We start from the raw sequence: 226,589 nt of genomic DNA on the forward strand, positions 1-226,589 counted from the left end.
AAGGCGGCATTCGAAGACCCGGACGCCGACATTCCCTGGCAGCAGAAGAAGCGCTTCGATGATTTCGACTATGGCTATGCGCTGACCGTGCACAAGGCGCAGGGATCGCAGTGGAACGAGATCGTGCTTTTCGACGAAAGCTGGGCGTTCAAGGAAACCCGGCAGCGTTGGCTCTACACCGCCATCACGCGCGCGGCCGAACGGCTGACGATCGTCCGATAGGGCGGCCGTCTCAGCGCTGGGCGGTCGGTCTGGCGCCGAGCCATTCCCAGGCGGCGGCTTCGTCCTTGGTCTCGAAATGACAGAGTTCGATAGGCAAAGAGGCGGGCAAGAAGGCTCTTGCCTCCGCTATCCAGTTCGGCTCACCGACCGCTGCGCAGCGGCTGATATGCTCCACCGCGTGAGCTATGCCCTGTTCGATCGTCTCGTCCGATACGTCGGTCCAGTCGACACCCTCATGATCGATCAGGCGCACCAGCACGTCGATTTTCGGGTGCAGCGCGTAGGCTGCCTCCAGCAATCCGAACAGGTTTTCGGCGTCAGCCGCGGTGACGTGGCCGACGACATCGATGGCGAAGAGATCTTCGCGATCGGTGTCGATGCGGCGCACCGCCGGCACGTCGTCGAGAAAATTCAACAGGGAACTCCTTGCGCTCGATTTCTTCGTTCCCCTTGGAACACCTGAAACCCTCTGTCTGTTCCCCCTAAAGACGGTATAGATGCGCGCCGAGATCAAGCTGGAACCGTGCAAATGCCTGCAAAGCTTTCCGTCAACCTCAATGCAATCGCCATGCTGCGCAACCGGCGCGACCTGCCGTGGCCAAGCGTGACAGGGCTCGGACGCATCGCCCTTGCCGCCGGCGCGCACGGGCTGACGGTGCACCCGCGACCGGACGAGCGGCACACCAGGCATTCCGACCTGCCTGAGATCAGGGCGCTGATCGATGACGAGTTCCCGAATGCGGAATTCAACATCGAGGGCTATCCGACCGAGGATTTTCTGGCGCTTGTGGAAAAGCATCAGCCCGAGCAGGTGACGCTGGTGCCCGACGACCCGGCGCAGGCGACTTCCGACCATGGCTGGAACTTCGCCGCCGAGGCTGCGTTCCTGACACCGGTCGTCAAGCGCCTGAAGAAGGGAGGCTTTCGCGTGTCGCTGTTTTCCGATCCGGATCCCGCTGGCGTGAAAGCCGCTCGCGACACCGGCGCCGATCGGATCGAACTCTATACGGGTCCATATGGCAGCTATCATTCCGATTCGGCAAAAGCGGCGAAGGAATTGGAGAAATTGGGAAAGACGGCGGATGCCGCACTGGCTGCAGGGCTCGAGGTCAATGCCGGGCACGACCTTGTGGTGAGCAATTTGCCGGCACTGGCCAGGCGCATCCCGGCATTGGCCGAAGTGTCGATCGGACACGGGTTGACAGCCGATGCGTTGGAGTATGGCATGGCCGCAACGGTCAGGCGGTTTCTGAAGGCTTGTGGCTGGTAGAGAGAGGCGAGCCGATAGGCCGTGCGTTTCCCGGCATGGCAGCGCGTCCTTTCCATTCCCCGCAACATAGAGCACCGCACGTCTATGGGAGTGTCGTCCATGGCCCTTGCCAACGCTGGTAGCGAGGCAGAACCCATCGAGCAATCCAGCCACTCCAAGGCCGAGCAGCACAGCACCAGAGTTTTGATGCTGGGCGCGTTGGGCGTGGTTTACGGCGATATCGGCACGAGCCCAATCTACGCGTTTCGGGAAGCGCTGCACGCATCGTCGGGACCGGTAGCGCGCAACGACGTCCTTGGCGTGCTGTCGCTTATCGTTTGGGCGCTGACGATCATCGTCACGATAAAGTACGTCGCTTTCGTGCTCAGAGCAGACAACAAGGGTGAGGGCGGCACGCTGTCGCTGATGGCGCTTGCACGCAACGCTTATCCAAAGGGAGCCCGGTTCATTCTGGGGATCGGACTTTGCGGTGCGGCGCTTTTTTTCGGCGACGCCATCATAACGCCGGCCATCTCCGTGCTTTCGGCGGTTGAAGGGCTGGAAGTGGTGACCCCGACGCTGGAGACCTTTGTGGTTCCGATCACGCTGATCATCCTTGCAATGCTTTTTGCCGTGCAACGCTTTGGCACCAGCAGGGTGGCGGCCGTGTTCGGGCCGGTGACGGCAACGTGGTTCCTGGCCATCGGCGCTGCCGGGGTCTATCATCTGCTGGACGACCCGTCGGTCCTGCTGGCGATCAATCCCTATTACGCCGTCGCTTATCTGGCCAATACGCCCACCGGCGCCTTCGTCACGGTCGGGGCGGTGTTCCTGGCGGTCACCGGGGCCGAGGCCCTCTATGTCGATCTCGGTCATTTCGGGCGCAGGCCGATCGTGCTGGCATGGTTCTCCGTCGTGTTCCCTTGTTTGCTCCTCAACTATTTCGGACAAGGCGCGTTCGTTCTGGCCAACGGCGGCAAACCCACCAATCCATTCTTTCAGATGCTGCCCGATTGGGCCCTGATGCCCATGGTTGGCCTTGCGACGGCAGCGACGGTGATCGCCAGCCAGGCGGTGATCTCCGGAGCTTTCTCGCTGACCCGTCAGGCGGTGCAGCTCAATCTGCTGCCGCGCATCGAGGTGCAGCATACTTCCGAGATGCAATCCGGCCAGATCTACATGCCGCGGGTCAATCTGGTGGTCGCGCTCGGCGTGATGCTGCTGGTGGTCGGCTTTGGCAGTTCGAGTTCGCTGGCTTCCGCTTATGGCATTTCGGTGACTGGCGAAATGCTGATGACAACCATCCTGCTGTTTGTGGTGATGCGGTTCCGGTGGAAATGGCAGCTTGCACTGGCAGCCGCGCTCGCACTGCTGTTTGGCACGATCGATACCGGATTTTTCCTCGCAAACGTCGTCAAGATACTCGAAGGCGGGTGGGTGTCGATCACGGTCGCTTGCGGCATGGGGTTGATCATGTCCACATGGATCCGCGGCACCCGCTATTTGTTCGACAAGACGCGCCGGAACGAGATCCCGCTGGATTTCCTTGCCGGCAATCTGCTGAAGAAGAAGCCGTATCTGGTGTCGGGCACCGCGGTGTTCCTGACCAGCGATCCGCTGAGCGCGCCGACCGCGCTGATGCACAGCCTGAAGCACTACAAGGTGCTGCACGAGCAGAACGTCATCCTTTCGGTGGTGACGGCACCGCAGCCGGTTGTGCCCGACAGCGAGCGCGTCAAGATGGAGACGGTCAACGAGCTGTTCATGCGGGTGACGCTGACCTTCGGCTACATGGAGCAGCCCAACATCCCGCGTGCGCTGGCGATCTGCCGCAAGCAGGGCTGGAAGTTCGACATCATGACAACGTCCTTCTTCCTGTCGCGGCGTTCGCTCAAGGCCTCGCCCAATTCCGGCATGCCGGTCTGGCAAGACAAGCTGTTCATCGGGCTGGCGCGCACGGCGGCCGACGCAACGGAATATTTCCAGATCCCGACCGGACGCGTCGTCGAGATCGGGACGCAGGTGGCTATTTAAAACGTGTCCGTTGCGACATTCCAGGTGGTCTGCCGATGGGACTGAGTCTGCCAAGTCGTGGAGGACTCGCAATATCGGGACGGAGCCATTACGTGACGGCACTTGATATTGCAGCGCAGCAAGCGTAGAGCACCGCCCGCTTATCGGAGTGTCGTCCATGGCCCTTACCAATGCTGGTAACGAGGCAGAACCTGTCGAACAATCGAGCCATTCTGAGGTCGAGCAGCACAGTACCAAGGTGCTGATGCTAGGTGCGCTCGGCGTGGTTTACGGCGATATCGGCACCAGCCCGATCTATGCATTCCGAGAGGCGTTGCACGCATCGGCCGGTGGCAACGTCGCCAACCGTGGCGACATCCTCGGCGTACTCTCGCTGATCATCTGGTCCCTGACGATCACCGTCACCATCAAATACATCATGTTCGTGCTCCGTGCCGACAATCGAGGCGAGGGCGGGGTCCTGTCGCTGATGGCGCTGGCGCGCAACAGTTTCCCGACGCGCTCGGCGGTGATCCTCGGCATCGGCATCGTCGGCGCGGCGCTTTTTTTCGGCGATGCAGTCATTACGCCGGCGATCTCGGTGCTGTCGGCGGTCGAAGGTATGAATGTCGTCACGCCGACATTCCAGCCCTATGTGGTGCCGCTGACACTGGCCATCCTGGCGATCGTGTTTGCGGTACAGCGGTTTGGCACCGGCGGCGTAGGATTGGTGTTCGGACCAGTCACGGCGCTATGGTTCCTGGCCATCGGCGTTTCCGGCATTAACCACATCATCGCCGATCCGGAAATCCTGCTGGCGATCAGCCCGCATTACATCGTGTCGTTCCTAGTCAATTCGCCCGATGTCGCCTTCGTCACGGTTGGTGCGGTCTTCCTCGCCGTCACCGGCGCCGAGGCGCTCTATGCCGATCTCGGCCATTTCGGCCGCAAGCCGATCGTGCTCGCCTGGCTCGCAATCGTGTTCCCTTGTCTGTTGCTCAATTATGTCGGGCAAGGCGCCTTCGTGCTGGCAAATGGCGGCGTTGTCGGTCATCCCTTCTTCGAGATGAACCAGGGCTGGACGCTTATTCCGATGGTCGTGCTGGCGACGGCGGCGACCGTCATCGCCAGCCAGGCAGTGATCTCCGGCGCTTTCTCGCTGACCAGGCAGGCGGTGCAGCTCAATATGCTGCCGCGTTTCGTCATCCAGCACACGTCGGAAAAACAGTCGGGCCAGATCTATCTGCCGCGCATCAACCTGATGCTGGCGCTGGTCGTGATGCTGCTGGTGGTCGGCTTCGGCGAATCCAGCCGCCTGGCCTCGGCCTACGGTATTTCGGTGACCGGCAACATGCTGGTGACGAACATACTGCTTTTTGTTGTAATGACGCGCATCTGGAAATGGCCGCTCGGCGTCGCGGTCGCCTTGATGGCGGTGTTCGCATTCGTCGATACCGGCTTCTTTGCCGCCAACATAGTCAAGGTGTTTGAAGGGGGCTGGTCCTCGCTTGCCATTGCCGCAGTTATTGTGCTGACCATGTGGACTTGGATCCGCGGCACCCGCTATTTGTTCGAAAAGACCCGCCGGAACGAGATCCCGCTCGATTTCCTTGCCGGCAATCTGCTGAAGAAGAAGCCGCATTTGGTGTCGGGCACCGCAGTGTTCCTGACCAGCGATCCGCTGAGCGCGCCGACGGCGCTGATGCACAGCCTGAAGCACTACAAGGTGCTGCACGAGCAGAACGTCATCCTTTCGGTGGTGACGGCACCGCAGCCGGTTGTGCCCGACAGCGAGCGCGTCAAGATGGAGACGGTCAACGAGCTGTTCATGCGGGTGACGCTGACCTTCGGCTACATGGAGCAGCCCAACATCCCGCGTGCGCTGGCGATCTGCCGCAAGCAGGGCTGGAAGTTCGACATCATGACAACGTCCTTCTTCCTGTCGCGGCGTTCGCTCAAGGCCTCGCCCAATTCCGGCATGCCAGTCTGGCAAGACAAGCTGTTCATCGGGCTGGCGCGCACGGCGGCCGACGCAACGGAATATTTCCAGATCCCGACCGGACGCGTCGTCGAGATCGGGACGCAGGTGGCTATCTGAACAAATGGCCGCGCCCTTTGAGGGCACGGCCATAGTGAGGCTCAGCTCACCAGAGCCGCCTTGTTTGCTTCAAGAAATTGCTTCAGCGGCTGCGGCTTCCTGCCGGACAGCGTCTCGACCGCGTCGGTTACCATGCTGATGCGACCGGAGCGGGTGTTGGTGTCGAAGGAAACGATAACGGGGGCGAAAGCCTCGGGAACGCCGGCTGCCTTCAATCCCTCGGTCAGCGCTTCATCCGTAAGCTGGACAACTTCGATCGGCTTGCCGGTGACCTCGGTGACGAGGGCTGCAATCTCGGCCATCGTGTGGGCCTTGGGGCCGGTCAGCGTGTATGTCGTGCTTTCGGTTGCGCTCGAAGCGAGACCGGCGGCGATCGCGGCTGCCATATCGTCGCGCGCGCCATGGGCAATGCGGCCGTCTCCAGCGGACGTGTACCACTGCCCCGAGGCGATGGCGTGCGGCAGCGCCATGAACAGGTTCTCCTGATACCAGCCGTTGCGGAAGATGGTGTAGGGGATACCGCTTGCCTTGATCGCCTGCTCGGTGCCGTGGTGATCGGGCGCAAACAGTACCGGCGATCCTGGCTCCGGATTGGGCATCGATGTGTAGAGCAGATGCGAAACGCCGGCGCTTTTTGCGGCGGCGACCGCGGCCTCATGTTGGTTCAGGCGCTTGCCCGGAAGGGCAAGCTCGTTCGTCGAAATGATCAGAACCCTGTCGGCGCCGGTAAACGCACTGGCCAGCGATGCTGTGTCGTCGAAGTCGGCCGTCCTGATGGTGACGCCTCGGGCTGCCAGATCGGCCAGATTTTCCGGATTGCGGGTAGCGGCGATGATGCGCTGAGGGGAGACCTTGAGCGTTTCAAGCAGATGATTGATGACGCCGCGGCCAAGCTGGCCGGAGGCGCCGGTGACAAGAAGGGTGTCGGTCATGAAAGGTCCTGACGTTGCGCCGGAGCGGCGGGTTCATATGTTAGTCTCAAAAAGAGACCAGCACTAAAATAGGAATTGACCCATCCTCGTAAAGAAGGCAGTTTTGCGGGAGGTAGGCACACCCGGGGAACCAGCCATGGACGGCAAGATCGTCAATCTGAGATCGAAGCTCGAGATATATAAAGCAGGCAGCGGTGGCGGAAACCTTGCGGATTGCCCGGTTCGCGACGTGATCCAGGGCATAAGCAATAAATGGAGTTCGCTGCTGATGGAGGCCTTGGCCGAGAAGCCGTACCGCTTTGGCGAGTTGCGGCGCCTCGTGCCCGATATTTCACAGCGCATGCTCACCCAGACGCTGCACGATCTGCAGCGCGACGGCTATGTGCATCGCCAGGTGTTTCCGACCAAACCGCCGAGCGTCGAATACAGCCTCACCGATCTCGGGCGCTCGATGTTTGGACCCTTGCATCAGCTGATCCAATGGGCCGAGCTCAATCACGGCGCTGTGCGCGAGGCGCGGAAGGTTTTTGATGCTGCCGAGGGCTGAGCCTCAAGGCCGAGACGGCGGCTTGATTTAGCGACAGCGCTGAAGGATTGTCCGGCCTGGGTTGGGTCGGGCAGATGGGCAATTCTCTGGATATCGCGATTGCCGGCGCGGCGATCAGTTACGCGCTCATAGGAACGGACCGTATCGATACTGCGCTGGAGACCTGCGTTCGCGACAGGCTGGTGGCGACAGTGGCAAGAATTCCGCCGGAAACGAATATCCTTGCCTCGATGATGGCAGGAACGGTGATCAATCCATTCAAGCCGATCGGGCTTGCGGAAGCGCGGTGGCTGAATCGTTTTGGCGGATGATTTCCGAAAGATGCGAACCCTTCGCCCGCAAGAACGCATGGAGGCGCTGCGCATAGTCGGGAGCGACCGCGTCCTTTACGGATGAGCGTTCGTGCAATGCCTCGCGCCAGGCCTCGACATGCGGCTTTCCGTCCAGCATGCCGAAATCGCCGATCCGGTCGAAGACGTCGAAGACGTCGAAATAGCGGAAAATCGGCCCGTAGACCGCATCGACCAGTGAAAAACGCTCGCCGGCGAACCATGGCCCGGCCGCGCCATTCGCCAGTTCCACTTCCAGGCGATCGAACATTGCCGATAGCGTCTCGCTTTCAGCGAGCAACGCGGCTTCCGCAGGCGCCGAATAGAAGCGGCCGATGGCGTTGAGGATGGCCGAGCCGAACTCGATCCAGGCGCGATGCAGGGCACGGGCATAGGGATCGGTGGGATGCAGCGGATTGGGTTGGGTTTCCTCGAGGAATTCGAGGATGACGAGCGATTCGAAGATCACCGTTTCCTGGCCGTCATGCTCAACGCGGAGCAGCGGCACCTTGGCGAGCGGCGATATCGCCTTGAACCAGGCAGGCTTGTTGGCGAGATCGACGGCGATGCGCTCGAACGGCACGTCCTTTTCGCGAAGTGAAATCGCCGCGCGCTGCACATAGGGACAAAGATGGTGGCTGACGAGGATGAGCTTGTCGGTCATCTCACTCTCCCCAGACATAGTTCAATGCGCCGTCCTCGACGCGGGTGGAGAGGAACATCAGGCGGGAGCCCTTCGGCGCCGGGCCTTCGAGGCGATCACCGTTCGCCATGTCGAACGAGGCGCCGTGCCACTGGCAGACGAGCTTGCCGTTCTTGCAGTCGAGCGGGCCACCGAAATGCAGGCAGACGTTGGCGGCGGCGCGGATACGCTCGCCGCTGCGGTAGACATGGACCTCGCGGCCGAAGAACGGAGCGATCAGGCTACCTGTTTCCGGAATGTCGGCGATCCTGCAGATTTCATGCTTCATCGGAATTGCCTCTCATGATTGATGCGATTGCATCTATATAGATGCATTTGCATCGATCGTCAAGCTTGATGCAATTGCATCTATCGCCTACGATGCAATCATGACAGGGATTCCTTCACCTCCAGCCATCAAGGCCTGGGCCCGCCTGATGCGGGTTTCGCGCCAGTTGTTGGAACGAGCCGAGGACGCGCTGAAGGACAGTGGCCTGCCGCCGCTTGCCTGGTACGACGTCCTGCATGAGCTTGCCGAGGCGGGCGAGGGCGGATTGCGGCCGTTCCAGCTCACCGAGCGCACCCTGTTTGCGCAGTACAACATCTCCCGGCTGCTGGCGCGGCTCGAAGCCGACGGGCAGGTCGAGAAGCTTCCAGTTGCCGATGACGGCCGCGGGCAAACAGTCCGCGTCACAGACAAGGGACGCGAGACGCGCCGCCGCATGTGGGCTGTCTACGGCCGGTCGATCGCGGAGTTGGTCGGCTCCCGGCTTTCCAATGATGAGCTCGATGCGCTGTCAGCTCTACTTGGGCGCCTGCGAGATCCGCCCGCCCTGGAGTGACACGCCTTCATGACGAAGATGGCGCCGGTTGGCGAGGTCAGGCACTGCCCAAGAGGAATGCCAATGTCGCCAGAACGCCAAGCCCGATGCGGACCATATGCAGATTGCCCCATTTGACGATCAATTTCCGAGCTTCAGGATTGATGGTGTTAGCGTCCATCGCCTCCAGCGACCTATTTGCCGGCATCATCACCAGCAGCGTCCATGGCCAAGGCAGGATGATCAGCAAGGCGCCGACCAGATAAGCGAGATTGCCGGTCAGCCACCACGCGACGAGGCCCAGAATACAGGCGATGACGGCGATCGAGGCCTGCATGGCGGCGCCGCGTTTGTAGGAAGGCTGCCATTCCTGCAGCAATGCCTTGTCATCGAGGCGAAGCCGCGCCGGCTGCTCGGCGACGCTGACGTAGATAGCCGCGCCCGCGAACACTGCGGCAACGGTCAAGGCAAGCAATCCGGTGAGCATAATCCGTGTCTCCCGTGATGCCCCGCATGGAGCAAACAGAAATAGAGGCTTGCGCCGGGTCGGGCAATACGCCATAAAGCCGAACCGTAACGTACGGTACGCCGTCGAGCTCGTATCTGAACTGCGGGTGAGTTTGCCTCCTGAGGAAAGACTGTGTTGCACGCCGTGACCGACATCGACACCAGCGAGGCGCTGACCGAGCGGCAGAAGGACGTGCTCGACGCCGCCCTTCGCCTGCTGGTCGAAGAGGGCGATCAGTTGACCATGACCGCCGTGGCACGGCGGGCGAGCTGCTCGAAGGAGACGCTCTACAAATGGTTCGGTGATCGCGACGGGCTGTTGACGGCAACGGTGCAATGGCAGGCGTCCAAGGTGCGGGTAGTGCCGCTCGACCGCAAGGGGCTCGACGTTGCTTCGCTGACGGCGAGCCTCGAACGCTTCGCTTCGGACTGGCTCACGGTAATTTCGAGCGACACCTCGATCGCGCTGAACCGGGTGGCGGTCGGCCATGCTAGTTCGGGGAAGGACGATCTCGGCGCCATCGTGCTGGAGAATGGCCGCTTCGCGCTGGCCAGGCGCCTGAAGCCGGTGCTGGAGGCCGGGAGACAGGCCGGGTTCCTTGAATTTTCGGACGCGGAGACGGCGTTCCGCACCTTTTTCGGGCTGGTCGCCCGTGACGTGCAGATCCGCTTGCTGCTTGGCGACCGGCTGGAATTGACTGATGCGGCGATCGGCGGCGATGCCGTCCGGGCGACGCAGCAGTTTCTCGCTCTTTACGGGGCAAAAACCGGGCCGCAAGCCCTCTGAATTTAAACGGGAAGGAAGAAAAAATGCGTGTCTATTATGATCGCGATGCCGATCTCAACCTGATCAAGGGCAAGAAGGTCGCCATCATCGGCTATGGCAGCCAGGGCAGGGCGCATGCGCTCAACCTCAAGGATTCCGGCGTCAAGGACATCGCCATCGGCCTCAAGGCCGGCTCGGCGACCGCCAAGAAGGTTGAGGCCGACGGGCTCAAGGTGATGAGCGTCGCCGATGCCGCCAAGTGGGCCGACCTGATGATGATGGCGACGCCCGACGAGCTGCAGGCCGACATCTACAAATCCGAGATCGCGCCAAACATCCGCGATGGCGCGGCAATCGCCTTCGCCCACGGTCTCAACGTGCACTTCGGCCTGATCGAGCCTAAAGCCTCGGTCGACGTCGTCATGATCGCGCCGAAGGGGCCTGGCCATACGGTGCGCGGCGAATACCAGAAGGGCGGCGGCGTGCCGTGCCTGGTCGCGGTCAACCAGGACGCTTCGGGCAATGCGCTCGACCTGGCGCTCTCCTACGCCTGCGGCGTAGGCGGCGGCCGCTCGGGCATTATCGAGACAAATTTCCGCGAGGAGTGCGAAACCGACCTGTTCGGCGAGCAGGTTGTGCTGTGCGGCGGCCTGGTGGAATTGATCCGAGCCGGCTTCGAGACACTGGTGGAAGCCGGCTACGCGCCGGAAATGGCCTATTTCGAGTGCCTGCACGAGGTCAAATTGATCGTCGACCTGATCTACGAAGGCGGCATCGCCAACATGAACTATTCGATCTCGAACACCGCCGAATGGGGCGAATACGTCTCGGGCCCGCGCATCATCACCGCCGAGACCAAGGCCGAGATGAAGCGGGTGCTGAAGGATATCCAGACCGGCAAGTTCACCTCGGAATGGATGCAGGAATACCGCGCCGGCATGTCGCGCTTCAAGGGCATCCGCCGCAACAACGACAGCCACCAGATCGAGGAAGTCGGCGCCAAGCTGCGCGCGATGATGCCGTGGATTTCCAAGAACAAGCTGGTCGACAAGGCCAAGAACTGAAGGAAATCCACGTTCGTTTCGTTACGCGTCCTCGGGCTTCGCCCTGCGGGCGTGTGGGAATTTCCAAGAACAAGCTGGTCGACAAGGCCAAGAACTGATCGCAATTTCATTGCCGATCAAGAAGGCCGGCGGAGCGATCCGCCGGCCTTTTCGCATCAAGATTGTGTGGTTTCCAGGCTGCTGGACAGGCGCACTCTCCGCATCACCGTGATATGCCTGTGCGGGGCATGGCACCAAAGTGCCAAGGGGGTGAGAGTTGGAACTCAAATTTCTGTTGGTCGGGTTTGCCTGCGCGGTTGCCGGCATGCTCTCCCTCGTCACGTTGCTGAAGTGGTGGGAGGTGAGGGCGGCCAGCCGCTGGTCTCCGACGCCGGGAAAGATCATCTCGTCGCGGGTCGAGGCTCGCGAGGTGACCAGTTCGGGATCCGGTTCGGATAGCAGAGGGTCGACCGAGATGCGCAACTTCCCGGCAATCACCTTCGAATACAAGGTGAACGGCAAGACATTTCGCAGTTCGCACTACAGCGTGCAGGAGAACCTTGGAAACTTTGCGGTGGCGGAAACCCTTGCGAAATTTCCAAACGGGGCCGGCGTAACCGTCTTCTACAATCCAGCCGATCCAGCCAAGGCCGTGATCGAACGCACCATGCCCGACGGCTCCTTCAAGTTCATGGTCCAGCTTTCGGCCGGGCTGGTGGTCGGCGCGCTCGTATTGGTCTTCTCCGTCGGCGGCATCCTCGAAGCGATCCGGCCGTATTTGCCCAGGCCGCAGAACCTCGGCGCCGCAGCCCTTCTGCTTTTCATGGGATTGTTTGTCCTGCGCATGGGCTTTGCCCAGAAGTCGCTTGCGGAGCAGGCCGCGAAATGGCCCATCACGGCAGGACGCATCGACGCCTCGGGCCTGCAGAAATTTGAAACCCGCGACAGGTCCGGAGGCGGTTATCGACCCTGGCGCGCAGTCTTCAAATCTCGCATCGTCTACAGCTATAGCGTCGCCGGCCAGCGCTACGCCGCCGATCGCATCGCTTTCGGCGCAAACGTGACGGCTTCGCTGCCGAGCCTCGTCAGTGGCCAATCACAACGCTATCTCCAGGGAGATAAGGTCGAGGTCCACTACGATCCCGACAACCCGGTTGCAGCGGTTCTCGAATGCAGGGTGAGCGGGCTTTGGCTCCTGTGGGTCTGCGCCGCTGGCTTCCTTGGTGGAGCCGCGCTGCTTGTCGGGGTGATCTAGTGCTGAAGCTGCCGTCCGAGACGCTGTAGATCCAGAGGAAGGGCACTTGTCTTCAGCATCTGACAAGAACTCCGCTGTCGAAGCCAGGCCAAGTCAATCTCACCGTCGCACCGTCGACAACAATATGGATGACACGGGAGAACGGCTCTTCGGCCGACGGGTTGGATCCGTAGCATTGGCTGGCCCGCGCCACCCAGCCCGTTGGCGTCTTGAGGAACGTTGCGTGTTCGCAGCCGAGAGCAGGGACCGACAGCGCGTCGCGGTACAATGTGTAGACAGTCTGGCGTTGAACATCCGCAACGGCGGTACAGTTCGATCTGTTCCCGGACCACGTGCCCACATACTGTTCCGCGGCGAAGGCGTGGCCGCACGAAAATGCTAGGATCGAAATGAGCATCAGGGGATTTCGCATCATCGATTCTTTCTTTTCGGCGTGGCCCTGGGCCATGCTAAAGCATCGATGCTCAAACTTCACAATGATGCTGCTCCAAGGGACTTAAATGATCATCCGCAAAGCAGCAGCTATTTTTCTGAGCATGCTGAGCCTGTTGCAAGCAGCGAACGCAACAGAATGTTCGCTCAGCCATGCGACCTATCGCGAGCCGCGTTCGGGAGCGACGATACAGTTCCGGCCAACCAACAACGAGCCGGCTGCGCTGACGACAGAGGTCTTTTCGCTGATCGTGCCCAACACCGACATCCATCTGCCGTCGGACATCACCTGGACCAATGGCAAGTACTCGTTTCCTGTGGGCACGATCCGGCACACCTGCACTGACGACGATCGCGAGGCGGGTCTCGAGGACGGCACCGGGCTGTGCAGAGTGTGGGATGGGCAGGTCTATGCGTTCAACGCAGGTGGTGCCGAGCAGTTGAGCTCCCGCGAAGCCTCGCCGGCACCGGCAGGGTTGCTGTTGCCTGACTTTGGCGCGATTTTTACCGAATGGCCCGATTTCGCCAAAGCCAATCCCGACGGTTCAGCCTGGGACGCCTTTAGCTTGACGGGTTGCAGCGATGAATAGCAAGAGACTGCCGGCCTGCATCTTCACCCTGCCGGTCCTTGTGGCCATAGCCACCGGGGCTCGTGCCGACCAAAGCAAGCCGTCGCGTCCGCCTGTCGACAAATGCGCTTGGGAACGGCTGGCGGACAAGGATGTCGGGCTGGCTGCCTGGGTGCAGCGCTGCGATTTCGGTTTTCGCCGGATTCATTTCGAGCTTGGCGGCAATGCGCTTGCCATCAAATATAGCGACGGCGGGCCGGCCGATCCCGTCGTCGAAGTCTTCGATATGCTGCCGGGCGAAGCGGCCGTCGCTGCGTTGCAGCGCATTTTTACGCAGAAGACCGAGAAAGCCATCAGCACACGTTGCGTGCTCATGCCTTTAACCGAAGGGGTCACGCCCACGGGCACCCTGCGGTATGTCTTCAGTCCCGATGCCGTTTATCTCAGCGAATTGAAGGCCGCCGCCAACCCTGACGAGGTCGGCGAACCGCCTTGCGGCGAATGGGGCGAAGCCCCGGACGGCATTCAGTATTTCGAGGTGCAATCACCCGAACTGCGAAAGCTTCTATTCGTTCGCGTCGGCCAGGATGAGCCTTTGTTTGACGAGCAGACACTGCAAGTCCTGCCGCCCGGATAGCGCCGCGAGATATCAGCCGTAATGCCAACTTGGCTTTGGCTGAGTGCCGGTGAACATCACGCCGATGCGATCCTCGCGGCGCCAGCGGACCACGGCCTCGTAGGCAATGCCGTCGGTCGGAACATAGAGCAGGAACTCATCGGGCACGCGCGCGTCGATCGAGACCTTCAATTCGGCGCCGCCGGCATGCATGTTGCGCAGCGTGCATGTGACCTCGGAATTGGTCATGCCGGTCAGGATCGTCGCGCCCTTCAAGACGCGCTGCCGGCGTTTGTCCCTCTGTTCGTCCTCGGCCATTGCACGCAATCCAGCCATCTTCGCGTCTCGGGCGTTCTGATCGGGAGGATTATTAGACCTGCCTGATAAAAATAGCGTTATCACCAGTGAGACTGGGCGATTTTCGCGATTCCTGGCTGGAAGAAAAAGGCGCCGCGAAGCACGGCGCCGAATGATGCTTGTTGTCGGCCTGCTTACCTATAGGGCGAGTAGCATTGCTGGCGCGGCCCGTAATAGGGCTGGAAGGTGTTGTCCCAGGCGCGGTACGACCGGTAGCGATTGTAACACCATTGGACATGTGCACTGGAAAGCCGCCCTGCGCGATAATAGCGGCGCGGTGGCGGCGCGTCGTAGTAGTTATAGCTGTTGTACAGGCTGCCAAGGCCGAACCCCAGGCCCAAGCCAAGAATCGCGGCGCCCGCACTATCATCATAGTAGCCGCCGCGGTAATGGCGGCGATGGTGGCGCCAGCGCCAGCTGTCGTCCCAGCCGCCATTGTCCCAGTGTCTCGAAAAATGACGGCCGCGGAAATTGTGGGACCGCCATCTCCAATCATTGTCTCCGTTCCATTGCCGAAAGCCGCGATTGCGCCAACGCCAGATCTGCCTGTCGTTGCCGCCTGCCCAATCTTCACGAATTTGCACGATGTCGGCGGCATTGCCCGCCACCGGCAGCAGGGGTTTGGGCATCGGCCCGGCAAGCGAGGGGGCCGAGAGGCCGGCTATCAGACCGAGGGACATCAGCCCGGATCTGACGGAAGATAAAAAGAGCGGTTTCATCGCACTCTCCGAAGGTTCAGGCCCCACGCCCAGAATACCCCGGGGAAGGGCCTATTGATGGAACTTTCCATCTGAACGGAAGATGAACAAAAAGGTTCCGTCAACCATGGCGAGCGCGCGATCAATCAGAGCCGCTTAGTTTCTGCGCCCTTGTTTTCGGGCGCGCTTGCGGGCAAAGGTCAAAGCCATGTCGCTGCGCCTTGCCACCTTCAACGTCGAAAACCTGATGAACAGGTTTGATTATTCTGGATACCGCAATCAGCTCAACGAAGATCGCACGCTGGCGCTTTTCGACATCCAGAGCGAGGCCGAATACAAGATGCTCGAGCAGGCGCGGGCCATCGCGCAGTCTGACGACACGCGCCAGTTGACGGCGCTGGCGATCGCGGCCACCCGCGCCGACATTATCTGCATGCAGGAGGTCGACAACATCGAGGCGCTGAGGGCCTTCGAATATGGCTATCTATTCAAGATGGTGGGGCAAGGCTACCGGCAGAAATACACCACCGCCGGCAATGATTCGCGCGGCATCGACGTCGCCCTGATGATGCGCAACGAGACCGCGCAGGGCCAGCCGATCGAATTCGTGCGCATGACCAGCTACGCCTATGTCACGTTCGAGCAATTCGGACTGCACACGGCGGAATTGGCAGCGCTTGGTCACCAGGCCAATGAACGCATCTTCCGGCGCGACTGCCTGGAAGTCGATCTGACCGTCGCAGGCGCGCCATTGACGCTCTATCTCGTGCATTTCAAGTCGATGGGCTCGCCCCGTAACGGCCTCGACGGCCGCGAGGCGACAATGCCGCTGCGCATCGCCGAGGCGCAAGCGGTGCGCCGGATCATCGAGGAGCGTTTCGGCAAGGACCATGCCGCCGACAAGCGCTGGGCAATCTGCGGCGACATGAACGACTACCGGCAGCGCGTGAAGATTACCGGCGATGTCGTCGACGGCTATCGCTTCGAGGTCATCGACGAGACCCGATCCTGCATCGACGTGCTCACTGCCGGCGGTTTTTGCGAAAACGCGGTCGAGCGGCGGCCGGAAATGGACCGCTGGACTTTCTATCACACACGCGGACCGGAAGAGCGGCATCTCTGCCAGCTCGACTACATCCTTCTGTCGAGGGCGCTAGCCAGGCAGAACGCCACCGCCGTTCCCGATATAATCCGCAACGGCCAGCCCTGGCGGACTATTTTTCCGGCAGGTCAGGAGGTCGAGCGCTTTCCACGCGCCGGATGGGACCGGCCGAAGGCATCCGACCATTGCCCGGTAGCAATTGCCCTCGACATGGCGTGAGACAGGCGTGAGTTTCGACCTGCCGCGCAACGTCATCCTGCCGGTCGATGCCATCGACGTCAGGCTCGATCCCGGCCCGCATCCGTTCGAGCGCGATAATGCCGAGGCGATCGCGGTGAACTGGCGGCGTGAGACCGCAGCCAGGCCGTCGCTTTTCGACGGCACTGTGGTGCTGCTTTCCGCACTCAGCTATCGCGACAATCGCCTCGTTGGCCGCTGCCATGCGGTGCGTTATTCGACCTTCATGCTTTGGCGCGGCAATCGACAGGTGGCCGGCGCCGAGCACGCCTATGCCCATGCCATGCTGGTCGCCGGCGACAATGCGCTGGTGGCGATCCGCATGGCGCCGCATACCGTCAATGCCGGGCGCATCTACTTCGCCGCCGGTTCCTTCGAGCCAACCGATTTCCGCGACGGCCTTGTCGACGTCGACTTCAACATGATCCGCGAGGTACGGGAGGAGACCGGCCTCGACCTATCAGGCGCGACACGCGGCAAGCGCCATTACGCCCTGTCGACGCCAAGCGGCACGGTGATCTTTCGCCGCTACCGCGAGACGGCCTCCGCCGACGACCTGGCACAGCGGATCAGCGCTTTCGTCGCGGCCGAGTTAGAGCCTGAAATCGAAGGCCCCGTGATCATCCGCAATGCAGCCGACCTGCCGGACGGGTTAATGCCGCATATGAGACCGCTGATCGAATGGCACTTTGCGGGCAAGGATTCCGACTCTAACGTCGCAACCTGCCTTCAATAGCCTTGCGGTCGCTACGGGCAGCGACAAAATACAACAGCACGCCGAGACCCAGGAGCGCCCCCATCGCCGTTCCCATCGTCTGCCCAATTACCTGCTGGAAGTCGGCGGTGACGCGATCGGGATTATCCATTCCATAACGGATCAAATTCCACCAAAGCCCTGCCAAGGCGGCTTCGACGATCACCATCGCCAGAGCCAGTCGCCCTTTCTTGCTCATCCATTGTTCCCCCTTAGTCCCCAACAGCATTGTTATCATTGCAGATTGTGCTGCGACAAGGGCAGATTGCATAAAAAATTGGCAGCGTCTGGAGCGATACTTGCTGCAACGCCTACTCATGTCTCAGCGCGTCGATGGGGTTGAGCCGCGCGCCGCGCAGCGCCGGGAAGAAGCCGAACACCATGCCGATCAGCGCGGAGAAGCCGACCGCAAGCAGGATGACCGCCGGGCTTGGCGCAAACGGGATCGTCAGCGTCACCGAGGCGAGGCCGGCCAGCGCCAGGCCGATCAGGATGCCGATGAGGCCGCCAAGCAGCGACAGCACGGTTGCCTCGACCAGGAACTGGATGAGGATATGCTTTTCATGGGCGCCGATAGCGAGCCTGATGCCGATCTCGCGCGTGCGTTCGGTTACCGACACCAGCATGATGTTCATAATGCCGATGCCGCCGACGAGCAGGCTGACGCCGGCGACGGCACCGAGCATGCCAGTCATGGTGGTGGTCGCGCTGGCCATAGCATCGGCGATTTGGGTCATGTCGCGGATCGAGAAATCATCGTCACGGTCGGGCGTGATGCGGCGCGTGTCGCGCAAGATGTCCTCGACGCGCGTCTGCAGCACCGTGGTTGGCGTGCGGTCGTCGGCGGCGACATAGATCGAGTCGATGTCGCGATTGCCGGCAATGCGACGCTGATAGGCGGCGAGCGGCATCAGCACGACATTGTCCTGGTCCTGGCCGAAACCGGTATAGCCCTTCGGTTCGAGCAAGCCGATGATCTTGCAGGAAGTGCGATTGACGCGGATGATCTCGCCTTCGGGATCGCCGGCACCGAAGAACTGCTGGCGCACCGTCTCGCCGATGAGGCAGACGCCGGTGCCCGAGCGGGTTTCCGAATCGCTGAACGGGCGGCCGGAAACCAGCTTCCAGTCGCGGGCGTCGAGATAGGCGCTGTCGGTGCCGGTGACGCCCGAAGTCAGGCTTTCGGTGCCGAAAATGACGCGCACCTGCTTTTGCGACGCCGGTGAGATGGCGCGCGAGCCGTCCAGATGCGCGGCAAGCGCTGCGAGGTCCTTGTCGCCCAGCGGTCGGACGACCTGATCGAGCCCTCCAGGTCCGCCAGGCCCGGCAGGGCGGCCGGAACGGATGACGAGCAGATTGCTGCCGAGCTTGGAAATATCGGACTTGACCTTTTCGGTGGTGCCCGAGCCGATGGTCAGCATGGCGATGACGGCGGCAGCGCCGATGACGATGCCGAGCAACGTCAGGAACGAGCGCAGCACGTTGCGGCGGATGGAGCGGAGCGAGAGGCGGACGGTTTCCCAGATCATGGCTAGGCCATCTCGAGGCTGGCTGTGTCCGAGGCGACATGGCCATCGAGGAAACGGATCGTGCGCTGCGCATAGCCGGCAACATCGGCTTCGTGCGTGACCATGGCGATGGTCAGGCCGAGTTCGGTATTCAACTGCGTCAGGAGTTCCATGATCTCGTGCGTGCGGGCGGTGTCGAGATTGCCGGTCGGTTCGTCGGCGACGAGAAGCGTCGGCCTGGTGACGATGGCGCGGGCGATCGCCACGCGCTGCTGCTGGCCGCCGGACAGCTCGGCCGGCGTATGATGCTCGCGGCCGACAAGGCCGATCTCGGCAAGTGCCTGCATGGCAAGGCCGCGACGCTCGCGGGCACCAACGCCGCGATAGATCAGCGGCAGTTCGACATTCTCGGCCGCCGTGGTGCGCGGCAAGAGATTATAGCCCTGGAAGACGAAGCCGACATAGAGGTTGCGCAGCAGAGCGCGGCGGTTGCGGTCGAGACGGCCGGCGTCGATGCCTTCGAAGCTGTAGGTCCCGGCCGTCGGCGTGTCGAGGCAGCCAATGATGTTCATGGCCGTCGATTTGCCCGAACCGGACGGGCCCATGATGGCGACGAATTCGCCGCGTCTGATGGCAAGGTCGACGCCGGCCAGCGCATGCACCCGGGCTTCGCCCTGGCCATAGCTTTTCCAGACCTTGTCGAAGCCGATGAGGGGCGCGCCCGATGCCACGATCAGCTCCGCTGCTGCGAGGCGGTAATGACTTGCGCGCCTTCCTCCAGGCCGGAGACGATCTCGGTCAGTTCGCCGTCTGTCGAGCCGACGCTGACGTTGACCGGATGCGGCCGTCCATTCTCCAGCACGTAGAGCGTGCGCGAGCCGTCGGTGGGCTTCGTCGCCGCCTGGCGCTGGCGGTTGCCTCCGGGGCGTCCCATGCGGCCGGTGAACACGTCGGTGAGGCTCCAGCCGCGCTCCGCCGTCTGCGCCGGCCGGTAGCGGAAGGCGATCGACGGCACGGTGAGCACATTCCTGGCCTGCTTGGTGACGACCGAGACGGTGGCAGTCATGCCGGGCCGTAACAGAAGCTCGCTGTTGTCGACATCCAGCCTTGCATCGTAAGTGACGACGCCGTCGGTAGTGACCGAGGCATAGGAAATGTCGCGGATTTCGGCGTCGAATGGCCGTTCCGGGAAGGCATCGACGGTGAAGCGCGCATGCTGGCCGGGTTTGACGGCGCCGATATCGGCCTCGTCGACCGCAGCTTTCAGTTCCATGTTCTTCAGATCGGCGGCGATGACGAACAGCACCGGCGCCTGCAGCGACGAGGCGACCGTCTGGCCGGGATCGACCGAGCGCGTCAGTATGATGCCGTCGATCGGAGCGTAGATGGTGCTCTTGGCAAGATCCGTCTGCTGCGCCTTGAGATCGGCATTGGCCATGGCGAGGTTGGCTTTCGCGATATCGAGCGCTGCCTTCGAGCGCTCGCGCGTGGCGGTTGCCGCTTCGAGCGACTGGTCCGTCGCCATGCCGCGCTTGGTCAGTTGTGCCGCGCGCACCAGCACCTTTTCGTTTTCGGCCAGGGTCACGGTGGCGTCCTCGACACTCGCCGCCGCTGCCTTGGCGGAGGCCTGGGCACGCTCGATCTGCACCTCCAGCTTGGCGGTGTCGAGCGCGGCCAGCACATCGCCCTTCTTCACCAGCTGGTTCTCGTTGACCGCGACCGAGCGGACGACGCCGGAGAGTTCGCTGGAAATATCGACCTGGGTGAGGGGTTGCAGCGTGCCGGTGGCCGACACCGCGACGGTAAGATCGGCCATGGCGGCCAGTGTCGTGGTATACTCGATCTTGGCGGGCGAGCCCGCATACCACTGGTAGCCGACGACACTCGCGGCGACTGCGAGTAGCGCAAGCAGCGCGTAAAACCAACCGCGACGGCGTTTTGTCTTCAGGCCCTGATGGTCGAGCCCGAGCGCCGTCTCGATGGCGGAAGCGGATTCCGTCTTTGGCAGATTGACAACCTGGTCCACGCCGGACCCCTATGTTCAGCGATATCCCAACAGTGCACAAATCAGGCCTTATGGTTCAAAATTCAAATTAAATTTCGCTCATGTTGGGAATGAGGCAGAGGACTTACTGAGATGCAGCCGCGGAATTACTTGCTTTACGACGTATTCACCACCAACCGGCTGGCCGGCAATCCGCTGGCCGTGGTGCTCGACTGCGACGGGCTGGACGTCGCGGCGATGCAGGCGGTGGCGCGCGAGTTCAACCTGTCCGAAACCGTCTTCGTGCTGCCGCCGGACAACCCGAAGCACCGCGCCCGCATCCGTATCTTCACGCCCGACTATGAAATGCCGTTCGCCGGCCACCCAACCGTCGGCTCGGCGATAGCGCTCGCCGAATTGGCGGGAGAGGCCGCCGGCATCTTCGTGCTGGAGGAGAATATCGGCCCGGTGCGCTGCGCTGTCAGCAAGCACGATGGTTCGACCTTCGCCGAGTTCGACCTGGCGAAACTGCCGGAGCAACTGGAATTGTCGGCCGATCCCGAGGCGATCGGCGCCGCACTTGGCCTCGGACCGCATGAGATCGGGTTCGAGAACCACCGCGTTTCGTTCTGGTCCGCGGGCGTGCCCTACGTGGCCATCCCCGTCGCCAATCTGGAGGCGGCCGCCCGGATCAGGCTGGACAACCAGGCGTGGTCGGAGCTCGCACCACGCAAGAGCGATTGGGCCTTCGCCAGCCCCTATGTCTATTGCCGCGAGACGGTGCATCACGACAGCGCCTTCCATGTCCGCATGATGGTGCCCGGCAATCCGTCCTACGAAGACCCGGCGACCGGTTCGGCGGCGGCCGCCTTCGCCGGCGCGATCATGCATTTCGACGGCCCGACCGACGGCGTTTCACAATTGTGGATCGAGCAGGGGCTGGAGATGGGCCGGCCTTCGCGCATTCGCCTCGAACTGAATGTCGAAGGTGGCAAACTGACAGCCGCCCGCATCGGCGGCCATGCGGTCAAGGTGGCTGAAGGTAAGTTGTTAATCTGACCACTTGGAGCCTGTTCCATCCCGATGGAATCGGGATGGGCTCTAAGTTTTTGCATGATCATGATCTTTTCCGAAAACCGGATTCCGCTTTTCGGGATCATGCTCCGAGCGATTTGTCGGGAAATGAATCCGGCAGGGCTGGACATGGCGGATATCGGCGGCTATATGCCCGCCAACGCCGGTTTTGCCGGCCGAGTGGGTGCGTAGCTCAGTTGGTAGAGCAGCTGACTCTTAATCAGCGGGTCCACAGTTCAATCCTGTGCGCACCCACCAAAAATCTCCAGGATTTGGTGGAAAGACCTTAGCGAGCCGCGGCGCGAGACAGCGTTTTGCCCGTTGCACATGTCGGCAAGCGGCTAGTCGACTCGCCCGACTACTGGATAGTGGGCCTCAGATAGGTCAGGATTGCTCGCGTTATGGCCAAGACGCCGTCAACGGCATCGAAGCTTGTCTTGCTTTTGCCGGCGATCCATTCGAGTTCCGGATGCCTGGGCAGTCGAAGTGCATGGAATAGCGCCTCGCCCGAGAGACCGCCCAGTCCAAAGGATGTAGGCTCATCGTCTGCGTAGTAAGGAAAGAATCCAGCCGGATCGGCCCACCATATCCAAGCTTTAGTTTCATCACGACTAGAACCTCGTGGCCAAAAGCATCTTCTATCGTGCCCCTAAAGCTGAGGTCACGAAGAAAATAATCGTGTGACGATCTATCCAGCCCCATGGAACTCCACAGTCTCCACGTGTGTGCTTTTAACTCCTTGTAATTCGTAAATTTTCTCATCTCGGGGGTGAGGCGCGTGGGCAGATCAGCGTAGCCGGTCTCTTCTCTCCACTCCTCAGCCGCGTTGCGAAAATCCTCAAAAATCCGGACGGTTTCTGGATCCGCGGGTTCCTTGGAAAAGTAGGAAATCCGCTTTTGAGAAATCATCTCGCATAGGTCCTCGACCGAATGGCCTGATCGTTCAGCCCAATCCTCCGTGGCCAACATCCATGGTGGACTGTATGTGAGCCCGGCAAAGGCCCCAGCCTTCCGATCGAAATCGCGGACAATTCGCGCATAGACTTCGCGAATGCCCTGCTTCGGGTCACGAAAAGGATATGGCGGTTCATTCATCGCAGCCGTCTGGTCCTTACTTCTCCGAAACCCCAGCCTCGGCAAAACTTGCCATGCGGGCATGGCACTCCAATGCCGAGCGGACCATGTTGACCGCCAGGCAGGCGCCGGAGCCTTCGCCGAGACGCATGCCGAGATCGAGCAGGGGCGGCAGGCCGAGCGCCTCCAACAGGCGGCGATGGCCCGATTCGGCCGAGACATGGGCTGCCAGTGTGTGCGCGAGGCCGGCCGGATGCAATCTCGCCAATGGTGCCGCGGCGGCGGTGCAGACGAAGCCGTCGAGCAGCACCGGCACGCCGAGATGGCGCGCCGCCAGTGTTGCGCCCAAGATCGCCGCAAGCTCGCGCCCGCCGAGGGCTGCCGCTATCTTCAGGGGGTCGGCCAGCGCCGGGGCGTGGCGCTTCAGGCCGGCCTCGATGGCGACGATCTTGCGCACGAGGCCGGCATCGTCGACGCCGGTGCCGCGCCCTGTCCATGGTTCCGCGCCGCCGCCGAACAGCGCGGTCGAGATGGCTGCCGCCGGCGTGGTGTTGCCGATACCCATTTCGCCGAAGCAGACAAGGTCGAGATCCCTGCTGATCGCGTCGTAGCCGGCCGAGACGGCGGCGAGGAAGGCCTCGTCGTCCATCGACACTTCTTGCGTGAAATCGCCGGTCGGACGGTCGAGGTCGAGCGGGATGACGTCGAGTTCGGCGCCGGCGATGCGGGCAAGCTGGTTGATGGCGGCGCCGCCGCCGGCGAAATTCGCGACCATCTGCACGGTGACCTCCGAGGGGAAGGCCGACACGCCTTGCGCGGTGACGCCGTGGTTGCCGGCAAAGACGAAGACCTTGACGCGGTCGAGCTTTGGCATGTCGCGGCCCTGCCAGCGCGCCAGCCAGGCGGCTATTGTCTCCAGCCGGCCGAGACTGCCTTGCGGCTTGGTCAGCGTGTCCTGGCGGCGGGCGACGGCATTGGCGGCGGCATCGCTGCCACTGGGCAGGTCGAGGCAGGCGGCGCGCAGTTCATCGAACGATTTGAAAGGCATGGGGACGAAATCTCCGAAACAGAGTCAGGAAAGGGAAACAGAAGCGACAAGCAGGATTGCGATCTCGCCCAGCTGCTGCAGGGCGCCGACGGTGTCGCCGGTCTGGCCGCCGATCTGGTTGAGGCACAGCGCGCGGAATGCGGTAAATAAAAGCGCAAGCAGGATGAGGGCGAAAACGGCGGCGCCGAACCCAAGCGCTAGCAGCGCGGCCGCACCGAGCACAGCACCGGCTATAGCGGTTTCGGCCGTGACTGTGCCTGCATCAACCGAGAGGCCGTCGGCGCGGGCCGGTGGCAGCAGGTGCATGAAGGCGCCGAGCAGGCCGCGCGAAGCCGCTTGCGCGGCAATGAGGGCCCAAAGGACATGAGCCGGGCCGGCGAATCCAGAGAGCACGCTCCAGCGGATCAGCAGCGAGATGCCGAGCGCGCAGGCGCCGTAGGGACCGATGCGGCTGTCGCGCATGATCTCCAATTTCCTGTCGCGCGTCTTGCCGCCGCCAAAGCCGTCCGTGAGGTCCGAAAGCCCGTCTTCATGCAGGCAGCCGGTGGCAAGCAAGATTGCGGCAAGGGTCAATGCCGCAGCAGGACCCTCGGCAAGGCCGAGCCTCGTCCCGACGGCGTACACCAGCGCACCGGCCAGAGCGACGGCGAGACCGGCGACCGGTGCCGCCCAGATCGCAGCGGCAAAGCTGCGGCCACGGAAGTCGGCCCTCGGCAGCGGCAGCCGGGTGAAGAAGACGAGGCAAAGCGCGATGTCTTCGAGAATTTGCTGTTGCGACGCCTTCATGCGCCCCTCGCAATGGCATGGAAGAAGGTGCCGCTGACATTTTCGCGCCAGTAGCCAGAGGCGCCGAGCGGATTGCCTTGTCCGTCGGCGAGGTCGGCCAGCGGCTCGTCATTGCCGGTCGCAATCATCTGCGCGTAGTGGAATTCGTGGCCGCGGATCAGCGTGCCTTGGCTGCCGAGCGGACACCCGGAACGCAGCCGCGCCTCGCGGTAGCCGAGATTCATCTTGCGCTTGGCGAAGCTGGTCGAATGACCGAGCAGGCCGAGCATCCGGTGGGTCTCGCCCGACGCGTCCTCGAGCGCCTCGCCGAGGACCATGAAGCCGCCGCACTCGCCATGCACCGGACGCGTGGCGGCGAACCTCGCCATGCCGGCCCTGAAATTCGCCGCGGCCGCGAGGCGGCCGGCATGAAGCTCGGGATAGCCGCCGGGCAGCCAACAGACATCGCTATCGTCGCCAGGCGCCTCATCGGCGAGCGGCGAGAACGGAACGATCTCGGCGCCGGCCTTGCGCCAATGCATGGCCACATGCGGATAGAGGAAGGTGAAGGCGGCGTCCTCGGCCAATGCTATGCGCTGGCCGGGCGGCGGCAGCGCGTCGTCGAAATTGCCCGGCGCGGGCGTGAATGGCGCCGCCAGCGCCATGATGGCGTCGAGGTCGAGCGAGCGCTCGACCATGTCGGCCAGCCGGTCGAGATGCGCCATCAGATTCTCATATTCGCCGGCCTGGACGAGGCCGAGATGGCGCTCGGGCAGGTTGAGCGAGGGATCGCGCAGGATGGCGCCGACGACAGGCAGGCCGAGTGCCTCGATGGCATCGCCACAAAGCCGGCGGTGGCGCTCGCTGCCCAGCCGGTTGAGCACGATCCCCGCCATGCGTACATCCGAATCGTAGGTGGCAAAACCTTTGGCGACGGCCGCTGCCGTGGTCGACTGGCCGGAAACGTCGAGCACCAACAGCACCGGCAGGCCGTAGAGCCGGGCAAGGTCGGCAGCCGAGCCGGAACGGCCTGGAGCAGCCGGAATGCCGTCGAACAGGCCCATGGCGCTTTCGAGGAAGATAAAATCGGCATCTTCGGTCGCTTCGCCGGCCAGCGCGTTGAGCAGGGCGGGCGGCATTGCCCAGCTGTCGAGATTGATGCCGGACAAACCGGTGGCGGCGGTGTGAAAGCCGGGATCGATATAGTCCGGGCCGGATTTGGCACCGCGCACTTTCAGCCCGCGCCGGGCGAGCGCGCGCAAAATGCCGATGATGACGCTGGTCTTGCCCGAGCCCGAGCGTGGCGCGCCGATGATGATGGCGCGCGTCATGGCTCACCCGCCAGTGCCGCGCGCATCCCGACGATGCCGCCGACGACGATCAGCGCCGGCGAGGTCAGACCGGCTGCCGCCGTTTCTTCGGCAATCGTAGCGAGCGTGGCGACGACGATGCGCTCCTGCGGCGTCGTTGCGGCAACGATAACCGCGGCGGGCGTCGAAGGCGCCAGCCCGCCCTCAAGCAGCGAGGCGGCGATCAGCGGCAGATTGGCCATGCCCATGTAGATGACCACCGGCTGGCCGGTGCGGGCGATTGCCGCCCAGTCGAGATCGTCATCGGTGCCGGCGGCATGACCGGTTGCCAGGATCAGCGCCTTGTTGATGCCGCGCATGGTGCCGGGAATACCGGTCGCGGCCAGCGCGCTGAGGCCGGACGTCAGGCCGGGCAGGATGCGGAACGGGATAGTTTCCCCGGCCAGCGCCAGCGCCTCTTCGCCGCCACGCCCGAATATATAGGGGTCGCCGCCCTTCAGCCTGACGACGCGCCGGCCCTCGCGCGCCAGCCGGACCAGCAAAGCGGTGATGTCGTCCTGCTTCATCGAGGGCTTGCCGCCGCGCTTGCCGGCATAGAACAGTTGCGCGCCCTCGGCGACGGCGACGACTTCCGGCGAGACCAGCGCGTCATAAACCAGCGCGTCGCACTGTCCGAGGGCGGCCAGCACTTCCAGCGTCAGGCAGCCAGGATCGCCGGGGCCTGCACCGGCCAGCCAGACATGCCCGGGCTCCAGCTGGCGCGGCTTGAAGTTGAGCCGGGTGAGCGCCTGCTCGACCGTAGTGTTTCTGTTGCTGCCGCTCACAATCCGTCCCGTCCGCGAAAGCGCCGCTGGTAGTGCGCGTCGTACAGTGAACTTTCGCCAAAGCCCTCCGCTGCCAGCGAGCGGCCGACGAAGATGATTGCCGTGCGCTCCATCGGATCGGCGGCCAGTTGCGCTTCAATTGTCGCCAGCGTGCCGGTCAGCACGCGTTCGTCCGGCCAGGAGGCGCGGAAGACGACCGCAACCGGGCAGTCGGCGCCGTAATGCGGCGTCAGCTCGGCGACGACGCGATCGACGGCATGGATGGCGAGGTGGATGGCGAGCGTGGCGCCGGTGCGGCCGAAGCCGGCCAGCGTTTCGCCGGGCGGCATTTTCGAGGCGCGGCCGGAGATGCGTGTCAGCACCAGGCTTTGCGCGACTTCCGGAATGGTCAGCTCGCGGCGCAGGGCGGCGGCCGCGGCGGCGAAAGACGGCACGCCCGGCGTCAGCGTGTAAGGGATGCCGTGCTTTTCCAACCGGCGGATCTGCTCGGCAACGGCGCTCCAGACCGAAAGATCGCCGGAATGCAGGCGGGCGACATCGTGGCCGGCCGCGTGGGCGGCCAGATATTCGGCCTCGATCTCGTCGAGCGACATCGGCGCCGTATCGATCAACCGCGTTCCGGGCGCGCAGTGCTGCAACAGCTCCGGCGCGACGATCGATCCGGCATAGAGGCAGACAGGACAACTGCTGAGCAGGCGGCTGCCGCGCAAGGTGATCAGGTCGGCAGCACCTGGACCGGCGCCGATGAAATGGACGGTCATGCCGCATCTCCGCTGATGGCGATGGCGCAGGTGACTGCACCGAGCACGGTGCGCGGCCCGAGCAGTTTTGCGCCTTTGCCGGCGGCGGCAAGCGCCGAGGCTTCGGAAACCGACGGCGTGCCGGCATGCTCCTGCGATAGGTCGGAGTGGCTAGTCGTAGACGCAGCTTTGAGTTCGGCCTGCTCGACAACGATTACCGGAAGGCGGAGTTCGCGTCCGGCGGCGAAGATTGCCGCTTCATCCTGCTTGAGAGACGCGGTCGCGAGGGCCGAAAGCGCGGGCAGGGCAAGCCCGTGCGCTTCCAGGGCGGTTTCTACCGCAGCAAGCACGTCGCGCGCGCTGACGCCTTTGCGGCTGCCGATACCCGCGACCATCATGGCCTGACCCAGCTCCATTGGGTGACCGGCATAGCTGGCCGCCACGCCTGCATCGAACCGACCGGCGAAGCACGGGATACCGCGATGCGGGTGAGCTCGCCGCCGAACGCAGTCTGACGGGAAAGCAGCAGCGCCTCCATCTCCAGCGTCACCGCGTTGGCGACGAGGCGGCCGCCGACAGGCAAGGCATCGAGGGCTCTTTCCAGCACTCCGGCATCGCTGCCGCCCCCGCCGATGAAGATCGCGGCCGGCGTTTCCAGTCCGGCAAGAGCTTGCGGCGCCGAACCTTCGACGACGGCGAGACCGGGAACGCCGCAGGCCGCGGCGTTGCGTTGGATGCGCGCGGCGCGGGCCGGATCGGCCTCAACGGCGATCGCGCGCATGGAACGATGGGCCAGCATCCATTCGATACCGATGGAGCCCGATCCGGCACCGATGTCCCACAGCAGTTCGCCGCGTCTTGGCGCGAGAGCGGACAGGGTGACCGCGCGCACTTCGCGCTTGGTGATCTGGCCGTCATGCTCGAACAAATGATCGGCAAGTCCCGCTGTCAGCGGCAGGATGCGTGCTTGCGAAGTCGATTCAACTTCGATCGCGAGCACGTTGAGGGGATTGATCTTTGCGAGGTCGAAGGTGCCGGCGCTCGCCGAGCGCAGCCGTTCGTTCGGGCCGCCGAGCGCCTCCAGAACGGTCAGCCGCGAAGCGCCGAAGCCGAGCTCGGTCATAAGACGGGCAATCGCTGTTGGCGCATCGCTGTCCGAGGTCAGCGCGAGAATGCGGGTGCAAGGATGCAGCAACGGCCGGATCAGGTCGAGCGAGCGACCATGCAGCGAAATGGTCTCGACGTCCTGCAGCGCCCAGCCCAGGCGTGAGGCGGCCAGTGAGAAGGCCGAGGGTGCGGGGATCACCCGCATATCCTCCGCCGCGACCTTGCGGGCGAGGGTGACGCCGACACCGTGGTAGAAGGGATCGCCAGAGGGCAGCACGCAGACGCGCCTGCCGGAGAGCGCCAGCACGTCGCGCATCTCGGCATCGAAAGGGGTCGGCCAGACGCGGGCTTCGCCTTTGGCGAGCGACGCGACGAGGGCAAGGTGGCGCTTGCCGCCGAAAACGAATTCGGCCTCCGCGATCAACCGCTTGGCCTCGTCGCCGAGACCCGCTACACCGTCCTCGCCGATGCCGATGATCGTGAGCCACTTGAAGGTGAGCTTGACGCCGCGCGGAGCTTCAGCAGGCATGATGACCCACCGCATTCTGATCCTCGGCGGAACCACCGAAGCCCGGCAACTGGCCGGAAAGCTGGCCGCGCGCGCGGATATTTCGGTCATGCTGTCGCTGGCCGGCCGCACCCAAAATCCGGTCGCGCAGGGGGTACCGGTGCGGGTCGGCGGCTTCGGCGGTGCCGGCGGGCTGGCGGCGTATCTCCGCCAGGACCCGATCGACCTGCTGATCGACGCCACGCATCCCTATGCGGCACAAATCTCCGCCAATGCCGCGGAAGCGGCGCGCATGACCGGCGTGCCTATCGTTGCGCTCAGGCGTCCGGGCTGGGATCCAGCCGAAGGTGACCACTGGATGTTGGTCGATAGTGTTGCCAGCGCGGTGACGGCTCTGGGATCGGTGCCGCGCCGCGTGTTCCTGGCGCTCGGGCGGCAGGAGGTCGCTGCCTTCGAGGCCGCTCCCCAGCATCATTATCTCATCCGCAGTGTCGACCCGGTCGAGCCCAGGCTCGCTGTGCCCGACGCGACCTATCTCTTGGCGCGCGGGCCGTTTCATGAGGTCGATGAGCGCGCGCTGCTCGAAAGCCGTGGCATCGATGTCGTTGTTTCCAAAAACAGCGGCGGCGAGGCGACCTACGGCAAGGTCGCGGCGGCGCGAGCGCTGGGAATCAAGGTGGTCATGATCCGCAGGCCGGCGTTGCCGGACGTTATGTCGGCCGAGACCATCGAATCTCTTGCCGCGATGGTCGATCATTTTCTGGTCGGTCATGTTGTTGGGCCCGCTGCCGAACGCGGCGTGTAAACCAGGGCAGCCTTGTCACCCCGCTTGATGATCCTGGTTTCCGGCGAGCCGATGATGATGCAGGTTGCCATGTCGGCCTTCGCGGCATCGGCGTCGGCCAATAGAAAAACCTCGATGCGCTCGTCGGGACGGCCGGCGGCGCGGCCGAAGATCACCGGTGTGGTGCCGGGCAGGATCGCAGCAAGGCATTCGAAGGCGCGGCCTAGCTGCCATGGGCGCGCCTTGCTGATCGGGTTATAGAGCGCGATGACGAAGCCGGCGCCGGCTGCCGCCAGCAGGCGCAGCTCGATCAAATCCCACGGCTTCAGATTGTCGGACAGCGAGATGGCGCAGAAATCATGGCCGAGCGGCGCGCCAATGCGGGCGGCGACGGCGAGCATGGCGGTGATGCCAGGCACGATGGCGATGTCGACCGCGCGCCATTCGGGCGGGCCCGCCTCTATCGCCTCGCAGACGGCTGCCGCCATGGCGAAGACGCCGGGATCGCCGCCCGATACGACGGCGACATCGTGGCCCTCCGCAGCCTTCATCAGCGCGTCCCTGGAGCGCGCGAGTTCCTCGCGATTGTCGGAAGCGACGCGAATCTGGTCCGCGCGCAGGTCGAGCCGGTCAAGATAAGGCTTATAGCCGTAGAAGAATTTCGCCTCGGCAACGGCGCGGCTTGCTTCCGGCGTCACCTGGTCGGCGTTGCCTGGCCCCAGGCCGATGACGGTCAGGCGGCCGCTCACGCTTCGGCTCTCAATGCATTTGGCCGCCCCGACCAGCCGGCCACCAGCACGATGGCGAAATAGGGCGCCTGGTCGTCCTTTTTGTCGGCAAGCCGCATCGAGACACCGCCCGGCATGGTGCCGCGCTCGACATAGATTGCCCGCGCCAGCTTGTCGGTTGCCTCCAGCGCGCGCCTGATCTTGGGCAGGTTGCGGCCGACCTTCATGATCACCGCGGCATCGGTGTCGGCGAGGCGGCGCGTCAGCTCGAATTCGCTCATCGTGCCGGGCAGCACCGTCAGCACGTCGTCGCCCTGGACGATCGGCAGGCCGGTCGCCGACCAGCAGCCGGACATGGCGGTGACGCCGGGAATGACTTCGGTCGGAAAGCGGTGCGCCAGCCTGACATGCAGATGCATATAGGAGCCGTAGAAAAGCGGGTCGCCCTCCGAGAGCACCGCAACCATCCTGCCGGCGCTGAGGTGCTCGGCAACCTTTTCGGCCGACTGCTCGTAGAAATCCGTTATCTGCGACCGGTAATCGCTGTGGTCCTTGTCGATCTCGGTCGTCACTGGATAGAGCAGCGGCAGTTCGATCAGATCAGGGCGAAAATGCGCGCCGACAATGGCGCGCGCATTGCTGTTGTTGCCGCGCTTGGCGAAATGCGCAACGACTTCGGCCTGGGCCAGCGCGCGCACCGCCTTCAGGGTCAAAAGTTCCGGGTCGCCGGGACCGGTGCCGACGCCGACCAGCCGACCTTTTGCGATCGCATTCATAGGCCTGGCCTCGCCAACGCATTGAGGGCGGCGGCGGTCATGGCGCTGCCGCCCAGCCGGCCGCGCACGATGGCGTAAGGTACGCCATAGGAATTTTCGGCCAGCGCATCCTTCGATTCGGCGGCGCCGACAAACCCGACCGGCATGCCGATAATCGCCGCCGGCTTCGGCGCGCCATCGCGCAGCTTTTCCAGCAGATAGAAAAGGGCTGTCGGCGCATTGCCGATGGCGACGACCGAACCGGCCATACGCTCGCCCCACAGGTCGATCGCCGCGGCCGAGCGGGTGTTGCCGATCTTTTTCGCGATGTCGGCAGTCCGCGGATCGCGCAGCGTACAGATTACCTCGTTGCCGGCCGGAAGCCGGGCGCGCGTGACGCCATGCGAGACCATCTGCGCGTCGCAGAAGATCGGCGCGCCGGCCCCCAACGCCGTGCGCGCGGCGGCGACGAAATCGCTCGAGAAAACGAAGTGCCGCGCAGCCTCGACCTGGCCGCAGGCGTGGATCATGCGGATAGCGACGTCGGCCTCGGCATCGGAAAAGCGGGTCAGGTCGGCCTCGGCGCGGATAATGGCGAAGGAGCGCACGTAGATCGCCGTGCCATCATGGATGTAGTCGTAGGCGTTCTGGGCGGGCATGCTCATTCCTGTCGGTAGATTTCGGTGATGCCGGCCGCGCCGAGCCTTGCCAGGCAAGCGGCAGCAGTTTCGCCGGGATGTCGTGCGCTGCGGATCGCCGCTGCAATGCGGCCAATGCCGTGCGCAGCGTCGTAGCCCGGCCTGTATCCGGCGGGCAATGCCTTTGCCGTCCCGTCCACGACAAGTCCGGCTCCGTTTTCGCCGCCGACCAGGGTCAGCGCCGCCGGGCCGGGACGGGCGCAGCCCTTGGCGCAGCCGGAGATGTGCAGCGTCAGCGAGGAATCGAGGATGTCGCGGTTTTCTGTAGCGATGATCTCGGCGATGTCGCGGGTGGCGATCCAGCCGGAGGCGCAGGCGGGTGCGCCGGGGCAGGCGGCGATCCTGGTGCGCGGATCGGCTGCGTCGGTGACGAAGCCGACGGTTGCGGCGGTTTTCTGGAATGAAAGACATGCGGCTTGGGAGAGGCCGAGAAAAAGCAGCGCGCGACCCGGCGCCAGGCGGATTTCGGCGGCGCCGAGGGTGAGGGCCTCTTGCGTCAGGTCGATGAGCTTTTGCGCTGGCGTGCTGCCGAAGGGGAGGCCGATGCCGAGGGCGGTTCCGGTGGTGGCTAGGTTAAAAACTCCGATTGGCTGGCGATCCGTCGCGCGCCCCTCTGTCCTGCCGGACATCTCCCCCTCAAGGGGGGAGATTGCGCTCTGATCTCTATTTTCGGCAATCTCCGACGCTGCGGAGGAAGAGCCAACGACGAAACCGCCGATCTCCCCCCTTGAGGGGGAGATGTCCGGCAGGACAGAGGGGGGTAAAACGCGCCAGCTGGCCAGAGATCTCAGCTGTCTCTCCGTCAAATCCCGTGCATGAGCATCGCGGCCCTTTTCGGCAATCATCCTGAGAATGGCGACGGCGATGTCACGGGCCGCATCTTCCTCGGCCATAGCGAGTAGCATCGCAGTCTGACCGTCGCCGGCGACAGCCACCTGCCACTGCGTTCGCGCACCGGTCCGCATCGCAGCCAGCCTGACATCGGCCGTAACCGCATCCATGGGCAGCCGTCCGCCACCATCAATAATCACCGAAACCTTCGGGCCAAGGCGCGGCGGAAGGCCTGCTTCCTCGATCGCCGCCCGAATCCGCTCCGCCATCGGGCGCGGGTCGGCTATCTCCTCCGGGTCGAGCCCGGCCAGTGGCCCGGTCTCTACCGGCACGCCGGTGCGCACCGCAATACCCAGCGCATCGACCTCCATCGCCAGCAGCCGGGCGCTTTCGGGCGTCAGGCCGCGTATCTGCAAGCTGCCGCGAGCGGTCACTTCCATGATGCCGTTGCCATGGCGCAAGGCGGATTCGCAGAGTCCGATCAACGACTTCGGCAACAGTCCTCCAGCGACCGGATTGAGCCGCACCAGCAGCCCGTCGCCGGTTTGCATCGGTGCCGATAAAGCGGGGCAGGCGCCGCGTCGGGAGAAAGCGTTCATGCCGCCACTCCCAGAGCTTGCGCTTCGGCAATCAGTGCGGCGAGATCGTCATCGATCGAATTGCGCAGCGGATGCCAGAGACCGCGCCGCCGGGCCGAGAGAAAACGCTCGGCGATGACTTTTGCGGCTGAAGGGTTTTCGCGCAGAATGAAGGCGCGGACCACGGGGTCGCCGAGATAGGCGTCGTGCACGGCCTCGATCAGCGTGCCAGATATGGCATGGGTAGTCTCGGCGAAGCCGACAAGCCGATCAACTGTCTCGGCGAATTCCGAAGCACCGCGCGGCCCGTGGCGCATCTGGCCGGCAATGAAGCGGGGATTGACGGCGCGCGCCCGCACGACCCGGGATACGGCCTCGCCAACCGAGCGCGGCTTCGGCTTTTGCGGGTCCGTGGTGTCGAGCACGATCACGTCGGCGTTTTTGCCGAGCGCGGCAAGCGCTGCCGAAAAGCCGCCGATAAAGGCGACGTCGGCCGAGCCTTCGAGGATGTCGCGGCCGGGGTCGTCGCCGGTATGAACCAGAAGGTCGGCCTCAGCGATGCGGCCCTCAAAAGCGCCGGGCGCCGAAATGCCTTCGCCCTCGGAGCCGCCATAGGCGTGCGAGGTGGCGGCGAGATAGGCGCGGCCGATCTCTTCGCGCACGGCCCAGTCGCCGCTCGACAACAAATCCTCGACACCGGCGCCGTAGGTCCCGGGTGAGGTGCCGAAAATGCGCGGACTGATCTTCCCGTCTGCACGCGTCCTGGCCGCAAGCGGGTTTTCCGAATCGTCCTCGTCGCGGGCGGCGACCGCGTTGGCCGCGGCATCGATCAGCGCGATCTGGGTCGGGAACATGTCGCGGAACAGGCCTGATACGCGCCAGGTGACGTCGACGCGCGGGCGGCCGAGCGTTGCCGGCGGCAGCACCTCGATGCCGGTGATGCGGCTGGTGGCGGAATCCCATTGCGGCCGGCAGCCCATCAGCGCCAGGCCTTGCGCGATCTCCTCGCCGCCGGTGCGCAGCGAGGCCGAGCCCCAGAGGTCGATGACCAGCGAGCGCGGCCAGTCGCCATGCGATTGCATGTAGCTGCGGACGACTTCTTCCGCTGCCACCTTGCCCAGATCATAGGATGTCGGCGTCGGCATGGTGCGTGGGTCGGCGGTGAACAGATTGCGGCCGGTTGGCAGCACATCGCGCCGACCCCGTGCCGGCGCACCGGCTGGACCGGCAGCGACATGCCGGCCGTCGAGGGCGGCAAGCAGTGCGGTTTTTTCAGCTGCCGCGCTTTGCCGCCGTAGCGGATCAGCCTCGCCCTCAGGCGAGCGGCCATAAATATGCAGGCCGTCCTTGATGGCGAAATCCTTGAGATCGCAGAGCCAGGCGTCGATGCGGCGCAAGGCCTCGTCGGCTGCGTCGGTCCTGGCGACGCCGGCCTCTGAGGCGAGGCCGGTCTTTTCCGCCGTCTCGACGATCAGCTTTGCCAGGCGGTCGCGGCGGCGGCGGTCGAGCCCGTCGGCCTGGGCATATTCGTCGACCAGTCGTTCAAGCCTGTGCTGGTTTTCGTCAAGCCCGGCGCCGGTCAGCGGCGGCGGCAGATGGCCAAGCGTGACGGCGGCAATGCGCCGCTTGGCCTGCGCTGCCTCGCCGGGGTTGGAGACGATGAACGGATAAATGACGGGCAGGGCGCCGGTGACAATTTCGGGAAAGCAGTTTTCGCTGAGCGCGACGGTCTTGCCGGGCAGCCATTCCAGCGTGCCGTGGGCGCCGACATGGACAATTGCATGGATGCCGAGCGACTTGCGCAGCCAGAGGCCAAAGGCGACCAGCGCATGGCGCGGCGGCAGCATCGGGTCATGGTAGTCGGCGCGGCGGTTGACTGCGCGCCCGCGATCGGGGGCGAGTGCCACGGTGATGTTGCCGAAGGTGGCTGCGCGGAAGGGGAATTTTGCGGCGGCAGGCGCTTGAACACCCCCCTCTGTCCTGCCGGACATCTCCCCCTCAAGGGGGGAGATTGCGCTGTTGTCTCTGCTTTCGCCAATTACCGAGGGCGTTAAGGGAGAGCCGGCGGCGAAACCGCCGATCTCCCCCCTTGAGGGGTAGATGTCCGGCAGGACAGAGGGGGGTGCCTCGCACAAACTTGTCTCATCTGCCGCATTCCCCCATGCGGCCGTCACGGCAGCTATCGCTTCAGCAGGCAATTCCGCCGAGTACTCGAGATGGTCCTCAAACCCCAACCCTTCACCTCCACGCTCCAGCACCTCCAGCAACTTACGCGGCGTTTGCGGAATCCCTTCAACGGCGTAGCCTTGTTCGCTGAGGTCATGCAGCATCGCCAGCACACTGGACGGCACGTCGAGGCCAACGGCATAGCCGGTGCGGCCCGGAGCGCTCGGATAGTCGGGGATCAGGATGGCGAGCTTGCGCTCCGCACGCGGCGTCCGCTGCAGGCGCACGAAGGCCTCGACACGGTTCGCGACCTGCGCGACGCGGTCGGGCTCAGGCCGGTTGGCGAAGGCGCGGAAGGCCAATGCGGGATCGGTTTCGCTTTCGCCCTTGAAGGAAATGGCGCCGGCCAGGATGCGGCCGTCGAGCTCGGGCAGGACGATATGCATGGCAAGGTCGGCGGGCGCCAGGCCGCGCTGATTGGTTTGCCAGATGTCGCGGCGGGTGGTCGCAACGATGACCTGGAACACCGGCACGCCGGCGCGGTCGAACAGGGTTTCGACGCCGGGCTCGGCACCCGAGGCGAAAGCTGTGGCAGTGATGATGGCGGCAGGCTTCAGGGTTGCAAGCGCGGTTTCGACAAAGGCGAGCGACGCCGGGTCCTTGAGGCTGGAGACGAAGATAGGGACCGGCGCTATGCCGCGCGCGCTCAGCGCTTCGAAAAGCGCATCGATGGGCGCCACGTCGGCGGCGAGCAGCATCGAGCGGTAGAACAGGATTGGCACGACGTCTCCCTCCCCCTCGAGGGGAGGGTGGCCCGAAGGGCCGGGTGGGGTCGTCGCGGCAGTGCTCGACGTTTTTTTCTGTCGGCGCGCTTCAGAGAGGACCCCACCCCCGGCCTGCGGCCGGACCCTCCCCTCAAGGGGGAGGGGGACGACACCGCGTCCCGGCTCGTAAAATCCCGCCTTTGGCACGCTGACCGGTTCCGCGACCGCCACACCCGATCCGGCGAGACTTGCCAGCCTCTGCATCAGCGCCGTCATATTTGCCGGCCCGCCCTCGCGGAAATAGCCAAGCAGGCCGTCCAACTCCTCGCGCGGCAGCGTTGAGCCTTCGATCAGTCGCAAATCCTCGTCGTGGCTCTCGCCGGGCAGCAGCGCCAGTTTTATGCCGCGTGCCCGGGCAGTCGAGGCAAGCTGGTCGCAGCCATAGCGCCACCAGTCGTAGCCGCCGAGGATGCGGACCAGAATGACCTTGGCGTGGCGGGCAACGCTGTCGATCCAGAGATCGACGGACATCGGATGGCGCAGGTCGCGCAAGGCGGCGAGCCGCATCGACGGCAGGCGGGCCGCATCCGCGTTCCACGCCGCCGCCAGCCCGGCCAGGTCGCTGTCGGTGAAGGACAGGGCCACGACATCCGCAGGCGTTTGCCTGAGATCGACAGGCTCGGCGAGATCATCGAGCGAGGCGGATGTGGTGGTGAGGATGTGCATCGCGGTTTGTGCTTTGCCTCAGCCGGCGAGGATACGTTCGATCGCCGGGCGGTTCAGCCCCTTCAAGCCAATGACGACGAGGCGCGAGCGGCGATCGTCCTCGGCTGTCCAGGCGCGGTCGTAATAGTGGTTGACGCGCGGACCGACGGCCTGCAGCAGGAGCCGCATCGGCTTGCCGCCGACCTCGACGAAGCCCTTGACGCGCAACACATTTTCCTCCTCCGCCGCCGTGGCGACGCGTTGTGCCAGCTCGTCCGGGTTGGACACCGACGCGATGTCGATGACGAACGAGTCAAAGTCGTCATGTTCGTGGTCGAGCTCGTCGTCGTGATGGGTCTTGCGGTTCTCGATGTCGTCCTCGACGGCAAGCCCGAGGCCGAGCAGCACCGACGGATCGACCTTGCCTTGCGAAGTCGGCACGATCTTCACCGCGCGCGCAACATGCTTGCCGATGACGGCATTGGCACGGGCCGAGCCGGCTGCGTCCAGCAGGTCGCTCTTCGACAGGATGATCAGGTCGGCGCAAGCGAGCTGGTCCTCGAATACTTCCTCGACCGGATCGTCGTGGTCGAGCGTCTCGTCCTGTGCGCGCTGCGCCTGCAGGGCATCCATGTCGTTGGCGACGCGGCCATCAGCCAGCGCCGGTCCGTCGACCACGGCGATGACGCCGTCCACCGTCACGCGGCTTTTCACCGACGGCCACTGGAAGGCCTGGACCAGCGGCTTGGGCAAAGCCAGCCCGGACGTCTCGATCAGGATATGGTCGACCCTCGGCGTCAGCGACAGGATCTGGTCGAGCGCCGGGACGAAATCGTCGGCGACGGTGCAGCAGATGCAGCCATTGGCCAGTTCGACGATGTTTTCCTCGGGGCAAGTGTCGATGCCGCAGCCCTTCAGGATCTCGCCGTCGATGCCGATGTCGCCGAACTCGTTGACGATGATGGCCAGCCGCTTGCCTTTGGCGTTTTCGAGCAAATGGCGGATCAGCGTCGTCTTGCCGGCGCCGAGAAAGCCGGTGACGACGGTGCAGGGAACGCGCGAAAGGGAGGCAGCGGTCATATCAGGTCCTTCAAAAGGTCAAGGGGAGGGATGCGGGCAACCAGGCCGCGCTTCAGGCAATCGGGACGGCCGCGCCATGGAATGAGCCCATCCGTCGAGGTGGCGAACAGCTTTGCGCCGGTCACGAGATCGGCGCCGCTGGTCGCAGTCAGGTCACCGAAGACGTAGCTCCAGCAGCCGTCGCGCAGCATGGCCGCGCTGAGCCGGCGCTTGCAATTGCCGAGGCATTCGACGGTGCGGATTTTGACGTTTTCGCCGGCAACGGCGCGGCGCGTGTCCTCGGCGAGCAGTTCGCCGGCGCGGGGATGGGCGTCCGAACCGGTCTCGTCACGGCAGGACGAGCAGACGATGACAGTGACGTCGGCCGGGGAATCACCATGGCCGGACAATAAATCCGCTGTCTCAGCTGGAAAACTGCTGTCGCGTTCCAAATCAGGCTCCTTGCCCGGAAAACCCGCCAGGCGATCGGATTCTTATGTCCTAGACGGCAGGTCTCCTGGCTCGCGGGTCATCGCCTGGGTGCCGCCTTCCCGGGAATATCCCAGTGGTTTTCGGCCGAGGCTCATCGCTTACAGTTGCGGGGACAGCCGCGGATTTGAAATCGAGATTTCGCACCGCATTCCCTCTTGGCCCTTGCCGTTGCGGGCAGGGGACCGTCTGGAACGGATTTAGGCTTGTGGAGGCAGTCGTGTCAACGCATGGTTCCGACACGGCGAGGGAAACACTTCAGAGCAATTTTCGATGTCGGCGCTGCCCCTCATTGCCCTGCCGGGCATTTCTCCCCGTATAGTGACGGGGAGAAAGGACGACTTCCTTGGGATTTCGCTAATCTACAGCGTTGCAAAGCTGAGCGCCCAGGTTGCGGCAGCTTGCCTTCTCCCCGTCACTATACGGGGAGAAGGTGCCGGTAGGCGGATGAGGGGCAGCGCCGACATCGGCAATCCCTTACGAAACCGCGACATCCGCCAGCGCATGGCCCAAATCCCCCGCAGGCGTGACTTCAATCTGTTCCAGCCCGAGCCATCCCTGCATCAGCTTCAATTCCTCGAAGAGTTCGGCAGCGGTTTGTGGCGGGGCGCCGGGCTCTGCATAGGCGGCGTGGACCCGCAGCACGCCGGCCGGACGGTCTGCCCTGAGGTCGACGCGCGCGACGATGCTGTCGCCGAGCAGGAACGGCAGCACATAATAGCCATACCGGCGCTTTTCGGCCGGCGTGTAGATCTCGATGCGGTAGTGGAAGTCGAACAACCGCTCGGTGCGCGACCGCTCGAAGACGACAGGATCGAACGGCGCGAGCAAGGCGCGCGCCTCGATCCTGCGCGGCAAACGGGCGTCCTTGTGGAGATAGGCTGCTTTGCTCCAGCCTTCGACGCTCACCGGCAACAGCTCGCCAGCCTCGACCAGCTCCTCGATGCGACCCTTGATATCGGCGGGCGAGAGGCGGAAATAGTCGCGCAGATCGCCTGCCGTGGCGACGCCGTGGGCGCGGGCGGAGATACGCAGCAATTCGCGGTGCGCATCCTCGGGGCAGGGAATCGGTAGAGCGAGTACCGCCGGCGGCAGCACGCGCTCCGGCAGGTCGTAGAACCGCTCGAAGCCGCGGCGGTGCGCTGTGGTGATGCGGCCGGCCCAGAACAGCCATTCGAAGGCATGCTTGGCATGGCTCCAGCCCCACCAGCCACCATTGCCCTTTTGGCCTTCGAGGGCTGAAGCGGCGATCGGGCCGTGATCGACGACCTGGCGATAGATCTCCTCGATATAGGCGGGGTGCTCGCGGCCCCATTTCGCCAGCCCCAGATACATCTCGTCGCCGCGCTCGGCGCGCTGCATGCGCCAGCGAAGCAGCGGCCAGCTCTCGACCGGCAGGAAGGAGGCTTCGTGCGCCCAATATTCAAAGACTATGCGCTTGCGCGTTACGGCGGCATCGTCGAGCAGCGCAAGCTTGTAGGGGCCAAGCCGCGAATAGAGCGGCATATAATGGGCGCGCACCACGGCGCTGACGGAATCGATCTGCAGCAGGCCGGTGCGAGCAAGCACGCGGGCCAGATGCCTGCGGTCGGGCGTACCGGCGGGGCGGGGGTCATTGAATCCCTGTGCCGCCAGCGCGATGCGGCGGGCCATGCGAAGCGAGATTTTTTCCTTCATCAAGGCGGTATCCTGATGATGTTGGACAGAGCAGAGAACCTGCGATTCCGCGCCATGCTAGCAGGGTTTTGGCGGCATCCATGTCAGGAGAGAAAAGTGGAGTGAAAAGTGAAGGAAATCAAACAGGAGCGGATCGGACCAGTTTATCCGCATATGCCGTCCAGCACCGTGTTTTGAACAAGGTTTGACTTGCTTCGCCGAAAGCGCTGCGCTAACCCTCGCCGCGTTGCAGCATAGAGCCCCCTAAAACGGTTCAGTGGTTAAACTGTCACGCTTCCGCAAGTGGGTCCGGTGCTGTAATCAGAGTGGATTGGCCGCCAACGGAAAGCTGCAGCATGAACGCATTGTTGAGTTCGTACCTGCCCATCGTCCTGTTTATCGGCGTGGCGCTGGTTGTCGGCCTGGCGCTGCTTGCCGCACCCTTCCTGGTGGCCTACCGCAACCCCGATCCGGAAAAGCTTTCGGCCTATGAGTGCGGCTTCAACTCGTTCGACGACGCCCGCATGAAGTTCGACATCCGCTTCTACCTGGTGTCGATCCTGTTCATCATCTTCGACCTGGAGGTGGCCTTCCTGTTTCCTTGGGCGGTGTCGTTCAGCCAGATCGGCATGCTCGGTTTCTGGTCGATGATGGTGTTTTTGGCGGTGCTGACCATCGGCTTTGCCTATGAATGGAAGAAAGGAGCGCTGGAATGGGATTGAGCGACAATTCCGGCACGCTCGTCGCGCCGAAGCCCAAGGGTCTCATCGACCCCAACACCGGCAGGCCGGTGGGGGAGGACGATCCATTCTTCCTGGAGATCAACAACGAGCTCGCCGACAAGGGCTTTCTGGTCACCTCGACCGAGGCGCTGATCACCTGGGCGCGCAGCGGCTCGCTGATGTTCATGACCTTCGGTCTCGCCTGCTGCGCCGTCGAGATGATCCATACCTCGATGCCGCGCTACGACTCGGAGAGGTTCGGTGTCGCGCCGCGCGCGTCTCCGCGTCAGTCCGACATCATGATCGTTGCCGGCACGCTGACCAACAAGATGGCGCCGGCGCTGCGCAAGGTCTACGACCAGATGCCGGAGCCGCGTTACGTCATCTCGATGGGCTCCTGTGCCAATGGCGGCGGTTATTATCATTATTCCTATTCGGTGGTGCGCGGCTGCGACCGCATTGTGCCGGTCGACATCTACGTGCCTGGTTGCCCGCCGAGCGCCGAAGCGCTGCTCTACGGCATCCTTCTGCTGCAGAAGAAGATCCGCCGCACCGGCACGATCGAACGGTGAGCGGCATGACCCAGGCGTTGAACGATCTCTCGACCTATCTCGGCGAGAAGCTGACCGGCCGGATCGGCGAGGCGGTGCTCGCCTATGGCGAACTCACCATCTCGGTCGAGCCGCGCGACCTGATCGAGGTGGTGACCTTCCTGCGCGACGACCCGAAATGCCAGTTCATCTCGATCATCGACGTCTGCGGCGCCGATTATCCGTCGCGGGCAAAGCGCTTCGACGTCGTCTATCATTTGCTGTCGCCGAGGCAGAATATCCGCATCCGCATCAAGGTCCAGGCCGACGAAGAGACGCTGGTGCCGTCGATCACCGGCATATATCCCGGCGCGGACTGGTTCGAGCGCGAGACCTACGACCTCTATGGCGTGCTGTTTTCAGGCCATCCGGATCTGCGGCGGATCCTGACCGACTACGGCTTCGAGGGCCACCCGCTGCGCAAGGATTTTCCGCTGACCGGCTTCGTCGAGGTGCGCTACGACGACGAAGCCAAGCGCGTCATCTACGAGCCGGTGGAATTGAAACAGGAATTCCGCAATTTCGATTTTCTGTCTCCGTGGGAAGGTACGGACTACGTGCTGCCGGGGGACGAGAAGGCAAAACAGTGAATGGCTGAAACCTCCGTCCGCAATTTCAACATTAATTTTGGCCCGCAACACCCTGCGGCGCATGGTGTTTTGCGCCTTGTGCTCGAGCTCGACGGCGAAGTCGTCGATCGCGTCGATCCGCATATCGGACTGTTGCATCGCGGCACGGAAAAGCTGATCGAGCACAAGACTTATCTGCAGGCCGTGCCCTATCTCGACCGGCTCGACTATTGCGCGCCGATGAACCAGGAGCATGCCTTCGCACTTGCCGCGGAGCGGCTGCTCGGTATCGAGGTGCCGAAGCGCGGGCAGCTTATTCGAGTTCTCTACTCCGAGATCGGCCGCATCATGTCGCACATCCTCAATGTGACGACGCAGGCGATGGATGTCGGCGCGCTGACGCCGCCGCTGTGGGGCTTTGTCGAGCGCGAAAAGCTGATGGTGTTTTACGAGCGCGCCTCTGGCTCGCGCATGCACGCGGCCTATTTCCGGCCGGGCGGCGTCCATCAGGACCTGCCGCAGAAGCTGATCGAGGACATCGGCAAGTGGATCGACCCGTTCCTGAAATCGGTCGACGATCTCGACGCGCTTTTGACCGGCAACCGTATCTTCAAGCAGCGCAATGTCGACATTGCCACCGTCTCCCTGGCGGACGCCTGGGCCTGGGGCTTTTCCGGCGTCATGGTGCGCGGCTCGGGTGCGCCGTGGGATCTGCGTAAATCGCAGCCTTACGAATGCTACGCCGAGCTGGATTTCGACATTCCGATCGGCAAGAACGGCGACTGTTTCGACCGTTATCTGGTGCGCATGGAAGAGATGCGGCAGTCGGCGAAAATCATGCGCCAGTGCGTCGAGCTTTTGCTCGGCAAGGAGGGCAGCGGGCCGGTGTCTAATCTCGACGGCAAGGTGGTGCCGCCGAAGCGCGCGGCGATGAAGCGCTCGATGGAAGCGCTGATCCATCACTTCAAGCTCTACACCGAAGGCTATCGCGTGCCGGCCGGCGAGGTCTATGCAGCCGTCGAGGCGCCGAAGGGTGAGTTCGGCGTCTATCTCGTCTCCGACGGCACCAACAAGCCCTATCGCTGCAAGCTGCGCGCGCCCGGCTTCGCGCATCTGCAAGCCATGGACTTTTTGTGCCGCGGCCACATGTTGGCCGACGTCACCGCCGTTCTCGGCTCCCTCGACATCGTGTTTGGTGAGGTCGATCGCTAAATGTCAGTCCGCCGTCTCGCAGAAGCCAGCCTCCAGCCAGCCTCCTTCGCCTTCAACCGGGCGAATGCGGCAGCGGCGAAGCAGTGGATTAAGAAATATCCGAAAGGTCGCGAGCAATCCGCGATCATCCCCTTGCTGATGCTGGCGCAGGAGCAGGAAGGCTGGGTGACCAAGGCGGCGATCGAGACGATCTCCGACATACTCGGCATGCCCTATATTCGCGGGCTGGAAGTCGCCACCTTCTATACGCAATACCAGCTAAACCCGGTCGGCACGCGCGCCCATATTCAAGTCTGCGGTACCACGCCCTGCATGCTGCGCGGCTCGGAAGCGCTGATGGATGTGTGCCGCTCGAAGATCCATCACGACCAGTTCCACACCAACGACAAGGGCACGCTGTCGTGGGAGGAGGTCGAGTGCCTCGGCGCCTGCGTCAACGCACCGATGGTGATGATATTCAAGGACACTTATGAGGATTTGACGCCGGAGCGGCTTGCCGAGATCATCGACCTTTATGACTCCGGCAAGGGTGCTTCGGTGACGCCAGGGCCGCAAAACGGCCGCGTCACCTCAGAGCCGGCCAGCGGCCTGACGACCCTCAAGAGCGAAAAGGCGATCCTGAAGGCGACCCGCGACCGGGAAACCAGGGCCGCGACCAAGGCCGCCAAGGAAGTGGCGCCGGCGGCTGTCGCCGCAGCACCCGCGGCGCCGGCCCTGCCAGCCGCTCCTGCCGCGCCGGCGCCGGTTGCGCCCTCGAATGCCAGCAAGCCGAAAACGGATGCGGTCGAGACGAGCCCGGCGCTGAAATCGCCGTCGGCGACAAAAGTCGCGCCCGCGGCGGAAAAGGCGGCGAGTGTTGCCGCGCCTCTGCATTCGGCCGCCAATGCCAACAAGGCCGAGCCGCAGGTCGAAGACGTCTCGAAACAGCGCAAAGGCCCCAAGAACAAGGCCGAACCGGCGGCTGCTTTCAAAGCGCCGGAGGCCAAGGTCAAACCGGCGAAGACTGTCGCCAAGGCGACCAAACTGTCGCCCGGAAACAAGAGCCGGCCGACCGGCAAGAAGCCGGTCTGAGGAACGAGCAATGCTTCAGGACAGAGACCGCATCTTCAACAACATCTACGGCCGCTTCGACAAGTCGCTGGCCGGCGCCATGGCGCGCGGCGCCTGGGACAACACGCCCGGCATCGTTGCCAAGGGGCGCGAGTGGATCGTCAACGAGATGAAGGCGAGCGGCCTGCGCGGCCGCGGCGGCGCCGGTTTCCCGACCGGGCTGAAATGGTCGTTCATGCCCAAGCAAAGCGACGGCCGGCCGAGCTATCTCGTCGTCAACGCCGACGAATCCGAGCCCGGCACCTGCAAGGACCGCGACATACTGCGCCACGACCCGCACACGCTGGTCGAAGGCTGTTTGCTTGCCGGCTTCGCCATGGGCGCGGTCGCCGCCTACATCTATGTGCGCGGCGAGTTCATCCGCGAGCGCGAGGCGCTGCAACGCGCCATCGACGAGGCCTATGCGGCCAAGCTGATCGGCAAAAACAACACCTCCGGCTACGATTTCGACATCTACATGCACCATGGTGCCGGCGCCTATATCTGCGGCGAGGAAACGGCGCTGCTCGAAAGCCTCGAGGGCAAGAAGGGCCAGCCGCGGCTGAAGCCGCCATTTCCGGCCAATGTCGGCCTCTATGGCTGCCCGACGACGGTCAACAATGTCGAGTCCATCGCGGTCGCGCCGACCATCCTGCGCCGCGGTGCCGCCTGGTTTTCGTCCTTCGGCCGGCCCAACAATGTCGGCACCAAGCTGTTCTGCATCTCCGGCCACGTCAACAATCCGTGCACCGTCGAAGAGGCGATGTCGATCCCGTTCCGCGAACTGATCGAGACGCATTGCGGCGGCATTCGCGGCGGCTGGGACAATCTGCTGGCGGTCATTCCGGGCGGCGCCTCGGTGCCACTGGTGCCGGCTGAGCAGATCATCGACGCGCCGATGGATTTCGATGCGCTGCGCGACCTGAAATCGGGCCTCGGCACGGCGGCGGTCATCGTCATGGACAAATCGACCGATATCGTGAAGGCGATCGCGCGGCTTTCCTACTTCTATAAGCACGAGAGCTGCGGCCAGTGCACGCCCTGCCGTGAGGGCACCGGCTGGATGTGGCGGGTGATGGAACGGCTGGTGCGCGGCGAGGCGCAGAAGCGCGAGATCGACATGCTGCTCGATGTGACCAAGCAAGTCGAGGGCCACACGATCTGTGCGCTGGGCGATGCCGCGGCATGGCCGATCCAGGGCCTGATGCGGCATTTCCGCGGCGAGGTGGAGCGCCGCATCGACGAGTTTTCGCGCAACGCACACCGCGCCGAACCGGTGCTGGCGGCGGCGGAATAGAAGAATTCAAAAATGCGGGCGAATGTCCGAAACGAGGAAACGAGCGCGGGGCAGACGGAAACGACCAGGAGACCACCTATGTCGCTGTTTTCGACACCCGACGATTTTACGCCCGAAATGGACCCGTTGTTGAAGATGAACCAGGATCTGACCAGGATGATGCCCAAGGAGATGGCCAATGCCGTCAATCTCCTGGCGCATCCTGTCGCGGGCGCGGCGGCGATGGCGGCACTCGGCATCGGCCTCGCCAACCACGCCTTTGGTATCTGGATGGGCGTGCTTTCAGGCGCGGCCGAGACCTCGCAGTGGCTTTGGCAGCCGGTCGTCGAGGATTTCGAGGCGCGAACGGAACACGTTTCCGCAACCGGCAAAAGCTCATCGATAAAGGCGCGCGCGGCGACCAAAACCCTGATTGCCGAGGCCCAGTCCTTCGCCAACGATGTGACAGACATTGCGACGAGCAGTGCGGCGCGGAGCCTGGCGAATGCCAGCACCGTTGCAGCGGACGCGTCGGCCGGGCTGATGCCGGAGGATTTCAAGCAGCCCAAGCCGATGGACCGGCCAGCCGAGCCTGCCGACCTCAAGGCGATATCGGGCATCGGGCCGAAACTGGAAAAGGTGCTGAACGGCCTTGGCATCTGGACATACGCCCAGATCGCCGCGTGGGCGCCGCAAGAGATCGCCTGGGTCGAAGATTACCTGTCGTTGAAGGGCCGCATCGGCCGTGACGGCTGGATCGGTCAGGCGGCGGCGTTGGCCGGGGCCAAAAAGTGAATTCAATATCGTGCGCGGTCTCGGCTGCGCCCGGAAGGAAAGATTGCGGAACGTCCGCAGGGGTTTGAGGCGAAATGGCAAAGCTCAAGGTCGACGGGAAAGAGATCACTGTACCCGACCATTACACGCTGCTGCAGGCGGCCGAGGACGCCGGCGCGGAAGTGCCGCGCTTCTGCTTCCACGAGCGGCTGTCGATCGCCGGCAATTGCCGCATGTGCCTGATCGAGGTCAAGGGCGGGCCGCCCAAGCCGCAGGCGTCCTGTGCCATGGGCGTGCGCGACCTGCGCCCGGGCCCGAACGGCGAGCCGCCGGAAATCTTCACCAACACGCCGATGGTCAAGAAGGCCAGGGAAGGCGTGATGGAATTCCTGCTGATCAACCATCCGCTGGATTGCCCGATCTGCGACCAGGGCGGCGAGTGCGACCTGCAGGACCAGGCAATGGCGTTCGGCGTCGATTCCTCGCGCTACCACGAGAACAAGCGGGCGGTCGAAGACAAGTATATCGGGCCGCTGGTCAAGACGATCATGAACCGCTGCATCCATTGCACGCGCTGCGTCCGCTTTACCACCGAGATTGCCGGCATATCGGAGCTTGGTCTGATCGGCCGCGGCGAGGATGCCGAGATCACCACCTATCTCGAAAGCGCGATGACTTCGGAGCTGCAGGGCAATGTCATCGACCTTTGCCCGGTCGGCGCGCTGACCTCCAAACCCTATGCGTTCCAGGCACGGCCTTGGGAACTGACCAAGACAGAGTCCATCGACGTGATGGACGCCGTCGGCTCGGCGATCCGCGTCGATAGCCGAGGCCGCGAAGTGATGCGCATCCTGCCGCGTACCAACGAGGCGGTGAACGAGGAATGGATTTCCGACAAGACCCGCTTCATCTGGGACGGCTTGCGCACGCAGCGCCTCGACCGCCCCTATGTGCGCAAGGACGGCAGGCTGGCACCGGCAAGCTGGGCGGAGGCTTTTGCCGCGATCAAGGAAGCGGTGTCGAATGCGGCACCCGAAAGGATCGGTGCCATTGCCGGCGATCTCGCCGCCGTCGAGGAGATCTACGCGCTGAAGCTTCTGATGGCTTCGCTCGGCTCGAAGAACACCGACTGCCGCCAGGACGGTGCCGCACTCGATCCGTCGCTCGGCCGGGCGAGCTATGTGTTCAACCCGACCATCGAAGGCATCGAACAGGCCGATGCGGTGCTGATCATCGGCGCCAATCCGCGCTTCGAGGCGTCCTTGCTCAACGCCCGCATCCGCAAGCGCTGGCGGGCCGGCAATCTGCCGGTCGGCGTCATCGGCGATGTCGGCGATACCCGCTATGATTACGAGCAGCTCGGCGCCGGGCCGGAATCGCTGAAGGATCTGGCCGACGGCAACGGCAAGTTCTTCCAGCTGCTGAAGAAGGCGACGCATCCGCTGATCATCGTCGGACAGGGTGCGCTGGCGCGTCCGGACGGCGCGGCCGTGCTTGGCCAGGCGGCGAAGCTCGCTGTCGCCGTCAATGCCGCAAGGGCCGACTGGAACGGTTTTGCCGTGCTGCACACCGCGGCGGCGCGGGTCGGCGGCCTCGATGTCGGCTTCGTGCCGGGCGAGGGCGGCAGGAACGTCGCCGGCATGCTGGGCGAGACCGATGTGCTGTTCCTGCTCGGCGCCGACGAAATCGACATGGCCAAGACCGGCGGCGCTTTCGTCGTCTATATCGGCACGCATGGCGACAAGGGCGCGCATCGCGCCAACGTCATCCTGCCGGGAGCCGCCTATACCGAAAAGTCGGGCACCTTCGTCAACACCGAAGGCCGCGTGCAGCAGACCAACCGGGCCGGCTTTGCGCCCGGCGAGGCGCGCGAGGACTGGGCGATCCTTCGGGCACTGTCGGATGTGCTCGGCCAGAAGCTGCCGTTCGATTCGCTGCCCCAGTTGCGCGCTAAGCTCTATGCGGAATACCCGCATCTCGCCCGCATCGACCATGTCGTGGCCGGCGACCCGGCCGACATCGCCAGGGTGGCGAAGCTCGGCGGGCGGCTGAACAAGGGCACCTTCACCTCGCCGGTCAAGGATTTCTATCTGACCAACCCTATCGCGCGGGCTTCCGCGGTGATGGCCGAGTGCTCGGCTTTGGCGAAGAACGGCTTCAGGCAGGCGGCGGAGTAGACATGGACACCTTTTTCTCCTTCTACGTGCTGCCGGCGCTGCTGATCCTTTTGAAGTCGGTCGTGCTAATCGTCGTGCTTTTGATCTTCGTCGCCTATGTGCTTTACGCCGACCGCAAGATCTGGGCGGCGGTGCAGTTGCGTCGCGGCCCGAACGTCGTCGGTCCGTGGGGCACGCTGCAGGCCTTCGCCGATCTTTTGAAATTCGTCTTCAAGGAGCCGGTGATCCCGTCCGGCGCCAACAAGGGCGTTTTCCTGCTGGCGCCCTTGGTGTCGGCGGTGCTGGCCATCTCCGCCTGGGCGGTCATCCCGGTCAATGAGGGCTGGGCGATCGCCAACGTCAATGTTGGCATCCTCTATGTCTTCGCCATCTCCTCGCTCGAGGTCTATGGCGTGATCATGGGCGGCTGGGCGTCCAATTCGAAATACCCGTTCCTCGGCGCGCTGCGCTCGGCGGCGCAGATGGTGTCCTACGAAGTCTCGATCGGCTTCGTCATCGTCACCGTGCTGCTTTGCGTCGGCTCGCTCAACCTGTCCGACATCGTCTTGTCGCAACAGGACGGGTTGGGCACGCGGCTCGGCCTGCCCAACACCTTCCTCGACTGGCATTGGCTGTCGCTATTCCCGATGTTCATCGTCTTCTTCATCTCGGCGCTGGCCGAAACCAACCGTCCGCCCTTCGACCTCGTGGAAGCCGAATCGGAACTTGTCGCCGGCCATATGGTCGAATATTCCTCGACGCCGTTCCTGTTGTTCTTCCTCGGCGAATATGTCGCCGTCGTCCTGATGTGCGCGCTGGCCACCATCCTGTTCCTTGGCGGCTGGCTGCCGCCCTTCAACTTCGCGCCGTTCACCTGGGTGCCGGGGCTGATCTGGTTCGTGCTCAAGGTCTGCCTGGTGTTCTTCATGTTCTCGATGGTGAAGGCGTTCGTGCCGCGCTATCGCTACGACCAATTGATGCGGCTCGGCTGGAAGGTCTTCCTGCCGATCTCGCTGTTCATGGTGGTCGCTACCGCCGCCTTCCTAAAGATCACGGGGTTTGCCTGATGTCTGCATTATCCCAAGCCGCCAAATCACTGCTTTTGCAGGATTTCGTCAGCGCTTTCTTCCTGTCGATGCGCCAGTTCTTCGCGCCGAAGGAGACGATCAACTATCCGCATGAGAAGGGGCCGGTCAGCCCGCGCTTCCGCGGCGAACATGCGCTGCGCCGCTATCCGAACGGCGAGGAACGCTGCATCGCCTGCAAATTGTGCGAGGCGATCTGCCCGGCGCAGGCCATTACCATTGAAGCCGGCCCGCGCCGCAACGACGGCACGCGGCGCACCGTGCGCTACGACATCGATATGGTGAAATGCATTTATTGCGGCTTCTGCCAGGAAGCCTGCCCGGTCGACGCCATTGTCGAGGGGCCGAATTTCGAATTCGCGACGGAGACGCGCGAGGAGCTTTATTACGACAAGGACAGGCTTCTGGCCAATGGCGACCGCTGGGAGCGTGAACTGGCGCGCAACATCTCGCTGGATGCGCCTTACCGGTGATATTTCACGCATGGACGGGGCGAGGGGCCTCGTTTAAGGAACACGCAACTTGCCGACCGGAGGCGGTGGCAAAAAACAGGACGAACGTCCTGTTCTGACAGGAAACCCGGGGGAACCCATGTTGAGTGGACTAGAGGCGGCCTTTTTCTACCTCTTCGCCTTTGTCGCGGTGGCGTCGGCGTTCATGGTCGTTTCGGCGCGTAATCCCGTGCATTCGGTGCTGTTCCTGATCCTGACCTTCTTCAACGCCGCCGGCCTGTTCATGCTGACCGGCGCCGAGTTCCTGGCGATGATCCTGCTCGTCGTCTATGTCGGCGCCGTTTTGGTGCTGTTCCTGTTCGTCGTCATGATGCTCGACGTCGACTTCGCCGAAATGAAGGAAGGCGCCCTGCAATATGCACCGATCGGCGCGCTGGTCGGGCTGATCCTGGCGGCGGAGCTGATCGTCGTGCTCGGCGGCTATACATTCGCGCCGAAACTGGCGGCGACGGTCGCGAAACCCATTCCGGACCTGGCCGCGCGCTCCAACACGGCAGCGCTCGGCGACATCCTCTATACGGATTACCTCTATTACTTCCAGGTGGCGGGGCTGGTGCTGCTGGTCGCCATGATCGGCGCCATCGTGCTGACGCTGCGCCACAAGCCGGGCGTCAAGCGGCAGTCGATCGCCGCCCAGGTCGGCCGCACGGCGGCAACCGGAGTGGAAATCCGCAAGGTCAAGACGGGCGAAGGAGTCTGAGATGGTCGTCGGCATCGCGCACTACCTGACCGTATCGGCGATCCTGTTCACGCTCGGCGTGTTCGGCATCTTCCTGAACCGCAGGAACGTCATCGTCATCCTGATGTCGATCGAGCTGATCCTGCTTGCGGTCAACATCAATTTCGTCGCCTTCTCGGCGGCGCTCGGCGATCTCGTCGGCCAGGTGTTCGCGCTGTTCGTGCTGACGGTCGCGGCGGCCGAAGCGGCGATCGGCCTTGCCATTCTCGTCGTCTTCTTCCGCAACCGCGGCTCGATCGCGGTCGAAGACGTGAACATGATGAAGGGTTGACGGAACCACCATGTATCAGGCCATCGTCTTCCTTCCGCTGCTCGGCTTCCTGATCGTCGGCCTGTTCGGCACCTCGCTCGGCGCCAAGGCTTCCGAATACATCACCTCCGGCTTCCTGGTGATCGCGGCTGTGCTGTCGTGGGTCGCCTTGTTCTCCGTCGGCTTCGGCGGCGGCGAGGTGTTCACCGTGCCGGTGATGCGCTGGATCCAGTCTGGCGGCCTCGAAGCGTCTTGGGCGCTGCGGATCGACACATTGACCGTAGTGATGCTGGTCGTGGTCAACACGGTGTCGGCGCTGGTCCATATCTACTCGATCGGCTACATGCATCACGACCCGGACCGGCCGCGCTTCTTTGCCTATCTGTCGCTGTTCACCTTCGCCATGCTGATGCTGGTGACGGCCGACAACCTCGTGCAGATGTTCTTCGGCTGGGAAGGCGTCGGCCTTGCCTCGTATCTGCTGATTGGCTTCTGGTACAAGAAGCCGTCGGCCAATGCGGCTGCGATCAAGGCCTTCATCGTCAACCGCGTCGGCGATTTCGGCTTTGCGCTCGGCATATTCGGCGTGTTCGTGCTGTTCGGCTCGGTCAATCTCGGCACCATCTTCGCCAATGCGGCAACGTTCATTCCGGCGGAAGGCGCGCCGCAAGGTGCGGCCGTGCTGACCTTCCTCGGCTATGCGCTCGATAAGCAGGCCGCGATGACGGTCGTCTGCCTGCTCCTGTTCATGGGCGCCATGGGCAAGTCGGCGCAGGTGCCGTTGCACACCTGGCTGCCGGATGCCATGGAAGGCCCGACGCCGGTCTCGGCACTGATCCATGCCGCCACCATGGTGACGGCAGGCGTGTTCATGCTGGCGCGGCTGTCGCCGCTGTTCGAGCTGTCGCATTCGGCACTGACGGTGGTCACCTTCATCGGCGCCTTCACCGCCTTCTTCGCGGCGACGGTCGGTCTCGTCCAGAACGACATCAAGCGCGTCATCGCCTATTCGACCTGTTCGCAGCTCGGCTATATGTTCGTGGCGCTCGGCGTCGGCGCCTATGGCGCGGCGATTTTCCATCTGTTCACCCACGCCTTCTTCAAGGCGCTGCTGTTCCTCGGCTCGGGCTCGGTCATCCACGCCGTCTCCGACGAGCAGGACATGCGCAAGATGGGCGGCCTCAGGACGCTCATCCCGACGACCTACTGGATGATGGTGATCGGCACACTGGCCCTGACCGGTGTCGGCATCCCGGTAACGATCATCGGCACGGCCGGCTACTTTTCGAAGGACGCCATCATCGAGGCCGCTTTTGCCAGCCACAATGCGGTCGCCGCGTTTGCCTTCATATTGCTGGTCATTGCCGCCTGCTTCACCTCCTTCTACTCCTGGCGGCTGATCTTCATGACCTTCCACGGCGAGCCGCGGGCCAGCCACGAGGTCATGCACCATGTCCATGAATCGCCGCCGGTCATGCTGGTGCCGCTGTTCATCCTGGCGGCGGGCGCGCTGTTCGCCGGCGTGATCTTCCACGGCGCCTTCATCGGCGAGGGCTATGCCGAATTCTGGAAGGCGTCGCTGTTCACGTTGCCGGACAACCACATCCTGCACGAAATCCACGAAGTGCCGTTGTGGGTCGAGCTGTCGCCGTTCATCGCCATGCTGATCGGCTTTGCGATTGCCTGGCAGTTCTATATTCGCGCGCCGGAAATGCCTCGGAGCGTCGCCGCCAACCATCGCCTGCTCTACGCCTTCCTGCTCAACAAATGGTATTTCGACGAGCTCTACGAATTCCTGTTCGTGCGGCCGGCAAAGCGCCTCGGCAGCTTCCTGTGGAAGACCGGCGACGGCACCGTGATCGACGGGCTCGGGCCGGACGGCATTTCGGCGCGTGTCGTCGACGTCACCAACCGGGTCGTCAAGCTGCAGACCGGCTATCTCTATCACTATGCCTTCGCCATGCTGATCGGCGTTGCCGCACTCGTCACCTGGATGATGCTCTGATGACCGCCTGGCCGATCCTATCGCTGGTCACCTTCCTGCCGCTGGTTGGTGTGCTGCTCATCCTTTTCGTGCGCGACGACAGCGAGAACGCGCGCCGCAACATCCGCGCCATCGCGCTGTTCACGACTGCGTTCACGTTTGTGATTTCGTTGTTTATCTGGACCGGCTTCGACAATTCGCAGCCTGGCTTCCAGTTCGTCGAGAAGTTTGCCTGGCTGGATTCCGGCATCTCCTACCATATGGGCGTCGACGGCATCTCCATGCTGTTCGTCATCCTGACCACCTTCCTGATGCCGCTCTGCATTCTCGCCTCGTGGGAATCGATCGAGAAGCGCGTCAAGGCTTACATGATTGCCTTCCTGCTGCTCGAGACGCTGATGATCGGGGTGTTCTGCGCGCTCGACATCGTCTTGTTCTACGTCTTCTTCGAAGCCGGGCTGATCCCGATGTTCATCATCATCGGCGTTTGGGGCGGCAAGCGGCGCGTCTATGCCTCGTTCAAGTTCTTCCTCTACACCCTGGCCGGCTCGGTGCTGATGCTGCTCGCCATCATGGCGATGTTCTTCCAGTCCGGCACCACCGATATCCCGACGCTTCTGACCCACAACTTCCCGGCCAATATGCAGACCTGGCTATGGCTTGCCTTCTTCGCGTCCTTTGCGGTGAAGATGCCGATGTGGCCGGTGCACACCTGGCTGCCGGACGCGCATGTCGAAGCGCCGACGGCCGGCTCGGTGATCCTGGCCGCCATCCTGCTCAAGATGGGCGGGTACGGCTTCCTGCGTTTTTCGCTGCCGATGTTTCCGATTGCATCCGAAATGTTCGCGCCGCTGATCTTCACGCTCTCCGTCGTCGCCATCATCTACACCTCGCTCGTGGCGCTGATGCAGGAGGACATGAAGAAGCTGATCGCCTATTCGTCGGTCGCTCACATGGGCTTCGTTACCATGGGCATCTTCGCGATGAATCAGGAAGGCGTCCAGGGTTCGATCTTCCAGATGCTTTCGCACGGCCTGGTCTCGGGCGCGCTGTTCCTCTGCGTCGGCGTCGTCTACGACCGCATGCACACGCGTGACATCGACGCCTATGGCGGGTTGGTCAACAACATGCCGAAATATGCAACCGTGTTCATGATCTTCACCATGGCCAATGTCGGCCTGCCCGGCACCAGCGGCTTTGTCGGCGAGTTCCTGACCATGCTCGGCGTGTTCCGGGTCAACACCTGGGTGGCGTTCTTCGCTGCCACCGGCGTCATACTGTCGGCGGCCTACGCGCTCTGGCTCTACCGCAAGGTGATCTTCGGCGCACTGACCAAGGAAAGCCTGAAAGGCCTGCTCGACCTGTCGACGCGCGAGAAGGTGATCATCTATCCGCTGGTCGCGCTGGTCATCTTCTTCGGCGTCTATCCGGCGCCGATCTTCGACGCGACGGCCGAATCGGTCAAGGCGCTCGTTACCAATGTCACCGCATCCATCGGCGCCGCGCAGACCGCGGCGGCGAACTGACTGGGGGTTTTGCGAACCATGACGCCGGACCTTCTCTCCAGCCTGTCGCTCTCGACGCCAGAGCTGATCCTCGCCATCGGCGCCTTGGCGCTGTTGATGCTCGGCGCCTATTCGCGCGCCAACACCACCGTCACGGTGAGCGGCCTTGCCGTCGCCGTGCTGGTGATCGCCGGCGCCTGGCTGGTCTTTTCGCCGGGACAGGGCAACGCCTATGGCGAAGCCTTCATCCAAGATCCGTTCGCCCGCTTCATGAAGGTTTTGGCGCTGATCGGCTCGGCGGTGACGCTGGTCATGTCGGTCCGCTTTGCCCAGGCGGAGCGTTTCGACAAGTTCGAATATCCGGTGCTGATCCTGCTCTGCACGCTCGGCATGATGCTGATGATCTCGGCCAACGGCATGATCGGGCTCTATCTCGGCCTCGAGCTGCAGTCGCTGGCGATCTACGTGCTGGCGGCGATCAACCGGGACAATCTGCGCTCGACCGAGGCCGGGCTGAAGTATTTCGTCCTTGGCGCGCTGTCGTCGGGCATGCTGCTTTACGGCATCTCGCTGGTCTACGGCTACACCGGCAACACCGGCTTCCAGGAGATCGCCGCGGCGCTGAGCGGCGGCGAGCGCCAGCTTGGCCTCGTCTTCGGCCTGGTCTTTGTGTTGGCCGGCCTTGCCTTCAAGATCTCGGCGGTGCCGTTCCATATGTGGACGCCCGACGTCTATGAAGGTGCGCCGACGCCGGTGACGGCTTTTCTGGCGGCGGCACCGAAGATGGCGGCGATGGCGCTGATGGTGCGCGTCACCATGGGCGCCTTCAAGCCGATCGCCGCCGACTGGCAGCAGATCATCGTCTTCATCTCGATCGCCTCGATGGCGCTCGGCGCCTTCGCGGCGATCGGCCAGACCAACATCAAGCGGCTGATGGCGTATTCCTCCATCGGCCATATGGGTTATGCGCTGGTCGGCCTTGCCGCCAACAGCCAGGACGGCGTGCGCGGCGTCGCCATCTACATGCTGATCTATCTGGTGATGACGCTCGGCACCTTCGCCTTCATCCTCGCCATGCGGCGCAAGGAGGGCAATGTCGAGCAGATCAGCGATCTCGCCGGCCTGTCGGCGACCAATCCGATCATGGCGACGATCCTCACCATCCTGATGTTCTCGCTGGCCGGCATTCCACCGCTCGCCGGCTTCTGGGGGAAATGGTACGTGTTCCTCGCCGCCATCAACGCCAACCTCTACGCGCTGGCGATCATCGGCGTGCTGGCCTCTGTGGTGGGCGCCTATTATTATCTGCGCATCATCAAAATCATGTGGTTCGACGAACCGGTCGGCGGCTTCGTGCCGATGGCGACCGAACTGCGCGTCGTGCTCGGCGTCTGCGGCGCCTTCGTGCTGTTCTACGTGCTGATTGGCGGCCCGATCGGAACCTACGCGGCAGCCGCGGCCAAGACCTTCTTCTAACGGAATGACGTTCAGGCTGGCTCCAACCGCGGCTTCGGAAGGGTTCCGGCTCGAGGCGCACGATACGGTCGGCTCCACCAATGCGCTGGCGCTGGAGCACGCGCGGGCAGGCGATCCCGGCAAATTGTGGGTCGTTTCAAAAAAACAGGAAGCTGGGCGTGGCCGCCGTGGCCGCGCCTGGGCGACGCCCGAGGGCAATCTGGCCGCGACGCTGCTGGTGATCACCAACACCGAGCTTCGACTTGCCGCGACGCTCGGCTTCGTTGCCGGACTGGCGCTGGCCGACGCGCTCGACGCCGTCGTGCCGAAGGGCAGGATCGCGATCGGCCTCGATGGTGCGAGCCAAGGCAAGAACCGTTTCGAGCTGAAATGGCCGAACGATGTGCTTGCCTCGGGCGCCAAGCTCGCCGGCATCCTGCTGGAATCGGCGATGCTGGATGGCGACTGTTCGGCGGTGGCTGTCGGCATCGGCGTCAATGTGGTGGCTTATCCCAAGGATTTGCCCTATCCAGCGACGTCGCTCAACGAGCTGGGGTCTGCTTGCGATGCCGAGACGCTGTTTCTGGCGCTGTCGGACGCCTGGAGCGAGAACGCGCGGCTGTGGAACGAAGGGCGCGGGCTTGCCGCCGTCAGGCGGCGGTGGCTGGCACGTGCGGCGGGGCTTGGCGGGCAGGTTGCTGTCAGAATTGACGGTAATGTGGTGCGCGGCACCTTCGAGACCATTGACGAGGACTGCCGTTTCGTGATCCGCGACGATCAAGGTTCGGTTCTGACGATCGCTGCCGGCGACGTGCATTTCGGCGCGGTTGCCTCGGCCGGCGTTTGACCGGCCAATACGTTTGACTGGCCAGCATTTGACCAGCTTGAATTTGACCGGCCCACAATTTTGACCGGCAAGGAAGGAAAGACCATGGCGATAGCGGAAAACGCCGAACTTGTCTTCGTGCCGCTCGGCGGTGTCGGCGAGATCGGCATGAACTTCGCCCTCTACGGCTATGGGCCGGCCAATGCGCGCGAATGGATCATCGTCGATGTCGGCGTTACTTTTCCCGATGCAACCCTGCCCGGCGTCGATCTGGTACTGCCCGACACCCGCTTCATCGAGGAGAATGTCGCCAATCTGCGCGGCATAGTCATCACCCATGCGCACGAGGACCACTACGGGGCGTTGCACGATATCTGGCCGAAGCTCAAGGCGCCGGTCTGGATGACGCCGTTCAGCGCCGGCCTGCTGGAAGCCAAGCGGCAGGGCGAGCAAGGGGCGCCGAAGATCCCGGTGACGATCTACCGGGCCGGCGAGAAATTTGCCGTCGGCCCATTCGAGATCGAGGCCATCCCCGTCGCCCACTCCATTCCCGAACCGATGTCGCTGGCGATCACGACGCCGGCCGGTATCGTCATCCATACCGGCGACTGGAAGATCGATCCGGCGCCGACGGTCGGGCCGATGACCGACGAGGCGCGCTTCCGCGCCTATGGCGACAAGGGCGTGCTGGCGCTGATCTGCGATTCCACCAATGCCATGCGGGAAGGGGAATCGCCGTCCGAAGTGGCGGTGGGCGAGGGTCTCAAGAGCGTCATCCAGAACGCCAAGGGCCGTGTCGCCGTCACCAGCTTCTCCTCCAATGTCGGGCGCATCGTCTCCATCGCCAGGGCAGCGCGGGATGCCGGCCGCCAGTGCCTGGTGCTTGGCCGCTCGATGAAGCGCGTCATCGATGTGGCTGATGAACTCGGCTATATGGACGGCTTGCCGGAATTCATCGCCGAGGAGGATTACGGCTTTATCCCGCGCGAAAACCTCGTCATCATCTGTACCGGCAGCCAGGGCGAGCCGCTTGCCGCACTTGCCAAGCTGTCGCGCAACGAGATGAAGTCGGTGGCGCTGACGGCCGGCGACACGGTGGTGTTTTCCTCGCGCACCATTCCCGGCAACGAGAAGGCGATCCTCGAAATCAAGAACCGCCTGATCGATCTCGGCATCAAGATCATCGAGGACGGCGATGCGCTGGTGCATGTCTCCGGCCATCCACGCCGCAGCGAATTGCGCAAGATGTATGAATGGGTGCGGCCGCAGATCGGCGTTCCCGTGCATGGCGAAGCGGCGCATCTGGTGGCGCAGGGCTCGTTGATGTCGACGTCCGGCATCGGCCAGGTCGCGCAGGTGCGCGACGGCGACATGCTCAGGCTGTATCCGGGTTCCGCTGCCATCATCGACCAGGTGCCGTTCGGCCGCATCTACAAGGACGGAAGGCTGATCGGCACCGACCAGGCGATGGGCATTCGCGACCGCCGCAAGCTGTCCTTCGCCGGACATGTCGCCGTCAATGTCGTGCTCGACGACAAATACGAGCTTGCCGGCGACCCGGATCTCGTCGCCATCGGCGTCGCCGAGGCCGACGGCGGCGGCGAGAGCCTGGAAGACCTGATGATCGATGCGGCAATCGGCGCCGTGGACTCCATCCCCCGCCAGCGCCGAAAAGACCTCGACCTGGTCCAGGAGGCGGTGCGGCGCGCGGTGCGTGGCGCGGCCAACGAAGCCTGGGGCAAGAAGCCGCTGGTGACAGTGTTCGTCACGCGGTGACGAACAAGGGAGTAGGGGAGTAAGGCAGTAGGGGAATAGGGAAGTAGGAGTTAGGAGCGCAAACAGATGCACTTCTAGATCCAGTTTTTCCCTACTCCCCTACTGCCTTATTCCCCTACTCCCCTAACCCGGGAGTACCTATGCTCGGACGCCTCAACCATGTCGCGCTTGCCGTGCCGGATCTGGCTGCGGCTGCGGCGGTCTATCGCGATACGCTTGGCGCCCGCGTGACCGCGCCGCAAGCGCTGCCGGAGCATGGCGTTACGGTGGTGTTCGTCGATGTCGGCAACACCAGGATAGAGTTGCTGGAGCCGCTCGGCGAAGGCTCGCCGATCGCGGGATTCCTCGAGAAGAATCCGTCCGGCGGCATGCACCATGTCTGCTATGAGGTGGACGACATTGTTGCGGCGCGCGACCGTCTCAAGGCCAGCGGCGCGCGCGTGCTGGGCGACGGCAATCCGAGGACCGGCGCACATGGCAAGCCGGTATTGTTTCTGCACCCAAAGGATTTCTTCGGCACGCTGATCGAACTGGAGCAAGCATGAGCTGGGTTTCGTTTGTCGCCCTGTTCTTCGCCACATGGTGGGTGGTGTTGTTCGCCGTCCTGCCGTTCAGCATGCGGACGCAGGACGAGGACCAGGACGTGACGCTTGGCACGGTTCCGAGCGCGCCGCGCGGACCGCACATGCTGCGGGCGGCGCTGCGCACGACGATCGCCACGCTGGTCCTCATGGGTATCTTCTACGGCATCACGAGAGGGCTTGGCCTCGGTATCGACGACATCCCGCACATCGTGCCGGATTTCAACCAGAGCCCGGCGCATTAGCCGGCTACCTACCGTGTCCGGCTATCCCAGCCTAGCCGACGCCCTGAAATCAAGCTGAGCCAGCAAGGTCAACCCAAAGTAAAGGGCGGGGCGAGTTTGGCCTGACGCAACGTCATGTAGTTTGGTAATCTGTCGTGCTAACCAAATGATTGCACAAAAAAAATGCAAGGCGCGAGGCCTTGCAATTTAAACGCGTCCGATCTGTTTCCGGTGTCCGGCGGCAGCGAGTTACCGCGCCTAGATCGCATCCTCCCAAGACTTTGACCGCGTAGGAGAGCAGATTTTTCTCTACCCTCTCGGTTATGGGGGCACACTAGCCTAAGCCAGGTGAAAATGTCACGAAGAATTTTGCCCGGAAACAGGCAATCTCGTGCTGCAGTGCACAATAGTACGGCAGGCGTTGCTTGCGAAACGCCCAGCAAGCCGTGTGCGGCAATTGCGGCGCCTGTGCAGCGCCTGGGCCGGGTTTCCATTCCGCCATGAAATGGCTATGAAGCCGAGGCAAGCAAGCCTGCGCTGCGCCGATTCCGGCGCCGCCATCCTCTCTCACGGACCAGTTCATGCGTTTGTCGCGCTATTTCCTGCCCATCCTCAAAGAAAATCCGCGCGAGGCCGAGATCGTCTCGCATCGGCTGATGTTGCGCGCCGGCATGATCCGCCAGCAGGGGCAAGGCAGCTTCTCCTGGCTGCCGCTCGGCAAGCGGGTACTGGACAAGGTCTGCCGGATCATTCGCGAGGAGCAGAATCGCGCCGGCGCGCTCGAAATCCTGATGCCGACCATCCAATCGGCCGAGCTCTGGCGCGAAAGCGGCCGCTACGAAGACTACGGCAAGGAGATGCTGCGCATCAAGGACCGGCAAGATCGCGACATGCTCTACGGCCCGACCAACGAGGAGATGGTCACCGAGATCTTCCGCTCCTACGTCAAGTCCTACAAGGACCTGCCGCTCAACCTCTACCATATCCAGTGGAAGTTTCGCGACGAGGTGCGCCCGCGCTTCGGCGTCATGCGTTCGCGCGAATTCCTGATGAAGGACGCCTATTCCTTCGACCTCGATTATGAAGGCGCCAAGGCCGCTTATAACCGCATGTTCGTGTCCTATCTCAGGACGTTTACGCGCATGGGGCTGCAGGCGATCCCGATGCGCGCCGACACCGGGCCGATCGGCGGCGACCTCAGCCATGAGTTCATCATCCTGGCCGACACCGGCGAGAGCCAGGTGTTTTGCCATCGCGACTATCTCTCGCTTGATGTACCGGGGGCGAATACCGACTTTTCGAATGACGCCGAGATCGCCGAGATCGTCAAGACATGGACGACGCCCTATGCCGCCACCGACGAAATGCATGACGAAGAGGCATGGGAAAAGCTCTCCGAAGGCGACAAGGTCTCGGCGCGCGGCATCGAGGTCGGCCATATCTTCCATTTCGGCGACAAATATTCCAAGCCGATGGGGGCCAAGGTGACCGGGCCGGACGGCAAGGATCATTTCGTCTCTGGCGGTTCCTACGGCATCGGCCCGTCGCGGCTGGTGGCGGCGATCATCGAGGCCAGCCATGACGATAACGGCATCATCTGGCCGGAAGCGGTGGCGCCGTTCGACATCGGCCTGATCAACATGAAGGCTGGCGATGCCGAATGCGACCGCGTCTGCGGCGAACTGCATGCCGCCTTTGCCGCCGCCGGCAAGGAGGTGCTCTACGATGACACCGACCAGCGGCCGGGGGGCAAGTTCGCTACCGCCGACCTGATCGGGCTCCCGTGGCAGGTAATCGTCGGGCCGCGCGGCGTCGCCGCCGGTGAGGTCGAGATCAAGAACCGCAGGACCGGCGAGCGCGAGACGCTGCCGATCGGCGACGTGAAAAAGCGTTTCGGTGCCGCCGCATGAACGAAGCGGCAGCAGCCAAACCTTCGGGGGCAGGACCCTTTTCCAGCTTCGAGCGCATGGTGGCGTGGCGCTATCTCCGCTCGCGCCGCAAGGAGACGGTAATCTCGGTCATCGCCTCGATCTCCTTCCTCGGCATCATGCTGGGCGTCGCCACGCTGATCGTCGTGATGGCCGTCATGAACGGCTTTCGCGCCGAACTGCTGACGCGCATCCTCGGCGTCAACGGGCACCTGATCGTGCAGCCGCTCGACATGCCGCTGGAGGACTATGCTCAGCTCGCCGGCCGCATCAACGGCGTGCCCGGCGTCAAATACGCCATTCCGCTGATCGACGGACAGGTGCTGGCGCAAGGCAATGTCGGCGGCGGCACCGGCGCGCTGGTGCGCGGCATGCGTGGCGAGGATCTCGGCAAGATCACAATCGTCGCCAACAACATCAAGGAGGGCTCGATCGTCGGCTTCGACACCGGCGAGGGCGTCGCCATCGGCAGTCGCATGGCCGAGAATCTCGGCCTTGTGCTCGGCGATACCATCACGCTGATCTCGCCCGAGGGCGACGTCACGCCGCTCGGCACGACGCCGCGCATGAAAGGCTATCCGGTCACCGCGATCTTCGAAGTCGGCATGTCGGAATATGACAGCTCCATCGTCTACATGCCGTTTTCGGAAGCGCAGCTTTATTTCAACATGGACGGCAGGGCGCAGACGATCGAGATCTACGCCGACAATCCCGACAATATCGACGCGCTGAAGCCGAAGGTCGAAGAGGCGGCGCAGCGGCCGATAAGCCTTGTCGATTGGCGGCAACGCAACAAGACGTTCTTCGACGCGCTGCAGGTCGAGCGCAACGTCATGTTCATGATCCTGACGCTGATCGTGCTGGTGGCGGCCCTCAATATCATTTCGGGGCTGATCATGCTGGTCAAGGACAAGGGCCACGACATCGCCATCCTGCGCACCATGGGAGCGACGCGCAGCGCGATCCTCCGCATCTTCCTGATGACGGGGGCTGCGATCGGCGTTGTCGGCACCATCGCCGGCGTGCTGCTCGGCGTCGTGATCTGCCTCAACGTCGAGCGCATCCGCCAGTTCTTCTCCTGGCTGGCCGACGAGCGGCTGTTCAATCCCGAGCTTTATTTCCTCAGCCAGCTGCCGGCCCGGATGGATGTCAGCGAGACGATCTCGGTCGTTCTCATGGCGCTGGCGCTATCGTTCCTGGCGACCCTGTTTCCGGCGTGGCGCGCGGCCAGGCTCGATCCGGTCGAAGCGCTGAGGTACGAATGATGGCCGAGGCCATTATCGAGCTGAAGAGCGTCGAGCGGCACTATGTGCAGGGGCCGCGCAAGCTGACCATCCTGAATGGCGCCGATTTTTCGCTGAAGCGTGGTGAGATGGTGGCGTTGGTGGCGCCGTCGGGCACCGGCAAGTCGACGCTGCTCCATACGGCCGGGCTGCTGGAGCGGCCGGACGCCGGCGACGTGATCCTGGCGGGGCGCGCCTGCGGCCGGCTTTCCGACGACGAGCGCACGGCGATCCGCCGCAACGACGTCGGCTTCGTCTATCAGTTCCATCATTTGCTGCCGGAATTCTCGGCGTTGGAAAACATCATGATGCCGCAGCTGATAAAAGGGCTGCCGCGCAAGGAGGCGGCCGAGCGGGCGGCGCAATTGCTCGACTATATGCAGATCGGCAAGCGGGCGCAGCATCGCCCGTCCGAGCTCTCCGGCGGCGAGCAGCAGCGCGTCGCCATTGCGCGTGCCGTCGCCAATGCGCCGCTGGTGCTTTTGGCCGACGAGCCGACCGGCAATCTCGACCCGGTGACCGCTTCCTATGTGTTCGAGGCGCTGGCAGCGCTGGTCCGGCAATCGGGCCTGGCGGCGCTGATCGCCACCCACAATCATGAGCTCGCCTCGCGCATGGACCGCCGCGTGACGCTGGCCGACGGCAAGGTCGTGCCGCTTTAGGTGCGTCGGTAGTCAGGTAGTGACGGCCCGCGAACTGGCAGAAGCCGTTCCGCTATTTTTCGTGCGCGCTCTCGGCCCGAACGGATCGGCAATCTCCCTCTCAACCCTTTCTTAACCCTGCCGAAAATGACCGCGGGCGATTTCGGTGATGCCCGGACCGCGGTCGTTGACATTCGAACAAAATTAGAACAAAATAAGAACATACTAACAACAGGAGAGAGTTATGACCGATCTTGTTCAGGATGTCGTCTCGCTGGTGTGCATGAGCACGTTCCTCATTTCCATGGCGATCTGGATCGGCGCGATGTGAGGATTGGGCTCAAGGATGGGCTCGATGCTGATGAGCGAGGGCCGCCTTCGCATATTGCTGCAGGCATTGGGCTGGTAGTTTCAGCCGGCCCTGCGGGCGGCTTCGACGGGCGACACCGCGGCGGGCCCGAACACGTCCTCGAAAGCGGATTTCAGCGCCAGGTCGAGGTCGGCCATGGTCACGGGAAGGCCGAGGTCGACAAGGCTGGTGACGCCGTGATCCTGGACGCCGCACGGCACGATGCCGCTGAAATGGCTGAGGTCCGGCTCGACATTGATGGCGATGCCGTGAAAGCTCACCCAGCGCCTCAGCCTGATACCGATGGCGGCGATCTTGTCCTCGGCCGCCGAGCCGTCGGGCAAAGTGGGGCGATCCGGCCGCACCACCCACACGCCGACGCGGTCCTCGCGGCGTTCGCCGCGTACGTTGAAGGCGGCCAGCGTGACGATGATCCATTGTTCGAGTGCCGCGACGAAGGCGCGGACATCCTCGCGCCGCCGCTTCAGGTCGAGCATCACATAGGCGACGCGCTGGCCCGGCCCATGATAGGTGTATTCGCCGCCGCGCCCGGCGGCAAAGACCGGGAAACGGTCCGGCTCGATCAGGTCCTCGATGCGGGCGCTGGTGCCGGCGGTGTAGAGCGGCGGGTGCTCGACCAGCCAGACCATCTCGCCGGCAGCACCACTGCGGATTGCCTCGGCGCGCGCCTCCATCACGGCGAGCGCATCGGGATAGCCGGTGAGCCCGGGCTCGATGCGCCATTCGACCGGCGCCGAGCCGGGCAAGGGCAGGAACGACGTGGCGATCTGGCTGCGTTCTGTCATGATATCTCGTCTCGCCACCCATATGGCGGCAATTGGTACAAACGTCCAGTTCCGGCACGTTCGGCCCTTGAAGAGTGATGCCGATGTTCGGCCGATTATTGCTGGCCGCGCACTTGTTTCACCGGAAACGATTTGCTACACGCCGCGGGCCGGTTGGTTCCGGCTCCTACCACGTGCGGTCGTGGCGGAATTGGTAGACGCGCAGCGTTGAGGTCGCTGTGGGGCAACCCGTGGAAGTTCGAGTCTTCTCGACCGCACCATTAAATTAGTGAACTGACTCTCCTAACTCATTGAAATGTCATATCGACAGATCCCCCTCTCACGGGGGATCTTGGAATTCTTGCCGTAGTGCGATACAGTCTGCGATACGAAATGAGATACATCGCGAGATTGGCCCATGCGAAAAGAGGCCGTCCCAGAGCCCGCCAGGGACCCGGATCGCTACCTCATCCAGCGCGACGGGATTTTCTATTACCATCGGCGAGTGCCTGCCAAGCTGGCCGGCATCGACGATCGAGGCACCTTCATTCGCAAGTCTTTGGGAACGGACGAGCGTCGCCTGGCACGTGCAATGCGCGACAGGCTTGAAGACGCGGATAAGACCCTGTGGGCCGTGCTTCTTTGCGGCGGCGAGACAAGATCAGCACTTGATCAGTATCGCGACGCCGTTCGCCGGGCTGAAGCCATGGGCGTTTCCTATCTTTCAAACGGACAAGTGGCAGGCTTTCACAATGTCGATGCGATCTTGAAGCGTGTCGAGGCGCTGGAGCGCGTCCAGGCAACCCCCGCCGTGGCCGACGCTCTTCTCGGCGGTGTGCCAGTGCCGCCGGTCAAAATCTCAGACGCTTTCGATCTCTATGCCGATGAGATCATGGCACATGAAGTTGCAGGCAAGAGCCAGTCTCAGCGCCGAATGTGGAGGAAAGTAAAGCAGAGGGCCGTCAACAATTTTGTCGGCCTGGTTGGCGACAAGCCCATCGGTGAAATCACGCGCGAGGATGGACTGGCCTTCTACCGATTTTGGCTCAAGCGTGTTGCGCCGTCGCCCGACGTCGGACCCGCAACACATTCCCCGTCGGCCGGCAATCGAGATCTCGGCAACATGCGCGACCTCTACAGGCGCTATTTCGCTCATCTGGGCGAGGAACAAAAAGGCACCCCGTTCGATGACCTGCGCTTTTCGGAGCGTGGCAAGCGCCGTCGTAAACGGCCGTCATTCGAATCCAAATGGATATCCGATCAGATCATGAGGCCAGGCGCATTAGCATCCCTGGATGCTCAAGCGCGCCGATGCGTTCTGGCGCTGATCGAGACAGGCGCACGGCCAAGCGAGATATGCAATCTCGACGAAACCGTGATCTTTCTGGACACACCGGTTCCCTACATTCGCATAACCCCAAGGGAGGACGCCGATGATCCGCGCGAAATCAAGACCGAATGGTCCGTGCGAGATGTGCCGCTGGTAGGCGTCGCCTTGGAAGTTTTTAAGAAAAGTCCACAGGGATTTCCGCGCTACCGCAATCGTGAAGAGGCACTTTCAGCAAACCTGAATAAGTATTTCAAAACCCACAAACTGTTCCCGACTCCGAAGCACAAGATTTACTCGCTCCGGCACAGTTTCGAGGATCGTATGAAAGAGGCAGGCCTCGACAGTGAGCTTCGCAAAATCTTGATGGGCCATACGATCGAGCGGGTAGAGTATGGTTCGGGCGGATCACTGCAATGGCGACGCGACGAGCTCAAGAAAATTGCTTTGCCTTTCGATCCCGAGATCGTTTGAGCCGTTCCTGGACGCGCAGCATTGCGCCCGTCTCTGCAATCAGTTTCTTCTTTTCCCGTTCAAGACGCTCGTAAATTGGGAGATACGCTTGTCCTTTTTTGCCAGCCTTGTGAATAGCAAGCGCCAGTGTATCCAGAGCGCGGTCAATTCGCTCTAACGTCACAGACTCAGGAACCGTGCTGACCCGTGGCAGAGCACAATTTGTCCGCGGTTCCCATCTCCGTTTTCGGCTCGGTGATGACACAGAGGAGATAATGGCAGCAGGAGCAGGTGAGAAAAGCGGTTTGGCTCTGGCATAGTGCGGCGGCGCGCTTCGGCGTAGAAATCGGAAAACGGGCCTGCGGCGGCAGCTCTGAAATCGATCGGCGTTAGGCCTTCATCCGCCGGAGATCGGAATCCGCAACCCACCATCTATGGCACGCGACTGCAGATCAGTCGCGGTACGGCACCTCTCGCCGGGGGTGGCGGTCCCGCGTCTCGCCTGTGGCGCCGCTATGCTGACGCTCCTTCGGCACCCGGTTAACCGGTCTCGAGGTCACGAACTGGCTACGTCGACGAAATGAATCCTCCTTAGACCAATGGACATTTCATCGACTGCGCTTTGTACGCCTTTTTTATTGACGAGGCGTTCTTTTGCTACTGTGGCAAGCGGCCTGACAACAAATCGAAATCGAGTCCCACGAACTCGAAATTGGGAGTCATGACGATGGTTGATGGGGCATGACCTGCCACTGAGTTTTTCCTCCATCTGAGATTAGAGTCCGGCCTCGATTGAAGGACGGACCGATGAAGAGAAAGCGGTTTACGGAAGAGCAGATCATCGCGGTTCTGCGTGAGCACGAAGCGGGGGCGAAGGCGGGCGACCTGGCGCGCAAGCATGGGATCTCCGAGGCGACGCTGTATAACTGGAAGGCGAAGTATGGCGGGATGGACGTCTCCGATGCCAAACGGCTGAAAGCCTTGGAAGACGAGAACGCGAAGCTGAAGAAGCTGCTCGCCGACCAGATGCTGGAAGCGTCGGCACTGCGCGAGCTTCTTTCAAAAAATGGTAGGGCCCGCCGCCAAGCGTGAAGCCATCGCGCATCTGCAGGCCTCGATGGGCCTGTCGGAGCGGCGGGCCTGTTCCTTTGTGGGCGCTGATCGCAAGATGATCCGGTATCGTTCTTGTCGCCCACCTGAGGCGGCACTGCGCGGCCGGCTACGCGATCTGGCCAACGAGCGCCGGCGCTTCGGCTATCGGCGGCTGTTCATTCTGCTCAGGCGCGAAGGCGAGGCATCGGGTATCAACCTCATCTACCGGCTATACCGCGAAGAAGGACTGGCCGTGCGCAAGCGACGCTCCAGGCGCCGAGCGGTAGGAACGCGGGCCCCGATCCTGGTCCAGGGGAAGCCGAACGCGCGCTGGTCGCTGGATTTCGTCCATGACCAGTTCGGCTGCGGCCGGCGCTTCCGCGTCCTCAACATCGTCGACGACGTGAACGCGCGAATGGCTGCGATCCCGGACACCTCGATCTCCGGCCGCCGGGTGGCGCGTGAACTGACGGAACTGATCGCCCGGCGCGGCAAGCCGGGCATGATCGTCTCTGACCACGGCACCGAGTTCACCTCGAACGCGATCCTCGCCTGGTCGAAGGATCATCAGGTGGAATGGCACTTCATCGCGCCGGGCAAGCCGATGCAGAACGGCTTCTGCGAAAGCTTCAACGGGCGGATGCGCGACGAGTTGCTGAACGAAACCCTGTTCCTCGGCCTCGACCATGCCCGAACAACCATCGCCGAATGGGCAGACGACTACAACCGATCGCGCCCACATTCGGCGCTCGGATACCTCACGCCTGCGGCCTATGCCGCCAATCTCACCGCAACGGACGATCGGCTGCGCAACCCGACCAGTTCCGCCGATCACCCGTTGCTCAACCCGCGCCATACGGCGTAAAACCCGCCGAGGCTCTAACTGCAGGCGGCTGAAAATTCAGTGGCAGGTCAGAAGCAACCCCGACCAAGAGTTCGCTCGGCGGACCGGGAACAAAGAAAAGCCGAAAGCAGCCAAGGGTAGAAGAAAAGGTCGGCGCCACGTTAACCACGTTATCGCCTTACATCGAACCTAGAGGTGGCTTTCTCGTTAGTCGTCTATGGAAGACGATCAATCTAGATTCCGTTGTCACCCCGAGCCGTCCGGCACGTGGATGGTGTGGGATGAGGTCGACAATGCCCCGGCAAGCTTAGGAGGCTGCTCACTTGTCGGTCGGACATGGCAGCGCGCCAAAGTGGCCTGCGATTTGCTGAAGCGCATTTATGACAACCGGCTGGAGGCTCGATCGCATGCGAGAAAGCCGGTGGCCGAGCCGGTGGACCGAGTCGACGACCTCATATCATCCATCCGCAAGAGCCGCAGTTTTGCAAGTTTGTCTCAAGGCGGGCGGGGAGTTCCATTGAATTCCGGGCAGTCGATCTCGCGACCCGGGTTGGGTCAAAGGGAAACATAACCGAAGACTGCCCCGGATTGCGCGGCAACTTTGCCGAGGGCGTACACCTGTCTCAGGGGCGAGGAGGACCTTTGGCACGCCTCGCTGCAGGATTTTCGGGAAGAAGGAACTTAATCCCATTCGCCAGCTTATGGCTGGATGAGCACACGCGGCATCAACTTCTTCGACAAATGGATGGCAGAGCATCTGCCTAACGCAAGGTCAAACGATCCGTTCGCCATTAGGGATCTTGCCGACCAGGCTCTCAAAGCGGCTGAGGAGAGCGGCATCAAGGCACATGAGATCGAAGAGGAGGTCGGGAACGTTTTCGACGTCATTTTCGATGCTGCATCGTGAAGGCGGCATGGTGGAAATGCCCTGAAGCGACTAGCATTCGGCCGACAGACCGGACAGTGAAATTCGGTGCGGCGACACCTTCAACAGATCGCCATGCATGCCTCAGAAAACACTTGCCGACACTCTGGCCGCCCGCGAGACGGTCTATGTCAATTGCGGCCAGCCGATGTGCTGCAAATCGACGAGGCTCGATATCCGGCGCTGAGTGACAGGCTCGGCCGTGACCACGGCTCAATGCGTAACGACCTAGTCGGGCTTTTGTTTGCTCAGATTGCAGGGCTGCCGGCCGTGACCGCCGGCCGGTGTTCTTCACATGCATTCCTGACTACGAAGGCCAGCAGCGTGCGCGCAATCGCGGCTGGAAGCCAACTTTTGAACGAGGGGGCTGAAAGTGGCCGGCGCCAAAGCCTACGCGCTGCCGTCGCGGCACAGGAGCGGTGCCTCATGTTTGCTGCGAGAGCAAAGGCCCGTTTCCATACTAGTCCACCATGTCCCGCAGGGGCTTCGTGCGCTTGGGTGCATCTGTTCTCATCCAGGACGCCAGGCGACCAAAGCCGACTGTGAATCGGCGGCGCTCCTGCGACGCGCAAGCCCCCGAGCTGGGCGCGTTGAGCCTGCTCCGAGTCAGCGCGCGCGCCGGTAATGCATGGCGACCGCGCCGCTGCGGAGCGGCTTGGCCGAGATCAGCTCGAGCCGTCGCGTGCTGGGCAGCCCGCTTTGGTAGAGGGTCGGGCCGTGGCCCGCGATTCTCGGGTGCACGAGGAGCTTGTACTCGTCGATTAGATCCAGCCGGTCCAGCTCGGTCGCGAGCTTGCCGCTACCGAGGAGCACGCCGGCCGGGGTCGCGTCCTTGAGCCTCTGCACGCCCGTGCGCAGTTCGCCGCCGATGTGGTGGCTGTTGGTCCACGGGAAGGCCTTTCGCGTCGATGACACTACGTACTTCGGCTTGGCCTCCAGCTTGACCGCCCACTCGCGTATCGCCGGCGGCGCCTCCTCGTCGCCGCGGGCGACTGCCGGCCAGTAGCTCTCCATCATCTCGTAGGTGACGCGACCCCACAGCATTGCTCCGCCCTCATCCATAAGGCGGGTGAAGAAGGCGTGCGTCTCGTCGTCGGCAATTCCCTCCTGGTGGTCGACGCAGCCGTCCAGGGTGACGTTGATGCTGAAAGTCAATAGTCCCATGCGGCGAGTCTAAGCCATACAATGGAGAACATGAAGGCCGATTGCTCGCGGTTGATGTTCAACTTACGCCCCCCGTGCCCCCTTCGTTTCCTTCACGTCCTGCTGCTCGGGTCGCCTTCCGTCCCATAATCATAGCTCCGCGCGTATACGTAGGGGGTGCCAGTGGCGGTGGCGGGCATTTCGTGGGATTGATGCACTGAATCTGGGCCGCGCCGGCCCGGGGGGAAAGACCGTGAAAACCGCCATCACAGTACTCATTGTTCTGCAAGTCGCCGATTTGGTGGCGACGCTTGGGGCCGATTACTTTGGTCGTCGCCGCGCCACGCTATTCGCTGCCTGATCTATGCCACGCACGCCATGGGCGAGCCGAAGGCTTGCAAGGAGGCATTGCCACGGCCGAGCTGCCATAGGACGCGCGTGCCTAGGCGCGACCCATTGCGGCGAGCGTCCCGAGGAAACAGGCCACAAATGAGCCCGCGCGCATGGTTTCCCTTCAGTGGGACGATAGTCACCAGAGCGCGTTCATGCCAGCCGGCATAACCGCACGGGCAGCCCTTCGGCGGCTGCCACTATATCCACCCGCGCTCCCTTGACCGTGTACCTAATTCTCAGGGGAGAGGTACATTTTGGCCTCCTTAGCGGCAGCCTCAAATGCCTTTCGGATCACGTGAGGGTCAATCGGATCGCCCTCCACAGCCGACAGGCAGAGGGTCACAGCCTTGTGCCAGCGAGGTCCTCGCCGGGTCCACGTCTTGAGCTGCTCAAGGGCTGCCCTCGCATTGTTGCGGCTACGCCGATCACCGGCTTCAGTCCTTACGAACACCGGAGGGGCGAACCAATGGGTTGGCATGACGGGAATGTAGGGGGGGACGAGCCTGCCGACCACCCAGTGGTAGTCCGCGATAATGGAACAACGCAGGTCCTCGGTAGTTTAGAAATCGCAGCGGTCAATTCTTCGTGGATGCAGCCGCTGTTGGGTCCGCCGGCTTTCTCACGAGTGGCGGGCCCGCCTTATGGAGGGACTAATATCCCCTGCTCCTTGGCGGCAGCCAGGAATGCCTTGCGGGCCTCCTCAGGCTCCATCTCGTCGGCAAGCACAGCGACGCAGACGTGCACCGCGAGATTCCACTGGGGCCACGTTTGGTCCACTTCAGGAGTTCCTTAGCCGCTGCATCGGCGTTGTTGACGTGGTTCGTCATACTTGGAGACTCAGTCCCGACAGGGACCGGAGGGGAGAACCAGTGATTTGGCGTAAGGGTCACTCCTTGCCGCCCTTGCCGCCCCTTAAGCCCCCTAAGCAACTTTTGCTCATCCGTCAGCGTTCGTTTTAATGATAGACTAAGCAGCTTTCGAAGGTAGCTGCAGGCCGCATCTGACCTCTGCTTTGTTCTCTCGACGATTTCGTCTGGAATGGTAGACCAGAATGTTTGATAGAAATTTCTGAGCGGGTGATCGGACAAGTGGCTCGAGTGACCAAGGTGAAGACGATCAGGGTCCCATCGATTCATTGTCTGATGCGGACTATGCGGTTCAGTTCGAATTTGACCACGATCTGGGCTAGCTGGTTCCCTGCTTCATCGCGGACTTGAATGCCAGCCTCGTGATAGGTGCCATCGGGCAGCTTTTCTCTTGCGATTTCAAGCAGCGTTTTTGCTGCCTCATCCTCCGCAGATTCCAGGTTCGGAAGCTCTGAACCTTCAGGGTCTGGGAAGGTCTCTCCATTGCTGGACAAGTCGAAGAAATAGCGCGGCATCAATCCTAACCAGGATTGCCGGAAAATGTTCAATGTCTCTTTTTTACATACAAAGAGCTAATCCAGCATGGCCCGCAGGGGCTCTTGCGCTTCGGCGGCCTGTATTTTCAACCAGCCTGGCCTTGTCGAGGTCGATCGTCACCGGCGACCTCACGTCGATGGTCACCTTGCCGCCTTCCTCGTCCACCGTTCCTTAGTTTCTTTAACAAAGGCTTTCACCCGGGATGCGTCCCTGTCACGGGTTTGCAGGCCACAGCGATCCGGGATGACCGATCCGTCGGTGGCCGAATTTCCTTCCAACCGTCGGTTGGTGGACGCATTGCAGCTGATGCGCCTAAAGTCCTTGACGGTCCGCGTGCACCGGGCAGGCCCATCCCGCATCCCCCAGCGTGGTGCAAGCCACTTGATCGGATCCCGCCGTCCTGGCATGTGCGGCCGGACTTTTTATCCAATTCGCGGAAAACCGAGTCGGCTTCGACCTCCGTCACCTGTCCGTCGCGAACGGCTCATGCTCGGGAAGGTGATGATGCAGCACTTCGACAAGGTTTCGCTTGTCGAATGTCTGGCCGCAAATTGGGCAGAACTCCAAACCATAGGTGGTCGCCCCCTTTTGGCTCGAAGCAAACAATCGCAGATGAAGCCGCGCATAACCGCTTTGCGCTTATGTCGGCCGTTCGAGGCGGCGATAGACATTCTCAGAAGCTGACGTTCAGCTTTGCCAGGAGTATCCGCTACGTCATCGTGTCGGTCGCTCCAAATAATGATTTTGTCTTCACTTTCCGGAGAACGGAGGTTCTAATCTATGGGAGCTGCTTCAAATTCGGTCCTGGATCGCGGAAGGGGGGCGACATGGTGGATTCTGCCCGGATCGACAAGCTGATCGCAGCGGTGCCCCCCGCCTTAGCGCTTCGAGCCGGGCTGGACCTCGGCATCTTCACCCGGCTCGGTGGCAGCGCGGTGACTGCTGACAGCCTGGGGGCCGCGCTCAAAGTCGAGCCCGATCGTCTGTCGCGGCTCCTCTACGCGCTCGCCAGCATCGGTCTCCTCGAAGTCAAGGATGGTCAATTTCGCAACGGAGCCGAAGCATCGGCCTTCCTCGACGCGTCCAAGCCGACCTATGGCGGCGGCGATCATGCGCTCCTGCGCGAGCTCTGGGGAGCCGACTTGCTGACCGCAGAGTCGCTGCGACAGAACCGGCCGGCTGCGCTGCACGACTTTTCTGAAGCAGGGCCCGCAGCGGCGGCGGCCTTCAGCCGCATGCTCGCACCGGGCGGGGTGATCTTCGGCCGACATCTGGCCCGGGAGATAGACCTCTCTGCGATCGCTTCGGTGATCGACATCGGCGGGGGCTCCGGGACCATTCTCGTCGGACTTCGCGAGCGGCAGCCGCAGATTGCGGCGACATTGATGGAACTGCCAACGGTCGCAGCGGCCGCGCCAGATATCCTGTCAGAATACGGTGCCGCTGACGTGGTTGTCGAAGAGGGGGACATAACTGTCGCGCCATCGATCGGTCGGCACGATCTGGCGATCCTGAAGGCCGTCGTCCAGGTCCTTCCGCCTGACCAGGCGCGCAGTTCGATCCTGAACGCGGCGCGTTGCCTCACACCGGGAGGCGAGATCGCAATTGCGGGGTGGGGTGTCGTCGATGACGACCGCCTCGGCCCGCCTGAGGGTGTCTTTCTCAATATCACCTTCTTGAACCTGTACCGCCACGGCGAATCGTACACTGAAGGTCAGTATCGAGCGTGGATGACCGAGGCTGGATTCCGGGATATCTCCAGGTCGCGCCTGGCGGACGGCTGCACCTTGTTTCGTGCGCGCCTCACGGGCTGATCGTGGTTGGATGGTTGGTTTCGGACGCAAGGCTCTCCGAGGCGCCGATGAGCACACGGCAGTATGCCCGGCTGGTCGATAAATGGGTCTCAGCGATTGGGCTGCGACCTGAAGACGGCACACTACCAAGGGGCTGTCATTGGTGATTAGCGGAGCGGCCTGCCAGGGCCGTTGCGTTGGCGCCGCCTCAGGTCGAAAATGCCCCATGGAAGCAGTCCGATTTCCCAAGCTCACGACACCAAGGCTCGTGCTTCGGGCGCCGAGCGAACGGGATATCCCAGCATGGTTTGCGCGCGCGATGGATGTCGTCCCTTGCCGGCGATCCCATTCGTGACGACAGAAGGGCAGGCGAACGGTGGTTCGCCCGTTCGCGTCAGCGATTCGCTGACGGCAAGGCGATCCAGTGGTCCGTAGACCAAGCAGGAGTATCGGACGCGATCGGGACGATAACCCTGTCCTTCGGCGCAACCGACGCCAAGGCAGCCGCATTGGGATTTGTGCTGGCGCGTGCGCATTGGGGGCACGGACTGGGCAGCGAGGCGGCGCGCGAAGTCCTCCGCTACGCCTTTGAAACTCTGGCGCTTGAACAGGTGACGGCCGAGGCAGCGGCGCGCAATTTCGCGTCGCTGCGAATATTGGCGAAGCTCGGCTTCAAACATATCGAGAGCTTAATCGATGAGTCCCACGGCGAGCGCTGCCAGCGTTTTGCGCTCGACGGAGAGGTCGGATCGTCACTGTTGGCGAGCAACGCGATGCCAGACTGCTAGGCTTTGAACCATCCGCCAATAGAGATTGCTTGTTCTGTTTAGGTCCGCAATGAGGTCGCCAGCGGAACGTCCATTTGCTGGTGACTTCAGCCTAGAAGCTGACAGTCGGCTCACGGCCCCATTCCTGACATAGTCGCTACTGCTCAGAAAATCACTTGCTCAGCCGGCTTCCACCGTAGGAATACTCACTTGAGCGTTTGACCCTGAGTTCTTCGTTCGCTACGGGAGCCTCGCGCGGCGTCACAACCATAGGCGTCATCGCCGCGCTCATAACACGGATGGGCAAGCGCGTGACTGATCGCCGTCCCCGCGTTCACTCCTGTCTGTTCATCCTGAGCCTATGCCGTCCTCGATGGATTGGGTCTGACCAAGGACCGCCTTCGCTTCGCTCAGTCTCGATCGTCTTCGCGCAACGACGGCGCTCTCGTTTTCTTCCCCTGGCCATACCACCCCACCACGCAGGCATGGCGGGGAGCCCGGTTTGCGTCCATTCCTCGCGGCCCAAGAAAGGCTCGCGCCGCCGTCTTTCACTTCGTTTCAGCCACTTTGGGGTGCGGACCCATCGTCCACGGTCTCACGACCACCATCGAGGCCGCGATAGGCGCGGCCCGAGATAACAGAAGGAACGACCACAATGGCTACGATCGGCACTTTCTCCCGCACCGCGAACGGCTTCTCCGGCTCGGTCAAGACCCTCAACCTCAACGTCAAGACGATGACTTTGACCCCAGCGGAAGGCGACAACAAGAAAGGTCCGGACTTCCGTATCTTCTCTGGCGCCACCGAATTCGGAGCGGCATGGAAGAAGACCTCGCGCGAGGGCCGCGACTACCACTCCGTCAAGCTCGACGATCCAAGTTTTCCCGCTCCGATCTATGCAAGCCTGGTTGAGACCGACACCGACGGCGAGTTCTCGCTGATCTGGTCTCGCCGCGCCGCAGAATGATCCGACTCAACACGAAGCCCCGCCGGCAAGGTGGGGCTTCGCCATGTTCAGGTCCGGTGCTGCCTGGCACATCAGTCGGGTGCGGAACGCTACGTTTTTGCGGGTGCCTTGCGCGCCTTCCTAGTCGGCGACTTGATTGCCGTTGCGGTTGCTGTCGCTGCTGCCGCACGGGCAGCCCGTTTTGGTTTTTCCGCCGCGGCAGGAGTGGGCGCCACCGCCTTGCGTCCGAGGCCGATTGATTTTGCCAGAGCCGAGCGGGTAGCTGCGTAGTTCGGCGCCACCATCGGGTAATCCGAGGGCAGGCTCCATTTCTGCCGGTATTGGTCAGGGCTCAGATTGTAATGCGTCCCGATATGTCGCTTCAAGGATTTGAATTTCTTTCCATCTTCCAGGCAGATGATGAAATCAGGTGACACTGATTTCTTGATCGATACCGCCGGCTCCAGCTTGACTGCGGCCGGAGCGACAGGCGTGCCGATCCCTTGCAAGGCAACATAGGTGTCCCCAATCAGCTTCGACACCTCGCCGACCGGCAGCGGATTGTTCGACACGTAGGCGGAAACGATGTCGGCGGTAATTGCTACGAGATCATCGTTGTAGTTTCGGTCTGCAGGAACGGTCATCGAGTTTTCCTCTTGTCTAATGGCGCGCGTTGAAACGGATGAGCTGTTTATTGCCAATCTCGCAAACAATTCGTTATTTCCGCCAACAAACCTCATTGGTTGCAAATATCAAGGGGGAAGCTTCGCTTCCATCATTCTGCCCGGCAGATAAAGTTACTGATCGCGTCGGAAAAGCGAGGCCTTCCGCTCACCTTGTGCGCGGGAGGCACCCAGACCTGGACACACCAGCGCCAGAACGTATCGCGCCTGCGCTGCACGATTGAGCGATGAACGTGCGTGCAACACTTGTCGCCGCGACGCTCTGCGGTGCGATCCTCCTCGCGCGCCAGTGTGAATTGGACGTTCGAGTGCGGTTCATCTGGAAAGGATCGGTCGTGTCAGGTTGGGCTGTATCTAGTCGCGCCAGCGGCAGGATGGATGTTACTCAAACGGCCACCGTCATGCTTTTGAACGGCAGGCCAACCTACTGACTCAGCGAATTGCTCTGGCGTCCCGCCTCAGAAGCGCTTGCCAGCTACAGCCGACAACCGGTTTGCCGACGCGGCATCGCTGTCGTCGCTCGGGGTGCCAGCCTTGGACATGGGCGCGAACAAGACCACGCGGCCGAGCACTGCATGCCTGCCAGGGTGCGGTGTGGTCGCCGGCTACGAGATCCTTCTCTTTCTGACGAACTGGGACAGTCTGACCGCCGCTATTTCGGCCCGCTCTCGCCCACATCAATCGTCCAGCGCAATGCCGTCTGGGTCACCAACACCTCTCCGGCGTCGGGTTTTTCCAACGATCGCTGCGCGGCGAGCCGTGAACGCGCGGACAGTCATCGTCAAAGGCTCACGAAAGCACAAAAGCAGCGGGCAAATCTGCACCTTTCGCGACGACACCCGCATCTCGGTGACATCTCAACTCTGACGCTCGACGGAAAGCTTGCTGTTGTGCTGACCGAGAAGCCGACGCAGAAAGGCCTCAGACTGTCGCGTCTTCTGCGAAGGCAGGAGATCGGCGCGTTGTGGGATCGCGCCGGCGACAAGGCCAGGTGGTATGTCTCCATCTCGATCGACCATCCACAGCCTGTCCGCGCCGACCTGTTCCAGTCCGTTGCCGAGACAAGTGTCTGGACCTCGCACTGGACCCGGCTGTCGAACCGCGATGAGCGCGGCTGAGCGGGTGCTCGGATGGCGACGGTCATGACCTCTTCTTCTTGCCGACGAGCTGCTGCTTCACCCCAGCCGGGTTGGCGTCCGCCGGGTGCAAACACGCGCCGTCCATCAGCCAGCTCAATCGCCACCATGCCGTCGGGCGGCTGCACCAGATCGCGCAAGGCCCCGAGCGCGGGCAGCCCTTTTGCTGCGCCATCGGCAAGCACCACCGTTGCCAGTTGCGGCGCCTTGCGAGCGGTCAGGCCGAACTCGACCCGCCAGCGGAACACCATGCTGGGGACGATCCCATGGCGGCGACAGACCTGCGCCACGGCGACGCCGGGCTTCTCCGTCTCCTGCACGATCGCCCGCTTCTGGTTGTCGCTGAAGCGGCGCCGGTTCGATCGCCCGTCGACCGCGTCCGGCGTCAAGCGGTATTTGCGTCGCGCGCAATTAGCAGCGCTGCTTGATTGGGCTCGGGCACTCGGGTGAAGCAGGGATCGCCACTCGGTTTCGTCGCCGGATTCTTCCAGGCGATTGCGCCAGATCCGCAACGCATGCGGCGACAGACCAAGTGCAGCGGCATACTCCGCGTGCCCCATGCCGCTCCAGTTCATCGCCTTGACATGCATGCTCCAGAATGCCCGCAGAGCGATCGGGCCGCTGTCCGTACGCCTGCCGTAGCGATAGCGCGGAGGCCTTTTGGGCCGCTTCGGCGGCACCTCCTTGCGCGAACGTGCTGCCTTCTTCCGGTGCAAGTTCTGCAGCCTTTCCGCACGCTTGCGCAGATCATCCGCGCTCACCAGATGGCGCATCCACAGCTCGAATGTGGTGATCGAGAGATCGCGTCGGCGACAGTATTCCAGTGCATCCTGGTTGCCGCGATACCAGCTCGCAACATGCGACGACCAGTAAGGACTGTTGGCCTTGGCCCAGGAGCGGCGAGCCGCCATCGGAGATCCTCCATATGACGAAGGAACCCCACATGAAGCTCAATTGCACTAGCCGAATAGGTGCAGGGACCGGACGCTTACCGAGGGTGGATTAGGACAGCGAGGGTGGATTAGGACAGCAAGATAAAGCGAGCTGGCGCTCGCGCTCGCTTCGCTCGTAAGTCTCTGTCTGCACATTGTTTTTCCGGGCGGATGTCGACGCAACGCAGAATGACGCGAGGTGCGGGGTTGACGGTCTATGGCTATGCTGTTGATTGGAAAAGCAAAGCTGTCGTGCCGCAGCGATGTGCGATCGGTTGTTCTACGCCGCAGCAAGTCTTTGCGCGCCGTAGAACGCCCGGCGCTCCGGCCACCTTGAAGCACCAAATCCGACTCCCGATGCTGTCGTCATGGCAGATCGTGACAGCGACAGATTCGAGGTTCGCATTGGCCGGATCCGGCGCAGCAGCACGCCGGTCAATTCGCGCACGCTGCCCTTTCTGCGCCAGGTCGAGATTGCCATCCGCAAGCAGGGCGGCAATCCCAATCGCCTCGGCGCAAGCAGGAACGACGGGCAGGGGAGCGGCCGCTTCAACGCGCGGGGCCGCGGCGGCAAGGTGGGGGCAGGATTGCCAAGGGACAGCGGCGGGTGGAAGCAGGACTCCAATGGCGTTCGCTTTCGTTCCCGTCGCGTCGTGGTGAAGGCGCGCGTCGTCAAGCTGCCGAAGCAAGGGAAGGGGATCACCGGGCGCGCCCAAAAATTCGCGACGACGAGCAAGGCTGTCGATGCGCATCTGCGCTATCTCCAGCGCGATGGCGTCACGAGGGACGGCGAGAAGGGCAGGGTGTACTCGGCCGTCGAGGACGAGGCTGACGGCAAGGCCTTCGTCGAGCGCGGCCGTGGCGACCGGCACCAGTTCCGCTTCATCGTCGCGCCGGAAGATGCTGCCGAGATGGAAGACCTGCGCTCCTTCACCCGCGATCTCATGCGTCAGATGGAAACCGACCTCAACACGCGCCTCGACTGGATCGCTGTCGACCATCACAACACCGGTCATCCGCACACCCACATCCTGGTGCGCGGCGTTACCGATGACGGCAAGATCCTGAACATCGCCGGCGACTACATCGCCCACGGCATCCGCCACCGGGCAGGCGAGCTGGTGGAACGGGAACTCGGGCTGCAAAGCGAGATCGAGGTCGCCCGCAAGCTCGCCAACGAGGTGGACGCCGAACGGCTGACCCGGCTCGACCGCATGCTGATCGCCGAACAGCAGGAGCACGATCTGGTCGACCTCCGTCCCAATGCCAGCGACAGCTACACCATTTCCAGCAACCGCTACCTGCTGATCGATCGGGCAAAGAGGCTGCAGCACTTCGGCCTGGCGAACGAGATCGAGCCCGGCCGGTGGTTGATCTCCGACCGGGCTGAAAGCACGCTGCGGGCGCTTGGCGAGCGCAACGACATCATCAAGACCATGCACCGGGCGCTGGACGAGCACGGCCTCGCCCACGAGCGGGGTCCGGCGCAATATGTCATGCACCGCCAGACCATCACCGAGCCGGTCGTCGGCCGCGTGCTCGCCAAGGGTCTTGCCGGCGACGAGATGAGCGACCGGCTGTCGCTGGTCATCGACGGCGTCGACGGGCGCACCCACTATGTCGAGACTGCCGACGCGGCAAAGCTCGAAGACATCCAGCGCGGCCACATCGTGGCGCTCGATCCGGTGCTGCCGAAGCAGGAGCCACGTGCGGCCGACCGCAACATCAGCAGCGTAGCGGGCGAGGACGGCATCTATCGCCCGAGCCAACACCTGGAGGCGATCCGCGAGACATTCTTGCGGCAGGGCAAGGACCCGGACGCCTTTGTCCGTTTCCATGTCCGCCGTCTCGAAGCGCTGCGCCGGGCCGGCCACGTCGAACGTATCGATGAAGACCACTGGCGCATTCCAAAAGACCTGTCCGAGCGCGGCATCGCCTATGATGGCCGCAACGCCGAGAAGGACTTCTCCCTGCGTGTGCTCTCGACGTTCGATCTTGACGCGCAGGTCGGCAGCGATGGCGCCACCTGGCTCGACCGGGAGCTTACGGCAAAAAATCCCATGCCGCTGGTCCGGTCAGGCTTTGGTCTCGACGTCGATAACGCGCTCGACAGACGCGCTGCCCAGCTCGTCAGGATGGGCAATGCCGAACGCGATGCAGGGAGCGGGACCATTACCTTCGCGCGCGACCTTGTAGCCACGCTGGAGCGCCAGGAGGTCACGCGGGTCGGCAAGCAAATGGCCGCTGCGCGCGGCCTCATCTTCACGCCCGTGCAGCCCGGTGATCATGTCGGCGGCACGCTGCTTGGCTCGGTCGGTCTTGCCAGCGGGCGTTTCGCCATGTTGGACGACGGGCTCGGGTTTCAACTGGTGCCGTGGCAGCCGATGCTCGACAAGCGCATCGGCCAGCACATCAGCGGGTTCGTGCAAAGCAGCGGCGGCATCGACTGGAGCTTCGGCAGAAAACGTGGAATCGGGATGTGAGCGCTCATCGGCGCGGCAGTTTTGGCTCGTAACTATCGCCGGCATATTGCTGCGCCTTTCTGGCTAACGAGTACGGATCGCCGGGCTGAACTGATAGCTTTGCCGACCACAACAGATTGCATTTAATCAGGGCGCTCTGTTCTGCCTTGTACCTGGGATCCACTGCTGCTCGGGGGTCAGCAGTAAAGATCGTAACTCCCATCAGCATCGCAAGTAAAGAACGCTTCATTGTAGCCCATAAGGAGCGACAGAAGCCGAAATTTCTCTACCTTTCAAGCTTGGCATTTCGGGGGGCTAAATGGAGCAAGCCCATACGGCCCTGCTGCTGCTCATGGGTTTCGACCGACAGGGCGGCCGCGTTTCGTTGCTCGCGGTGCGTCGAGAAGCTCAAGTTGGCAGGGATGAGGAACATTCGATAGCGCCAGGGATTCCTTACTGCTCTACCGCTGGCGAGAACTATCACGAGAGTGTCGCACTTGATCGTTCAACAAAACTCGCATGTGGGCGCTTAGCCTGCAGGCATAAACGTTTTCGACAGCACCACACGCCGTCGTTGCGAAACTAGACAAACATCATAACGATGATCGCGCCGAGGACTATCAGGACAAGCCCACCGATAAGCATTGGCATTAGACTGTTGTCGGGATCGATACCAGAATCAATCTCCTTCGTTAGCGGCTTGTCGTTCTTCTTTGATTCGGCCATGACTCATCTCCATCCGAGTAAAGCAGCAAGCCTAGAAACCACGTAATACTACGCCCCGTTGCGTGCCACCCCGGTGCGCACCGATAGTATTGGACCGCCAATGAAGTCTTCCGGCATCAGTGTGATGTCGGCCAGCGTATAGCGGTCAAGAGTGTTCTGAAAGGATGCTATCGCTTCGCCAAACATGCTTGAAAGCTTGCAAGAGCCGGTCAATATGCACTGGTTTGCAGTGGAGAAACACTCAACCAGTGCGAAATCCGGCTCGGTCAATCGCACGACATCGCCGATCCGGATCAACTCGGGCCGGCGCCCCAGAACGAGACCACCGGAACGGCCACGGATCGCCTTCAGATAGCCGCTGCGGGTCAGCGTGTTGGCGACCTTGTTGAGATGCGTCTTCGACACGGTAAAGCTACGCGCAGCTTCCTCGATCGTTATGACCCGGCCACCGGCAGAGGCCGTGTACATCAGCAGCCGCAATGCATAGTCCGAGAAAGCTGTAAGCCGCATGGATGTTTCCTTCCGTCGATCGCTGCGCGTTTGTGGAAACCCCCACAAACCAATCCTGCATCACAGGTCCTTCTCAACGATGGGTTCGATGCCGATCGTGGTCTCGCCGCGATTGAAGGCGATCGCGAGACGGAAACTGTGAGCGATGCGCAGAGCGCGCTCCATAAAAAGCGCTGCCACCTCGGGCGGGCAGATGCGGCGCACCGTTGTGCGAAACAACTGTAGCCAGCGACGGAAATGCGCCGAGCCGAGGCCGGCTATGGCCAGATGTGGTGGCAGTGGCCGGCGTTCATATCGGGACGTTCGAAGTAACGTCGCAGACCAGAAGTCGCACATCTTCGCAAGATGCTGTGGCCATCGGTCCGGCTCGATCTGATCGTGGAAAATGGGGCCGAGAAGGTCATCGCGATGAATTTCATCATAAAAACCATGCACCACGCCGCGGATCATTGTCTCGTCGAGCAGGTCCGGCAGCGGAACGCCATCGACTACGATCGTTCTCGTGCTTCGACCATCCTCGCTCATCTGCAGCTCCTGCTTTTTCTCCCATGCAAGCCGGTTCAAGCCGTTGGGTTCGCTCCTTGAGGCATCCTCTATAAAAGATAGATTGTCAATCTATGTTATTCTCCGACGGAGGGTTCGGACCAAAGGTAGGCCTGTCCGACCTGGGCATTGCTGAACTGCGTGGACATCATCACGCTAGGCCCGACCCGGGCAGTAGGCAAATTGGCGGAAATTCTCCGATGTGACCCATTTTCGAGAAAGGCCAACGCCTCATCGGATGAGCGTGCCGATCGGAGTCGCTCCCGAACCTGAGATGCCTGGAGGAGACGACAAATTTGCGAAAGGGCAGGGAGGAAGGCGGAAGTGGCAGAGCGCGGCCAGAGTACCGTGTAAATGAGATCAACAGGATCGTCGTCGGGGCCGTCGAAATCGATGGGCTTGGCCAGACGTGTCAAAGACGCGGCAGGCGAAGAGATTGTGCCAAGTAGAGCGTGAGGGATCGCGACCCCACGACCTATGCCCGTGGAGCCGCGATACTCGCGGTCGAAAAGGCCACGAAGAACCATCTGCTCGTCCAGCCCGGTCCTTCGCGCAATCCTGATCGCAATTTTTGACAGGGCTGATTGCTTTCCCTTTGTCACAAGATCAAGCGAAATGTCTTCTTCTGACAGGATGGGGCAGATCATCGGGGTCAACCTCAATGTCGATCCCAACCGGAATCGCAAAATGGGAGTGCAGCCGCACTGCTTAGGCAGGCAGAATGCACCGCGGGATAAGTGGAAATCCTGGCTACCCCCGGACGCGAAGCCAGGGCCTTCTCGCGTCCGGGCTAAAGGCCCGTTTTTAAGCGCTTCGGCTCCCGCCGGAAATCGAGGCTGAAAATATTCATAGCAATTCAGAGGTAGTGAAGGTTTTTTTCGAAATCAAGCAAACAGTGCGCACCCGAGCAGCAGAAATAATGCATTGAAATGCCAGTTAATTTCGTTTGACGAGCGAAACAGTCTGCTGCTTGCTGGGCGGGCGCGAACAGGTCGTGTCGAAAATGGAAATCGCTTTTTCAAAACAGCTTTCCAGATCTTCGGCCAGCGCGGCTTTATTTCAACAAGGAGATCCGTGATGAAGAAACTCGTCCTCGCAGTTGCCCTGACGACGGGGAGTTCGCTTTGCGCCATGGCGGCGGGTGAGGTTACCAAATCTCCGCCAGCCGCGCCTTACCAGCAGGTCAGCAAGCTTGTGAAGCTGCCCGACTTCCTGCCGGGCATGGGCCAACTCTTCATCGATCCGACGACATTGCCGGCCGGACCATTCCTTGCCTATGACCACGACGGCAAGCTTGTCAGCACGATTTATATGCTGCCGACCAAGGACCTCAATCCAGACAAGCGTTTTGACGATCTCGCTTCACCGGGCGGCAATGTCGACCATGTCGATGTCTACTACAATGCCGGCCATCCGGGAGTCGAAGAGCCGCATGTCCACGTCGTGCTGTGGCATGTCTCGGCAGCTGACGAGGCCCAGGTCGCCAAATGACACTCACGCGTCGTGAGATACTAAGTGCGGGCGGCGGCCTTGCCGCCGCCCTCTCGCTCTCTTCTGTGGCAGCATGGGCCGGCGAGGCGGTCCAAATCCGGATGCAGGGGCGCGACGACGGTTCGCAAGTCTGGTTCGACCCGATCGGCATTCTGATCAAGCCAGGGCAGACGGTTCGATGGACCAACCTCAATCCTGGCAATTCGCACACGACGACGGCGTACAATCCGGCAAACTTCGGGCGACCGCTTCGCATGCCCAAGACGGCAAAATCTTGGGATTCCGACTACCTCCTGCCCAAGGAAAGCTTTTCGGTTACCTTCACCGAGCGGGGGGTCTACGACTATTACTGCATCCCGCATGAGCATGCTGGAATGGTCGGCCGTGTTATCGTTGGCGAACCAGAGGCACATGGCTGGGCGGAAATGGTCGGAGCAAATGGCGACCTACCGGAGGAGGCCCTAAAGGCATTCCCGACTGTCGAAGACATCATGACGAAAAGGGTCGTCCGGCGCGCTTAGATCATGCGCATGAAAGGCGCGGCCCTCCGCAACAGAAGCGACCGAAGATACCAAACGGAGCGAGAGTTCCTTGGGTATCCGGAGCGAGGGGACTTTCATGTCAGGCTGCGTGTTTGCGTGTGAAACTCAACCATCATCTCAGGCCGGACGCGACGCGCGCACCCAAGTGCCGGACGCACCTCTCGATGCCCGAACTGCTGCCGAGCAACGCGAGCGTGCAACGCACCGGCTTGCCGCCTTGGGCGAGATGACGGGCGGTATTGCCCACGACTTCAGAAACCTCCTGGCAGTAATAGAATCCGGGCTCGGGCTCGCTGAGCGAAGAGCCGACGAGCCCGAAAGGGTTCGTGCCTACATTGCGGCAGCGCGGGAAGGAATCGATCGAGGGATCGAGCTAACGTCACAGCTATTGACCTTCGCGAAGCACCAGGAACTCGATATCCACGCTGGCAATTTGAATGAGTTCCTGACGTCTTTCGAGCCTTTCCTGAGGTATGGCGCGGGAGCCGATGTCCGCGTCAGGCTGGAGCTTGGTTCCGGTGTCCCAGACTGTTTGATCGATCACGCACTTTTCGACAGCACAGTGCTTAATCTCGTCATGAACGCACGAGATGCGATGCCAAGTGGCGGGGAGATCCGCGTCATCACCGAACGATTGGTGCAGACAACCGCGACACCTGACCCGCCCGGCCCTGGAACCTACGCATGCGTTCGCGTCAAAGACCACGGTTGCGGCATGGCTCCTGAAGTCTTGCGGAAGGTGTTTGATCCATTCTTCACGACGAAGGGTGAGAAGGGTACCGGGATAGGGATGCCACAAGTGCAGGCACTGACCCAGATGGTTGGTGGTCGGATCCGGATAAAGAGCGAACGAGGGATTGGAACAACGGTCGACCTTCTGTTCCCGTCAGTCCCGTCGGACATTTAGACGCCCAACTAGAACTCTCATAATTTTATGTCGCCGCTTGCGACGGAATGCAATCCCGTCAGCGCTGGACCAACTACGCTCTCGTCCGCACTTGCGGATTGCACCGCATAGACCGGATAGGAGAACTGCGGCATCTCAGGCACAAGATGCAGCCGGCCGGCTTCTATGTGAGGCTGCACAGAACTCATCCTGAAATATCCGGAGCCGCCGGTCGCTAGAACATAGTTCAGTGCGAGCGGACCGAGATCGAAAGAAAGATCCGGCGCAGCGCTTGGGAAATTCATCCCGTGGTGAAGCCCAAAATCCGGCCCCCAATCCATGTAAACATAGTCGGATTCGTCCAGGAGGCGTGCTTCGGAATTGGTAGTCACGAGAACAAGTTTTTCTTCCAGAAGCAGATCGATCTTCAAACCCGGTCTGTGCGGGGGCGCGTACATGATGGCTAAGTCGACCATTCCCGACGCGACCTGATTGATCAAATCCTGCGGCACATCGACGTGCACTCTAAGCGCAATATCCTGAAGCGAGCCGCGCATCCATCGGACCCAATCAAGCAGCAGAGGTTGCGCAAGGCTGACTTCACTGCCGACGGTCAGAACAGCCCGGCGTCCCGGCGGCACGGCAACCTGGTGAAGTGTACGTTGCCAAAGTTGGACGAACATCGGGGCGTGGCGCAGAAATTGCTCGCCGGCCGGGGTCAGCGAAGCTCCGCCTTTGTGGCGGACAAAAAGGGCCCGCCCCAGTTGCTGCTCGAGGTTGCGGATTCGTGCGCTTACCGTCGTCTGCGCAACATTCAAGCGCTCCGAGGCCCGAATGAAACTGCCGGTCGATACGATCTCGATAAAGGTGCGGGCGAGCTCGATGTCCATGACGGACATAGCATAAAATTTGCGTTTAAATGTCAATCAATTTCGCTTGCCACATAGTTAGTGTGAGCACTACGCTCGAAGAATTCCACCAAGGCTAGCGCTGGATGCTGCGCAGCGCCGGTTGGAGCGGGCGCAAGCTCTCTCCAACCTCACTCATCCTTGCCAGCAGCGTCACAGGAGAAATCATGTCGACGAAAGACAAGAACCAAGACGACGTGGGGCGTCGCGACTTTCTGAAGCTCTTCGGTGCGGCAGGAGCGGCGGCGAGTACCCTGCCGCTGGGTGGGTCCGCATCGGCGACCGAAATGATGGCCGCGGCGACCGGCAAGCCGCATCATCACACAAGCGACGCCTCGAAATCCGATGCAGGCGGCTCCGCTTATGAATTCTTCAATGTCGATGAGTCCGCCTTCATCGAGGCCGCGGTGGACACACTGATTCCGAGCGATTCAAAAGGCCCCGGCGCCAAGGAACTCGGCGTTGCGATCTACATCGATAGACAAATGGCCGGCGGGTACGGAAAGGGCGACCGGCTGTATCTGGAAGGGCCATTTGGCGAGGGTACGCCCGAGCAGGGTTATCAATTGCCGATGACGCCATCGGAACTGATCCGGGCCGGCATCGCCGACGTCAGTGCCTACGTGCAGAAAAACCACAAGAGCGCTTTCGAGAGCCTTTCGGCAAAAGATCGTGTCGCGGTGATGAGCGACCTCGAGGGCAAGAAGGTCGAGCTTCCAACAGTGCCAACCGAAACCTTCTTCGGGCTTCTGCTCCAGCTCACGATCGAGGGTTATTTCGCTGACCCGATGTATGGCGGAAACAAGGACAGGGCGGCCTGGAAGATGATCGGTTTCCCAGGCGCCGACGCCATGTACATGGACAAGATAGAACCATTTCGGAACAAGGCCTATGCGGCTGACCCGAAGGGAATTCAGGATCTCGTTTAATCGACGAAAGAAGACGAAGGAGACTGTAGCATGGCCACCAAACTCAACGAGGTCGATGTCCTGATTGTCGGCCTTGGCTGGACGGGCGGAATCATTGCCAAGGAGCTTGCATCGACCAAGCTGAAAATCGTCGCTCTAGAAAGGGGAGGTCCGCGTGACACCAATCCGGACTTCATCGACCCGCAGATCCATGACGAATTGCGCTACGCCGCCCGACACGACCTCATGCAGAACGTGCGGCGGGAAACCATCACCTTCCGCAACAGTGAATCGCAAACGGCGCTGCCGATGCGCCAGCTCGGCTCGTTCCTGCCCGGCCAGGGCGTTGGCGGCGCCGGCGTGCACTGGAACGGCGTCACCTGGCGCTGGCTCGAATGGGATCATCAGGCGCGTACCCGCACGATCGACAAATACGGCGAAAAGATCATCCCTTCAGACATGCAGCTGCAGGACTGGCCGATCACCTATGACGATCTCGAGCCCTATTACGACAAGTTCGAAAAGACCTGCGGCACCTCCGGCAAGGCCGGCAACATCAACGGTCGGAAGATCGACGGCGGCAACATCTTCGAGGGATCGCGAAAGGACGAGTACCCCAATCCGCCGATGATTGCGGCGCAAAGCATGCTGATGTTCGAGAAAGCGGCCCGCAATCTTGGCTATCACCCTTTCCCCAATCCTTCCTCAAACGCGTCGCGGGACTATGTCAATCCCGATGGCGTGGCCTTCGGCCAGTGTCACTATTGTGGCTTCTGCGAGCGCTTCGGCTGCGAGGCGAATGCCAAGGCGAGCCCGCATTTCACCGTCATTCCGCTGGCGCTGGAGAACCCCAATTTCGAGTTGCGCACCAACTCGATCGTGCTGAAGGTCAATCTCGACTCGACCCGCAAGAAGGCAGTCAGCGTCACCTATCTCGACGCACGAGGGCGGGAGTTCGAACAGCCTGCCGACCTCATCATCCTGTCGGCCTATGCGCTCGGCAACGTCAACCTGCTGCTGCAATCGGGCATTGGCGTGCCTTATGATCCGGCAACGGGCAAGGGCGTGGTCGGCCGCAACTATGCCTATCAGTGCGGTGGCGGCGCTACCGCCTTCTTCGACAAAAAAACCATCCTGAATCGCTTCATGGGGGCCGGCGCGCTCGGCACCTGCATGGATGATTTCAACGGCGACAACTACGATTTCGAGAAGGCCGGCTACATCGGTGGCGGCGGCATCAGCTGCAGCAACTCGGGCGCCAGGCCGATCCAGTCGCATCCCACGCCGCGGGGCACGCCGCGCTGGGGCTCCGACTGGAAGGAGGCAGTGGTCGACAATTATGACCACGCGGCCAGCATTGGCAACCAAGGCGCGGTAATGGCGTACCGGCAGAACTATTTGAGCCTCGATCCGACCTACACCGACGTTTTCGGACGTCCGCTGATGAGGATGACGTTCGATTTCCAGGACAACGAGGTAAAGCAGATGAACGCTCAGGCCGACATCTGCGTGACGATCGCCAAGGAGATGGGTGCGACCAAGGTCGATCGGAGCATTCCCCCGGTGCCTTATTCGATCATGCCTTACCAGAGCACACACAACACGGGCGGGGCAGTCTTCGGAGCCGACCCGAGCACCAGTGTTCTGAACAAATACCTTCAGGTCTGGGATGTCCCGAACGTGTTCGTCACCGGCGCTTGCGTGTTTCCCCAGAACGCGGGGAAGAACCCGACCGGACCCGTAGGCGCTCTTGCTTACTGGGCGGTGGATGCGATCAAGAACCAGTATCTGAAGAGTCCCGGCCCACTTGTTCCCTCCTGAGGCGACATCAATCGGATGCGGATCCGGCGGTTTGGATCCGGATCCGGGACTCCAGAGATGTTTCGTACCATACTGCCCCGGCCAGTTCGGCCAGAACCAACCCGTGCTCGTTGAAAGCAGCAAACATGAAATGGACCATGCCTGGATTGGCGACCGCGATTCTCACTGCAGTCGGTTCGGCCCATGCGCAGGACACATCTTCCGGCAATGCCGAAGCCGGCGCCGTCGCCTTCAAGAGATGCATGGCCTGCCACAAGGTCGGCCTTGAGGCAAAGAACGGAGTGGGCCCGGTCTTGAATGGCGTCGTCGGCCGAGCGGCCGGTGAGTATCCCGATTACAGCTATTCCTCGGCGAACAAGAATTCGGGTCTGACCTGGGATGAACCGACGCTAACGACCTATCTGAGGGCGCCGCGCAAACTGGTGCCCGGCACAAAGATGGCGTTTGCTGGTCTCAGCAAGGACCAGGAGATCGCCGACGTCATCGCCTATCTGAAATAGTTCAACGCTCGGGGCCAGAAGGTCGGCCCCTGACCAGACGGGAACCTGTCCCTGGGCAAAGTGCAACCTTGAGAAATTTCTCCTGCACAAGGGTCTGGGGGATTCCACGATCCAACAGATCGGCAGCTACCTGCGTAGCCGCGGCGCTGGCCATCACTGGATCGAGCGATATCGCGGCGACATCTTCGTATTCGTGTCGGATGCGGTCGACGAAGAAATCCTGAGGAGCAAATTCGCCAGCCTTCTCGATGCCGTCAATGACACAGACATGGACGGGACAGGATCTCAATGAGCGAAGAAATCTTCAACGAGAGAGTAAAATTGAAACGGGCATATGAGAGCCCTGCCGCCGACGATGGCAGGCGCGTGTTGGTTGACCGGCTTTGGCCGCGTGGGGTCAAGAAGACCGAAGCGGCCATCGACAATTGGGTGAAGGACCTCGCGCCAAGCACCGAGCTTCGGAAATGGTTCGGACACGATCCAGCCCGCTGGGAGGAATTCCGCCGGCGGTATGCGGCGGAAATCCAGGAGCATCGCGGTGAGCTAGACCGGCTGCGCGAGCTGATACGGGAGGGCACCATCACACTCGTCTACTCGGCTCATGACGAGACTCACAACGATGCCGTCGTCCTCAGAGAGATTTTGCTGAGACAGCGATGAAGACGCCGCATCGCTCCTCCGTTGCCAAAGAGGTAGGCGTGCGGTCTCGACAGCGACAACAAACCCGTCTCCCGGAACCAAACCAGGAAAATTCACCAATCATCGATGGGGGGTTCAGTTGAGGAGAAAGACAATGAAATTCTTTGTCGATACCGCCGATATATCTGAAATTCGAGAGCTTGCTGCCGCTGGGATTCTCGACGGGGTAACCACAAACCCGTCCCTTATCGCAAAGACCGGCCGACCGATCGGAGATGTGATCAAGGAGATTGGCCAGACGATCGAGGGCCCGGTTTCAGCGGAAGTCACGGCCATCGACTTTGACGGTATGGTCGCCGAGGGACAGCGCTTAGCCGACATTGCGACCAATGTTGCTGTCAAGGTGCCATCCACCTGGGATGGATTCAGGGCTTGCCGGGCGCTCAGTCAGCTCGGACACAAGGTCAATGTCACCCTTTGCTTTTCGGCCAACCAGGCACTGCTCGCGGCAAAGGCAGGTGCGACCTTCATTTCGCCGTTCGTCGGCAGACTTGATGATCTCGGTCTGGACGGCATGGAGGTGATCCGAGAAATCCGCACGATCTATGACAACGATCAAGCGTTCACGACGGAAATCCTGGCGTCCTCTATTCGCACGCCTCTGCATGTCAAACTGGCGGCAATGGCGGGCGCCGATATCGCAACCGTACCGCCCGCAGTACTCAGAAGCCTCGCCAAACACCCGCTCACCGACAAGGGCCTCGAGTCCTTTCTTGCCGACTGGGGGAAGACAGGGCAAACGATCCTGTAATCGCCCGGGCGAGGGCATGCAGGGAGCTATCATAAAACTTGCACTCAATTGCAGATTAAATTCGTTTGCATGATGTCGGAAATGGCGGGAAATTGAGCCGTGGAGCGCCAGTTTCGCTCTTGTCGGGCGAAAGCGAAATCGAGAATTCGAAGACGCGCTGGCTTTGTGCGCTCAGAGGCTGATGAGCCTGTCGCCGCTCCCCTGGATGCGATTTTGTCGAAATCGCCAAGGAGAAGAAAATGGCTGTGGACCCTACCGAAGTGATCGGGCCAGACCTGGTCCAGGGCATCGCGTTCGCCGATCTTCCCGACGGTGGAAAGCTGGTCGGCCATTGCGGCAATGAGCAGGTGCTGCTGGTGCGCCGCGGGGCCGAGATCTTCGCCGTCGGGGCGACTTGCACACATTACGGCGGGCCGCTCGTCAACGGTCTTGTGGTGGAAGACACGGTCCGGTGTCCGTGGCATCACGCGTGCTTTGATTTGCATACAGGCGAAGCCTTGCGAACGCCCGCCTTCAGTCCACTCGCGTGCTGGTCGGTGGAACAACGCGATGATCGGATATTCGTGGGCGAGAAGCGCAAACGGACCGCTCCCAAGCCGCGCGATGGAGGCTCCGGCCCCGTTCCGGAGAAGATCGTCATCGTCGGCGGCGGCGCAGCCGGGTTCGCGGCGGCCGAAAAATTGCGGCGCGAACACTATCAAGGCAGTATCGTCATGCTCAGCAATGATGAAGCACCGCCGGTTGATCGCCCCAACCTTTCCAAGGACTACCTCGCCGGCAAGGCACCGGAGGACTGGATTCCGTTGCGTGGCGAAAACTTCTACGCAAAGAATAATATCGACCTGCGTCTTAATGCGAATGTCGCTCGGATCGACGTGCGTTCTCGCGAGGTTGTGCTCGCGGACGGGACCTCGACTCCTTATGACAAGCTGCTTCTTGCGACCGGGGCCGAACCGGTTCGCTTGACCATACCCGGCGCAGACCAGCCGCATGTCCACGCACTGCGCTCGTTCGCAGATTGCAAGGCGATCATTGGGCGAGCCACCACGGCGCATATCGCTGTTGTGGTTGGTGCCAGTTTCATTGGGCTGGAAGTAGCTGCGGCCCTGCGCTCGCGCAAAATCGAAGTTCATGTCGTGGCGCCGGATGAGCGGCCCATGGAGCGGGTCCTGGGTCCGCAAATGGGCGACTTCATCCGCACCATCCATGAGGAGAATGGCGTTGTTTTCCACCTTCAGGACACGGCGAGCAGCATCGACGGCAATAAGGTGAAGCTCAACAGCGGTGGCACGTTAGCTGCCGACTTCGTTGTCGCCGGCATAGGTGTGCGACCGCGGATCGGCATCGCGGAAAAGGCCGGGCTCATCCTTGACCGCGGGGTTCTCGTGAACGCCTTTCTGGAGACGAGCGCACCAGACATATTCGCTGCCGGCGACATTGCGCGGTGGCCAGATCCTCACAGCGGCGAGAACATTCGGGTCGAGCACTGGGTGGTTGCAGAGAGGCAGGGGCAAGCTGCGGCGCTCAACATGCTCGGCCATCGTGAGAAATTCGAGGCCGTGCCGTTCTTCTGGAGCCAGCATTACGATGTTCCCATCAACTATGTCGGTCACGCCGAGCGGTGGGACGAGATCGCGGTGGACGGCGACATCGCTGCCAAAGATTGCCTGCTTCGCTTCAAACGAGAAGGGCGCACGCTGGCTGTCGCCTCCATCTTCCGCGACGTTGAAAGTCTGGAGGCCGAGCTGGAAATGGAGCGCCAAATGGCAAGCTAGCTTCGGCTTCCGAAGAGCGGAAGTCAGAGTCAGGATGGCGACGCGGAATGGGGTTGTTACTGAAAGGAGTTCGACTATGTCCACAGTGCAGCAGGAACTAGGTGTCACCCGTGGCTTGGACACGGTTGCGCCCGTCCATCGTTACTCAAAGATCGTGAAATTCGTCGACGAGGTCGCCAAGCGGGCGGCTAACGATGCACCGACCCTGGTTGAAATCTTCTCGGACAGCGGCCGCTGGTATTGCCGTGTTCGTCGCGGCGATGAAAAGACCCGGCCAATGGGTCCATACACCAAACAACAGGCTCAGCGGATCCAGGAAGCTCGGAGAATGTTGCTCGCCAAAAGAGGTGCCGCTCGCATCATGTTCGAGTAGGAGAAGGAACCCTTGAAATCGTACCGGCCGGCGGACTCCTGCTACAATGATCGTCATGAGTTTCGAACAATGCAGAGCAGGCCTCCGGTGTCTAGCCGAGCCGGAGGCAAGGACGTCTCAGGCTGATATTCCGGCATCGTCAACAGACCAGACGGACCTTGTGAGAGAAATTCTTGAGCTTCTCTAGCTTGCGCGTACGCAAGTGTTGTTTTGCCCTGACCGCGTCAATTATAAGATGCGATGTAATGGGCCGTTGCCCTTCTCCGAGGAGAGATATAGGAGCGCGAAACCCGGGAATGTTTAGCGGGCAGGGGGTTGGGGTTGCTCATCCTCTATTGATTTTGTACCAAGTACCGATCGACAAACCTGGGATCTAATTATGGACGACTACGACAACCAGAAAGGCGCTGAGCCTGAGGACGTGCGCGCCGCATTGAAGGGGTGGGCATTGTTTGGTGTTCCAATGAGTATTGTCTTTGGTGTCGCCTACGTTCTGATTGAGATGTAGTGGCCCACGAAGCAGCTAGCCTTTCGGATTACCCGAGAAGATCGGTAAGTCATTGGCGCGTTTGCAATGCCTTGGCTGTCGTCGGTGCTGGTATATTTAGGCTGCGGACTCATAAAAGCGAAGCGACGATCTGATGACCGCCAAGGCCATGCTCGACGAGAAGGCGCCGCTGGCACTTTCATCGGTATAGCGGGCTTGGCGCCAGCGGCCCGGCGGAGAAACTCTAAAAACTTTTCAATATGCCGCAAAGCCGGTACGACATATTGACCGGCGGACTGTACGACCATTTCAGGAACACCGGCCTCGATGAGTCCGACCACGCTCCAAGCACCCGACTTCCCTGCAAACGTTCGCGAGCTCGACGATGAAGCGCTGCTGGATATCGTGCAACGGCAAACGGCCCGGTACTTCTGGGAGGGCGCGCATCCCGTCAGTGGTCTTGCCCGAGATCGTCAGAAGACCACCGGTGCTCCGGCCAACGATCTCGCAGCTATTGGCGGCTCTGGCTTCGGCATCATGGCAATCATCGTTGCTGTTGAACGCGGATGGATCGATCGCACGGCGGCATTATGCCGATTGCAGCGAATGCTGGATTTCCTGGAAAGCTCGCCGCGCTACCACGGCGTGTTCCCGCATTTCATCAATGGCCGTACCGGTGCGACAATTCCATTCCGTCGCAAGGATGACGGCGCTGATCTGGTCGAAACCACTTTCCTGTTTCAAGGTCTGATCTGCGCCCGCGAGTATTTGGCCGGGATGGCAACCGAGGAGGCACGCCTTCGCCATAGCGTGAACGCGCTGTTGTCACAGGCCGAGTGGAACTGGTTCACACGCGGAGCCCGGCAACTGATGTGGCACTGGAGCCCGAACCACGGCTGGGCGATGGACAGCCCGATCAGAGGTTGGAACGAATGCATGCTCACCTTCGTGCTGGCGGCGGGATCAACTCGCCACCCCATTGATCCGGGCATCTATCACGAAGGCTTTGCTGGTGGATCCGACTTTCGAAACGGGCGCGATCATTACGGGATCGTGCTACCATTGGGAATGGATTCTGGTGGTCCGCTCTTCTTTTCGCAATATTCCTTCTGCGGGCTCGATCCACGAGGCCTAAGCGACCGATACGCCGACTACTGGCAACAGAACCTCCGTCATACGCAGATCAATTATCGGCATTGCGTCCGCAATCCCCATAACCATTTGGGATACGGCCCTGACTGCTGGGGTCTGACCGCGAGCCATGGGCCGCGAGGATACATCGCGAGTGCACCTGACAGGGACTTTGGCGTAATCACCCCGTCCGCTGCCCTGTCGAGTTTCCCTTATGCTCCGGGGGAAGCGATGCGCGCACTGTGCGGTTTCCTGACCAAGCCTCGAAACCGCATATGGGGCCGCTTCGGCTTTGTCGACGCGTTTTGCGAACCTCGCAACTGGTACTCCCGGACATATCTGGCGATCAATCAGGGGCCAATCATCGCAATGATCGAGAACCATCGTACAGGGCTTTTGTGGAGGCTGTTCATGGGCGCGCCGGAAGTGCGCAGGGGCTTGGCGAGGCTGGGCTTCACCAGCCAGCACCTCGACACATCAACGTCTGCTCAGGGGCCACGAGCTGCCGCGGGTATGGTTCCACTGGGTTGCACCTAGCGCCGAAGGGTAGTTTTGTCCCTGAGTGATCTGCTGGCAGGTCGGAGCAGTTCGCGAAGCGCGTCCCGCCGCGTCCTAGCTACTGCTCAGGATCGGGAAATGTCAGCGACTTGGTCTCGAGAAAGTCTAAGCGCGGGCTCCAAGCGCTATCATGTATTACCGAAAACGATGGAATAGATAGCGGCACCAATAAAGGATACGATCTGGTAATTTATTTCCAGGCCGTGCTACGCAGCTCGCTGCTTGAAAATGGTCGACTGAAGCCGTGTCATGTCCAATTGATCGCGACAGGCAAATAGTCGGTGGGTGTTGTCAAAAACCGACAAATCCGTTCAGGCCACCCAACGCTCCGGGTTGACTGCCTTCAACGGTGACACGGGGAGGCAGGCTTCTCGGAGAGCACGTACCTGTTAGTCGCCCTCGGTGGCGATCAAAACCCAGTCGCGCTTCGTTGACTGTGTTTCGCGGGCGAACGTCCACGTATCGATCACCTCAACAATCAGCGTGGGATCGCCAGCCACGACCCAGTCGTTGGCTGAACGGGTGACACTGACCACCTCGGAAACGAAGCGAACGCCGATCTCTGCGGTCCCATTCTCCTCGAGAGCCTCGATGACTTTTGCTTCACTCACGCCGATGAGGGTCAGCTGCAGCGTCTCTTCCCGATCCCGGCGCCCGGCAATAGCTCGTTCGAAGGTCTCAAGCACTTCCGGCCCGACAAGGCGTTTCAACGTTTGGGTGTCGCCATCTGCATAGGCCCGCAGGATAACTTCATAGGCCGTCTTCGCGCCGGTCAGAAACGCAGCGAGGTCAAAATTCGGATCGATGTCCCGGATCAGATCCAAGGGCTGGCCCGCCGATGAAGCGTAATCGGCAACGCCGCTTCGTTGCTCAGTCATCGCATCGCCCCGCTTGGTCTGGTCGTCATCCGAGCGCGGCAGCAGCTGGTCCCAGCCTGCCAGCAATGCCCAATAAAACGCGACAATTGCTACGAGCAGGATCTGGTTGTTTGGATCTGTGGTCTCGTTCATGACAGTCTCCCGAACAATAACAGACGCCGATTGAGCTGGAGGCGAGTGTTAGAGAATGCGCGGCAGCTTTTCCCATTGGTGCAAGGGTGGCGGCGACGGCAGCAGCCATTCGAGGGTGGCCGCCCCTTCGCCCCATGGGTTGGCGCCAGCCTGGCGTTTGCGGCTGAAGGCTTCCGCTACCGTGATGAAGAAGACGACAAGTCCGGCCGTTGAAATGTAGGACCCGATCGACGAGACGAAATTCCAGCCGGCGAAGGCATCGGGGTAGTCGGCATAGCGTCGCGGCATGCCGGCCATGCCGAGAAAATGCTGAGGGAAAAAGACCAGGTTGACGCCAATGAACATCACCCAGAAATGCAGCTTGCCCATCGTTTCGTTGTACATATAGCCGGTCATCTTCGGGAACCAGTAATAGAAGCCGGCGAAGATGGCGAACACCGCGCCCAAAGACAGCACATAATGAAAGTGGGCGACCACAAAATAGGTATCGTGATACACGCGGTCGATACCAGGGTTTGCAACCATGATGCCGGTGACGCCGCCGATGGTGAACAGCAGGACGAAACCGAGAGCCCACTGCATCGGTGTCTTGAAGTCTATCGATCCTCCCCACATAGTCGCTAGCCAGGAAAACACCTTCACGCCGGTTGGAACGGCGATGACCATCGAGGCGAAGGCGAAGTAACGCTGGGTGTCCACGGACAGGCCGGTCGTATACATATGATGCGCCCACACGACGAAGCCGATCGCGGCGATCGCCACCATCGCATAGGCCATGCCGAGATAGCCGAAGATCGGCTTCCTGGCGAAGGTCGAGATGACATGGCTGATGATGCCGAAGCCGGGTAGAATCATTATGTAGACTTCGGGATGGCCGAAGAACCAGAACAGATGCTGGTAGAGGACCGGATCACCGCCGCCGGCGGGCGCGAAGAAGGTCGTCCCGAAATTGCGATCGGTCAAAAGCATGGTGATGGCGCCGGCGAGTACCGGCAGCGACATCAGAAGCATGAAGGCAGTAACCAGCATCGACCAGGCGAACAGAGGCATCTTGTGCATCGTCATGCCAGGCGCGCGCATATTGAAGATGGTGGTGATGAAGTTGATAGCGCCAAGGATCGAAGAGGCACCCGACAGGTGGATTGACAGAATCACGAGGTCGACCGCGGGGCCTGGCTGGCCATCAGTCGACAAGGGCGGGTAGAGCGTCCAGCCGCCGCCATGGCCAAGCGTGCCGGGCGCTCCTGGAACGAACATTGAGGTGATGAAGAGGATAAATGACATCACCAGCAGCCAGAATGAGATGTTGTTCAAGCGCGGAAAGGCCATGTCGGGGGCGCCAATCATGATCGGTACCATCCAGTTGCCGAAGCCACCAATCAGTGCAGGCATTAGGACGAAAAAGATCATGACCAGCCCATGGGCACTGACGATGACGTTGTAGACCCCAGGATCGCCAAATATCTGCAGGCCCGGCTCCTGCAACTCCGTGCGGATCAACACGGAAAGCGCTGTACCGAAGACCCCGGCCATGATCGAGAACAGCAGGTAAAGCGTCCCGATATCCTTGTGGTTGGTGGAGAACAGCCACCTGACGACAAACCGCGGCTTATGATCATCCAAGGCCGTGGTGGCTGGATTGGACATGATTTGCATCCTGCTCTTCACTGGAGGCGCGGCGGACTCAAAGATGGACCCGCCCGTCTGCGATCCGCCGTCACAGGAGGATCAGGGCTCGCCTGCACTCATTCATTCATCCGTGACGATCACATCCATCGGAATGTCGTGTGGCTGCGGATAGATGGTCCGGATCCTGCTGCCGGCGTAACCCACGCCGACGATGAGAGGCCGCTTCGGCACGGCCGCCAGGATCCGGTCAAAAAAGCCGCCGCCATAGCCCAGGCGGTAGCTAGCCTGGTCGAAACCGACAACCGGCGCGATGACTACATCCGGCTGGACCGATGGCCCATTTGACGGAACAAGAATGTTCCAGATGCCGCGTTCGAGCGGGTCTCCTGGTCCCCAGATACGAAACTCAAGAGGCCAGCCTTTTTTGATGACGACCGGCAACGCGATCCGCCCGCCGCGCTCGATCACGCGTATCGCCCAGTTGCGAAGGTCCGGCTCGCCGCGAAAAGGCCAGTAGCCGCTGATGATGCGCCCGCTGACCCGGCCGACAGCCCGGTCGAGCGCGGAGGCGATGCGTGTAGACCTCGCCACGCGTTCCTCGGCGTCGACGGCAAGACGCTCATCGATCAAGCGCTTGCGCTCCGCCTTGCGCCATCGACAGACATCCGTCCATGCGTCTTGGACAACCGACCCGGTGCCATATCCGGGAACGAGTTCGTGCATGAAGCACGGCGGCGAGGCGTACTCTCGCGTTTCCAAGAGAACATCGTCCTGATCAGACATTGTGCGCTCCATCAACTCCTGCGGCAGAAACCATCTCGACCTTCTGGACGTTGCGCTGCGTAAAACAGGAAGGCAAACGGAATTAAATGCTGTATTGATGCAAAATTATTGCACCGACTGGAGCCAGAATGGATATCGACCGCGCTCGAACGTTTTTGGAAATCGTCCATTCAGGCAGCTTCCTGAAAGCCGCCGACCGGCTCCATGTCACGCAGACAACTGTCAGCGCGCGGATACGCACTCTGGAAGACGAACTCGGCCGTCAGCTCTTCATCCGCAACCGCAATGGCGCGCAGCTGACTCCGGCGGGCCGGGAATTCGAGCGGTTCGCCCAATCATTCGTACAAATCTGGGAACGTGCGCGCCATCAGCTCGCCATCCCATCGGGACGGACAAGCGTGGTTGCCTTGGGCGGAGAGCTCAGTCTGTGGAATCCGCTGCTGCTCGACTGGCTGGTCTGGATGAAGAACGCCAGGCCGGAAATCGCCATCCAGGCCCAGGTCGGCGTTCCGGACCAACTCCTCGAGCAGCTAAGGACCGGCGTTCTGGACATTGCCGTGCTCTATGCGCCGAAGCTGCTGCCGGGTTTCAAGGTAGAGCTTCTCGTCGAGGAGCAACTCGTCCTGGTTCGGACCACGGACAGAGACCGGGGAACGGTCGGGTACAACGATTATGTCTATGTTGATTGGGGACCGCTGTTTGCGGCCCAGCATGGTGCCAGCTCCTCAGCCTTCGGCGAGCCAGGATTGATGGTCGGCCTTGGTCCGCTCGGGCTGAGCTACATCCTGCGCGCTGGCGGAATGGGCTATTTCCGCAGGGGCGCCGCAGCGCCCCATATCGAGGCGGGACAGCTGGAGGTGGTGGAAGGCGCCCCGGAATTCACCTATCCAGCCTATGCAGTCTATCCGGAAACAAGCGAGGCGCGTGCCGACGTCCAGGAGGCGTTACGTGGTCTGAAGCAGGTGGTGAAATGACAGCGTTGTTTCAGTTCCAAATCATCGGTCATCAAGCCGGAAAGAAATCCGTTGCCATGGGTTGACCGTACATGCCTTATCCATTCCACACCATAGGTCACTCGACCCGGTCGATCGCCGAATTTGTCGCCCTGCTGGGGCTCGCAGAGATCACTCTGGTGATCGACATCAGGACTGTCAGACGCTCGCGGGCGAACCCGCAGTTCAACAGCGAGGTGCTTGCCGAAGCGCTGGCAGCGTTCGGGATCGGGTATGAATACATTGCCGAGCTTGGCGGCCTGCGCGGCAAGGCGCACGATATCCCACCTGCGCTCAACGCATTCTGGATCAACCAGAGTTTTCACAATTACGCCGACTACGCGCTGTCGGCCGAGTTTCTTGACGGCCTGAATCGGCTTGTGTCCCTCGGCAGGCAGCGGCGAAGCGCCATCATGTGCTCGGAAACGCTCTGGTGGCGCTGTCACAGAAGAATCGTCGCCGATTATCTCCTTAGCCGCGGCGAGTCTGTCTTTCATCTAATGGGCAAGGATAAGATCGAGCCGGCGAAACTCACCGACGCCGCGAAGGCAAGGGCCGACGGAACGCTTGTCTACCCGCCTTCACATCCTTCGGGATAGTCGAGCTCTCAGGCGGCCGACGGACCCGGGTCGTCGAACCCGGTGTCGAAGGCCGCGATGATTTTGTCTACCGCTTGGTCCTGCAGCTCATCGGAACGATGGACGACGCGCAGAACCGGTCCGGCCAGTCGCGACGAGCCCGGCGCGGCAGCTCCCGCCAGCTTCAATCTCTCGCGCCTTGCGGTTTCCGGCTGATAGACCACTTCATGCACACTCAGCGTTTCAAGGCCACCGTCCGCAGTCGGAATGGACATGGACTCACCTTCGGCCAAGCCAAGCAGCGCCAGACCGCGCGGATTGGTGATAGGCAAAAGCATTCCAACCAGACCGCGCATCTCGTCATGTGCGACGATGCGAGTTTCGGCAGGGCCGTCGTTTACCCGATAAGCCACGCGGCTGCTGAGCGTCACGACGGTTGCCGGAATATCATCCCGAAACATTACAACGGCGCTCGAAATCTTCCGGTTAAGGATAGCCGAGAGGATTTCGCCGCGGCTCGGATGGCGTTCCCGCATTACTTCAAGAATTGTGTAGTCCTTGGTGGTCAGTTGACAGCTGTCGCTAGTGGGCATGGCGCGTCTCCAGCCGGTCCGCGGGGCGAAATCCGGCGTTATACAATTGATCGGGTTTGGAAAACTTCCCCTGTGCCGAACCATAACAGGCCGGCACAGGCGTCAGACTCCTGCGATCAGGCTGCCCGCGTGATTGAGGAGACGCACGGAAACGCCCATGTCTAGACGCCGGCCTCGATAGCCGAAGGCGCCGGCGGGCGCTGTTCTGTCGCGCCTTCCGGAGCCGGTTGTTTCACCGCTAGCACCCAGAGTTCGTGCCGCCGCCCGTCTCGCGCAGTCCACATGATCGACTGTCCGGCCGAGAGGCCGATCAGGGCCGTTCCGATCGGCGTGAGGATTGAAACCTTGCCTTCGGTGATATCCGCATCGCCAGGAAAAACCAGCGTGACCGTTTTCGCGTCGCCGGTGTCTGGCTTGAACGTCACTGTCGAGCCCATCTGGACGGTGCCTGCGGGGATCCAACCATCGGCGACGATACGAGCCCGCTCTAGTTCGGCGAGGAGTTCATCGGAAGCCTTCGGATTTCGTGCGGCGACGGCGCCCGCAAGCGCTGACAGACGCGCATGGTCCGACTGCGAGATGCGGATGTTCGGCTTACGCCGGGTCTTCTTGTCTTGCATTTGAATACTCGTATCTCAGGTGGGACGCCGTCGCGAAAGATGATGCGAGCGGCCAAGTCAAGGATGTCCTGCTCACAGCCGAGCCGAGCCGATCGGCGGCCCGCGGACTTCCATGTCGATTATTTAAGTGTTGCCCCTCGGCTCGGGGGCACATGCCAGCCGAGCCGGGGGTTACGATCCCGCGATGGGGCAAACCCGGAAAAGAAAGTCGTGACGGATTTTAACGGCGGCATTCATATCATGATAGTTGGTGAAGAGATCCGGGAAGTCAAGGAAGCCGTCTCGGCGGATATTAAAGTCGCGAGCTAGTCAGCGCGAGCGCCAAGCAAAGTGTTGATCACCAGCTCTCTTCGAGCCCTGTTTCCGCCTGTCCCGCTCGGTCTCTCTTCGGCAAGCCCGAGGAGATAAGGCGTTCGGCCAATACTTTCGACCGCGCCTCGTAGGTCCACGGTTCGTGCGTTTGAGCGCCGCTGCTCCTCCTCGGTGAGGTCGCTCCAGCCCAGAGCGCGGCCTAAGCCGCTGCCCATGAACCTCAACGCTCAAGACGACACCAGCGTCAGAGTGGCCTGCTGGCTGAGCCCATGATCCGGGCTATATTTCGCGTGCGAAGAACGCGGCTGGCGAGATCGTGCCCGCGTTCACGCGCGCGAAGTTGTCCTCGGCTTGCCGGTTGCCAGCGATCGCCCCGAAGAGTTGCTGCATCTCCATGGGCGGCTCCATCGTTGCGAGTTGGCAGGTGAACTCATACATCGGCAGCTAGTGTTGGTCGCGCTGTCGCTGATAGTCCGCCATAGCCGCCTCGAAACTGCTGTCGCCCTTGAAAGCCAGGCCAAGTGCTTTTGCGCAGAGCTCAGCATCCCGGAAGGCATCGCTGATACCCTGCGCAGTGTTTGCCTCCTTGTTATAGCCGGCATCGCCAACGAGCGCCCAGCTTTGCAGAGGAGAGTGCTTTGATCCGGCGTTGCGTACAGGACGCAGCCGGCCTATCTGGACAGCGCCGGCCGGCCGGGCGCATTGACAGGCGCGTGTCGCTCACGGACGAACGCTGATGATCGTCTTCCCCGAGCGTCGCTCGGTCGTTTTGAACGCGGAAACGGCATCGTCGAGGGTCGAGATGTTGCCGATGTTCGTCCGCAGCCGTCCGTCCCGCACGCGCTGGACGATTTCATTCAGTTGAGCACGATCGGACTCGACAACGAAGTCGACTGCCAGGCCATTGGCGGGCGGCGCGTCGGGCGGCCCGACGACGGTCACCAGTGTTCCTCCGGCTCGAACCGCAGGAGAGGGGCCAATCCGTGCTGCTTGTCGATGTCATGGGTTCACCGAAAGAAACTTTTGTCTCTTGGACGGCGAATGCCCGCTTCGCGCCTAATGTCGGTCGTTGCGATGATGTGCGAAAATCCCAAAAGCGGACACTCGCCCGGGCGGCTTACCTCTGCGCCACAAACGGTTTGATCAAGGCAGGCAGATGCCGGCAAGGGAAGCAACTGGCTTGATGATATATAGGCAAAGTCATGCAGATCTGCCCGTCGGCGAATAGAATTCGCCGGAGAGCAAAAGGGGAGACCAAGCCGTCTGCGCGGGCTTTGGCCATACGACAGCCACGGCCAGCGAAGCCGTTGAGAGTGAAGCTACGATAGGGTCTCGTCACGGCCGTCGACAGCAGGCGCAAATCTGGCTTTCGCCCGCCGCTTGAAAACAGTGTAGCATGCGAAAAACTGTGCGGACGTTCTCATGAGTTTTGATGATATCGACCTCAATTTGCTACGAGTATTCGACGTTATGATGCGTGAAAGGAGCGTAACGCGTGCAGCGACCGAATTGGGAAGAACACAATCCGCTGTAAGTCATTCCCTATCAAAGCTTCGGTATCTCTTGCAGGACGAATTGTTCACGAGAGACGGGGGGGAGATGCGGCCAACCCCACGGGCGGTGGAGTTGCTGTCAGATATTTCTGCTGCACTGGCAACGATCCGCGCGTCGATCGACCGGCATCAGGTGTTCAATCCGGCAACGACGCGACGCAACTTTCGCGTTGGACTTACCGATTACCACGCCATGATATTTATCCCTGGGCTCATTCGAGAATTTTCGAGGCAAGCTCCTGGCGCGACGCTGAACGTCATTCCCGCAAACGGACCCGAGATCGGTTCATCAGTCTATTTGAGACAAGTCGACTGTGCGCTGACGGGAGCCGCGATACGCGATGACCCGGGTCTCCTGAAGGTGGAACTTGGCCAGGATCAGCTATTTTGCGCGGTGTGGAGTGGAAGCAAGATAGCCAGGAACGCAATGACACTGGAAACGTATTTGGCCAGTTCTCACCTGCAGATTTCCGCAGATGGTCTGGCAGAAGGTCTTGCTGATGCCGCCCTCAAGCTAATGGGTCTACGGCGCAATGTCGTTGCGACCATCTCGAATTATCTGGTGCTGCCCTGGGCGCTTCGCGGCACTGAACTGATTACCCATTGCGGCGATGCCATCCTGCAAATGCTGGATGAGAGGAGCGAGGTGACGCTGGTCCCGCCGCCCCTTTCGATATCAAATGTGAATGCGTGGCTCATTGTTCACCGCCAGATGGCGAATGACCCGGGTACCAAATGGCTCCGGGAAATCATCATTAGCATCTACAACGAGTCGCGGACCAAGAGAGATCAAGGGCTAACCGTCGGAGCACCGGGGTTGGCTGCACAATAGATCGCGCGCACTGTCGCTCATTCGATCAGCCCGCTCAAGCAAACCGGCCCGATCACCACTCAAGTCCCTTTTCACCCGAGAGCGGGTGCCTCGTAAATTATGAGCAGCGCTCATTTTCGTAATGAGAACAATCAATTTGACGAATACTTATGGTTGAGAGCACAGTCTCTTCAAGAAAAACAGGGGAATACCGAAATGAGATCCACGTTCAAGGGCCTCCTTGCCCTCGCTATCGCGTGCACCGCCTCCTCGGCGTGGTCCGCAACCCTCGACAATGTCAAGAAAAATGGCGTGCTGACGTGTGGCACAAATTCGGCCACGGCTGGCTTCAGCCTTCCCGACAATGAAGGCAAATGGACCGGATTTGTGGTCGACTATTGTCGCGCCGTGGCCGCTGCCGTGCTCGGGGATGCGCAAAAGGTCAAGTTCATCCCATTGACGCCAAAAGATCGCTTCACCGCCTTGCAGTCGGGAGAGATCGACATCCTCGCACACAACGCAACCTGGACCTCCTCCCGCGATACATCCCTCGGCATACTGTTTGCCGGCACGTATTTCTATGACGGCCAGGGATTCATGGTGCGCAATGCGGACAACATCACGTCAGCCAAGGGGCTCGAGGGCGCATCGATATGCGTCACCCAGGGCACCACGACCGAGTTGAACCTTGCCGACTATTTTCGCTCGCAGTCGATCAAGTACACGACGGTTGGTTTCGCCGACGAGGAAGCGGTCGTGAAGGCTTACGAGGAGGGTCGTTGCGACGTCTTGTCCGCGGACACCTCCACCTTGAACGCGTCGCGGCTTCGCATGGCCAAGCCGGACGACAGCATTGTTCTTCCCGAGCTGATCTCAAAGGAGCCGCTTGGCCCGGCGGTGCGGCAGGGTGACGACCAGTGGTTCAATGTGGCGAAGTGGACGCTCTACGTCATGGTGGCCGCGGAAGAAAACGGGGTCACCTCCAAGAACGTCGATGCCATGAAGTCGTCGGACAATCCCAGCATCCGCCGTCTGCTTGGCGTGGACGGTAGCATAGGCAAGGACATCGGGCTCGGCGACGACTGGCCGGTCCAGGTGATCAAACAGGTAGGCAACTACGGTGAAGTCTTTGATCGCAATATCGGCAAGGATTCGCCGCTGAAAATGGAGCGTGGCATGAACGCGCTCTGGAACAAAGGCGGCGTTCAGTACGCTCCGCCGATCCGCTAGGCAAAGCATGGTTGCAAGGCGCTGGCGTGTTACCACCAGCGCCCTGCACGGATCCCGATAGGAACAGGCCATGTCCCATTTGTCGCTTCCCGCGCCGTCGCGCAGGAGCCTGTCGCTGCACGATACGAAAGTGCGAGGCGTTCTCTACCAGCTCTTGCTCGCTGGCTGTCTGCTGGCCTTGGCCCTGGGCATCGGGATGCAGACAGCATCGAATATGCGGGTCCGGGGGATTCCGCTCTCATTCGATTTTTGGAATGAGGCTGCCGGCTTCGACATCAGTCAGACCCTGATACCGTACGATGCGCTGTCCACCTATGGTCAGGCCTTCTGGGTCGGAGTGGTCAACACACTCTACGTCAGCGTACTCGCAATCCTGTTGGCGACCTTGCTTGGCTTCGTCATCGGCGTTGCCCGCCTGTCGCGGAACTGGATCGTTTCGAAGGTGGCGACCGCCTATGTCGAGCTTGTGCGCAATGTCCCGTTATTGCTGCAGCTGCTGTTCTGGTACAACGCCGTCCTCAAGCCGTTGCCCTCCCCGAAGGCGTCTATTGCCATCCCCGGCGGCATCTACCTAAACAATCGCGGCCTCATCATTCCGGAGATCCAGTTGCATCCGGGAGCGGGGTTGGTGAGCCTGGCATTCGTGACGGCCATTTCCTGCTGCGTTGCATTCTGGTTTCGCGCCAGGAGCGTCCAGAGACGGACGGGCAAGCAGCTGCCGGTGCTTTTGGTCAGTCTGGCGACGTTGATAGGATTTCCGCTGGTCGTGTTCCTGGCGGCTGGCGAGCCGGTCTCGTTCGTCGCGCCGCAGCTGCGCGGCTTCAATTTTCAAGGCGGGCATCAGCTCTATCCGGAGTTTGCCGCTCTCCTGATCGGTCTGTCGGTCTACACCGGTTCATACATCGCCGAGATCGTTCGAGGTGGAATCCAGGCAGTGCCAAAGGGCCAGACGGAGGCTGCGTATGCGCTGGGGCTGGCGCCGGGCAAGACGCTTCGTCTGGTCGTCGTTCCCCAGGCGCTGCGGATCATCATACCGCCTTTGACAAGCCAGTATCTCAATCTCATCAAGAACTCGTCGCTGGCGGTGTTCATCGGCTATCCCGACCTCGTGCAGATCTTTGCAGGGACGGTGCTCAACCAGACCGGCGCGGCCGTCCAGGTCATGGCGATCACCTTGTCTGTCTATCTCGTTATCTCCCTCGCCACGTCGTTGGCCATGAACGCGTGTAACCGACATTTTGCGATCGTCGAGAGGTGACGCGTGAGCGATCAGTCCATGCATTCGCCTTTGGTCAGCGGTGCGCTCATACCAGCGATGGCGCCCCCCGCCGACGTTCGGCCAGGTCCAGTGACCTGGATGAAAAAGAATCTGTTTTCGACGCCGGCTTCAGGCGCGCTGACAATCTGCTTTGTCGTCCTCGCCGTGTGGCTGCTGCATCACTTTTTGAGCTTTGCGATCTTCGACGCGGTCTGGAGCGGCGGTCGCGAAGCATGCCGTGCGAACAGCCAAGGAGCTTGCTGGCCTTTCATTGCCGAGAAGTTCGACTACCTGCGATACGGCGCGTACCCGGTTTCCGAGCGGTGGCGCGTGGACCTTGCGCAGGCGATCGGCGCCATCCTCATCGTTTGGCTCCTGTGGACGAAGGCTCCGCGGCGCGAAGTGGCGGCGTTGCTGTTCTTCCTCGTCTACCCCATTGCCGCGTTCGTTCTGGTCCGCGGCGTCGCCTGGCTCCATTTGCCTGTCATCGACACGACGCTCTGGGGCGGTCTCTTGATCACGCTGCTGATGTCGATTGTGGGCATCGTCTTCTCGCTTCCGATCGGAGTTATCCTGGCGCTTGGACGCCGGTCGGAACTCCCTTTCGTCAAGACGGTTTGCGTCACATTCATCGAAGTCGTCCGGGGCGTGCCGTTTATCACGGTGTTGTTCATGGCGAACTTCATGATGCCGCTTTTCGTCCCCGACTATCTGACGCCTGATCGTCTGCTGCGCCCGCTCATCGCGATAGCGTTGTTCTCATCCGCCTATATGGCCGAGGTTGTGAGGGCCGGCCTTCAGGCGATCCCGAAGGGCCAATACGAAGCGGCGAAAGCGCTCGGGATCAACTACTTCGACATGATGCGCCTGATCGTCCTCCCCCAGGCGTTGACGATCGTTATCCCGAGCATCGTGTCGACCTTCATCGGCCTGTTCAAGGACACGACGCTGGTCGCCATCGTCGGCATAGCAGATTTCCTGAAGGCCGTCGAAACGGCGCGAGTCGATCCGAACTGGGCAGGCCCGACGATCTCCTCAACCGGCTACCTCTTTGCCGGACTGGTCTACTGGGGCTTTTGCTTCGGCATGTCCCGCTACTCGCAATCGATGGAGCGCCAATTGGCGCGTGGCCACAAATCCTAGGACGAGATGATGATGCCACAAGCAATGCACGCAGCGACGAAGGCAACGCCCTACGGCAAGGCGATGGCCATCGAACTGCGTGGCGTCAATAAATGGTTCGGTTCGTACCATGCGCTCAAGAACATCAACCTCTCGGTGACGCGGGGGCAGCGCATTGTGATCTGTGGCCCCTCCGGGTCGGGCAAGTCGACGATGATCCGCTGCATCAACCATCTCGAGGAGCATCAGTCGGGCGACATCATCGTCAACGGCAAGTTGGTAACCGAGGATCTGCGCAAGATCGACGCAGTGCGCAGCAACGTCGGGATGGTGTTTCAGCACTTCAATCTGTTTCCCCACCTTACGGTGCTTGAGAATTGCACGCTTGCGCCGTTTTGGGTGAGAAAGATGCCGCGGTCGGCCGCTGAGGAATTGGCGCGCCATTATCTCGATCGCGTCAGAATTGCGGAGAAGGCGGAGAGCTACCCAGGGCAGTTGTCGGGTGGCCAGCAGCAACGCGCTGCAATTGCCCGGGCTCTCTGCATGAACCCAAAGATCATGCTTTTCGACGAGCCGACCTCTGCCCTCGATCCGGAGATGGTCAAGGAGGTGCTCGACACGATGGTGTCGCTTGCGAGTGAAGGCATGACGATGCTGTGCGTGACGCATGAGATGGGCTTCGCGCGGGAGGTGGCCGATCGCGTGGTGTTCATGGACCGCGGGGAGATCGTCGAAACCAACACGCCCCATCAGTTCTTCACCAACTCCCGATCGGAACGGGCACGGCAGTTTCTGGCGCAAATCCTCAAATAGGGACGTCCGCAGAAGCAAAGCGGCTGTAACCGTAGCAACAGATTTTCTAGGTGACTATCAAATGGCTTGTGCAGACACGCCCGCATCGGCGCTTGGGCAACGAAATATCGCGGGAATAGATTTCGACCAAATCCACGACCGCCAGCAATTCGGATCCGCCAAATGGGCCAACCAGTGGGATGAGTTCTCTCCGCAGGTCGAGGGCCAGAACCTGCTGTCCCTATGGACAGCGGATATGGATTTCCGCGCTCCGGAAACCGTCATCGCGCGGCTGTGCGAGGCCGCGGACCATGGCATTTACGGCTACACACGCCGCGATCCGCGCCACTATGAGATCGTGCAATCGTGGTTCGCGCGCCGGCACAACTGGTCGCCGAAAGTGGAGACCTTGCTTCCCGCCCCGGCGATCATGCCTTCGGTCGCTGCGATACTGCGAACCTTCACGAAGCCCGGTGACGGCGTCATTGTGCAGTCGCCCGTGTACTCGCCCTATTTCGAAGTGGTTCAGGGAAACGGGCGGGTTCTGCTTACGAACCGGCTGAGATTGCACAACAACAGATATGAGCTCGATCTGGAGGATTTCGAGAGACTGGCGGCTGGCGGTGCCAAGGCATTCCTGCTGTGCAATCCTCACAACCCTGCCGGAATGGCCTGGACACTCGAAGAATTGGCGGCGCTTAACGACATTTGTGAGCGCCATGGGATCCTGGTCATATCCGACGATATTCACTGCGACATAAGGTTGTCGGATCGCCCCCACATCGTCTTCTCCTCCATCTCGGAAGATGCCGCGGAGAAATCGTTCATCTGCACCGCGCCAACGAAGACTTTCAATCTTGCCGGGGTTCCTTCGGCAACCATTTCAGTTGCCAGCAAAAAGCGCCGCGAGACGCTTCTTGCCGCAATGCAGGCGTCATTCATGGTAAATGCAAACTTTTTCGGCCGCTTGGCCCTGGAGGTTGCCTACAGCAGCGGCGCGCCATGGCTCGACCAACTCACGCGTTACATCGCCAGCAACATTGATCTGGTTTGCGAGTTCGCCGGTGAACACCTTCCAGGCATCACGCCCATGCGGCCCGACGCATCGTTTCTGGTGTGGTTGGACGCGTGCGCGCTCGATCGCAGAGTGGGTGGAATTCAGAAGTTCTTTGTCGATCAGGCCGGGGTCAATCTCTACGACGGCCGCGTCTATGGGCCTGGCGGCGAAGGCTTCATCCGTCTGAATGTCGGCTGCCCGCGTCCTCTGTTGCGCCAAGGGCTGGAGCGCATGTCCAGCGCGCTGGCATCTTTGTGATTGAGCGCAACCAAGCCGGAATGCTGCGAATGCGAATTGCCGTCATCAATCCCAACACGACCGCTTCGTCGCAGCCGCCATGGCGGTGGCGGGCCCAGGGACCGAGATATTGGGCATGCAGTCCATGGCTGGACCTGAAGCGATCGAAGGGCCATTTGACGGTGAACTCTCCGTACCGGGCCTGCTCAAGCAGGTGGTCGCGGCGGAAATGGACAATGTCGACGCCCATATTATTGCGTGCTTCGAGGCACCATTGCTGATCGACGCCCGCAAGCAGGGGGAAGCCTCAAGGTGATCCACCGGGTGTCTACTCGCAAATTGGCGACCCGCCCGCCGCCTAATTTACGCGGCGCGTCGTTGAGCGAGGACCGAACGGGCCCGACGAGGGTCGACAGCGGTTACGATGCCGTGGTGGTGATCGCAGTAGACGCGGTCCGGCGAAGTTGACCCAGCACAAAAACGGTAACCGCCGGGTACCGACGGGTCTTCGCTTACCGGGAAGCGGCACTGATAGAGGCCTAGCTGAATGAGGGGGACGTCTCTCGAAATTACTCTGATATTTTCAGGCATGGTTTTCAGGTTCCTAGTTCATAGCCATTGCCGGTTGAGGGCCGCAGTGCGACCGCGGCAGGCCAGCTTCTCTCGTTTTGGAGGGCAATGGATCACCATATGGTGTTGGTTGCAGCGTCAATGAAGCCCGACGGCCTGGTTTCTGAAGCCAATAGTTTGCGACTTAAGGCCACAGTTGCCGCTGGGTAGCGTGCGGTTGACAGCGCGAAGGCGGCCCGGCCGCCCATGTTGCCGTACCTCTGATCGTGGCGGTCACTGCCCCCTGGGTTCGTCGGCAGACCGGGCAGGGGTGCCCTTGTGGGCCCCTATCAGGCGCGCCCGACCGACACCTCCTTCTCAGTCCGGGGCCTCCTCATGGCCGGCCGCTCTCGCCCCAACCCAAATCACTCTGAACGACGGAGTTCGACCCTTTTGCTGTCATTCGGTTGCGAGCGTTGTATGGCGCGATGCGCCCCAAGACGCTTTCCGTAGGCTGAACCTTGGATGGCCGCTTCGCGCGCAATGTCCGCCCTTGAGGCGATTTTTGCGATTGCCGGATAGCGGACGCTGCAGGCGATTACCCTGGACATCCTAGTTGCGCCATAAGGCGACCTTCATGCCCGCTCAAAGCTGCCCTTCGCGCAACGGCTCGAGTCGGACCTATGCCTGAACTTCAGTCGCAGTCCGAAGATCATGAGCAAACTGCCGGCGATCCTATCCAGCCACTTGCGGATCCGCCGTAGAAAGAACTGATCGCAGCGATGGAGAAAACGTCGGCATCGGCCTGACACTTGGCGCGGTCATTTGGGCGGCGGCGGCACCAGCGGCATCATCAGCCTCAGGCCGGCGAAACCGATGCGTGGGGAACAAGGGTGACAAACAGAGCTGGAGGGCGTATGTTGACATAAAGATGTCTTTATGTGACTTGAGTGCGACTGTCGTCTCGAGGATGAAAAATGTCGCAAAGTTCCTCATCGCTGGATGACCTGTTCGGCCCCGCCACAGCAAAGCCCAACGGTTCCGAAGTGCTTGCTGCGCTGACCGCAGCGGTGCACGAACGCATCCTCATCCTTGACGGCGCCATGGGCACGCAGATCCAGGGCCTCGGGTTTGACGAAGACCATTTTCGGGGTGAGGCCTTCGCCGGCTGTGCCTGCCACCAGCAGGGCAACAACGATCTGCTGATCCTGACGCAGCCGAGGGCGATCGAGGAGATCCACTATCAGTACGCCATCGCCGGCGCAGATATCCTTGAAACCAACACCTTCTCCTCGACCTCAATCGCCCAGGCCGATTACCGCATGGAGGATGCGGTCTACGCGTTGAACCGCGATGGCGTGCGACTGGTGCGCCGCGCCGCTGTTCGTGCCGAGCAGGAGGACGGCAAACGCCGTTTCGTCGCCGGCGCGGTCGGGCCGACGAACCGCACCGCCTCGATGTCGCCAGACGTGAACAATCCCGGCTATCGCGCCGTAACCTTCGACGACCTGCGCCTTGCTTATGGCGAGCAGCTGCGCGGCCTGATCGACGGCGGCGCCGACATCATCCTGCTCGAGACGATCTTCGACACACTCAACGCCAAGGCGGCGATCTTCGCCTGCAACGAGATCTTCATCGAGAAGGGCGTGTACCTGCCGGTGATGATCTCCGGCACCATCACCGACCTGTCCGGCCGCACGCTGTCCGGGCAGACGCCGACCGCCTTCTGGCATTCGGTGCGCCATGCCAGCCCCTTCACCATCGGCCTGAATTGCGCGCTCGGCGCCAACGCCATGCGCGCGCATCTGGCAGAGATATCCGGTGTCGCCGATACGTTCACTTGCGCCTATCCGAATGCCGGCCTGCCCAATGAATTCGGCGGGTATGACGAGAGTCCGGAATTCATGGCCGCGCAGATCGAGGATTTCGCGCGCGAGGGATTGGTCAATGTCGTCGGCGGCTGCTGCGGCTCGACGCCCGACCACATCCGCGCCATCGCAGCGGCGGTGAAGAAATATCCGCCGCGAGCTGTTCCCGACATCGAACCGAAGATGCGCCTGTCGGGGCTCGAGCCGTTCACGCTGACCGACGAGATTCCATTCGTCAATGTCGGCGAGCGCACCAATGTCACCGGGTCGGCAAAATTCAGGAAGCTGATCACGGCGGCCGACTATGTCGCCGCGCTCGATATCGCCCGCGACCAGGTCGCCAATGGCGCCCAGATCATCGACATCAACATGGACGAGGGCCTGATCGATTCGAAGAGGGCGATGATCGAGTATCTCAACCTGATCGCGGCCGAACCTGATATCGCCCGTGTTCCCGTGATGATCGACAGTTCCAAATGGGAGATCATCGAAGCTGGCCTGAAATGCGTGCAGGGCAAACCGCTGGTCAACTCCATCTCGATGAAGGAGGGCGAAGAAGCCTTCCTGCATCATGCCCGACTGGTCCGTGCCTATGGCGCGGCGGTGGTCGTCATGGCCTTCGACGAGGACGGCCAGGCCGACACCAAAGCGCGCAAGGTTGCAATCTGCACCCGCGCCTACAAGCTGTTGACCGAGCAGGCCGGATTCCCGCCGGAGGACATCGTTTTCGATCCGAACGTCTTTGCCATCGCCACCGGCATCGAGGAGCACAACAATTACGGCGTCGACTTCATCGAAGCAGCGCGCGAGATCACCACGACGCTTCCCTATGTTCATATTTCGGGCGGCGTGTCGAACCTCTCCTTCTCGTTCCGCGGCAACGAGCCGGTGCGCGAGGCCATGCATGCGGTGTTCCTCTACCACGCCATCCAGGCGGGCATGGACATGGGCATCGTCAATGCCGGACAGCTTGCCGTCTACGACACCATCGATCCGGACCTGCGCGACGCCTGCGAGGATGTCGTCAACAACCGTGAGCCGAAAGGTGGTAGCACGGCGACCGAGCGCATGCTGGAACTTGCCGAGCGCTTCAAAGGCACGGCTGGCAAGGAGGCGCAGGAGCGCGATCTCGCCTGGCGCGACTGGCCGGTCGAACAGCGCATTTCGCATGCGCTGGTCAACGGCATCACCGAATTCATCGACGCGGACACGGACGAGGCGCGGGGTGCGGCCGAGCGTCCACTGCATGTCATCGAAGGTCCGCTGATGGCGGGCATGAATGTCGTCGGCGACCTGTTCGGCTCCGGCAAGATGTTCCTGCCGCAAGTGGTGAAGTCCGCCCGCGTCATGAAGCAGGCCGTTGCCGGCCTGCTCCCCTACATGGAGGCGGAGAAGCTGGCGAACGCCGCCAACGGCATCGACAATGGCGAGCGCCAGACTGCAGGAAAGATCCTGATGGCGACGGTGAAGGGGGATGTCCACGACATCGGCAAGAACATCGTCGGCGTGGTTCTGGCGTGCAATAATTATGAGATCATCGACCTCGGCGTCATGGTGCCGGCGACGAAGATCCTGCAGACGGCGCGCGAGCAGCAGGTCGACATCATCGGCCTGTCCGGCCTGATCACGCCGTCGCTAGACGAGATGGCGCATATGGCGGCCGAGATGGAACGCGAAGGCTTCGACATTCCGCTGCTGATTGGCGGCGCGACCACCAGCCGCGTGCATACGGCGGTCAAGATCCATCCACGCTACACCAGCGGCCAGACGGTCTACGTCGCCGATGCCAGCCGCGCGGTCGGCGTTGTTTCGGCGCTGCTGTCGAACGAGGCCAAGGCCGGCTACGTCGACAACGTCCGCGCCGAATACAAGAAGGTTGCCGATGCGCATGCGCGCAGCGAAGCCGACAAGCAGCGCCTGCCGCTGGCGCGGGCGCGGGCCAACGCGCACAAGGTCGACTGGTCGGCCTATGTGCCGCCGAAGCCGTCCTTCCTTGGCGTCAAAGTCTTCGAAGGCTGGGATCTGGCCGAGCTCGCTCGCTATATCGACTGGACGCCGTTCTTCCAGACCTGGGAGTTGAAGGGTCGTTATCCCAAGATCCTCGAGGACGAGGCGCAAGGGCCGGCGGCACGCCAGCTTTTCGAGGACGCCCAGGCGATGCTGAAGAAGGTCATTGCCGAAAAATGGTTCGCGCCCAAGGGCGTGATTGGCTTCTGGCCGGCGAATACCGTCGGCGACGACATCAGGCTGTTCACGGACGATAAGCGCTCGCAGGAACTGGCGACCTTCTTCACCTTGCGCCAGCAACTGGCCAAGCGAGACGGCAGGGCCAATGTCGCGCTGTCGGATTTCGTCGCGCCCGCCGACAGCGGTAAAGCCGACTATCTCGGCGGCTTCATCGTCACCGCCGGCATCGAGGAAGTGGCGATCGCCGAGCGCTTCGAGCGGGCGAACGACGATTATTCCTCGATCATGGTCAAGGCGCTGGCCGACCGTTTCGCCGAAGCCTTCGCCGAGCGCATGCATGAGAAGGTGCGCAAGGAGTTCTGGGGTTACGCGCCCGACGAGAACCTGGCACCGGACGACCTGATCGGCGAACCTTATCGCGGCATCCGCCCGGCGCCCGGCTATCCAGCGCAGCCCGACCACACCGAGAAGGCGACGCTGTTTCGCCTGCTCGACGGCGAGCGCAATGCGGGCGTCAGCCTGACCGAAAGCTATGCGATGTGGCCGGGCTCTTCCGTGTCGGGCATTTATCTCGCCCATCCCGAAAGCTATTATTTCGGCGTCGCCAAGATCGAACGCGACCAGGTCGAGGATTATGCTAGCCGTAAGGCGATGCCAATCGCCGATGTCGAGCGCTGGCTGGGCCCCGTTCTCAACTATGTGCCGGCACACTATGCCGAGGCGGCTGAATAGTGGGAACGGCGGCATCGTAAATTCGTGCCTTCTAAATCTCCGCTGCCTTTTCGACCGGATGGCTTTCGACAGTTTCTTGTGCTCCTTCCTTGCCAAGCGTTTGAGGTAGGCAAAAGACTCTTGAAGCGGGCGGGTTTCGGCCTTCGTAAGAAGGGCTACTTAGCTGGTGCCGGGTCCGCATCGTGCGATACGGACTGAGATACAAACTGTGATACAAATCGCTACGGAATTCTACCAAAAACCCCTTTAAAATCAACGCGGGAGGCGGTGCAGCGTTGCATCTCGACCGCACCAATCAAATTCGAAAGCGGAACCTCCAACCCATTGAGTTCGAGCACGGCAGGAAGCGTCCTTGTCAGGGCACGAGGCTTTTGCCTGATTGCGGTCGCGAGTTTGGCCGATGCGAAGAGGCCATCGGCGGGCATGGCCATCTACCGACAAGCGCACATAATTATTCGCGCACCAGGCGTCCGGTCGCCCACCAGATCACAGACACAACGACGATCGATGCGTAGCCGTCCACCGCATAGTGCCAGCCAGTGTACACCGATCCGTACAGGATCAGGGCTGCGAACGTCCAACCCAGAACGCCAAGCCAGAGATTGATTGAGGAAAGCAAATAGGCGTTCAATGCGGCAAAGGCGACATGCATGCTTGGCATGGCCGAGATGCCGCCCCCAAGACTTGGCCGGCCGCTCTGGTAAGCCATCAGGAGATATGCCGCGGGTTCCCGCACCATGTAACTATGGTCCAGTCTGTCCAAGGCCGCATTCAATCCGTGGAAGCGATCCACGCCAATAAAGTGGTGGTAGTAAACCGGCCCGACCGATGCCAACGCCAGGGCCAAGACCGTTCCGAGGACGCACAACGTCAGCGCTGCTGCACAGAGATAGCGGATGCGGGCAATCTCGTCCGACCAGAGCGACACCAAAAGGATGGTGCCGAACCACTGGTAAAACCAAATGACTTCATAGCTGTTGAAGACGACGAGCGACCAATTGTTGCTGTCGAGCTTATGGACGATCTCCCATGGCGGCATCCCGTGCAGCCATTCATCAGCGTCGGCCAACCAGTTGTCGGCATAGTATGGGACGACGGACGGGATGGCGATCTTGTAGGTAGAGAACGCGGTCAAGCTGGCGAAGAAGAACAGCAGCACCAGCAGACAGCCGCGCCAGCGCCCTTGAACCAAATCCAGGGCGTAGCGAACTGGTTGCCGCCGGCCATGGAGTATCGCGGCACAACAGACACCACCGATAAACAACACCGGAATACCAATAAGAAACTTGCGAGAATAGATTAAGGCTGATGTATAGAATAGTTCTGGATATAGTGCAGATGCGCCTAAAACGTATATCGCCATGAACAGGGAGAGGCGCAATTGCCATATGGCGGAGGGCCTGTAGCGAGAGGCTTCCGTGGTTAGGGCCAAACCAATTTACCCGTTCTTAACGTTTCGCCGGAGAGACACATACACCGATAAGGTAAAAACGTTGCCGCCAGGTTTACTTTTTCCCCGGTGATCGACATTTGCCTGCCGGCCCGCACGCGGTGGATTGTTTCCCTGAGCAATCTTGCATCCGCATTGCTGTCCATGCCCGGTGTGAAGGAACGCGCCGGAACCTCGGGGCCGAACCGGCCGGGTGTTTAAACACCGGTCCACCGCTCCCTCAGTTGACATATCATAAGTTGTAACTTATCATAAGTCATGGTTTATGATTATGCAGGAATGGTGGCCTTGGCCGATCCGACGCGCCGCAAGGTGTTCGAGCTCATCGCCGATCGGCCACGCTCGGTCATCGATCTGACGCGAGTGCTTCCGGTCTCGCAGCCGGCCGTATCGCAGCACCTCAAGGTTTTGAAGGAGGCCCGGCTGGTCCGCGCAGAGCCGAAAGGTGCCAGCAACATCTATCATCTCGACCCGCATGGGCTCGGCGAGATGCGCGCCTGGCTCGACCGCATGTGGGGCGATGCGCTCGACGCCTTCAAACGGGAAGTCGACGACAGCAAGGAGAAGAGGAAATGACGACCATGATCAAGCCCGCGCCGGTCAGGAAGTCGGTGACGGTGGAGGTGCCGCTCGACAAGGCATTCGATGTGTTCACGACAGGGTTCGGACGGTGGTGGCCTGCTTCGCACTCGATCGGCAAATCCGCCCTGACGACTGCGGTGATCGAACCCAAAGCCGGCGGCCGCTGGTACGAGATCGGCGAGGACGGGTCACAATGCGATTGGGGCGAGGTTCTCGCCTGGGATCCGCCGTCCAGGCTGACGCTCGCCTGGCGCATTGGAGCCGATTGGCGCTACGATCCGGCATTGCTGACCGAAGTCGAGATCCGCTTTGTCGCACTCGGCGAGAACGCGACGCGTGTGGAACTCGAGCACAGGCTTCTGGAGAACATGGGCAAGACCGCAGAGGCAGCGCGCCAGGCCTTCGAATCCGAGGGTGGCTGGAGCGGGCTCCTGGACCGCTATGCGGCTGAGGCCCAGCGCCACGCCGCCTGATCGGGAAGCCTCCCAGTCCATACCAGCGAGGCCGTCGCACTGTCGGCCTCGCCTCATTCCCGGTGCAGCATGTGCCGCTCTGTCCGGCCACTAATGTTGTTGGGCGAATGATGCCCCAACCGGAACGGCGGGCACACCACACCTAGCGTTGTCGCGGACTACCCGGCGGTTGGTCAGCGGCGGTACCAGAGCTGGATTACCGGTGCTTCTCGACGAAAGCCTTGCAGGCGGGTGACAACTGCTCGATCATGCTCTGAAGGTCGCATTTGCCGATCGGTGTCATTGGGCAAAGCCGTTTGTAGTCAGGCTTGCATTCCTTGCCCTGAAAAGATTTGAAGGCCTTTGCCTCGGCGGTAATCGGGCTCAAAAGTATTCCCGAACAAACCAACGCAAGGCTGGTAAACAGATACTTCGCCATAAACACCCTCCATTTATTAGCGGTAATTATAGAAATACTAAATTAGAATTATCTAATTATCAATCTTGAATTATCAATCTTGGGCAACCGGCAGCTCGCAAGGTCTGATATCCGTCCGTTGCGCACGGAGAGGCCGATTCTCAAGCCAAATCGTGCCGCCGCTCCATCTTTGTGTTCGACCAAGATCTTTTCGGAAAACCGGTTTCCACTTTTCAGGATCATGGTCTAGACCTGACAGGCACCTTATCCGGAAATCCGATGGCGGGAGGCGCTGGTGGAAGGCCAGGACGAATACATGACCGGCGCCAGGGCCGCCGAGGAGCGCCGCGCCGACATCTATGACGAGGACGGCGTCATCCTGTCGTCGTTTCTCGCCCAGATCGGTGCAGCGATCGCCGATCGCGATACGCTGACGCTGAAGCGTGAAGTCGACGATCTGCACCAGTCGGAACTCGGCCACCTGCTCGAGGCCCTGCACCCGGAACAGCGCCGCGCCCTGGTCGAATTGCTGGGCAAGGATTTCGATTTTTCCGCCCTGACCGAGGTCGACGAGGCGATCCGACGCGACATCGTCGACAATCTGCCCAATGCGCAGATCGCCGAGGCGGTGCAGGATCTCGATTCCGACGACGCCGTCTACATTCTCGAGGATCTCGACCAGGAGGACCAGGACGAGATCCTGTCGCAATTGCCGTTCACCGAGCGGATCAGGCTGCGGCGCTCGCTCGATTATCCCGAAGAGACCGCCGGCCGCCGCATGCAGACGGAGTTCGTCGCGGTGCCGCCCTTCTGGACGATCGGCCAAACCATCGACTACATGCGCGAGGACAACAATCTTCCCGACCGCTTCAGCCAGATCTTCGTCATCGATCCGAGCTTCAAGCTGCTCGGCGCCATCGACCTCGACCAGATCCTGCGCACCAAGCGTTCGGTCAAGGTCGAAGAGGTCATGCATGAGACCAGGCATGCCATCCCGGCCACCATGGACCAGGAAGAGGCGGCGCGCGAATTCGAGCAATACGATCTTCTGTCCGCCGCCGTCGTCGACGAGAACGAGCGGCTGGTCGGCGTGCTGACCATCGACGACGTCGTCGACGTCATCCAGCAGGAGGCCGAGGAAGATCTGCTGCGCATGGGCGGCGTCGGCGATGAAGAACTCTCGGACAGCATCTTTTCGACCTCGCGCTCGCGCGTGCCGTGGCTGCTGGTCAACCTGTTGACGGCTTTCCTCGCGGCCTCGGTGATCGGCCTGTTCGACCGCACCATCGAGCATATCGTGGCGCTGGCGGTGCTGATGCCGATCGTCGCCGGCATGGGCGGCAATGCCGGCTCGCAGACCATGACCGTCACGGTGCGGGCGCTGGCGACGAGGGACCTCGACATCTACAATGCCGGCCGCATCATCCGCCGCGAAATCGGGGTGGGCTTCATCAACGGCATCATCTTCGCCATCCTGATCGGCATCGTTGCGGCTGCCTGGTTCCACGATCGCAATCTCGGCGGCATCATCGCGGCGGCGATGATCATCAACATGTTCGTGGCGGCTCTGGCGGGCATCCTTATCCCGCTGCTGCTCGACCGCTTCAAGATCGACCCGGCTGTGGCTTCGGCGGTTTTCGTCACTACGGTCACCGATGTCGTCGGTTTCTTTGCCTTTCTCGGGCTTGCCACATGGTGGTTCGGCGTGCGCTGAACGGCACCTCAATTGACTTTTACGTAAATGCCGTGCGAGGCTTTGGAAGGTGCCTTGTCCGCCGATTCTGGCACGCGCCCCGGGCGCCGGCGCCGGCCAGTTGGAACTCGCGGCGTGGCCGGGGCATTGGAGTGACGATGCGGGAATATTATTCGATCACGGAGCTGACCCGCGAATTCGACGTGTCGACGCGGACGTTACGCTTCTACGAGGACGAAGGGCTGGTGCAGCCGGTAAGGCGCGGCCGCACCCGGCTGTTCCGTCCGTCGGACCGGCATCTCATCCGCCAGATCATGCGCGGCAAGAGGCTCGGCTTCTCGATCAATGAGATCCGCGAAATCATCCAGATGTACAGGGAGCCGCCCGGCGAGGTCGGCCAACTCAAATTGATGATCAAGCGCATCGAGGAAAAGCGCGAGGATTTGCGCCAGAAACGCCGCGACCTCGAAGAGACGCTGGCCGAACTCGACCATGCAGAGGAATCCTGCGTCGAGCGGCTGGTGGAACTCGGCGTCACCACATAAGCGCGGTGTCAGCCTCGGCTCAAATCCAGCGCCGCACCCTTTTGGCGTAGTCCCGGTACTTCTTGCCGAATTTGGCTGTCAGCACCTTCTCCTCGCTCTCGATCGTCAGCTTCTGCGTCAGGAACGCCGCGATGACCGCCAGCGGCAGGAACCAGGCGATCCCAGAGACAAAGGCGAGGCTGACCAGCAGCAGCGTGTTGGCGAGGTAGATCGGGTTGCGGCTGACGGCGAAGGGGCCGGTGGTCACCAGATGGTCCGGCACGCCGTTCGGGTTGAGCGTCGTCTTGGCGCGGATCATGGTGCGGATTGCCGTGAACCAGAGCGCGGCGACCGCCACCAACCCCACAAGGCCGGCGGCGAACAGGATGTCGCCGAGAAGATCGCCGATCCACGGCAGCGGATAGAACAGCCCTAGCGCGACGCTGACGATGATGGCGGCGATATAGATCAGCGGCGGCCATGGGATGTGTCCAAGCTTCGGCTGCCCAGGATTTTGCTGCACGGGTTTCGGGTGACTGTCGCTCATTGTTGTCCTCCCTCGATTAGCGCGTTCCCGGTTCCGCCGTCTCGGTTTGGGCGGTGCAGGTGCCGGCGAGCTCGCCAATATGCGCCTTCCACTCCGGGGACTGGTCGTTGCTGTAGAGCCGGTCAAGCGAGGCTTCGCCCTGGAGAGTGTCCAGCATGCAGGCACAATAGCTGGAGCAGAACCCGGTGTCGCGTGCCTGCTCGCAGGATATCTGGCAGGATTTCAGAAAACTCACCTCCCTGGTTTCGACCTGCGCCGGCATGAATTGCGAAAGCAGCCAGACCGAGCCGATCAGCACCGGCTGATGGATCAAATAGAAGGCAAGGCTGTGCCGGCCGATGAAGACCGGCGGATTTGCCCAGCGGCCGGGCGTCAGGGCCGACAGCCGCGTCAGCGCGCCGGAGGTGGAGGCGAGCTTGGTAACCGCGATGCCGGCAAGTACGGCGCCGAACCAGGGCAGCAATGGAACGTAGTCATTGGAGCGCGGGTTGGTCGCCGACAGGCCGACCCACCATAAAGCTGGATGATCGAAAAGCTCGGATCGCAGGTAGAAAGGCGCGGCAATGACGAGGGCCGCCACGGCAAGCGTCAGCAGCGCCGGCAGCCGCAGGAACGCCAGGCCGAGCAGGCTGGCGAGCGCGATCTCGTGCAATATGCCGAAGAAGATGAAGCCGTCGGGCGTGGCGATGCGGGTGACCAGCGATATTGCGAGCGCTGCCCCGGCAACCATGGCGAAGCGCTTCCAGAAGCCGGTCCAGCGGATTTTTTTGCCATGGGCGAGATAGAGGCTGATGCCGACCAGGAACAGGAAGCTCGAGGCGATGCAGCGCGCATAGATTTTCCACCAGCCGAAGGCGGTGAGGCCGGGATCGGTGTAGCCGAAAAATTCGAGGTCCCAGGTGAAATGATAGCTCGCCATGGCAAGCAATGCGATGCCGCGTGCAATGTCGATGGCGGCGATGCGCTTCGACTTCGGTTGATCCTCAACGGCTGCGGTCGACGTGTCAGTGCTCATGGTCTCGCTGTCTTGGTTCAGCCCCGGCAAGACGACTATCACGGTTGCCACCGTCAAAAGAAGCAGGGCCTTGCGTCGCGTTGGTGCCAGTCGGCATCAGAGCTGCTTTAGGCCAGAGCCGGAAAGCCTTTGGCCGGCTTCGCTTTTTGCCGTGAAGGCGTCGGTTTCCTGTTACCCGGCAAGGAACCGCCGCGGCAGATTTGTGCTCCAAACCCTGCTTCGGGCGATTCGGCTTCGGGGGAAGCAATGGCTACCCATTTGCGCCATCCGATCTGGCTTCCGGCCTTGCGGCCGGCGGATGCCCGCACTTTCGCCTCGCTTTATGCGGTCGAATCGTTCGCGCGCGCCACCGTATCCAGCGTCATCCCGATCCAGGCCTACGAGATCCTGCACAACGAGCAGATCGTTTCGATCCTCTACACGATCGTGGCGATGCTCGGCCTATCGGCGACGCTGTTCATGCCGATGCTGATCGCCCGGTTTGCCCGGCGCTGGGTCTATACCGCCGGCGCCTGCCTGCTGGCCGCCGGTTCGCTGTTCTTCGTCACCCATACGCTGGCCGGCCAAGTGGTCGGCATGCTCTGCCGCGTCGTCGGCGCCGGCGCGCTGGCGATCACGCTCAACCTCTACATCATGGACCATATCCGCAAGACCGATTTCATGCAGGCCGAGTCGCTGCGCATGGCGTGGTCGATGCTTGCCTGGACCGCCGGGCCGACGCTCGGCATTTTCCTCTACACGCGTTTCGGCATCTATGCCGCGCATGGCGCGGTGGCCGTCTTCGCCATGGCCTTGCTGGCGCTGTTCTGGACTTACCGGCTTGGCGACAATCCGTCGATCCGCCCCGGCAAGACGCGGCCGGTCAATCCGCTGGCCAATATCGGCCGCTTCGTCTCGCAGCCAAGGCTGAGGCTCGCCTGGCTGATCGCCTTCGGCCGCTCCTGCTTCTGGACGACGTTCTTCGTCTATGGGCCGTTGTTCATGGTGATCACCGGCGAGGGCAAGCTGGCCGGCGGCCTCTTGGTTTCGGCCGGCAATGCGCTTTTGTTCATGGCCATCTTCTGGGGCAGGGCGGGACGGCGTTTCGGCGGCCGGCGCACCATGACGTTCGCCTATTTCGCCATGTCGGCGACGCTGCTGGCGGCCGGCGCCGTCGGCGAGGCCGCACCGCTCGTCACCGGCGCCTTGTTGCTTTGCGGTGCCTTCTTCACCATCGCGCTGGATGCGCTGGGCTCGACCGCCTTCATGCGCTCGGTGCGCTCGTATGAGCGGGCGCAGATGGCGGCGGTCTACCGCACCTATCTCGACTTTTCCGAGCTGACGCCGCCGCTGGTCTATTCGGTGGTGCTGGCGTTCTTCGGCCTGGGCGCGGTTTTCGCGACACTCGGCCTGCTGGCGGCAGTCTGCGGCTTCGTCACCTGGCGCTATCTGCCCAAATCGCTTTGAAGTGCGGCATGCCGCTCGCGCACCCAGTTGTGGAAGCGGTGCAAGTCATATTCCTCGGGCATCAGCACGCCGGCCTTGTGGCGCATCGAGCGCAGGCCCATCTGGTTGACCTCGCAGATATCAGCATCCTCCTCCAGCACCTGGGTACCGAAGGCGATGATGTTGTCGATATCCGCGGCCGGATCGGCGAGCGCTTCGGGCGAAAAAAGCCATTCGGCGGTGAGTTCGGTCTGCTCCGGCCCAAGCGGCACCAGCCGCACGGTCCTGACATAGTCGACATGGCCGACGACGAACATCGACGGCAGGCTGGTGGCGTAGGTCTGCCCGGCGGTACGTTCGGCCGGCGTCAGGCCGGAAAAGACCGAGCCGTGAACGCGTCCGTCGCGCGACCAGGTTTCGGCCCCGGCACGCAAGCCGCCGGAAAATTCCGGCGCGTCATTGTCGGCGTGGCGCGCCCATTCGGGATCGTCGTGGCGGCCCATCAGGCCGCGGCCATAGATCGGCACCAGCCGCGACAGGTCCTTGTGGACGCCGGGGCGGTGCAGGCACTCGTTGAAGTTTTCCCAAAAGATCTTCCAGTTGCAGTTCATCACCTTGCGCAGCACATGGCCGCTCAGCAGCGTTTCCAGCGGCCAGTTGGCGAGGTCGCCGGATGCCGGATCGAAGGATGTTTCAGCCGGGCCGGCAACATCCTCGGCGAGGTTGACGAAGACGAAACCGCGCCACACCGAGAGCGCGACCCGGTAGAGCGGATGATCGGCCTTGTCGAAACCGTCCGGCAGCGATTTCGACGGCACGCGCACCAGATCGCCGCGCAGCGAATAGGACCAGGCGTGGTAGGGGCAGGTGATGAGCCGCGCCTTCAGTCGTCCTTCGCTCTGCTGGCAAAGCTGCGAGCCACGATGCCGGCAGGTGTTGTGGAAGGCGCGCAATTCGCCGGTCTCGTCGCGCAGCACGACGATCTCCTGCGTGCCTATGCGGAACGTCCTGAAAGCCAGCGGCTGGGCAAGGTCGGCCTCGCGGCAGACCAGCAGCCAGTTGCGATACCAGATGGCCTCGAGATCGCGCTGGTAGGCTGCGATGTCCCAATAGGCTGATGACGGCAGCGTCGGCTCGGCCCGCGTCAGGCCGTTGTAGGGACCGCGCTCATTCGAGCTGGGTTGCATGCCGGCTTCCTCCCCATCCGCCAGCCGACACCCGGCTGCGAAAATTGTCAATCGCGGCGCCGGCCGGGCAGCTTGGCGAGGCGGCGCATTCGCCACACGATCCGGCGGAATTTGGTTTGCCGGGCGCGGCGATTCTGCCTATAGTCGCTGATGTCGTCGGTTCCATTTGGAACCAAGAGGGAATGCGGTGAGGGCAAGTTGTTTGCCCAATGCCGTGGCTGCCCCCGCAACTGTGTGCGGTAGTCCTCTCCATATGCCACTGAAGGTTCGCCTTCGGGAAGGTGGGGAAGGACGCTGATCCGCGAGCCAGGAGACCTGCCGGCGACAGGAAACTGACTTCTATGCCCTCGGGTGGAGGGCGAAAGGACAAGACATGAATACCGCTTCCGTCTCGCTCGGCGCTTCCGTCTCCTCGCAGTCGCGTTTCATGCAGCTGGCGCTTGCTGCATTCCTCGGCATTTTCGTCATGGGCTTTGTCGGCTTCTCGCATATCGATGCGGTCCACAATGCCGCGCACGACTATCGCCACTCGATGGGCTTTCCCTGCCACTGACAAGGGGCTGACATCATGACACTGTTTCGCAACGTCGTGTTCATCGCGGCGATCGCAGGGCTCGTGGCCGGCGTCGCTCTCGCCTGCATACAGGCCTATGCCACGGTGCCGCTCATCCTGAAGGCCGAAGTCTACGAACAGGCCGGCGGCGGCCATGACCATGCTGCGGCACCGGCCGCCACGGGCACGATGGCTATGAGCAGCGCCGCGCCGGCACCGGCTGAAGCAATGGCTCCGGCTGAGGACGAAGGCTGGGCGCCGGCGGACGGTTTCGAGCGCTTCGGCTTCAGCGTCGTTGCCAATATCGTCACCGGCATCGGCTTTGCGCTGGTCCTGGTTGCGGTTTCGGAATTCGCCGGCGGCATCGGCAATTGGCGCCAGGGCCTGTTCTGGGGGCTGGCTGGCTTTGCCGCGTTCACGCTGGCGCCGGGCCTCGGCCTGCCGCCGGAACTGCCGGCGATGCCGGCGGCCGACCTTGTCCAACGCCAGATCTGGTGGTGGGCAACGGTGATGGCGACCGCGGCCGGTCTCGGCCTTATCGCCTTCCGCAGATCGCTGCCGCTGGCGGTCCTTGCGGTGGCGTTGATCGTCGCGCCGCATATCGTTGGCGCGCCGCAGCCCGACAGTTTCGAGACGGCGATCCCGGAAGGCTTGCACCACCAGTTCGTGGTGGCGGTGACGCTGACCAATCTGGTGTTCTGGCTGGTGCTCGGCGCGGTCGTCGGCGTGGTGCGCGGACGCTTCACCGGCACGGCGACCAGCCTGCGCGACAGCTTTGCCTGACCGCGCTGCCGGGGCACTGACCCTGGTCGTCGGCGGTGCGCGCTCCGGCAAGAGCGCGCATGCCGAGAGGCTGGTGAGCGCCTGTCCAGCGCCGTGGAGCTATATCGCCACGGCGCAAGCCTATGACGAGGAGATGCGCGAGCGGATCGCGCTGCATCGATCGCGGAGAGGCGCGGGCTGGACGACCATCGAGGCGCCGCTCGACCTTGCCGGCGCGATCGAGGCACTGCCTGACGGCCAGCCGGTGCTGATCGATTGCCTGACGCTGTGGCTGACCAACCATATGCTGGCCGAACATGATGTCGAGGCCGAATGCCGAAGGCTGGCGGACGTGTTGTCGCGGCCGCGTGGCCCCTGGTTCGTGGTGTCCAACGAGGTCGGCCAGGGCATCGTGCCGGACAATGCGCTGGCAAGACGGTTTCGCGACGCCGCCGGCCGGCTGAACCAGGACGTCGCGGCTGTTGCCGGCACCGTGCTTTTGATGGTGGCAGGGCTACCGCTCAAGGTGAAATGACATGGCTGATACTATCGACCCTACGGAAGAGGAACGCCACCGCGCCAAGATGGCCAAGCGCAAGGCGGTGCAGGACGCCGAGGTCGCGGCCAGGACGGTCGAGAAGGGGCTGCTGATCGTCAACACCGGGCCGGGCAAGGGCAAGACCACGGCCGCCTTCGGTCTGGCGCTCAGAATGCTCGGGTATGGCAAGCGCGTCGGCGTCGTCCAGTTCATCAAGGGCAAGTGGCACACCGGCGAGAAGGACGCTTTTGCCTGCTTCGGCGACCGCGTCGTCTGGCACGCCATGGGCGAAGGCTTTACCTGGGAGACGCAGGACCTGAAGCGCGACATCGCCGCGGCCGAGGCCGCCTGGGCGAAAGCGCTGGAGCTGATGGCCGAGCCGTCGATCAGCCTCGTGGTGCTCGACGAATTGAACATCGCGCTGCGTTACGACTATCTCGACCTCGAAAAGGTGGTCGCGGCGCTGAAGGCGCGTCGCGAAGGTCTGCATGTTGTCGTCACCGGCCGCAACGCCAAGCCGGCATTGGTCGAGGCAGCCGATCTGGTCACCGAGATGGGCGCGACCAAGCACCACTTTTCCGCCGGCGTGAAGGCGCAGCAGGGGATCGAGTTCTGAGGGGTTTGGCGATCCGGCCCACCCCCTCTGTCCTGCCGGACATCTCCCCCGCAAGGGTCCCGCAAGGGTCCCGCAAGGGGGAGATCGGATGTCACTTCCGGCTTTCGCCAACCTTGAACGTTAAGGGCCTGCAATGAGGCAGCGCCGACCTGAAGCGATTATTTGAGGCGTAGCCCTATTTTGTTCTTGCTTTGTGCCGGCAGCTATGCTACTAATTTTGTTATGGTGCTAATTGGCTCCAACGACCCGCCGCTTGGCGGGTTTTCTGTTTGCGCTCGATCTCGAGCGTCGATCACGCTATGAAAACGACCGCCGAGTTCTCCCGAACAGCGCGTCAGCACTAGACTAGGTCGGGCGATCCGGCAGAGTTCCGGCGCCGCCTGATCAAGCTGGAGATTGTTCGTGGAACAGGCGGTAATCGTCTATCTTCTTCTGAACGACGGTCAATTTGGAGCGTCGCAAGAACGCGAATCCATTTACGCGCTCGAGAATCGGCTAGAGAAAGCTATCGAGGATGCGTCGGTCGGCGAGTTTGACGGTGACATTTTTTGTGAGGGCGAATGCATCCTCTACATGTATGGGCCAAACGCTGAACGGCTTTTTGTTGTAGTCGAACCCGTCTTGAAATCTTCTCCCGTAGCCGCCGGTGGGTACGCGATCAAAAGGTTTGGCGAGGCAGCCGATCCAAGCGCAAAGGAAGTCCGCGTTACTTGGTAGGTCGGGTTTGCCGACCCATTCGGACGCTCACGCGGCGATAACGATCACCGCGACCACCCCGAACAGCGCAATCAGCAGCAAGTCGGCGACCCGGTAGAGTTTCAGCGCCCGCCGGATGTCGGTGCTCTCGACGTCGTCGCGGCGGCCGCCTTCGCCCATCAATGCGTCTTCGACCATGACTCCGTCATAGGAACGGGGGCCGGCGAGTGCCAGGCCGAGCGCACCGGCCATCGCTGCTTCCGGCCAGCCGGCATTGGGCGAGCGGTGTTTTTTCGCATCGCGCCGCACGGCGTGCCAGGCGGCTTTGGCGTCGGCGCCCTTGACCAGGAAAGCCGCGAGTACGATCAGCAGCGCCGTCAGCCGCGACGCCGGCAGGTTGATCCAGTCGTCGAAGCGCGCCGCCGCCCAGCCGAAGGCTTCGTGGCGCGGGGTGCGGTGGCCGATCATCGAATCGGCGGTGTTGGCGGCCTTGTAGGCGACGCCGCCGGCAAGCCCGCCAACGCCGATCCAGAAGGCCGGTGCGACGACGCCGTCGGAGAAATTCTCGGCCAGGCTTTCGATCGCGGCGCGGCAGACAGCGGCCCTGTCGAGCTTTTCCGGGTCGCGGCCGACGATCCGCGAGACGGCAATGCGGCCCATGTCCAGTCCGCCGCTGTCGAGGGCGTCGGCCACCGCTTCGACATGCTCGGCCAGGCTCTTCTGCGACAGCAGCGACGTCGCCAGGATGGGGGTGACCAACAAGCCGAGGGGAATGCTCCAAAGCAAGGTTTCGAGCCAGAGGGCGAGGGCGGCCGGCACCAGCACGATCACCAGCAGCGCGAGGACGCCCCAGCGGCGACGGTGGGCGTCGGAATCAGTGGCGCGGTTGAGCCTGCGGTCGAGAAAGGATATCAGCCTGCCGAACCAGGTGACGGGATGGCCAATGGCATCGAAGAGCCAGGCCGGGTAGCCGAGTACAAGTTCGATGGCCAGCGACAGGAAAGTGATCAGGATCGACATGAAGTCTCTTGATGGAGTGACGGCAGCAGTGGACCACGGCGGAAGCCTTGGCCGGGCGAGGGCGCTTTTCCCTCACGCGCCGCTGCCTTTCGTCGACCTCTCGACCGGGATCAATCCGCACTCCTACCCGCTTTTCGATTTGCCCGCCACCGCCCTGTCGCGATTGCCGGAAGCAGCGCGTGCCCGTGAATTGGCCGAAGTCGCGGCAAGCGCCTATGGCGCGCCGTCGGCGGCGAACGTCGCGGCTGCGCCCGGCACGCAGATCCTGTTGCCGCGCGTCGCTTCGCTGGTCAACCCGGGCACGGCGCTGGTGCTCGGGCCGACTTATGCCGAGCATCGGCGGGCAGCAGCGATCGCCGGCCATGCGGCGGCCGAAGTCGATCATTTCGAAGCCCTGGCGGTGGCCGACCTTGCCGTCGTCGTCAATCCCAACAACCCGGACGGGCGCGTCGTCGAGCGCGAAAGATTGCTTCGACTTGCCGCAAAATTGCGCGCCGGAGGCGGGCTGCTGGTGGTCGACGAGGCCTTCATGGATGTCGGCCCGTGCAGCGAAAGCCTGGCCGGCGACGTCGACCAGGGCGGCATCGTCGTGCTGCGCTCGTTCGGCAAGTTCTTCGGCCTGGCCGGCCTGCGGCTTGGCTTTGCACTGGCCGATGCGCTGACGGTCGAGCGGCTGGAGGCGCAATTCGGGCCATGGGCGGTTGCCGGGCCGGCGCTTGAATATGGCATAAGGGCGCTTGCCGATACCGGCTGGCAGGCCGGGATGCGGCGCCGTCTGGCCGAGGATGCCGCACGGCTCGATACGCTGTTCGGCCGCTTCGGCGTGCCTGTCGCCGGTGGCACCTCGCTGTTCCGCTATATCAGGCTGGCGGACGCCCCCGGCCTGTTTTCGGTGCTCGGCCAGCGCGGCATCCTGCTTCGGCATTTCGCCGACCGTCCGGATGTGCTGCGCGCCGGCCTGCCGGGAGCCGACGAAGAATGGCGGCGGCTCGAATCCGCGCTTGCCGGCTGGGCCTCCGGGCGCGACGATGATGCCAAGGGAGAAACGATCCAATGATCCACGTCTGCTCGCTGTCCAAAGTCGAGGAAACGGTAACGAAGACCGGGGCCGAGCGGCTGCTTTCGCTGCTTGCCGCCGGCACGGAGGTGATGCGGCCGGCCTCGATCACCAGGGAAAACCATCTGCATCTGGTCATGCACGACATTGCGGTAGCGCAGGAGGGCATGACCATGCCGGGCGAGGAGCATGTCTTGAACCTGCTCGATTTCGCCCGCCAATGGGACCGCTCGCGGCCGCTGGTGGTGCATTGCTATGCCGGCATCAGCCGCTCGACTGCCTCGGCCTACATCATCGCGGCAGCGCTGGCGCCGAAGCGCGACGAGGCCGAGTTGGCCGAGACGCTGCGCGCGCTGTCGCCCACGGCGACGCCCAATCCGCGGCTGATCGCAATTGCCGACGCACTGCTCGAGCGCAATGGCCGCATGAGCCGCGCCATCGAGGCGATCGGGCGCGGTGCCGAAGCGTTTGAGGGCACGCCTTTTGCGCTGAAGATCGACGCTTGATTACGTCAGCCAATCCGCCAGCTTTGCCTTGCGCACGTCCCTCAGCAGGCCGATGAAGCCGTCGGCCTGATGTTCGGCGGTCAGCCGGCCTTTTTCGGCGGTGGCAATGCTGGCGTCGCCGACCACGCCATTCGGGTTGAGATCGCTGGCGATCCAGGCGAAGGCGTGCGTTCCGGTTTGGCGCAGCAGCGAAAATTCCTTTTCGGCACGGGCAACCTTGGACACGAAATTGTCGGCCTTGGCCATGTCGACGAGGTCGGGCCGGAAATGCAGCATCAGCGAGGTCTCGACGTCGCCGCCATGAATGCCGTGGCGGTCTTCGAGCTCGGTGTACATGCCGGCCGGCCGGCCAAAACGCTGCCAGCTGGTCTTTACCGCCAGCATCTTTGCCCGCACGCGCAATTCGCGGGTGACGATGCCCATGATCTCCTCATTGCCGCCATGCGAATTGACGACGACCAGTTTTCGGATGCCGGCGCGCGCGACCGACAGGCCGAGTTCGGTCCATGCCTCGACCAAGGTCGTCGCCGGCAAAGTGAGGGTGCCGGGCGCATGCAAATGCTCGTTCGACTTGCCTATCGCCTGCACCGGCAGGATGCGGATGTCGAGATCGCCGGGCAGGCGGGCGATCACCGTGTCGAGCATGCCGTTCATGATCGAGGTGTCGGTCGAAACCGGCAGATGGGGCCCGTGCTGTTCGATCGCTGCCAGCGGCAGAACGGCAATGGTCGCCTCCGGATCGATGGTCGCGTATTCGGTGGTCCGGTAGTCACCCCACCATACGCGTTTTTTTGTCCCGGCCATTTTGAACCTCAAAGAGAGACTGAATGCGCGCTTGATGAGGGGCGGCGCCAACCTTTGTCGTGTAACTTGAGATCATCGGCCTGTCGATTCCAGCCGCTGGCCAGCGCTGCTCATCCCGCCGCAATGACCTCGATCTCGACCTTGAATTCCGGCCGGGCAAACCCGGACACGATCATCAGCGTCGAGGCCGGCGCCGGGCTGGCGAACAGCCGGTCGCGAACCTCCATATACGGCCGCAGGAACGCGCGGTCGGTGACATAGGCGTTGATGCGGACGATGTCGGACAGGCCGAGCCCGGCCTCGCCGAGAATCGCCGCTATGTTCTGGAAACAGAGCTCGGCCTGTGCGCGGGGCTCCTCGGGGATCCGGTCGTCCGCTGTGATGGCGACCTGGCCCGAACACAGCACCAGCCGCTTGCCGGGCGGCAGCTCGACGCCGTGGCTGTAGCGGGCGAAGGGCGGCTTGATCGACTTCGGCGTGAGAAATTTGAACATGGCAATCTCCGGTTCTCGGCAGCGTAAAGCTGGATGTAGGCGGGCATCAAGATGGCGGTGCATGTCACGAGGGCGATTGTGGACAGGCGATCAAAAAATAGGCACGATGCCTTTCGTACAGCATGACCCGTCCGGCCTTCGCGCCGCCATTGCACAGGCGGGCGTTGCACAAGCGGGCGGTCCCGACGCAACGCGCCGGTGGCATGTGTCTTGCTTCTTGAAACAATGGTGTCGAGCCCGGCGCGTGACGCGCCGGAGCGAACAAAGGGTGGTGTGGATGTACGGAAGACTCAAGATTTCGGCGGGCGCGATCATGCTGTTTGGCGCAGGTACGCTTGCCGCGGCAGCGAATGAAAAAGTCACCTTCGGCACCAACTGGCTGGCCGAGCCGGAGCATGGCGGCTACTACCAGGCCGTGGTGGATGGTACCTATGCCGCCTGCGGCATCGACGTGACGATCATGCAGGGCGGCCCACAGGTCAGCGGCCGGCCGCTACTGCTGGCCGGCAAGATCGATTTCTACATGGGCGGCAATCTGCTGTCGGCTTTCGATGCCGTGCAGCAAGGCATACCGATGCGCGTCGTGGCCGCCGACTTCCAGAAGGACCCGCAGGTCATCATGTCCCATCCCGGGCAGGGGCTGGACAAATGGGAAGACCTGAAGAACGCCGACCAGTACATCCTCGGCGACGAAGGTGCGCAGACCTTCTTCCAGTGGATGGTCACCGACTTGGGTTTCGACGCAGCCAAGCGCGTGCCCTACACCTTCAACCCGGCGCCGTTCATCGCCAACAAGATGTCGATCCAGCAGGGTTACGTCACCTCGGAGCCATTCGCCGTCCAGAAGCAGGGCGGTTTCACGCCGAACCAGTTTCTGCTGGCCGACTATGGCTGGGACACATATGCAACGACGGTCGAGACCATGCAGGAGACGATCGACAAGCGGCCCGAGGTGGTCCAGTGCTTTGTCGATGGCTCGGCCAAGGGCTGGTACAATTATCTCTACGGCGACAACAAGGCCGCCAACGAAATGATCAAGAAGGAAAATCCGGACATGACGGATGAGCAGATCGCCTTCTCGATCGAGCAGCTGAAGAAATTCGGCGTGGTCGATTCCGGCGACAGCGAAAAGCTCGGCATCGGCGCCATGACCGACGCACGCATCCAGAGTTTCTATGACAAGATGGTCAAGGCCAAGGTCGCGCCGGCGGGCGTCGACATCAAGAAGGCCTACACGCTTTCCTTCGTCAACAAGAGCGTCGGGCTCGACCTGAAGAAGTAGGCCGTGAAGCTGGAGAAAGTGGCGCAACAGCCAGGAAGTGTACCGGGGCCGACGCTGTTGGCGCTGCGTGGCGTCGGCAAGGTTTTTTCCAACGGCGTCACCGCGCTCAGCAATGTCGAGCTGACGATCCGGGAGGGCGATTTCCTCAGCCTGCTCGGGCCGTCGGGCTGCGGCAAATCGACGGCGCTGCGGCTGATTGCCGGCCTGTCGACGCCGACCTCGGGCGTGCTCGACTGGCGCGGCAGCGGCGCCCGCGATCGTTCGAATATCGGCGACCGTTCGAATATCGGCTTCGTCTTCCAGGAGCCGACGCTGCTGCCCTGGGCCGACGTCTTCGACAATGTCTGGCTGCCGCTGCGGCTGAAGGGCGTGTCGCGGGCCAAGGCGGCGCCGGCGGTGATGGAGATGCTGGCGCGGGTTCACCTGACCGGCTTCGAGAATGCCGTGCCGCGCGAATTGTCGGGCGGCATGAAGATGCGCGTCTCGATTGCCCGGGCCATGGTGACCAAGCCGCGCATTCTGTTGATGGACGAGCCGTTCGCGGCACTAGACGAGATCACCCGCTTCAAGCTCAACAACGATCTGCTGGAGCTATGGCAGGATGAACGTTTCACCGTCGTTTTCGTCACCCACAGCGTCTTCGAAAGCGTTTTCCTCTCCAACCGCGTGGTCGTCATGGCGGCGCGGCCGGGCCGGGTGTTCGCCGAGCTTGCTGTCGATGCATCCTATCCGCGCGACGAGGCATTTCGCACCTCGCCCGACTATGCCGCGCTCTGCCGCCAGGCATCCGACGTGCTGATCGGCGCCATCAACTCAACTGCCGGACCGCATCATGACGGCCATTGAAGAACCAGTCCTGGCGCTCGACCCGGAGGAGGCGCGCCGCGTCCGCCAGGAGCGCTTCGAGCGGATCGGCAGATGGCTGCTGCCGCTGGCGATCATGGTCCTGGCGATCTGGCTGTGGGACCGCGTCTGCGTCTGGAACGACATCCCGAAATACATCCTGCCGCGTCCCGGCGTGGTGCTGCAGACGCTGCATGACGATGCCGGGCTGCTGTTCTCCTCGCTGCTGGTGACGCTCAGGATCACCTTCTTGAGCCTGCTTCTCGCCGTGGTCGGCGGCGTCGGGCTGGCGGTGCTGTTCGCTCAGTCGAAATGGGTGGAGATGTCGTTCTTTCCCTTTGCCATCGTGCTGCAGGTGACGCCGATCGTCGCGATCTTTCCGCTGATCAATATCTATGTCAACGATCAGACAACAAAGCTGCTGCTTTGCGCCTGGATCGTCGCCTTTTTCCCGATCCTGTCCAACACCACGCTCGGCCTCAATTCCGTCGACCGCAATCTGCGCGATTTGTTCAAGCTCAACGGCGCCACCCGCTGGCAGCAATTGCGCTATCTGCGGCTGCCGGCGGCGATGCCTTATTTCCTCGGTGGGCTGAAGATCGCCGGCGGCCTGTCGCTGATCGGCGCGGTGGTGGCCGAGTTCGTCGCCGGCGCCACCGGCCAGTCGTCCGGCCTCGCCTCGCGCATAATCGAGGCCGGCTACCGGCTCAACGCACCGAGGCTGTTCGCGGCGCTGATCCTGATCTCGCTCACCGGCATCCTGATCTTCCTGGTGCTGTCGCTGATTTCGCATCTCATTTTGCGGCGCTGGCACGAGAGCGCGCTGAGGCAGGAGCGGTGATGGTGGGCAGCGCCAGCACCCCCCTCTGTCCTACCGGACATCTCCCCCTCAAGGGGGGAGATTGGATGCCATCCAGGATTTCGCCAATTACCAACGTTGCAAGACGAACACCATCGGCGAAGCTGCCAATCTCCCCCCTTGAGGGGGAGATGTCCGGCAGGACAGAGGGGGGTAGGCCTTGATACCGGCTTCTGGTTCCTACCATCTCGCCAAGGTTCGGCTTCATGCCTCACTTACGCCGGGCTTTTCTGGAGCCTTCGATACCGACGGGTTTGGGCTCGCCGATATCGTCATCGCCGATGGCAAGATCTCCGGGATTACGGCGCATCGATCCAACGCACCGGCAGGCGCCACCGACCTCGGCGGCCGAATCGTGCTGCCCTGCTTCGTCGACTGCCACACCCATATCGACAAGGGCCATATCTGGCCTCGAAAGCCCAATCCCGACGGCACCTTCATGGGCGCATTGAACGCGACCGGCGCCGACCGCGCGGCGCGCTGGAGCGCCGACGACGTTGCCCGCCGCATGGATTTTTCGCTGCGCTCGGCCTATGCGCACGGCACCAGGGCTCTGCGCACCCATCTCGACAGCGTTGCCCCGCAGGAAGAGATCTCCTGGCCGGTGTTCGAGACGATGCGGGAGAAATGGCGCGGCCGCGTCGAGCTGCAGGCGGCCTGCCTGCTCGGCATCGAGGGCGTGCGCGACAGGAAGTGGTTCGAGAGGCTGGCCAAGCGGGTGGCCGCTGCCAAGGGCGTGCTCGGCGTCGTCACCTACATGGTGCCAGATCTCGAAGAACTGCTGGACCAGGTGTTTGCGCAAGCGATCAAGCATGGCCTCGACCTCGATTTCCATGCCGACGAGACCGACGATGTCGCGGCGATCTCGCTGAAGAAGATTGCCGAAGCAGCCCTTTGGAACGGTTTTGACGGGAACATCCTGGTCGGCCATTGCTGCTCGCTGGCGTGCCAGCCCGATCTCGACGTGCTCGACACGCTGGACAAGGTCGCCAAAGCCGGCCTGGCGGTGGTGTCGCTGCCGATGTGCAATCTCTATCTGCAGGACCGGCGCGGCGACAACACCACGCCGCGCTGGCGCGGGGTGACGCTGCTGCACGAGATGAAGGCGCGCGGCATTGCCGTCGCCGTCGCCTCCGACAATACGCGCGACCCGTTCTACGCCTATGGCGATCTCGACATGCTGGAGGTCTATCGGATGGCGACGCGCATCCTGCATTTAGACCATCCCGTTGCCGACTGGCCGCAAGCGGTCACCGCGACGCCGGCCAAGGTGATGCGGCTCGATGGTTTCGGCACGCTTGCCGCCGGAGGGGCGGCCGATTTCGTCGTCTTCAGGGGGCGAAGCTGGACGGAATTGCTGTCGCGGCCCGAATCGGATCGCATCGTCGTGCGCGACGGGCAAGCGATCGAGCGCCAGCTGCCCGATTATGCCGAACTCGATGATCTGATGGTGGAATGATGGATATTGCGACGCTCAAGCGCGACCTGGACGGCCTCAAGGTCGACGACCATCCGGCGATCGTCCAGCAGAAGAGCCGCGACTTCTATTGGTACAGCCCGGTGCTGAAGCAGCAGCTCGAGCACGTCACCGGTGACCTGATCGTGACGCCGAAAACCGAAGACGAGGTCGTCCGCATTCTCGCCGCCTGCCACCGGCATAGCGTGCCGGTGACGCCGCGCGGCAGCGGCACCGGGAACTACGGCCAAGCGATGCCCTTGTCCGGCGGTGTGGTGCTCAATCTCGCCGAGATGAACGCGGTCAAGACGATCGCGCCGGGCCGTGTCGTCACCGGCCCCGGCGCCGTGCTCGCCGACATCGACAGAGCGACGCGGGCGCATTCCGGCCAGGAGCTCCGCATGTCGCCGTCGACTTACAACACCGCATCGATCGGCGGGTTCGGCGCCGGCGGCTCCGGCGGTATCGGCTCGATCCGCTGGGGCGGACTACGCGACCTCGGCAACGTCATCCGGCTGAGGACGGTGACGATGGAGGCACAGCCGCGAGTGATGGAACTCACCGGCGAGGACGTGCTGAAGGTCATGCACGCCTATGGCACCAACGGCATCATCACCGAAGTCGAGATGCCGCTGACCGCCAGCTATGACTGGATCGACGTCATCGTCGGCTTCGACGATTTCATGGATGCGGCCGGCTTCGGCAACGACCTCGCCATCCAGGACGGCATACTGGCGAAGCTGATCACGCCGATCGCAGCACCTATCCCTTACGATTACTTCAAGCGCCACCAGCGGTTTTTCCGGCGCGGCCAAAGCATCGTCGTCCTGATGATCGCGCCGCATGCGATGGATGCCTTCCTCGCCTTCACGACGCGCAGCAAGGGCGAGATCGTCTTTCGCGCCGATAAGGAGGCCGATCTCAAGGGGCTGCCGCCGGCCTATGAGCTGACCTGGAACCACACCACGCTGCGCGCCATCCGGGTCGATCCGACGATCACCTACCTGCAGACCCGCTATCCGTCGCCGGACCACCTCGGTCACGTCAAGGCGATGGTCGAACGCTTCGGCGACGAGGTGCCGGCGCATCTCGAATTCATCCGCTTCGACGGAGCCATCGGGATCGCCGGGCTGCCGCTGGTGCGATTCACCACGGCCGAGCGGCTGGACGAGATCATCCGCATCCACGAGGACAATGGCTGCTGGATCTTCAACCCGCACCGCTACACGCTGGAAGAAGGCGGCATGAAGCGCACCGACGAGGTGCAACTCGCCTTTAAGCGCGAAACCGACCCGCAAGGGCTGCTCAATCCCGGCAAGATGATCGCCTGGGAAAACCCGGACTATGATTATCGCTCCGGCAAGTCGTTTCTGTTTAAGGGGCTGGAGAAGACGGGTTGAGACGATGACGGGCGTATGGCGCTGTACCCCCCTCTGGCCTGCCGGCCATCTCCCCCTCATGGGGGGAGATTGGCAGTTTCGATGTCTATCGAATCTTGCGGCTTTGGTGTTGAGCGAAGGCATTGGTGACGGCCAATCTCCCCCCTTGAGGGGGAGATGCCCGGCAGGGCAGAGGGGGGTGCCTCGCGCTGACCTGCGGGTTGTTCTCCTGTGAACATCCTCGTCCTCTACGCTCATCCGGTCGAGACCAGCTTCAATGCCGGTCTGCACCGGACCATCGTCGAGCGGTTGACGGCGGCCGGCCATGTCGTCGACGACTGCGATCTCTATGCCGAGGGTTTCGATCCCAGGCTGACGCGGGCCGAACGGCTCTCATATCACGACGCGCGCGGCGCCGGCGATCCTGCGGCGGCTTATGTCGAGCGCCTGCTCCGGGCCGAGGCGCTGGTGCTGTCGTTTCCGGTGTGGAACTTCGGCTATCCGGCCATTCTGAAAGGCTTTTTCGATCGCGTCTTCCTGCCCGGCGTGTCGTTCAAGCTGGTCGACGGCAAGGTGCAGCCGTCACTGCACAACATCCGCAAGGTGGTCGCGGTCACGACCTATGGCGGCAGCCGGTTCCGAGCCATGCTGATGGGTGACCCGCCGCGCAAGCTGGTCAAGCGGGTGCTGCGTGCGACCATCAAGCCCGGCGGGTCGGTTTCATACATCGCGCATTATTCGATGAACCTGTCGACCGACGAGACGCGGACGAGGTTCGTGGCGAAGGTCGCGGTCAGGATGGACGCATTCTGAGGTGCGTTACATCCTGACCCGTTCCGACTTCGGATCGTACATCGGCTTAAGCGAAGCCTCGGCGGCAAAGCGCTCGCCGGCGATCTCGATCTCGTAGGACGACGACAGCACATCTGCCTCGCTCTCGCCCTTGCAAGGCACGTAACCAAGCCCGATTGCGCCGCCGAGATGATGGCCATAATTGCCCGAGGTGATCGGACCGACGATCTTGCCGTCGCGCAGGATCGCCTCGTTGTGGAAGAGCAACGGCTCGGGGTCGTTCAGGCGGAACTGCACCAGCTGGCGTGACAGGCCGGTTTCTTTCTTCCTCAGCACTGCATCGCGGCCGAGGAAGTCTCCCTTGGCCGTTTTCACTGCGAAGCCGAGGCCGGCCTCCAGCACATTGTCCTCGTCGGTGATGTCGTGGCCGAAATGCCTGAACGCCTTTTCGATGCGGCAGGAATCCAAAGTGTGCAGGCCGCATAGCTTCAGGCCGACATCGGTGCCTGCCTCCGCGATCGCCTCGAAGACATGGGCAGCCTGGTCGGTCGAGACATAAAGCTCCCAGCCGAGTTCGCCGACATAGGTGACGCGGTGGGCGCGGGCCAGGCCCATGCCGATCTCGATCTCCTGAAACGTTCCGAACGGATTGTTGTCATTGGAGAAATCATTCGGGCTGACCTTTTGGATCAGCTTCCTCGAATCCGGGCCCATCAGGCAGAGCACCGCTTCGGCCGCGGTCACATCGGTGATGACGACGAACTCCTCGGCAAGATGTTTTCGCAGCCACGCCAGGTCGCGTTGCAGCGTCGCGCCGGGCACGACGAGGAAGAAGGCGGTTTCGGACAGCCGCGAGACGGTGAGATCGCTCTCGATGCCGCCGCGCTGGTTGAGCATCTGGGTGTAGACGATCTTGCCCGGCGCCACGTCCATGTCGTTGGCGCAGAGTCTTTGCAGGAAAGCGCAGGCGTCGCGACCCTCGACACGGATCTTGCCGAAGGAGGTCATGTCGAACAGGCCGACGCTGTTCCTGACCGCCAGATGCTCCTCGCACTGGTTGTCGAACCAGTTTTGCCGTTTCCAGGAATAGCGGTATTCGCGCTCCTGGCCGGACCTAGCGAACCAGTTGGCGCGCTCCCAGCCGGCGACCTCGCCGAACACCGCGCCGCGCGCCTTCAGATGTTCGTGCAGCGGCGAGCGCCTCACGTTCCGCGAGGTTGCCATCTGCCGGTAGGGGAAATGATCGGCATAGAGCAGGCCGAGCGTTTCGGAGACGCGCTCCTTGAGATAGCGGCGGTTCTTCTGGAACGGCTGGGCGCGGCGGATGTCGACCTCCCAGAGATCGAACGGCGCTTCGCCGTCATTGATCCATTGCGCCAGCGCCATGCCGGCGCCGCCGGAGGAGACGATGCCGATGGAATTGTAACCGGTCGCCATCCAGTACCCGGAAAGCTCCGGCGCCTCGCCGAGATAATAGCGGTCGTCGGGGGTAAAACTCTCGGGGCCGTTGAAGAAGGTGTGGATGCCGGCGGTGGCCAGCATCGGCATGCGGTTGACGCCCATTTCCAGGATCGGCTCGAAATGGTCCATGTCCTGCGGCAACTGGTCGAAGCAGAACTCCTCGCTTATGCCGTTCATGCCCCAGGGCTTCGCCACCGGCTCGAAAGCGCCGAGCATCATCTTGCCGGCGTCTTCCTTGTAGTAGGCGCACTCGTCCGGCACGCGCAGCACCGGCAAGCGGGAAAGCCCGGGGATCGGTTCCGTCACGAGATAGAAATGCTCGCAGGCGTGCAGCGGGATGGTGACGCCATTCTGGGCGCCAAGTTCGCGTGCCCACATGCCGGCGCAGTTGACGACGATATCGGCCTCGATCAGGCCTTGCTCGTCGCCTTGCGCCCAGGAAACGCCGGTGACGCGGCCGGCCCTGGTATGCACCTTGGCCACCTTGACGTTCTCGACGATGGTCGCACCGCGCTGGCGCGCGCCCTTGGCCAAGGCCATGGCGATGTTGGCCGGATCGCACTGGCCGTCGAGCGGCAGATGCACGGCGCCGACAACATCGGAAACATTAAGATGCGGGTACATCTCCTTGACTTCATTGGGGGGAATCTCGCGCACGTCGACATCGAAGGCGCGGGCGAGAGACGCCTGCCTATAAATCTCGTGCTTGCGCTCCTCGGTCAGTGCCACGGTGATCGAGCCGACCTGGCGCATGCCGGTGCCGACATCGGTCTCGGCCTCCAGCTTGACGTAGAGGTCGGCCGAGTACTTCGCCAGCCGCGTCATGTTCTGCGAGCCGCGCAACTGGCCGATCAGGCCGGCGGCGTGCCATGTCGTGCCCGACGTCAGCTGCTTGCGCTCCAGCAGCACGATATCGGTCCAGCCGAGCTTGGCCAGATGATAGGCGACCGAGCAGCCGGAGACGCCGCCGCCGATGATGACCGCCCTTGCTTTGGTCGGAATGGTTTTGGTAGGCGGGGCGCTCATGCGGCCTCACGGCGATAGCTTGAGGCGAAGCGGCGCAGGCGCGTGGCAGCCTCCATCAGCACCGGCTCAGGCTGGCAGAGGCTGAAGCGGATGTGGCCGGCTGCAGCCTCGCCGAAGCTCGAGCCGGGCATGACGCCGACCTTTTCCTGGTCGAGCAAAGCCCAGGCGAATTTCTCATCGTCCGGCTCGATGGCCGATATGTCGAGCATGACGTACATGCCGCCCTCGGAGCCGCGCACCGTGATGTTGTTCATGCCGCGCATGGCATCGAGGACGACGGTGCGCCTCGCGGCGTAGCGCTCGGCGATCTCCTTGACGCCGTAGCCATTTTCGAGCGCCTCCGCGCAGGCGAGACTGATGAAGGCCGGCAGGCCGTAGGTCATCACCAGATTGAGGTCGGTCAACAGCGAGACCATCGGTTCCGGCCCGGTCAGCCAGCCCATGCGCCAGCCGGTCATGCCGTGGCTCTTCGACATCGAATTGATGACCAGCGTGCGTTCCGCCATGCCGGGCAGCGAGCGTGGTGAGACGTGCTCGCCGCCGCCCAGTGTCCAGTAGACTTCGTCCGACAGCAGCCAGAGGTCATGCTCGCGGCAGATCTGCGCCAGCTCTTCCAGGCGCTCGCGCGAATAGACGGCACCGGTCGGGTTGTTGGGCGTGTTGATCAGGATGGCGCGGGTGTTCGGCCGAAGTGCGGCGCGGATGTCGGCGGCGCGCGGCTGAAAGCCATCCTCGGCGGGTGTCTCGACGACGCTGAACTCGGCGCCCGCCGCGCTGAATGTGTTGGGATAGGTGGCGTAATAGGGCGCGACGACGATGGCATGGTCGCCCTGGTCGAGAACCGCTTGAATGGCCGCGTAGAGCGCGGCCTGCCCGCCCGGCGTGGCGATGACCTGGTCGGGGCCGGTCGCAACGCCGGTGCAGAGCGTCGAGGCCGCCGCCATCGCCTTGCGCAGGCGCGGAACGCCGGCAAGCGGGGTGTAGTGGTGATTACTGGCGCGAACCGCCGTCACGCAGGCTTCGATGGTCTCGCTCGGCGTGTCGAAATCATGATCGCCGACCGACAGCATGATAATGTCCTCGCCCGCCTGTTTGCGTGCCCAGGCAGCGGAATGAACCTCCCAGCCGTCCTTGCCGGAAGGCACGATGCCGGAAATGCGTGATGATGGTCTGGGCATTATGCTACTCCCGACATTTCGTAGCCGGCCTGTTCGAGCCGGTCGCGCAGGGTGGCAATGTGGGTGGGGCCGACTTCGCAGCAGCCGCCGACGATGCCGGCGCCGGCCTCGACCCAACCGACCGCCTGGCCGGCATAGGCATCCGGATCGAGGTCGTGGCGGGCGTGCAGCACTTCCACGGTGCCGCCATGCTTGAGCGCCTCGACCGAGGTGAAGCCATTGGCATAGGCGCCGACCGGACCGCCGAGAGCGATCAGTTCGGGCAGCGCTGCAGCGATCGCTTCGGGCCGGCAGCAATTGATCAGCCGGGCCGCGACGGGCAGGCCGTCAAGAGCGCCTGACGTCGCTGCAATGGCTTCGCCGCTGCGCAGGCGCGGCGTGCCGTGGTCGGAAAGCGTCCACGACACCCATACGGGCTTGCCGCTTTCCGACGCCGCGGTGACGGCAGCGCGCGCCTCTTCGGCCGACGCCATTGTCTCGCACAGAAACAGATCGACGCCGTCCGCCTGCTCGGCAACGATGCGGCGATAAATGTCGAGCGTATCCTGGAAGGATATCGTCAGCGCCGGCGCATAGCTGCCGAACAGCGGCGACAGGCAGCCGGCGATCGCCGCGTCGCCGGCCTGGTCGCGTGCTTGCCTTGCCAGTTCGATGCCGCGCTTCTGCAGCGGCTTGAACAGCTCTTCCGCGCCCTCGCGCGCCAGCCGCTCCGGCGTGGCTGAATAGGTGTTGATGGTGATGACGCGGGCGCCGGCGCGGATGAATTCCGCATGCAGGTCGCGCACCAGATCCGGTTCGTCGATCAGCACCCTGGCTGACCACAGCGGCGTCGGCTCGGAACTGCTGCGGCGGACCAGCTCCTGTCCCATTCCGCCATCGGTAAGGATGACTGTCTTCATGCTCTGAGCCTCTCGTTCTTTGGATCCCATAACGGCTCATCGTTCTGCACGACCGCCCGAAAACGTTCGCCGAAGATCTCGACCTCGACCGCGGTTCCCGGCTCGGTGAGGTCGGCGCGCAGCATGCCGAGCGCGATCGACTTGTCGATGCGATGACCCCAGCCGCCGGACGTCGTCTCGCCGACGATCCGGCCTTCATGCCACAGCGTCGACATATAGGGTGCGTCGCAGTCGCCGGGGTTCTCGACGACCAGCGTGACGAAGCGTTTCTTTACGCCCTGCTGCTTTTCGTTCTGCAGCGCCGCCTTGCCGCGGAAGTCGGGCTTGTCCCATCTGACGAAGCGCTCCAGCCCGCCCTGCAGGATCGAATAGTCGGTCGACAGGTCGCCCTTCCAGGTGCGGTAACCTTTTTCGAGCCGGAGCGAATCCAGCGCGTACATGCCGAACGGTTTTAGGCCATGCCTCTGCCCGGCCGCCCAGACCGCGTCGAAGATGGCTGCGGTATCGTCGACCTTGCTGTGGATTTCCCAGCCGAGCTCGCCGGCGAAGGACACGCGCACCAGCTTTGCCCAACGTCCGGCGATACTGGTCTCCTGATGCGTCAGCCAGGGCAGGGTGAGGTCGGCCGTGCAGAGTTCGGCGAGGATTTTTCGCGAGTTGGGGCCAGCGAGGATCTGGGTGGAGTATTCCTCCGTCCGGTCGACCAGCTTGAACGTGGCGTCCTTCGGGATGCGCGACTTCAGCCATTCGAAATCATGCCACTGAGCAACAGCGGCGGTGATCAGCGTCATCAGGTTCTCGTCGTGGCGGACCACCGACATTTCGGTGACGATGCGGCCCTTGTCGTCGGCAAAATAGACGAGGCCGATGCGGCCGGGTTTCGGCACCAGGCCTGTCACCTGGAGGCTCAGCCATTCGGCGGCACCCGGACCGTCGAGATTGAAACGGGAAAACCCCGGCAGGTCCAAAATGCCGGCGGCATCGCGGACGGCGAGGCATTCCTCGCGCACACGATGCTGCCACGGCCCGTCGCGGCGGAAGGTCAGCGTGGATTGTTCGGAGATGTCGTCGCCTGCCTTCGCATACCAGGTGGCGCGTTCCCAGCCATTATAAGCGTCGAACCGGGCGCCGAGTGCCTTGATGCGGTCGTGGAGCGGCGACAGCTTGCGGTCGCGCCCGGCCGGCCAGGCATGGCGCGGGAACTGGATGGCATATTCGTTGCCGTAGATCTCCATGCCCTTGGCGACGCAATAATCCGGGGCCGAGGCAAAGGCGGTGAAACGGCGTGGGTCGCAGGACCACATGTCCCATTCGGTCTGGCCTTGCGTCACCCATTCGGCCAGCACCTTGCCGGCGCCGCCGCCCTGGGCGATGCCGAAGGTAAAGACGCAGGCCTCGAAGGCGTTCGGCACGCCGGGCATCGGGCCGATCAGCGGGTTGCCGTCCGGTGCATAGGGGATCGGCCCGTTGATGACCTTGGACAGGCCGGCGGTGCCGAGGATCGGCACGCGGGCGACAGCATCGGCCAGGTAGTGTTCCAGCCGGTCGAGATCGTCGGGAAACAGCTGGAACGAAAAGTCGTCGGGCATCGGGTCGTTGTGGCCGACCCAGTGGGCGCGGCCATTGCGCTCATAGGGGCCGAGATTCATGCCATTCTTTTCCTGGCGCAGATAATAGGACGTATCGACGTCGCGCAGCAGCGGCAGCTTCTTGCCTTGTTCCTTCGACCACGCCGCCAGTTCGGGGATTTCCTCGAACAGGATATATTGATGGCTCATCACCATCATCGGCACCTCGCGGCCGAACATCCTGCCGACTTCGGCGGCGCGGTAGCCGGCGGCGTTGACGACGATCTCGCAGCGGATCTCGCCTTGCGCCGTCTTGACCACCCACTCGTCGTTCTCGCGGTGCACGCCGATGACCGGACAGAAGCGGATGATCTTCGCGCCCATGTCGCGGGCACCTTTAGCCAGCGCCTGGGTCAATTGCGCCGGGTCGATATCGCCGTCATTCGGATCGTAAAGCGCGCCTTTCAGCTCATGCGTCTCGATGAAGGGGTAACGGCGCTTGATCTCGTCCGGGCCGACCACGTCGATGTCCATGCCCTGGTAGCGGCCCATGCCCTTGGCGCGCTGGAATTCCTGCATGCGCTCCGCGCTATGGGCCAGCCTGAGCGAGCCGGTGACATGGTAATTCATGGGATAACCGACCTCGTCGGCCAGCCGGCGATAGAGCTCGGTCGAATAACGCTGCATGTTCATCAGCGACCATGACGAGGAGAAGGTCGGCACATTGCCGGCGGCATGCCAGGTCGAGCCGGAAGTCAGCTCATTCTTCTCCAGAAGCACGCAGTCAGTCCAGCCCGCCTTGGCGAGATGGTAGAGCGAGGAGGCGCCGACGGCACCGCCTCCGATGATCACCACGCGTGCCGTGGTCGGCAAACCGGCCATGTTCTTCTCCAGATCAATAGACGGGCGGCGAAACCACCCAGATGACGACAGCCGGCTCGGCTCCAGGGTTGCGCCAGCGGAACGGCTTGCCGTCGAAGCGGAAGGAGTCGCCTTCTCCAAGCCGGTGCCAGACGCCGGCAATTTCGATGTCGAAGCTGCCGGACGCGACGTAACCGGCTTCCTCGGTCGGCCGGCGCGCCTCGGCCTTCAGCTCGGCACCTGGCGCGAAGACCGAACGCAGCATCTCGAAGCTACCGCCGAGATCGGGCGACAGAAGCTCCTCCACCAGGCCGGAATCGCTTGTGCCAAGCGTGCGCCGGCTGCCGGCACGCACGACCACGCCGCGCTCGGTCTCGACGGGCACATCATGGCTGAAGAACAGGCTAACCGGCACGCCGAACAATTCGGCGAAGGCCCTGAGATCGCCGAGCGACGGGATCGACAGGCCGCGCTCGACCTGGCTGACCCAGCCGACGGAACGGCCGAGCTTCAGTGCGATTTCGGCAAGCGTCAGGCCGCGCGCCTTGCGCAACGCGCGAATGTCGCCGGCCAGCAGCCGTTCGCCGCTGTCCTGTTCCGATCTGGCGGCGGTTGAGGGCAAAGCCATCCCTGTCTCGGTGAAAAATTCCCTGCAAATTTCATTTGATGGCGGGTTCATGAAAAAATCAAGAGGATTTTCACGTGCCCACAAGATTTACTTGCGCCATTTTGACGGTTCGGGCAAAGGCTCGGCGCACGAGCGGCGAGTCCGGTCGAGGCGGTTAGGGCATCGAGCGCTCATAGAAACTCGCAAGGATGCTCCATCACTTCTAGTCGGCGCATGATCCTTTCCGGATAGCCGGGTTCCAGGATTATGCGCAAAGGGACAGCCCATGCTGGAAAACAACTCCCGGATTGCGGCGGCGATCGTCGATGACGCGATCACCTCGCGGCGGTCGGTACGCGCCTTCTTGCCCGATATGGTCGACGACGAGACCATCCGCGATATTCTCGCCGTTGCAGCGCGCGCGCCCTCAGGCACCAACATGCAACCGTGGAAAGTCTATGTGACCAAGGGCGAGGTCAAGCAGCGCATCACCGACGCTATCCTCAGCTCGGGCATCCGTGCCGAAAAGGCCGAGTGGGACGAGTACCGCTACTATCCCGACCAGTTCTTCGAACCCTATCTGACGCGACGGCGGGCCAACGGCTTCGGCCTCTACGGCGTGCTCGGCATCGGCAGGCGCGAGGTCGACAGGATGCGTGCGCAGCACGACCGCAACTTCGTCTTCTTCGATGCGCCGGTCGGCATGATCTTCACCGTCGACCGGCGGCTGAACAAGGGGTCATGGATCGATTACGGCATGTTCCTGCAAAACATCATGGTCGCGGCGCGGGGCAGGGGCCTGCACACCTGCCCGCAGGCCGCCTTCGCGCCCTATCACCGGCAGATCAGGCCGGTGCTCAACATTCCCGACGAGGAGATCGTCGTCTGCGGCATGGCGCTCGGCCATGAGGACACGTCCAAGCCCGAAAACGCCTTCCGCACCGACCGAGCGCCGCTGGAAGAGTGGGTGACGTTCGCGGAGTGACGTGAAGCGCCGTCCGGCTCTACTGCACTTCGTAGCCGACTTCCTCGCTGGCATGGCAGAGCGCCTTCCAGAACGAGCGTGCGAACGAGCGGAACACATAAATGTCGAACTGATCGGCGCCGGTGCGTTGGATTTGCGCGAAGACGTCGTGATGCATGGTCGAGCGGCCGGCGCCGATCGGGAAGGCCGGCAGCGCGAAGTCGATAGCGAAGAATTTCGCCAGCACCCACTCTGCCTTCGGCCCGGCGATACGGATCGCGGTGCGGCCGTGCGAAAGGTCGGTCACCGTACCGATGGCCGAAGTGACGACACTGGCAAAGGCCGACGCCAATCCCTCGGCTTCATCGACAACCGTGAATTTTCCTGGCGCAAAGCCAAACACCGACCTGACGCCGTCCGTGACACCGCCGCCGGCGCCGTCGGGCAAAGCCAGGCCGGTGACCGCATGGATGCCGGCCATCAGCTTCTTCTCCTCGCCGGGCCAGGCGGCGAGCTGCAGGATCGACCCCGGCCTGATTTCGGAGAGGATGATCTCGACGCCGTGCTCGAAATTGCCATGCGAGCCCGGATGCAGCACCGGCTCAAGCGGCGATTGGCGTTCAACCATGCATGCGGCTCCCGTCCGGATCGAAGAAATGGTTGGAGACGATCTCGACCGGCCCGAACCGGTTGCGCAACGGATCGGAAACATAGGCACGCGAGCCGCGCCGCGCCTTGCCGCCCTTGACCAGGGCAAGCGCTATATATTTGCCGAGCGCCGGCGAATAGCAGCAGGCGGTGATGTGGCCGAGCGAGCCGTGCGGATTGGCTTCGTCAAGCTCCTCGACGATGTGTGCGCCGCCATTGAGCGGCTGGTTGTCGAGTGAAACAATACCGACGAGTTCCAGGCGGTCGGGCGCGATCAGCCCCTCGCGGTCCATCATCGCCGAACCGATGAACGGCTTCTTCTTCGACAGCATCCAGTCGAGATGCAGGTCGCGTGCTGTGGTACGGCCGTCGATCTCGGCGCCGGTGACGTGGCCTTTTTCGATGCGCATGGTGCCCAGCGCCTCCAGCCCATAGGTCACCAGCCTGAACGGCCTGCCGGCTTCGATCAGCGCCTCCCAGACATGGGTGCCGTAACCGGCGCCGGAATAGACCTCGAAGGCCATTTCGCCGGAGAAGGACAGCCGGCAGATCATCACCGGCACGCCGGCGATTTCCCCGTGGACGATGCCCATGAAGGGCAGGGCGGCATTGTCGACGGCGGTGCCGCTGACGCAAGCAGCCAATATCTGCCTTGCCTTCGGCCCGCCGATGGCGGCACCGGCCCATTGGTCGGTCACCGAGGTGATGTGGACCTTCAGCGCCGGCCAGATCACGTCGAGGAAATACTCCAGATGCTGCATCACCTTGCCGGCATTGGCGGTGGTGGTGGTCATCAGGAAATCCTGCTCGCCAAGCCGCCACGTGGTGCCGTCGTCGAAGGCGAGACCGTCCTCGCGCAGCATCAGCCCATAACGCGCCTTGCCGACGGCCAGCGTCGAAAACATGTTGGTGTATACGCGGTCGAGGAATTCCGCCGCGTCTGGGCCTTGCACCGCGATCTTGCCCAGTGTCGAGACATCGACGATGCCGGCGCTCTCGCGCGTGGCTCTCGCTTCGCGCACATAGGCCTGCTCGATCGTCTCGCCGGGATGGCCGTAGATCATCGGCCGATACCAGAGGCCGGCCGAATACATGGTGGCGCCGTTGGCGACGTGCCAGTCATGCATCGGCGTCAGCCGCTCGGGCTTCAGATCGCCGAAGCGTTCGGCGGCAAGCGAGCCGATCGACACCGCCGAAAAGGGCGGGCGAAAGCGCGTCGTGCCGACCTTCGGGATCGGCTTGCCGAGCGCCTCCGCCATGATGGCAAGGCCGGGTATGTTGGAGCTCTTGCCCTGGTCGGTTGCCATGCCGAGCGTGGTGTAGCGCTTCAGATGCTCGACCGAGACGAAGCCTTCGCGATGCGCCAGCCGCACGTCATCCGCCGTCACGTCATGCTGGAAGTCGACGAAGCTCTTTCCTTCGGCCTTGATCTCGAACACCGGCGCCGGATCGGGATCGCCAGGTGCTGCCTCGACGGCAGGCAAGGCCGCCGGCGTGGCGGTTGCTCCCGCTGCGGAAAGACCGGCGGCGCGGCCTTCGGCGATCGCCTCGGCGGTGGAGAAGCTGCCAGTAAAGGCGCCGGCGCCGATCCATTGCCGTGTCGTCGGCTTGGGCGGCAGGAAAGCTTGCAATGCTTCGTTCCATTCTGCTCTGGCGCCGGCCTGGCTGGCCAGATGGATGGTCGGCGACCAGCCGCCCGACATCAGCAGGCAATCGGCGTGGATGCTGCGCGCATCGCTGGAAAGCGCGCCGTTGACCATGTCGAAGCGCTGCACCTTGAAGCCGGAAAGCGCCTTGCCACCCTCGGTGGCGATCACCGCGTGGCCAGAAAGGATCTCGGCCTCCGCTTCGCCGGCCAGCCTGCGCATTTCGCTCGAAAGCTCAGGGCGCACGTCGACGATGGCGACGACGACGGCGCCGGCCTTCTTCAGCGCCAGGGCCGCGCGATAGGCGCTGTCATTGTTGGTGAACAGCGCGATCCTGTCGCCCGGCAGCAGGCCATATTCATTGGCATAACGCTCGGCAGCATGCGCCAGCATTACCCCTGGCCGATCATTGCCTGGAAAGACCAGCGGACGCTCCAGGGAGCCGGTGGCCAGCACCACCGATTTGGCGCGGATCGTCCAGTAGCGATGGCGCGGTTCGCCCTTGCCGGGCGTTTCCTTGTGGTCGGTGACACGTTCGAGCGCGGCAAGCGTGTTGCCGTCATAATAGCCCCAGACGGTGGTGCGCGGCAGCAGGCGTACATTGTCACGGCCTTCGAGCTGGCCAGCGGCGCGCGCCGCCCAGTCGGCGGCCGGCATACCATCGATCGTCTCGCCCGACCAATTGGCCGAGCCGCCGAAATGCGGCTCGAGCTCGGCCAGGACGACCCGTGCACCCTGATCGGCAGCCGCCTTGGCGGCCATCAGCCCGGCCGGGCCGGAGCCGACCACCAGCACATCGCAAAACGCATTCATACGTTCGTAGCGCGCCGTATCGGGAGCCGTGCCTGCCTTGCCCAGGCCGGCGGCACGGCGGATGAAATGCTCGCAGAACATCCAGAAGCGCGTGCCCTTCAGCGGACCGATCACCGGGCCCATGAAGGTCTTGTAGTAGAAGCCGGCCGACAAAAGCTTGCCGCCGAGCTGGTTCACGGCACTGACGTCCCAGGCAAGCGAGGGGAAGCGGTTCTGGCTGATTGCTGCCAGCCCGTCATAGATCTCGACCATGGTGGCGGGAATGTTCGGCTCACGAACCTCGCCCCTCAACACGGTGACCAGCGCGTTTGGTTCCTCGACACCGGCGGTCAGCACGCCGCGCGGACGGTGATATTTGAACGAACGCCCGAACAGGGAGACGCCGTTGGCCAGCAGCGCCGAAGCCAGCGTGTCGCCGGCGTGGCCGGTATAGGGCGCGCCGTCGAAGGTGAAACGGATGGTCCGCAGCCGGTCGATGCGCCCGCCGGCCTCGGTACGGCGCGGGCTCATGGCTTGTCCTCGGCCCGGTGCCGCGCAACCGACTTGTGGTCGCCGCGCGCGAACGCGGTGCTCGAGATCTCGTGCGTCAGCGTGTTGCGCACGACCCTGAGATGGGCGCGGCAGCCGCCAGAATGCTGCCAGATCTCATTGTGGTCGCCGGCTGGATTAAGCCGGTCGTAGACATAGGCGTTCCAGGCGTCGAGGTTCTGCGAAGCGGGCTGTGGGCGCTGGCGGTTGCCGTCGCCCTGATAGGTGAATTCGATCACGTCGCGCGGGCCGCAATAGGGGCAGGTGATGAGCATGGATCTCTTAAACTTCTCGTTTGACCATGATCTGGTCCGAAAACCGGTTTCCACTTTTCGCTGACGCGGACCTGCGGTTCGGGATCATGGCCTAATGCAGCCTGGGTGTGGCGCCCTGGCCCTTGTCGTCGATCACCAGGCCACGGTAGAAGCGGTCGAGCGTGAAGGCCGCGTTGAGATCGTGCGGCTCATCCTTGGCGATGGTCCAGGCGAAGCACCAGCCGGAAGCCGGCGTAGCCTTGAAGCCGCCGTAGCACCAGCCGCAGTTGAGATACATGCCCGGCAGCGGACCGGTGGTGATGATTGGCGAGCCGTCCATCGACATGTCGCAGACGCCGCCCCATGAGCGCAGCATGCGGACACGGGCCAGACCAGGAAACAGCGCCAGCATCTCGCTCATCACCTCATCGACGATCGGCAGGCTGCCGCGTTGGGCGTAGCTGTTGTAGCCGTCGAGATCGCCGCCATAGACAAGGCCGCCCTTGTCCGATTGCGACATATAGAAATGACCCATGCCGAAGGTCAGGACCGTATCGATGAATGGCTTTAGCGATTCCGTGACGAAGGCCTGCAGCACGTGGCTCTCGATCGGCATTGTCTCGATTCCGGCGAGCCGCATGACCCGCCCGGTGCTGCCGGCCACTGCGACCGCTACCTTCTTGGCGCGGATTTCGCCGCGCGTCGTCGTAACGCCGGTGATGCGGTCGCCGTCGCGCAGGAAGCCGGTGACCTCGCAGTTTTCGATGATGTCGACGCCGCGGCGGTCTGCGCCGCGGGCATAGCCCCAGGCGACGGCGTCGTGGCGGGCGGTGCCGGCGCGCCGCTGCATCAGGCCGCCGACGATAGGGAAACGCGCGGTGGCCGAGACGTCGAGCGCCGGCACCAGGCGCGCGATCTCGGCCGTGGTCATCAGTTCGGCGTCGACGCCGAGATGGCGCATGGCATTGCCGCGCCGGGCATAGTCGTCGAGCTGGGCAGGTGTGTGGGCGAGGTTCAGGCAGCCGCGCTGCGAGAACATGACGTTATAGTTGAGGTCATGGGCCAGATTTTCCCACAGCTTCATCGAATGTTCGTAGAAGCGCGTGTTGGCCGGCAGGAGATAGTTGGAACGGACCGCCGTGGTGTTGCGGCCGACATTGCCGGAACCGAGCCAGCCCTTCTCCAGCACCGCGACATTGGTGATGCCGTGCTCCTTGGCGAGATAGTAAGCGGTCGACAGGCCATGGCCGCCGCCGCCGATGACGATCACGTCGTAGGACGCCTTCGGGTCGGGCTTGCGCCAGGCCGGCCTCCAGTCCCTGTTTCCGGTCAGCGCGTTCTTGAGAAGCGAAAAGGCCGAATATTCCGCCATTCTTATTGTCATCCATTTCAGACTTGGCGGCAGACTATAGAGCAGGCCACCGATGCAAAGCCAAGATTGCGCCATCGCTTTTCGACTCCCCGACTTCGATTGGGCGACTTCGATTGGGACGGCTTGCCCCCAGATATGTCGGTCTTTATCAAGAGCGGGCCTTTAGAACGCCTTATCGCCCGTGAGTCGCCAGACAATCATGTTTTTCCGACTGCTCCGCTTCGTTCTGGTCCTGGCACTTGCCGCCTCGGCGCCGCTTTCGTTGCGAGCGGTGGCGCAAGGGCTTGGCCAGGCGCCCGCGGGGCTGGTCAGTGATCAGCAGAAGATCCTTCAGGATCTGACGACAAAGACCGACAACCTCGAAAAGAAGATCCAGCAGGACGGCGACGACGACGCCAGCCTTGTCGATATTCGGCTGCAACTGGAAGAAATGTCGCGTGCGTCGCTGAACAGCGCGCTCGCTTTCCGACCGCGGCTGAGCGAGATCAACAGCCGGCTCGAGCAGCTGGGCCCGCGGCCGGCCGCGGGCCAGCCGGCCGAGCCTGATATCGTGACCGGCGAACGCCAGGCGCTGGCCTCCGAAAAAGCCGAAATCAATGCCGTCATCGCCACGGCGCAAACCCTGTCGATCCGCATCAGCGGGCTGATCGAGCAGATCGGCAACATGCGCAGCCAGCTGTTCCGCAATCAGCTCACCAAGCGCTACGTGCTGTCCGATGCATTGAGCCCCGAGGTCATTTCCGACGCCAACGACGAATTTACCAGTTTCTATAAGGCGGTGTCGTCCTGGCTGAGCTTCGCCTTCAAGTTCAAGTTCCAGGCCATTCTTGCCGCGACCCTGATGGCGCTCGCGCTGGCTGCTGTGCTTTTCGTCGGCGGGCGGCGCCTGTTCGGCCGCGTCTTCGAAGCCGATCCTTCCGTCGCGGATCCCTCCTATCTCAGCCGGCTGTCGGTGGCGTTCTGGTCGACATTGCTGCCGACGCTGGCGGTAGGCGTCTTCCTTGTCTCGACCATTTTCTTCTTCAATTATTATAACGTGTTGCGCGGCGACATCGGCATCTTCCTGAATGCGCTGGTTGCCGTTATCGCGGTGGTGTTCTGCGTCAACCGGCTGACCAATGCGGCGCTGGAGCCGCGACTGCCGAACTGGCGTCTGATCCCTGTCGAAACCGGCCCGGCGCGCTGGCTGGTGCGGCTGACCACGGCCATGGCTGTCGCCATCGGCATCAATTATTTCCTATCGGTCGTCAACGACAAGATGGGCTCGCCGCTGTCGCTGACCATCGCCAGAAGCTTTGTCGCCACCATCAGCGTCGGCGTCATCCTGATCCTGATGAGCCTGCTTAAGCCGTTCAAGGCTGGCGACGGGAGCTGGCGCCCGTGGCCGGCATGGCTGCGCTACACCGCCGTCGCGCTGGGGCTATTCACCATCGCGTCGGCGCTGCTCGGGTTTATCGGCCTTGCCATTTTCGTCTCGGTGCAGGTCGTGGTCACCGGCACGATCCTGGTCACCGCCTATATCGGCTTCCTGTCGGCGCGGGCGATCGGCGAGGAAGGCGGTTTCGCCAACACTTCGATCGGGCGCTGGCTATCGGCCAATTCAAGTTACGAAGAGACCGCGCTCGACCAGCTCGGGCTTGTCGTCAGCGCCGCCATCAACATCATGATCGTGCTGGTGTTCCTGCCGCTGATCCTGTTGATGTGGGGCTTCCAGCCCGGTGACATCCAGGCGTGGGCCTACAAGCTGGCGACCGGGCTCACCATCGGCTCGGTGACGATCTCGGTCACCGGCATCCTCACCGGCGTCGTCGTCTTCATCATCGGCTATTTCCTGACGCGCTGGTTCCAGGGCTGGCTCGACGGCTCGGTGATGGCGCGCGGCCGGGTCGACACCGGCGTGCGCAATTCGATCCGGCTGGCGGTCGGTTATGCCGGCGTCGCGGTCGCGGCACTGGTCGGCATCTCGGCGGCCGGTATCGACCTCTCCAATCTCGCGCTGGTCGCCGGCGCCCTGTCCCTCGGCATCGGTTTCGGCCTGCAGAATGTCGTCTCGAATTTCGTGTCGGGTCTGATCCTGTTGGCCGAGCGGCCGTTCAAGGTCGGCGACTGGATCGTCGCCGGCGACATCAGCGGCACGGTCAAGAAGATCAGCGTACGCGCCACCGAGATCGAGACGTTCCAGCGGCAATCGGTGATCCTGCCCAATTCAAACCTGATCAACAATGCGGTCGGCAACTGGACGCACCGCAACAAGCTCGGCCGCGTCGACATCAAGGTCGGCGTCGCCTATGGCAGCGACGTCAAGCACGTGCATGGCGTCCTCTTGGAGATTGCGCGCAGTCATCCGTTGGTGCTGAAAAATCCGGAACCCTTCGTGCTGTTTTCCAATTTCGGCCCGGCCGCACTCGAATTCGAGATTCGCGTGTTCCTGGCAGACGTTCTTAGTGGCAATATCGTCCAGAACGACATCCGCTTTACTATCTTCGATGTGTTCGCCGACCAGCATATCGAAATTCCGTCGGCGCCGCGCGCCGTCGTCGAGACCAAAAAGCACGAGGCGTGGCCGATCGACGACGACAAGATCGAAGTCGAATTCGCCGAGCGGGAACAAGCAAAAGCACTGGCGGCGGTCGAGGCGAAACGTCTCGCCAAGTCGGGACGCAAGGTACGGAAGCCCGATCCTGACTAGCTGTTTGGAGCTTGCCTTCAAGCCTTCGGAAACCAATTGCGGCATGAATGCGGCATTCAGTTGCCGTTCAGCTTGCATTGCATATAAGCTCACCTGCAAACGGCGAGAATGCCTTGCGAAATGCAACAGAGGCGGTGGCAACACCGATACTGCAAAATGTGGAAGTCTCTCGTCGCCGCCATCGCTCTTCTGGCCGTGGGCGGTTCGGCCCATGCCGCCAGCGCGGTCAACAAGGACGCCGAAACCCGCACGCTGATCGTGACGGAAGGCGGCGGCAAGACCGAGCTGGCGCTGGCCGCCGGCGAAACCGTGGAATTTTGCCCGAGCGGCTGTTTTGTTACCTTGCCGAATGGCGACCTCGAGGCGCTGACCGGCTCGGAAACCATTGAGATCTCGGGCGGCGTCGCGCGCATCAAGTAAAGTCGACGCCATGATTTTTGAAGGCCGGGCAAACGCCCGGCCTTTTATTTGCTTCCGGTAATCGGCGATGAAGGTATGCACTTTTCTTCGAAGCTGCGCAGGACTGGCTCTAGCAGCGCCTTCGTACCGAGCAGGGCGAACGCGTAGGTCTAACTGCATTCGACGAGCTGGTGGCGCGGGCTTTTTTGGCGATGTCGCAAACAGGCTGCAAGCGCGCCGCCGCGCCGCCCTATAGTCTGCCGCAATAGCATCTTGGAGTCGCGGGCAATGGCAGGATTTCCGGAAAAGGCGAAGGTCGTCATCGTCGGGCTGGGCGGTATCGTCGGCGCGTCGGTCGCCCATCACCTGATCGAGCGCGGATGGGACGATATTGTCGGCATCGACAAATCGGGCATCCCGACGGATATCGGCTCGACGGCGCACGCCTCCGACTTCTGCTACACGACCAGCCATGATTTCCTGTCGTGCTGGACGACGCTCTATTCCATCGATTTCTACGAAAAGATGGGTCATTACGCGCGCATCGGCGGCCTCGAGGTCGCCCGCGTCGGCGACGACGCCCGTATGGCGGAAATCAAGCGCAAGATCGCTTCGGCGAAGGCCTTCGGCACACGCGCGCGCCTAATCGATCCCGCCGAGATCAAGGAAAAATTCCCGCTGATCGAAGAACAGATGGTACAGGGCGGCCTGTGGGATCCCGACGCCGGCCTCGTCATCCCGCGCTCGCAGACCGTCGCAGGCAAGCTTGTCGACCAGGCGGAAGCTTCCGGCAAACTCAGGGCGTTTGCCAACACCTCGGCCAGGTCGCTCGTCATCGAGAACGGCCGCATCAAGGGCGTGGTGACCGACCGCGGCACCATCGAAGCCGACTATGTCGTGGTCTGCACCGGCATCTGGGGACGGCTGATTGCGGAAATGGCGGGCGAGGACCTGCCGGTCATGCCGATCGACCATCCGCTTACCTTCTTCGGGCCGTACACTGAGTTCGCCGGCACCGGCAAGGAGATCGGCTGGCCGCTGCTGCGCGACCAGGGCAACTCGGCTTACATGCGCGATACCGGCGACCCCAAGACCGCCGAAGGCGGGCAGATCGAATGGGGTTATTACGAAGAGACCAATCCGCGCCTTTGCCATCCGCGCGATATTCTCGAGAAAAACGAGGCGCGGCTTTCGCCGTCGCAACGCGATCTCGACATGGAGCAGATCCTGGCGCCGCTCGAGCGCGCCATGGAACTGACGCCGATCCTGGGCGAGCTGGGCTACAATGAGAGCCATTCCTTCAACGGCCTGCTGCAGGTGACGGCGGACGGCGGCCCCTCGATGGGCGAAAGCCAGAAGGTGAGGGGCCTCTGGTATGCCGTTGCCATCTGGGTCAAGGACGGCCCCGGCATGGGCAAGCTCATTGCCGACTGGATGACGGACGGCCGCACGGCGATCGACCACCACGCCATCGACTATTCGCGTTTCTATCCGCACCAGACGAAAGAGCAGTTCATCTGGGACCGCTGCACCGAAACCGCGATGAAGGTCTACAACCCGGCGGTGCATCCGCGTGAGCCCTTCTCCAAGGCCCGCAATGTCCGCCGCTCGCCCTTCTGGGAGCGCGAGAAGGAACTCGGCGGCTATTTCATGGAGCTCGGCGGCTGGGAGCGCGCGCATGGCTACGCCGCCAACGAGCATCTGCTCGAGAAATACGGCAACCGGGTGCCGGTGCGCCAAAACGAATGGGACAACCGCCATTTCTGGCGCGTCTCGAATGCCGAGCATCTCGCCATGAGCGAGGATTGCGGCATCGTCAACCTGTCGCATTTCGCCATGTACGACGTGGAAGGTCCCGATCATGTCGCGCTGATGGAATGGCTGTGCGCGGCAAAGGTCGGCGGTGACGGCAATATCGGCAAGGGCATCTATACCCATTTCCTCGACGAGGAAGGCATGGTGCGTGCCGACCTGACCGTCATTCGCATGGCCGACCGCTGCCGCGTCATCGATGGCGCCGATGCCGGACCGCGCGACTTCCAGTACATGCGCCGGACGGCAGAGGACAAAGGCTTCGACGTTACCGTCACCGACGTGACCGAGAAGTACGTGACCGTCGGCATCTGGGGTCCGAACGCGCGGGCAACATTGGGCAAGGTCGTGGAAAACCCCGACGGGCTGACGCCGGAGAATTTTCCCTTTGCCGCGATCAAGCCCGTCAGGATCGCCGGCAAGGACGTGACCGCCTTCCGCATCTCCTATGTCGGCGAGCAAGGCTGGGAACTGCATATGCGCTACGAGGACGGCCTGGCCGTCTGGGACGCGCTGCGGTCGACCGGCGTGATGGCCTTTGGCGTCGAGACCTATGCCAACAGCCGCCGTATGGAGAAGAGCCTGCGCCTGCAAAACGCGGATCTGTTGACCGAATACAATCTGCTGGAAGCCGACCTTGCCCGCCCGAAGGTCAAGGAGGCCGATTTCTGCGGCAAGGCAAAGCATCTGGAATATCGCGCCCGGGTGCATCAGCCGGCGATGCTTTGCACGCTTATCATGACGGACAATACCGATTCCAACGGCGTTCCCCGCTATCCGGTCGGCACGATGCCGGTGATGGATCCGCAAACCGGTGAGACGCTGGTCGACGAGGTCGGCCGCCGCTCCTTCACGACCTCGGTGGCCTATGGTCCGACCCTCGGCAAGAACATCGCGCTCGCCTACCTGCCCTGGGCTTATTGCCAGGAGGGCCGCAAGCTGAGCGTCGAATATTTCGGCGAGAAATACTCGGTCGAAGTGGCCGCCGTCGGCTACAGGCCGCTCTACGACCCGGAGAACCTCAATCCGCGCAGCTGAACTTAGAGACGCGCTCGCAAAAACGTGACTGGAACAGCCGCGCTCTCGGCCGGGCTTTCCTCTTTGTCGATCGGCGATTTTCGCTTACCGTGCGGCATGTCTGCTTTTGCCCGTGCAAGACATCTCGTTTCGGGCGCCGCCGCGCTGGCGTCGGCGCTGTGGCCGACTGCAAACTCCCGCGCCGCCGAGCCGGTTGATGTCCAACTGGTGCTGGCAGTCGACGTATCCTTGTCCATGTCGCCCGACGAGCTCGAAATCCAGCGTCATGGCTATGCGGCGGCGCTGACGCACGACGATGTCCTGCAGGCAATCGGCGAAGGCTCATGGCAAGATTGCCGTCACCTATGTCGAATGGGCTGGCGCGACCTGGCAGCAGGTCGTCGTGCCGTGGACGGTGATCGCCAATCGTGCCGACGCCGAGCGGCTGGCAGCGCAGCTTTCCGCTCATCCGCCGGCCAGTGCCAGGCGCACCTCTATCTCCGGCGCCTTAGAATTCGCCAGCGATCTCTTTGCCGAAAGCGGCTTCCAGGGCGTCAAGCGGGTGATCGACATTTCAGGTGACGGCCCCAACAACCAGGGCGCACCTGTCGATATCACCCGCGACGCCGTGATCAAGCAGGGCATCACCGTCAACGGCCTGCCGCTGATGACCAGGGGCGGGTTCAGCAGCGCTTACGATGTCAACAATCTCGACCGTTACTACAGCGACTGCGTCATCGGCGGGCCGGGCTCCTTCATGATCCCGGTCAATGACTGGACGCAGTTTCCGGAAGCGATCCGCCGCAAGCTGGTGCTGGAGCTTGCCGGTCCGGCCTCGCCGCAGCGAGCGGCGGAAGAGGCGGCCCATCCGCCATTGGTGCTGGCACAGAACATCCCCGACACCGACTGCCTGGTCGGCGAAAAAATGTGGCGCGATCGCAGCTGGATGTACAACACCCGCTAATGGCGAAGTTTACTGCCGGTGGTGAGATACCGCAGTGCAGCATCTGCTTCATTGACAAGCCTGTAGGCGTCTGTGACACAATTCCCCATCCGAACACATAAAAAGGGGAACCGAGATGAACAGGATCGGAATTCTTGCCGCAGGCTTGACGCTTGCCGTCGGATTGTCCGCGCCGGCCACGGCCGCCACATCGATCAGCATCGGCATCAGTGGATGGACGGGCTTTGCGCCGCTGACGCTCGCCAAGCAGGCCGGCATCTTCGAAAAGCACGGCCTCGACGTCACCTTGAAGAAGGTGCCACAAGCCAGCCGGCCGCTCGCCATCGCCAGCGGCGACCTGCAATGCGCCGCCACCACGGTCGAGACCTGGCTGGTCTGGAACGCCAATGGTGTGACGACCAAGCAGATATTCCAGCTCGACAAGTCCTACGGCGCCGACGGCATTGTCGCCCGCAACGACATCAAGACCGTCGCCGATCTCAAAGGTAAGTCGGTCGCGTCCTCGGCGCCGGGCACGTCGCCCTATTTCATGCTGGCCTGGGTGCTCAACAAGAACGGCATGTCGACCAAGGACGTGACGGTCGTCAACCTGGAGCCGGACGCGGCGGCGCAGGCGTTTCTCGCCGGCCAGAACGATGCGGCGGTCACCTATGAGCCGTTTATCTCGGCGGTGCGCGAAAAATCCGACCAGGGCCATATCCTTGTGACCACTCTCGACTATCCGATGGTGCTCGATACGGTCGGCTGCACGCCGGAGTTCCTAAAGGCCAATCCGGATGCGGCCAAGGCGCTTGCCGACAGCTATTTCGAGGCGCTCGACCTGATCAAGAGCGATCCCGCGAAATCCTATGAGACGATGGGCGCCGACGTGAAGCAGTCGGCCAAGGAGTTCGAAGAGTCGGCCAAATACCTGAAATGGGCCGACAGGGCCGAGAACAAGCAGTTCTTCACCAAGGAATTCCAGGACTTTTCCAAGACCGCCGGCGAGCTTCTGCTGCAGATGGGTTTGATCAAGGAAGCGCCCGACGTCTCGACATTGGCCGACACCAGCGCCGTCGCCGACTAACCGGCAGGATTGTCGCCCGGCGGCGGCGCGTGCGCCGCCGCTTTTTCATTCAGATCAAAGGACGGTCGAAGATGCCGCGCCCCTTGCATCCGGTCTCGCCGGGCATTCGAACCGTGCTCGGCATCTCGTTCTTCGTGCTGTTCGTGGCGTTCTGGGCGTGGATCACGCTTGGCGGCCACGTCAATCGCATTTTCCTTGCCGATCCGCTGTCGATGGTGAGAGACGGCTGGCGGCTGCTGGTCGAGGACCGCTTCTGGCTCGACATCCTCATCACCATCTGGCGCGTCTTCGGCGGGTTTCTGATGGCGGCCATCGTTGCCGTCCCGCTCGGCATCGTGATGGGCGCCTGGAAGCCCGTGGAGGCGTTCCTGGAGCCGTTCGTCTCCTTCGCCCGCTACCTGCCGGCATCGGCCTTCATCCCGCTGCTCATCCTGTGGGCGGGCGTCGGCGAGCTCGAAAAACTGCTGGTGATCTTCGTCGGCTCGGTGTTCCAGATCATCCTGATCATCGCGGTCAAGGTCGGCGGCACACGGCGCGACCTGGTCGAGGCCGCCTATACGCTTGGCTCGTCCGACAACGGCATCGTGCGGCGCGTGATCATGCCGGCCAATGCGCCCGAGATCGCCGAAACCCTGCGCCTGGTGCTCGGCTGGGCCTGGACCTATGTCATCGTCGCCGAGCTGATCGGCTCGTCGTCGGGCATCGGCTACATGATCATCAACAGCCAGTCGCGGTTGGCGACGGGGCAGATCATCTTCGGCATCATCGTCATCGGCCTGATCGGGCTGCTGTCTGATTTCGCCTTCAAGGCGCTCAACCGCTGGCTGTTTCCGTGGAGCCTGGCGTGAGCAAGCTGCTCATTGAAGGCGTCTCGCGCACCTTCGCCGGTGTCGGCGGCGGGCAGCCGGTCCAGGCACTGATGCCGGTCGATCTGGCGGTTGCTGCCAACGACTTCATCACCATCCTGGGGCCATCCGGCTGTGGAAAGTCGACGCTGCTCAGGATCGTCGCCGGCCTCGAAGCGCCGAGTGAGGGACGTGTTCTGCTCGACGGCAGGGTGGTGGACCGGCCGGGTCCAGACCGTGGCATGGTTTTCCAGTCCTATACGCTGTTCCCGTGGCTGACGGTCGCCGACAACATCGCCTTCGGCCTGCGCGAGCGCGGAATGGCCGAACGAGAGCGGCACGATATCGTCGCGTCCTATGTCGATCTCGTCGGGCTTAAAGGCTTCGAGAACCATTGGCCGAAGCAACTTTCAGGCGGCATGCAGCAGCGCACCGCGATCGCCAGGGCACTGGCCAACGATCCGGAGATCCTGCTGCTCGACGAGCCGTTCGGCGCACTCGACAACCAGACCCGCGGGCTGATGCAGGAACTGCTTCTCGGCATCTGGGAGCGCCGGCAAAAGACGGTGCTGTTCGTCACCCACGACATAGAGGAGGCGATCTTCATGGCATCGCGCGTCGTGGTGATGACGGCGCGGCCTGGCCGCATCAAGTCGGATGTCGCTGTCGACCTGCCGCATCCGCGCCACTATACGCTGAAGACCAGCCCGGAGTTTTCGGCACTGAAGGCGCGGCTGACGGAAGACATCCGCGTCGAGGCGATGCGCACGGCCGAAGTGCATTGACTAGGCAGGCTTCGTTCAGCCGATGGTCCGATCAAGCCGCCAGAAGCTGCTTGCGGTCGACGCGTTCTTGTTGCGGCGAGCGGGCGTACAACTCGCGATAACATTTGGAGAAATGCGATGCGGAAACAAAGCCGCAGGCGACCGCCACTTCGACCACCGGCAACGACGACTGGATCAGCAGGTGCCGGGCGCGGTCGAGGCGGATCTCCAGATAGTAACGGGCAGGGGAGCGCCCCATCTCTGTGCGGAACAGGCGCTCAATCTGCCGGCGCGACAGGTCGACATGGTCAGCGATCTCGATCAGCGAGAGCGGCTCGGAGAGATTGGCCTCCATCAGCTCGATAATGGTCAGAACCTTGGAATTCTGCACGCCAAGGCGGGCGCGCAGCGGCAGGCGCTGGCGGTCGGTCGGGCTGCGCACGCGATCGGTCAGCACCTGCTCGCAGACGCGGTTGACGAGGCTCTCGTCGAAATCGTCGCCTATCAGCTTCAGCATCATGTCTAGCGCGGCGGTGCCGCCGGCGCAGGTGTAGATGTTCTGGTCGATCTCGAAGAGGTCGGCGAAGACATTGGCCTTGGGGAACGCCTCGGAAAAGCCCGGCAGGTTCTCCCAATGGATGGCGCAGCGCTTGTTGGACAGCAGGCCCGCGGCGGCCAGGATATGCGCGCCGGTGCACAGGCCGCCGACGGCAACGCCGCGATTGTACTCCTCGCGCAGCCAGGCAAAGGCCGATTTGTTCTGATAGCGCTCGACATTGATGCCGCTGCAGACGATGGCCATGTTCGGCCGGTCCGGTCCGGACATTTTCTTGCGCTCTTCCTCCAGCGAGGTGTTGACGGCGCATTCGACGCCGTTCGAGGCGCGCACCGGCTTGCCGTCGATGCTGGCGAGCCGCCAGCGATAGGCTTCATAGCCGAGCATGCGGTTGGCCGAACGCAACGGATCGAGCGCCGTCGCGAAGGCGATCATGGTGAAATCGGGGACCAGGAAGAATACAAACGATCGCCGGATCGGGTGCTTTACGACGTTCACGGGTAGATCCTCACGCTGCAATGGCGCGAACAGGATGTCGCGATCAGCATAGCGACATCAGGAAAAACGTTTCCTGTCAATTGGCTAGATGGCAACGGAAAGACTTTATTTGCGACATGGGTCGCAAATGGGCAATCGCTATGCGGCGAAGGACACGACATGCCGCCGGATTGACCAAACGAGCCGACGCAGTCTGCGCACACCAAAACGCCGCCTCGGCAAAACCGAAGCGGCGCTGGATCGACGTCGAAGCAGCGCTAGGCTGCTTCCGTCAAGATTACTGTCTCAGGATTACTGTCTCAGGCGACAAAGCCGAGGCGCGCGGCAGCCATGGCTCCGGTCTGGCCAGGCATGGTGTTGGCCAGGCGCTGGCGCTCGAGCGCCGTCGTCAGGTTCATTTCGCGGCGGGCAAAGAGGCGGGCAAAAAGCTTCATGATCATCTCCATTCGGTTGCTCAGACGGGTCGCCTTCGCTTGATGGAGTGGGGCAGCTCGTTTGTTGATGATGATATAGGCTTACGTGAGGGGAAACTAAATCGCAAAAGCGAAGCACTTGATATGAAAAGCGACACGGAATGCGACAAATTTGGGCATTCTGCCCAGGATTTTCGATTATTTACAATGTGTTGATTGCCGGCACGGGCTGCTATGCGACTTGCTCATATGCGTCATGCGGCGGCGACATGGCTCGGGGAAATCATTTGAATACAAACAAAAAGGCCTGCCGGGCTGATCTGCGCGGCAGGCCTTCAGCTGTTGATACACACGGTTTACTTTGCTCCAGCCCAGGATCCCACGCCATGGCGAGTGCCGGCCTTGGCGTCGGCAGCTTCGGGCCAGCCGATATCCTTCTGCAGTTCAATCGGCAGTGCGCGGATGGCGCGTTCCGTCTGGTAGCGGGCGCGGGCCTCACTGAATTCGGTCGCGATCCGACCGATGGATGACAGGATAGACATCTCATTCTCCTTCGCGTTGGGCCGGGATTTTCCCGGCGCTTGCAGCGTCAGGCGGTACACCGGGTTTGTTTCAGCTTCATTTCGTGTCGATTGCAGGTCCGTGTCATGGTTGTTTCCCGGACCACTTCGATGCAGCCTGCCTTCGATGGAGTTGACTATCCTCCCAAACTGATGTTCAATCAAACGAAATGGAATGATGGTTTGCATCAGAAAAATTGAAGGTCGATTCCCATGAACGCCCCACTCAATCATCCGCTGCCGCTGCTCGATCTTGATGTTCTGCGCACTTTCGTCGCAATCGCCGAGACCGGCAGCTTCACCACTGCGGCCAATGCGGTCTTCCGCACGCCGTCGGCCGTCTCCATGCAGATCAAGAAGCTGGAGGACATACTCGGCCGCTCGGTGTTCGCGCGCGACGCCCGTTCGGTGACGCTGACCACCGATGGCGAGATGCTGCTCGGCTATGCGCGCCGGCTGCTGTCGATCAATCGCGAGGTGGTGTCGAAGTTCATCATTCCAGACATTGTCGGGGTGGTGCGGCTCGGCTCGCCGGACGATTACGGCGAACGTGTGCTGCCGCATGTGCTGAAGCGGTTCGCACAATCGCATCCATCGATCGCGGTCGACGTCACCATAGACCAGAGCGTCAATTTGCGTCGGCGCATGGACGACCGGGCGCTCGACATCACGCTGCTAACCAACTCCTACAAGACCAGCGCGATCGGCGCCGAAGTGCTGCTCACAGAGCCGATCGTCTGGGCCGGTGCCAAGGGAGGTTGCGCGCATCTGCGCGAGCCGCTGCCGGTCTCATTGTGGGAAGAGGGCTGTGCCTGGCGGGCAGGGGCATTGGAGGCGCTTGGCCGCGAGGGCCGCAACTACCGCATCGCCTATATGAGCGCACACACGGCCGGCCAGCGCGCCGCGATCATGGCGGATCTTGCAGTCGCGCCGCTGCCGAAATCGTTCCTCGGCAGTGACATGGTCGAGCTGTGCCCGAAGGACGGCATGCCTGACATCGGGACCTACAATCTCGCCATGGTGGTGACGCCAGACGCCAGCGCGCCGGTGAAGGCAGTCGCCGACCATATCCGCGCGACGTTTGAGATGTTCAGGGAAACTGGGAAGTTCTGACCCAAACTACGACCTGAGCGGCGCAACCAGATCGCGAGGGGTTCCGTCGCGGTCTGTCCTTTGCAGCGACAACTCGCCTGCCGTGGCATGGTAACTGTCAGTTTCGTTGGTCAAGAAGGCCACTATACTGTCCCGCGCGCGTCGCGCCTCCGGCATGTCGATCAACGGCCAGACATGGAACATGCCTTGCTCGTGGACGACCTCAATTTCGACGCCGGCCGCGCGTGCCTTTTCCGCGAAGATCAGATTGTCGGGGGTGAGCAGATCGCGTGAACCGGTCAGCAGCAGCGTTTTGGGCAGCACCGACAGGTCGCCGTAAACCGGGCTGATGCGCCAGTCGGTGGGATCTATCCCGGCGCTGTAAAGCCGGATCGCCTCGCGGCCGCCAGCAATGCCTAGCCACGGATCGTTGCGTTCAGCCTCATACATTTCTGGGTTGGCGAGCGACACGTCGAGGCCGGGCGAAATCAGCACGTGGCGTGATGGCAAGGGCAAGCCGTCTTGCGCAGCCATCATGGTCAGCACGACGGCCATGTTTCCGCCGGCGGAATCGCCCATGAAGATGATGTCATTCGCCCTGGTTTCGCCGAACATCTGGCGGTAGACGGCGCCGACCATGCCGAACATGGCGTGGAAATCGTGTTCGGGAGCAATGGGATAGATCGGCACGGTGATGCCGAACCCGAGACGGTCGGCCATGTCGGCGATCAGCCGCCAATGATAGGGTGTGATTTCAAAGACGTAAGCGCCGCCGTGCAGGTAGAGAATCCGCCTCCGCTCGCCAGCCTGGGGAGCGATCTCGTAGACGGGGAAGCCGCTGATCGTGCGGGTTGTGATCTCCAGGCGCGACTGCAGCGACGCAGGCGGCTGATGGTTTTCAGTCTTGCGCGCATAGGCGATCCAGCGCTGCAGGTTCTCCGGGCTGGAAAACGCCTTCTTGCGACTGTACCTGAGGACGAACGACACGACGTGGCTTTTGAGGCTGGGCATGCAGATACACGGACTTCGGCTGAGCCGACTAAGAGAACCCCCGACTATTTCGAAGATTGTGTCGCCACCAAAAAAGTCAAGATTTATGCGATCTCAACACGGTGGTTTGATCCCGGCTGGCGACAAAGCGTCCGGCCATGAAGTCGCTGGCCCAGCGGCGCAGCTCAACGCCGGGGTAGTGATGCGGCGCGCAGCCAATTGCTGGGTGCAGCCGGAGCCGCATTGCGGCCCCGGCGAATACCGAGCAGCTTGCATTTGTCGATGAATTTCATCCGCGCTGCATGCCCCAGCCGACCGAAAGCTGCTTTTCGCTCGAACGCGGCGACACCGGCCAGCCAATGTCCTTTTGGATATCAGGCGGCAAGCTGTTCAGGATGCGCAGCGACTTGCGCGCTTCGCGTGTTTTCTTGATGGCCGCACCATAGCGGCCGAGGCTTTCGAACATCGACATCGTGCTCTCCTTTGAGTGTTGCGGCGGGACAAGAGATGTTCTCTACCGGCCATCGATGCCGGTTAAATGCGCCGCATATGTATCTGGCGGATTTCACGAAAACGCATTTTCGTTTCCAGATCTGGTTGATCTGGAAACATTTGCATACAAATGAAAATGGAAGGTCTGACAGCCTAGCGGAGGCGAGTCATCCCCGCCCGCGCCGCGCGGCGTGGCCTTCGCGGGAGCGCCGGCGCGGGGCGGCGTCACCGGCGACACCGTCCTCGCTGACGGTCTTGCGGGGTGGCAGTTTCACCGCCGCCGACAATTTTGGGAACGGGTCGATCTTGTTCGGGAGCGCCATGGCATAAACGAAATGTTCCTGGAATTTCGGCTCCAGCGCCGTCTCGATCTTCTCGATCTTGCTAACGGTTTCCTCGATCTCGCGGCGATAGCCGCGGTTCAACAGCGCCATGCGGGCGCCGGCGCCGGCCGCATTGCCAACGGCCGAGACCTTGTCGAGGTCGCAATCCGGGATCAGGCCCAGCACCATTGCGTATTTCGGGTCGATGAACGAGCCGAATGCGCCGGCGAAGTGGATGCGGTCGACGTGATCGGTGTGCTGCTTTTCCATCAACAGCTTGGTGCCGGCATAAAGGGCCGCCTTGGCGAGCTGGATGGCGCGCACGTCGGTCTGGGTTATGGTGATCTTCGGCTCACCTTCCTTCAGCACATAGGAGAAGGTGCGGCCGTTGGCGACAACGCGCGGCGAGCGGGCGGAAAGCCCGCCATCGATGACGCCGTCCTCGGAGATGATGCCGGCGAGATACATCTCGGCGACCACCTCGATGATGCCGGAGCCGCAGATGCCGGTGACTCCGGTCGCCTGTACGCTGTCGAGGAAGCCCGGTTCGTCGGACCAGAGTTCCGAGCCGATGACGCGGTATTTAGGCTCCAGCGTATCGGGATCGATGCGGACGCGCTCGATGGCACCCGGTGCGGCGCGCTGGCCACCGGAGATTTCTGCACCCTCGAAGGCCGGGCCAGTTGGCGAGGAGGCCGCCACGACCCGCTGGCGATTGCCGAGCACGATCTCGGCATTGGTGCCGACATCGACGATCAGCATCATCTCGTCCTGGCGGTGCGGGCCTTCCGACAGCGTCACCGCGGCCGCGTCGGCGCCGACATGGCCGGCAATGCAGGGCAGCATATAGAGGCGAGCGCCCTGATTGAGCTTCAGGCCGATGTCCGATGCCTTGATGTGCACGGCGCCCGAGACGGCAAGTGCGAAGGGTGCGCCGCCGAGTTCGGTGGGATCGATGCCGAGGAACAGGTGATGCATGATCGGATTGCCGACGAAGACGGAATCCAGGATGTCGTTGCGCTGGACGTTGCCTTCGGCGCAGACCTTGTCGACGAGGCCCGAAATGGCCTCGCGCACGGCGACCGTCATGCCTTCGCGGCCGTCCGGGTTCATCATCACGTAAGAGACGCGGCTCATCAGATCCTCGCCGAAGCGGATCTGCGGATTGGATGTACCCGACGAGGCGGCGACGCGGCCCGACAGCAACGACACCAGATGCATGGCGATCGTGGTCGAGCCGATATCGCAGGCAAGCCCGTACGCCTCGTTCTTGAGGCCGGGCCACAAAGCGATGACCCGCGCGGTCTCGTTGTCAGTGTCCTTGTGGATGGCGGCGGTCGCGGTCCAGTTGCCTTTGCGCAAAATGCCTTGCACCTGCGGCAACAGATGGAAATCGAAATCGAGGCTCTTGAGGCCCCAGTCCTTCATCAGCGCGATCTTCAGGCGGTCGAGGTCGCCGAGCGGCTTGTGCATGTCGGGTTCTTCGATCTCGACATAGCACATGCGGATTGCCGCATCGCGGGCGATGACCCTGGTGTCGGCATCCTTGCGGATGGTTTGCGCGTTGATGACGGTGTCCTGCGGGACGTCGACGACGAGATCGCCGAGGATCTGCGCCGAGCAGGACAGGCGGCGGCGTTCGGGCAGCCCACGCACGCGCTCGTAGCGCTCTTCCTTGGCGCCCTTGGGCGAGATGTGGTCGTTGGAGGAAACGATCTTGTGCTTGGCGAAATTGCCTTCCTGCACCTCGATCTGGCAACGCCCGCAAGTGGCACGCCCGCCGCACACGCTCTCGACATAGACACCGAGCTGGCGCGCGGCGTCCAGCACCGGCGTGCCGACCGGAAACCGCCCGCGCTTGCCCGACGGCATGAACAGCACGAGCGGATCGGTGATGTTGACGGGAGAGTTCATACGTTCCAGACTTTACTTTCTATGCTGCTCGGGTCTTGGCCACGGCAGCGATGCCGCTGTGTTTCGGTTCCTCCCCAGTCCTAGGCCCCATATCGTGTCGGCCAAGCCATGGCTCAACCCCGGGCCATACGCGCTTCGCGGCCGCCGCGCCTGCGTCCGCCATTGCCATTGCCATCGCCCGGCGCGTTGACCTGTGTCCGGGCGGCAACGGCCTGGCCGCCTTCGGCAGGCTTGTAGTCCTTGTAGGTCCTGATCCAGTTGGTGCAGTTCTCGTCGGTGCCGTTCAGCACGTTGGCGCCGCGCACCGCTTCCATTTCCTGCGGCCGCACCGGGTTCATGATCGCCGAGGTCATGCCGGCGCCGATCACCATCGGGATGAAGGCGGCGTTGATGCCGTGACGGTGCGGCAGGCCGAACGAGATGTTGGAGAGGCCGCAGGTGGTGTTGACCTTGAGTTCCTCGCGCAGCCGGCGTAGCAGGGCAAATACCTGGCGGCCGGCATCGCCCAGCGCGCCGATCGGCATGACCAGCGGGTCGACGACCACGTCATGCGCCGGAATACCGAAATCGGCGCAGCGCTGAACGATCTTCTTGGCGACGGCAAAGCGCACATCGGGGTCCATCGAAATACCGGTCTCGTCGTTGGAAATGGCGACGACCGGAACGTTGTATTTCTTGATCAGCGGCAGGATAGCTTCGAGCTTTTCCTCCTCGCCGGTGACAGAATTGACCAGTGGCCGGCCCTTGGCAACCTTCAGCGCCGCTTCGATTGCCGCAGTCACCGAGGAGTCGATCGACAACGGCAGGTCGACCAGGCCTTGCACGATCTCCAGCGTCTGCACCAGCAGCGCCGGCTCGGTGGCGTTGGGATCGACTGCGGTGACGCCGGCATTGACGTCGAGCATGGTCGCCCCACAGGCGGCCTGCTCCAGCGCATCCTTGATGACGGTCTCAAAATTGCCGGCGATCATTTCGGCGGCCAGTTTCTTACGGCCGGTCGGGTTGATGCGCTCGCCGATCACGCAGAAGGGCTGATCGAAGCCGATGATGATTTCTCGTGTCGCCGAGGCGACGATGGTCCGGGTCATGAAATCTCTCCGTCGTGATATAAAGAGTTCTTTATATCGTTATCTGTTTCTGATCAAGCGAATGCTGACGATTCGCGCTGTCAATGCGCGGTCTTGACCATATCGACCTGGGTTTCGGTGAGGTCGTCATGCAGTATGTGGTCGAGCCGGTCGGCAACGAGCTGGTCGTCGCGGCGGATTTCGCGCTTCCACGGCCGGCGGCCCTTCAGCACGCCGGATTCATCGACGATCTCGGCGACATATTCTTCCTGGCGGTAGGCCATCACATGGACACCGGACACACCGGGAATTTCCTTCACCTCATTGATGATGTCGATGCAGAGCTGCTTGCCTTCCTTCTTCTGATCCTGAGCGCCTTCCAGGCGCTTGACGATCTGATCGGGAATGTGAATGCCTGGCACGTTGGAGCGGATCCATTTGGCCGTCTTGGCCGAGGCCAGCGGCCCGACGCCGCACAGGATGAAGCATTTCTCGGTATAGCCGAGATCGCGGACCTTCTGCATGTAGGCGCGGAACATCGGTACGTCGAAGCAGTACTGGCTCTGCACGAACTGCGCGCCGGCGGCGATCTTCTTGCCAAGCCGATAGGGCCGGAAATCGATCGGCGGCGCGAACGGGTTGATCGCCGCGCCAAGGAAAAGCTGCGGCGGCGTCGTGAGTTTGCGGCCGGACAGGAATTTGCCGTTATCGCGCATGATGCGGCAGGTTTCGAGCAGCGACATGCAGTCGAGATCGAACACCGGCTTGGCGCCGGGCTGGTCGCCGGCCTGCACGCCGTCGCCAGTCAGGCACAGCATGTTGGCAACACCCATCGCGGCACCCCCAAGCACGTCGCCCTGGATGGCGATGCGGTTCCGGTCGCGGCAGGCGATCTGCATGATCGGGGCATAGCCCATGCGGGTCAGCAGCGCGCAGATGCCGACCGATGACATGTGGCAGTTGGCGCCGGAAGCGTCGACGGCATTGATGGCGTCGACCCAGCCGTCGAAAATCCTGGCGCGGTTGTAGACGTCTTCCGGATCGGCGCTGTCGGGCGGATTGAGCTCGGTCGTCACTGCGAACTCGCCGCGTCGCAGAACCCGCTCAAGCCGGCCGCGGGAGGTGTGGCCGGGCAGGGGATCGAGCGGCAAATGGATGCCGGCCGGATTCTCGTCTGGCTGGCGGCCGATCATGCCGACGCTCCGGTGTTGGTAGTGTTCTGGGCCGCATTGCGGGCGGCCGCGGCCTGCGCGGTCACCCGCAGCCAGGCGGAAGTTTCGCGCAAGGACTGATCCACCGGCTTCTGCACGTCCAAAATCTTGTCGCCATGCACCATGTTCCGCGAGCCTTCCCAGGCCTTGACCCAGACGCAAGGCATGTCTGGCTCGACCTCGCAATTGCCGTTGGCGCGGACACCGCCGCAAGGGCCGTTGCGCAATTGCTTGGGGCAGTTCATCGGGCACGACATGCCGGTCGAGGATAGGATGCACTGGCCGCACATGCGGCAGTCGAACATGAATCCCTTGACGCGCTTCTCGACGAATTTCACCGGCCCTTCGACACGGCTGTAGCCGATGCCCTTCCATAGCGGGTGGAGAGTCAGGAACATGTCGGCAAACCTGGCGTAGAACCATTCGAGCAGCCGCGAATGCCGCACCGACCAAAGCCGCACAGCAAACGAGCGCTGCACGCGCCGCTGCGGCGAAACGTCGGCCGGCTTGTAGTCGGATTTCGGCGCCGCGTTCTTGACGATGGTCGCCTGGGTCACGCCGGCTTGAGCCGTCGTCACCGGCATTGATTGGGGATCAGACATTTTCTTTGCCGCCCGCCTTGACCAGAGCGACCAGCCGCTCACGGTCGTATTTCGCGTCAAGTTCCTGAAGGGCTTTCTCGGCCTCGGCTTCAAGATCGTCACCGACCGGGATGGGCTCTGCCTTGCGCCATTCGGCAAGATAGTCGTCGGTGCCGCCGGCGCCGGTGCGCATGGCGCACATGTCGATCGCCTCGGTGAAGCGCAATGGCAGTTCGCGCTTGGCGTTCTGCCGGCCCTTCTTGACGATGACCTGGGCGGGGATGTCGCGCCAGTAGACGACGATCAGATCGGCCATGAATTCCTGCTCCTGGAGAGCGCCGCGCGTCCAATCGGACGCACAAACGATGCTCTACCACCTAACTCCGCTGCGTCGTACTTTCGAGGATCGATTCCGATCTTTTGGGCCGATGCAGTGGTTTCGAGCATTGCCGGAAGCGCTGTTGGGCTGCTTGTTATGGGACGACGCGGGGGCCTTCAAAAACGACGCAATCGACGGCGGCGGTTGAAAGCGGAGTCTTTCAGCACAGGTCAGCCGGCGCGGCCATCGAAGCTGCCGACCAGCTTCCCGTGGAAGCGCACGTAACCTCGTTCGGTCGTGCGTAGATGCCCCGCGACGATCTCATGGAAGCGCGGCAGGCTGTGGAAGGGAACGGCCGGATAGGAATGGTGCTCCGAATGGTATGGCATGTTCCAAGCCACGAAGCGCACCAGCCTTGTGGTGAAGGTGGTGCGAGTGTTCTCGAGCATGTTGGCGACATGCGGGCAGAACGCGTGCTCGGCAAGCAGGTAGGCCCGCAAAAACGGCTGTCCGACCAGCACCGGCACGATCCAGACACACAAAAGCAGCGCCGACTGCGCGGCGAGCGATGCGGCCAGCAACACCGCATAGCCGATCAGGAACAGCCGCGCTTCCGCAGCCACCTTGCCGCGACCTTTTTCCGGCACAAAGCCGTCGCGGTTGCGGCCAGCCGCATTGGTTGCGATCACACGAGCCATAGCTATCCAATAGGGGCCGCCGGACAGATAGCGCAGATATTGGCCGATGGTCTCCGGCTTCGGGGCCATCAGTTCGGGGTCGTTGTCCGGGTCGTGGGTGTGGCGGTGATGGGCGAAATGGAAATAGCGGAACCATGCGGGTGGCAGCAGGATCAGGAAGCCGGCCACGGCGGCAACAGCGCGATTGAGCCACGCCGTTCTGAACGCCGTTTCATGGATGGTCTCGTGCAACGGCGTGAAGAAGAAGACGATCAGGATCCCCTGCGGCAAGACGAGAAGCGGCCAGAACGGGATGCGGGCGGCGATCAGTGCGCCCAGCACGACAACCAGCCCGCCATGGACGGCCAGCCGGACAATGCCTGGCCCGTCGAGCCGGGCGGTGAGGTCGCGACGGTCCTCGACCGAAAGGCCGGCGATGATGGTGCGGTGATCTATGTCGCTCATTGTTCGATGTTAGCGGCGGGTGGCTGTCCGGTAAATCGGCGCGTCACCAGACGCCGTTCCTTATCCCGGTATAGAGATAGAACCAGACCGTCGGATGATACCATTGTCTCGAAGGCAGGCCGGGATCGACCGTGCCGAGCTTGCCGGCCAGCGCATCCCTGACGGCCTCGACGCAGATGTCGCGCGAGAACGCCGCCTGCCGCAACGCGTAGCTTGAAATAGTGTCGCCAGGTTGGGGTTTCCCGCGTGCCTGCCGCAACACCCCGCCAGTGTCGACGCCGGCGTCGACCAGATGCACGGTGGTGCCGAAGTTTTCCGCATCGCCTGAAGCCAGAGCCCAATAGCCGCCGTTCATGCCACGATATTTCGGGGCGATGCCGGCATGGTAGTTGAGGACCGGGCAAGGGATTTTCGCCAGCGTCTGCCGCGACAGCAAGCGGCAGCCGGCGAGCAGCACGACACCCGGCTGGATTTCCTCGATCGCCTGCAGGCACTCCGGCGCGTTGGCCGACGAGACATGGATGGTCTTTTGCCCAGGCTTCGGTTCGGTTTGCAGCTTCTGCTCGGCGGCGAGCCGTGCTGCGTGGCCGGCGAAGAAGTGCTTGCCGAGCCGGGTCAGCATCATCGTGCCGAGTTGACCGACGGCCGAGGTCCAGCCTTGCCGCCGCGCCCGCCCGAGAAGCAATTGCTTTTTGGATTCAGGGGCTTCGAGAATGACGCTGACAGGCGCGAGGTGGTCGGCGATGGCGTTGACGATCGCCCAGATATGCGGGCCGCCTTCGGTGACGACGACGATCGGCCGTTGGTTTGGTTTCGACCGTGCCATATTTCGCGACCCAACAAGACCCGTTCTCTGGGCGCGAATGCTAGGCTGAGCGGGTTAACCGTTGGTGATAGGGCTCAGCGCTTGAATTCGAGGATGTCGAGCTTCGATTCGAAGTAGGGCGCCGGGAACTCGATGCGCCATTCGCCGGCGCTGTTGCGGAAGGCATAGCCTACCTGATCGCTTTCCGGGCCGCTGCCGTAGGGCTTTGCCGGATCGTCGTTGACGTGGAAGGAACCGAGATAGATCGCGCGTTTCTCGCCATCGTCGAAGAAGCGGCCCTTGGTGCGCTGCGAGCCGGTGATCTTTTCCAGTCTCCAGCCGGAACCGTCGTCGCTCACCCTGCATTTGAACCAGCCATAGATGACGAGCGGGCTCAATCCGCCGGCCTTGGTGGTGCGGCATTGCCAATTGCCGGTCAGGTCCTTGTCGGAGAAGGAAACCAGCGGCTTTGCCAGCAAGGCGTCGAGCTGCTTGACCTCGGCGGGATCGCCGGCCTTCGCCTCGTCAAGCGCTGCCTTGCGCGTCTCGCCATATTTGTCGAGCCGCGCCTTGTCGGCAGTCGTGATCAGCTTCTGCACCTCGCCATCGGCGAACGCGGGCAACGTCAAGCAGAAGACAGCCGCTGCGGCAAACATGAGGCGAACGATCATCGGTGGCGTTTCCCTTTTTGATGGCTGGAGCAGCCTGTTTTCTTGTCTGGCGCATACCTTAATGTTTCGCCGCGTTCTGTCATCCGTGCTTGAGCATCGACAGCAGAAACGAGGTGGAAAGAATGCGGATCTTGCTGACGGGATCGTCGGGTTGGCTCGGCAGCGCCTTGGCACCGCGTCTGCGAGCCCTCGGCCATGACGTCACCGGTCTCGATCTCGTTCCGTCTTCGGAAACGCCAATCGTCGGCTCAGTCGCCGATCGCGACATGGTCGTGAGTGCGGTCGAGGAGAACCGCATCGAAGCCATCATCCATAGCGGCGCGCTGCACAAGCCTGACATCGAACATCGTCGCAACGAGGATTTCGTCGAGACGAATGTGCGCGGCACGCTCAACCTGCTCGATGCGGCCTCTGCATTCGGCGTTCAGCGCTTCATCTTCACCTCGACGACATCGCTGATGATTTCCCAAACCATCCGCACCGGCTTCACCGGCGGGGCGCGCATGGCGGCGTGGCTGACGGAAGACATGTCGCCTGAACCGCGCAACATCTACGGCGTGACCAAGCTTTCAGCCGAACACCTCTGCCGGCTCTATCATTTGCAGTTCGGCCTGCCGGTGATCGTGTTGCGCACCGCCCGGTTTTTCCCGAAGCAGACGACATGGCGCACGCGATCGAACAGTCGGATGCCAACACCAAGGCCAATGAGCTGTTGTTCCGCCGGCTGACGGTAGAGGATGCGGCCGACGCCCACATCGCTGCTTTGGAGAAAGCGCCGCAATTGGGCTTCGACATCTTCATCATTTCGGCGCCGACACCGTTCCAGCCCGACGATTGCGCGGCATTGATCGCCGACGCACCGTCGGTCGTCGCGCGCTATTTTCCCGATTATCCGGCACTCTACACGAAGAAAGGCTGGACGATGTTTTCGTCGATCGATCGGGTCTACGACGCGTCGCGGGCGAGGGACCGGCTGGGTTTCGTCTGCAAGACGAGCTTTGCCGATGTGCTCGCCAGCATCGAAGTTGCCTAGAAGTATCGTCAAGCCAGGATTGCGGCGCTGGCCAGTTCCTTCGTCAGGTCACCATAGCCGGTCGAGCGCCGCTCATAGGCGAGGCCGAGCATTTTCGCCGCCTTTTCGGCGACCTTGTCGAGTTCCGGGTCGTTGGTCTGAGCGATATAGATCAGCTTCTCGTAGTTGCCGAAGTAGTCCTTGATCAGCTCCGGGTGCTTGTCCAGGCCGAGCGGCTTCATGAAGAAGGCATCGAATTGCCGGCAGAGGAAATCGGTCATGTAGAACGACATCATGTCATCATCGGCGACCTTCGCATAGGCATCCATGCCCTGGTAGAAGGCAAAGCAATGCGGCCCGGCCATACGCTCGACGCCGTGCTTCTCGCAGATCCGGTCGAGCAGGCCACCCGTGCCGCAATCGGCATAGCCGACGAAGATGTGTCTGTAGCCGTCGGTCTTGGCCTTCTCGATAGCCTTGTCCATGGCCGGCGCGATGCGGTCCGGATAGAAATGGAACTCTGCCGGCAGGCAGGTCAGGTCGAGATGGTCGAGCCCGAGCTGCTCCTTGACCGCCAAAACTTCGCGCGCAATCATCCCGCAGGCGATGACGAGCAGCCTGTCGCCTTGATCGGATTGTTGTTTTCGCGCGGTAGTCATGGAACCAGTCTAATCCATCTTCGTTGCTGTCCAGCGGATTTATATGCTGAGGGAGCCACCATTCATGAAATTGTTCCGCGTCGCGCCAATTGCTATTCTCGCCTGCGCCTTGGCTGTTTCGGCCTGCGCCAACACGGTGCGCGGCGTCGGCAAGGATCTTAAATCCACTGCGAAGGCGGTTGACGATACCGTCAAGAAACCCTGATCTGCACGATTTCAAACATTTGGGAATAAAAAAGCCCCACTGCAAGGCGCGGCTTTTCTCGTCGGTGCCGAATTTGTTGGCTCAAGCCGAAGCGCGGACGTTGTGCTTGCGCTTCATGAAGTCCTTGGCGGTCTCGACTGCCACCGCGGCGTCGCGGCAATAGGCGTCGGCGCCGACGGCTTTGCCGAATTCCTCGTTGAGCGGTGCGCCGCCGACCAGCACGACATAGTCGTCGCGAATGCCCTTTTCCTTCATCGTATCGATGACGACTTTCATGTAGGGCATGGTCGTCGTCAGCAGCGCCGACATGCCAATGATGTCGGGCTGGTGCTTTTCGATGGCATCGAGATATTTTTCGACCGCATTGTTGATGCCGAGGTCGATGACATCGAAGCCGGCGCCTTCCATCATCATGCCGACCAGGTTCTTGCCGATGTCGTGGATGTCGCCCTTGACGGTGCCGATCACCATCTTGCCCTGCTTCGGCGCGCCAGTGGCGACAAGCAGCGGACGCAGGATGAACATGCCGGCCTTCATCGCGTTGGCCGACAGCAGCACTTCGGGAACGAACAGGATGCCGTCGCGGAAATCCTCGCCGACGATGCGCATGCCTTCGACCAGAGCCTCGGTCAAAACCTTGTAAGGCGCCCAGCCGCGCTCGAGAAGGATATTGGTGCCTTCCTCGATTTCTTCCTTCAACCCGTCATAAAGATCGTCGTGCATCTGCTGCACCAACTCGTCGTCGGAGAGTTCCGAAAGGATGATCTCGTCGTCGGCCATTTTTTCTCAGGCTCCTTGCCGGCTACAACTATCGCGGCAGCTTAAAAATATCGCGTCAATACCTAACCTGCGCGGGCCGGTTGTCCATAGCTGATTTGCGACTTCCCGCAAAACGAAAGCGACCGTAAATCTCTTGGAATTCTTGTCGATTTTGCGACAGGCGTTGGCGCTGGCGAGCCGTTTCGAATAGGGTGCATGGCTACGATCCGGCCAGAGACCGCAATAGGCGGCCGCAAACGGATTTCAGGCCGGTACAAGAGCCCGGCCGGAGTAAATCAGGCCAGAACGAAAGCCAGGGAAGAACGATTATGAGTGAGAACGCGCCGGTCGACCAGGAAGCGTCAAACGCACGGCGCGGGCGCGCTGCCAGCGGTGGCGCCGCAGCCCGACGGGCTGCGCGTTCGGGCGGCGGCCCCGGCACACAGCTCACCTATATCAAGCGCAAGATCAACGTCTATGAAGTGCTGGACGAGGAAGGGCTGGCGCTGATCGAAAAGAACACCGACACGGTGCTGGAAGAGATCGGCATCATCTTCCGCGACGACGCCGAGGCGCTGCAGCTTTGGAAAGAGGCGGGCGCCGACGTCAAGGGCGAGCGGGTGCATTTCCCCAAGGGCCTCTGCCGCTCGCTGTTGAAGACCGCTCCGTCCGTCTATACCCAACACGCCCGCAATGGCGAGCGCTCGGTGCAGATCGGCGGCAACGCGACAGTGTTCGCGCCGGTCTATGGACCGCCCTTCGTGCGCGATCTCGACGGCGTCAGGCGCTATGCGACGATCGAGGATTTCCGGAATTTCGTGAAACTCGCCTATATGGCGCCGTCGATCCACCATTCCGGCGGCACGGTTTGCGAGCCGGTCGACGTGCCGGTCAACAAGCGCCATCTCGACATGGTGTATAGCCATATCAAATATTCGGACAAGCCGTTCATGGGTTCGGTGACCGCGCCCGAGCGCGCCGAAGATACGGTGGCAATGGCCAAGATCGTGTTTGGTGACGATTTCGTCGAGAACAACACGGTGCTGACCAGCCTGATCAACGCCAACTCGCCAATGGTGTTCGACGAGACCATGCTGGGGGCGCTGAAAGTTTACTCGCGCCATAACCAGGCCTGCATCGTCACGCCGTTCATCCTTGCCGGTGCGATGAGCCCGGTGACGGTCGCCGGCACGCTGACCCAGGTTTTGGCCGAGGTTCTGGCCGGCGCGTCGTTCACGCAGCTGATCCGGCCGGGGGCGCCGGTGCTGTTCGGCACCTTCGCCTCGTCGATCTCGATGCAGTCGGGCGCGCCGACCTTCGGCACGCCGGAGCCGTCGCTGGTCTCGTATGGCGCCGCACAGCTTGCCCGCAGGCTCGGCCTGCCGTTCCGCACCGGCGGTTCGCTCTGTGCCTCAAAAATCCCCGATGCGCAGGCCGCCTATGAGAGCGCCAACACGCTGAACTCGACGATCCTCGCCGGCACCAACTTCGTGCTGCATTCGGCCGGCTGGCTCGAGGGTGGTCTCGCCTCCTGCTACGAAAAGTTCATGATGGATATCGACCAGCTCGGCATGACGCAGAAGTTCTCCGAAGGCGTCGACCTGTCGGAAAACGGTCAGGCGATGGATGCCATCCGCCAGGTCGGCCCCGGCAGCCATTACCTCGGCTGCGATCACACCCAGGCGAATTTCCAGACCGCGTTCTACCGCTCCAACATCGCCGATAACAATTCCTACGAGCAGTGGCTGGCCGAAGGCGAAAAAACCGCGCCGCAGCGCGCCAACGAGCTCGCCCGCCGCTGGCTGGAGAGCTACGAGGCGCCTTATCTCGACCCGGGCATCGACGACGGGCTGAAGGACTTCATCGGCAGGAAGAAGGCGTCGATGGCCGACGCCTTCACCTGAAAGGAGCCCGAATCAGGCGGGGCTAAAGTCGCCAACATCATCCACAAGGAAGTCTGGCGGAGTGCCTTCTCCGACCCGGACAAGAAGGGATGATCCCGAGCGCGGCATGACTGAAACAATCGCGGCTGCGCTTTCCGCCCACGGCCTCGTGCTTCGCGGCGGCTTCAATTTTGCGGGCGGTGAGGAAACACCTTCCGGTCTCTCCGGCGCTGCCGCCAGATCCGTTCTGCTGGTGGGGCAGGCGGGTGCCGCACCTTGGCCGCACTTCCTGCGCTGGCTGGAGAGACAGTCACAGCCGATCGACGATCCGCTCGACAGATGGTCTCGCGAAGTGATCGGCGCGGTGGCCGAAAGATTCGGGGCACGCGCGGTGTCGCCGTCCGACAGGCCTTATCTGCCATTCCAGCAATGGGCGATGCGTGCGGAGGGGCTGAAGCCGTCGCCGCTCGGCATTCTCATGCATCCACAATATGGGCTCTGGCATGCCTATCGCGGCGCGCTGCTGTTCGAAGACGAAATCGCGCTCCAAGAACCCCGCGACGTGATTCACCTTTGCGATACATGTCTGGAAAAACCTTGCCTGAAATCCTGTCCTGCCGAGGCTTATTCTGCGGATGGGTTTGCACATAAAACCTGTCTGGCCCATGTGCGTGGGCAAAACGGCGCGCCCTGCCGGACCGGCGGCTGCCTCGATCGCAACGCCTGTCCTTACGGCACAGATTATCGCTATCCGGCCGAGGTTCAGGCCTTTCACATGGCAGCATTCGCGCGCCTGTAGCATCGCCGAATGCCGCACGAAATCTTGAAGAAGATCGCGGCATTACAGCTTGCCGCGACGGTCAGCGCGGATATCTATCGCGCGACACGTCAACGGAGCGGGTGATGGCCAAGCAAGCGATCCAGATCAAGACAGGCGACGGCGTGGCCAAAGCCGGGCTGTTCCGCTCAGCAGCCCCGGCCAAGGCCGCAATCATCCTCTACATGGACGCTTTTGGCCCGCGACCGGCGCTTGACCAAATGGCGGAAAGGCTTACCGACGAAGGCTATGCGGTGCTGGTGCCGGACCTTTTTTACCGCAACGCGCCCTACGGCCCTTTCGAAGCCAAGACTGCGTTCAGTGACGAGAAACGCAAGGCCGCCATCACAGGTCTGGTCGGCGGCACGACCCAGGAGATGACGATCCGCGACAGCGGCGTTTTCCTCGATGCGCTCGCTGCGCAAGGCCTGGCCGGACCTGTTGGCATTGTCGGCTACTGCATGGGCGGAGCGCGGGCGCTGAACGCGGCGGCCAGCTATCCCGACCGCATCGCCGCCGCAGCCAGTTTTCACGGCAGCAATCTGGCTGGTGACGCAGCCGACAGTCCGCACCGGAAGGCCGCCTCGCTCAAGGCAAGGATCTATATCGGCACTGCGGGTGTGGACCGCAGCTTTCCGCCGGAGCAATCGGCACGGCTGGCCGAAACACGACGGGCCGCCGAGGTCGATCATGTCATAGAGAACTATGCCGGCATGGCGCATGGCTGGTGCATGCCGGACCATAGTGCCTTCGATGCAGCCGGCGCCGAACGCCACTGGAAGCGGCTGACGACGCTGTTTGCGGAGACGCTCGGCCAAGGCACGCCAACCATTACGACGTGACAGCCCGCCAAAAAATTCTTTCCATCGCCCCAAGGAACCGCCATTAGCCTTCGTCCAACAGGCAAATGATGGCGATGATGCTGGACGAAAGCGAAGCCTCCGACGCCGAACTGATCGGGCGGGCGAAAGGCGGAGACCGGGGTGCTTTCGGCAAGTTGCTCGAAAGGCACTACGGTTTCGTCTATCGCGCCGCCTATCGCTGGTGCGGGAAAAAGGCCGACGCCGAGGATATCGCCCAGGAAGTGTGCGTTCGGCTCGGCCGGGCGATCCGCGACTATCACGGCAGCGGCGCCTTTACGACATGGCTCTACGCCATGACGCTGAATGCCGCGCGCGACATGATGCGCAAGACCGCCCGCGAGACTGTCAAGACCGATGCCTATGGCGCTTATGCACTGATTTCAGGAGAGGCGTCGTCCGAGGCGGAAGACCCGGCCGAGGCGCTCTGGGCAGCGGTGCGCAAGCTGCCGGACAAGCAGCGCGACGCGGTGCTGCTGGTCTATGGCGAAGGGCTCAGCCACGCAGCCGCCGCCGAGGCGATGGCGATCTCGGAGACGACGGTTTCCTGGCACATCCATGAGGCGAAGAAACGGTTGAAGACGCTGATGCGTTCAGCCGGGGAAGTGTGACCATGGTCGACGACAATCAACTGAACAGGCTGCGCGGTATCGCAGCACCGGCGCCCGACGCGGATGCAAAGGCGCGTGCCCTTCAGGCCGCGCTGCGCGCCTATGACATGGAAGAAAAAACTTTACCGGCCGCCCAAGGATCGGCAGGCGGGCTTCGTCTCACAGAGCGAGCACAAAGGCTCTGGAGCGAAATCATGCAAAAGAAACTCTTCGCCACGCCGGCCATTGCCGGGCTCGTTGCCCTGCCGATCGCCGGATACGCTACCATCTATATGCTGGGGGAATCCAAATTCGGCGGGCCCGAATTCGGCGGGGACGATAAGATCACCGAAACGCTGGCTGACAAGCCGGCGACCGTCAAACCGCCGGTCGTTGCCGAAGCAGATAAGCAGAAGAAGGCGGACGCCGACAGCGAAAGCCGCGACGCCGGCGAGGCGCTTGTGGCGCCGACATCGCCGCCGAAAGCGGAATCGACCGCGGTCGGCGGGTTGACGCAGCAGGATGTGCTCACCCGCAATGCACCCGAACCGGCGCAGAGCGGCGAGTTTGCGCTGGATGGCGGTGCAAGCTCCGCGGCTCCGGCCGTCGATGGCGGTGCGCGGGTCGGACGCATGCCTGGCACGGTCGCCGAGTCCAAGCTGATGGCACAGCAGCCTGCCGCTGCGCCGGCCGACCAGATGCTGCCGCAAGAGGAAAACCGCGACCGGGTCGAGGATTTCAAGACCAACCCGGTGCATGCCGCACTCGAAGACCCGGTCTCGACTTTCTCGATCGATGTCGACACCGCATCCTATTCCTTCGTGCGGCGCTCGCTGAAGGAGGGTTTTATTCCGCAGGCCGATACGGTGCGCGTCGAGGAGATGGTCAACTATTTCCCCTATGACTGGAAAGGCCCGGACTCCGCCTCGGCGCCGTTCAATTCGACCGTCAGCGTCATGCCGACGCCGTGGAACGAGCACACCAGGCTGATGCATGTCGCTATCAAGGGTTTCGACGTGAAGCCGGCCGAGCAGCCCAAGGCCAATCTGGTCTTCCTGATCGATGTGTCGGGCTCGATGAACGAGCAGGACAAGCTGCCGCTCCTGCAGTCGGCCTTCCGGCTGCTGGTCAACAAGCTGAGACCTGACGACACCGTCTCGATCGTCACCTATGCGGGCGATGCCGGTACCGTGCTGGAGCCCACCAAGGCTTCGGAAAAGGACAATATCCTCGCTGCCATCGACAATCTGGCATCCGGCGGCTCGACGGCAGGCGAGGCGGGCATCAAGGAAGCCTACAGGCTGGCGCAGAAATCCTTCGTCAAGGACGGCATCAACCGGGTGATGCTCGCCACAGATGGCGACTTCAATGTCGGCCAGACCGACGACGACGACCTGAAGCGGCTGATCGAAAAGGAGCGCAAGACAGGCGTGTTCCTGTCGGTGTTCGGCTTCGGCCGCGACAATCTGAATGACCAGATGATGCAGACTATCGCCCAGAACGGCAATGGCACCGCTGCCTATATCGATACGTTGGCGGAGGCCGAGAAGGTGCTGGTCGAGGATGCCTCCTCGACACTGTTCACCATCGCCAAGGACGTGAAGATCCAGGTCGAGTTCAACCCGAACAAGGTCTCGGAGTACCGGCTGATCGGCTACGAAACCCGCGCCTTGAACCGAGAGGATTTCAACAACGACCGGGTCGATGCCGGCGAGATCGGCTCAGGCCATTCGGTCACCGCGATCTACGAGATCACGCCTAAGGGCAGCGGTGGCGAACAGATTGATCAGCTGCGCTATGGCCAGGCCTCGGTGAACAATGGCGGCGTCGCCAATGCCGACGAATATGCCTTCGTCAAGATCCGCTACAAGCTGCCGAACGAGGACACTTCGAAGCTGATCACCACGCCGGTAACGTCAGCCAACGAGGTGGCGTCGTTCGACCAGGCCAGCACCGACCAGCGTTTCTCCGTTGCCGTTGCTGCCTTCGGCCAGAAACTGCGAGACGAGGACGCGACCGCGAAGTTCGGCTACGACAAGATCATGGAGATTGCCACCGCCGCCCGAGGAGCCGACCCGTTTGGATACCGGTCCGAGTTCCTCTCGCTTGTGCGCCTTGCCTCGGCGCTCGGCGGTAACCGGTAGTGGCAATGACGGCCGGTTTCTTTCAGATGGGATCGTTCTGATAGGGGGAGCCGGCCTACGGGCGGGTGAGGCAGGCCGGCGAGGGAAACCTTGCCGGCCTTTTTTTCGCGGCTGCACTGCTTCGCGCGGACTGCGTCGCAGACGAAAGCGTCAGGCGCGTCCGCGGCGCCGCTCGCGGCGGGCTTCGCTGGTCTCGGCGACGTTGACCGTCGCCTGCTTGTTACGCATCGGGCCAATGCGTTCGACGATCTGCTCGACGGTCGGGCGATCCGACTTGGTGTGCGCATCGAGCGCCTTGCGCATGGCGGCAAGGTGCTGGAACGAAGTGCCGCAGCAGCCGCCGACGATTTTGGCGCCGGCATCGACGGCTAGGCGCACATAGTCGGCCATCAGCTCGGGCGTGCCGGAATAATAGATCTCGGCGCCGCGAAATTCGGGAATGCCGCAATTGCCCTTTACGATCACCGTTGCTTCCGGCTTCGCCTCGGTCATGTCGAGCAGCGAGGCGAGAATGTCGGAGGCGCCGACACCGCAATTTGCGCCGACACCGAGCGGTGTCTGCGACAGGCCATCGACGACGCCGTGGATGTCCTTCGGCAGCAGCCCCATCATGGTGCGGCCGGCGGTGTCGAAGGAGCCGGTATAGGTATAGGGCAAGCCGACGCGGATGGCGGCTTCGGCGGCGGCACGGATCTCGTCCGGCGCCGACATGGTTTCGATCCAGGCGACTTCGGCGCCGCCGGCCTTCAGCCCCTCGATCTGCTCGGCAAAGGCCTCGACCGCCTCGTCATAGGTCATGGCGCCGAGCGGCACCAGAAGCTCGCCGGTCGGGCCGACGGAGCCGGCCACGATCACCTTGCGGCCAGCCTTTTTTGCAACGGCGCTCGCGATCTCGGCGGCGCGCTTGTTCAGCGCGTAAACCCGGTCCTGCGCATGGTGCAGCTTCAACCGGTGACGAGTGCCGCCAAAAGAGTTGGTCAGGATGATGTCGGCGCCGGCATCGACAAAGTTCTGGTGCAGGCTGGTGATTGTGTCGGGCGCGGTCTCGTTCAAGAGCTCGGGAGCCTCGCCGGCCTCAAGACCCATGGCGAACAGATTGGTGCCGGTGGCGCCATCGGCGAGCAGGATGCCCTTTTCGGCAAGCAGAGCGTCGATCGGATTGGTCATGTGAAATACGCCTTCCCGGAAGAATAACTGAGATAAGGATATAAAGAATTCTTTATGTGCCGTCAATGTCGGCGCGGAGAGCAGCCGGTCAAAATCGCATCTCCGCCAGCTTTCGTGTGAAGCTGGCCGCTTCATGCGCGTTGACGTCCGCGGCGCGTATCAAATTGTCGAAATGGCTGGTCAGGGTGCGGATCGGCTGCGTGGCGTTCAGCACCAGATACATATCGCCGACGTAAATGGCGGCGCGATAAGGCCCAAAGATGGTGTAGGGGATCGAATAGCGCATCCGCCCGTCATAGAGAAACAGGCGGAAGGTGGGATAGAGGTCATCGAGCAGCGTCGCCATGTGCAGGAGCTGCTGGTGGCGGTCGGCCTCCGGAAAGCGGTCCCACACGCCCAGCCCGCGCGCGAAGATCTCCAGCGTGTGGCGCGGCATACAGACTTCCATGTCGGTTTCGGGCCGTCGGTTGTAGTCGATGCGGTACTGGGTTTCACCGGCCTGTGCCTCGCGGCTCTTGTTAGCGATGACGGCTTCGTAGTCGACAAGCGCCTCGGTGCGCAGAAGATCGGGAATGCCGGCCGGCACGTAGCGAATTTTCGTTCCCGCCGCCTCGGCATGCCAGCGAGCCAGCAGCGTGCGGTCGAAGCCGTCCGGCGCCTCCTCGATCTCAAGGCTCTCGCGGATTTCACCGGTGACGCCCTCGTCCTGGCTGAGGCCGAGCAGCCAGTCGAGCGAGACTTTGAATTCGGCCGCGATGTTGAGCAGCGTCTCGGCGCGGGGAAGGCGGGTCGAGGCGCCGGAGAGCAGCTGCGATAGCGCCGAACGGTCGATGCCAACGGCGGCGGCGAAGGCCGACTGGTTCAAATCGGACCTTGTCAAGAGCATTTTCAGGCGCTCGCGAAAGATCGTCGACAGGTCGCGCTTGTCCAAATCTCTACTCTCCCTCATGTGAGCAAAAATTTGCGCCGAAGCGGTCTACATGGCGTTTCGAGCGCAAATGAATCTACGAGCTTGTTTACAATAGATAACATCTGCAGCTGAAAATGCGCAATCGCAACAGTTTGTGCGCTTTATCGCGTTGCAGCGATGCAACGCTCCTGACACAATGCTGTCAGGAATCAAACGGGTTCCGGCGACTGGAAGGCAGTGGTCGATAGCATGACGAGCATGGGCAATAAGCGACACGGCACAGCGGCCATCGAATGGCCGACCGTATTTCTCACACTTCTCTGCTACGGCGGCTGGCTCGCTACCGGCTTTCTGCTCTGGCCATCCTACCCGCTGCTGGCACTCGCCTTTCTCACGCTGATTGCGGCGCTGCAATCCTCGCTGATGCACGAGGTCCTGCACGGCCACCCAACCCGGAACGCGCGGCTCAATGAAGCCCTTGTTTTCCTGCCGATTGGCCTTGTCTGGCCGTTTCGACGATTCAAGACCATTCATCTGCGCCACCATGCAGACGAGCGCCTGACCGATCCGCTCGACGATCCCGAAAGCTATTACAAGGCGCTCTGGCAGCACGAGGAGCTGCCGTCGGCGATGAAATTCCTGCTGAAGGTCAACAACACGATGATCGGGCGTTTGGTGCTCGGTCCGTGGCTTTCCTGCATCGGCTTTTTCATCGACGACGCCAGGCAGGTTGCCGCGGGCGACAATTCCATCCGCAAGGCATGGCTGCTGCACGCGATCGGCCTCGCCGTAGTGTTGCCTGTCGTGCAGTTCGGCTTCGGCATGCCGTTATGGCTCTACATACTGGTGCCAGTCTGGCTTGGGCAGTCGCTGATTTCGATCCGCACCTACGCCGAGCACCAATGGTCGGAACATCCGGAAGGCCGCACGATCATCGTCGAGCGCTCGCCGCTGTCCTTCCTGTTCCTCAACAACAATTTGCATTTCGTCCATCACAAGAGCCCGACGGTGGCCTGGTACAGGCTGCCGAAGCTGTTTCGCGACCGCCGCGACGAGTGGCTGCGGATGAACAATGGCTACGCCTATCCGAACTATTTCGCGCTGCTCAAGGCCTATGCCTTCAAGGCGAAGGAGCCGATCGTCCATCCCGTGCTGCGGCGCATGCCGGAACCAGGACGCGCATTCAAGCCGCGCGTCAGGGCACGCAGCCTCAATGGGCTTGGCACCGCACCGGTACCCGCCGAGCCGCCGAAGGAATGATTCTTGCGTTGTTGCAGGCGGTTCCGCGCGGACGACGCTTTCCTGACCTTGTCAATTCCCCGCATAACGGTCAAATCCCGGCATGAGCGAATTCATTGCGGCTTTGCCGATGTACGACTGGCCGGAAGCGCGGGACGAGGTCGACGCGCAATGGGCGCGGCTGCGCGATGCTTTCAGACAAAAAGGCATCGATGCGCCGGAGACGATCATCCGCCGCACCGGCGATTTGCCCCCCGTGCCTGGCGGTATTCGCGATGATCAGGGAAAACCCATCGCGCCCGATCCGGCGACATTGCCGCCGGACGAGCTGGATTTTCACCAGCTCTGGCTGCATCCGGCGCTGCTCTTGGCGCAAACCTGTTGGGGACCGATGGAACTCGGCCTGTCGCAGCGTGTCCAGCTCGTCGGCCAGCCGCGTTACGACGCCTTTGAGGGCGGACAGGGCGAACTCTATTCGAGCGCCATCGTCATGAGGGCGGGCGAGGCACCGCCGGCAAGGTCGCCGGCCGACGGCGGCGCCGTCATTCCGCTCGATCAGCTTCGCGGCAAACGTTTCACCTTCAACAGCCTCGATTCCATGTCGGGCATCATCGCGCCGACACGCGACCTGCAAGCACTGGGCGAGAGTTTGGATATCTTTTCCGCGCTGAGCGAAAGCTGGGGGCACCGCGCTTCGGTCGTTGCTGTTGCCGAGGGCAGGGCCGACGTCGCGGCGATCGATTGCGAGAGCTGGGCGCTGGCGCGGCGTTTTGAGCCTGCGGCGCAGAAGATGACGGTCGTCGGCTGGACAAGGCGGCGCAAAGGCTTGCCGTTCATCACGGCCAGGAGGACGCCGGAAACCTTCGTCGCCGCGATGCGCGAGGCAATCGCGGCGCTCACATAAAGCGCGTCGCGTTCGGTCGGCCTCATGCGACGCGCATTAGATTCTTGTTTTATGCGTGTCGTTATCGCAAAATCGCTGCACACTTTTGCGCGACATGCATTAGCTTCGCTCAGCCGCCAAGCAGCCGATTGTCGAGCGGGTAGGTCGAAAGTTTCTCGTTGCCGGTCTCGGTGATCAGGATCTGTTCTTCGATCTTGACGCCTTCGTAGCCGCCAAGCCGACCGATATAGCTCTCGACGCACAGCACCATGCCCGGTTCGAGCACGCCGTCCGGCGTGTCGTCGGTCCAGTCGCCGGCATGCGGCAATGTCGGGTATTCGTCGGCAAGGCCGACGCCGTGATAGAGCACCCCGTAACGGGCCGGGAAGCAGTCTCCCGGTGGCACTGACGAGCCCTCGACGAGGTCGCGGAACGATATGCCCGGCCGCATCAGCTCCGTGTTGTGGGCGATCTGGTCGGCTGCGATCCGGAACAGGCCGCGCTGCTCCTGCGACGGCGGCGCGTCACCGCAAAGCCAGGTGCGCGAAAGGTCGGCGCAGAAGCCGTAAGGACCGATCAGGTCGGTGTCGAAGGCGACGAGATCGCCGGCCTCGATCGTCCGCGACGAACACTCCTGGAACCATGGATTGGTGCGCGGACCCGACGACAAGAGCCGGGTTTCGATCCATTCGCCGCCGCGCGCGATGTTTCCGCGGTGGAGTTCGGCCCACAATTCGTTCTCGGAAATCCCCGGCCTCAGCGCCTGCTCCATCTCACCCATCGCTGCCTCGCAAGCGACGATCGCCCGGCGCATGGCAAGGATCTCGTCGGGCGATTTGATCAGCCGCGCATTTTCCATCACCGCCTCGCCATTGCCCGTCGAAATGCCGAGACGGGCGAGCTCTTCGATGCCCTCGGGATTGATATGGTCGACGGCGATACGGCGATTGCCGCCGCCATGTTCCAATACCAGCTCGGCGATGCCGGCTGCCCAGCGGCGGACTTTTTGACCGGTCAGCTCGCCGCTGTAGAGGTAAGCCCACGACACCGCCGGCCGCACCTCGTCGACGACGCCGGAATGATCGGAAAGGTGCTCGCACGAGAAATAGTCGAACAGCACCACCGGCCCATCGGTGGCGACGAAACAATGCCTGGTCGGATTGTGCGCGACCCAGAGCTGCATGTTGGTCGCATCGGTCGCGTAGCGGATGTTGACCGGATCGTAGAGCAGGGCTCCCGCATAGTCGCGGCGCTTCAGCTCGGCGCGGATGCGCTCGAGCCGGTATCGGCGCATGGCGGGCAGGTCAGGAGCGGCAATACCCGCCACCTGCCACTCGGCTTCCGCAAGCGCCCCATAGCCCAGCAGATGCTGGTTGAGTTCAGCGGCCTTCAGGCGCGATTTTTTGCGCAGCGCATCGATCGAGCTGTCCGGCTCGAACGGCATGATCTTGCGATGATGACGGGGCCGGTCAGTCGGGTTCCTGTCCACCCTCGCCTCCTTCGCCAGCGCCTTTCTTGGGCGCCATGGCTCCTTCCATTCTCTTCAGTCGGACGAATGCGCCGGGCCGGGCGGACTTGTCGGTGCCACGCAACAGCGGAACCATCATTTGCCGTGGCTGGCCGTCCGGCTCATAGCCGGCCGCTTTGAGCTGCTCCAAAATGACCGGCCTCGGATTGTCGCGGTCAAGCCAGACGAGTACGGCCGGCTCCTGCATCAGCGTTTCGAAATTAGGCACTTCCTGGTCAAGTGCGACCAGTTTTTGGTCGACCAGCCGCAGGTTTCCGACCCATGCACCATCAGATATTGCGGTTTTGACCGGTCCGTCCGCAGTCAGTTGGCGATAGAGGGCGGGGTAATCCACGCGGATCATCCGCGACAGACCACTGGTCCCGTTTATCTGGACGTACCAGGTGGCGGGGGCGAGCAGCACGGCGATGATCGCTCCAGCCGAGATCACCAGGAGCTGCGCATTCCTGCCGCGCGGCGCCAGCCGTTCCATAGTGGCGACGATGGCCAGCGGCAAGATGAACAGGACCGGCAGCAGCCAGCGGTCCTTGACCACCGTCACGCCGGTGGCCAGCACAAGTATCGCCAGCATGGCCAAGCCGAGCGCCAAGCTACGCCACAACAGAATTTCCCTGGCCGGACGTTTCGGGTGCCGCTCGGAGAAACGGAACTTCGCCAGCCAGAAAGCCAGGGCGGAGACGAGCACCGGCAAGACCGCGAAATTGAAGGTCCCCATGACAAACTTGCCGGCGCCGATAAAGGCCGCCGCCATGCGCCCTTGTTGCGAGTCTATTCCGAACTTCTCGCCTCTCGACAATAAATCGGCGGGATGCATGAGGCTCCAATAGGTGGTTGGCGCCAGCACTAATACCGCGGCCGCTATGCTGATGGCGAACTTCGGATCAAGGATCGCGCTGCGCCATTCGCGCAGCGACAGCACCGACGCAACAAGGGCGACCACGAGGAAGACATCATTATACTTGGCAAGAATTGCCGCCGCGGTGGCCAGGCCAAACGCCGCATAGGCGATCATGCTTCGGCGCTCGAGAAGATAGGCCATGGCGAGCAGGAGCAGCGAGCAGAAGCCGACGACGGCGACGGAATGCGACAAGGCGCGCTGCGATTCCCAGACGATCTGCGGGATCGTAAACAGGCCGAACATGGCCGCCGCCGCTGTCGCTTTGGTGTAGCCGAACCGCCGCATGGCGGCGAACACGCTGCAGGCGGCGAGGGACAGCACGGAGTATTTGACGAGCTTCAGCGTGAAGATACTGGTGCCGAAAACATGCGCGGCCAGCCAGTTGATCCAGGTGTAGAGGGGTGGTTGCGAGCCGCCATATCCAGCCCAGAGATACGGAACGTAGATCAGCTGCTCCGCATCGTCGATGCCGACGCCGGTTCCCGCCCAGGAGCTCAGCAGGGACAGTATGATGGTCTGCAAGGCGAAGTATGCCGCGACCATGACGATCGCCGCCGGGAACGGGCCGATCCGTCCCTCGGCCAACCACTCGGCCCATCTCAGATTGTACTTCAATGAAATCTCATCGCCCTTGCCAGCAGAGTGTTGCCGGCTGCGCTAGCATGAAGAGCATGCTCCGCACAATGCGACCGCCTGGCTGCGCCTATGTCCTCATCTTTTCGCCGCTCGGGTCGAAGGGCGGTTCGACATTGATGCGTGCCGGCCGCCGGTGCCCGAGGATTTCGATCTCGAACAGCCCGGCGCTCTCGTTTTCGGCGAGCGCTGCCGGTACATAGCCTTGCGCCATCGACTTCTCGACATAATGCGCATAGCCGCCGGAGGTGACCCAGCCGACCACGCGCCAGTCGCCGTCGACAATGCCGCGCACGGCAGATGCGCCTTCGGCGGCGTTCGAGCCGCGCACTTCCTTGCCGCCCGCGTCGAAGCGCGGCGCGCCATAGCCATGCGGCTTTTCCACGGTGCCGTAATCCTTGCCGCCGACCTTGGCCCAGATCGGCTCGTCGCCCATGACGTCGGCATCCGCTGCATCGACGATGAAGGAGACACGGCGCAGTTTCGGCCCTTCTGCCTGTTCCCTGGCTGCTGCCTCCCGGCCGATGAAATCGTTCTTCTCGAGCTTGATGAAGCGGTCCATCGAGCCTTCGAACGGTCCGTAGATCGGACGTAGCTCGCGGAACCAGGTCGGGAAGTTCTTCTCAAGGCGCATAGAGAGCAAAGCCCGCATGCCGAAATCGACAAGGCCAAACTCTTCGCCAGCCTCCTTGATCGCATTGTAGACCAGGCGCTGGTAGGCAGGCGCCATCCAGATCTCATAGCCGAGGTCGCCGGTGTAGGTGATGCGGTTGACCATGCATGGCGCGCCGCCGACCGCCATCTCGCGGAAATCCATGAAGCGGAAGGCCTTGGTCGAGATGTCGACATCGACCAGTTTCTGCAGCAGGTCGCGCGATTTCGGCCCGGCGATGGAGAGGCCGACCAGCGTCTGGTCGAAGCGGTGGATGCGCACGCTCCCGTCCTTCGGCAGATGCTTCGCGAACCAGCGCATGTGGTATTTTTGCGCGGCCGAAGAACCCCAGATCATGAAGCGTTCTTCCCCACCCCTTGGCCCCGCCTTGGCGATGGTGAAGTCGCCGATCAGCCGGCCGAACTCGTTCAGCATCGGCGTCAGCACGATGCGGCCCGTCTTCGGCATGCGATTGGTCATCAGCCGGTTGAGGAAGTCCTCAGCCCCTGGTCCGGAGACTTCGTATTTGGCGAAGTTGGCGATCTCGGTGACGCCGACCCTCTCGCGGGTGGCGCGCACCTCCTCGCCGATCGGACCGAAATCATTGGAGCGGTGGAAGGACACTATGTCCTTCGGCTCCGAGCCTTTTGGCGCGAACCAGAGCGGGGTTTCGAGACCCCAGCTGTCGCCCATGACGGCGTTGTTGGCGAGCATGGTGTCGTAAAGCGGGGTCGTCTGCGCTGGTCTTGCCGCCGGTAATTCCTCGTTGGGAAAGCGGATGGAGAAACGGCGCGAATAATTTTCGCGGACCTTTGCGTTGGTATAGCGCAGCGTTGCCCATTCGCCGAAGCGTGCAACGTCCATGCCCCAGACATCGAAGCCGGGGTCGCCATGGACCATCCAGTTCGACAGCGCCAGGCCGACGCCGCCGCCCTGGCTGAAGCCGGCCATGACGGCGCAGGCGCACCAGAAATTGGTCAGGCCCTGCACCGGGCCGACCAGCGGGTTGCCGTCCAGCGCGAAGGTGAAGGGGCCGTTGATGATCTGCTTGATGCCGGCCTTCTCGATGCCGGGAAAATGCTTGAAGCCGATCTCCAGCGACGGCGCGATGCGGTCGATGTCGGGCTGCAGCAGTTCGTGGCCGAAATCCCACGGCGTGCTGACCGGTGACCACGGCTTGCAGGCCTTTTCATAGGTGCCGAGCAGGATGCCGTTGCGCTCCTGGCGGGTATAGATCTCGCCCTTGAAGTCGAGCACGCCAATCATCTCGCGACCGGTCGACTTGTTGAATTCCTCGACCTCCGGCATCGGCTCGGTCAGGAGATACATGTGCTCCATGGCCAGCACCGGCAGTTCGACGCCGACCATGCGACCGATCTCGCGCGCCCACAGGCCACCGCAGTTGACCACATGCTCGGCTTTGACTGTGCCTTGCTCAGTGACGACGTTCCAGGTGCCGTCGACCTCCTGCGTCAGTTCGACGACGCGGTTGCGCAGTACGATCTCGGCGCCTAGCTTCCTAGCGGCCTTGGCATAGGCGTGGGTGGTGCCGGAAGGATCGAGATGGCCCTCGACTGGATCCCACATCGCGCCGACGAAATTCGTCTCGTCCATCAGCGGGAACATCGCCTTGGCTTCGGACGGCGTGATCAGTTCGGTGTCCATGCCGAGATAGCGGCCCTTGGCGTGGGCGAGCCGCAAGAAGTCCATGCGCTCGGGCGTGTCGGCCATCATCACGCCGCCGGTCAGGTGCAGCGAGCAGGATTGGCCGGAAATCTCCTCGATCTCCTTGTAGAGCTGCACCGTATAGGCCTGCAGCTTGGCGACGTTGGGATCGCCGTTCAGTGTATGGAAGCCGCCCGCCGCATGCCAGGACGAGCCGGAAGTGAGCTCCGAACGCTCGATCAGCATGATGTCGGTCCAGCCAGCCTTGGCCAGATGATAGAGCACCGAGCAGCCAACGACCCCGCCGCCGATGACAACCGCTTTTGCATGAGATTTCATGAAGACACTTCCGTTTTTAAAGAGATTGAATCGAGTGAGCGGGGCGCGAAAACAAAGCGGAGATCGGATACAGCGATGTTTCCGGCCAGCCTGCCATCAAGACGGAGTGGGGGTCGACTACTCATCAGATGATCAGAAATCGGTGGGGGCGCCGCCTTCGGCCCGGCGCTTGTCGACGAAAGCGTTGAGCTCCTCGCGGATCGCCGGGTCCATGTAAGGCACTTCATAGGACGCCAGCCGTTCCTTCCAGATGCGATTGGCTTTTTCGAGCGCCGTCGGCGATCCCGCCTCCGCCCAACTCTCGAAATTGCGCCAGTCGGAAATGATTGGCGCGTAAAAGGCGGTCTTGTAGCGGTCCTGCGTGTGCTGGGTGCCGAAGAAATGACCGCCGGGGCCGACCGACTGGATGGCGTCGAAACCGAGCGCTTCGTCGGAAAGATCGAGCGGCGTCAGGAACTCGGCGACCATCTGCAACAGGTCTATATCGAGGATGGTCTTTTCGTAGGAGCAGCGCAGGCCGCCTTCGAGCCAGCCGGCCGCATGCATCATCAGATTGCCGCCACCCTGGATGGCGCCCCACAGCGAGAACACGCTTTCATAGGCTGCTTGCGCGTCGACCGTGTTGGCGGCGCAGGTGTTGGAGGTGCGGTAGGGGATGTTGTAGCGGCGCGCGAGCTGGCCTCCGACCAGCTGCGCTTTCATGTATTCCGGCGTGCCGAAGGCCGGCGCGCCGGACTTCATGTCGACATTCGAGGTGAAGCCGCCGTAGCCGACAGGCGCGCCCTTGCGCACCATCTGCGCGAAGGCGATGCCGGACAGCGCCTCGGCATTCTGTTGCACCAGCGCGCCGGCAATCGTCACCGGCGCCATGGCGCCGGACAGGGTGAACGGCGTCACGATGACCACCTGGCCTTTGCTCGACATCTGGATAATGCCTTCCATCATCGGCACGTCGAGCTTGAGAGGCGAATTGGTGTTGATGATGGTGAACACCGACGGCTCTGCGAGCAACTGCTCATGACTGATGCCGCGTGCGATCCTGGTGATCTCTATGCCGTCGACATTGCGTTCCTTGCCGAGCGAATAGATGTGGAACATCTTGTCGGTCAGCGTGGCGAGGTCACGGATGCATTCGAGGTGGCGGACGGACGGGTGGATGTCGATCGGCTCGACCGGATAACCGCCCGTGCAATTCAATATGTTGTGCATCTGCGCAAGCTTGAGGAAGTTGCGGTAATCCTGCTGGTTGCCCGGCCGACGGCCGCGGTCGACGTCGGAGCAATTGGGTGCCGACGCCATCATCGAGATAATCAGATTATCGCCACCGAAGCGCACATTGTGCGCCGGGTTGCGGGCGTGGATGGTGAATTCCGGCGGGCAGTGCGCAACCAGTTCCAGGATCATGTCGCTGTCGAAGCGCACCCGCTCGCTGCCTTCGCGGACATCGGCGCCATGCGCCTTCATAATGCGCCGGGCTTCGTCATGCAGCACGTCGACGCCGATTTCCCGCAGCACGCGCAGAGAGGCGAGGTGGATGGATTCCAGCTCGTCGTCGGAAACCAGCCGCGTCGGCGCCAGCGGGTTCTTCAACTGCCGAAACGGCGGCTGTTCGAACGCCGCCGATCCGCCGGCACGCTTTCCCGCGCGGCCGCCGCGACGGGCGCGATCGTTTGCCAATGCCGGTTCGGCGGGCTGAAGGGCGGCGGTCATGATAGTCCTCGTACGCTGCGGCAATGCGGCGGCATAATGGACTGCCGGCTGGCCGGCCATTGCGGAGGCGGCGACCACTAGGACGAGGGAAGCGACATGCCCTGGGGGCAGCCGGCGGGATCGTCAGCCTCTTGATCGCGTTCCGGCTGGCGCAAGCGGTTTTCGTTGCCGGTGCTTACTGTGACGGAACCGAAACGCTAATGCTGCAGCCCGATATTTGGTGTGGTTCATGGCACGTGCGGAACAAAGCAGCGGCGAGATAGTGCAATGGGCGGCGATCACCGGCGTGATCGCCACCGTCTCGGTGTTCGCCATCGCGCAAGGGCTGAGCTATCCGCTGTTGAGCTTCATCCTGCAGCGCCAGGGCGTCTCGCCGGCCATGATCGGCCTGTCGGCGGCAATGACGCCGATCGGCTTCATCGTCTCGTCGCCGCTGGTTCCGGCGCTGGCGCGGCGTTTCGGGGCAGGGCGCACCGCGCTTATTTGCGCGGCACTTTCCGCGCTGGTGCTGGCGCTGATCGGCTGGACGCAAAATGTCTATCTGTGGTTTCCGCTGCGCTTTTTGATCGGTGGGGTCACCAACCCGCTCTACGTGCTGAGCGAAGTCTGGGTGATCGCACTGGCGCCGCCAGCACGCCGCGGCCGCGTCATGGGCATCTATTCGACGATCATTTCGGCGGGCTTTGCGGCGGGGCCGCTGTGCCTGCTTGCGGTCGGCACCGTGGGATGGCCGCCGTTTCTGGTGGGCATCGGCGCATTCCTGTTTTGCGGCGCCTGCCTTGCCTCGGTGCTGGCACGGCTGCCGAGGGTCGACGAGAGCGGGCACCGGGTTTCGGTACTGGGATTCGTGCCGCAGGCGTGGCTGCTGTTGTCGGCGGTCGTCGTGGCCGCCGGTTTCGAACAGGCGGTGCTCGCCTTGCTGCCGGTCTACGGAACGCACTACGGCATCGCCGAAGCGCGCATGTCGGCGCTGCTGTCGGTGATGATCGCCGGCAACATCGCCATGCAGGTGCCCCTCGGCCTGTTAGCGGAACGGCTGACGGCGCGGCTGGTGCGGTTCATCTGTGTATCGGTGACTGTGCTTGGATGCGTGCTGCTGCCGGTTCTCATCGAGACGCCGCTCATATGGCCATGCGTCTTCATCTGGGGTGCGGTTTCCTACGGCATCTACACGATGTCGATCATCGAGCTCGGCGAGCGGTTCACTGGCTCGGCGCTGGTCGCCGGCAACGCCGCCTTCTCGCTGATGTGGGGCGTCGGCGGGATCGCCGTGCCGCCGCTGGCGGGCGGCGCCATGGATGTTCTTGGCGCAGGCGGCCTGCCGCTCACGCTTGGCGCCATTTGCCTGGCGCTGGGGGCTGTAACTGTCATTCGAAGGCGGATGGTGTGAATGCCAGAAGGTTGCCGTTCCTGACGCGATGACTTGAATATAAGCGGCCCCATGTCGATCTGGGCGGTACCGACGTCCGACTCAACCGGAGACCTCATGACCAAATCGAATACCAAGGGCCAGCCGGATTGGGTGGCCGAAGATCCGTTTCTCTGGCTGGAGGACAGACGAGGCAAGCAGGCGCTCGACTGGGTGCATCGCCAAAATGCGATCACGGTGGGGGAGCTGCAGCGTGATCCGTTCTATCAGACGTCGTTCGAGACGGCGCTCGACCTGATGACGGCCGAGGATAACATCGCAGTCGGGACGGCTATCAACGGCCATGTCTATAATTTCTGGCAGGACCGGACGAACGTACTCGGCCTCTGGCGGCGCACCACGGTCGCATCCTACAAGACCGACAAGCCGGAATGGCAGACGATCATCGACTTCGATAGTCTGGCGGCGGAAGAGGGGGTGAAATGGGTGTTCAGCGGCGCGAGCCGGCTCTATCCCGACTTCAGCCGCTGCCTGCTCAGCCTGTCGCCGGATGGCGGCGATGCCAGCGAGATGCGCGAATTCGATATCGAAAGCAGGTCCTTCGTCGATGGCGGTTTTCGGGCTCCTGCCTCGAAATCGAGCTTTAGCTGGCTGGACGAGGACACAGTTATCGTTGCCGCCGCCTTCGAGGAGGACGACAAGACCCAGTCCGGTTATCCGCGCGTGGTCAAGCTTTGGCGGCGCGGCACGCCACTGGAAGCGGCGATGCCGATCTTCGAGGCGCTGAAGCAGGATCTTGCCGCCGGCGGGTCCGTCGAATTCGACGGCGATAAGCGTCATGTCTTCCTCGCCCGGACCCTCGACTTCTTCGCCTCGCACAGTTTCCTGCGGCTGCCTTCCGGCGAGAACAGGCGCATCCCATTGCCGGACGACGTCACCGATACAGCGCTGTTCAAGGGCCAGCTTGTCTTCGGCGTGCGTTCCCCATGGACGGCGCCGGACGGCACGCTGTGCAAGCCCGACGGGCTCTATTCACTCGATTTCGAGCGCTGGATCGAAACCGGGCTATTCGGATCCATCGATACCGTGCTCGAGCCGGCGCACCGCGTCTCGATTGCCGGCATTGCCCGCACGCAGGACCGGCTGTTCATCAATTTGATGGACAATGTGCGCGGCAAGGTCATCGCAGGCGAGCGCAGCGGCGGCGGCTGGGAGTTCAAGCCCGTTGCATTGCCCGAAAACGGCAATGTCGGCATCAGCCATGCCGAGCATTTCGGTTCCAGCGTCTCCTTCTCCTTCACCGATTTCCTGACGCCGAGCTCGATCATCTGGTCGGACGACAATGCTGCGACGCTGGCACCGGTGAAATCGCAGCCGGCGCGCTTCGACGCGTCGTCCCTGGTCTCAGAACAGTTCGAGGCGCGCTCGGAGGACGGCACGATGATCCCGTACTTCGTCGTCAGGCGGCGCGACCAGGACGGGCCGGTGCCGACATTGCTTTACGGCTATGGTGGCTTTGAAGTGCCGCTGCTGCCCGGCTATGCCGGCGTGCGCGGCAGGCTGTGGCTGGAGAAGGGCAATGCCTATGTGCAGGCCAATATCCGCGGTGGTGGCGAGTTCGGCCCGAACTGGCACCAGGCCGCGCTCAAGGCCAATCGCCAGAATGCCTTCGACGATTTCGCCGCGGTCGCGCAAGATCTGGTCAAACGCGGCATCGCCACACCGGCCACGCTGGGCATCCAGGGCGGATCGAATGGTGGCTTGCTGACCGGCGTCTCGCTGACGCAGCGCCCGGAATTATTCGGCGCGGTGATCATCGACGTGCCGCTGCTCGATATGCTGCGTTACACCGAGCTGCCGCCCGGCGCGTCGTGGATGGCCGAATATGGCAATCCGGCGAAACCGGAAGAGGCAGCCTGGCTCGCCGCCTATTCGCCCTACCAGCATGTAGACACGGATGCAGCCTATCCGCCGGTGTTGCTGACGACCTCGACCGCCGACGATCGCGTCCATCCCGGGCATGCCCGCAAGATGGCGGCACGGCTGCAGGCGGCCGGCCACGGCAAGACGCTGTTCTTCGAGGAGACCGAGGGCGGCCATGGTGGACGCGGCGATCGGCGGCCGCAGGCCGCACAGGCGGCGATGAAGTACGTCTTCCTGCAACGGGCCCTGACTGGCACCAATTGACCGGCGTCGCTTGACCGGCACGGCTTGAACTGAGGGCTGGAGGCAGCCTAAGGTACATGCATGGCTCGGCTGGCGAAATCGGGTTGCACATTTGGGGTGGCGGTGACGCCGTCGTCGCGCACGCTTCGCGCCGAGCTATTGCGGCTCTGCGCCCGCATCGGCTATTCGCCGCCCGCTGTCCTCTGACGAATCCGCCCCGGCGCAAAAGCTGCCGGATTGGTTCAAGAGGAAAGATCAGACATGACCTACCAGAATTATTCGCTGAAGCAGCTTCAGCAGATCGATGCCGCGCATCACCTTCATCCGTTCACCGACCACAAGGAGATGCGCGAGACCGGCTCGCGCATCATCACCCACGCCAACGGGCCGTTCATCTACGATGCCGAAGGGACGGAAATCCTCGACGGCATGGCCGGGCTGTGGTGCGTCAATGTCGGCTATGGCCGCGACGAGTTGGCCGACGCCGCCTACGCCCAGATGAAGGAATTGCCCTACTACAACTCCTTCTTCAAATGCTCGACGCCGACGCCGGTTCTGCTTGCCAAGAAACTGGCGGAGATCGCGCCGAAGCATATCAACCAGGTGTTCTACGGCTCGTCCGGTTCGGAGGCCAACGACACGGCGCTGCGCCTGGTCCGTCACTATTGGGTGCTGGAAGGCAGGCCCGAGAAGAACCGCATCATCTCACGCAAGATGGGCTACCACGGCTCGACCATCGCCGGCGCCTCGCTCGGCGGCATGGATTTGATGCACAAGCAGCTCGGCGGCGCCGTGCCCAACATCGTCCATGTAATGATGCCCTATGCGTACGAGCTCGCACTGCCCGGCGAAAGCGACCATGATTTCGGCCTGCGCGCGGCAAAAGCGGTCGAGGACGCGATCCTCGAAGCCGGCGCCGATAAGGTGGCCGCCTTCATCGGCGAGCCGGTGATGGGGGCAGGCGGGGTGAAGATCCCGCCGATGAGCTATTGGCCGGAAGTGCAGCGCATTTGCCGCAAATACGATGTCCTGCTGATGCTGGACGAGGTCATTACCGGCTATGGGCGCACCGGCGAGTGGTTCGCGGCACAAGCCTTCGATGTAGAGCCCGACACCATCACCACGGCTAAAGCGCTGACCTCCGGCTATCAGCCGCTGTCGGCGCTGCTGGTCGGCGACCGCATCGCGGCGACGCTGGTCGAAAAGGGCGGCGAATTCTATCACGGCTACACCTATGCCGGGCATCCGGTGGCCTGCGCGGTGGCGCTGAAGAACCTCGAGATCATCGAGCGCGAAGGTCTGGTCGAGCGCGTCAGGAGCGATACCGGGCCTTACTTCGCCAGGGCGCTGCAGGAACGTCTCGGTGGGCACGATCTGGTCGGCGAGGTGCGCTCGTTCGGGCTGATGGGAGCGATCGAGATCGTCAAGGACAAGGCAACCAAGGAGCGCTTCCTGCCGGCCGGCAGCGCGGCCGTGCTTGTCCGCGACCATGCAGTTGCCCAGGGCATGATGCTGCGCGCCACCGGCGACACGATGATCCTGTCGCCGCCGCTGATCTGGACGCGCGAGACGATCGACATCGCCTGCGACCGTATCGCCAGGGCGCTCGATCTGGCGGAAGCAGATCTGCACAAGCGGTAAGATGGAACGATCCGGGCGCCCGGTAATCGGGCGCCCGGAGATTGAATGCCGCTTTATGGCGAAGCGTTCGCCAGGCGAGGCTGTTGGCGGTATAGACGACCACGCGTGATCACTGGCCCGCCTTGACACCGATGACGTGCCCCTTCGCGTCAGTGACCAACATCCCTTTCGATTGGTCCAAGATCACAACTATGTTGCCGAAAGGATCGCGGACACGGGCGCACCGTCCGACCGCGATCTCGAATGGCGGTTGCACAGCCTCACCGCCGGCGGCCAAGAATTCCTCAAACGCGTCGTCCACGTTATCGACCAGGATATCGGTTTCGGGACCGATATGAAGATGGACAACCAGTTCCGCATCGGTTTCCGGCAGCGCAAAGCCAGCGGCTTCATCGTCCCGCCAAACGAGGGCATGACCGAGCCGATCCCCATAGAACGATACGGCTGCATCGAGGTCGCTCACGCGCAATAGATGATTATCGAGCTTGCGGAATAATGGTCTTTTTCGAGGCTCGTGCGCCATTGCGGGACCTCAATATGTGAAGAGATTCGTGCGGCCGTATAGCCTCTAACGAAATAGTCTTCGAGACTATGTCTGCAACCGGGTTGCCTTCACTCTTCCGCTCGGTGGAAATGGCGGGGCGTGTCCTGTCGACTTCAACAAGTGATCCGAAAGGCGATGGTGCCTCGGTTTGGATTCGGCTGTGGGTGGAACGTTGCCATTCGTCTCGTCGATGGAAACGAGCAGCAGTAAAGGTCTCGTTAGGGTGGCGGGCGGATCGTCCTAGCGATCTGCTCTGTATCCATGTCTCCCGGTCCGGTTGCTAGTTGACAGACACGTGCTTTAAGATGGCTGCTTGAAGCGCCGATCGGCCCATTGCCCGAACGGCTGGTCCGGGAGGGACGCTATGGCCCAGCAAGAGCAGTGGCAGCTGGAAGGCAGCGCTGCGGAACTCTACGAGCGCTACCTGGTCCCGGCAATCACAGCCCAGTGGGCTGCCGACCTTTTGGATCATGCTGCGCCTCAATCTGGTGAGCGGATTCTGGACGTAGCTTGCGGCACCGGCGTGGTGGCACGCTCGGCGGCCGAGCGTATGGGAAATGGGCAGGTCGTCGGCCTCGACATTAACACGGGCATGCTTGCCGTTGCTCGCTCGCTCCCGAGAGGTGCTGGACCGCGTATCGACTGGCACGAGGGAAGCGCGCTCGAAATGCCGTTCCCTGACTCCACCTTTGATTTGGTTCTTTGCCAGCTCGGACTGCAGTTTTTTCCGGACCGATCGAGTGCGCTACGTGAGATGTTCCGAGTTCTGGTGCCTGACGGCCGACTGGTCTTAAACGTTTTCAGCGCTATCGAGCACACTCCTGCGGCAAACGCGTTGGCGGATGCCTTGGATCGACACCTCGGTCCGGGCGCTTCGGCAACGAAACGGTCCGAGCATTCACTCGCCGATGCGGACGAGCTTTACCGATTGGTGGCCGGGGCGGGATTTCGTCAGGTGACCATCCACACGACGACACAGAACATCCGGTTCCCCTCGTCAAAGCAATACGTGCGATTACAGCTGGCAGCGACACCGCAGGCTGGGCTGGTCAGCGGAATGGAGGCCGGACGTCGGGACGCAGTCATCGCAGCGATCACGGCTGATCTAAGTTCTTCGCTGGCAATCTATTCAACTGGAGGGGAGCTGATATTCCCCCAAGAGGCTCACGTCTTGCTCGCACGCAAGTAGCGCAGCTGACGCGCCGGTCGTCAACGTAGGTCAGGACCGCCGCCACGAGGCCGACGATCATCTGGAGTCGCGCCAGGCGATCGTCTCACTGTCCTTGAAACGCAAAAACCGCGCTCCATCGGAACGCGGCTTTGCCAGATACGCATGGCGCTTCGCCAACAATACACTTGCGAAACTTACGGCGAAACTTATGGGCTCCGGTACGCGAGACCTGATCCGGAGCGCCGGGCGGATGTCCGCCTCGCAATCCGTTTTAAACGCACATCGTTACTGCAAGGTTAGCAAGAGCTTAAGCAAACCTAAACTTGCCAGCTTTCCGCATCAGGATATCGAAAAAACGATGAAATTCGGAGTTTACCCCGTGGCACCGCGCAGGAAATTGATGATGCCGGAAAAATCGGCGCCGGCATTGCCTTGTGCGTTGAACAGCGCATAGAGCTGGGCTGCCTCGGCGCCGAGCGGCGTTGCCGCACCGACGCTCTGTGCGGCCTCCTGCGACAGTTTCAGGTCCTTCAGCATCAGTGCCGCCGCGAACCCAGGCTTATAGCCATTGTTGGCGGGCGATGTCGGCACCGGGCCGGGCACCGGGCAATAGGTGGTCAGCGACCAGCACTGGCCGGACGAGGTCGAGGCGACGTCGAACAGCGCCTGGTGCGACAGGCCGAGCTTTTCCGCCAGCACGAAGGCCTCGGCAACGCCGATCATCGAAATGCCCAAAATCATGTTGTTGCAGATCTTCGCCGCCTGTCCGGCGCCGTCGTCGCCGCAATGAACGATGCGGCCGGCCATCGGCTTTAGGATTGGTTCGGCCTTGGCGAAGGCGTCCTTCGAACCGCCGGCCATGAAGGTCAGCGTGCCGGCTGCCGCACCGCCCGTGCCGCCGGAGACCGGCGCGTCGATCGACAGCAACCCGTGCTTGGCGGCGATGGCATGGGCCTTTCGAGCCGACTCGACGTCGATGGTAGAAGAATCGATGAACAGCGCGCCTTTTTTCCCCTTGGCCGCGATGTCTGCGTAAACCGACAGGACATGCTTGCCAGCCGGCAGCATGGTGATGACCGCATCGGCATCCTTCACCGCTGCAACGGCATTGGCCATGATGACGACGCCGTGCTCCCTGGCGATGACGAGGTTTTCCGGCACCAGGTCGAAGCCGTGCACGGCATATCCGGCCTTGACCAGGTTGGCGGCCATCGGATTGCCCATATTGCCGAGGCCGATGAAGGCGATAGTGGTCATAATGGCCCTCCGTGGTTTGGGTAAGGCAGTAGGCAGTAGGCAGTAGGCGACCTATTCGGGCGCAAGTTTGCTAATAAGTTGGCGAAGCATTTTTCCGATGCCCTTGGTCTTGGCGGTCATCTTTCTGCCTACTGCCTTACCGTCCGATCAGGGCGCGAGCGATGATGACGCGCATGATCTCGTTGGTGCCTTCGAGGATTTGGTGGACGCGCAGGTCGCGCACCAGCTTCTCGATGCCGTAATCGTGCAGATAGCCGTAGCCGCCATGCAGTTGCAGGGCGTCGTTGGCGACATTGAAGCCGGTGTCGGTGACGAAGCGCTTGGCCATAGCCGACCATTTCGAGGCATCCGGCGCCTTGCGGTCGAGCTTCGAAGCGGCGGTGTAGAGGAAGATGCGCGCTGCCTGCAGTTCGGTCTCCATGTCGGCGAGCTTGAACTGCAGCGCCTGGAACTGGTTGATCTTCGACCCGAAAGCCTTGCGCTCGGCGGTGTAGGCGAGCGCCCTGTCGAGTGCCGATTGCGCGCCGCCGAGCGAGCAGGCGGCGATGTTCAACCGGCCGCCGTCAAGCCCGGCCATGGCGATGCCGAAGCCGGCGCCTTCGACTGAGAGCAGGTTTTCCGCCGGCACCTTGCAATCCTCGAAGACGACCTGGCGCGTCGACTGCATGTGCCAGCCCATCTTGTGCTCGTTGGCGCCGAAGGAAAGGCCCGGCGCATCGTTCGGCACGACAAAGGTGGAAATGCCTTTCGGCCCGTCGGCGCCGGTGCGCGCCATGACGACATAGAGATCGCTGTCGCCGGCGCCGGAGATGAACTGCTTGGCGCCGTTCAGCACGTAATCGCCGCCGCTCTTGACCGCGCGCGTCTTCAGCGCCGCGGCATCGGATCCCGAGCCCGGCTCGGTCAGGCAGTAGCTGGCCAGCCATTCCATCGAGGTCAGCTTCGGCAGGAAGCGCCGGCGCTGTTCGTCGCCGCCGAATCGGTCGATCATCGATGCCGCCATGTTGTGGATCGAGATGAAGGCGGAAAACGCCGGATCGGCCCGCGAAAGCGCCTCGAAGATCAGCACGGCGTCGAGCCGGCCGAGCCCCGAGCCGCCGACATCGTCGCGGACATAGATGCCGCCAAGGCCGAGCGGGCCTGTCTCGCGGATCACATCGGCGGGGAAATATTTGTTGCGATCCCAGTCGAGTGCGTTCGGCGCCACACGGTCGGCGGCGAAGGCCTCGGCCATCTCCTGGATGGCGCGCTGGTCCTCGTTGAGTTCGAACTGGCTGGTGCCCGCATCGACAGCGGCGTCCATGGCGTGCTCCCTGATGTTTCCGGCCTGCTGGCCTGTCGTTTTTGGCTTTGCGCGCAGTCCAATCTAGACCAATGATGCCGCCGCGCAACCCGACCGTCTGCCCAGCCGCTGTGCGCGGATGCGCTTTGGAGCAAAGTGTGACGACAAATTTCGACGAACTGCTTGGATGCTTCCATGCCTATCTCCAGACGTTCGATGATGCGCTGGTGCGCGACGCCGTGGCCCGGATCGGCTGGGACATGCCGGGCCGGCCGCTCGAACCGCATGCACTGCCTTGTCTCGTCCAGCTCGACCGCATCGTCGAACTCGCTCCCGCTGCGGCCAAGCCGCTGGCGCGGCTGGTTGCGCAGCGTCGCGGCGATCTGCGCTGGGGGCAGACCTATGGCGAAGCGGATTTCGGCAAGATTTTCATCGACAATTACGGCTGGCTGGAGGTGTTCGGTGCGCGCGGCCATTTCGTCAATGAAGAGGTCGCGGCCGGCCTGCTGATCCTTGGGCCCGACATCGTCTACCCCGATCACCATCATGTCGCGGAGGAGATCTATATCCCGCTGACCGGCGGCGCCGAATGGCGCATGGGCGATGGCGGTTTTCGCCTTCGAGCGGCGGGCGAGGTGATCCACCATGCCTCTGACGTCAGCCACGCCATGCGCACCGGCAAGGAGCCACTGCTGGCGCTCTATCTCTGGCGCGGCGGGCCACTGGCAGTCAAGTCGACGATCACCGGAACCGTTGCGCAGGGCAGGGACTGATATGGCCAAGGCGATCATGCTGCAGGGCACGGGTTCGGATGTCGGCAAGACGGTGCTCGTCGCCGGCCTCTGCCGCGCGGCGAAGAAGCGCGGCTTGAAAGTACGGCCGTTCAAGCCGCAGAACATGTCGAACAACGCCGCTGTCGCCGATATTCCAGGCGGTTCGGGCGGCGGTGAGATCGGCCGCGCACAATGGCTGCAAGCGATCGCCTGCGGCGTGGCGCCGACCGTCCACATGAACCCGGTGCTGCTCAAGCCGCAGACCGATGTCGGCGCTCAAGTCGTCGTGCAGGGCAACGTGTTCGGCGAGGCGCGGGCGCGCGACTACCAGGCGTTGAAGGCCCGGCTTATGGATGCGGTGCTGGACTCCTGGGCAAAGGTCGGCGAGGGCGCGGACCTGGTCATTGTCGAGGGCGCGGGATCGCCGGCCGAGATCAATCTCAGGAGCCGTGACATTGCCAATATGGGCTTTGCGACGCGTGCCGGCGTGCCGGTGATCCTGGTCGGCGATATTGATCGCGGCGGCGTCATCGCCTCGATCGCCGGCACCCACCTGATCCTGCCGGACGCGGACCGCCGCATGGTCGTCGGCTATCTCATCAACAAGTTCCGCGGCGATGTCTCGCTGTTCGACGATGGCATCGAGGCGATCGAAAAATTCACCGGTTGGCGCTGTTTTGGCATCGTGCCGTGGCTGAAGGCGGCGGCGCGGCTGCCGTCGGAAGACTCCGTCGTGCTCGAACGGCTGACGTCCGGCGAGAAGCGCGCGCTGAAGATCGCCGTGCCGGTGCTCTCGCGCATCGCCAATTTCGACGACCTCGACCCGCTCAAGGCCGAACCGCAGGTCGAGGTGGTGTTCGTGCCGCCTGGCCAGCGCCTGCCGCAGGATGCAGGGCTGGTGGTCATTCCCGGCTCGAAGTCGACGATCGGCGATCTCGTGAAATTCCGCGAGAACGGCTGGGACCGCGACCTTGCCGCGCACAGGAAACGCGGTGGCCATATCGTCGGCATTTGCGGCGGCTTCCAGATGCTCGGCCATGTCGTGCGCGATCCCGACGGCATCGAGGGCAGCGTTACCGAGACGCAAGGCCTCGGGCTGCTCGACGTCGAAACGGTGATGGAGCCGGAAAAGACGGTGCGCAACGTCAGCGCGCGCTCGGTGCAATTCGATCTGCCGCTCGAGGGCTACGAGATCCATCTCGGCCGCACCACCGGTCCGGACACGCTGCGGCCGTCCGCCGTTATCAACGGCATCGATGACGGCGCTATCTCGGCCGACGGCAAGGTGCTGGGCACCTATATGCACGGGCTGTTTTCCGCCGACGCCTTCCGGGCGAAATTCCTCGAAAGCCTCGGCGTCAAGAGCGGCGGCATCGACTACCGCGCCGAGGTCGAACGGGCACTGGACGAGATCGCAGCCGAGCTGGAAACCCACCTCGACTGCGACGCCATCTTTGGGCTGGCGCATTAGCTGGCGGGTTCGTCAGCCTTCGGCCAGTAGGTGCCGAACGACCAGACATTGCCTTCCGGATCGCGGCAGATGAATTCGCGGCTGCCATAGTCGCGGTCGGTGAGTTCTTCCAGAATCTCGGCGCCGGCGGTCTTCGCCCGCGCGTATGCCGCGTCTGCGTCAGCGACCGCAACGTAGATCGACTTGCCGCCGCCTGACCCGGGCGCGCCGACCATCTTGCCATAGGCATCGTCACGCGCCGTGCCGAGCATGATGATCGAGGAGCCGAATGCGAGTTCGGCATGGTGCACCACGTCGCCTTCGCCATAGCGGGCGCGAACGCTGAAGCCGAAGGCCTCGCACAGCCAGGCGATCATCTTGCCGGCATTCCTGTAGCGCAGCGCCGGATAGAGCCGCGGTGGTTCGGTGCTGTTCGGCATGGCTGATCTCCTTCAGCGGGTTGGTCGATCAACCCAGTCTGCGCGAAGGCCGGTTGCGCGTCTTGAAGAAATGTTACCTCACGGCGACAGTCGTTGGCGTGACGCCTGCGAGGTCGCGGAACTCGCGCACCAGATGCGCCTGGTCGGCATAGCCGCAGTCGGCGGCAATGTCGGCCCAATCGCTGCTGGCCTGTCTCGACAGCCCGAGCGCATGGTTGAAGCGGACAATTCGCGACAATGTTTTTGGGCCGGTTCCGACCGCGTTCGAAAATTTTCCGGCGAGATGCTTGCGGCTCCAGCCAAGCTTTTCGGCCAGCGTCGAGATGCGGGTCCGCCCACGCGTCGAGACGATCGTCTCATAGGCCCAGACTATGTCGGCTTGAGTGCGGTCCGCGGTTGCCAACCGGTCCGCGACGAAGGCCTCAACGATTGCGAAGCGTGAGCTCCAATCCGGCGCATTGCCAAGCCTTTCGCGAAGCGCGATGCCTTCGACGCCGAGCACGTCATCCAGGCCGACCATGCGGTCGGTCAGTTCGCTCATCGGCCGGCCGAAGAAGCGACGCGCGCCGAGCGGGGTGAAATTGATCTGCACACAGCAGGCGCCGCCGAAGGATTCGATCACCACCGGCCCGGCGTAGAGGCCGGCGGCAAAACTGGCGAAGCGGTCATTGTCGCCTGGGTCCTTGCCGAGCCCGATGGCAAAGGGTTCGGCAAAGCTGATGACCAGCGGCACGGTCAGCGAGGCATATTCGACGGCGCGGAAATGGCCTGGCATGGTTTCGCGAAAGCCGCATATTTCGGTGACGGCGCCCTGAAGCCGATGACTGGGCGCGCGCCGCACCATCTCGAACCGATCGAGCCCTGGGCCGTCGTGGCAGCTGCCGTCTTCGCTGGCGGGCATGTGCTTTCCCTCGTCCAGGAATTCTAACAGACCATCCTGCAGAATCAAAAGCGCCCGGCTTTTGGCCGGGCGCTCCGAGTTGCCTGAGATTCTGAATTGTTTAAGCGCCGCGCATCAGGCAGCCGGCGGCCAGCACGATGTAGGCGATGACGACAATCCACGCGGCATTCAAAGGGATGAACGCAAGAACGCCAAGCGCGGCGAGAACGCCGATGATGGCGATGACAAGGGATATGATGAAAATAAGCTGGGTAGGCGCACTGAGATTCATGTCCGGTCCCTCCTCAACATGATTCGTACAGCGGCATAGTACCAGTCGCGCGGTCACACACCAATGAGCGCTGGCAGCGGGCTTATCGGATTGGCCGGCAGTTTCCGGCGAGAAAATATGGCGGGTTCCACCATTCGCACCCCGTTTGCGCAAAGCCGATTCCGCGCTACCTTCCCGACGAATCGGAAGGGGCTCATGGCGATGGGATTGCTGGACCAGATACGCTCGATCTTCGACGGCGATCCCGGCGTGCGCAAGGTGGCGGACGATCCGGTGCTGTCGGCGGAGTTGCTGATGCTGTTCCGCATGATCCTGGCCGATGGATCGGTCAGCGAAAGCGAAATGACCGCCTTCAGGCGTATCTGCCGGGACGCCTTCGGCATTCCCGAAACCAGCGTCGACAGCGTCATCGAATATCTCAACGATTTCGGCTACGAAACCAACAGCTCGCAGGCGATCGCCCAGTTTCGCGACCTCGACGTCGAACGGCGCAAGCTGCTCGCCCGCCACATGGCCGAGATCGCCAAGGCCGATTCGCAACTTGCCGGGAACGAGATGCAGCTGTTGCGCCGCACGCTCGACCTGCTCGACATCAGCCCGGCCGATGTGGTGAAGCAGGAAGGCTGAGGCATCGGCTGACTACGATTGCTGACGTTCTGAACGTCATCTTGTCTGTGCCGATGGTTGCATCCTGCTGCCCACTCGCAGCATCGACGCCTATCTCCGTTTCAAGATTACCGGAAGGGACTGTCAGGAGTCTGTGCGCGGGGCCGGTTTCATCATTGGTTGACGAACCCTTCGCCGAAGAGGACAGTGAACAGGATAAAAGTGCACTGTCACCGCTATTCCGCTACTCCGTCATAGACATAGGACGAGGTGCCGAGGTCAGGATCGGAGGCCGACAGCCGGTATCCGGCCGGCAACGTTTGGCTTAAGTTAAATTATCCACAAGGTTGACACCGTCAGGGTCAATTGGTTAACCCCCTTCTTCTATAGAATTATCTACTATGATTACGTTATCATCGCCATTATAGACAAAGCTCTCTGGGGAAATTCCGTGCTCAATTACTCTTGATATGCGGATATCAGATCCGCCTGAGAATATAATGGAAACCCATCCGGAGTCGGTGACAACGTCAATAATATCGATAGACTGCGTGTATGCCAGGATAGAGCATAAAATTTTGGTATTTACTGCGATGGAACCTCTCTCAAGAACGATCATGATACTGCCGTTCTCGTACTTAATTGATCGAAATTCTTTTCCAATGAGATTTTCCTTTAGGTAGTCCATATGACGTTTACCCTCTCGCGTTCAGTTTGGAATATGTGCGAATTGATGTTCCCTTGAACTCGCCCCCCGGAGGTACCGAAAGTGGGCCCCGGTGTAAGGGTTCAGAGATCGTCTGGCAGGACTCGAATTGCCCCATTCGGGTTTGTCGCGTTCATCATTCTCAGATTCGTCGTTTCCTTGGTCCGGCAGCTTTGCTCCGCGTTGCGTCAAGCGCTTCACTTCGTGCGGCATTCATGCAAGCCCGAATGCCAAGACCAGGAAGCCCATCGCTCCGAACCCGGCATGGATAACGATCCCGGCCCATATGCTGCGACGCCGCTGGACAATGTAGGGCAGGAGCAACGTGATCGGCACGAGCGTCAACAGGACTTGCCAGGGAAGGCAGCGTGGAACAGCAACCACATTATCCCGTTGACCAGCCAAGCCCGCCCCCCGAAGGCAACCTCTTGCCGCGGCAGTGCGACACCCCGCCAGACAAACTCTTCCCCAACGATGTTCAATGCAAAAAACGGCAGCCACGCGCCGAGAATCCAGTACCGCCCAGGACCGAGTGGCTCGAAAGCCATGAACGAGGGATGAAGAGTCTTCCCGTCTTGCAGCATCCGGAGCGCGGCGCCGATGCCGCCGGTCAGCACGCTGACAGCCGCCAGCCCTCCAACAGCCCAGAGCCAGTCGCCGCCATTCATAGTGCGAAGCCACAGCCGCGCGCCCAACGAACCCGGCAGACGCCGTTCCCGATACAACAGCAGGGCAGCCGTGAGAAGCAGGGGGCCAAAAAGGACGATGCTTGCGGCCAGGAACCACATCACCACAGGCTCTGCCCCGGTGGCGGAGACGAACGCCGGGACGGCTACCCGCGTGACCAGGAACAGCAGCAGAGCACCCGCGCCGAACAGAGCAGCCGAGCCGCCCAGGCCCAGCGGAGGAGGCTCAGGCCCTTCGCGCGTTTCAGAACTGTTGGCTGTCAATGGCCGTTCTCCCGCCCGTGCGCCCAACGAATTAGCCGTGCCACGAAGCTGCTCACCCCTGTTCCTGCAGTCTTTTAGCAATTGCCCGGTGCAGGTCTGGGGCGGCGGCGACCAACGCCTTGGCCGCTTCGGATTGCGGGTGGTCGAGCACTTCGCTCGTCCTGCCGCGCTCGACGATCTTGCCGTCATGCATGACCATCACCTCGTCGGTGATGGCGCGGGCGACGGTCAGATCATGGGTGATGAACAGATAGGCGATGCCGAGCTTCTGGTTGAGCTCGGCGAACAGATCGAGGATCTGGGCGCGGATCGAGACGTCGAGCGCCGAGACCGGCTCGTCGGCGACGACCAGCTTCGGCCGGGTGATGATGGCGCGGGCGATCGACAGGCGCTGGCGCTGGCCGCCCGAAAACTCGTGCGGGTATTTGTCCATGTCGCCTGGCGAGAGGCCGACCTCGTGCAGCGCATGCGCCACCATCTCGCGCCGCGCGGCGGGCGCCGGCTTCTTCTCCAGCACATGCAGCGGCTCGGCCACCAATCTCTCGATCTTCTGGCGTGGGTCGAACGAACCATACGGGTCCTGGAACACGACCTGCATGTCGCGCCGCGCCGGCTTCAGCTCCGCCTCGCTCTTGCCGGTGAGGGTGTCGCCACGGAAGTGGATCGTACCGGCCGTCGGCTTGTCCAGTGCCAGGACCATGCGGGCAAGCGTCGACTTGCCGCAACCGGAGCGGCCGACCAGCGCCACAGACTGGCCGGGCGCCATCGAGAACGAGACATCGTCGACGGCCCGGATGGGAGCCGCGCGTTTCAACAGCGATAGGCGCCGTCCCGGATAATCGCGCGCCACGTTTTCTACCTGAAGCAGCGGTTTGGCCGATCCGCTGTCATGTGTGCGGGCCCGCGCGGGCACATGCATCGAGGCCTGCGCCAGCTGGCGCGTATAGGGATGAAGCTGTTCGGACAAGATGCGCGCCGTGTCGCCGGCCTCCATCACCTCGCCATGGCGCAGGATGGTGATGCGGTCCGCCATCTCGGTCACCACTGCGAGGTCGTGCGAGATGAGCAGCAGGCCCATGCGGTTTTCCGCTACGAGATCGCGCAGCAGGTCGAGGATCTGCGCCTGCAGCACCACGTCGAGCGCGGTCGTCGGCTCGTCGGCAATCAGCAGCTTGGGTTTCAGTGCACAGGCAATGGCGATGACGACGCGTTGGCGCTGGCCGCCGGAGAGTTCGTGCGGATAACGCGACAGCGGGAATTGTGCTGCCGGCAGGCCGACCCGGTCGAGCATCTTTCGCGCCCGTTCCTCGGCGTCGGCGCGGCTCGCCCTGGTGTGCCAGCGAATACCCTCGGCGACCTGCTCGCCGATGGTCTTCACCGGATTGAGCGCCGTCATCGGCTCCTGGAAAACCATGCCGATGTCGTCGCCGCGCAGTGCGCACATCTGGTCCTCGCTGGCGGCAAGGATGTCGATGCCGTCGAAGGTGATGCGGCCGCTGGCGTGTGCCGCCCAGGGCAGAAGCTGCATCACCGTAAGCGCCGTCATCGATTTGCCGGAGCCGGATTCGCCAACCAGCCCCGTCACTTCGCCGGCCGCGACGGAAAAATCGACGTCTCTGAGGATAGCGGTGTCGCCGATGGTCAGCGACAGCTTGTCGATCTCGAGCAGGCTCATCGCTGCCGCCGCGATTTCGGATCGAGGATGTCGGCAATGCCGTCGCCAAGCAGGTTCAGGCCAAGCACGGTGACGACGATCGCCATGCCCGGAAAGATCGCCATCCACGGCGCCACCACCATGCGCGTCTGGGCGTCGAACAGCATGCGGCCCCAGCTCGGCATCGGTGGCTGCGTGCCCAGCCCGACATAGGAAAGCCCGGCTTCGGCCAGTATGCCCAGCGCGAACTGGATGGTGCCTTGCACCAGCAGCAGCGTGGCGATGTTGGGCAGCACATGTTCGATGCTGATCAGCGTCCTGCTCTTGCCGGCGGCACGGGCGGCGAGGATGAATTCGCGTGGCCAGATCGCCAGGGCGCCGGCCCGGGCGACGCGCGCGAACACCGGGATGTTGAAGATGCCGATGGCAGTGATGGCGTTGAACGCGCCCGGCCCGAAGATGGCGGTGATCATGATTGCCGAAAGCAGCGCCGGAAAGGCAAAGACCAGGTCGTTCAGCCGCATCAGCACGTCGTCGACGACACCGCCGCGCGCCGCGGCAAAGGCGCCGAGCGGCACGCCGACGCCCATGCCGATGCCGACCGCCACCAGCGCCACTGCAATCGAGTTGCGGGCGCCGACCATGATCATCGACAGGATGTCGCGACCGAAATGGTCGGTGCCGAACCAGTGCGCCAACGATGGCGCCTGGGTCTTGTCGGAAATGACCAGCCTGGTGACGTCGTAAGGTGTCCACAAGAACGAGATGATCGCGACCGCGGCCACCAGTGCGGTGATGACGAAGCCGGCAAGGAACGAACGGTTTTTGAACGCCTTGGCCAGGATGCCGGCAAGGTTCTCGTCGGGGATGTCGATGTGCAGCGTCATTGCCTGCCTCTCAGGCGCGGATCGACCACCGCATAGGAGAGATCGACAATGAAATTGACGACGATGACGGCGGCAACCAGCAGCATGACGACGCTCTCGACCACGATCAGGTCACGCTGGTTGATCGCCTGGAACACCAGCCGGCCGAGGCCGGGCAAATAGAAGACGTTCTCGATGATGATGGTGCCGGCAAGCAGGAAGGCGAATTGCAGGCCTAGAATGGTGACCACCGGGATCATGGCGTTGCGCAGCGCATGCCGCCACAAGACAAGTCGATAGGGCAGGCCCTTGGCGCGGGCGGTTCGGATGTAGTCCTCGTTCAATACTTCGATCAGCGCCGAGCGAGTGACCCGGGCGAGGATCGCCGCCTGCGGCAGAGCAAGCGCGACCGCCGGCAGAAGCAGCGACTTCAGCGCCGGCCAGACGCCGGCGCCCCAGCCGGGAAAGCCGCCGCCAGGCACCAGCCGCAGCCAGACGGCGAACAGATAGATCAGCATCAGCGCAAACCAGAAATTTGGCACGGCGACGCCAAGCTGGGCGGCACCCATCGCGATCGTGTCGCCGGCGCGACCGCGCCGGCTGGCGGAAAACAGCCCGACCGGAATGGCAATGACGGTGGACAGCGCCAGCGCCATCAGCGCCAGCGGCAGCGAGACGACGAGGCGCTCGCGGACCAGATCGATGACCGGCACCGAATAGGTGTAGGAACGGCCGAAATCGAGGCTCAGCAAGCCGCCGGCCCAATGCAGATAGCGCAGCACGACGGGAGCATTGAGACCCATCTGGTTGCGCAGCAATTCGATCTGGTCGGCGCTGGCGTTCAGGCCAAGCATCAGCCGCGCCGGATCGCCGGGAATGATCTCCAGCACGGCAAAGACCACCATCGAGGCCAGAACCAGCGTGACGACGGCGATGGCGAGGCGCTTGAGGAGATAGGCGGTCATGGACGTTGAGGAACCGCTGTGTCGCCGGACAAAACCGGGCGAAGCTTGCGTTCCCGCCCACCCCCCTCTGTCCTGCCGGACATCTCCCCCTCAACGGGGGAGATCGAGCCCTCACCGCTGCTTTCGCTAACCACTAGCGTTGTAAGGGCAGCGCCGGCGTGGAAACTGCCAATCTCCCCCCTTGAGGGGGAGATGTCCGGGAGGACAGAGGGGGGTGGGCGGGAACGCAAGCTTCGCCTCTTTGCCCAGCGGCCTCAATCCGTCCACTTCACCTTGGTCAGGTCGTTGGCCTGGATCGGGGCGTTTTCCCACAGGCCCTGCAGTTTGGCGTCCCAGACGCCGACCTTCGGCAGCTCGTAGAGGAAGCCGACCACGGCGTCATCGGCCAGGACCTTCTGCGCCTCGCCGAGCAGCGTAATGCGCTTGGCCTCGTCGGAGGTAAGGTTCAGCTCGTCGATGATCTTGTCGAAGGCCGGATTGTCGTAGTTGAAATAATAGTCCTTGCGCGAATAGATATCGATGTCATTGGGCTCGGTGTGGGAAACGATGGTCAGGTCGTAATCCTTCTTGGTGAAGACCTGATCAAGCCACTGCGCCCATTCGACCGGGATGATCTCGAGATCGATGCCGATTTCGCGAAGCTCGGAGGCGATGATCTCACCACCAAGCCGCGCATAGGAGGGCGGCGGCAGCTTGAGCGTCGCCTTGAAGCCATTCTCCAGGCCAGCTTCCTTCAGCAACTCCTTGGCCTTCTCCACATTGTGCGGATAGAGGCCAGTGAGGTCGACATAGGCCTTGCTGGCGGGCGACATGTGCGAGCCGATCGGCACGCCAAGGCCGGCCGAGGCGCCGTCGATGATCGCCTTGCGATCGAGCGCAAAGGAAATCGCCTGCCTGACCTGCAGCTTGTCGAAGGGCGGCTTCTTGTTGTTGATCGACAGGATGGTTTCACCCTCGGTCGAGCCGATCACCACCTTGAAGCGTGGGTCGTCCTTGATCTGGGCGAAGCTGTCGGGGTCGAAGAACGGAAAGGCCTGGACGTCGCCGGAAAGCAGCGCCGGAACGGCGGCGGCAGCATCCGGAATGATGCGGAACTCGGCCTTGTCGAGAAATACCGGGGCGCCCCAGTAATTGTCCGACTTGACCAGCGTGATCGATGAGCCCTTGGCCCAGTTCTGGAATTTGAACGGGCCGGTACCAACAGGCTTTTCCTTGTTGGTGTCGGCTGTCTCAGGCGCCACGATCACCGCGTCGCCCCAGCCCATATTGTAGAGGAAGGAGCCCTGCGGGTTCTTCAGCGTGACCGTCACCGTCGTGGGATCGACGACCTCGACCTTGTCGATGGCGGCAAACAGGCCCTTTTGCGCGTTGACGGAATTGTCGGCGCGGGCGCGGTCGAGCGAGAATTTCACGTCGTCGGCGTTGAAGTCGGTGCCGTCATGGAATTTCACGCCGGTATGCAGCTTGAAAGTGTAGACCTTGCCGTCGTCGGAAATGCTCCAGCTTTCGGCGAGATCGGGCAGCACTTCGCCGTTCGGGCCGATGCGGGTCAGGCCCTCGAAGACATTGGCGTAGAGCACCTCGTCGATCGCCGCCGCTGCACCCGCGGTGGGATCGAGATGCGGGGGTTCGAGCGGAATGCCGATGACCAGGTCGGTTCGCGCGGCCATCGCCGAGGTTCCGGCCGCCAACGCCAGCGCCGCAGCGGCCAGAATGGTTTTCCACAATTTCATCGTGCAACTCCCCATATGCTAAAACACGTGCTCAAACCCGGCGGATAGAAGCGTGAATTCGCCGCCGAGTAAATTGCGTTTCGTACCGTCCGCCGACGCCGGGAGGAATGTTTTTCCGCCCATAGCCGGATCATCGCGGGCCGGTGCCCCTCAGCAGAACGTCGAGGCCGATCGCCATCACCTTTGCTGAGTCCAGCATGTCGGCAATGCCGACCCATTCGTCGGGCCGGTGGGCAAGGTCGAGAATGCCCGGGCCATAGGCGATGCAGTCATAGATGTGGCCGATGCGGGCGATGTGCTTCTGGTCGTAGGTGCCGGGCGAAATCACGTAATCCGGCTCGCGGTCGAATATCTCCATGATGCCTTGCGCGACCGCCTTAACCACCGGCGCATCGCGCTCGGTCATCAGCGGCAGCACCTCCATCAGATCGCGGATTTCGTAGTCGAACTTTTTGCGCTCGCGCTTCAGCCGTTCGAGGATATCGGTCACCTCGCTTTTGACCGTAGCGAGATCCTCTTCGAGCAGGAAGCGGCGGTCGATGGTCAGCCGGCAGGAATCGGGCACATTGGGCGAGGGCAGGCCGGGCCGGAAATCCTCCGTCTGGCCGCCATGGATCGAGTTGATGTTCATGGTCGAGCGTCTTGCGCCTTCGGGCACGACCGGCATGCGCGTCATCTTGCGGTCGAGCGCCGGAAACAATTCATCCTCGAAGGCCCGCAGCACGGCGCCCATATGGCGTACCGCATTGTCGCCGAGGAACGGCATCGAGCCGTGCGCGATCTCCCCCTTGGTCTCGATCTCCGCCCACCAGACGCCGCGATGGCCGAGGCAGATGCGGTCCTTGTTGAGCGGCTCGGGAATGATGACGTGGTCGACCTTCGGCCTGGAGAAATAGCCGAGCTTCGCCAGATGGGCGACGCCGCCAAAGCCGCCGGACTCCTCGTCGACCGTCCCCGAAATCTCGATGGCGCCGGGAAAATCGGGAAAGACCTCCATGAAGGCTTCAGCGGCGATGATCGAGGCGGCAAGCCCGCCTTTCATGTCGCAAGCACCGCGGCCATAGACCTTGCCATCCCTGACGATGCCGGCGAACGGATCGAGGCTCCAGCCGTCGCCGGGCTCGACCACGTCGATATGCGAATTGAAGTGCACGCAAGCACCCGGCGCCCGGCCATCGAAGCGGGCGACGACGTTGACGCGCGGGTAACGGTCAGTGTCGCCAGGGGTGCCTTCGGCACGGATGAATTCGATCTCAAAACCACGCTTCTTCAGCCGCGCGCCGATATATTCGGCACATGGCCGATAGGCTTCGCCGGGCGGATTGATGGTCGGAAAGCGGATCAGATCCGCGGTCAGTGCAACCAGATCATCAGCTCGGTGATCGATAGCCTTGAGGAGCCGTTCGTTCGGTTCGTTCATTCGGCGAATTGAGCAGCGGATGAGGCGGTTTTGCAAGCCCGATGGCGAATTGCCGGGCGATTGCGTGTCGTTACGGCAACTATTGCGGGAAATCGTTCAAATTCGCTGCTTTGGATTGGTGAAATCGTCAGGGAGTGGGTGTTAGCTCGCTGGCTTGCCATCAAAACGCTGGAGAACAGCGTGACGGCAGGCAGGCAAGGGGCATCAAAGGGGTTTGATTGCATGAAAAACACTGTTCTCATGGCAGCGGCATTGATGGCGATGCTGTTCGGTTCGTCGTTCGAGAGCCGGGCGGCCAGCCTGGTCGCGAACATCGATATTTCCTCACAGACGATGACGGTAAGATACGGGCTTTCGTATTACCGGTGGAGCGTTTCCACCGCCCGCAAAGGCTACATCACGCCGCGCGGCAGCTATCGTCCACAGCGGACGGCCCGGATGTGGTATTCGCGCAAATACGACATGTCGCCGATGCCCTATTCGGTGTTCTTCCGCGGCGGCTATGCCATCCACGGCACCGGCGCGATCCGGCAATTGGGGCGCCCGGCATCGCATGGCTGTGTGCGCCTCCACCCCAGCAACGCCGCCGCGTTCTATTCGATGGTACGCAAAGCCGGCTTCGGCAATACGCGGATCCTCGTGACGAATTAGGGCCTGCTCCTCGGCCCGAAATAGAAAACCCGCCGGAGCGGCGGGTTCGTCGGCGCCAAATAGCACCATACCGAAATTAGTAGCATAGCTGCCGGCACAAAGCAAGAACAAAATAAGGCCTGTGCCCAAAAAGATCGTTCCGCTCAGGCGGCTTTGTCGCGCATTGTCGGCGGCCGACGCTTTTTGCGGCCGCTGATCTCCCAGCGCTTGTGGAACCACATCCACTGGCCGGGGTCTTCGCGCACCCAGCGCTCGACCACGTCGTTGAGAAGCTGGGTGGTGGAGCGGACGTCGACACTGCCGCCGGCGGTGCGCGGCAAGGTGAGCTTGTCCTCGATCTCGAGCCGGAAACGGTTGTTCGGCAGGCGCACGCAGCGCGCCGGGTAGACATCGCAATCGTAGTGCCGCGCCAGGGTGCCGAGGACCCGGTTGCTCTCGCAGGGGCGGCCGAAGAATGTCGTCTCGAGCCCGCCCGTGAATTTCTGGTCGACCAGCACGCCGATATTGCCGCCTTTCTCCAGGATGGCCGCAAGCGCGAACGAGGCGCCGGTCGAAGACGGCAGCAGCGATCCCATGCTCGAGCGGCGGGTCGAGAGGATGTAGTCGGCGAGGTAAGGGTTGTTGGGCGGGCGAAACAGCGCCGTGATGTTCATACCGAACGTGGCGGCCGCGACAGGCAGCAACTCGAAATTGCCGAGATGCCCGGTGAAGACGATATGCGGTTTGTCCTCGCCGGCGATGCGCACGAAATGCTCAACGCCCTTGACCTCGACGCGGCCCGGCTTCGTCGCAGCGGGATCGTAGTCGAACAGAGCATCGAGAAAGATATATTCGGCGGCGAGGCGAGCCATGTTGCCCCACATGTCGGAAGCGATCGCCTCGATCTCGGCATCGCTCTTTTCCGGATAGGCCTTGCGCAGATTGTCGATCGCAACCTTGTGGCGCTGCACCCAAGGGCCGATGCGGCGGGCGGCGCTGTCGGCGAAATTGAGCGCCCTGTCGGGCGGCAGCAGCCGCAGCGCTGAGATGATGATCATCGCGACGCGCGCGACCAGCCAGTAGTTGAACTGGCGAAGCCGCCTGCCATAGCGGAATCCCACGTCCCTGCGGATCTTCCTGAAGGCGTTGCCGACCATTCTCAGCCGACGCGCAAGATGATCTTGCCGAAGACGTCGCGGCCTTCCATGCGCTTCAGCGCCGCATCGATGCCGTCGAAGCCGACCTCGGTGTCGATCACCGGCGCGACCAGGCCCGCCGCCATCTTCTGCATAGCGTCGGCCATGTTTTCCATGCGGCAGCCGAACGAGCCGAGCAGCTTCAGTTGCTGCTGGAACAACTGCATCAAATTGATCTGTGTCGACACGCCGGAGGTCGAGCCGCAGGTGACCAGCCGACCGCCGCGTTTGAGGCACAGCATCGAGGCGGCAAAGGTGTCGGCGCCGACATGCTCGAACACCACGTCGACGCCCTTCTTCTTGGTCAGCTTGCGCACGACGCCTTCGAAGCGGTCGTCGCGGTAATTGATGACGTGGTCGGCGCCGAGCGCCTTTGCCTTGTCGATCTTGTCGTTCGAGCCGACGGTGGTGATGACCGTGCAGCCCATCTTCTTGGCCAGCTGAATCGCGGCGGAGCCGATGCCGGAGCCGCCGGCATGGACCAGTATCGTCTCGCCGGGCTGCAGCCGGGCATTGTCGAACAGCATATGCTCGACCGTGCCGAAGGTGACCGGCGCCACCGCCGCGCCGATTTCGCTCACGCCTGGCGGAGCGGGGACCAGAAGGCGCGCCGGCAGGTTGATCTTTTCCTGCGCAAAGCCGTCGAGATGGAAGCCGTGAACGCCGGAAACATGCTCGCAGAGATTGTCGCGGCCTTCGCGGCAGGCGCGGCAAAGACCGCAGGTGCGGGCGCCATAGATCGACACCAATTGCCCGGGCACAAGACTGGAAACGCCGGGGCCGACCGCCTCGACCTCGCCCGAGGCCTCGGCGCCGACGACCAGCGGCAGCTTGCGCTTGGCGAAGGCCATGCCGCGCCAACCCCAGACGTCGATATGGTTCAGCGCCACGGCCTTGATGCGCAGCGTCACCTCGCCGAGCGAAGGCGGCGGCGGTGGCGGCAGGTCCACCGTCTCAAGCCGGCGATCCTCGATAAGTTGCAGTGCGCGCATGCCAGATCCCAGGTTGCGCATGACCGAGACCCGTTTCGGAAAGGACCATGCGCACGACAACAGTGCTAGAGCGGAACGGTCGCTTAGACCGGTTCCCGCGCCATGACAAGGCAGGTGTTCTGGCCGCCGAAGCCGAAGGAGTTCGACAGGACGGTGCCGACCTCGGCGTTGCGCTTGGTGTTCGGCACCACGTCGAGCACGATCGCCGGGTCGGGATTGTCGTAGTTGATGGTCGGCGGAATGACGCTTTCGCGCATCGTCATCAGCGAAAATGCAGCCTCGACGGCACCGGCAGCCGATAGGGTGTGGCCGATCATCGACTTGTTCGACGAGACCGGCATTGACGAGATCCGCTCACCGAACACCGTCGACAGCGACAAATGCTCCATCTTGTCGTTTTCAGGCGTGGAGGTGCCATGGGCGTTGACATAATCGATCCCGTCCTCGCTCAAACCGGCATCAGCAAGAGCGGCGCGCACCGCCGCGATCGCCGGCGAACCGTCCGGCTTGGAGCGGGTGCGATGGAAGTCGTCGGCCTTTTCGCCGCAGCCGCGCAATATGCCGAGAATGGTGGCGCCGCGGGCAAGTGCTGCCTGCAGAGATTCCAGCACAAGGGCGCCCGAGCCTTCGGCGAGCACGAAGCCGTCGCGATCCTTGGAGAACGGCTTGGAGGCCTTTTCGGGGATGTCGTTATGAGTGGAGAGCGCCGACAGAAGCGAGAAGCGGATCAGCGCCTCGGCGGTCGCCGAGCCGTCGGCGCCAATCGACAGCGCCCTGTCGCATTCGCCGCGGCGGATCGCCTCGACGCCGAGCTGGATCGCCGTGGCGCCCGAAGCGCAGGCGGTCGACAGCGTAATCGGCAGGCCGCGCGTGCCGAAACGATCGGCAAGCCGGTCGGCGATCGAGCCGAACTGGGTGGTCTCGAAGATGTCGAGTTCCCTGAGGCCGCGTGCCACCCGCAGCAGCCTCTCGGCGCCGGTGTCGTGCGTGTCGGAATTGTAGAGCGAAAAGCGCTCGCTCCAGTCGAGCTCGACCGGCGGCGAAGCGAGGAAAAGCGGTCCGCCGAAATCGCCGGCATCGAGGCCCGCCTCCGACATCGCTTCCTGGGCGGCGGTTTCGGCAAGCTCATAGGTGAGGAGACTGGCGCCCTTGGAGCTCGACGGCAGGAAATCGACCATGCCGGAGATTCGAGTGTTGAGATGATCGACCGGGAAGCGGGTGATCGGATGGATGCCGGATTTGCCTGACGTAAGTGCCGCCCAATTGTCGGCTTTGCCGACACCGAGCGACGTCACCACGCCGATGCCGGTGACGGCGACGATGGGCCTGCCCATGTGGTCGTTCAGATTGGCCATTTGTTGTCCAAAAACCTGTTTCTCTTGGAGCATCGGATCGCCCGAAAACCGCGTCACACTTTTCGGTCCGATGCTCTAGGCGGCTTTGATCAGCGCCATGCCCTCGAATTGGTGATAGCCGATCGCCGTTGCAAGGACGGTCTTCGGGACGCCGGCAAACGGTTTTTCGACTGTGGCGTCGAAGACAGGATAGGCGGCCTTGCGGTCGACAGCCAGGGCCGCCAGCGCAACAGCAAAGGGGAACTGCGCTTCCTTCATGTGGCCGGTCAGCGTCGAAAAGCCGCGTGCGGCGATCGCCGGATTGGCGTCGAGCGCCGATTTCTCGGCGGCGGTCGCGGCATGGGCGCCCGAAGCGCCGGAGATCGCCAGCACTTCGCCGTCCGGCAATGCGGCTTGCTTCAGCAGCGCTGCGATTTCACCGTCGAGTTCGCGCCGCCGGCGCCTGGCACGGCCGGACAGGACCGGGCCGAGTTCCGCATAGATCTTGCGGCCACGGTTTTCCGCGTGCTCGCGCTGCTCCAGGACGAGGAACGCGCCGCCGGATCCGGTCACCACGCCGCCGCCCTCGGCACCGTGCCTTTGCCAGACCGGCCGCCACGGACCGCGATGCAGGTAGCCGGCCAGTTCATAGCCGAGCAGCATGTCGGAATGTTCGGTCTGGAAAGCGCCGCCGACCAGTATATGCGTCGACTGGCCGGAGCGGATGCGCGCGGCTGCCGTCTCGACTGCGGCAACGCCCGCACCTTCCTCGCCCATGAAGGTGCGAGAGGAGCCGGTCACCTTGTGGACGATCGAGATGTTGCCGGCGAGCAGGTTGGAAAGCTGTGCCAGAAACAGCGTCGGGCGCAATTCGGTGGTCAGCTTCTCGTTGAGCAGCACGTCGCGGTCGTTGCGGCTTTCCGATGCCGCGAGAATCGCCGCGTCGACCGCCTCGTCGCGCTCGCCGCCGCCGGCGGCCACCACCATGTCCATGGTCGAGCAGAGTTCGTCATTGCCCTTGATGCCGGCATCGTCGAGCGCAAGGCCGGCCGCATAGGTGCCGAGCCTCTGCCAGGTCTCCATCTGCCGCTGGTCGCCACGCTTGGCGATCTGCAGGTTCCAGTCGATCTCCGGCAGCGGGTGGACCGTATAGGGCGAGAAGCGCGAGGCCTCCAGAACCGGCTCAAGGCGCGGCTGGACAAGCTTTTGCCAATGCGCATCCGGACCCTCGCCCAGCGACGAGACAAGGCCGATGCCTGATATGACGACGTCGTGGGGGTTCATGGGCGGCTGTTGTGGGTCGGGCGCGTCAAGCGCTGTGCTCAGGTAGCGTTCTTGGCGGCGACGAGCGCGTCGATCTTGGCGCACAGGTTCTTCATGACGAAATAGTCGTCGGTCGAAGCCTTGCCGTCGTTGACCTCCTGCGTCCACTTTTCCAGCGGCACCTTGATGCCGAATTCCTTGTCGATGGCAAAGACGATGTCGAGGAAGTCGAGGCTGTCGATGCCGAGATCGTCGATGGTGTGGCTTTCGGGCGTGATCGTCTCGATGTCGATCTCGCTGGTGTCGGCGATGATCTTGGCGACTTTGTCGAACGTGGTGGACAAGGGCTTTTCCTTCGATTGCGGGCGGAATCTGTCCGCATGTGTTTGGCGCTGTCTAATCGGTTTTTCCGAGCAGGAAAAGGCCTGATACGCCGCGCGCAGATGGGCTGGCTGCCCAGCCAGAGCAAGATGAGATCGGAATCCAACGACGACTTCTCGTGGCAGTGGCATTTCGGCAACAGCTATCTCGCTCGACGTGAGGAGCGACGACCCCTCAGAACGTAACGCGGCCGAGTACCCGCAGACCGTCACCTTGCGGCTCGACGATCACGGCTTCGCCTTCACGCGGCGAGATGCCAGTCAATTCCTTGATGTTTTCGAGATGTGTGACCATGACCAGATTGTCGGATCCGGAATAGCCGCGGATTTCGGCTACGATCGCGGCGATCTGGGCGGCCTTCTCCTTTTCGTCGGTCTTCAGCAGGTCAAGCGGTGCGAACGGCTCCGGCTCGCTTTCGAAAGCGATGCGGGCGGTCTCGAGGCAGCGGCAATAGCGGCTGGACAGCACGCGCTCGACCGGTGCCGCGCGGGCGCCAAACAGCGCGCCGATCTTGCGCGCCTGTTGCTTGCCGCGCTCCGAGAGATTGACCTGGGTGGCGCATTTGCCGAGGTCGAAATTGGCCGCATCGGTGGTGCCGGTGACCATGGCATGGCGCAGCAGCACCACATGTCCGCCATCGCGCAGCAGCGCCCAGCCGGCTTCCGTCGCATGGGCTGTGGCGGAAACGGCAAGCAACAGCAGCGCCAGCACAAATCGAAACATCAGACATCCTTTTCGGGTGACCGGCAGGCAGGTCCCCGGTGACCGGCATATAGGGACGGCAAAGCCGGCTGAAAGACAAGCCAAGTGCAACCTGCGGCCGAAAAGCCTATCTCTTCGCTATCTGCTTCTTCACCAGATCGATCTTGCGGTCGGTCAGCGGGATGGGGAGGGTGTAGCCGGCTTCGGTAAAGCCCTGCTTGGCGTTCTCGAAGAATTCGACCGCCTTTTGGAATTCGGCATTGCCGCCGCCATAGCTGCCGCGGTTCCAGTGGACGTCGCCGAGATTGTTCTGCTCGAAGGCCCATTGCATCGGCTGGCTTTCGCGGGTGAAGACCTTGAGTGTCGCCTCGAAGGCGGCTTCGGTCTCATCCAGATATTTGGCGGTGCGTTCGAGATTGCCGAGATTGATCAGGCTCATGCCGATGCCGTTCTGCGCGTTCGCCCAGTCGACGGGCGAGTTCTCGAAGGTCAGTACCTCCAGCGCCGCCCGGCGCGCGGCGATCGAAGTGGCCAGTTTGCTGGTGTCGGCCTCGCTCATGCTCAGCCATTGCAGCGCCGAGCCGAGGCCGGCCTGCGCCAGCGCCCATTGCCGCGGCGTCGTCTCGCGCTTGTATTCGCGCAGTGCATCGCGATAGGCCTCGATCGCCTCCTCGTAGTGCACCGGCTTGTCGGTCACGCCGCCGAGCAGTTGCAGCGTGTTGCCGAGATTGTAGTGGGTCATCGCCCAGTCGAGCGGAAATTGCTTCTTGGTGTAGACGCGACGTGCCGCCCGGTATGCGGCGGCCGATTGCTCAAGCTTGGCAGCGTCGCGGGTGCGCTGGCCGAGCGTCTGGTAGATCGAGCCGAGATTGTTCTCCGCCGAAGCCCAATCCGTCGGAAAACGCTGGCGTGTGAATATGGTCAGCGCGTCGCCATAGGCAGCAGCCGCCTCTTCGAGCAGGCCGGTGCCGAGGTCGAAACGGGCAGCACTGCTCAGCGCGTTACCGAGATTGAGACGGCTGCTCGCCCAGGAGAGCGGGAAGGTGTCGCGGGTGCGGATTTCGAGCGCGGCGCGGAACGCCGCGGCTGCCTCGTCGATTTTCGCCTTGTCGTTGCGTTGAGTGCCGAGCGACACCAGCGTGTTGCCGAGATTGTTCTGGACCATCGCCCACTGAACGGGAGCTTTTTCGCGCGTGTATTCTTCAAGCGCCAGCCGGTAGGCGGCCTCGGCCTCGGTCAGGCGCTCGCCGTCCGGTTCGCGCTCCGAAAGCGAGTAAAGCGCAAGGCCAAGGTTGCTTTGCGAGGCGGCCCAGTCCAGCGGGACTTTGTCGCGCGGCCGCTTCTCCAGCGTGGCGCGCATCGCCACCACTGCTTCGTTCAGGCGTTTCGGGTCGCTCTCGCGTTCGCCGATCTTCAGCAGCACATTGGCCAGGTTGTTCTGCGCCGCGGCCCAGTTGAGGTCGTCCTTCTCGCGCTCGAACACGGCAAGCGAATCGCGAAAGATTTTCGCTGCCTCTTCCAGCCGGTCGGTTTGGCGCTCGCGCTCGCCGATCGTCTGCAGCACCACCGCCATGTTGTTGCGGGTGATCGCCCAGTCGCGGTTCTGCTCGCCATTGGGGATGAAGTTCAGGATGACGCGGTAGGCGTCGATGGCGCGCTGCAGCGCTTGCCTGTCGCCGGTGGCGTTGCCATGCGCGTTAAGCGCTTCCGCCTCCTGGTTCTTGTAGTTCCAGCGTAGTCTGTCGTCCCATTTCTCGACCAGCGAGAAGGCCTTGCCGTAATCGTTGGCGGCCGACAGATAGTCGAAGACCAGCGCCGAAGCGTCGGCGCGCCTGGCATAGATCGCCGCGTCGGTAAGACGCTTCTGCCTGACCAGATCCTCTGCCTGGTCGACCACGCCGCTGGCCTGCTCGACCCGGCCCACCGCCTGGTCGAGGAAGTTGCGCGCAGTGACGATAGCGCCCTGGCCGATCGCCTTGTCGGCCGAGGCGACAAGGCGGCTGATCTCGGGGTCGTCGGTGCGCAGCGCGTTGCGCTCGGAGATCATCTTCTTCAGGCGCTCGGCCTGGGCGTCGAGCAGCTTTTGCAGGTCGGTGGGGTCCTCCGGCATCTTTTCGGTGCCGAGCGCCTTCAACACGCCATAAAGCGCGTCGAGCGGCACGCCGTCCTGCAGCGAGGCCAGTTCCACCTGTGCCCGCTTGGGGTTCGGCAACTCGGCGATCGTCAGCAGCAATTGCCGCCGCTCGCCGGTGATCAGCCCGTCGTCGCCGGTCGGTTCCTGCGGTGCTACGCCGAAATAGAGCAGCCGGCGCAGGCTTTCATTGACCCATGGCCGCTGCTTTGTCTTGGTGTCGAGATAGACCTCCTCGGTCACCATGCGCATGACCGAGCCGAACTCGGTGCCCTTCATTGCCGCGAGGTGGCGCAGAAGTGCCGCTGCGTAAGGGCTGTTTTCGCCGACGATGCCGTCGAGTGCCGGCCGCCCCGGCTCAGCGGCAAAGCCGATCACCGTTCCCAGATTCTCCGTCGCGGTCGCGTTTGCCAGTGCCCTAGCGCCGCGCACCGGCTCCAGTCCGCCGGCGCCGATCGGCGAGGCCGAGGCCGTGGGCGCCCGGCGCAGCACCGCGTCCGCCGGAAACGGGTTGGTGCGGCAGGCATCGAGCAGCATGATCGTTACCGGCACGGTCTTCTTCAATTCGTCCATGACGGCGGAGATTGGCACCAGGGCCTGATCGGCGTCCTTCAAGGAAGAAACGTCGGCGTCGACCGGCACCAGATAGTTTTCGCCGCCGGCCTCGATGCCGTGGCCGGAATAGTAGATCAAGGCGACGTCGGCGTCCTCGGCATCCTCGGCGAAACGCTCGAGGTCGCGCTTCAGTTTTGCCGCATCGC

Annotated in this window: 214 protein-coding genes, 2 tRNA genes, 5 pseudogenes and 2 riboswitches (2 of these 223 running past the window's edge); of the genes and pseudogenes, 116 read left to right on the plus strand and 105 right to left on the minus strand. The window is 62.4% G+C overall.

The window, feature by feature from the left end; translation table 11 throughout:
- Positions 1–222: the final stretch of an ATP-dependent RecD-like DNA helicase gene (locus tag RQ479_RS02545; protein WP_352456559.1), read on the plus strand. The gene continues 906 nt to the left of window position 1, outside the view; 222 of the gene's 1,128 nt are visible here — the last part of the coding sequence; the start codon falls outside the window, past its left edge; it ends in the stop codon at positions 220–222.
- Between the two features lie 10 nt (positions 223–232).
- Here RQ479_RS02545 and RQ479_RS02550 read toward each other — a convergent pair whose 3' ends face one another.
- Positions 233–637 (minus strand): STAS/SEC14 domain-containing protein, encoded by a 405-nt coding sequence (locus RQ479_RS02550; protein WP_376703996.1) that lies wholly within the window; start codon positions 635–637, stop codon positions 233–235.
- Between the two features lie 114 nt (positions 638–751).
- On the opposite strand from RQ479_RS02550, the gene RQ479_RS02555 reads away from it, so the two are divergent.
- From RQ479_RS02555 to RQ479_RS02565, 3 genes are all read left to right on the plus strand, one after another.
- Complete coding sequence (locus RQ479_RS02555) at positions 752–1,492, plus strand: pyridoxine 5'-phosphate synthase (RefSeq protein ID WP_376703997.1); 741 nt, start codon at positions 752–754, stop codon at positions 1,490–1,492.
- A 99-nt stretch (positions 1,493–1,591) separates the two neighbouring features.
- Entirely contained in the window at positions 1,592–3,505 is a 1,914-nt protein-coding gene (locus RQ479_RS02560) for a potassium transporter Kup (RefSeq protein ID WP_376703998.1), read from the plus strand.
- Between the two features lie 157 nt (positions 3,506–3,662).
- A complete protein-coding gene (locus tag RQ479_RS02565) occupies positions 3,663–5,582 on the plus strand; it encodes a potassium transporter Kup (RefSeq protein WP_352718958.1) in 1,920 nt (639 codons plus the stop codon).
- A 41-nt stretch (positions 5,583–5,623) separates the two neighbouring features.
- Here RQ479_RS02565 and RQ479_RS02570 read toward each other — a convergent pair whose 3' ends face one another.
- Complete coding sequence (locus RQ479_RS02570) at positions 5,624–6,514, minus strand: SDR family oxidoreductase (RefSeq protein WP_376703999.1); 891 nt, start codon at positions 6,512–6,514, stop codon at positions 5,624–5,626.
- 136 nt (positions 6,515–6,650) lie between these two features.
- Here RQ479_RS02570 and RQ479_RS02575 point away from each other — a divergent pair, with 136 nt between their 5' ends.
- Both RQ479_RS02575 and RQ479_RS02580 read left to right on the plus strand, forming a co-directional pair.
- Positions 6,651–7,061 carry a helix-turn-helix domain-containing protein gene (locus tag RQ479_RS02575; protein WP_352466906.1) on the plus strand — a complete coding sequence of 137 codons (411 nt, stop codon included), beginning with the start codon at positions 6,651–6,653 and terminating at the stop codon, positions 7,059–7,061.
- A 47-nt stretch (positions 7,062–7,108) separates the two neighbouring features.
- Entirely contained in the window at positions 7,109–7,372 is a 264-nt protein-coding gene (locus RQ479_RS02580; protein ID WP_376704000.1) for a hypothetical protein, read from the plus strand.
- Here RQ479_RS02580 and RQ479_RS02585 read toward each other — a convergent pair.
- Both RQ479_RS02585 and RQ479_RS02590 read right to left on the minus strand, forming a co-directional pair.
- Positions 7,320–8,054 (minus strand): glutathione S-transferase family protein, encoded by a 735-nt coding sequence (locus RQ479_RS02585; RefSeq protein ID WP_376704001.1) that lies wholly within the window; start codon positions 8,052–8,054, stop codon positions 7,320–7,322. The two genes, RQ479_RS02580 and RQ479_RS02585, sit on opposite strands and share 53 nt — an antisense overlap.
- Before the next feature lies 1 nt (position 8,055).
- The gene (locus RQ479_RS02590; protein WP_376704002.1) at positions 8,056–8,361 is read right to left on the minus strand and encodes a Rieske (2Fe-2S) protein; all 306 of its coding nucleotides are present in this window, start codon (positions 8,359–8,361) and stop codon (positions 8,056–8,058) included.
- A gap of 100 nt (positions 8,362–8,461) precedes the next feature.
- Here RQ479_RS02590 and RQ479_RS02595 point away from each other — a divergent pair, with 100 nt between their 5' ends.
- Positions 8,462–8,914 (plus strand): MarR family winged helix-turn-helix transcriptional regulator, encoded by a 453-nt coding sequence (locus RQ479_RS02595; protein WP_023676665.1) that lies wholly within the window; start codon positions 8,462–8,464, stop codon positions 8,912–8,914.
- Positions 8,915–8,951: 37 nt separating this feature from the next.
- Here RQ479_RS02595 and RQ479_RS02600 read toward each other — a convergent pair whose 3' ends face one another.
- Positions 8,952–9,380 carry a DUF1772 domain-containing protein gene (locus RQ479_RS02600; RefSeq protein ID WP_376704003.1) on the minus strand — a complete coding sequence of 143 codons (429 nt, stop codon included), beginning with the start codon at positions 9,378–9,380 and terminating at the stop codon, positions 8,952–8,954.
- A gap of 153 nt (positions 9,381–9,533) precedes the next feature.
- On the opposite strand from RQ479_RS02600, the gene RQ479_RS02605 reads away from it, so the two are divergent.
- The 3 genes from RQ479_RS02605 to RQ479_RS02615 all read left to right on the plus strand — a co-directional run bounded on the left by RQ479_RS02605 (position 9,534) and on the right by RQ479_RS02615 (position 12,464).
- On the plus strand, positions 9,534–10,187 hold the full coding sequence (locus tag RQ479_RS02605; protein ID WP_376704004.1) for a TetR/AcrR family transcriptional regulator: 654 nt from the start codon (positions 9,534–9,536) through the stop codon (positions 10,185–10,187).
- Between the two features lie 23 nt (positions 10,188–10,210).
- Positions 10,211–11,230 carry a ketol-acid reductoisomerase gene (gene ilvC, locus RQ479_RS02610; protein WP_023676662.1) on the plus strand — a complete coding sequence of 340 codons (1,020 nt, stop codon included), beginning with the start codon at positions 10,211–10,213 and terminating at the stop codon, positions 11,228–11,230.
- Between the two features lie 256 nt (positions 11,231–11,486).
- Positions 11,487–12,464 carry a DUF3592 domain-containing protein gene (locus RQ479_RS02615; protein WP_376704005.1) on the plus strand — a complete coding sequence of 326 codons (978 nt, stop codon included), beginning with the start codon at positions 11,487–11,489 and terminating at the stop codon, positions 12,462–12,464.
- 52 nt (positions 12,465–12,516) lie between these two features.
- Here the strand turns inward: RQ479_RS02615 and RQ479_RS02620 are convergent, their stop codons facing one another.
- Complete coding sequence (locus RQ479_RS02620) at positions 12,517–12,912, minus strand: hypothetical protein (protein WP_352466899.1); 396 nt, start codon at positions 12,910–12,912, stop codon at positions 12,517–12,519.
- A gap of 52 nt (positions 12,913–12,964) precedes the next feature.
- Here RQ479_RS02620 and RQ479_RS02625 point away from each other — a divergent pair, with 52 nt between their 5' ends.
- A complete protein-coding gene (locus RQ479_RS02625; RefSeq protein ID WP_376704006.1) occupies positions 12,965–13,486 on the plus strand; it encodes a hypothetical protein in 522 nt (173 codons plus the stop codon).
- Positions 13,479–14,102 (plus strand): hypothetical protein, encoded by a 624-nt coding sequence (locus tag RQ479_RS02630; RefSeq protein ID WP_376704007.1) that lies wholly within the window; start codon positions 13,479–13,481, stop codon positions 14,100–14,102. The genes RQ479_RS02625 and RQ479_RS02630 overlap by 8 nt, the downstream gene beginning before the upstream one ends.
- A 12-nt stretch (positions 14,103–14,114) precedes the next feature.
- Here the strand turns inward: RQ479_RS02630 and RQ479_RS02635 are convergent, their stop codons facing one another.
- Together RQ479_RS02635 and RQ479_RS02640 are read right to left on the minus strand one after the other, a co-directional pair.
- Complete coding sequence (locus RQ479_RS02635) at positions 14,115–14,399, minus strand: PilZ domain-containing protein (protein WP_292659122.1); 285 nt, start codon at positions 14,397–14,399, stop codon at positions 14,115–14,117.
- A gap of 173 nt (positions 14,400–14,572) precedes the next feature.
- On the minus strand, positions 14,573–15,157 hold the full coding sequence (locus RQ479_RS02640; protein WP_376704008.1) for a BA14K family protein: 585 nt from the start codon (positions 15,155–15,157) through the stop codon (positions 14,573–14,575).
- 187 nt (positions 15,158–15,344) lie between these two features.
- On the opposite strand from RQ479_RS02640, the gene RQ479_RS02645 reads away from it, so the two are divergent.
- Together RQ479_RS02645 and RQ479_RS02650 are read left to right on the plus strand one after the other, a co-directional pair.
- Positions 15,345–16,457, plus strand: coding sequence for an endonuclease/exonuclease/phosphatase family protein (locus RQ479_RS02645; protein ID WP_352466895.1), 1,113 nt, complete (start codon positions 15,345–15,347; stop codon positions 16,455–16,457).
- 7 nt (positions 16,458–16,464) lie between these two features.
- Positions 16,465–17,211, plus strand: a complete 747-nt coding sequence (locus RQ479_RS02650; RefSeq protein ID WP_376704009.1) for a hypothetical protein — start codon at positions 16,465–16,467, stop codon at positions 17,209–17,211.
- Here the strand turns inward: RQ479_RS02650 and RQ479_RS02655 are convergent.
- The 4 genes from RQ479_RS02655 to RQ479_RS02670 all read right to left on the minus strand — a co-directional run bounded on the left by RQ479_RS02655 (position 17,186) and on the right by RQ479_RS02670 (position 20,763).
- Positions 17,186–17,428 (minus strand): hypothetical protein, encoded by a 243-nt coding sequence (locus RQ479_RS02655; protein WP_292659109.1) that lies wholly within the window; start codon positions 17,426–17,428, stop codon positions 17,186–17,188. The genes RQ479_RS02650 and RQ479_RS02655 overlap by 26 nt on opposite strands.
- A gap of 112 nt (positions 17,429–17,540) precedes the next feature.
- Positions 17,541–18,758: an ABC transporter permease gene (locus RQ479_RS02660; protein ID WP_376704010.1), complete on the minus strand. Its 1,218-nt coding sequence runs from the start codon at positions 18,756–18,758 to the stop codon at positions 17,541–17,543.
- A gap of 2 nt (positions 18,759–18,760) precedes the next feature.
- Positions 18,761–19,468: an ABC transporter ATP-binding protein gene (locus RQ479_RS02665; protein ID WP_376704011.1), complete on the minus strand. Its 708-nt coding sequence runs from the start codon at positions 19,466–19,468 to the stop codon at positions 18,761–18,763.
- Between the two features lie 2 nt (positions 19,469–19,470).
- Entirely contained in the window at positions 19,471–20,763 is a 1,293-nt protein-coding gene (locus RQ479_RS02670; protein WP_376704012.1) for an efflux RND transporter periplasmic adaptor subunit, read from the minus strand.
- A gap of 111 nt (positions 20,764–20,874) precedes the next feature.
- On the opposite strand from RQ479_RS02670, the gene RQ479_RS02675 reads away from it, so the two are divergent.
- From RQ479_RS02675 to RQ479_RS02685, 3 genes are all read left to right on the plus strand, one after another.
- A complete protein-coding gene (locus RQ479_RS02675; RefSeq protein ID WP_376704013.1) occupies positions 20,875–21,780 on the plus strand; it encodes a PhzF family phenazine biosynthesis protein in 906 nt (301 codons plus the stop codon).
- A gap of 54 nt (positions 21,781–21,834) precedes the next feature.
- On the plus strand, positions 21,835–21,987 hold the full coding sequence (locus tag RQ479_RS02680) for a hypothetical protein (RefSeq protein WP_376704014.1): 153 nt from the start codon (positions 21,835–21,837) through the stop codon (positions 21,985–21,987).
- Positions 21,978–22,053: transfer RNA gene (locus RQ479_RS02685), tRNA-Lys, on the plus strand. The genes RQ479_RS02680 and RQ479_RS02685 overlap by 10 nt, the downstream gene beginning before the upstream one ends.
- Before the next feature lie 141 nt (positions 22,054–22,194).
- Here the strand turns inward: RQ479_RS02685 and RQ479_RS02690 are convergent.
- Genes RQ479_RS02690 through cbiE form a run of 8 tightly spaced genes read right to left on the minus strand, consistent with a single transcriptional unit; the run spans position 22,195 to position 29,192 of the window.
- On the minus strand, positions 22,195–22,890 hold the full coding sequence (locus RQ479_RS02690) for a hypothetical protein (protein ID WP_376704015.1): 696 nt from the start codon (positions 22,888–22,890) through the stop codon (positions 22,195–22,197).
- A 16-nt stretch (positions 22,891–22,906) separates the two neighbouring features.
- On the minus strand, positions 22,907–23,917 hold the full coding sequence (cobT, locus tag RQ479_RS02695) for a nicotinate-nucleotide--dimethylbenzimidazole phosphoribosyltransferase (protein ID WP_376704016.1): 1,011 nt from the start codon (positions 23,915–23,917) through the stop codon (positions 22,907–22,909).
- A gap of 24 nt (positions 23,918–23,941) precedes the next feature.
- A complete protein-coding gene (locus RQ479_RS02700; protein ID WP_376704017.1) occupies positions 23,942–24,703 on the minus strand; it encodes an adenosylcobinamide-GDP ribazoletransferase in 762 nt (253 codons plus the stop codon).
- Positions 24,700–26,013, minus strand: coding sequence for a cobyrinate a,c-diamide synthase (locus RQ479_RS02705; RefSeq protein WP_376704018.1), 1,314 nt, complete (start codon positions 26,011–26,013; stop codon positions 24,700–24,702). The genes RQ479_RS02700 and RQ479_RS02705 overlap by 4 nt, the downstream gene beginning before the upstream one ends.
- Entirely contained in the window at positions 26,010–26,816 is an 807-nt protein-coding gene (gene cobA / locus RQ479_RS02710) for a uroporphyrinogen-III C-methyltransferase (RefSeq protein WP_376704019.1), read from the minus strand. Before cobA ends, RQ479_RS02705 begins: the two co-directional genes overlap by 4 nt.
- Positions 26,813–27,577 (minus strand): precorrin-4 C(11)-methyltransferase, encoded by a 765-nt coding sequence (gene cobM / locus RQ479_RS02715; RefSeq protein ID WP_352466883.1) that lies wholly within the window; start codon positions 27,575–27,577, stop codon positions 26,813–26,815. The genes cobA and cobM overlap by 4 nt, the downstream gene beginning before the upstream one ends.
- A complete protein-coding gene (locus tag RQ479_RS02720) occupies positions 27,574–27,954 on the minus strand; it encodes a cobalamin biosynthesis protein (RefSeq protein ID WP_292664838.1) in 381 nt (126 codons plus the stop codon). The genes cobM and RQ479_RS02720 overlap by 4 nt, the downstream gene beginning before the upstream one ends.
- Complete coding sequence (gene cbiE, locus RQ479_RS02725) at positions 27,951–29,192, minus strand: precorrin-6y C5,15-methyltransferase (decarboxylating) subunit CbiE (RefSeq protein ID WP_376704020.1); 1,242 nt, start codon at positions 29,190–29,192, stop codon at positions 27,951–27,953. The genes RQ479_RS02720 and cbiE overlap by 4 nt, the downstream gene beginning before the upstream one ends.
- Before the next feature lies 1 nt (position 29,193).
- Here cbiE and RQ479_RS02730 point away from each other — a divergent pair, with 1 nt between their 5' ends.
- Positions 29,194–29,976 (plus strand): cobalt-precorrin-6A reductase, encoded by a 783-nt coding sequence (locus RQ479_RS02730; protein WP_352466880.1) that lies wholly within the window; start codon positions 29,194–29,196, stop codon positions 29,974–29,976.
- On the opposite strand, the gene RQ479_RS02735 is transcribed toward RQ479_RS02730, so the two are convergent.
- The 8 genes from RQ479_RS02735 to RQ479_RS02770 all read right to left on the minus strand — a co-directional run bounded on the left by RQ479_RS02735 (position 29,940) and on the right by RQ479_RS02770 (position 40,405).
- Positions 29,940–30,704, minus strand: a complete 765-nt coding sequence (locus tag RQ479_RS02735) for a precorrin-3B C(17)-methyltransferase (protein WP_376704021.1) — start codon at positions 30,702–30,704, stop codon at positions 29,940–29,942. The genes RQ479_RS02730 and RQ479_RS02735 overlap by 37 nt on opposite strands.
- Positions 30,701–31,459, minus strand: a complete 759-nt coding sequence (locus RQ479_RS02740) for a precorrin-2 C(20)-methyltransferase (RefSeq protein ID WP_376704022.1) — start codon at positions 31,457–31,459, stop codon at positions 30,701–30,703. Before RQ479_RS02740 ends, RQ479_RS02735 begins: the two co-directional genes overlap by 4 nt.
- Positions 31,456–32,103 carry a precorrin-8X methylmutase gene (locus RQ479_RS02745; protein ID WP_376704023.1) on the minus strand — a complete coding sequence of 216 codons (648 nt, stop codon included), beginning with the start codon at positions 32,101–32,103 and terminating at the stop codon, positions 31,456–31,458. Before RQ479_RS02745 ends, RQ479_RS02740 begins: the two co-directional genes overlap by 4 nt.
- Positions 32,100–33,566 carry a precorrin-3B synthase gene (gene cobG / locus RQ479_RS02750; RefSeq protein ID WP_376704024.1) on the minus strand — a complete coding sequence of 489 codons (1,467 nt, stop codon included), beginning with the start codon at positions 33,564–33,566 and terminating at the stop codon, positions 32,100–32,102. The genes RQ479_RS02745 and cobG overlap by 4 nt, the downstream gene beginning before the upstream one ends.
- Positions 33,563–37,201: a cobaltochelatase subunit CobN gene (locus tag RQ479_RS02755; RefSeq protein ID WP_376704025.1), complete on the minus strand. Its 3,639-nt coding sequence runs from the start codon at positions 37,199–37,201 to the stop codon at positions 33,563–33,565. The genes cobG and RQ479_RS02755 overlap by 4 nt, the downstream gene beginning before the upstream one ends.
- A gap of 18 nt (positions 37,202–37,219) precedes the next feature.
- Positions 37,220–38,260: a cobalamin biosynthesis protein CobW gene (cobW, locus tag RQ479_RS02760; RefSeq protein ID WP_376704026.1), complete on the minus strand. Its 1,041-nt coding sequence runs from the start codon at positions 38,258–38,260 to the stop codon at positions 37,220–37,222.
- Entirely contained in the window at positions 38,257–38,691 is a 435-nt protein-coding gene (locus RQ479_RS02765; protein ID WP_376704027.1) for a DUF1636 family protein, read from the minus strand. The genes cobW and RQ479_RS02765 overlap by 4 nt, the downstream gene beginning before the upstream one ends.
- A gap of 37 nt (positions 38,692–38,728) precedes the next feature.
- Positions 38,729–38,933, minus strand: a riboswitch (cobalamin riboswitch).
- Positions 38,934–39,205: 272 nt separating this feature from the next.
- Positions 39,206–40,405 (minus strand): winged helix-turn-helix domain-containing protein, encoded by a 1,200-nt coding sequence (locus RQ479_RS02770; RefSeq protein ID WP_376704028.1) that lies wholly within the window; start codon positions 40,403–40,405, stop codon positions 39,206–39,208.
- A 335-nt stretch (positions 40,406–40,740) separates the two neighbouring features.
- Between RQ479_RS02770 and RQ479_RS02775 the strand changes: the two genes are divergently transcribed.
- The 22 genes from RQ479_RS02775 (at position 40,741) to RQ479_RS02880 (ending at position 63,582) form a co-directional block, all read left to right on the plus strand.
- Positions 40,741–41,106, plus strand: a complete 366-nt coding sequence (locus RQ479_RS02775; RefSeq protein WP_023798850.1) for an NADH-quinone oxidoreductase subunit A — start codon at positions 40,741–40,743, stop codon at positions 41,104–41,106.
- A complete protein-coding gene (locus RQ479_RS02780; RefSeq protein WP_292664697.1) occupies positions 41,097–41,678 on the plus strand; it encodes an NADH-quinone oxidoreductase subunit B family protein in 582 nt (193 codons plus the stop codon). Before RQ479_RS02775 ends, RQ479_RS02780 begins: the two co-directional genes overlap by 10 nt.
- A gap of 5 nt (positions 41,679–41,683) precedes the next feature.
- A complete protein-coding gene (locus tag RQ479_RS02785) occupies positions 41,684–42,286 on the plus strand; it encodes an NADH-quinone oxidoreductase subunit C (protein ID WP_023720748.1) in 603 nt (200 codons plus the stop codon).
- Positions 42,287–43,477 carry an NADH-quinone oxidoreductase subunit D gene (locus RQ479_RS02790; RefSeq protein WP_376704029.1) on the plus strand — a complete coding sequence of 397 codons (1,191 nt, stop codon included), beginning with the start codon at positions 42,287–42,289 and terminating at the stop codon, positions 43,475–43,477.
- On the plus strand, positions 43,478–44,548 hold the full coding sequence (gene nuoE / locus RQ479_RS02795; protein ID WP_376704030.1) for an NADH-quinone oxidoreductase subunit NuoE: 1,071 nt from the start codon (positions 43,478–43,480) through the stop codon (positions 44,546–44,548).
- Positions 44,549–44,558: 10 nt separating this feature from the next.
- Positions 44,559–45,863, plus strand: a complete 1,305-nt coding sequence (gene nuoF, locus RQ479_RS02800) for an NADH-quinone oxidoreductase subunit NuoF (RefSeq protein WP_023676626.1) — start codon at positions 44,559–44,561, stop codon at positions 45,861–45,863.
- Between the two features lie 78 nt (positions 45,864–45,941).
- Positions 45,942–46,637, plus strand: a complete 696-nt coding sequence (locus tag RQ479_RS02805) for an NADH-ubiquinone dehydrogenase (RefSeq protein WP_376704031.1) — start codon at positions 45,942–45,944, stop codon at positions 46,635–46,637.
- Positions 46,638–46,711: 74 nt separating this feature from the next.
- Positions 46,712–48,793 (plus strand): NADH-quinone oxidoreductase subunit NuoG, encoded by a 2,082-nt coding sequence (gene nuoG / locus RQ479_RS02810; RefSeq protein WP_376704032.1) that lies wholly within the window; start codon positions 46,712–46,714, stop codon positions 48,791–48,793.
- A gap of 2 nt (positions 48,794–48,795) precedes the next feature.
- On the plus strand, positions 48,796–49,839 hold the full coding sequence (gene nuoH / locus RQ479_RS02815) for an NADH-quinone oxidoreductase subunit NuoH (RefSeq protein WP_292663045.1): 1,044 nt from the start codon (positions 48,796–48,798) through the stop codon (positions 49,837–49,839).
- Positions 49,839–50,330, plus strand: a complete 492-nt coding sequence (gene nuoI, locus RQ479_RS02820; RefSeq protein ID WP_023676622.1) for an NADH-quinone oxidoreductase subunit NuoI — start codon at positions 49,839–49,841, stop codon at positions 50,328–50,330. Before nuoH ends, nuoI begins: the two co-directional genes overlap by 1 nt.
- Before the next feature lie 118 nt (positions 50,331–50,448).
- Entirely contained in the window at positions 50,449–51,069 is a 621-nt protein-coding gene (locus RQ479_RS02825; RefSeq protein WP_292663041.1) for an NADH-quinone oxidoreductase subunit J, read from the plus strand.
- A 1-nt stretch (position 51,070) separates the two neighbouring features.
- Positions 51,071–51,379 (plus strand): NADH-quinone oxidoreductase subunit NuoK, encoded by a 309-nt coding sequence (nuoK, locus tag RQ479_RS02830; RefSeq protein WP_023676620.1) that lies wholly within the window; start codon positions 51,071–51,073, stop codon positions 51,377–51,379.
- A gap of 10 nt (positions 51,380–51,389) precedes the next feature.
- Positions 51,390–53,363 carry an NADH-quinone oxidoreductase subunit L gene (gene nuoL / locus RQ479_RS02835; protein ID WP_376704033.1) on the plus strand — a complete coding sequence of 658 codons (1,974 nt, stop codon included), beginning with the start codon at positions 51,390–51,392 and terminating at the stop codon, positions 53,361–53,363.
- A complete protein-coding gene (locus RQ479_RS02840; protein WP_352450009.1) occupies positions 53,363–54,868 on the plus strand; it encodes an NADH-quinone oxidoreductase subunit M in 1,506 nt (501 codons plus the stop codon). The genes nuoL and RQ479_RS02840 overlap by 1 nt, the downstream gene beginning before the upstream one ends.
- 18 nt (positions 54,869–54,886) lie before the next feature.
- Entirely contained in the window at positions 54,887–56,323 is a 1,437-nt protein-coding gene (gene nuoN / locus RQ479_RS02845) for an NADH-quinone oxidoreductase subunit NuoN (RefSeq protein WP_376704034.1), read from the plus strand.
- A 4-nt stretch (positions 56,324–56,327) separates the two neighbouring features.
- A complete protein-coding gene (locus tag RQ479_RS02850; protein WP_376704035.1) occupies positions 56,328–57,149 on the plus strand; it encodes a biotin--[acetyl-CoA-carboxylase] ligase in 822 nt (273 codons plus the stop codon).
- An 84-nt stretch (positions 57,150–57,233) separates the two neighbouring features.
- Positions 57,234–58,904 carry a ribonuclease J gene (locus RQ479_RS02855; protein WP_376704036.1) on the plus strand — a complete coding sequence of 557 codons (1,671 nt, stop codon included), beginning with the start codon at positions 57,234–57,236 and terminating at the stop codon, positions 58,902–58,904.
- Positions 58,905–59,044: 140 nt separating this feature from the next.
- Entirely contained in the window at positions 59,045–59,449 is a 405-nt protein-coding gene (mce, locus tag RQ479_RS02860; protein WP_376704037.1) for a methylmalonyl-CoA epimerase, read from the plus strand.
- On the plus strand, positions 59,446–59,730 hold the full coding sequence (locus tag RQ479_RS02865) for a DUF1467 family protein (RefSeq protein WP_292663027.1): 285 nt from the start codon (positions 59,446–59,448) through the stop codon (positions 59,728–59,730). The genes mce and RQ479_RS02865 overlap by 4 nt, the downstream gene beginning before the upstream one ends.
- 560 nt (positions 59,731–60,290) lie before the next feature.
- On the plus strand, positions 60,291–61,619 hold the full coding sequence (gene proS / locus RQ479_RS02870; RefSeq protein WP_352466856.1) for a proline--tRNA ligase: 1,329 nt from the start codon (positions 60,291–60,293) through the stop codon (positions 61,617–61,619).
- Entirely contained in the window at positions 61,616–62,902 is a 1,287-nt protein-coding gene (locus RQ479_RS02875; protein WP_376704038.1) for a lipoprotein-releasing ABC transporter permease subunit, read from the plus strand. Before proS ends, RQ479_RS02875 begins: the two co-directional genes overlap by 4 nt.
- Entirely contained in the window at positions 62,899–63,582 is a 684-nt protein-coding gene (locus tag RQ479_RS02880; protein ID WP_254818120.1) for an ABC transporter ATP-binding protein, read from the plus strand. Before RQ479_RS02875 ends, RQ479_RS02880 begins: the two co-directional genes overlap by 4 nt.
- A 390-nt stretch (positions 63,583–63,972) precedes the next feature.
- Here the strand turns inward: RQ479_RS02880 and lipB are convergent, their stop codons facing one another.
- Positions 63,973–64,716, minus strand: a complete 744-nt coding sequence (lipB, locus tag RQ479_RS02885) for a lipoyl(octanoyl) transferase LipB (RefSeq protein WP_352466854.1) — start codon at positions 64,714–64,716, stop codon at positions 63,973–63,975.
- Positions 64,717–64,891: 175 nt separating this feature from the next.
- On the opposite strand from lipB, the gene RQ479_RS02890 reads away from it, so the two are divergent.
- From RQ479_RS02890 to RQ479_RS02905, 4 genes and pseudogenes are all read left to right on the plus strand, one after another.
- A tRNA-Leu gene (locus RQ479_RS02890) sits at positions 64,892–64,976 on the plus strand.
- Between the two features lie 137 nt (positions 64,977–65,113).
- Complete coding sequence (locus tag RQ479_RS02895) at positions 65,114–66,496, plus strand: DUF6538 domain-containing protein (RefSeq protein ID WP_376704039.1); 1,383 nt, start codon at positions 65,114–65,116, stop codon at positions 66,494–66,496.
- A gap of 786 nt (positions 66,497–67,282) precedes the next feature.
- Positions 67,283–68,464: pseudogene (locus RQ479_RS02900) on the plus strand (IS3 family transposase).
- A 656-nt stretch (positions 68,465–69,120) separates the two neighbouring features.
- Positions 69,121–69,318 carry a hypothetical protein gene (locus tag RQ479_RS02905; RefSeq protein ID WP_376704040.1) on the plus strand — a complete coding sequence of 66 codons (198 nt, stop codon included), beginning with the start codon at positions 69,121–69,123 and terminating at the stop codon, positions 69,316–69,318.
- Between the two features lie 624 nt (positions 69,319–69,942).
- Here RQ479_RS02905 and RQ479_RS02910 read toward each other — a convergent pair.
- The 4 genes from RQ479_RS02910 to RQ479_RS02925 form a co-directional block, all read right to left on the minus strand.
- Complete coding sequence (locus tag RQ479_RS02910; RefSeq protein ID WP_352450320.1) at positions 69,943–70,500, minus strand: dihydrofolate reductase family protein; 558 nt, start codon at positions 70,498–70,500, stop codon at positions 69,943–69,945.
- 601 nt (positions 70,501–71,101) lie between these two features.
- Positions 71,102–71,350, minus strand: a complete 249-nt coding sequence (locus tag RQ479_RS02915) for a DUF982 domain-containing protein (protein WP_376705852.1) — start codon at positions 71,348–71,350, stop codon at positions 71,102–71,104.
- 161 nt (positions 71,351–71,511) lie between these two features.
- On the minus strand, positions 71,512–71,583 hold the full coding sequence (locus RQ479_RS02920; protein WP_376705853.1) for a hypothetical protein: 72 nt from the start codon (positions 71,581–71,583) through the stop codon (positions 71,512–71,514).
- Between the two features lie 421 nt (positions 71,584–72,004).
- A complete protein-coding gene (locus RQ479_RS02925; protein ID WP_352711716.1) occupies positions 72,005–72,253 on the minus strand; it encodes a DUF6894 family protein in 249 nt (82 codons plus the stop codon).
- A gap of 849 nt (positions 72,254–73,102) precedes the next feature.
- Between RQ479_RS02925 and RQ479_RS02930 the strand changes: the two genes are divergently transcribed.
- The 3 genes from RQ479_RS02930 to RQ479_RS02940 all read left to right on the plus strand — a co-directional run bounded on the left by RQ479_RS02930 (position 73,103) and on the right by RQ479_RS02940 (position 75,802).
- The gene (locus RQ479_RS02930; protein WP_376704041.1) at positions 73,103–74,089 is read left to right on the plus strand and encodes a methyltransferase; all 987 of its coding nucleotides are present in this window, start codon (positions 73,103–73,105) and stop codon (positions 74,087–74,089) included.
- 302 nt (positions 74,090–74,391) lie between these two features.
- Complete coding sequence (locus RQ479_RS02935; protein WP_376704042.1) at positions 74,392–74,856, plus strand: GNAT family N-acetyltransferase; 465 nt, start codon at positions 74,392–74,394, stop codon at positions 74,854–74,856.
- A 634-nt stretch (positions 74,857–75,490) separates the two neighbouring features.
- Positions 75,491–75,802 carry a DUF736 domain-containing protein gene (locus RQ479_RS02940; RefSeq protein ID WP_376704043.1) on the plus strand — a complete coding sequence of 104 codons (312 nt, stop codon included), beginning with the start codon at positions 75,491–75,493 and terminating at the stop codon, positions 75,800–75,802.
- Positions 75,803–75,891: 89 nt separating this feature from the next.
- On the opposite strand, the gene RQ479_RS02945 is transcribed toward RQ479_RS02940, so the two are convergent.
- Entirely contained in the window at positions 75,892–76,425 is a 534-nt protein-coding gene (locus tag RQ479_RS02945; RefSeq protein WP_376705854.1) for a MucR family transcriptional regulator, read from the minus strand.
- Between the two features lie 614 nt (positions 76,426–77,039).
- On the opposite strand from RQ479_RS02945, the gene RQ479_RS02950 reads away from it, so the two are divergent.
- Entirely contained in the window at positions 77,040–77,582 is a 543-nt protein-coding gene (locus RQ479_RS02950; RefSeq protein WP_376705855.1) for a DUF736 family protein, read from the plus strand.
- 278 nt (positions 77,583–77,860) lie between these two features.
- On the opposite strand, the pseudogene RQ479_RS02955 reads toward RQ479_RS02950, so the two are convergent.
- A pseudogene (locus tag RQ479_RS02955) lies at positions 77,861–78,511 on the minus strand (transposase); the annotation flags it as partial.
- A 389-nt stretch (positions 78,512–78,900) separates the two neighbouring features.
- Here RQ479_RS02955 and RQ479_RS02960 point away from each other — a divergent pair.
- The gene (locus RQ479_RS02960) at positions 78,901–81,015 is read left to right on the plus strand and encodes a DUF3363 domain-containing protein (protein ID WP_376704044.1); all 2,115 of its coding nucleotides are present in this window, start codon (positions 78,901–78,903) and stop codon (positions 81,013–81,015) included.
- Between the two features lie 561 nt (positions 81,016–81,576).
- On the opposite strand, the gene RQ479_RS02965 is transcribed toward RQ479_RS02960, so the two are convergent.
- From RQ479_RS02965 to RQ479_RS02980, 4 genes are read right to left on the minus strand one after another with little or no spacing between them, the layout of a single operon-like run.
- Entirely contained in the window at positions 81,577–81,720 is a 144-nt protein-coding gene (locus RQ479_RS02965) for a hypothetical protein (RefSeq protein WP_352670032.1), read from the minus strand.
- Between the two features lie 48 nt (positions 81,721–81,768).
- Entirely contained in the window at positions 81,769–82,230 is a 462-nt protein-coding gene (locus RQ479_RS02970; protein ID WP_352711699.1) for an Rrf2 family transcriptional regulator, read from the minus strand.
- Positions 82,231–82,290: 60 nt separating this feature from the next.
- On the minus strand, positions 82,291–82,794 hold the full coding sequence (locus RQ479_RS02975) for a group III truncated hemoglobin (RefSeq protein WP_376704045.1): 504 nt from the start codon (positions 82,792–82,794) through the stop codon (positions 82,291–82,293).
- 56 nt (positions 82,795–82,850) lie between these two features.
- Positions 82,851–83,420: a PTS sugar transporter subunit IIA gene (locus tag RQ479_RS02980; protein ID WP_352711725.1), complete on the minus strand. Its 570-nt coding sequence runs from the start codon at positions 83,418–83,420 to the stop codon at positions 82,851–82,853.
- A gap of 430 nt (positions 83,421–83,850) precedes the next feature.
- Between RQ479_RS02980 and RQ479_RS02985 the strand changes: the two genes are divergently transcribed.
- The 3 genes from RQ479_RS02985 (at position 83,851) to RQ479_RS02995 (ending at position 85,713) form a co-directional block, all read left to right on the plus strand.
- Positions 83,851–84,264: a DUF5602 domain-containing protein gene (locus RQ479_RS02985; protein WP_352974058.1), complete on the plus strand. Its 414-nt coding sequence runs from the start codon at positions 83,851–83,853 to the stop codon at positions 84,262–84,264.
- A complete protein-coding gene (locus RQ479_RS02990) occupies positions 84,261–84,785 on the plus strand; it encodes a plastocyanin/azurin family copper-binding protein (protein ID WP_376704046.1) in 525 nt (174 codons plus the stop codon). Before RQ479_RS02985 ends, RQ479_RS02990 begins: the two co-directional genes overlap by 4 nt.
- A gap of 97 nt (positions 84,786–84,882) precedes the next feature.
- Entirely contained in the window at positions 84,883–85,713 is an 831-nt protein-coding gene (locus tag RQ479_RS02995) for a nitrogen regulation protein NR(II) (RefSeq protein ID WP_376704047.1), read from the plus strand.
- 17 nt (positions 85,714–85,730) lie between these two features.
- Here the strand turns inward: RQ479_RS02995 and RQ479_RS03000 are convergent, their stop codons facing one another.
- On the minus strand, positions 85,731–86,582 hold the full coding sequence (locus tag RQ479_RS03000; RefSeq protein WP_352566342.1) for a LysR family transcriptional regulator: 852 nt from the start codon (positions 86,580–86,582) through the stop codon (positions 85,731–85,733).
- A gap of 104 nt (positions 86,583–86,686) precedes the next feature.
- On the opposite strand from RQ479_RS03000, the gene RQ479_RS03005 reads away from it, so the two are divergent.
- From RQ479_RS03005 to RQ479_RS03045, 9 genes are all read left to right on the plus strand, one after another.
- Positions 86,687–87,529, plus strand: coding sequence for a gluconate 2-dehydrogenase subunit 3 family protein (locus RQ479_RS03005; RefSeq protein ID WP_376704048.1), 843 nt, complete (start codon positions 86,687–86,689; stop codon positions 87,527–87,529).
- Between the two features lie 30 nt (positions 87,530–87,559).
- Positions 87,560–89,329, plus strand: a complete 1,770-nt coding sequence (locus RQ479_RS03010) for a GMC family oxidoreductase (protein WP_376704049.1) — start codon at positions 87,560–87,562, stop codon at positions 89,327–89,329.
- Positions 89,330–89,466: 137 nt separating this feature from the next.
- Positions 89,467–89,829, plus strand: coding sequence for a c-type cytochrome (locus tag RQ479_RS03015; RefSeq protein WP_376704050.1), 363 nt, complete (start codon positions 89,467–89,469; stop codon positions 89,827–89,829).
- Between the two features lie 288 nt (positions 89,830–90,117).
- On the plus strand, positions 90,118–90,489 hold the full coding sequence (locus RQ479_RS03020; RefSeq protein ID WP_376704051.1) for a DUF488 domain-containing protein: 372 nt from the start codon (positions 90,118–90,120) through the stop codon (positions 90,487–90,489).
- A 133-nt stretch (positions 90,490–90,622) separates the two neighbouring features.
- Positions 90,623–91,279 (plus strand): fructose-6-phosphate aldolase, encoded by a 657-nt coding sequence (gene fsa, locus RQ479_RS03025; protein WP_376704052.1) that lies wholly within the window; start codon positions 90,623–90,625, stop codon positions 91,277–91,279.
- Positions 91,280–91,518: 239 nt separating this feature from the next.
- On the plus strand, positions 91,519–93,054 hold the full coding sequence (locus tag RQ479_RS03030; protein WP_376704053.1) for an FAD-dependent oxidoreductase: 1,536 nt from the start codon (positions 91,519–91,521) through the stop codon (positions 93,052–93,054).
- A 76-nt stretch (positions 93,055–93,130) separates the two neighbouring features.
- Complete coding sequence (locus RQ479_RS03035; RefSeq protein ID WP_376704054.1) at positions 93,131–93,427, plus strand: hypothetical protein; 297 nt, start codon at positions 93,131–93,133, stop codon at positions 93,425–93,427.
- A gap of 379 nt (positions 93,428–93,806) precedes the next feature.
- Positions 93,807–93,935 (plus strand): hypothetical protein, encoded by a 129-nt coding sequence (locus RQ479_RS03040; RefSeq protein WP_376704055.1) that lies wholly within the window; start codon positions 93,807–93,809, stop codon positions 93,933–93,935.
- A gap of 306 nt (positions 93,936–94,241) precedes the next feature.
- Entirely contained in the window at positions 94,242–95,582 is a 1,341-nt protein-coding gene (locus RQ479_RS03045; RefSeq protein WP_376704056.1) for a glucoamylase family protein, read from the plus strand.
- A 410-nt stretch (positions 95,583–95,992) separates the two neighbouring features.
- Here RQ479_RS03045 and RQ479_RS03050 read toward each other — a convergent pair whose 3' ends face one another.
- From RQ479_RS03050 to RQ479_RS03060, 3 genes and pseudogenes are all read right to left on the minus strand, one after another.
- Positions 95,993–96,613, minus strand: a complete 621-nt coding sequence (locus RQ479_RS03050) for a Tim44/TimA family putative adaptor protein (RefSeq protein ID WP_376704057.1) — start codon at positions 96,611–96,613, stop codon at positions 95,993–95,995.
- Between the two features lie 48 nt (positions 96,614–96,661).
- Positions 96,662–98,227 (minus strand): annotated as a pseudogene (ctaD, locus tag RQ479_RS03055) (cytochrome c oxidase subunit I); the annotation flags it as partial.
- Between the two features lie 135 nt (positions 98,228–98,362).
- Positions 98,363–99,037, minus strand: a complete 675-nt coding sequence (locus RQ479_RS03060; RefSeq protein ID WP_376704058.1) for a 5-formyltetrahydrofolate cyclo-ligase — start codon at positions 99,035–99,037, stop codon at positions 98,363–98,365.
- 116 nt (positions 99,038–99,153) lie between these two features.
- Between RQ479_RS03060 and RQ479_RS03065 the strand changes: the two genes are divergently transcribed.
- Together RQ479_RS03065 and RQ479_RS03070 are read left to right on the plus strand one after the other, a co-directional pair.
- Positions 99,154–99,999 carry a LysR family transcriptional regulator gene (locus tag RQ479_RS03065; protein ID WP_376704059.1) on the plus strand — a complete coding sequence of 282 codons (846 nt, stop codon included), beginning with the start codon at positions 99,154–99,156 and terminating at the stop codon, positions 99,997–99,999.
- 71 nt (positions 100,000–100,070) lie between these two features.
- Positions 100,071–100,616, plus strand: coding sequence for a DUF488 family protein (locus RQ479_RS03070; RefSeq protein WP_376704060.1), 546 nt, complete (start codon positions 100,071–100,073; stop codon positions 100,614–100,616).
- 8 nt (positions 100,617–100,624) lie between these two features.
- Here the strand turns inward: RQ479_RS03070 and RQ479_RS03075 are convergent, their stop codons facing one another.
- The 3 genes and pseudogenes from RQ479_RS03075 to RQ479_RS03085 form a co-directional block, all read right to left on the minus strand.
- Complete coding sequence (locus RQ479_RS03075) at positions 100,625–101,188, minus strand: nucleoside-diphosphate kinase (RefSeq protein ID WP_376704061.1); 564 nt, start codon at positions 101,186–101,188, stop codon at positions 100,625–100,627.
- Between the two features lie 161 nt (positions 101,189–101,349).
- Positions 101,350–101,808: a nucleoside diphosphate kinase regulator gene (rnk, locus tag RQ479_RS03080; protein ID WP_376704062.1), complete on the minus strand. Its 459-nt coding sequence runs from the start codon at positions 101,806–101,808 to the stop codon at positions 101,350–101,352.
- A 1,032-nt stretch (positions 101,809–102,840) separates the two neighbouring features.
- A pseudogene (locus RQ479_RS03085) lies at positions 102,841–103,083 on the minus strand (NADP-dependent oxidoreductase); the annotation flags it as partial.
- Positions 103,084–103,542: 459 nt separating this feature from the next.
- Between RQ479_RS03085 and RQ479_RS03090 the strand changes: the two are divergent.
- The 7 genes from RQ479_RS03090 (at position 103,543) to RQ479_RS03120 (ending at position 110,496) form a co-directional block, all read left to right on the plus strand.
- Positions 103,543–104,505 (plus strand): LysR family transcriptional regulator, encoded by a 963-nt coding sequence (locus tag RQ479_RS03090; RefSeq protein ID WP_376704063.1) that lies wholly within the window; start codon positions 103,543–103,545, stop codon positions 104,503–104,505.
- 195 nt (positions 104,506–104,700) lie between these two features.
- Positions 104,701–105,714, plus strand: a complete 1,014-nt coding sequence (locus tag RQ479_RS03095; protein WP_376704064.1) for an amino acid ABC transporter substrate-binding protein — start codon at positions 104,701–104,703, stop codon at positions 105,712–105,714.
- A gap of 70 nt (positions 105,715–105,784) precedes the next feature.
- On the plus strand, positions 105,785–106,972 hold the full coding sequence (locus tag RQ479_RS03100) for an amino acid ABC transporter permease (RefSeq protein WP_352566379.1): 1,188 nt from the start codon (positions 105,785–105,787) through the stop codon (positions 106,970–106,972).
- 18 nt (positions 106,973–106,990) lie between these two features.
- Positions 106,991–108,115, plus strand: coding sequence for an amino acid ABC transporter permease (locus RQ479_RS03105; protein ID WP_376705856.1), 1,125 nt, complete (start codon positions 106,991–106,993; stop codon positions 108,113–108,115).
- Between the two features lie 63 nt (positions 108,116–108,178).
- Positions 108,179–108,907, plus strand: coding sequence for an amino acid ABC transporter ATP-binding protein (locus RQ479_RS03110; RefSeq protein ID WP_352566381.1), 729 nt, complete (start codon positions 108,179–108,181; stop codon positions 108,905–108,907).
- Between the two features lie 61 nt (positions 108,908–108,968).
- Positions 108,969–110,201 (plus strand): MalY/PatB family protein, encoded by a 1,233-nt coding sequence (locus RQ479_RS03115; protein WP_376704065.1) that lies wholly within the window; start codon positions 108,969–108,971, stop codon positions 110,199–110,201.
- A gap of 115 nt (positions 110,202–110,316) precedes the next feature.
- Complete coding sequence (locus tag RQ479_RS03120) at positions 110,317–110,496, plus strand: aspartate/glutamate racemase family protein (protein ID WP_352668596.1); 180 nt, start codon at positions 110,317–110,319, stop codon at positions 110,494–110,496.
- Positions 110,497–110,543: 47 nt separating this feature from the next.
- Here the strand turns inward: RQ479_RS03120 and RQ479_RS03125 are convergent, their stop codons facing one another.
- Positions 110,544–110,771 carry a GcrA family cell cycle regulator gene (locus RQ479_RS03125; RefSeq protein WP_352566386.1) on the minus strand — a complete coding sequence of 76 codons (228 nt, stop codon included), beginning with the start codon at positions 110,769–110,771 and terminating at the stop codon, positions 110,544–110,546.
- Between the two features lie 935 nt (positions 110,772–111,706).
- Between RQ479_RS03125 and metH the strand changes: the two genes are divergently transcribed.
- Complete coding sequence (gene metH, locus RQ479_RS03130) at positions 111,707–115,516, plus strand: methionine synthase (protein WP_376704066.1); 3,810 nt, start codon at positions 111,707–111,709, stop codon at positions 115,514–115,516.
- A gap of 451 nt (positions 115,517–115,967) precedes the next feature.
- Here the strand turns inward: metH and RQ479_RS03135 are convergent, their stop codons facing one another.
- Positions 115,968–116,948, minus strand: coding sequence for a phosphatase PAP2 family protein (locus RQ479_RS03135; protein ID WP_376704067.1), 981 nt, complete (start codon positions 116,946–116,948; stop codon positions 115,968–115,970).
- A gap of 276 nt (positions 116,949–117,224) precedes the next feature.
- Between RQ479_RS03135 and RQ479_RS03140 the strand changes: the two genes are divergently transcribed.
- Both RQ479_RS03140 and RQ479_RS03145 read left to right on the plus strand, forming a co-directional pair.
- Entirely contained in the window at positions 117,225–117,542 is a 318-nt protein-coding gene (locus tag RQ479_RS03140) for a metalloregulator ArsR/SmtB family transcription factor (protein ID WP_352466852.1), read from the plus strand.
- Positions 117,539–118,021, plus strand: a complete 483-nt coding sequence (locus tag RQ479_RS03145; protein WP_352466851.1) for an SRPBCC family protein — start codon at positions 117,539–117,541, stop codon at positions 118,019–118,021. Before RQ479_RS03140 ends, RQ479_RS03145 begins: the two co-directional genes overlap by 4 nt.
- Before the next feature lie 196 nt (positions 118,022–118,217).
- Here the strand turns inward: RQ479_RS03145 and RQ479_RS03150 are convergent, their stop codons facing one another.
- Entirely contained in the window at positions 118,218–118,439 is a 222-nt protein-coding gene (locus RQ479_RS03150) for a hypothetical protein (RefSeq protein WP_352466850.1), read from the minus strand.
- 295 nt (positions 118,440–118,734) lie between these two features.
- Here RQ479_RS03150 and mgtE point away from each other — a divergent pair, with 295 nt between their 5' ends.
- Together mgtE and RQ479_RS03160 are read left to right on the plus strand one after the other, a co-directional pair.
- Positions 118,735–120,132, plus strand: a complete 1,398-nt coding sequence (gene mgtE / locus RQ479_RS03155) for a magnesium transporter (protein ID WP_376705857.1) — start codon at positions 118,735–118,737, stop codon at positions 120,130–120,132.
- Positions 120,133–120,269: 137 nt separating this feature from the next.
- Positions 120,270–120,656 carry a MerR family DNA-binding transcriptional regulator gene (locus RQ479_RS03160; RefSeq protein ID WP_376704068.1) on the plus strand — a complete coding sequence of 129 codons (387 nt, stop codon included), beginning with the start codon at positions 120,270–120,272 and terminating at the stop codon, positions 120,654–120,656.
- A gap of 19 nt (positions 120,657–120,675) precedes the next feature.
- Here RQ479_RS03160 and RQ479_RS03165 read toward each other — a convergent pair whose 3' ends face one another.
- Together RQ479_RS03165 and RQ479_RS03170 are read right to left on the minus strand one after the other, a co-directional pair.
- Entirely contained in the window at positions 120,676–121,182 is a 507-nt protein-coding gene (locus RQ479_RS03165) for an isoprenylcysteine carboxylmethyltransferase family protein (protein ID WP_352714610.1), read from the minus strand.
- Positions 121,183–121,198: 16 nt separating this feature from the next.
- Positions 121,199–122,197 (minus strand): heparan-alpha-glucosaminide N-acetyltransferase, encoded by a 999-nt coding sequence (locus RQ479_RS03170; RefSeq protein WP_376704069.1) that lies wholly within the window; start codon positions 122,195–122,197, stop codon positions 121,199–121,201.
- Positions 122,198–122,443: 246 nt separating this feature from the next.
- On the opposite strand from RQ479_RS03170, the gene RQ479_RS03175 reads away from it, so the two are divergent.
- Positions 122,444–123,643, plus strand: a complete 1,200-nt coding sequence (locus RQ479_RS03175; protein WP_376704070.1) for an MFS transporter — start codon at positions 122,444–122,446, stop codon at positions 123,641–123,643.
- Here the strand turns inward: RQ479_RS03175 and RQ479_RS03180 are convergent.
- The gene (locus RQ479_RS03180) at positions 123,622–124,809 is read right to left on the minus strand and encodes an aromatic ring-hydroxylating dioxygenase subunit alpha (protein WP_376704071.1); all 1,188 of its coding nucleotides are present in this window, start codon (positions 124,807–124,809) and stop codon (positions 123,622–123,624) included. The genes RQ479_RS03175 and RQ479_RS03180 overlap by 22 nt on opposite strands.
- A gap of 140 nt (positions 124,810–124,949) precedes the next feature.
- Positions 124,950–125,147: riboswitch (cobalamin riboswitch) on the plus strand.
- Between the two features lie 35 nt (positions 125,148–125,182).
- On the opposite strand from RQ479_RS03180, the gene RQ479_RS03185 reads away from it, so the two are divergent.
- The 5 genes from RQ479_RS03185 (at position 125,183) to RQ479_RS03205 (ending at position 127,995) form a co-directional block, all read left to right on the plus strand.
- A complete protein-coding gene (locus tag RQ479_RS03185) occupies positions 125,183–125,362 on the plus strand; it encodes a CbtB domain-containing protein (RefSeq protein ID WP_023720718.1) in 180 nt (59 codons plus the stop codon).
- Between the two features lie 15 nt (positions 125,363–125,377).
- Positions 125,378–126,145: a CbtA family protein gene (locus RQ479_RS03190; protein WP_376704072.1), complete on the plus strand. Its 768-nt coding sequence runs from the start codon at positions 125,378–125,380 to the stop codon at positions 126,143–126,145.
- On the plus strand, positions 126,138–126,659 hold the full coding sequence (cobU, locus tag RQ479_RS03195) for a bifunctional adenosylcobinamide kinase/adenosylcobinamide-phosphate guanylyltransferase (RefSeq protein ID WP_376704073.1): 522 nt from the start codon (positions 126,138–126,140) through the stop codon (positions 126,657–126,659). The genes RQ479_RS03190 and cobU overlap by 8 nt, the downstream gene beginning before the upstream one ends.
- Before the next feature lies 1 nt (position 126,660).
- Entirely contained in the window at positions 126,661–127,278 is a 618-nt protein-coding gene (cobO, locus tag RQ479_RS03200) for a cob(I)yrinic acid a,c-diamide adenosyltransferase (RefSeq protein WP_376704074.1), read from the plus strand.
- A gap of 402 nt (positions 127,279–127,680) precedes the next feature.
- Positions 127,681–127,995, plus strand: a complete 315-nt coding sequence (locus tag RQ479_RS03205; RefSeq protein ID WP_376704075.1) for a hypothetical protein — start codon at positions 127,681–127,683, stop codon at positions 127,993–127,995.
- 27 nt (positions 127,996–128,022) lie between these two features.
- Here the strand turns inward: RQ479_RS03205 and cbiB are convergent, their stop codons facing one another.
- Positions 128,023–128,994, minus strand: a complete 972-nt coding sequence (gene cbiB / locus RQ479_RS03210) for an adenosylcobinamide-phosphate synthase CbiB (RefSeq protein ID WP_376704076.1) — start codon at positions 128,992–128,994, stop codon at positions 128,023–128,025.
- Here cbiB and cobD point away from each other — a divergent pair.
- Together cobD and RQ479_RS03220 are read left to right on the plus strand one after the other, a co-directional pair.
- Positions 128,993–130,051 carry a threonine-phosphate decarboxylase CobD gene (cobD, locus tag RQ479_RS03215; RefSeq protein WP_376704077.1) on the plus strand — a complete coding sequence of 353 codons (1,059 nt, stop codon included), beginning with the start codon at positions 128,993–128,995 and terminating at the stop codon, positions 130,049–130,051. The genes cbiB and cobD overlap by 2 nt on opposite strands.
- Complete coding sequence (locus tag RQ479_RS03220) at positions 130,048–130,557, plus strand: tyrosine phosphatase family protein (RefSeq protein ID WP_376704078.1); 510 nt, start codon at positions 130,048–130,050, stop codon at positions 130,555–130,557. Before cobD ends, RQ479_RS03220 begins: the two co-directional genes overlap by 4 nt.
- On the opposite strand, the gene RQ479_RS03225 is transcribed toward RQ479_RS03220, so the two are convergent.
- Together RQ479_RS03225 and RQ479_RS03230 are read right to left on the minus strand one after the other, a co-directional pair.
- Positions 130,558–131,361: a creatininase family protein gene (locus tag RQ479_RS03225; RefSeq protein ID WP_376704079.1), complete on the minus strand. Its 804-nt coding sequence runs from the start codon at positions 131,359–131,361 to the stop codon at positions 130,558–130,560. It lies immediately after the preceding gene.
- A gap of 110 nt (positions 131,362–131,471) precedes the next feature.
- Positions 131,472–131,855 (minus strand): RidA family protein, encoded by a 384-nt coding sequence (locus tag RQ479_RS03230; protein ID WP_376704080.1) that lies wholly within the window; start codon positions 131,853–131,855, stop codon positions 131,472–131,474.
- 277 nt (positions 131,856–132,132) lie between these two features.
- On the opposite strand from RQ479_RS03230, the gene RQ479_RS03235 reads away from it, so the two are divergent.
- From RQ479_RS03235 to RQ479_RS03260, 6 genes are all read left to right on the plus strand, one after another.
- Positions 132,133–133,137, plus strand: a complete 1,005-nt coding sequence (locus tag RQ479_RS03235) for an ABC transporter substrate-binding protein (RefSeq protein ID WP_376704081.1) — start codon at positions 132,133–132,135, stop codon at positions 133,135–133,137.
- Positions 133,138–133,140: 3 nt separating this feature from the next.
- Positions 133,141–133,983 carry an ABC transporter ATP-binding protein gene (locus RQ479_RS03240; protein WP_376704082.1) on the plus strand — a complete coding sequence of 281 codons (843 nt, stop codon included), beginning with the start codon at positions 133,141–133,143 and terminating at the stop codon, positions 133,981–133,983.
- Positions 133,970–134,821, plus strand: coding sequence for an ABC transporter permease (locus RQ479_RS03245; protein ID WP_376704083.1), 852 nt, complete (start codon positions 133,970–133,972; stop codon positions 134,819–134,821). Before RQ479_RS03240 ends, RQ479_RS03245 begins: the two co-directional genes overlap by 14 nt.
- A 178-nt stretch (positions 134,822–134,999) precedes the next feature.
- Positions 135,000–136,298 (plus strand): cytosine deaminase, encoded by a 1,299-nt coding sequence (locus tag RQ479_RS03250; protein WP_376704084.1) that lies wholly within the window; start codon positions 135,000–135,002, stop codon positions 136,296–136,298.
- The gene (locus RQ479_RS03255; protein ID WP_376705858.1) at positions 136,298–137,695 is read left to right on the plus strand and encodes an FAD-binding oxidoreductase; all 1,398 of its coding nucleotides are present in this window, start codon (positions 136,298–136,300) and stop codon (positions 137,693–137,695) included. Before RQ479_RS03250 ends, RQ479_RS03255 begins: the two co-directional genes overlap by 1 nt.
- 210 nt (positions 137,696–137,905) lie before the next feature.
- Complete coding sequence (locus RQ479_RS03260) at positions 137,906–138,487, plus strand: NAD(P)H-dependent oxidoreductase (protein ID WP_352467701.1); 582 nt, start codon at positions 137,906–137,908, stop codon at positions 138,485–138,487.
- Positions 138,488–138,493: 6 nt separating this feature from the next.
- Here RQ479_RS03260 and RQ479_RS03265 read toward each other — a convergent pair whose 3' ends face one another.
- From RQ479_RS03265 to RQ479_RS03285, 5 genes are read right to left on the minus strand one after another with little or no spacing between them, the layout of a single operon-like run.
- Entirely contained in the window at positions 138,494–140,953 is a 2,460-nt protein-coding gene (locus tag RQ479_RS03265; protein WP_376704085.1) for an FAD-dependent oxidoreductase, read from the minus strand.
- A complete protein-coding gene (locus tag RQ479_RS03270; RefSeq protein WP_352467703.1) occupies positions 140,950–142,131 on the minus strand; it encodes a pyridoxal phosphate-dependent aminotransferase in 1,182 nt (393 codons plus the stop codon). Before RQ479_RS03270 ends, RQ479_RS03265 begins: the two co-directional genes overlap by 4 nt.
- Entirely contained in the window at positions 142,131–143,030 is a 900-nt protein-coding gene (locus RQ479_RS03275) for a homocysteine S-methyltransferase family protein (RefSeq protein ID WP_352467704.1), read from the minus strand. Before RQ479_RS03275 ends, RQ479_RS03270 begins: the two co-directional genes overlap by 1 nt.
- Complete coding sequence (locus tag RQ479_RS03280; RefSeq protein WP_376704086.1) at positions 143,027–145,480, minus strand: FAD-dependent oxidoreductase; 2,454 nt, start codon at positions 145,478–145,480, stop codon at positions 143,027–143,029. Before RQ479_RS03280 ends, RQ479_RS03275 begins: the two co-directional genes overlap by 4 nt.
- A 13-nt stretch (positions 145,481–145,493) precedes the next feature.
- Positions 145,494–146,087, minus strand: coding sequence for a helix-turn-helix domain-containing protein (locus RQ479_RS03285; protein WP_376704087.1), 594 nt, complete (start codon positions 146,085–146,087; stop codon positions 145,494–145,496).
- 265 nt (positions 146,088–146,352) lie between these two features.
- On the opposite strand from RQ479_RS03285, the gene RQ479_RS03290 reads away from it, so the two are divergent.
- Positions 146,353–147,051 carry a nitroreductase gene (locus RQ479_RS03290; protein WP_352452121.1) on the plus strand — a complete coding sequence of 233 codons (699 nt, stop codon included), beginning with the start codon at positions 146,353–146,355 and terminating at the stop codon, positions 147,049–147,051.
- 19 nt (positions 147,052–147,070) lie between these two features.
- Here the strand turns inward: RQ479_RS03290 and soxG are convergent, their stop codons facing one another.
- The 4 genes from soxG to RQ479_RS03310 all read right to left on the minus strand — a co-directional run bounded on the left by soxG (position 147,071) and on the right by RQ479_RS03310 (position 152,291).
- Positions 147,071–147,658: a sarcosine oxidase subunit gamma family protein gene (soxG, locus tag RQ479_RS03295; protein WP_376704088.1), complete on the minus strand. Its 588-nt coding sequence runs from the start codon at positions 147,656–147,658 to the stop codon at positions 147,071–147,073.
- Positions 147,651–150,647, minus strand: a complete 2,997-nt coding sequence (locus RQ479_RS03300) for a sarcosine oxidase subunit alpha (RefSeq protein WP_376704089.1) — start codon at positions 150,645–150,647, stop codon at positions 147,651–147,653. Before RQ479_RS03300 ends, soxG begins: the two co-directional genes overlap by 8 nt.
- Entirely contained in the window at positions 150,644–150,940 is a 297-nt protein-coding gene (locus RQ479_RS03305) for a sarcosine oxidase subunit delta (RefSeq protein ID WP_376704090.1), read from the minus strand. Before RQ479_RS03305 ends, RQ479_RS03300 begins: the two co-directional genes overlap by 4 nt.
- Before the next feature lie 91 nt (positions 150,941–151,031).
- Positions 151,032–152,291 (minus strand): sarcosine oxidase subunit beta, encoded by a 1,260-nt coding sequence (locus tag RQ479_RS03310; protein ID WP_376704091.1) that lies wholly within the window; start codon positions 152,289–152,291, stop codon positions 151,032–151,034.
- A gap of 199 nt (positions 152,292–152,490) precedes the next feature.
- Between RQ479_RS03310 and RQ479_RS03315 the strand changes: the two genes are divergently transcribed.
- The 7 genes and pseudogenes from RQ479_RS03315 to RQ479_RS03345 all read left to right on the plus strand — a co-directional run bounded on the left by RQ479_RS03315 (position 152,491) and on the right by RQ479_RS03345 (position 161,868).
- Positions 152,491–154,980, plus strand: a complete 2,490-nt coding sequence (locus tag RQ479_RS03315) for a mechanosensitive ion channel family protein (RefSeq protein WP_376704092.1) — start codon at positions 152,491–152,493, stop codon at positions 154,978–154,980.
- A gap of 156 nt (positions 154,981–155,136) precedes the next feature.
- The gene (locus RQ479_RS03320) at positions 155,137–155,400 is read left to right on the plus strand and encodes a hypothetical protein (protein ID WP_352467712.1); all 264 of its coding nucleotides are present in this window, start codon (positions 155,137–155,139) and stop codon (positions 155,398–155,400) included.
- 267 nt (positions 155,401–155,667) lie between these two features.
- Positions 155,668–158,229, plus strand: coding sequence for an FAD-dependent oxidoreductase (locus RQ479_RS03325; protein ID WP_376704093.1), 2,562 nt, complete (start codon positions 155,668–155,670; stop codon positions 158,227–158,229).
- 96 nt (positions 158,230–158,325) lie between these two features.
- A pseudogene (locus tag RQ479_RS03330) lies at positions 158,326–159,172 on the plus strand (DUF1194 domain-containing protein).
- A 115-nt stretch (positions 159,173–159,287) separates the two neighbouring features.
- Positions 159,288–160,238 (plus strand): ABC transporter substrate-binding protein, encoded by a 951-nt coding sequence (locus tag RQ479_RS03335; protein WP_376704094.1) that lies wholly within the window; start codon positions 159,288–159,290, stop codon positions 160,236–160,238.
- Positions 160,239–160,309: 71 nt separating this feature from the next.
- On the plus strand, positions 160,310–161,086 hold the full coding sequence (locus RQ479_RS03340) for an ABC transporter permease (RefSeq protein WP_023676527.1): 777 nt from the start codon (positions 160,310–160,312) through the stop codon (positions 161,084–161,086).
- Positions 161,083–161,868 (plus strand): ABC transporter ATP-binding protein, encoded by a 786-nt coding sequence (locus RQ479_RS03345; protein ID WP_352719710.1) that lies wholly within the window; start codon positions 161,083–161,085, stop codon positions 161,866–161,868. Before RQ479_RS03340 ends, RQ479_RS03345 begins: the two co-directional genes overlap by 4 nt.
- 31 nt (positions 161,869–161,899) lie before the next feature.
- Here RQ479_RS03345 and RQ479_RS03350 read toward each other — a convergent pair whose 3' ends face one another.
- From RQ479_RS03350 to RQ479_RS03360, 3 genes are all read right to left on the minus strand, one after another.
- Complete coding sequence (locus tag RQ479_RS03350; RefSeq protein WP_302895626.1) at positions 161,900–162,838, minus strand: GlxA family transcriptional regulator; 939 nt, start codon at positions 162,836–162,838, stop codon at positions 161,900–161,902.
- Between the two features lie 362 nt (positions 162,839–163,200).
- Positions 163,201–163,335 carry a hypothetical protein gene (locus RQ479_RS03355; RefSeq protein ID WP_013894968.1) on the minus strand — a complete coding sequence of 45 codons (135 nt, stop codon included), beginning with the start codon at positions 163,333–163,335 and terminating at the stop codon, positions 163,201–163,203.
- A gap of 335 nt (positions 163,336–163,670) precedes the next feature.
- Entirely contained in the window at positions 163,671–163,856 is a 186-nt protein-coding gene (locus tag RQ479_RS03360; RefSeq protein WP_352452109.1) for a hypothetical protein, read from the minus strand.
- A 231-nt stretch (positions 163,857–164,087) separates the two neighbouring features.
- On the opposite strand from RQ479_RS03360, the gene RQ479_RS03365 reads away from it, so the two are divergent.
- A complete protein-coding gene (locus RQ479_RS03365; RefSeq protein WP_023676521.1) occupies positions 164,088–164,987 on the plus strand; it encodes a LysR substrate-binding domain-containing protein in 900 nt (299 codons plus the stop codon).
- A gap of 6 nt (positions 164,988–164,993) precedes the next feature.
- On the opposite strand, the gene RQ479_RS03370 is transcribed toward RQ479_RS03365, so the two are convergent.
- The 10 genes from RQ479_RS03370 to RQ479_RS03415 all read right to left on the minus strand — a co-directional run bounded on the left by RQ479_RS03370 (position 164,994) and on the right by RQ479_RS03415 (position 174,481).
- Complete coding sequence (locus RQ479_RS03370) at positions 164,994–165,977, minus strand: alpha/beta hydrolase (protein WP_292654722.1); 984 nt, start codon at positions 165,975–165,977, stop codon at positions 164,994–164,996.
- Positions 165,978–166,245: 268 nt separating this feature from the next.
- On the minus strand, positions 166,246–166,428 hold the full coding sequence (locus RQ479_RS03375) for a hypothetical protein (protein ID WP_376704095.1): 183 nt from the start codon (positions 166,426–166,428) through the stop codon (positions 166,246–166,248).
- Positions 166,429–166,615: 187 nt separating this feature from the next.
- Positions 166,616–168,685, minus strand: coding sequence for an ASKHA domain-containing protein (locus RQ479_RS03380; protein ID WP_376704096.1), 2,070 nt, complete (start codon positions 168,683–168,685; stop codon positions 166,616–166,618).
- Positions 168,686–168,798: 113 nt separating this feature from the next.
- On the minus strand, positions 168,799–169,773 hold the full coding sequence (locus RQ479_RS03385; RefSeq protein WP_023676516.1) for a methyltetrahydrofolate cobalamin methyltransferase: 975 nt from the start codon (positions 169,771–169,773) through the stop codon (positions 168,799–168,801).
- 80 nt (positions 169,774–169,853) lie between these two features.
- Positions 169,854–170,945 carry a methylenetetrahydrofolate reductase gene (locus RQ479_RS03390; protein WP_376704097.1) on the minus strand — a complete coding sequence of 364 codons (1,092 nt, stop codon included), beginning with the start codon at positions 170,943–170,945 and terminating at the stop codon, positions 169,854–169,856.
- A complete protein-coding gene (locus RQ479_RS03395) occupies positions 170,942–171,565 on the minus strand; it encodes a methylenetetrahydrofolate reductase C-terminal domain-containing protein (RefSeq protein WP_352490722.1) in 624 nt (207 codons plus the stop codon). Before RQ479_RS03395 ends, RQ479_RS03390 begins: the two co-directional genes overlap by 4 nt.
- Positions 171,558–171,860 (minus strand): virulence factor, encoded by a 303-nt coding sequence (locus RQ479_RS03400; protein ID WP_352490721.1) that lies wholly within the window; start codon positions 171,858–171,860, stop codon positions 171,558–171,560. Before RQ479_RS03400 ends, RQ479_RS03395 begins: the two co-directional genes overlap by 8 nt.
- 233 nt (positions 171,861–172,093) lie before the next feature.
- Entirely contained in the window at positions 172,094–173,005 is a 912-nt protein-coding gene (locus RQ479_RS03405) for a fatty acid desaturase (protein ID WP_376704098.1), read from the minus strand.
- Positions 173,006–173,048: 43 nt separating this feature from the next.
- Positions 173,049–173,831, minus strand: a complete 783-nt coding sequence (locus tag RQ479_RS03410) for a formyl transferase (protein ID WP_376704099.1) — start codon at positions 173,829–173,831, stop codon at positions 173,049–173,051.
- A 74-nt stretch (positions 173,832–173,905) separates the two neighbouring features.
- On the minus strand, positions 173,906–174,481 hold the full coding sequence (locus tag RQ479_RS03415) for a DUF4893 domain-containing protein (protein WP_376704100.1): 576 nt from the start codon (positions 174,479–174,481) through the stop codon (positions 173,906–173,908).
- 122 nt (positions 174,482–174,603) lie between these two features.
- Here RQ479_RS03415 and RQ479_RS03420 point away from each other — a divergent pair, with 122 nt between their 5' ends.
- Positions 174,604–175,209: an NAD-dependent epimerase/dehydratase family protein gene (locus RQ479_RS03420; RefSeq protein ID WP_376704101.1), complete on the plus strand. Its 606-nt coding sequence runs from the start codon at positions 174,604–174,606 to the stop codon at positions 175,207–175,209.
- Positions 175,143–175,514 (plus strand): hypothetical protein, encoded by a 372-nt coding sequence (locus RQ479_RS03425; protein ID WP_376704102.1) that lies wholly within the window; start codon positions 175,143–175,145, stop codon positions 175,512–175,514. The genes RQ479_RS03420 and RQ479_RS03425 overlap by 67 nt, the downstream gene beginning before the upstream one ends.
- 8 nt (positions 175,515–175,522) lie before the next feature.
- Here the strand turns inward: RQ479_RS03425 and RQ479_RS03430 are convergent, their stop codons facing one another.
- Complete coding sequence (locus RQ479_RS03430) at positions 175,523–176,152, minus strand: DUF1638 domain-containing protein (RefSeq protein WP_352467729.1); 630 nt, start codon at positions 176,150–176,152, stop codon at positions 175,523–175,525.
- 64 nt (positions 176,153–176,216) lie between these two features.
- Here RQ479_RS03430 and RQ479_RS03435 point away from each other — a divergent pair, with 64 nt between their 5' ends.
- Positions 176,217–176,357, plus strand: coding sequence for an EncA/B family entericidin (locus RQ479_RS03435; RefSeq protein ID WP_292654758.1), 141 nt, complete (start codon positions 176,217–176,219; stop codon positions 176,355–176,357).
- Between the two features lie 81 nt (positions 176,358–176,438).
- Here RQ479_RS03435 and RQ479_RS03440 read toward each other — a convergent pair whose 3' ends face one another.
- Positions 176,439–177,137 (minus strand): B12-binding domain-containing protein, encoded by a 699-nt coding sequence (locus tag RQ479_RS03440; RefSeq protein WP_023676506.1) that lies wholly within the window; start codon positions 177,135–177,137, stop codon positions 176,439–176,441.
- Between the two features lie 308 nt (positions 177,138–177,445).
- Here RQ479_RS03440 and RQ479_RS03445 point away from each other — a divergent pair, with 308 nt between their 5' ends.
- The 5 genes from RQ479_RS03445 to RQ479_RS03465 all read left to right on the plus strand — a co-directional run bounded on the left by RQ479_RS03445 (position 177,446) and on the right by RQ479_RS03465 (position 183,410).
- The gene (locus tag RQ479_RS03445) at positions 177,446–179,020 is read left to right on the plus strand and encodes a trimethylamine methyltransferase family protein (protein ID WP_352500948.1); all 1,575 of its coding nucleotides are present in this window, start codon (positions 177,446–177,448) and stop codon (positions 179,018–179,020) included.
- A gap of 106 nt (positions 179,021–179,126) precedes the next feature.
- Complete coding sequence (locus RQ479_RS03450; RefSeq protein WP_376704103.1) at positions 179,127–179,798, plus strand: hypothetical protein; 672 nt, start codon at positions 179,127–179,129, stop codon at positions 179,796–179,798.
- Between the two features lie 104 nt (positions 179,799–179,902).
- Positions 179,903–180,658: a dienelactone hydrolase family protein gene (locus tag RQ479_RS03455; protein ID WP_376704104.1), complete on the plus strand. Its 756-nt coding sequence runs from the start codon at positions 179,903–179,905 to the stop codon at positions 180,656–180,658.
- A 68-nt stretch (positions 180,659–180,726) separates the two neighbouring features.
- Positions 180,727–181,287 (plus strand): RNA polymerase sigma factor, encoded by a 561-nt coding sequence (locus RQ479_RS03460; protein ID WP_376704105.1) that lies wholly within the window; start codon positions 180,727–180,729, stop codon positions 181,285–181,287.
- Positions 181,288–181,289: 2 nt separating this feature from the next.
- Complete coding sequence (locus tag RQ479_RS03465; RefSeq protein ID WP_376704106.1) at positions 181,290–183,410, plus strand: von Willebrand factor type A domain-containing protein; 2,121 nt, start codon at positions 181,290–181,292, stop codon at positions 183,408–183,410.
- Between the two features lie 150 nt (positions 183,411–183,560).
- On the opposite strand, the gene bmt is transcribed toward RQ479_RS03465, so the two are convergent.
- Both bmt and RQ479_RS03475 read right to left on the minus strand, forming a co-directional pair.
- Positions 183,561–184,577 (minus strand): betaine--homocysteine S-methyltransferase, encoded by a 1,017-nt coding sequence (gene bmt, locus RQ479_RS03470; protein ID WP_376704107.1) that lies wholly within the window; start codon positions 184,575–184,577, stop codon positions 183,561–183,563.
- A gap of 88 nt (positions 184,578–184,665) precedes the next feature.
- On the minus strand, positions 184,666–185,508 hold the full coding sequence (locus tag RQ479_RS03475) for a helix-turn-helix transcriptional regulator (protein ID WP_352528189.1): 843 nt from the start codon (positions 185,506–185,508) through the stop codon (positions 184,666–184,668).
- A 237-nt stretch (positions 185,509–185,745) separates the two neighbouring features.
- On the opposite strand from RQ479_RS03475, the gene RQ479_RS03480 reads away from it, so the two are divergent.
- Together RQ479_RS03480 and RQ479_RS03485 are read left to right on the plus strand one after the other, a co-directional pair.
- Positions 185,746–186,747: a fatty acid desaturase gene (locus tag RQ479_RS03480; RefSeq protein ID WP_376704108.1), complete on the plus strand. Its 1,002-nt coding sequence runs from the start codon at positions 185,746–185,748 to the stop codon at positions 186,745–186,747.
- An 82-nt stretch (positions 186,748–186,829) separates the two neighbouring features.
- Complete coding sequence (locus RQ479_RS03485) at positions 186,830–187,630, plus strand: PhnD/SsuA/transferrin family substrate-binding protein (RefSeq protein WP_352467737.1); 801 nt, start codon at positions 186,830–186,832, stop codon at positions 187,628–187,630.
- A gap of 109 nt (positions 187,631–187,739) precedes the next feature.
- Here the strand turns inward: RQ479_RS03485 and RQ479_RS03490 are convergent, their stop codons facing one another.
- The 4 genes from RQ479_RS03490 to RQ479_RS03505 form a co-directional block, all read right to left on the minus strand.
- Positions 187,740–189,053, minus strand: a complete 1,314-nt coding sequence (locus RQ479_RS03490) for a M24 family metallopeptidase (RefSeq protein WP_376705859.1) — start codon at positions 189,051–189,053, stop codon at positions 187,740–187,742.
- 25 nt (positions 189,054–189,078) lie between these two features.
- Complete coding sequence (locus RQ479_RS03495) at positions 189,079–190,650, minus strand: ArnT family glycosyltransferase (RefSeq protein WP_376704109.1); 1,572 nt, start codon at positions 190,648–190,650, stop codon at positions 189,079–189,081.
- An 88-nt stretch (positions 190,651–190,738) separates the two neighbouring features.
- Positions 190,739–193,324, minus strand: a complete 2,586-nt coding sequence (locus RQ479_RS03500; protein ID WP_376704110.1) for an FAD-dependent oxidoreductase — start codon at positions 193,322–193,324, stop codon at positions 190,739–190,741.
- 132 nt (positions 193,325–193,456) lie between these two features.
- Positions 193,457–195,034 (minus strand): trimethylamine methyltransferase family protein, encoded by a 1,578-nt coding sequence (locus RQ479_RS03505; RefSeq protein ID WP_376704111.1) that lies wholly within the window; start codon positions 195,032–195,034, stop codon positions 193,457–193,459.
- 229 nt (positions 195,035–195,263) lie between these two features.
- Here RQ479_RS03505 and RQ479_RS03510 point away from each other — a divergent pair, with 229 nt between their 5' ends.
- From RQ479_RS03510 to RQ479_RS03520, 3 genes are all read left to right on the plus strand, one after another.
- Positions 195,264–196,424 carry an MFS transporter gene (locus RQ479_RS03510; protein WP_376704112.1) on the plus strand — a complete coding sequence of 387 codons (1,161 nt, stop codon included), beginning with the start codon at positions 195,264–195,266 and terminating at the stop codon, positions 196,422–196,424.
- A gap of 96 nt (positions 196,425–196,520) precedes the next feature.
- Positions 196,521–198,590, plus strand: a complete 2,070-nt coding sequence (locus tag RQ479_RS03515; protein ID WP_376704113.1) for a prolyl oligopeptidase family protein — start codon at positions 196,521–196,523, stop codon at positions 198,588–198,590.
- Positions 198,591–198,830: 240 nt separating this feature from the next.
- The gene (locus RQ479_RS03520) at positions 198,831–200,210 is read left to right on the plus strand and encodes an aspartate aminotransferase family protein (protein ID WP_376704114.1); all 1,380 of its coding nucleotides are present in this window, start codon (positions 198,831–198,833) and stop codon (positions 200,208–200,210) included.
- Between the two features lie 109 nt (positions 200,211–200,319).
- Here the strand turns inward: RQ479_RS03520 and RQ479_RS03525 are convergent, their stop codons facing one another.
- Positions 200,320–200,733 (minus strand): VOC family protein, encoded by a 414-nt coding sequence (locus RQ479_RS03525; protein ID WP_156948098.1) that lies wholly within the window; start codon positions 200,731–200,733, stop codon positions 200,320–200,322.
- Between the two features lie 385 nt (positions 200,734–201,118).
- Between RQ479_RS03525 and RQ479_RS03530 the strand changes: the two genes are divergently transcribed.
- Positions 201,119–201,943, plus strand: coding sequence for a class I SAM-dependent methyltransferase (locus RQ479_RS03530; RefSeq protein WP_376704115.1), 825 nt, complete (start codon positions 201,119–201,121; stop codon positions 201,941–201,943).
- Between the two features lie 354 nt (positions 201,944–202,297).
- Here the strand turns inward: RQ479_RS03530 and mmsB are convergent, their stop codons facing one another.
- Both mmsB and RQ479_RS03540 read right to left on the minus strand, forming a co-directional pair.
- Positions 202,298–203,182, minus strand: coding sequence for a 3-hydroxyisobutyrate dehydrogenase (gene mmsB, locus RQ479_RS03535; RefSeq protein ID WP_376704116.1), 885 nt, complete (start codon positions 203,180–203,182; stop codon positions 202,298–202,300).
- Between the two features lie 136 nt (positions 203,183–203,318).
- Positions 203,319–204,485 carry an isobutyryl-CoA dehydrogenase gene (locus RQ479_RS03540; RefSeq protein ID WP_376704117.1) on the minus strand — a complete coding sequence of 389 codons (1,167 nt, stop codon included), beginning with the start codon at positions 204,483–204,485 and terminating at the stop codon, positions 203,319–203,321.
- A 137-nt stretch (positions 204,486–204,622) separates the two neighbouring features.
- Here RQ479_RS03540 and RQ479_RS03545 point away from each other — a divergent pair, with 137 nt between their 5' ends.
- Both RQ479_RS03545 and RQ479_RS03550 read left to right on the plus strand, forming a co-directional pair.
- Positions 204,623–205,237, plus strand: a complete 615-nt coding sequence (locus RQ479_RS03545) for a dimethylsulfonioproprionate lyase family protein (RefSeq protein WP_376704118.1) — start codon at positions 204,623–204,625, stop codon at positions 205,235–205,237.
- Between the two features lies 1 nt (position 205,238).
- The gene (locus RQ479_RS03550) at positions 205,239–206,708 is read left to right on the plus strand and encodes a cobyric acid synthase (RefSeq protein ID WP_376704119.1); all 1,470 of its coding nucleotides are present in this window, start codon (positions 205,239–205,241) and stop codon (positions 206,706–206,708) included.
- Here the strand turns inward: RQ479_RS03550 and RQ479_RS03555 are convergent.
- The 3 genes from RQ479_RS03555 to RQ479_RS03565 all read right to left on the minus strand — a co-directional run bounded on the left by RQ479_RS03555 (position 206,705) and on the right by RQ479_RS03565 (position 208,299).
- Positions 206,705–207,127, minus strand: coding sequence for a VOC family protein (locus RQ479_RS03555; RefSeq protein WP_376704120.1), 423 nt, complete (start codon positions 207,125–207,127; stop codon positions 206,705–206,707). The two genes, RQ479_RS03550 and RQ479_RS03555, sit on opposite strands and share 4 nt — an antisense overlap.
- A 73-nt stretch (positions 207,128–207,200) precedes the next feature.
- The gene (locus RQ479_RS03560; RefSeq protein ID WP_376704121.1) at positions 207,201–208,028 is read right to left on the minus strand and encodes a helix-turn-helix domain-containing protein; all 828 of its coding nucleotides are present in this window, start codon (positions 208,026–208,028) and stop codon (positions 207,201–207,203) included.
- A gap of 100 nt (positions 208,029–208,128) precedes the next feature.
- Entirely contained in the window at positions 208,129–208,299 is a 171-nt protein-coding gene (locus RQ479_RS03565; protein ID WP_023676480.1) for a hypothetical protein, read from the minus strand.
- 195 nt (positions 208,300–208,494) lie between these two features.
- On the opposite strand from RQ479_RS03565, the gene RQ479_RS03570 reads away from it, so the two are divergent.
- A complete protein-coding gene (locus tag RQ479_RS03570; RefSeq protein WP_376704122.1) occupies positions 208,495–208,926 on the plus strand; it encodes a TerB family tellurite resistance protein in 432 nt (143 codons plus the stop codon).
- A 349-nt stretch (positions 208,927–209,275) separates the two neighbouring features.
- On the opposite strand, the gene RQ479_RS03575 is transcribed toward RQ479_RS03570, so the two are convergent.
- From RQ479_RS03575 to RQ479_RS03605, 7 genes are all read right to left on the minus strand, one after another.
- Positions 209,276–209,593, minus strand: a complete 318-nt coding sequence (locus tag RQ479_RS03575) for a hypothetical protein (protein WP_376704123.1) — start codon at positions 209,591–209,593, stop codon at positions 209,276–209,278.
- Between the two features lie 359 nt (positions 209,594–209,952).
- Positions 209,953–210,561 carry a type II CAAX prenyl endopeptidase Rce1 family protein gene (locus RQ479_RS03580; protein WP_376704124.1) on the minus strand — a complete coding sequence of 203 codons (609 nt, stop codon included), beginning with the start codon at positions 210,559–210,561 and terminating at the stop codon, positions 209,953–209,955.
- 52 nt (positions 210,562–210,613) lie between these two features.
- Positions 210,614–212,236 carry an ABC transporter ATP-binding protein gene (locus RQ479_RS03585; protein WP_376704125.1) on the minus strand — a complete coding sequence of 541 codons (1,623 nt, stop codon included), beginning with the start codon at positions 212,234–212,236 and terminating at the stop codon, positions 210,614–210,616.
- A complete protein-coding gene (locus RQ479_RS03590) occupies positions 212,233–213,102 on the minus strand; it encodes an ABC transporter permease (protein WP_376704126.1) in 870 nt (289 codons plus the stop codon). The genes RQ479_RS03585 and RQ479_RS03590 overlap by 4 nt, the downstream gene beginning before the upstream one ends.
- Positions 213,099–214,046 (minus strand): ABC transporter permease, encoded by a 948-nt coding sequence (locus tag RQ479_RS03595; RefSeq protein WP_376704127.1) that lies wholly within the window; start codon positions 214,044–214,046, stop codon positions 213,099–213,101. The genes RQ479_RS03590 and RQ479_RS03595 overlap by 4 nt, the downstream gene beginning before the upstream one ends.
- A 254-nt stretch (positions 214,047–214,300) precedes the next feature.
- On the minus strand, positions 214,301–215,779 hold the full coding sequence (locus tag RQ479_RS03600; RefSeq protein ID WP_376704128.1) for an ABC transporter substrate-binding protein: 1,479 nt from the start codon (positions 215,777–215,779) through the stop codon (positions 214,301–214,303).
- Positions 215,780–215,909: 130 nt separating this feature from the next.
- Positions 215,910–217,199 (minus strand): acetylornithine deacetylase/succinyl-diaminopimelate desuccinylase family protein, encoded by a 1,290-nt coding sequence (locus RQ479_RS03605; RefSeq protein WP_376704129.1) that lies wholly within the window; start codon positions 217,197–217,199, stop codon positions 215,910–215,912.
- Between the two features lie 222 nt (positions 217,200–217,421).
- On the opposite strand from RQ479_RS03605, the gene RQ479_RS03610 reads away from it, so the two are divergent.
- Complete coding sequence (locus tag RQ479_RS03610; RefSeq protein WP_023676467.1) at positions 217,422–217,850, plus strand: L,D-transpeptidase; 429 nt, start codon at positions 217,422–217,424, stop codon at positions 217,848–217,850.
- A 143-nt stretch (positions 217,851–217,993) separates the two neighbouring features.
- Here RQ479_RS03610 and RQ479_RS03615 read toward each other — a convergent pair whose 3' ends face one another.
- The 7 genes from RQ479_RS03615 to RQ479_RS03645 form a co-directional block, all read right to left on the minus strand.
- Complete coding sequence (locus RQ479_RS03615) at positions 217,994–218,986, minus strand: lipid A biosynthesis lauroyl acyltransferase (protein ID WP_376704130.1); 993 nt, start codon at positions 218,984–218,986, stop codon at positions 217,994–217,996.
- A 2-nt stretch (positions 218,987–218,988) separates the two neighbouring features.
- Entirely contained in the window at positions 218,989–220,017 is a 1,029-nt protein-coding gene (locus tag RQ479_RS03620; protein ID WP_254818204.1) for a zinc-binding dehydrogenase, read from the minus strand.
- 83 nt (positions 220,018–220,100) lie between these two features.
- A complete protein-coding gene (locus tag RQ479_RS03625; RefSeq protein WP_352468400.1) occupies positions 220,101–221,372 on the minus strand; it encodes a beta-ketoacyl-ACP synthase in 1,272 nt (423 codons plus the stop codon).
- Between the two features lie 75 nt (positions 221,373–221,447).
- Positions 221,448–222,635 carry a beta-ketoacyl-ACP synthase gene (locus tag RQ479_RS03630; protein ID WP_376704131.1) on the minus strand — a complete coding sequence of 396 codons (1,188 nt, stop codon included), beginning with the start codon at positions 222,633–222,635 and terminating at the stop codon, positions 221,448–221,450.
- Positions 222,636–222,673: 38 nt separating this feature from the next.
- Positions 222,674–222,958, minus strand: coding sequence for an acyl carrier protein (locus RQ479_RS03635; protein WP_023719977.1), 285 nt, complete (start codon positions 222,956–222,958; stop codon positions 222,674–222,676).
- A 211-nt stretch (positions 222,959–223,169) separates the two neighbouring features.
- Entirely contained in the window at positions 223,170–223,718 is a 549-nt protein-coding gene (locus RQ479_RS03640) for a histidine phosphatase family protein (RefSeq protein WP_352978370.1), read from the minus strand.
- Positions 223,719–223,824: 106 nt separating this feature from the next.
- Positions 223,825–226,589: the 3' portion of a caspase family protein gene (locus tag RQ479_RS03645; protein ID WP_376704132.1), read on the minus strand. 244 nt of this gene lie beyond the right edge of the window; 2,765 of the gene's 3,009 nt are visible here — the last part of the coding sequence; the start codon falls outside the window, past its right edge — the gene reads right to left on this strand; the stop codon is at positions 223,825–223,827.

The organism is Mesorhizobium sp. ISC25 (genome assembly GCF_042295465.1).
GTDB lineage: Bacteria > Pseudomonadota > Alphaproteobacteria > Rhizobiales > Rhizobiaceae > Mesorhizobium.

Excerpts from the sequence above, each read along its gene's own strand:
- RQ479_RS03370 (WP_292654722.1), bottom strand. The coding sequence starts at position 165,977 with ATGCCCAGCCTCAAAAGCCACGTCGTGTCGTTCGTCCTCAGGTACAGT.
- RQ479_RS02700 (WP_376704017.1), bottom strand. The coding sequence starts at position 24,703 with ATGAAGGCGTCGCAACAGCAAATTCTCGAAGACATCGCGCTTTGCCTC.
- RQ479_RS03150 (WP_352466850.1), bottom strand. The coding sequence starts at position 118,439 with ATGGCGAAGTATCTGTTTACCAGCCTTGCGTTGGTTTGTTCGGGAATA.
- RQ479_RS02985 (WP_352974058.1), top strand. The coding sequence starts at position 83,851 with ATGAAGAAACTCGTCCTCGCAGTTGCCCTGACGACGGGGAGTTCGCTT.
- RQ479_RS02960 (WP_376704044.1), top strand. The coding sequence starts at position 78,901 with ATGGCAGATCGTGACAGCGACAGATTCGAGGTTCGCATTGGCCGGATC.
- RQ479_RS03335 (WP_376704094.1), top strand. The coding sequence starts at position 159,288 with ATGAACAGGATCGGAATTCTTGCCGCAGGCTTGACGCTTGCCGTCGGA.
- RQ479_RS03325 (WP_376704093.1), top strand. The coding sequence starts at position 155,668 with ATGGCAGGATTTCCGGAAAAGGCGAAGGTCGTCATCGTCGGGCTGGGC.
- cobO (WP_376704074.1), top strand. The coding sequence starts at position 126,661 with ATGGCTGATACTATCGACCCTACGGAAGAGGAACGCCACCGCGCCAAG.
- mgtE (WP_376705857.1), top strand. The coding sequence starts at position 118,735 with ATGACCGGCGCCAGGGCCGCCGAGGAGCGCCGCGCCGACATCTATGAC.
- RQ479_RS03120 (WP_352668596.1), top strand. The coding sequence starts at position 110,317 with ATGCAGTCCATGGCTGGACCTGAAGCGATCGAAGGGCCATTTGACGGT.
- cobW (WP_376704026.1), bottom strand. The coding sequence starts at position 38,260 with ATGACCGCTGCCTCCCTTTCGCGCGTTCCCTGCACCGTCGTCACCGGC.
- mce (WP_376704037.1), top strand. The coding sequence starts at position 59,045 with ATGCTCGGACGCCTCAACCATGTCGCGCTTGCCGTGCCGGATCTGGCT.
- cbiE (WP_376704020.1), bottom strand. The coding sequence starts at position 29,192 with ATGCCTGCTGAAGCTCCGCGCGGCGTCAAGCTCACCTTCAAGTGGCTC.
- RQ479_RS03515 (WP_376704113.1), top strand. The coding sequence starts at position 196,521 with ATGACCAAATCGAATACCAAGGGCCAGCCGGATTGGGTGGCCGAAGAT.
- RQ479_RS03390 (WP_376704097.1), bottom strand. The coding sequence starts at position 170,945 with ATGATCGGCCGCCAGCCAGACGAGAATCCGGCCGGCATCCATTTGCCG.
- RQ479_RS03090 (WP_376704063.1), top strand. The coding sequence starts at position 103,543 with ATGAGTTTTGATGATATCGACCTCAATTTGCTACGAGTATTCGACGTT.
- RQ479_RS03010 (WP_376704049.1), top strand. The coding sequence starts at position 87,560 with ATGGCCACCAAACTCAACGAGGTCGATGTCCTGATTGTCGGCCTTGGC.
- RQ479_RS03285 (WP_376704087.1), bottom strand. The coding sequence starts at position 146,087 with ATGGCTTTGCCCTCAACCGCCGCCAGATCGGAACAGGACAGCGGCGAA.
- RQ479_RS02575 (WP_352466906.1), top strand. The coding sequence starts at position 6,651 with ATGGACGGCAAGATCGTCAATCTGAGATCGAAGCTCGAGATATATAAA.
- nuoK (WP_023676620.1), top strand. The coding sequence starts at position 51,071 with ATGGTCGTCGGCATCGCGCACTACCTGACCGTATCGGCGATCCTGTTC.
- RQ479_RS02680 (WP_376704014.1), top strand. The coding sequence starts at position 21,835 with ATGATCATGATCTTTTCCGAAAACCGGATTCCGCTTTTCGGGATCATG.
- RQ479_RS03600 (WP_376704128.1), bottom strand. The coding sequence starts at position 215,779 with ATGAAATTGTGGAAAACCATTCTGGCCGCTGCGGCGCTGGCGTTGGCG.
- RQ479_RS02930 (WP_376704041.1), top strand. The coding sequence starts at position 73,103 with ATGGTGGATTCTGCCCGGATCGACAAGCTGATCGCAGCGGTGCCCCCC.
- RQ479_RS03105 (WP_376705856.1), top strand. The coding sequence starts at position 106,991 with ATGCATTCGCCTTTGGTCAGCGGTGCGCTCATACCAGCGATGGCGCCC.
- RQ479_RS02780 (WP_292664697.1), top strand. The coding sequence starts at position 41,097 with ATGGGATTGAGCGACAATTCCGGCACGCTCGTCGCGCCGAAGCCCAAG.
- RQ479_RS03310 (WP_376704091.1), bottom strand. The coding sequence starts at position 152,291 with ATGGCGGAATATTCGGCCTTTTCGCTTCTCAAGAACGCGCTGACCGGA.
- RQ479_RS02755 (WP_376704025.1), bottom strand. The coding sequence starts at position 37,201 with ATGCACATCCTCACCACCACATCCGCCTCGCTCGATGATCTCGCCGAG.
- RQ479_RS03555 (WP_376704120.1), bottom strand. The coding sequence starts at position 207,127 with ATGCCGAACAGCACCGAACCACCGCGGCTCTATCCGGCGCTGCGCTAC.
- RQ479_RS02945 (WP_376705854.1), bottom strand. The coding sequence starts at position 76,425 with ATGACCGTTCCTGCAGACCGAAACTACAACGATGATCTCGTAGCAATT.
- mmsB (WP_376704116.1), bottom strand. The coding sequence starts at position 203,182 with ATGACCACTATCGCCTTCATCGGCCTCGGCAATATGGGCAATCCGATG.
- RQ479_RS03570 (WP_376704122.1), top strand. The coding sequence starts at position 208,495 with ATGGCGATGGGATTGCTGGACCAGATACGCTCGATCTTCGACGGCGAT.
- fsa (WP_376704052.1), top strand. The coding sequence starts at position 90,623 with ATGAAATTCTTTGTCGATACCGCCGATATATCTGAAATTCGAGAGCTT.
- RQ479_RS02995 (WP_376704047.1), top strand. The coding sequence starts at position 84,883 with ATGTCAGGCTGCGTGTTTGCGTGTGAAACTCAACCATCATCTCAGGCC.
- RQ479_RS02635 (WP_292659122.1), bottom strand. The coding sequence starts at position 14,399 with ATGGCCGAGGACGAACAGAGGGACAAACGCCGGCAGCGCGTCTTGAAG.
- RQ479_RS03640 (WP_352978370.1), bottom strand. The coding sequence starts at position 223,718 with ATGTTTCGATTTGTGCTGGCGCTGCTGTTGCTTGCCGTTTCCGCCACA.
- bmt (WP_376704107.1), bottom strand. The coding sequence starts at position 184,577 with ATGACCAATCCGATCGACGCTCTGCTTGCCGAAAAGGGCATCCTGCTC.
- RQ479_RS02630 (WP_376704007.1), top strand. The coding sequence starts at position 13,479 with ATGAATAGCAAGAGACTGCCGGCCTGCATCTTCACCCTGCCGGTCCTT.
- RQ479_RS03530 (WP_376704115.1), top strand. The coding sequence starts at position 201,119 with ATGGCCCAGCAAGAGCAGTGGCAGCTGGAAGGCAGCGCTGCGGAACTC.
- RQ479_RS03170 (WP_376704069.1), bottom strand. The coding sequence starts at position 122,197 with ATGAGCACTGACACGTCGACCGCAGCCGTTGAGGATCAACCGAAGTCG.
- RQ479_RS02560 (WP_376703998.1), top strand. The coding sequence starts at position 1,592 with ATGGCCCTTGCCAACGCTGGTAGCGAGGCAGAACCCATCGAGCAATCC.
- cobD (WP_376704077.1), top strand. The coding sequence starts at position 128,993 with ATGAAGTCTCTTGATGGAGTGACGGCAGCAGTGGACCACGGCGGAAGC.
- lipB (WP_352466854.1), bottom strand. The coding sequence starts at position 64,716 with ATGACAGAACGCAGCCAGATCGCCACGTCGTTCCTGCCCTTGCCCGGC.
- RQ479_RS03280 (WP_376704086.1), bottom strand. The coding sequence starts at position 145,480 with ATGGCCGGTTTGCCGACCACGGCACGCGTGGTGATCATCGGAGGCGGT.
- RQ479_RS03350 (WP_302895626.1), bottom strand. The coding sequence starts at position 162,838 with ATGATCGCCTTCGCGACGGCGCTCGATCCGTTGCGTTCGGCCAACCGC.
- cobM (WP_352466883.1), bottom strand. The coding sequence starts at position 27,577 with ATGACCGTCCATTTCATCGGCGCCGGTCCAGGTGCTGCCGACCTGATC.
- RQ479_RS03175 (WP_376704070.1), top strand. The coding sequence starts at position 122,444 with ATGGCTACCCATTTGCGCCATCCGATCTGGCTTCCGGCCTTGCGGCCG.
- nuoL (WP_376704033.1), top strand. The coding sequence starts at position 51,390 with ATGTATCAGGCCATCGTCTTCCTTCCGCTGCTCGGCTTCCTGATCGTC.
- RQ479_RS03615 (WP_376704130.1), bottom strand. The coding sequence starts at position 218,986 with ATGGTCGGCAACGCCTTCAGGAAGATCCGCAGGGACGTGGGATTCCGC.
- RQ479_RS02880 (WP_254818120.1), top strand. The coding sequence starts at position 62,899 with ATGATGGCCGAGGCCATTATCGAGCTGAAGAGCGTCGAGCGGCACTAT.
- RQ479_RS03465 (WP_376704106.1), top strand. The coding sequence starts at position 181,290 with ATGGTCGACGACAATCAACTGAACAGGCTGCGCGGTATCGCAGCACCG.
- RQ479_RS03225 (WP_376704079.1), bottom strand. The coding sequence starts at position 131,361 with ATGGCCGGGACAAAAAAACGCGTATGGTGGGGTGACTACCGGACCACC.
- RQ479_RS02915 (WP_376705852.1), bottom strand. The coding sequence starts at position 71,350 with ATGCCAACCCATTGGTTCGCCCCTCCGGTGTTCGTAAGGACTGAAGCC.
- RQ479_RS03575 (WP_376704123.1), bottom strand. The coding sequence starts at position 209,593 with ATGGACTACCTAAAGGAAAATCTCATTGGAAAAGAATTTCGATCAATT.
- RQ479_RS02740 (WP_376704022.1), bottom strand. The coding sequence starts at position 31,459 with ATGAATGCGATCGCAAAAGGTCGGCTGGTCGGCGTCGGCACCGGTCCC.
- nuoN (WP_376704034.1), top strand. The coding sequence starts at position 54,887 with ATGACGCCGGACCTTCTCTCCAGCCTGTCGCTCTCGACGCCAGAGCTG.
- RQ479_RS02745 (WP_376704023.1), bottom strand. The coding sequence starts at position 32,103 with ATGAGCATGCCCGCCCAGAACGCCTACGACTACATCCATGATGGCACG.
- RQ479_RS03110 (WP_352566381.1), top strand. The coding sequence starts at position 108,179 with ATGGCCATCGAACTGCGTGGCGTCAATAAATGGTTCGGTTCGTACCAT.
- RQ479_RS02625 (WP_376704006.1), top strand. The coding sequence starts at position 12,965 with ATGATCATCCGCAAAGCAGCAGCTATTTTTCTGAGCATGCTGAGCCTG.
- RQ479_RS03020 (WP_376704051.1), top strand. The coding sequence starts at position 90,118 with ATGAGCGAAGAAATCTTCAACGAGAGAGTAAAATTGAAACGGGCATAT.
- RQ479_RS03560 (WP_376704121.1), bottom strand. The coding sequence starts at position 208,028 with ATGCCCGCCAGCGAAGACGGCAGCTGCCACGACGGCCCAGGGCTCGAT.
- RQ479_RS03385 (WP_023676516.1), bottom strand. The coding sequence starts at position 169,773 with ATGACCCGGACCATCGTCGCCTCGGCGACACGAGAAATCATCATCGGC.
- RQ479_RS02785 (WP_023720748.1), top strand. The coding sequence starts at position 41,684 with ATGACCCAGGCGTTGAACGATCTCTCGACCTATCTCGGCGAGAAGCTG.
- RQ479_RS02770 (WP_376704028.1), bottom strand. The coding sequence starts at position 40,405 with ATGAAGGAAAAAATCTCGCTTCGCATGGCCCGCCGCATCGCGCTGGCG.
- RQ479_RS03510 (WP_376704112.1), top strand. The coding sequence starts at position 195,264 with ATGGCACGTGCGGAACAAAGCAGCGGCGAGATAGTGCAATGGGCGGCG.
- RQ479_RS03220 (WP_376704078.1), top strand. The coding sequence starts at position 130,048 with ATGATCCACGTCTGCTCGCTGTCCAAAGTCGAGGAAACGGTAACGAAG.
- RQ479_RS03365 (WP_023676521.1), top strand. The coding sequence starts at position 164,088 with ATGAACGCCCCACTCAATCATCCGCTGCCGCTGCTCGATCTTGATGTT.
- RQ479_RS02825 (WP_292663041.1), top strand. The coding sequence starts at position 50,449 with ATGTTGAGTGGACTAGAGGCGGCCTTTTTCTACCTCTTCGCCTTTGTC.
- RQ479_RS02660 (WP_376704010.1), bottom strand. The coding sequence starts at position 18,758 with ATGATCTGGGAAACCGTCCGCCTCTCGCTCCGCTCCATCCGCCGCAAC.
- RQ479_RS03040 (WP_376704055.1), top strand. The coding sequence starts at position 93,807 with ATGGACGACTACGACAACCAGAAAGGCGCTGAGCCTGAGGACGTGCGC.
- RQ479_RS03565 (WP_023676480.1), bottom strand. The coding sequence starts at position 208,299 with ATGAATCTCAGTGCGCCTACCCAGCTTATTTTCATCATATCCCTTGTC.
- rnk (WP_376704062.1), bottom strand. The coding sequence starts at position 101,808 with ATGCAAGACAAGAAGACCCGGCGTAAGCCGAACATCCGCATCTCGCAG.
- RQ479_RS03230 (WP_376704080.1), bottom strand. The coding sequence starts at position 131,855 with ATGTTCAAATTTCTCACGCCGAAGTCGATCAAGCCGCCCTTCGCCCGC.
- RQ479_RS02965 (WP_352670032.1), bottom strand. The coding sequence starts at position 81,720 with ATGGCCGAATCAAAGAAGAACGACAAGCCGCTAACGAAGGAGATTGAT.
- RQ479_RS03185 (WP_023720718.1), top strand. The coding sequence starts at position 125,183 with ATGAATACCGCTTCCGTCTCGCTCGGCGCTTCCGTCTCCTCGCAGTCG.
- RQ479_RS02910 (WP_352450320.1), bottom strand. The coding sequence starts at position 70,500 with ATGGGACTATTGACTTTCAGCATCAACGTCACCCTGGACGGCTGCGTC.
- RQ479_RS03505 (WP_376704111.1), bottom strand. The coding sequence starts at position 195,034 with ATGACCGCCGCCCTTCAGCCCGCCGAACCGGCATTGGCAAACGATCGC.
- RQ479_RS03095 (WP_376704064.1), top strand. The coding sequence starts at position 104,701 with ATGAGATCCACGTTCAAGGGCCTCCTTGCCCTCGCTATCGCGTGCACC.
- RQ479_RS03550 (WP_376704119.1), top strand. The coding sequence starts at position 205,239 with ATGGCCAAGGCGATCATGCTGCAGGGCACGGGTTCGGATGTCGGCAAG.
- cobT (WP_376704016.1), bottom strand. The coding sequence starts at position 23,917 with ATGCCTTTCAAATCGTTCGATGAACTGCGCGCCGCCTGCCTCGACCTG.
- RQ479_RS02640 (WP_376704008.1), bottom strand. The coding sequence starts at position 15,157 with ATGAAACCGCTCTTTTTATCTTCCGTCAGATCCGGGCTGATGTCCCTC.
- RQ479_RS03245 (WP_376704083.1), top strand. The coding sequence starts at position 133,970 with ATGACGGCCATTGAAGAACCAGTCCTGGCGCTCGACCCGGAGGAGGCG.
- RQ479_RS03620 (WP_254818204.1), bottom strand. The coding sequence starts at position 220,017 with ATGCGCGCACTGCAACTTATCGAGGATCGCCGGCTTGAGACGGTGGAC.
- RQ479_RS02790 (WP_376704029.1), top strand. The coding sequence starts at position 42,287 with ATGGCTGAAACCTCCGTCCGCAATTTCAACATTAATTTTGGCCCGCAA.
- RQ479_RS03415 (WP_376704100.1), bottom strand. The coding sequence starts at position 174,481 with ATGATCGTTCGCCTCATGTTTGCCGCAGCGGCTGTCTTCTGCTTGACG.
- RQ479_RS03490 (WP_376705859.1), bottom strand. The coding sequence starts at position 189,053 with ATGCCGTTCGAGCCGGACAGCTCGATCGATGCGCTGCGCAAAAAATCG.
- RQ479_RS03355 (WP_013894968.1), bottom strand. The coding sequence starts at position 163,335 with ATGAAGCTTTTTGCCCGCCTCTTTGCCCGCCGCGAAATGAACCTGACG.
- RQ479_RS03445 (WP_352500948.1), top strand. The coding sequence starts at position 177,446 with ATGAGTGAGAACGCGCCGGTCGACCAGGAAGCGTCAAACGCACGGCGC.
- RQ479_RS03590 (WP_376704126.1), bottom strand. The coding sequence starts at position 213,102 with ATGACGCTGCACATCGACATCCCCGACGAGAACCTTGCCGGCATCCTG.
- RQ479_RS03190 (WP_376704072.1), top strand. The coding sequence starts at position 125,378 with ATGACACTGTTTCGCAACGTCGTGTTCATCGCGGCGATCGCAGGGCTC.
- RQ479_RS02875 (WP_376704038.1), top strand. The coding sequence starts at position 61,616 with ATGAACGAAGCGGCAGCAGCCAAACCTTCGGGGGCAGGACCCTTTTCC.
- RQ479_RS03270 (WP_352467703.1), bottom strand. The coding sequence starts at position 142,131 with ATGCCCAGACCATCATCACGCATTTCCGGCATCGTGCCTTCCGGCAAG.
- RQ479_RS02705 (WP_376704018.1), bottom strand. The coding sequence starts at position 26,013 with ATGACGCGCGCCATCATCATCGGCGCGCCACGCTCGGGCTCGGGCAAG.
- RQ479_RS03375 (WP_376704095.1), bottom strand. The coding sequence starts at position 166,428 with ATGTCGATGTTCGAAAGCCTCGGCCGCTATGGTGCGGCCATCAAGAAA.
- RQ479_RS02775 (WP_023798850.1), top strand. The coding sequence starts at position 40,741 with ATGAACGCATTGTTGAGTTCGTACCTGCCCATCGTCCTGTTTATCGGC.
- RQ479_RS02840 (WP_352450009.1), top strand. The coding sequence starts at position 53,363 with ATGACCGCCTGGCCGATCCTATCGCTGGTCACCTTCCTGCCGCTGGTT.
- RQ479_RS03180 (WP_376704071.1), bottom strand. The coding sequence starts at position 124,809 with ATGCAACCCAGCTCGAATGAGCGCGGTCCCTACAACGGCCTGACGCGG.
- RQ479_RS02620 (WP_352466899.1), bottom strand. The coding sequence starts at position 12,912 with ATGGCCCAGGGCCACGCCGAAAAGAAAGAATCGATGATGCGAAATCCC.
- RQ479_RS03015 (WP_376704050.1), top strand. The coding sequence starts at position 89,467 with ATGCCTGGATTGGCGACCGCGATTCTCACTGCAGTCGGTTCGGCCCAT.
- RQ479_RS02645 (WP_352466895.1), top strand. The coding sequence starts at position 15,345 with ATGTCGCTGCGCCTTGCCACCTTCAACGTCGAAAACCTGATGAACAGG.
- RQ479_RS02690 (WP_376704015.1), bottom strand. The coding sequence starts at position 22,890 with ATGAATGAACCGCCATATCCTTTTCGTGACCCGAAGCAGGGCATTCGC.
- RQ479_RS03500 (WP_376704110.1), bottom strand. The coding sequence starts at position 193,324 with ATGAAATCTCATGCAAAAGCGGTTGTCATCGGCGGCGGGGTCGTTGGC.
- RQ479_RS03380 (WP_376704096.1), bottom strand. The coding sequence starts at position 168,685 with ATGAACTCTCCCGTCAACATCACCGATCCGCTCGTGCTGTTCATGCCG.
- RQ479_RS02565 (WP_352718958.1), top strand. The coding sequence starts at position 3,663 with ATGGCCCTTACCAATGCTGGTAACGAGGCAGAACCTGTCGAACAATCG.
- RQ479_RS03430 (WP_352467729.1), bottom strand. The coding sequence starts at position 176,152 with ATGACTACCGCGCGAAAACAACAATCCGATCAAGGCGACAGGCTGCTC.
- RQ479_RS02980 (WP_352711725.1), bottom strand. The coding sequence starts at position 83,420 with ATGATCTGCCCCATCCTGTCAGAAGAAGACATTTCGCTTGATCTTGTG.
- RQ479_RS03455 (WP_376704104.1), top strand. The coding sequence starts at position 179,903 with ATGGCCAAGCAAGCGATCCAGATCAAGACAGGCGACGGCGTGGCCAAA.
- RQ479_RS03525 (WP_156948098.1), bottom strand. The coding sequence starts at position 200,733 with ATGGCGCACGAGCCTCGAAAAAGACCATTATTCCGCAAGCTCGATAAT.
- RQ479_RS03405 (WP_376704098.1), bottom strand. The coding sequence starts at position 173,005 with ATGAGCGACATAGATCACCGCACCATCATCGCCGGCCTTTCGGTCGAG.
- RQ479_RS02590 (WP_376704002.1), bottom strand. The coding sequence starts at position 8,361 with ATGAAGCATGAAATCTGCAGGATCGCCGACATTCCGGAAACAGGTAGC.
- RQ479_RS03440 (WP_023676506.1), bottom strand. The coding sequence starts at position 177,137 with ATGGCCGACGACGAGATCATCCTTTCGGAACTCTCCGACGACGAGTTG.
- RQ479_RS03340 (WP_023676527.1), top strand. The coding sequence starts at position 160,310 with ATGCCGCGCCCCTTGCATCCGGTCTCGCCGGGCATTCGAACCGTGCTC.
- RQ479_RS03520 (WP_376704114.1), top strand. The coding sequence starts at position 198,831 with ATGACCTACCAGAATTATTCGCTGAAGCAGCTTCAGCAGATCGATGCC.
- RQ479_RS03460 (WP_376704105.1), top strand. The coding sequence starts at position 180,727 with ATGGCGATGATGCTGGACGAAAGCGAAGCCTCCGACGCCGAACTGATC.
- RQ479_RS03425 (WP_376704102.1), top strand. The coding sequence starts at position 175,143 with ATGGCGCACGCGATCGAACAGTCGGATGCCAACACCAAGGCCAATGAG.
- RQ479_RS03050 (WP_376704057.1), bottom strand. The coding sequence starts at position 96,613 with ATGAACGAGACCACAGATCCAAACAACCAGATCCTGCTCGTAGCAATT.
- RQ479_RS03305 (WP_376704090.1), bottom strand. The coding sequence starts at position 150,940 with ATGCTCATCACCTGCCCCTATTGCGGCCCGCGCGACGTGATCGAATTC.
- RQ479_RS03610 (WP_023676467.1), top strand. The coding sequence starts at position 217,422 with ATGAAAAACACTGTTCTCATGGCAGCGGCATTGATGGCGATGCTGTTC.
- RQ479_RS03060 (WP_376704058.1), bottom strand. The coding sequence starts at position 99,037 with ATGGAGCGCACAATGTCTGATCAGGACGATGTTCTCTTGGAAACGCGA.
- RQ479_RS03290 (WP_352452121.1), top strand. The coding sequence starts at position 146,353 with ATGCTGGAAAACAACTCCCGGATTGCGGCGGCGATCGTCGATGACGCG.
- RQ479_RS03065 (WP_376704059.1), top strand. The coding sequence starts at position 99,154 with ATGGATATCGACCGCGCTCGAACGTTTTTGGAAATCGTCCATTCAGGC.
- RQ479_RS02970 (WP_352711699.1), bottom strand. The coding sequence starts at position 82,230 with ATGCGGCTTACAGCTTTCTCGGACTATGCATTGCGGCTGCTGATGTAC.
- nuoG (WP_376704032.1), top strand. The coding sequence starts at position 46,712 with ATGGCAAAGCTCAAGGTCGACGGGAAAGAGATCACTGTACCCGACCAT.
- RQ479_RS03035 (WP_376704054.1), top strand. The coding sequence starts at position 93,131 with ATGTCCACAGTGCAGCAGGAACTAGGTGTCACCCGTGGCTTGGACACG.
- RQ479_RS02570 (WP_376703999.1), bottom strand. The coding sequence starts at position 6,514 with ATGACCGACACCCTTCTTGTCACCGGCGCCTCCGGCCAGCTTGGCCGC.
- RQ479_RS02675 (WP_376704013.1), top strand. The coding sequence starts at position 20,875 with ATGCAGCCGCGGAATTACTTGCTTTACGACGTATTCACCACCAACCGG.
- RQ479_RS03395 (WP_352490722.1), bottom strand. The coding sequence starts at position 171,565 with ATGTCTGATCCCCAATCAATGCCGGTGACGACGGCTCAAGCCGGCGTG.
- RQ479_RS02555 (WP_376703997.1), top strand. The coding sequence starts at position 752 with ATGCCTGCAAAGCTTTCCGTCAACCTCAATGCAATCGCCATGCTGCGC.
- RQ479_RS03605 (WP_376704129.1), bottom strand. The coding sequence starts at position 217,199 with ATGAACGAACCGAACGAACGGCTCCTCAAGGCTATCGATCACCGAGCT.
- RQ479_RS03070 (WP_376704060.1), top strand. The coding sequence starts at position 100,071 with ATGCCTTATCCATTCCACACCATAGGTCACTCGACCCGGTCGATCGCC.
- RQ479_RS02655 (WP_292659109.1), bottom strand. The coding sequence starts at position 17,428 with ATGAGCAAGAAAGGGCGACTGGCTCTGGCGATGGTGATCGTCGAAGCC.
- RQ479_RS02925 (WP_352711716.1), bottom strand. The coding sequence starts at position 72,253 with ATGCCGCGCTATTTCTTCGACTTGTCCAGCAATGGAGAGACCTTCCCA.
- proS (WP_352466856.1), top strand. The coding sequence starts at position 60,291 with ATGCGTTTGTCGCGCTATTTCCTGCCCATCCTCAAAGAAAATCCGCGC.
- RQ479_RS03075 (WP_376704061.1), bottom strand. The coding sequence starts at position 101,188 with ATGCCCACTAGCGACAGCTGTCAACTGACCACCAAGGACTACACAATT.
- RQ479_RS02730 (WP_352466880.1), top strand. The coding sequence starts at position 29,194 with ATGACCCACCGCATTCTGATCCTCGGCGGAACCACCGAAGCCCGGCAA.
- metH (WP_376704066.1), top strand. The coding sequence starts at position 111,707 with ATGTCGCAAAGTTCCTCATCGCTGGATGACCTGTTCGGCCCCGCCACA.
- RQ479_RS03115 (WP_376704065.1), top strand. The coding sequence starts at position 108,969 with ATGGCTTGTGCAGACACGCCCGCATCGGCGCTTGGGCAACGAAATATC.
- ilvC (WP_023676662.1), top strand. The coding sequence starts at position 10,211 with ATGCGTGTCTATTATGATCGCGATGCCGATCTCAACCTGATCAAGGGC.
- RQ479_RS02855 (WP_376704036.1), top strand. The coding sequence starts at position 57,234 with ATGGCGATAGCGGAAAACGCCGAACTTGTCTTCGTGCCGCTCGGCGGT.
- nuoH (WP_292663045.1), top strand. The coding sequence starts at position 48,796 with ATGGACACCTTTTTCTCCTTCTACGTGCTGCCGGCGCTGCTGATCCTT.
- RQ479_RS03585 (WP_376704125.1), bottom strand. The coding sequence starts at position 212,236 with ATGAGCCTGCTCGAGATCGACAAGCTGTCGCTGACCATCGGCGACACC.
- RQ479_RS03435 (WP_292654758.1), top strand. The coding sequence starts at position 176,217 with ATGAAATTGTTCCGCGTCGCGCCAATTGCTATTCTCGCCTGCGCCTTG.
- RQ479_RS02600 (WP_376704003.1), bottom strand. The coding sequence starts at position 9,380 with ATGCTCACCGGATTGCTTGCCTTGACCGTTGCCGCAGTGTTCGCGGGC.
- RQ479_RS02595 (WP_023676665.1), top strand. The coding sequence starts at position 8,462 with ATGACAGGGATTCCTTCACCTCCAGCCATCAAGGCCTGGGCCCGCCTG.
- RQ479_RS03030 (WP_376704053.1), top strand. The coding sequence starts at position 91,519 with ATGGCTGTGGACCCTACCGAAGTGATCGGGCCAGACCTGGTCCAGGGC.
- nuoE (WP_376704030.1), top strand. The coding sequence starts at position 43,478 with ATGTCAGTCCGCCGTCTCGCAGAAGCCAGCCTCCAGCCAGCCTCCTTC.
- RQ479_RS02850 (WP_376704035.1), top strand. The coding sequence starts at position 56,328 with ATGACGTTCAGGCTGGCTCCAACCGCGGCTTCGGAAGGGTTCCGGCTC.
- RQ479_RS03045 (WP_376704056.1), top strand. The coding sequence starts at position 94,242 with ATGAGTCCGACCACGCTCCAAGCACCCGACTTCCCTGCAAACGTTCGC.
- RQ479_RS03165 (WP_352714610.1), bottom strand. The coding sequence starts at position 121,182 with ATGAGCGACAGTCACCCGAAACCCGTGCAGCAAAATCCTGGGCAGCCG.
- RQ479_RS02990 (WP_376704046.1), top strand. The coding sequence starts at position 84,261 with ATGACACTCACGCGTCGTGAGATACTAAGTGCGGGCGGCGGCCTTGCC.
- RQ479_RS03630 (WP_376704131.1), bottom strand. The coding sequence starts at position 222,635 with ATGAACCCCCACGACGTCGTCATATCAGGCATCGGCCTTGTCTCGTCG.
- RQ479_RS03420 (WP_376704101.1), top strand. The coding sequence starts at position 174,604 with ATGCGGATCTTGCTGACGGGATCGTCGGGTTGGCTCGGCAGCGCCTTG.
- RQ479_RS03140 (WP_352466852.1), top strand. The coding sequence starts at position 117,225 with ATGGTTTATGATTATGCAGGAATGGTGGCCTTGGCCGATCCGACGCGC.
- RQ479_RS02935 (WP_376704042.1), top strand. The coding sequence starts at position 74,392 with ATGTCGTCCCTTGCCGGCGATCCCATTCGTGACGACAGAAGGGCAGGC.
- RQ479_RS03160 (WP_376704068.1), top strand. The coding sequence starts at position 120,270 with ATGCGGGAATATTATTCGATCACGGAGCTGACCCGCGAATTCGACGTG.
- RQ479_RS03540 (WP_376704117.1), bottom strand. The coding sequence starts at position 204,485 with ATGGACGCCGCTGTCGATGCGGGCACCAGCCAGTTCGAACTCAACGAG.
- RQ479_RS03125 (WP_352566386.1), bottom strand. The coding sequence starts at position 110,771 with ATGCCTGAAAATATCAGAGTAATTTCGAGAGACGTCCCCCTCATTCAG.
- RQ479_RS02905 (WP_376704040.1), top strand. The coding sequence starts at position 69,121 with ATGAGCACACGCGGCATCAACTTCTTCGACAAATGGATGGCAGAGCAT.
- RQ479_RS02720 (WP_292664838.1), bottom strand. The coding sequence starts at position 27,954 with ATGATGGTCGCGGGTATCGGCAGCCGCAAAGGCGTCAGCGCGCGCGAC.
- cobG (WP_376704024.1), bottom strand. The coding sequence starts at position 33,566 with ATGAACGCTTTCTCCCGACGCGGCGCCTGCCCCGCTTTATCGGCACCG.
- nuoI (WP_023676622.1), top strand. The coding sequence starts at position 49,839 with ATGTCTGCATTATCCCAAGCCGCCAAATCACTGCTTTTGCAGGATTTC.
- RQ479_RS02940 (WP_376704043.1), top strand. The coding sequence starts at position 75,491 with ATGGCTACGATCGGCACTTTCTCCCGCACCGCGAACGGCTTCTCCGGC.
- RQ479_RS03235 (WP_376704081.1), top strand. The coding sequence starts at position 132,133 with ATGTACGGAAGACTCAAGATTTCGGCGGGCGCGATCATGCTGTTTGGC.
- RQ479_RS03275 (WP_352467704.1), bottom strand. The coding sequence starts at position 143,030 with ATGAAGACAGTCATCCTTACCGATGGCGGAATGGGACAGGAGCTGGTC.
- RQ479_RS03100 (WP_352566379.1), top strand. The coding sequence starts at position 105,785 with ATGTCCCATTTGTCGCTTCCCGCGCCGTCGCGCAGGAGCCTGTCGCTG.
- cbiB (WP_376704076.1), bottom strand. The coding sequence starts at position 128,994 with ATGTCGATCCTGATCACTTTCCTGTCGCTGGCCATCGAACTTGTACTC.
- RQ479_RS03255 (WP_376705858.1), top strand. The coding sequence starts at position 136,298 with ATGGATATTGCGACGCTCAAGCGCGACCTGGACGGCCTCAAGGTCGAC.
- RQ479_RS03625 (WP_352468400.1), bottom strand. The coding sequence starts at position 221,372 with ATGGCCAATCTGAACGACCACATGGGCAGGCCCATCGTCGCCGTCACC.
- RQ479_RS03410 (WP_376704099.1), bottom strand. The coding sequence starts at position 173,831 with ATGGCACGGTCGAAACCAAACCAACGGCCGATCGTCGTCGTCACCGAA.
- RQ479_RS03000 (WP_352566342.1), bottom strand. The coding sequence starts at position 86,582 with ATGGACATCGAGCTCGCCCGCACCTTTATCGAGATCGTATCGACCGGC.
- RQ479_RS03450 (WP_376704103.1), top strand. The coding sequence starts at position 179,127 with ATGACTGAAACAATCGCGGCTGCGCTTTCCGCCCACGGCCTCGTGCTT.
- RQ479_RS02865 (WP_292663027.1), top strand. The coding sequence starts at position 59,446 with ATGAGCTGGGTTTCGTTTGTCGCCCTGTTCTTCGCCACATGGTGGGTG.
- RQ479_RS03005 (WP_376704048.1), top strand. The coding sequence starts at position 86,687 with ATGCTGCGCAGCGCCGGTTGGAGCGGGCGCAAGCTCTCTCCAACCTCA.
- RQ479_RS03265 (WP_376704085.1), bottom strand. The coding sequence starts at position 140,953 with ATGAGCGCCCCGCCTACCAAAACCATTCCGACCAAAGCAAGGGCGGTC.
- RQ479_RS02950 (WP_376705855.1), top strand. The coding sequence starts at position 77,040 with ATGCCTGCCAGGGTGCGGTGTGGTCGCCGGCTACGAGATCCTTCTCTT.
- RQ479_RS03320 (WP_352467712.1), top strand. The coding sequence starts at position 155,137 with ATGTGGAAGTCTCTCGTCGCCGCCATCGCTCTTCTGGCCGTGGGCGGT.
- RQ479_RS02585 (WP_376704001.1), bottom strand. The coding sequence starts at position 8,054 with ATGACCGACAAGCTCATCCTCGTCAGCCACCATCTTTGTCCCTATGTG.
- soxG (WP_376704088.1), bottom strand. The coding sequence starts at position 147,658 with ATGGTTGAACGCCAATCGCCGCTTGAGCCGGTGCTGCATCCGGGCTCG.
- RQ479_RS02805 (WP_376704031.1), top strand. The coding sequence starts at position 45,942 with ATGTCGCTGTTTTCGACACCCGACGATTTTACGCCCGAAATGGACCCG.
- RQ479_RS03480 (WP_376704108.1), top strand. The coding sequence starts at position 185,746 with ATGGGCAATAAGCGACACGGCACAGCGGCCATCGAATGGCCGACCGTA.
- RQ479_RS03360 (WP_352452109.1), bottom strand. The coding sequence starts at position 163,856 with ATGTCTATCCTGTCATCCATCGGTCGGATCGCGACCGAATTCAGTGAG.
- RQ479_RS03400 (WP_352490721.1), bottom strand. The coding sequence starts at position 171,860 with ATGGCCGATCTGATCGTCGTCTACTGGCGCGACATCCCCGCCCAGGTC.
- RQ479_RS03145 (WP_352466851.1), top strand. The coding sequence starts at position 117,539 with ATGACGACCATGATCAAGCCCGCGCCGGTCAGGAAGTCGGTGACGGTG.
- RQ479_RS02895 (WP_376704039.1), top strand. The coding sequence starts at position 65,114 with ATGCGAAAAGAGGCCGTCCCAGAGCCCGCCAGGGACCCGGATCGCTAC.
- RQ479_RS03485 (WP_352467737.1), top strand. The coding sequence starts at position 186,830 with ATGAGCGAATTCATTGCGGCTTTGCCGATGTACGACTGGCCGGAAGCG.
- nuoF (WP_023676626.1), top strand. The coding sequence starts at position 44,559 with ATGCTTCAGGACAGAGACCGCATCTTCAACAACATCTACGGCCGCTTC.
- RQ479_RS03595 (WP_376704127.1), bottom strand. The coding sequence starts at position 214,046 with ATGACCGCCTATCTCCTCAAGCGCCTCGCCATCGCCGTCGTCACGCTG.
- RQ479_RS03300 (WP_376704089.1), bottom strand. The coding sequence starts at position 150,647 with ATGAGCCCGCGCCGTACCGAGGCCGGCGGGCGCATCGACCGGCTGCGG.
- RQ479_RS03315 (WP_376704092.1), top strand. The coding sequence starts at position 152,491 with ATGTTTTTCCGACTGCTCCGCTTCGTTCTGGTCCTGGCACTTGCCGCC.